This window comes from Flavobacterium sediminis, from assembly GCF_003148385.1.
GTDB lineage: Bacteria > Bacteroidota > Bacteroidia > Flavobacteriales > Flavobacteriaceae > Flavobacterium > Flavobacterium sediminis.
Genome location: NZ_CP029463.1, coordinates 3,055,538 through 3,286,223, shown reverse-complemented (window position 1 = coordinate 3,286,223; position 230,686 = coordinate 3,055,538). Strand labels below are relative to the sequence as shown.

Here is a 230,686-nt window from a genome sequence, read left to right as displayed (position 1 = left end):
ATTCCAATATTCACGTTTTAAACAACCGACCAATGGAATTATTTCAAATGATTTTAATGACACTGGTATTGAATTAACACAAAAGAGAGATCAGGAATTTTTAGTAAATGTTTTTTCCGGAAAAATAGATGTTGAAAAAGAATTCAAAAATAAGATGACGTTAGAAGTAGGAACTCTTTTTCTGGAGGCAGATGCTATTACAAAATTGGAAATAGAAAATTTTAATACGGAGGCTAATAGCTTTACGGATTATCAATATAATGAAAAAAATATCGCGGCCTATTCTCAAATTTCAGGAAATTTTAAAAAAATAAAGTATTCCATAGGGGTAAGAGGGGAGAATACAATAGTGAAAGGAAAGTATGCTTCTGCAGATCATGAATCGATTGATAAAAATTATATTAACTTATTTCCGAAAGCGTCTTTTCATTTTTCGATAGATGATTTTAATTCAATGTCCCTTACTTATGCTAAAAGTATCAATCGCCCTATTTTTTCAAGAACAAGTCAGGTTTCAACGTACATAAATCCATATTTTGTTTGGGCTAACAATATTGATTTAGACCCGACACTCCTTGATGAAGTCTCTTTGTCTTATCAATTTAAAAATAAAATTCTTCAGTTGAGCTATACCAAAATGAAATCTCCGGTTCATTATGCAACTTCTTATGACGAATCACAAAGTTTAGTAACTATGCAATCGGAAAACTTTGATCAAGAAACAGCATTCAGCTTAGAGTTTACCTTGCCTTTTGAATATAAAAATTGGTCAACGACAAATGTTATCAATGGTATTTTGAACAAAGTAGAAAATAAACAATCTGTTGTAAATCAGTCTAAACCGTATTTGTATTATTACTCTAACCATCTTTTTAAATTTAAAAAAGGAATAAAAATGATGGTAACAGGTTGGGGAATGACAAATAGGCAAGAAGGGGTTTACAAAAAAAATGGGCTTTTTATAATGAACTTCAGTCTGTCAAAAACTTTTTTAAATCGCCTTGATTGCACACTAAGTTATAATGATATTTTTCGTCAAATGAAGTTTACAGAGAATTTCACTACAAATGATGTTCAGGCAAAAGGAATCTATTATACAGATGCTAATTTAGTCTTACTATCTGTAAAATATTCTTTCGGAAAAATTAAGGATTCCGAATTCAAAGAAAGAAATATTGATGATAATTTGGGAAGAATACGATAAATTACACGGCAAAAAAAGACAGTCTTACTATTTTGTGATCAGATTCAGAATTGAGAAAAATTTTTATTTTCGGATTCCCATATCCATTTTGATTTTCCGAAGTTTCCGGAATCTTCGATAACCATCATCTCGGTTTCACTGATGACTTGAATTGTAATGTTTCCATTCAATTGGTCTTTTCCTACAGAAATATCAGACCATTTTAACGTTATGAGATCGCCATTTATTTCACCGAAACCAACATGACACCAAGTTTCTCCTAAATTGCTGTCATCCGTTTTATTATTCATTCCGAGCCAAAATACTTGGTTATCCGTGAATTTTATCCAAAACGGATTTCCGCCTTCCGATCTCCAGAACCCGGATTTGATCGCAATACTTTGTCGATTCATTTCTCTGTACTTTTAATCTTCTTCGTCAAAATCGTCTTCCTCTTCCTCATCTTCTTCGCTTTCAATTTCAAAGAAAGAAAAAACCGTTCCACCATAGTGTTTAGAAAAAGTAAAATGCATCATGTGTTCTAATTTGGTATCTTTAGAATGCTCCACGATCAGCATACCTTCTTCGTCTAAAATTTCATTTTCGAAAACTAAGGTTACGATACGCTCAAATTGTTCTTGGGTCAGATCATACGGCGGGTCTGCAAAAACAATATCGTATGATGTATGACAACGTTCAAGATATTTAAAGACATCACTTTTAAGAACAGTGATATCAAAATCTAATTCGTCAGCCGTTTTTCTGATAAAGTTTACACAACCGAAATCAGCATCAACACAAGTAATCGGCGTAGCGCCTCTTGAGGCAAATTCGTAACTAATATTTCCGGTTCCGGCAAAGAGTTCTAATATTTTTAAATTACTAAAATTGAAATAGTTATTTAAAATATTGAAAAGAGACTCTTTGGCCATGTCAGTTGTAGGACGAACAGGCAATTTTTTGGGAGCAATTAATCTTCTCCCTTTATATTTTCCGGAAATTATTCTCATGAATGTAGTAAAATATAGTGTTGACGAATCTCTGATTCTGTTTTAAACCATTTATAGCTCAATTCGTTTGTATTGAGTAATTCAAAGTTACGGATAAATTTATATCCGATTTTGAAGAAATCATCGGTTTTACTCATTGCCCCTAAGACAAATACATTACAGTTCTCAGGATTAAGTTGTAATTGTTCTAAAGTAAATAAAGTATAATAGATAAAATCTTCCGGGGTTTTATATTCAAAAGAATTAAAAAGCAACAATTCATTACTTTTTACAGCAACAATTTCAAAATGCTCTTTTTGAAAATGGATATAAACTCTTTTGTCGAATGTATTTTTAGAGTAGGATAGAAGTTGGTCCACCAGAATACTGTTTGCATTTACATAATCAAAAGACTCATATTGGTCCAACAGAAAATTATTGATGTTCACATAGGGAACATAAACATTGTAGATATCATCTGTTTTTAATTTATCGAAAGCAAATAGATCGGTTTCAAAAACTTTTACGTTGTATTGCAGATAGCTTCCTAAAAAATTTTCATCAAAAAGAGATTCAGGTACAAAAGCATTCAGGCTGTTATCATGAATAACTTTAATTTCATCATATTTTTCAGAGAGTAGGGAAAATTCAGTAAAAGCTTTCCAAAGCTGTTCTTCAATAACTTGATTTTTAGGAAAATCAAATTCATTAAAAGTAATGATCTTATTTGTGAGTAAGTCAAAGACACAAAAAGAAAGTCCACTCAAAGAAACTTGAATGGACAACTTTTTATAATTTTTTTGGGTAATGTCGTTATTCGTTATTGCCATATTTTTTAGGCCAGTTTCCGGTTACCGTTACATCTTCAAGAGAACCTAATTTGATTTCATCTCCATTGATCTCTTCGATCGATTCCACTCTGTTTTCTTGTTCAATCAATTCTTCATCTAAACCTTTTAGGATAGCGTTTTTATCAATTACAGCTTGGAAAACAGGCATTTTAATATCACTTCTTTCCACTTCTCCGGTTTGTAAAGTGATCGGAACGGTTAATTCATCAATTTTAACTTCATTCAATCTTTTGTAACGATCTGTATTTTTGAATAAAGAGTCTTTTACGCTTATATATCCTAAAGTATCAATGATTACAACATCTTTAAAGAAACCACCTTTTCCGGTAGCATCAGTTGTAATTCTGAAAGCAGCATTTCTTTCAGCATCGATAACAGCAGTATCTTTTCTTGAAATGATCGGGAATTTATCATTCTCAACGAAACGTACTAATTCATCAAATGAATCCGTATATTTTCCATGTAATGTTTTGTAACCCAATTCTGCTTTTTTGATATCTAATAATTTTTTTACAGCAATTTCGTAACGTTCATTTTTAGCTTTCTCAAAATTGATAGGCTTCATTACTGAAGCATAGATCAAATAAGTTAAAACACCACAAACTGCCCATAATACAATGGATACAATGAATCGAGCATTTCTTGGTAAGAATTTATCAATTAATTTAACCAAGCCTAGTGCTACAAGGAAAGTAATAACTGCAAATACTAGAAGTAATAACATCTTTATATATAATTTTTAGTTTAATAGGTACGCAAATCTACAATTTTTTTTTCTTCTCAAAAGAAATTCTAACAAAAATCATCTGTATATTTGAAAAAATATATAAGCCATATACATTTATGATGAATTCAGCTTCTTTTTACAAAACCCTGATAAAGCACTTTCCTTTTGAACCTACTTTAAAACAAGATGTTTTTTTTCAAAAAGTAGCCGAATTTATACTGCATCGCAGCAATGACCAGATTTTTATTCTCAAAGGTTATGCCGGAACAGGTAAAACATCCATTATTTCAACTCTAGTTAACCAATTAGTAAACGTAGAAAAAAAATATATATTGTTAGCGCCTACAGGTAGAGCAGCTAAAGTAATAGCTAACTATTCACAAAAACCGGCCTTCACTATTCACAAAAGAATTTATTTTCCTAAAAAAAATAAATCAGGAGCAGTTGCTTTTACCATGCAGCAGAATAAATTTAAGAACACTGTTTTTATTGTGGATGAATCTTCGATGATCTCAGATACCAATCAGGATTCTAAACTATATGAAAACGGTTCATTGCTGGATGATCTTTTATTTTATATCGATTCCGGTAACAATTGTAAACTTATTTTAGTAGGCGATACCGCTCAGTTGCCACCTGTAAATTTAGATGTTAGTCCGGCACTGAATGTAGATACAATGTCTTTGCATTACAATAAAGATGTTGTTCATCTGGAATTGGATGAAGTTATGAGACAAAGTGAATTTTCCGGTATTTTATACAATGCTACGGAATTGCGTTCTTTGTTGAAATCTGTTTTTATTGACCAATTCAGATTTCGCTTGCAAGGGTTTAATGATATAGTGAGGCTTCAGGATAGTTATGAGACTTTAGATGCTATTATGGACTCGTTTCAAAATAACGGAGCAGAAGAAACGGCGTTTATCGTTCGTTCCAATAAAAGGGCCAATCAATATAATATGCAGATCCGTGCTAAGATCTTAGACAGAGAAAGTGAACTATCTGTCGGAGACTTGCTGATGGTCGTTAAAAATAATTATTTTTGGCTTAAGGAAAATTCAGAAGCCGGTTTTATTGCTAATGGTGATATTATTGAAGTAATGCGCATCAGGTCTATTGATGAGCTTTACGGATTCAAATTTGCTACGGTAACGATCAGAATGGTCGATTATCCTAATCAGCCTCCGTTTGAAACGGTTTTGTTATTAGATACGATCAGTAGTGAATCACCGTCATTGACCTATGAAGAATCCAATCAGTTGTATAATGAAGTGATGAAAGATTTTGAAGAAGAAAGACATCAATACCGCAAATTTTTAAAAGTAAAGAATAGTCCGCATTTCAATGCTTTACAGGTGAAATTTTCGTATGCCATAACATGTCACAAATCACAGGGAGGACAGTGGAACACTGTTTTTATTGAGCAACCTTATCTGCCAAACGGTGTTGATAAAGAATATGTGCGCTGGCTGTATACGGCTTTGACAAGAGCAAAACAAAAAGTATATTTGATCGGATTTAAAGACGATTTTTTTGAAAATTAAAAAATAAAGAATGAAAATAATAGCGGTTATACCGGCGCGTTATGCATCAACCCGATTCCCTGCTAAATTAATGCAAGATCTGGGTGGAAAGTCAGTTATCTTGAGAACTTATGAAGCAGCTTTGGCTACAGAATTATTCAATGATGTATTTGTAGTAACCGATTCTGAACTGATTTTTGATGAAATTCAGAAAAGCGGCGGTAAAGCGATTATGAGTCAAAAAGAGCATGAGAGCGGGAGCGATCGTATTGCCGAAGCAGTGGAACACATGGCGGTAGATGTCGTCGTAAATGTTCAGGGCGACGAACCTTTTATAGACCAGAAACCATTGGAACAGTTAATTGAGATCTTTAAACAGGATATCGAAAAAAAAGTAGATTTAGCTTCATTGATGTTTGAGATCAAAGAGAAAGAAGAAATTGACAATCCGAATAATGTTAAAGTCATTGTGGACCAACAAGGTTTTGCGCTTTATTTTTCACGCTCGGTCATTCCTTATCCCAGAGCTGAGAATGTAGGTGTTCGTTACATGAAACACATTGGTATTTATGCTTTTAGAAAAGAAGCCTTAATGGATTTTTATCGTTTACCGATGTTGTCTTTAGAAGCCTCAGAAAAATTGGAACAGCTTCGTTATCTGGAATATGGTAAGCGAATCAGAATGGTGGAAACTCAACACGGTAGTATAGGGATCGATACTCCTGAAGACTTAGAGAAAGCAAGAAATATATTAAAAATCATGTAGTTATGGATAATGATGGAACTAAAAATGTTATAGGTTTTAAAGAAGACCGACTTCAGATCTTAAAAGACAAAAAGCAGCTTTTAACGGATCTGGGAAATGAGATTAATGTATCAAAATGGAAGCGCTCTTTTTCGGCTTTTTATTACAACATCCGATATTTTACATTAATTGCTTTAGCCGGACTTTTATTGGTAGTATCTTTAATTGCTTTTGTAAGTCCGACTACGTTATTCTTTAATTCTGAAGGATATAAAAAAATAGTCGTTAGTGATTTCAGAACGTATTATAAGAATGAAAACCGTAAAACATTGGACGAATCTTTAGTCTTATTACAAAATAAAGACAAGTCAATGACTCTTTCGAAAGTTCAGCAGAATATTGACAGAGCAATTGAAAGAACAGCTATTGAAAACGGTAAATTTAACATCAGATTAATTGCTGCTTTTTTGATAATTCTGGTTATAATTTTATGGGTTACTGCCGGTTTTTCAAAAAAAATGAAAATGCGAAATAAACTGGCATTAAAAACGAATACCGTTATTCAGGAAATCATCAGCGATTACAGTGCGCTTATTGAAGAAGAAGAACGTGAGATCAAAGAGATGAAACAAAATCTGAATTAGAATTAAGCCAATTTTTTAATGGTAAACAATTCGTTGTGTTCTTCAACTTTCGGGTACATTCTCACGGAATAGTTCTTGTTGAACCAGGAACGGTATTCTTGATTCCTTTCTTTATCTTTTTGATCTAAAACCATAGTATTAAACAAGATAAATCCATTTACTTTAAGTAAAAAATTAACTCTGTTAATGAAGAAATCTTGAAATAAAAAGGATGGCATTTGAGTGTCTTGAAAAATATCTATGATGATCAGATCGTATTTTTCTTTAGTTTTTAAAACAAATTCAAAGGCATCATCAATTACAATTTCTACATTAGGAATTACATTCAGCCCGAAATATTGATTGGCTATTTCAATCACATTTTCATCTATTTCTACGCCGGTTATTTTTCCTTTACAAGCTACTTCATCCACCAATGTTTTTATCACACTTCCGCCTGCAACACCTAAAACCAAAATAGAATCAAAATTTTTAATTCGCTCAAAACCGATATATTTTAATCCTTTACGCAGAATACGTTGCAAACTTCCATAAGAATAATTGGTGTTAAGAGAATCCAAAACCAATTGTCCGTTATTCCAAGTTACTTCAAGATTTTTACTAAAAGCAGATTTTTTTTGGTAAATTGTTATAGGAAATAAGAAACTTAAAAGGCGTTGAAACATGAAGTAAAAATTTGTTATCGTAAATATAATGCTATTTTTGTTTTTAAATTGTAACCAAATGAAGCAAATTTTATACAAATTTATTTTTTTCAGACTAATGGGCTGGAAGATAACAGGTTTGTTCCCGGCTAAAATTAAGAAGTGTATCATCATTGTTGTACCGCACACTAGTTGGAATGATTTCTTTATAGGCGTTTTTACCAGAGGGATCTTAAATTTAGAGATGAATTTTGTTGCCAAAAAGGAGCTTTTTACATTTCCTTTGGGTTTTTATTTTAGATGGATGGGAGGTGCTCCTTTAAACAGAGCTAAAAATGAAAACAAAGTAGATGCCATTGCCTCAATTTTTGATAAAAAAGAAGTTTTCAGGTTAGCAATAGCTCCTGAAGGAACCCGTAAAAAGGTAACAGACTGGAAAACGGGTTTTTATTATATAGCTCAAAAAGCCAATGTTCCTATAATGCCGGTAGCTTTTGATTATGAACACAAAGAAGTTAAAATTTTTGAACCTTATTATTTAACTTCAGCTAAGGATAAAGATTTTGATTTCTTACAAAACCTTTTCAGAGGAATAAAAGGAAAGTATCCTGAAAAAAGTTTTTAATTTTTAAAATCAAAATTAATAGACTATTGTTGTGCTTAATACAAAAATGCTCTGCTTTATTTGTACGCTATAAGAGAAAGTTGTAATTTTGTGCTCTAATTAAATTTTATGTCTACTACATCTGTAATATCATATTCGGATATTGTAAAATAGATAGTCAATTTTCTTTGACTATCACCATTCCTTACTTCAGATAATATCTGAAGCATTTCTACTTATTTACATTTTACAAATAAACACATCGATTGTGAACGCTTTTGTATTTAAATTGATTTATAAATACTGTAGTGTTTACAATATTTTAAAACACACAGAATATGAAATTAGAACATTTCGGATATAACGACAAAATAGAAAAACTAAGAATTCAATACAATCTGGTAGACTTTGAAATCGGGAGAATTATTTCAGAACATAAGGAGAGATATATTGTTAAAACTGAAAAAGGGGAATTTGATGCAGAAATCACAGGAAACTTAAGATATACTGCAAATACTCGTGAAGATTTTCCTGCTGTAGGAGATTGGGTTGCGATTTCTGAATATGATGATAATAAAGTTCTCATACATTCTATTTTTCCCAGAAAAACCATCATTGAAAGACAGACAGTTGGCAAACAAGGAGAGAAACAAATCATAGCAACAAATGTAGACTTTGCTTTTATCGTACAAGCAATTGACAATAATTTTAATATCAATCGAATAGAAAGGTATCTGACAATTTGCAATGAAACGAATGTAAAACCGATTATCATTTTAAATAAGATTGACTTGATAAACGATGCCGCTTTAACTGATTTAATTACCAGAGTACAAGAAAGAGTGAAGCAAGTGCCTATAATTGCTATAAGCAATGATTCCAAAAAAGGATTAGAAAAATTGAAAGAATATATTGTAGAAGGTAAAACTTATTGTTTACTAGGTTCGTCAGGAGTAGGAAAATCAAGTCTTCTAAACAATCTTTCAGGTAAAGAACTGATGAAAACAAATACAATTAGCGCGAGCTCAAATAAAGGAAGACACGTTACAAGTCACCGAGAATTAATTGTTCTTGAAAATGGTGGAATTATAATTGACAATCCAGGAATCAGAGAAGTAGGTATCGCAGATTCAGTTGGAGGATTAGAAAAAACATTTGATAAAATAGTTGAGTTGTCTAAAAATTGTAAATTTAAAGATTGCACCCATACAATAGAAATTGATTGTGCTGTAATAGAAGCAGTTGAAAGTGAAAAAGTAGATAAATTGTTCTACGAAAATTATCTGAAAATGAAACGAGAAAAAGAACATTTTGAATCAACTGTAGCTGAAAAACACAAAAAGGACAAAAAATTCGGAAAAATGGTCAAGCAATTTAAAAATTTAAAAAGATCAAATAAGTACTAAGCACAACAGCATGTATAAGCAATAGCGGTTTGGGTATTAATCCAAGCCGCTATTTCATTTAATTATAATGTATTTGGAAACTGAAAAGTAGTCGCTACTACTCATACACAAGACCGTTATATCACCCTATCTGACTGATTTTCTTTAATGAAAGAATTCACAGTTGATTTTAAACTTTTGGCATTCGTATGGAAAGAGCGGACATATTTAATTGGTTTTAGGTAGTAAAGCATTATTTTAAGTCCTTATTTTTTTTGAGTATATTTCGTAAAAGTCCCATCAGCATAAAAAATGACAATTGCATCTATAGTAGAAGTGTTTATAGAGTTTATTAAGGTCTCTTCCAAAACTTGCGTATTTGATTTTTTTTCTTCAGGAATTTCATTTACGCCATTTTTTGTCTCTTCTATATTTTCTGACGAACTAAATAAATCATCAGAAGTAGAATTCCGTTTTTGAACAGGTTGTGACAGAGCAGAAGGAGACTCTACTTTTTTCTTTTCTTGAATTTCAGTTTTAGGAAAAGTTCCCTTCCCATTTAAAATCCAGTACAAGTCTACTTCCGGAAAAACTTCAATTACTTTCATTACAAAATCCAGACTGGGTTTGTTTCTACCCGAGAGTAGGTGAGATAAACTAGAGCGTTGTACACCGATTTTATCGGCAAACGAAGAAGCAGTTAACCCGTAAAAGTCAAAGATATTTTCTAGTCTTTTTGTAAATTCATCAGTGTTTACCATTGTAAATAGGTATTACATCATTGTTTCACAAATGTAAATAAAGTAATTGAAACAAGCAAGTTTACAAATGTAAATAGTGATAAAAACGATGTGAAGTGCTATAATTAAAACTTTAAGTATTAGTATTTAATATGCTGAAATATAGCATTATATGTTTATATAAATAAAATGGTTTACAAATGTGTCTTAATCATAGATAACTAATCAATAAGGACTAGTATAGTAAATTACAATTGTAAATTATCAATAGATTTTATTGTTTTACATTTGTAAACTATAAGATGTTTACATTTGTAAAAAGTTTATAATCCATGAATTTATTAGATATAGCGAAACAAAATTTAGTTTCTGAAATAAAAGGGAGATACGTTACTCTGGAAATGATTTTGCCGTTTCTTAAAACGCTTACTACTGATTTTAAATTAGAAGTTGTCGGGCAGTCTACTTTAGGGAAAGATATTCCGTTAGTAACTTTTGGAAGAGGTTCAAAAAAGCTATTGATGTGGTCTCAAATGCACGGCAATGAATCAACAACTACTAAAGGATTACTTGATTTTCTTCATTATCTTAATTCTGATAGTGTATTCAATACCTTTATTAAAGAGAATTTTACCTTATATATGGTTCCTATCTTAAATCCGGACGGGGCAGAAGCGTATACGCGTGTAAATGCAAATGAAGTTGACTTAAACAGAGACGCTTTTAACCTTTCACAACCGGAAAGTAAAGTATTGAGAAAGCTTGTTGAACAAATACAGCCTGATTATTGCTTTAATTTACACGATCAACGTACTATTTTCGGTACAATTGGGTTGCAAAAACCGGCAACAATGTCATTTTTAGCTCCTGCTTATAATGAAGAACGAGAAGTTAATGATGTTAGACTAAAGGCTATGCACGTTATTAATAAGATGTATGATAATTTACAAGGTGTTATTCCCGATCAAATAGGGCGCTTTGATGATAGTTTTAATATAAACTGTATCGGAGATTATTTAACTGCGCAACAAATCCCTACAATTTTGTTTGAAGCCGGGCATTTTCAGGACGATTATGAGCGTGATACAGTGAGAAAATTTGTATTTATAGCTTTAATTTCAGCGGTTTATGCTATTAACGAAAACGTTATAGTTGATAACGATTTGGAAAAATACTTAACAATTCCTCAAAATTCTCCTCATTTTTTTGATTTTATTTATAAAAACGTGAAAATAATTGAAAATAATCAGAAAAAAATAATTAACTTTGCGGCGCAATATTCTGAATTACTTGAAAATGGTAAGGTTATTTTTGAAGCAAGAATAGCAAAAGTAGGTAATTTAGAAGAAAATGTAGGGCATTGCGAATTTGACGGAGCAAATAAATTATTTTCAGCAGAAAATATCAATTTCCCTAAAATAGGGCGAAAAGCTGATTTTTATTTAGATAATTTGTTAAAATTTTGCAATGGATTAAAAATAAATAACTAATATTGCGTTTTAATATAATTTAATATAAGCACTTTTATGAGTAAGTTTCGTTTAGATGAAGTTGATCACCAAATTTTGGATATGTTGATTGACAATACAAGAGTTCCGTTTACAGATATTGCAAAAAAATTATTAATATCTGCCGGTACTGTTCACGTACGTGTTAAAAAGATGGAGGATGCAGGAATTATTCAAGGTTCTTCATTGACGCTGGATTATGAAAAACTTGGTTACGCTTTTATTGCTTATGTAGGTGTATTTCTTCATAATACTTCTCAGACTAAATTTGTATTGGAAAGAATTAGTGAAATTCCTTTTGTGACAGTGGCTCATGTAACTACCGGAAAATTTAATATTTTCTGTAAAATTCGTGCCAAAGATACTAAACATGCCAAAGAAGTGATTTTCTTAATTGACGATATTGAAGGTGTTTACAGAACAGAGACCATGATCTCTCTCGAAGAAAGCATTAATGATAAAAAACGTTTAATGCACACGATCTTTAAAGAATTGTAAAAATAAATTGTTTATATCTTAAATCCCGATTTTTTCGGGATTTTTTAATTTTAGACCTTTATGAATTCAATAGAACTTTTTTTTCCGCCTTTTTACGAGAAATATATAAAGAATGCCTCGAGACATCAGGATATTGTTGAAGGATTGTTTCAACAAGAAGAAGAGTTGGTAACTTTTTTTAAGCAAATTCCGAAAGATAAAATAGAATTCAGATACGCATCGGATAAGTGGACACCTAAAGATATCCTGCTTCATATAACGGATACTGAACGTATATTTTCATACAGAAGTTTGAGGGTGGCTCGCAATGATAAAACAGCTTTACCCGGTTTTGAAGAAAATGATTTTGTTCAATTTGCTAATGCAAATGACAGATGTATGGAAAGTTTATTAAAAGAATTTCAGACGGTTAGAAAAGCAACAATTTCATTATTTGAAAATTTTAAAGAAGAACAGTTGAACAGAAGAGGAGAAGTGTCCGGAAATCAAATGTCGGTAGGGGCTATGGGTATGTTATTTTAGGACATGAAATGCATCATGTAAATATTATTAAAGAACGCTATTTATAATATAAAAAAGGAGCTTAAATTTTTAAGCTCCTTTTTTATATTAATCTTCTTCAGATTCGTCTGCGATTTCCAGATCTTTTAAAGCATCTAATGAATCATCATCTGCAGGTCCGTCTAAGTCGTCATCTTCAAAATTCTCAATCCTGTCGGCAAGTTTTGTACTTACTTTTACAAGATAAATAGTGTCTTCAGTGCGGACTTCAACAGCTTCAATTGTCTCATTTTTAGCATTTTTAAAACGGATGATATCAGTTTCATCATAGCCGTCAGGGAATTTCTCAACTAGTAGTGTTAAGATTTCGTTTGTCAATTTTGCGTAATCAACAATTACTCTTTTCATTGGGTTGTTTTTAGTCTTGTATTTTTGTCAAATGTAATATCCTAAATGAAAAAATCAAATATTTTAAGGTGATTTTTTTTAAAAAATTACCAACCTAAAATATACGCGAAAATAAGCGGCGCAACAATGGTTGCATCTGATTCTACAATGAATTTAGGAGTGTGAATATCCAATTTTCCCCAAGTGATTTTTTCATTCGGAACTGCTCCCGAATACGAACCGTAACTGGTTGTGGAATCTGATATCTGACAGAAATAAGCCCAGAAAGGAACATCGTGCATTTCCATGTCCTGATATAACATCGGTACAACACAGATCGGGAAATCTCCAGCAATACCTCCTCCGATCTGGAAGAATCCTATTCCTTTTCCTTCACAATTGTTTTTGTACCAATCCGCTAACCACATCATGTATTCTACACCACTTTTCATGGTAGTAGCTTTGAACTCACCTTTAATACAGTAGGATGCAAAAATATTCCCCATAGTACTGTCTTCCCAACCCGGAACTACAATCGGTAAATTTTTCTCAGCAGCAGCAACCATCCATGAATCTTTAGGATCAATTTCATAATACTGCTCTAAAACTCCGGAATTGATCATCTGATACATGAACTCGTGCGGGAAATAACGTTCTCCGGCTTTGTCTGCTTTATTCCAGATGTCATGCAGATGTGATTGTAGTCTTCGGAAAGCTTCTTCTTCAGGGATACAAGTATCAGTCACACGATTGTAATGATTTTCTAATAATTCCCATTCTTCCTGAGGAGAAAGATCGCGATAATGAGGTACTCTCTTGTAAGAGTTATGTGCTACAAGATTCATGATGTCTTCTTCCAGATTCGCACCGGTACAAGAGATAATATGGATCTTATCCTGACGGATCATTTCGGCTAATGACTTTCCTAATTCGGCTGTACTCATGGCACCGGCCAAAGTAACCATCATTTTTCCGTTGTCAAGTAAATGTGTTTCGTATCCTTTTGCAGCATCTACTAAAGCTGCAGCGTTAAAGTGTAGGTAATGATTTTCTACAAATTGACTAATTGGTCCTTTCATGTTTTTTATTTTTTACCGACTCGAATGTTTTTATAAAATATCGGAGCAGTTTATGATTATTGTTGTTTTTTATTGTACCCTAAAATTTCTAATACATCGTCCGCTTTTTGTTGTTCCGAGAAAATTTCGGTAGCTATAATTCCGTTTTTATCCCGATCGATCAAAATGTGTTTGGGCTGAGGGATTAAACAGTGGTGTAATCCTCCGAATCCTCCTATAGTTTCCTGATAAGCTCCGGTATTAAAAAATCCTATATATAAAGGTTTTTCTTTATTGTATTTAGGTAAGTAAACGGCATTCATGTGTTGTTCAGAATTGTAATAATCGTCACTATCACAAGTTAGTCCTCCTAAAAGTACTCTTTCATAGGAGTCATTCCATCGATTCACAGCCATCATAACAAAGCGCTTGTTGATTGCCCAGGTGTCAGGAAGAGTAGTAATGAACGAAGAGTCGATCATATTCCAGTTTTCACGGTCATTTTGTTGTTTTTGGTATAAAACTTCATAAATGGCACCGCCGGATTCACCTACTGTAAACGAACCGAATTCAGTGAAAATATTAGGAACATCAATTTCAGCTTCATCACAAGCAATTTTGATCTGGTTCAGAATTTCTTCCACCATGTATTGGTAATCATAATCAAAAGCTAATGAACTCTTAATAGGGAATCCACCACCGATATTCAAACTATCAAGACTAGGACACTCTTTTTTAAGAGCAATGTAAACTTTCATACATTTTAAAAGCTCATTCCAGTAGTATGCCGTATCACGTATTCCGGTATTGATAAAGAAGTGAAGCATTTTCAGTTCAACTTTTTTATTATCCTGAATCTGTTTGCGGTAAAAAGGAACAATGTTTTTATATCCTATTCCCAAACGAGAAGTATAGAATTCAAATTTCGGTTCTTCTTCCGCTGCAATACGGATTCCTATTTTAAATTTACCTTTGATTTGTTCTTGCAACAAGTCTAACTCTTCATAATTATCAATAACAGGCATTGTATTTTTATGTCCGTTATTAATTAAACGAGCAATATTTTCAATGTATTGTTCGCGTTTGAAACCGTTACATATTACAAAAGTATTTTTATTTATTTTTCCGTCTTCAATCAATTTTTCTACAATATTGATATCGTAAGCAGAAGACGTTTCAATGTGGATATTATTTTTTAGAGCTTCGTCTAGAACAAATTTAAAATGCGAACTTTTGGTACAATAACAGTAGTAATATTTACCGTCATAATCCAATTTTTCCATTGAATTACGGAACCAGGTTTTAGCTCGTTTGATATTTTTTGAAATCTTCGGAAGATAGGTGAACTTCAACGGAGTACCATATTCTTCCACTAGTTTCATCAGGTCAATACCGTGAAACTGTAAATTATCTTTATTTAAAGTGAATTCTTCTTGTGGAAAATAAAAAGTTTGATTAATTAAGTCGTAATAACTTGTCTTCATCTATAAAATTTTATATAAAGTTAAAAAAATAAGTAAAAACTAAAAAAATCAATTGATTCTTATTTTTTTAAACTCTGATATTAGCGAAAAAGATAGGGAACTTCTCGTGTATTGCTTTTAAAAACATAAAGATATCGATGAAAGTAGTAGTATATAAACTTTTAGCAAATGCAAATCGAGTGCTCTTTTGAACACTTATGGGATTCAGACAGATGCTTGTCAGTTTTAATGCTTTCATAGCGGCAAAAATAAAAAATATTGTATTATAAAATACAAATTAAGAATTAAAAAAAAGTCACTTTTGGTAATCTTCAAAAGCATTGTAAATCAAATCGTTATCGCAGAATTGATTAATTTTTATCTTGCCGATACTTTCGAGTAATACAAATTGAACTTTCCCAAACTCATTTTTCTTATCATAAATCATCAAATCGATGATATTTTGAATATCTTTTTCGTCAAAATCTACGATTTCGTAGATGTCATTCAAATGGTATTTGATTTCCTGATATTCTTCATTTATCAAAAAGCCTTTTACCGTTGAAAGGTAAGCTTCTAAGATCATTCCGATCGCAATAGCTTCTCCGTGTAAAAGATTTTCTTTATTCTCGTTCTCTAAAAAATAACTTTCGATAGCGTGACCTAATGTATGCCCGAAATTCAAAGCTTTTCTAATTCCGTTTTCTGTCAGATCTTCAGATACGATGCTGTTTTTTATTTCAACGGATTGGTAAATTAAAGTGTCTAAATCCTCTGTACTTAAGTCTTTTAAATTTTTAAATTTATTCCAATAAGTTTTATCAGCAATTATTCCGTGTTTTAGCATCTCTGCTAATCCGGAGCGCATTTCTCTGGAAGATAAACTGGATAAAAAAGCAGTATCAATAAGAACAGCTTTAGGTTCGCGGATGATTCCGATTTGATTTTTTAGATTTCCCAGATCAACACCATTTTTACCTCCTACAGAAGCATCAACCATAGAAAGTAGAGTAGTAGGGATATTGATAAAATCGATTCCTCTTTTAAATGTACAAGCTACAAAACTACCTAGATCGGTTACAACACCACCTCCCAGATTCAGAACAATGCTCTTTCTGTCACCGCCAAGATCTGTCATAGCCTGCCAAACCTCTAAACAAGTCGCAATATTTTTATGCTGTTCGCCTGCTTCTAATTCAATGATTTCAATTGTTATTTCGGTAACTAACTGTGATAAAAAAGCAGGTAAACAATATTGAGATGTATTTTCATCAACAATTACGAATACTTTTGAATAACGGTCAGTCGTTAATAGTTCGGCTAAATACTGATAGCAATTTTCGTTAAAAAATATTTCGTAATGATTGGCTTTTATGGTTTGCATTGTAAAATTTAATTTTTCTGCAAAATACGGTAATTTTTATTTAAAATAATAGGTTACTGAAGTATATTTGCAGAGCAATTTTATGATTTCTTAAAATGGAAAAAATTTTTGACAACACGGAAATAGCTTTTGCTTTAAAAAGTGATACCGAGTTAGAAAGAGCTTATTTTTTATTCAAATTAATTGAAAGTGAGCCACTTGTAAAGATAGGTACTGCAGTAACCAACTTTGCGTTGAAAGCACATTTGCCGGTGGAGGGATTAATTCGCTCAACGGTTTTTGATCATTTTTGCGGGGGAGTGAACGAAAATGATTGCTTAACGGTAGTGGATAAGATGTTTACCAAAGGAGTATCCTCTGTATTGGACTATTCAGTAGAAGGAAAAGAAGAGGAGATACAGTTTGATTCTGCTCTTGAAATTACACTTAAAACAATTGTGTTCGCAAAAGAGCGTTTAGCTATTCCTTTTGCAGTGTTTAAACCAACCGGCTTCGGACGTTTTGCCTTGTATGAAAAAATTGGAGCAGGGGAGGAACTGACCGAATCAGAGAAATTAGAATGGAAAAAAGTAGAAGAACGTTTTGATAAGGTGTGTAAAACAGCTTATGAATTAGATGTTGCGCTTTTAATTGACGGAGAAGAGAGTTGGATGCAGGATGCTGCTGATGATTTGGTAGCTCAAATGATGCGTAAATACAATAAGGAGAAAGCAGTCGTTTACAATACGCTTCAAATGTATCGTTGGGACAGATTGGATTGCCTTAAAAAGCTACATGAAGAAGCAAAAAAAGAAGGATTTCATATCGGGATGAAATTGGTTCGGGGTGCTTATATGGAAAAAGAAAATAATCGTGCTCAGGAAAAAGGTTATAAATCTCCTATTTGTGTTAGCAAACAAGCGACTGATGAAAACTATGATGCTGCTGTGGCTTATATGCTTGATCATATTGACCACATGGCTGTTTTTGCAGGAACTCACAATGAACATAGTTCGTATAAGTTAATGGAATTGATGGCGCAAAAAGGTATTACTAAAAATGATAAGCGGGTATTTTTCGGACAATTATACGGAATGAGTGATAATATTAGTTATAATTTAGCTGCACACGGGTATAATGTTGCTAAATATTTGCCTTTTGGTCCGGTACGTGATGTGATGCCGTATTTGATCAGAAGAGCAGAAGAGAACACATCTGTTGCCGGTCAAACCAGCAGGGAGTTGATGTTGCTAAAAAAAGAGAAACAAAGACGAAAATTATAAAATAAAAAGGCTGTTTTTAACAGCCTTTTTTTATGTACTTTGATTTCGGTATTTTTTGATATAGGCTAAGCTTAATAGGAATCCTGAGAAAGCCATTAGCGCACCAACTAAAGAAGGATAATTGTAAGAAAGCCCGTTCTCTAAAGGAAGTCCGCCAAAAAAGGCACCTAAAGTATTGGCGATGTTGAATGCGGCTTGCATGAAGGCTGCGGCAATCATTTCTGAATTTTTTGCAGAAGAGAGCATCATCATGTTGATAGGTGAAGAAACAGACATGGATAAGGCGCCGCAAATAAAAGTCAGAATTAAAGCAATAAATTTATATTCTGAAAAGAAAAATACGGTAATTAATGCTAAAGTCATTATAAAAAGTAAAAGTGCACTTGCTTTTGAAGGGCTCATTTTATCAGCTAAAATACCTCCTAATATATTACCGAAAACCATTCCGGCGCCAGCCAGGATCATAATATAAGCCGTACTGTCTTCTGAAAAACCGGATACTTCGGTCATTAATGGTGATATATAGCTGAACCAGGCAAATAATCCTCCGAAACCTATCGCTGTAATGAGTATGACGTGCCAGGCTTGTTTTGATTGAAGAAAAGCAAATTCGGATCTTCCTGTATTGCTACTTAATCGTGGTAAAAACGGTAATAATGTTTTTAAGGTTATTAGTGTTATAAGACCTAAAATAGCTACTATACCAAATGCCCATCTCCAGGTATATGTATGACCTATATAAGTTACTAATGGTACCATTGCTAAATTTGCTATGGTTAATCCGGTGAACATCATGGCGATACTTTGTGCTTGTTTTCCGGGAGATGCCAGTCGGGTGGCAACAACTGTACCAACACCGAAAAAGGCTCCGTGTGGCAATCCGGATAAGAAACGTAAAATGAGTAAACTCCAATAATCAGGCGCTAAGGCAGAAAGTCCGTTGAACAATGTAAAAATAGCCATTAGATACATTAAAATCTTTTTAGGAGGATGTTGAGAGGAAAGAGCAACTAAAACCGGAGCGCCGATAACCACTCCTAAAGCATAGGCTGAAATTAGATGACCGGCTTGGGGATACTGATCTGTAAGTTTTGAGCTACGTCGGGTAGTAAGCCCATAATTACAAATTCTGTAGTGCCAATGCCGAGACCTCCCAGCGCTAATGGTAAAATGTTTTTCTTCATAAATTCTTTTGAAATGGTTTTTAAGTTTTTTGAACGGTAAAATTGGCTTATCTTAAGTTTAGATAAAACTTTTAAAGGTTAATTGATGTTAAAGTTCAGTAATGTTGAATATTCGATAAGAATGAGAAAAAAGAAATAGGAAGAAATAAAAAATCCCGCTTAAAGCGGGATTAAATTTTTGTGGGCGATGAGGGATTCGAACCCCCGACCCCCTCGGTGTAAACGAGGTGCTCTGAACCAGCTGAGCTAATCGCCCTTTTGTATTAACATTTCTACTTCTGAAATGCGAGTGCAAATATACACCCATTATTTATATTTGCAAGCGTTTTGAAAATATTTTTTAATTTTTTTCTACTTTTTCTAAAACAGCTTTACTAGGGTAATTAATCATAGTTATGGTAATTTCTTCATTTTTAGCATTTTTGCCCTCTATGACATAAATTTTACCTTTTTTGTAAGCTTTATTACTTTGAGAAAAATCTACATCACCATATTCTAATGTCTTTTTTATATCATCAAGATTTACCCAGCCTTGGTGCAATTGTTGATCCGCTTCCGGAGTTATATCTAAAGGTTTTTTTCGTAAATCCTGTAAAACTCTGCAATTGGGTAAATAACAGAATTCAACACCTCTTGATTTTGCTTTAGCACCTAAAAAATAAACTACAAAATAAATACCAATAAAAAGCCCGAATAAATAATAGGCTAATCGAAATTTGAATTTCATTCTTCTAAATTCTTTTTGCCAAAGGTAAAAACTAAATTTTGTATTGGCGCTTAATATTTATATTCTTTTAACAAATTTAACGAAAGAACATTGTGGTTAGAAAACGATTAAATTAATATCTCTGAATTCCAGGCTAAACCAATCGGCTATAGATCTGTTGGTTAATAAGCCATGATACATGTAGATCCCGTTCTTTAAACCGCGATTGCAACGAATGGCACTTTCAATTCCGCCGTCATCAGCAATATGCAGTAAGAAAGGAGAAATAATATTACTGATAGACATTGATGCCGTTTTGGAATATCTCGAAGGGATATTAGGCACACAATAGTGAATTACATTGTTCTTAATAAATGTTGGTTTATCATGAGTGGTCACTTCTGAGGTTTCAAAACAACCACCGGTGTCAATACTTACATCCACAATAACAGCGCCTTTTTTCATATATTCAACCATGGTTTCAGTAACGACTATAGGAGCTCGGTTTTTGCCGCGCATGGCTCCGATGGCTACATCACAACGTCTCAGTGCTTTTAAAAGTATTTTTTCTTGTATGGTTGATGTAAAGATTCTTTGGTTTAAGGTGTTCTGAAGGCGACGTAATTTAGTGATCGAGTTGTCAAAAACTTTTACATTGGCACCTAAGCCGAGAGCTGTTCGTGCTGCATATTCTGCAACGGTTCCGGATCCTATGATTACAACTTCAGTAGGAGGAACACCTGTAATATTCCCGAAAAGCAATCCTTTACCGATATTCTGATTAATCATTAACTCGGCTGCGATATGGATAGAGGCAATTCCTGCAATTTCTGAGAGAGAACGTACCGCAGGGTAAGAGCCGTCTTCATCTTTTATAAATTCAAAGGCTAATGCTGTAATCCTTTTTTGTGCCAGAGCCTGAAAATATTCCTTGCGTTGTGTTTTTAACTGGATTGCTGAAATGAGAATCGTTTGTGGGTTCATCATTTCTATTTCAGGTAATGTTGGCGGTTCTACTTTCAGTATCATCGGGCAACTAAAAACCTTTTGTGTATCGTTCGTTACTTCAGCCCCAGCATCTTGGTATTCTTTGTCGGCATAGCTGGAACTTTCTCCGGCTCCGGCTTCAATTAAAACCCGGTGTCCGTGAGAAATTAAAGAGGCGACTGCATCGGGAGCTAAACAAATTCTTCTTTCTTGATAAGCAATTTCTTTAGGAATTCCGATAAATAACTCGCTCTTGTGTTTTGTAACTTCAAGCTTTTCTTCCTGAGGAAGCAACTGAGCTTTTGAAAACGGACTGAAAATAGCCATATTTTGGTTTTAGTTAAGGAGTGCCAATTTAGGAAAAAAAATAAAGATTTAAAAGCGTTCAGGAATCAGAAATTTAATTTTACAGGGAATAAAATAGGAATTCTTCATTCTGTTAACTTTCTGAAAGTGATTTTATTAAAATTTAATCCAGTAATTCTCTGAACTGCCGGATATAAAATGAAGGTAATTCAATCGTACCAAAGCCATATTGAGCATATACAAAGGGGATATTATTATTCTGTGCTGCTTCAAAATCCCATATGGTATCACCTATGTATACAGGAGTTTTTAATTGATTTCTCTGAATAACCTGTTTTATGTTATAGGTCTTAGGTTGTCCTGTATTACCGGAACATTCAAAATCGTTAAATAAATGGTTCAGTTCGTGGAAATTTAAAAAATTCTCGATATATCCGGATAAGCAATTGCTGACAATGAATAAATTGTACCTTTCTTTAAGCTGCTCTAGTGTTTCTTTTACATCCGGAAATAAGGAACCGCCTTCTTTTTGTAAATAAATCGTTTCGTTTTTCTTATAGGTCTCAAAAAAAAGATCAATATCTTTTTCCGTGAGAAAAGAAAAATTCTCTTTCAGAATGATCTCAACTCTCTGACCTGAAAACGAACGTACCTGTTCAGCATTGATGGAATGGTTTTTCTGACCAAACTCTTCAAGTGCTTGATTCCATGCCTTTGCAGTACTTTCTGAAGCATCCCAGAGAGTACCGTCCAGATCAAATATAAGGCTGTCTGCTGTTAGTGTTTGGGGTAAGGACATCATTAGTTTTTGATTTGTAATTCTCTTTTTCCTCCAGGTTTTACTTTTATGGAAATAGCAGCATGGTCTATTGGGATCAGGTTTGGTGTTTTTTCCGGCCATTCGATAAAGCACCAATTCCCGGAATAAAAATATTCATCAATACCCATATCATAAGCTTCTTCTTCCGAATTTAAACGATAAAGATCAAAATGATAAACCGGATCTCCATTCAGATCTTCGTATTCATTAACCAAAGAAAAAGTAGGACTGCTGGAATTATCAGCAACTCCTAGCTCTTTGACCAAAGCTTTAATAAGTGTTGTTTTTCCGGCACCCATTTCGGCGTGAAAAGTAATTACCTTTTTTAACAGAGGAATGGCTAAAATTTCTTTAGCCACGTTCTCAATTTCATCTAAAGAGTAAGTCAGGGTCATATATTTTACTGCTATAAACGGTTTATTTCGGTTCTAATACTAAAAACGGAATGATCATTTCTTCCAGTGAAATTCCGCCGTGTTGATATGTATTGCGATAATAACTTACGTAATGATTATAATTATTAACGTAGGCTAAAAATAAGTCGTTTTTTGCAAAAATAAAAGAACTACTCATGTTGATCGCCGGTAACCCTATTTTTTTAGGATCTTTCACAGCATAAACATCTTTTTCTTCGTAAGTCAGACTGCGACCTGTTTTATAACGAAGATTTAATGATGTATTTTTATCACCGATCACTTTGGAAGGATTTTTACAGTTAATGGTTCCGTGGTCGGTTGTTAGTATTAGTCTAAAACCTAATTGTTGTGCTTGTTGGATAATTTCAAGTAAAGGCGAATTTTTAAACCAGCTAACAGTCAAAGAACGATAGGCTTTATCATTTGAAGCCAGCTCTTTTACCACTTCCATTTCTGTTTTAGAATGTGAAAGCATGTCTACAAAGTTGTAAACAACAGTAGTAAGTTCGTTATTTTTTAGTGCTTTGAAATTTTCAACTAATTTTTTTCCGTCTTTAAAATTAGTGATCTTGTAATATTCTTGTTTAATGTTTAAACCTAAACGTTTTAATTGCTCAGTTAAAAATTCGGCTTCAAACAAGTTTTTTCCGCCATCGTCAACATCATTTTTCCAGTATTGAGGAAATTTCTTTTCCATTTCTAAAGGTAATAGACCTGAGAAAATAGCATTTCTGGCATATTGAGTCGCAGTAGGAAGAATAGAGTAGTAGCTTACTTCTTTTTCTAATTTATAGTAATTGTTCACAATGTTCTCAAAGGCTTTCCATTGGTCATATCTCAAGTTGTCGATCACGACAAAAAGAATGGGTTTATCTTTTTTACGGATCTCAGGAGCTACTAATTTTCCGAAAAGCTGATGCGATAACACAGGAGCATCATCCGGATCCTGAATCCAGTCTTCGTAGTTTTTTTCAATGAATTTTCCGAATTGAACATTTGCTTCAGTCTTCTGACTTTCCAATATTTCTACCATACTTTGGTCATCAATATTTTCGAGTTCCATTTCCCAATACACCAATTTTTTGTATAGTTCGATCCAGTCTTCAAAGGAATTAACCATTGCTAAGTCCATGGCAATTTTTCGAAATTCCTTCTGGTAGTCTAAGGTTGTTTTCTCTGAAACCAATCGGGAGTGATCTAAATTTTTCTTTAAGCTTAGTAAAATTTGGTTCGGATTGACCGGCTTGATCAGATAATCGGCAATTTTAGAACCGATCGCTTCTTCCATGATGTATTCTTCTTCACTTTTTGTGATCATGATTACCGGAACCGAAGATTTTCTTTCTTTGATCTCAGCTAGTGTTTCTAAACCGCTCAATCCGGGCATGTTTTCATCTAAAAAAACGATATCAAAGTTGTTTTCGTCAAATAGATCAATAGCATCCTGGCCGTTATTACAAGTTATTACTTCGTAATTTTTCTTTTCTAGGAATAATATATGAGGTTTTAACAGGTCGATTTCATCATCAACCCATAATATTTTGATTTTGTTCATAGTATCTATTTTAATGCGCAATTTACTATTAATTAAACGAAGATTTTATTAAAGATTGTATAAAATTTGTTTAAAAAATTTCATTATGCTACTGTGTTTCTGAAAAAATGTGCGAAGCATACAAAAAACGAAAAGCTTCCTTGTAGAAAGAAAGCTTTAGTATTGTAATAATGTAAAAAACAATCAACTGAAGTTGGATTATTAACTTATGGATTGTTTACGTTTTTATTCTCATTCTGAACGAGAGGAATCTCATTATTAAGATTTTTTATCGCTCATATTTCGCTCTGTAAATGAGCACTTCTTTGAAAAAATCAGGTTGTTAAATTCGATCAATGATTATAGAATGGACTATTCCAGTTGTATTCACTTACATTGTTCCCTTTTTTGATCAGGAAGAAAAAAGTAATAGCAATGATCCATTTCCAACTAAATAATAAAATAATTAAGAATTGGACATCTGTTAACGTATTTCCTGATCCCAGATTTACAAGATTAGTCGTCAGCAAACTTAGTAGTGCTGTAGAGAAAATAAGGTTTGTTAGATTCTTTAAAGGCCAAGCCATTAATTTTTTTGACCAGTGCAGATCATTTCCCCAATGGTCTAACAAATAGTAATGATCGTTACCTAAGGTCATAAACAGTAAAGGATCATCATAATTATCTAACTTAAAACTATCTTTAGGAGCCAGTATTTTAAAATTGGCTAGTTCAGTTCCGTGTTTTTCTTCAAAATCAGCGATTTTATGAATAGTACTTTCCTGATAATCATTTTTATAATATTTGGTGTCTAAAAATCGTAAACGATAATCGATAGATAATTTCCTGATCGCATCAATATGGTATATCTTATCCGTTTCTAATAGGTCAAATTGAAAAAAATTATCTTTTTCTCCGTTGGAATTTTTTAAACGATATCTGATACCTTCGTATTGGAACGCGCTATTTTCAGCTATTTGTAATCGGGAAAGTATTTCGGATAATTCTATTTTTGCTTGAAATTTATCCAATTTTTGTTTTAAATTATACATCATATTCTTATCAAATTAAAATTAGATATCAAATTATCATTTAACGGTCAAATTTATTGAATTTAATATGTCAAATAAAACAAAAAATGTTAATTTTTAAGTTTTATTCTAATCAAAAAAGCTGTTTTTGTATAAAATTTTTAAAGCAGATTTTATTCCTATATTTGTTGGAAAATTTTTAATTCGTGAGCCAAACCAATAAACTCAAAATATTTAACGATCCTATTTACGGATTTATCACAATTCCGAATACATTAATTTACGATCTGATCCAACATCCTTATTTTCAAAGATTACGTCGTATCTCTCAAATGGGGATGTCTTATCTGGTCTATCCGGGAGCGCATCATACCCGTTTTCACCATGCCTTAGGCTGTATGCATATTATGCAAAAAGCTGTGCAAACACTACGTTTCAAAGGCATTGCTATTTCTCCGGAAGAAGAGAATGCGCTGTATATTGCTATTTTGTTGCATGATATCGGACATGGTCCTTTTAGTCATGCTATGGAGCACAGCATTGTAGAAGATATTCAGCACGAACAGATATCGCTCTTATTTATGGAGCAATTGGATGTGGAGTTTGAAGGACAACTAGCACTGGCTATTAAAGTTTTTAAAGGAGAATACCATCGTAAATTCATGTTGCAATTAATTTCCAGTCAATTGGATATGGATAGAATGGACTATCTGAAACGGGATAGCTTTTACAGTGGTGTAGCGGAAGGAAACATCAATAGCGAACGTTTGATCCAAATGATGAATGTAGAAGATGATACACTGGTTATCGAAGAAAAAGGAATTTATTCCGTAGAAAAATTTTTAGTTGCCCGTCGTTTGATGTATTGGCAGGCCTATTTGCATAAAACATCTGTAGTTGCCGAACTTACTCTGGTTAAAATCCTGAAAAGAGCGAAAGAATTGTATCACAAAGGAGTCATTTTAGAGGCTAGCAAGCCACTGCAATATTTTTTGGAGAAAAAAATTAAAATCGAACAATTTGATGCTTTTGTTTTAGAGATGTTCTCTTATTTAGATGATTATGATGTTTTAAGCGCTGTAAAAGCATGGCAGTTCAATGAAGATATAGTGCTAAGTTCTTTATGTAAGATGATTATTAACAGAGACTTACTAAAGATTAAAATGATGGATGAAAAGCCAACAAAAGAAACACTACTGCCTTACAAAGAAGAATATGCAAAAATGACAGGACTTTCCGATAAAGAGTTAGACTATTTTGTTTTTAAAGGGAATCTGAAAAACCAGGCTTATAACAAACAGAGTGAGCCGATTAGGATTCTGAAGAAAGATAAAACCATTGAAGATGTAGTAGAAGCATCGGATCAATTACACTTGAAAGCATTGTCAAAACCCGTTACTAAATATTTTATTTGTTTTCCAAAAGTCATCTTAGGAAAAGGAGGTTTTTAATTTAATTTTATATTTTTGTCGGGTTAAAGTAATACTATAAGGTGCTATTTTAACCATAGAGATTTATCTTAAATTTTAATTTAATGAAATTTACTGCAGAGCAAATAGCTGGAATTTTAGAAGGAGAAGTGGTAGGAAACCCTAACGCAGAGGTCTTTAAATTAGCTAAAATTGAAGAAGGAACAGAAGGTGCTTTGACATTTCTGGCTAACCCGAAATATATCAATCATATATATACAACAAATGCAACGGTAACAATAGTTAACAAATCTTTTGAACCGGAACAGGAAATACAAACTACTTTAATAAAAGTAGAAGATGCTTACAAAGCGTTTTCAACGCTATTAGAGTATTACAATCAGGTAAAACTGATGAAATCCGGTATTGAACAACCCAGCGCTATTTCTGAAGGAGTTACTTATGGTGATGATCTGTATCTGGGAAGTTTTAGTTATGTCGGAAAAAATGTAACTATAGGAAATAACGTAAAGATTTATCCGAACAGTTTTATAGGCGATAATGTAGTGATAGGAGATAATACTATTCTGTTTGCAGGTGTCAGAATCTATTCTGAAACGGTTATTGGTAATAATTGTACCATTCATTCAGGAAGTATTATCGGATCGGATGGTTTCGGTTTTGCACCACAGGAAGACGGAACCTATAAAAAAGTACCGCAAATAGGTAATGTAATTATTGAAGATAATGTTGAGATCGGTTCTTGTACTACAATAGACAGAGCAACATTGGGTTCAACAGTAATCAGAAAAGGAGTCAAATTAGACAATCAAATTCAGATCGCTCATAATGTTGAAATCGGAGAAAATACGGTGATCGCTTCACAAACCGGAGTAGCAGGTTCAACAAAAATCGGTAAAAATTGTCAGATCGGTGGGCAAGTGGGTATTGTAGGACATATTACCATCGGAGATAATGTTCGTATTCAGGCACAATCAGGAATCGGTAAAAGTTTAAAAGACAATGAAGCCGTACAGGGAAGCCCGGCATTCGGTTATGCTGATTTTGCAAAATCCTTTGTACATTTTAAGAACTTACCTAAAATCGTAGCCGATTTAGAAAATTTGAAGAAGAATAACAACTAAACTAATATAAATCGTCATGGTTAAACAAACAACCATTGGTAATGAAATTTCATTAAAAGGTGTGGGGCTTCACACCGGTCAAGAAGTGACAATGACTTTTAAACCGGCTCCGATTAACAACGGGATAACTTTTGTTCGTGTTGATCTGGAAGGAGAACCGGTTATTGAAGCTGATGCTAATTATGTTGTAAATACGCAAAGAGGTACAAACCTAGAGAAAAAAGGAGTAAAGATCCAGACTCCGGAACATGTATTGGCTGCTGTTGTAGGTTGCGATATTGACAATATTATTATCGAATTAGATGCTTCTGAACTTCCTATTATGGACGGTTCATCCAAATATTTTGTTGAAGCTTTGGAAAAGGCTGAAATTGTAGAACAAAATGCTGAGCGCAGAGTTTTTGAAGTAAAAGAAGTTATTTCCTATACAGATGAAGCTACAGGAAGTGAAATTACAGTTATTCCACATGACGAATATTATGTAACTGCTATGGTAGATTTTGGGACTAAAGTTTTAGGCACTCAAAATGCTACTATGAAAAATATTAAAGAATTTAAAACTGAAATTGCCGATTCAAGAACTTTCAGTTTCTTACATGAGTTGGAAGCTTTACTGAATAACGGATTAATTAAAGGTGGTGATTTGAATAATGCTATTGTTTATGTGGACAAGGAAATCTCCTCTGAAACAATGGAAAATTTAAAAAAGGCTTTCGATAAAGATAATATTTCAGTTAAACCTAACGGTATTTTAGACAATCTTACCTTACATTACCCTAATGAAGCTGCCCGCCACAAATTATTAGACGTTTTAGGAGATTTAGCATTGATCGGGACAAAAATAAAAGGTAAAGTTATTGCTAATAAACCGGGGCATTTTGTAAACACTCAGTTTGCTAAAAAGATGTCTAAAATTATCAAATTAGAAGAACGCAATCAAGTACCGAAATACGACATCAATCAGCAACCGGCTTTGGACGTAAACCAAATCATGGGATTACTACCGCACAGACCTCCGTTTTTGTTGGTTGACAAAATTCTGGAATTATCAGATACTCATGTAGTAGGGTTAAAAAATGTAACCATGAACGAACCGTTCTTTGTGGGACATTTTCCGGGAGCGCCAGTTATGCCAGGAGTCTTACAAATTGAAGCAATGGCACAGGCCGGAGGTGTTTTAGTATTAAGTACCGTTCCCGATCCGGAAAATTATTTAACTTACTTCATGAAAATTGATAATGTACGTTTTAAACATCCGGTACTTCCCGGTGATACATTGTTCTTTAAATTAGAGTTGTTATCACCGATACGAAGAGGAATTTGCCACATGCAGGGTTATGCTTATGCTAATGGTAGATTGGTGACAGAAGCCGAATTAATGGCTCAAATTGTTAAATCAAAATAATCCTTTAGATTAAAAAACATTTCAAAATATGAATCAACCGTTAGCATACGTTCATCCGGGGGCAAAAATCGCAAGAAATGTCGTAATTGATCCTTTCACAACCATTCACAACAATGTTGAAATAGGGGAAGGAACCTGGATAGGCTCTAATGTAACCATCATGGAAGGAGCCCGCATCGGAAAAAACTGTAATATTTTCCCGGGAGCAGTGATCTCTGCACCACCACAGGATCTGAAATATCAAGGAGAAGACACTATTGTTGAGATTGGTGACAATACCACGATCCGCGAATGTGTAACCATCAACAGAGGAACAACAGACCGTATGAAAACGGTTATCGGAAAGAACTGTTTAATTATGGCCTACTGTCATATTGCACACGATTGTATAGTAGGGGATAATTGTATCTTTTCGAACAATACTAATCTGGCAGGACATATTTCAGTAGGCGATTTTGTAGTATTGGCAGGAATGGTAGCCGTACATCAGTTTTGTTCAATCGGAAGTCACTCTTTTGTAACCGGAGGTTCATTAGTACGTAAAGATGTTCCACCTTTTACAAAAGCAGCAAGAGAACCGCTTTCGTATGTTGGGATCAACTCAGTAGGATTAAGAAGAAGAGGTTTTTCAACAGAAAAAATTAGGGAAATTCAGGATATTTACCGAATTTTATATCAAAAGAACTATAACACGTCACAAGCTTTAGGAATTATAGAAGCTGAAATGGAAGCTACAAATGAACGTGATGAAATTATTCAGTTTATTAAAGATTCATCGAGAGGTGTGATGAAAGGGTATTCAGGAATTTATTAAAACATAAACAAAAATTAAATAAAAAAACATGGCTACAACAGCAGATATTAGAAACGGATTATGTATTAAGTTTAACCACGATATTTATAAGATCGTTGAATTTTTGCACGTAAAACCAGGAAAAGGTCCTGCTTTCGTTAGAACCAAACTAAAATCATTAACAACAGGAAAAGTTTTGGATAATACTTTTTCTGCTGGTCATAAAATTGAAACAGTTCGTGTTGAAACACATACTTTTCAGTATTTATACAGAGAAGGAGAAGATTTTCATTTCATGAATAATGAAACATTTGAACAAATTACCTTAAACAAAAATATCTTAGATGCTCCTGATCTATTAAAAGAAGGAGAGAATGTAATGGTTCAGATCAATACAGAAACTGAATTGCCTATAGCTGTAGATATGCCGGCTTCTGTTGTATTAGAGATAACTTACACTGAACCGGGAGTTAAAGGTAATACGGCAACAAACGCAACAAAACCGGCTACAGTAGAAACCGGAGCAACAGTAAACGTTCCTTTATTTATCAATGAAGGTGATAAAGTTAAAATTGATACTGCTACCGGAAAATATATGGAAAGAGTTTAATTTTTAAAAAACGGCCCCAATGTTTTATTGGGGTTTTTTGATGAAATTTTATAGAAAACATAGCTTAAAAGAAATTGCCGCAATCATTGAGTGTGATTATGTCGGTAATGCGGATTTTCCCGTTTTGGGAATGAACGAAATTCACGTAGTAGAATCGGGAGATATCGTTTTTGTGGACCATCCTAAATATTACGACAAGGCACTTCAGTCGGCTGCAACCATTGTTTTGATAAACAAAGAAGTTGAATGCCCGGAAGGAAAAGCTTTATTGGTTTCTGACGATCCTTTTCGGGATTTTAATAAGCTGACCAGGCATTTTAAGCCCTTTCTTTCGGCTTCAATATCCATTTCCGAAACAGCAGAGATAGGAGAAGGAACCGTTATTCAGCCTAATTGCTTTATTGGTCATAATGTAGTCATCGGTAAAAATTGTTTGATTCATGCTAACGTAACCTTGTATGATAATACCGTTATCGGAGATAATGTTATTATCCATTCCGGAAGTATTTTAGGAGCTGATGCTTTTTATTATAAAAAGCGTCCGGAAGGCTTTGACCAGTTACTTTCAGGAGGTAGGGTAGTGATCGAAGACAATGTCGGGATCGGTGCTTTGTGTACTATAGACAAAGGAGTAACCGGAGATACAACCATCGGTGAAGGAACTAAAATAGACAATCAGGTGCATGTGGGGCATGATACTATGATCGGTAAAAAATGTTTAATTGCGGCGCAAACCGGAATAGCCGGTTGTGTAGTGATTGAGGACGAAGTAACGCTATGGGGCAGGTAGGTACCACTAGTGGTATTACGATAGGTTCTAAAGCTGTTGTCTTAGCACAATCGGGGATTTCGAAATCTTTAGATGGCGGAAAAGTCTATTTCGGATATCCGGCAGAAGAATCTCGTGAAAAATTAAAACAATTAGCCAATATCAAGAGAATTCCTGAGATCATAGAAATTTTAAAAAATAAATAAAAACAAAAGAAGTAAGCCCTAAAAGGATACTAATTTAGCAAAAATCCATGAAAATATTTTTAAAAACACATGGCTATTTTGTTTAAAAACTTATTTTTGTAGAATAAATAATAACAAATCAATAATCTCAAACTATGAGCGTTTTAGTTAATAAAAATTCAAAAATAATTGTTCAAGGATTTACTGGTAGTGAAGGTACTTTCCATGCATCACAAATGATTGAATATGGTACAAACGTTGTAGGAGGTGTAACACCGGGTAAAGGTGGTTCAACTCATTTAGACAAACCTGTTTTCAATACTGTGAAAGATGCAGTAGACCAAGTAGGTGCCGATACTTCTATTATATTTGTTCCGCCTGCATTTGCTGCAGATGCTATTATGGAAGCTGCAGAAGCCGGTATCAAAGTAATCATTTGTATTACAGAAGGTATTCCTGTAGCAGACATGATCAAAGCATTCGATTATATTAAAGATAAAGGTTGTCGTTTAATCGGACCTAACTGTCCCGGAGTAATTACTCCTGAAGAAGCAAAAGTAGGAATTATGCCTGGTTTCGTTTTCAAAAAAGGAAAAGTAGGTATTGTTTCTAAATCTGGTACTTTAACGTATGAAGCTGCTGACCAGGTTGTAAAACAAGGATTAGGTATCACAACTGCAATCGGTATCGGTGGTGACCCGATCATTGGTACTACAACTAAAGAAGCAGTTGAATTACTAATGAACGATGCAGAAACGGAATGTATCATCATGATCGGTGAGATCGGTGGACAATTAGAAGCTGATGCAGCTCGTTGGGTTAAAGCTGACGGTAACCGTAAACCGGTTGTTGGTTTTATCGCAGGAGAAACAGCTCCTAAAGGTAGAACAATGGGACATGCAGGAGCTATCGTAGGTGGTGCCGATGATACTGCTGAAGCTAAAAAACGTATCATGAGAGAGAACGGAATTTTTGTAGTAGATTCACCGGCTGAGATCGGTAAAAAAGTGAAAGAAGTTTTAGGATAATTTCCTATTCTATATAAAATTTGAAGCCTCGGTTAGCCGAGGCTTTTTTTATACAACTGACAGATAAAATTAGGATAACTTTAAAAGAGGAAGACTATATCCATAATATCGAAATTGTTATATTTGCTTTAAATTTTTAACAAACTGACAAAAATGAAATTATTAGAAGGAAAAGTTGCTATTATTACCGGAGCCAGTAGAGGTATCGGGAAAGGAATAGCAGAAATATTTGCCAAGAACGGTGCTAATGTTGCTTTTACGTACAGTTCATCTGCTGCTTCAGCTCAGGAATTAGAAAATGAATTAAATGCTTTAGGAATTAAAGCAAAAGGATACCAATCAAATGCTGCTGATTTCGGTGAAGCGCAAAAATTAGTTGACGATGTTTTAGCCGACTTCGGTACGGTTGATATCCTAATAAATAACGCCGGAATAACAAAAGACAACCTTTTAATGCGTATGTCTGAAGAAGATTTTGATAAAGTAATTGAAATCAACCTGAAGTCTGTTTTCAATATGACTAAAGCCGTTCAGAGAACCATGCTAAAAAACAGAGCCGGTTCCATTATCAACATGAGTAGTGTAGTGGGAGTTAAAGGAAATGCCGGACAGGCTAATTATGCTGCATCAAAAGCAGGTATGATCGGATTTACTAAATCGATAGCTTTAGAGCTAGGATCCAGAAATATCCGTTGCAATGCAATCGCTCCCGGATTTATTGAAACAGAAATGACGGCAAAATTAAATGAAGAGGTGGTTAAAGGCTGGAGAGAAGCTATTCCGTTGAAAAGAGGAGGAACTCCTGATGACGTAGCAAATGCTTGTGTGTTCTTAGCATCAGATATGAGTGCTTATATTACCGGACAAGTATTGAATGTTGACGGTGGAATGTTAACTTAAAAAGAAACTATTATTATGACTTCAGGCACGTTATTATTATTGAGTTTAGCTTTTATTATAGCTGCTTGTTTGTCGTATTATCAATACCTGTATAAAGCCAATGAAAGAACGCTTAAGTACTTTTTATTGGCTTTTTTACGTTTTTTAAGTTGGTGTTTAGCTTTTGTATTGCTTATCAATCCGGTTTTTAGCACAAAGAAATACGAAATTGAAAAAACGCCACTTCCTGTTTTTCTGGATAATTCCGAATCGGTAGCTGATTTAAAAGCTGAAAATGAGGTTGAAAATGTTTTAAAAGCAATTCAGGAAGATCATGATATCAAAGAAAATTTTGATATTCACGTATTTCAGTTCGACCAAAAAATAACTTCGTTTAAAACTTTAGATTTTAAAGGTAAACAAACACAAATAGAGAGACTTAGCGAGGAAGTAAAACAACTTTTTAGAAATAGAAAAGCTCCGGTTATTTTAGTTACAGACGGTAATCAAACCTATGGAAATGATTATGTATATAGCTTTACGGAAAACACTCCGGTCTATCCGGTTGTGCTGGGTGATACAGCGACTGTTTTGGACCTAAAGATCGACAAGATCAATGTTAATCCGTATGCTTTTCATAAGAATAAGTTTCCTGTTGAATTATTTTTAAGCTATAACGGTTCAAGGCGTATAGAATCTTCTTTACAAATCATGAATAGGGGAAGTGTTGTTGCTAAACAATCAGTTTATTTTGACAGCAAACATCAATCTCAGGTTGTTCAGGTTTATTTGGAGGCAAATGTGATCGGTAATCAAAAATATACAGCTACATTGAGTAGTTCTTTAGTTGAAAAGAATAAAAAAAACAACAGCAAGCCATTTGTTGTTGATGTCATTGACCAACGAACGGAAATTGCTATTATCAGTGAAATAAACCATCCCGATTTAGGTGCTTTAAAGAGAAGTATTGAAAAGAATCAGGAACGAAAAGTTACGTTACTGACTCCTGATAAGATAAGTGATCTAAGTCAATATAATGTTGTCATTTTGTATCAACCTACACCTAAGTTCCGATTTATTTTTGATGCAAATGCTAAACTAAAATTAGGAACCTGGATCATAACCGGAAAAAATACAGATTTCGATTTCTTAAACAGCGTACAACATGATTTTGTTTTCAGAATGAACAATCAAACGGAGAGTTATTCTCCGGATTTTAATCCTGTTTTTAATGCTTTCTTACAGGAAGATATTCATTTTAATAATTTTCCGCCGTTAGAAAATAAATTCGGAGCTATCCGATCTTCAGGAACTGAAAATACATTGTTGTTTGCTAAGGTCAGAAATATCGAAACAACTAATCCTTTGTTAGCTTTCAAAGAAGAAGGAAATCAAAGAAGAGGGTATCTTTTCGGGGAAAACATCTGGAAATGGCGGATGGAAAGTTACCTAAGTCAAAAATCATTCAAAGATTTTGATTTATTGACGGATAAGATCATACAATATTTAGCAACAAATTCAGATAGAAAAACACTGCTGATCGATTACCAGCGTTTTTATAACAGTGGCGAAACTATCGGGATCACAGCTCAGTTCTTTAATAAAAATTATGAATTTGATGAAAATGCAGAATTGTCAATTTCATTGAAAAATAAAGAAACCAATCAGGTTAAGAACTATAATTTTATGAAAGCGAATCGGGCTTTTAAAGTAAATTTTGCGAATCTTTCTGCCGGGAATTATAGTTTTATCGTTACCGAAAAAAAATCAAAAACTAAAGAATCGGGTTCTTTTGAAGTCCTTGATTTTAATATTGAAAAACAATTCGTCAACCCTGATTTCAAGCGATTAAAGCTGTTGGCACAAAATACTAACGGTAAAGTCTTTTTCCCGAATGAAATAAAGGATCTGCTTCAATTTTTATCTCAAAATAAAGAATACCTTCCGGTTCAGAAAGAAGTAGTGATCAAAGAGCCTTTGATCGAATGGAAATGGTTACTGTTGCTTTTAACCTTATGTCTAGCAACCGAGTGGTTTGTTAGAAAATACAACGGATTGTTGTAATCTTAAGCAAATCTTAATTTAACATTAAGCTGTTCTTAAGTAAAAAAGATGCAGAAGTGCGGAAATTTGATCTGTTAATCAATCCGCTTTATAATGTTCATATTTCCAAAACGTTACAAGACCTTATTATGGTTTAGCTTAGGTTTTATTCTTATTTCATTTCTGCTAAGAATTGTTTTCATGATCTGGCAGTTAAATGACCTGGATCTTAGTTTTTTAAAATTAATTCGAATCATTTTTACAGGTTTATTTTTTGATTTAGGTGTCCTTTCCTTTTTATGGACAATAATATCGTTTTACCTATTATTTACACCTAAAAGATGGATAGGAACTATTGCTGATAAAGCCGTTGTTTTATTCGGAATGGGATTAGTAACCCTAATCTTTACGTTTACTTTTTTTGCTGAAATAACTTTTTGGGAAGAATTTCATTGTCGTTTTAATTTTGTAGCTGTAGATTATTTAATTTACACTTATGAAGTGGTTAAAAATATCAATGAATCTTATCCTTTGGTTATCTTAATTCCTTCAATACTAATGCTGGTAGCTTTAGTGTTTGTATTGTTTGTAAAAAATAAAGTATTCAGCGATACTTTTCTGGATAAAACAGAAATGAAAAACAGAGCAATAATATTTAGCGGAAGTCTGGCTGTTTGCTTATTTTATTCCTTTTTTATTAAAAATAATCAGGCTGAATGGTCTGAGAACCGATACAACAATGAAATTTCTAAAGCAGGAATCTATTCTTTCTTTTCTGAATTCAGAAATAACAAGTTGGATTATGCCGCTTTTTATGAGACAATCTCAGAAGAGAAAGCATTTGCTACTATCCGTAAAGATTTAGACAGAAAGAACAGTCGTTTTATTTGTGAAAAAGAATGTATCAAAAGAGAAATAACAGATACTTTGCAAGAAATTCATCCGAACGTAGTATTTGTTTTAATGGAAAGTATGAGCGCTGACTTTATGAGATCTTTCGGAAACAACGGAAATTTAACGCAAAATTTAGACAATTTAACAGAAAAAGGATTATTTTTAACGAATCTATTCGCTACCGGTAACCGTACAGTAAGAGGAATGGAAGCTGTAACCTTATCTATACCACCTACACCCGGACAAAGTATTGTAAAACGTCCGGATAACAGTAATTTGTATAATGTTGCTAACGTTTTCAAAGCTAAAAATTACCAATGCAACTTCTTTTACGGAGGAGATGGATATTTTGATAATATGAATGCCTTTTACGGAGGAAACGGTTTTGATATATACGATAGAGGTAGAGGAAGTATTTTGAGTGATAAGATAAAAACAACGCGTCATTTAATTGAAGACGAAGAAGTTACCTTTGAAAATGCCTGGGGGATATGTGATGAAGATATCTATAACAAAATGATTGAAGTAGCAGACAAAAGCTATGCAGCTCAAAAGCCGTTCTTTAATTTTGTAATGACCACTTCTAATCACAGACCTTATACGTATCCGGAAGGAAAAATAGATATTCCTTCAGGAACGGGAAGAGACGGAGCTGTGAAATATAGTGATTTTGCCATCGGTGAAATGTTCCAAAAAATCAAAGATAAACCATGGTTTAAAAACACTGTTTTTATTTTTATAGCAGATCATTGTGCCAGTAGTGCAGGAAAAGACGAGATAGACGTTAAAAATTATCATATTCCGGCTATTATCTACGGAAAGGATATCATTCAGCCGGAAAAAGTAGAAACACTTTGTAGTCAAATTGATATTTTTCCAACGTTATTTGGGCAATTGCATTGGAGCTATACCTCAAATTTCTTTGGTAACAATGTAAAAGCTAATGATTACCAATCGAGAGCTTTGATTGCTACATACTTGAAATTAGGACTTTTAAAACCAAATCATGAAGTTTTAGTTCTGTCAAATAAAAAGAATTGCCACCAGTATTTATGGAATGAAGAAACAAATGAACTACAGTCACAAGAAGTAGATACCAAATTTGAAAAAGAAACGATAGCTTGGTACGAAACTGCTGATTATTTGTACAACAACAATTTGTTAAAGTAAAATAGAATTGTCTCATGAAGGTGTTTTTTTCAATAGTAGCCCTATTGTCTTTATTTTCGGTGTCGGCTCAAATAAAGAACGATACCATAATACAAGATCAACGGCTGAAGTTTGATTACAAATCTTTAATCATACCGTCTATTTTAGTGGGCTATGGTATAATTGGTATTGAGAGTGATGGTATTAAGTATTACAATTCTGAAATAAAGCATGAACTCAATGAAAATATTGATGAAAAATTCACAATTGATGACTTTTCTCAATATGCGCCGTTTGTTTCAGTATATGCCTTAAACGGACTTGGATTACAGGGGAAACACGATTTTAAAGACAGAACAATAATTTTGGCAACCGCATACCTTCTGATGGGAGGAACGGTTTACGCCTTAAAAACAACAACAAAAGTAGAAAGACCTGACGGTTCAACGAATAATTCATTTCCTTCAGGACATACTGCAACAGCATTCATGGGGCAGAATTTTTATATCAGGAATACAAAGATATATCTGTTTGGTACGGTATTACCGGATATCTGGTAGCAGCCGGAACCGGTTTCTTCAGGATGTATAACGACCGGCATTGGCTTACTGATGTAGTAGCAGGAGCCGGAATAGGGATCATAAGTACTAAAGTAGCTTATTGGCTACATCCGGTAATCGAAAAAAAGATATTCAAAAGTAAAAATAAGTCGAACAAGATTGCAATGCCTTTCTATAACGGAAAGCAATATGGTGTGGGGGTAGCTATTACTTTTTAAAAGTTTAATATATGATTCTGAAAGTAATATTCTTAGGGCTTACCACAATCATTGCTTTTTGGCTAAGCGCAATAAGCGGCGGCGGCGCAAGTCTGATTCTGATTCCGGTATTGAACTTGTTTTTACCGGCTTCTACTATCCCTTTTACTTTAACAGTAGGAACACTGTCAAGCTCAGCTTCTCGGATAGTTTTCTTTAAAAAACATATTAATTGGAAGATATTCTTTTGGTTTTTTCCGTTTTCTGTTCCTGCTGCATTTTTAGGAGCATCACTCATGAAATCTCTTAACCCTGATTACCTGCAATTCGGAATTTCTCTTTTTTTAATAGCTAATGTAGCTCAGTTAATACAATCAAAAGACAAGTTAGAAAAGAATTCGAAAAAATCCAATAATTCACTTTTAGCCTTAATTGGCTTTTTAGCAGGCTTCATATCAGGAATAACAGGAGCTATAGGATTATTATTTAACAGGTTTTACTTCAAATACGGACTTTCAAAAGAGGAGATCATTGCTACAAGGGCTATAAATGAGATTTGTTTACATATTACGAAGTTAATCATCTATATTTCATTGGGATTATTCTCAAAAGATGCAGTTTGGTTTGGTGTAACGATAGCTTTGGGAGCTATTGCATCTTCCTATACAGTAAAATTTTTACTTCCTTTTATAAAAGACTCTTTGTATAAGAGAATAGGCTACACCGCTATGGTGTGTTCCGGTTGTATTTTATTAATAAGTTCATCCAATAGAATTATAGAACAGGATCATATTTCCGTATTTACTCAAACAAATGAAACAACAATAAATTGGAGAAATAAAAAGATAGCCTTAGAGTTCTCTGAAAAAGAAGGCTTAGAAATAGAGATTCCTATTGATAAAGAAGAATTACCGGAAGAAATAAAAAAAGAATTTCATAAATTTACAGAAGAGTATGACAAAATAATCATTGAAAAGATTTACAAGAATTATACAACTGAATATTATGAATTCAACTGTTATCGAGAAAATCATTTAAAAAGAGTAGCAGTGCTCAAAGGATAAATTAAGATTTACTTAAGAAAAAAAAGTAGCATACTTTTTGCAGTTATAAATTGTTTAATTTGTATAAATATTTAAAGCATGAAAAAAATTGCAACGTTATTAGTTCTGTTATTGTGTTCGATTACAGGATTTTCCCAAGATTGGAAATACAATTTTGAGGAGGCAAAAAAGATAGCACAAACGGAGAATAAAAATATTATCATGATATTCTCGGGTTCTGACTGGTGTGCTCCGTGTATTAAATTAGATAGAAATATTTGGCAATCAGAAGAGTTTAAAAAAGAATCTGCTGAAAACTGGGTTTTAGTTCGTGCTAATTTTCCGAGAAAAAAAGCCAATCAGCTTTCAGAAGAGCAAACAACTCACAACAGAGCATTAGCAGAGAAATATAACAGAGAAGGAAGCTTTCCGTTAGTTGTCGTATTAACACCTACAGGAAAAGTTTTAGGAAAAATGGGCTTTAAGAATGTTCCGCCTGAAGAATATATAAAAATGATTCATGCATTAGAAAAATAAAGAATGCGTTATTTATTTGTCGTTTTATTTTATGGATTAATAGCTAATGCCCAGATTGTTTATAAGAAACATCAGGGGCTATTAGGAAGTCCTTTTGAAATTACAGTAATCGTTCCCGATAGTACTAAAGGGGAATATTACTGCGGTATGGCTATAGCCGAAGTAAAGCGAGTAGAAAACTTAATTTCCGATTGGATTCCGGAAACCGAAATTTCCCAAGTCAATAAAAATGCAGGGATTAAACCGGTTAAAGTCAGCAAAGAAGTATTTGAACTTGTTTTCAGAGCCATTCAAATCTCTAAGTTGACAGAAGGCGCTTTTGATATTAGCTATGCTTCAATGGATAAAATATGGAAATTTGACGGAAGTATGAAACAAATGCCGTCACCGGAAGAAATCAAAAAATCTGTCGAGCGTGTTGGTTATCAAAATATTATTTTAGATGCTACACAATCGACTATTTTCCTGAAGAATAAAGGAATGAAACTTGGTTTAGGAGGAATAGGACAGGGGTATATCGCAGATAATATCAAAACATTATTGCAAAGCAAAGGCTGTACTTCAGGAATTGTAAATGTTTCGGGAGATATAAATGTCTGGGGAAATCAACCGGACGGGCAGCCTTGGAAAGTAGCCATTGTTAACCCGATGAATAAGTCAAAAGTTTTTGCTACTTTTCCTTTGATCGATAGTGCAGTGGAAACTTCCGGAAGTTATGAAAAATTTGTAGTGTTTAATGGCAAACGCTATTCCCATATCATTGATCCCCGTACAGGATATCCTGCCAGCGGTATCGTTAGTGTTTCTGTTTTTGCTAAACAAACGGAATTAGCTGATGCTTTGGCAACAGCGATCTTTGTAATGGGAAAAGAAGTAGGGCTTAATTTAATTAATCAATTGCCTGGTTTAGGCTGTATTATCGTAGATGATACAGGTGAAATTTTTACTTCAAAAAGTATCGATATTGAACAATACCAACATAAAGAATAAAACTGTTTTTATATGAAGAAAATCTTATTTCTAATTGTATTGGTTGCCGGATTACAATCATGCAATTCCGTTAAAGAGTATGACAAACAATACCTTAACGATCCGGAGATGAAATTGTCAGCCCGAACTGCTGAACGTTTTGAGACTAATTATCAAGTATATAGAGAAGCAGCAGCCGGAGCCAATGGCGGTAAGACCGGAGGAGGTTGCGGTTGTAACTAATCGTTTAAAAGACTAAGATGAAAAAAATATTTGTTTTTCTATTAACAGTAACAGCAGGATTTGCTGCTCAGGCACAAGAGCAAGAGCAGGATTCTACAGGGGTGTCCTATAAGAAACGTGTTCTGGAGGCTACGGAAGTTGATTTCTTAATGAGTTATTATAAGCAGGATGGAGTTCACTCGGCAGTTTCAGGCGGTAAAGGGATGGAAGAGTTGACCGATATCACACCTACAATCGTAGTGACAATGCCTTTAAATGAGGATGACGTTTTAACCGTTGATGTTGGTGTTTCTGCTTATTCATCTGCTTCATCCGGTAATATTAATCCGTTTGATAGTAATACGCCAAGTCCTTGGCAGGCAAGTTCAGGAGCATCTGCTTCAGATCAATTGACCAGTTTGGTTTTAGGCTATAGCCATAGTTCAGATGATAGAAATACTATTTGGAACGCTCATATATCCGGTTCAGTGGAATACGATTACCACTCGATCGGTTTCGGAGGTGGTTATACCCGATTACTTAATGATAAAAACACTGAACTTTCGGTTTCTGCCAATGTTTATCTGGATCAGTGGAAGCCTATTTATCCTAAAGAATTACAAGATTTTGCAGATCATGGTTTGTATGGTGGTATTTACAATTACTTTACCATTACAACAGACGATCCGTTGAACTTTGATCCCTATAATCCTGAAAAATTTAAGTTCCATAGTAACAAAAATCGTAACTCATATTCATTATCATTAGGTTTGTCACAGGTTTTTACACGTAAGATACAGGCCTCTTTCTTTATGGATGTTCTACAACAACAAGGCTTATTGTCAACGCCCTACCAAAGGATATACTTTAGTGATAAACCTAATTATTTTATCAATGAGTTCCAATTGGCAGATGACATAGAGCGCTTACCGGACACACGTTTTAAATTACCTATCGGTATGCGTTGGAATTTTTACTTGCACGAACGAGTAACCATACGAACTTATTACCGTTACTATTGGGATAATTGGGGAGTTGACTCTCATACCGCAAGTATAGAACTTCCGATAAAATTGACTGATAAATTCACATTTTATCCGATGTATCGTTACTATACGCAAAATGCTTCTAAATATTTTGCACCTTATGAAATGCACGTATCAACAGAAGAATATTATACATCTGATTATGATTTGTCTACCTTTGTTTCCAATCAATATGGAGTAGGAGTAAGTTATACAGATATTTTCACTTCCGCTAAAATCTGGAAGTTCGGAATTAAGAATATTGACCTCAGATATAATCATTACAGCAGAAATGATGGTTTAGATGCAAATATTATATCATTTGCTATTAAATTTGTACAACAATAATTTTTTATGAATATACTCATTGTTGAAGACGAAATAGGAATTTTAAATTTCCTGCAACAAGGATTAGAAGAAGAAGGCTTTACTATAACTACTGCTATCAACGGAGTGGAGGGTTTGGAAAAAGCCCTCCATTCTTCTTTTGATTTGATCTTGTTAGACTGGATGATGCCTAAAATGTCGGGATTAGAAGTATGTCAAAATATCAGAAAACAAAACACTACAGTTCCGATCTTGTTTTTAACAGCAAAAGATACGGTTCAGGAAACTATAGATGGGTTAAAGGCAGGAGCTAACGATTATATTAAAAAGCCGTTCAGTTTTGAAGAACTATTAGAACGCATAAAAATTCATTTTCGCAAAAAAGAAGAAACAACGTTACAATTAGGAAATATAACGTTGAATAAAAATACCTTTCAGGTATATGTGGATCAAAAAGAAGTTTCTCTTACACAAAGAGAATTTGAACTTTTAGCGTATTTAATTGAGAACAAAGGAAAAGTATGTACTCGAAATAACATCATTGAAGATGTTTGGGATATTCATTTTGAATACGATACCGGAGTTATAGATGTATTCATGAATGCTATTCGAAAAAAACTCAATTTATCAAAAAATCAGGATTTAATTAAAACAGTCAGAGGAGTAGGCTATATAGCAAACGATTAATATGTTTTCTTTTTCATTTAAAAATAGAATTGCTTTTTACTACATAATAAGTACAGCCTTATTGATAGGCTTTGTTTTTCTGTTTTTATTTCATATTTCTAAACTAAGTATCAATTCTCATATTAACGGTGAAATAGAGAAAGAACAACAAAAACACTTAAAAAATGTTACTCTTGACAGTAATCAGACTTATCTTATAAGGGTTAATCAATGGCGTGACAGAGAACATAACTCTGTTGATGTAAACCCGGTTTTTGTAGAGTTCTATGACAATAATAAAGAGCTCATTGACAAATCTCCTAATCTGAAAGATGAAGATCTATCTCTTTACAGTGAAAAAAAGAATAATAAATTTGTAGACTCTGAAATTAACGGAAAAAAGATCAGACAGATTCAAACAGAGATCGTCGATGATAATAATGTTGTAGGTTACATGGTTGTAGCTATGTCCTTAGATGATGTCGTTTTTATCATTATTTTACAAAATGTCCTTTTAATAACTTACCCTTTAATTTTAGTGATATTATTCTTTATAGCACGGTTCTTTGCCGGAAGAAGTATCGCTCCGATCAGCAATATTATTGAAACCTCTTCAAGCATTACAAAAGACAACTTATCCTCTAGAATTCCGCTTCCGGTAAATAAAGACGAATTGTATCAGTTATCGCTACAGATCAATCAATTATTGGATAGAATAGAAAGTGCAGTTGAACGGGAAAAACAATTTACTTCAGATGCTTCTCATGAACTGAGAACTCCGTTAGCTGTAATTAAAGGAACTTTAGAAGTTTTAATTCGCAAACCGAGAACAAAAGAAGAATACGATCAAAAAATAGCGTTTTGTATCAGCGAAGTCGATCGTTTGAATACTTTGGTAGACCAACTGTTACTCCTGGCACGGTTTGAAAATCAGAAGAAGAACATTAAGAACGATACCATTCATCTTAATGCTTTGATTTTAGATATTTTATCACGTTTCTCACAAAAAATCAAAGAAAAAAATATTTCAGTTCTCACAAAGATCGAAGAAAACTGTACGCTTAATTCTGATTATTATTTAATTTCAATTATCTTTAATAATTTAATTTCAAACGCATTAAAATATTCCAATCCGGATAGTATATTAGTAATAGAAGCCGTACAAACTAAGAACGGATTAAAATGTAAAGTAACGGATAGCGGTATAGGAATTTCAAAAGAAGATTTAGATAAGATTTATAACTCATTTTTCCGTTCAAATGCCACTATGCACCCGGAAATAAAAGGAACAGGTATTGGGCTGTCAATAGTAAAAAGACTCTGTGATCTTTTAAAAATAGAAATAGCTATTGAGAGTATTGAAGAGCACGGTACCACTGTAATACTAAGCTTTTCTTAATTTTACTTTAAGGCAATCTTAAGTTAAATCTTATACATTCTTCTTAGTTTTACATCATAAAATTTTAAAGCCTTGGAAAAGATTATTGCCTTCAGTTTACGAAATAAACTTATCATAATTTTATTGACTTTTGCTATAGTAGGATTTGGTGTTTATTCCGTTTTTAACATTTCTATCGGAGCCGTTCCTGACATTACAAACAATCAGGTTCAGGTTATCACAACATCACAGAATTTATCTACGCAAGATATTGAACAATATATTACGTATCCGGTCGAATTAGAAATGGCTAATTTACCCGGAGTAGAAGAGATACGTTCGGTTTCAAAATTTGGTCTTTCAGTTGTAACCATTGTTTTTACAGATGAAATCGGAACCTATTTACCTCGTCAGCTTATTGCCGAAAAAATAAAATCAGCCAGTGAAAAAATACCGCAAGGTTTCGGTAGTCCTTCTATGGGACCAATTACAACCGGATTGGGAGAAGTATACCAATATATCTTAGATGTAAAACCCGAATACAAAGATCGCTATTCCGTTACAGACCTGAGAACCATTCAGGATTGGATCGTTAAGCGTCAGTTATCCGGTATCAAAGGAGTTGTAGAGATCAATACTTGGGGAGGTTATTTAAAACAGTACGAAGTCGCGATTAATTCTTCCCGATTAAAATCCATGAATGTTTCGATCGATGAAGTATTTACAGCTTTGGAGAAAAATAACAGCGTGGCCGGAGGTGCTTATATCGAAAAAGTGAATCAAAGTTATTTCATTCGAGGAGAAGGTAAAGTCAATTCTCTTGATGATATCAAGCAAATAGTCGTTAAAAACGAAAACGGAACTCCTGTATTAATTAAAGATGTTGCCGATGTTCGTTATGGAAGTGCCAATCGCTTCGGAGCCATTACCGGAAACGGTGAAGGTGAAAAAGTACTGGGACAAGTCATGATGCTAAAAGGAGCTAATTCTAAACAAGTATTAGAAGATGTTAAAAACAGAGTGGCAGAGATACAGAAAACATTGCCTAAAGGTGTTTATATTAACGGATTTTTAGAGCGAAGTGAATTGGTTGCCAAAACAACATTTACAGTATCGGAAAACCTTATTTTGGGCTGTTTAATCGTTATTTTCGTAGTAGTTCTGTTACTGGGCAACTGGCGTTCCGGTTTGGTTGTTGCCTCAGTCATTCCGCTTTGTTTGCTGTTTGCTATTTCTTTTATGAATATTTTCGGGATTGATGCTAATTTAATGAGTTTAGGAGCTATCGACTTCGGAATTATTATTGACGGCGCCGTGATCATTGTTGAATTTATTGCATTTCAGATTTCAAGTAAATCCCAACATTTAAAGACAATTGATAAAGAGAACCGCCAATCTGAGATAGATGAAATTACTCTAAAAAGTGCTTCTACTATGATGAATTCGGCTGTTTTCGGACAGTTAATAATCTTAATAGTATTTATTCCTATTTTATCCCTTTCAGGAGTTGAAGGAAAAATGTTTAAACCTATGGCAATGACCTTTAGTTTTGCTATCGTAGGAGCCATGCTATTTTGTTTTACCTATGTTCCGGTAGTTTCTTCTATCTTTTTAAAACCGACAGAAGAAAATCCGAGATCAATTTCTAACCGATTGATTAAGAAATTAAATAAATGGTATTATCCGGTAATAAAATGGGCACTGAAAAATACTAAAAAAGTAATGTATTCTGCTTTAGGTCTTTTAGTACTTGCAATAGCTGTATTTACAACAATGGGAGGAGAATTCATCCCGACCTTAGATGAAGGTGATTTTGTGATCCAACCGGTTTTAAAAACAGGAACGTCTTTAAGTAAAACTATTGAAACAACTACTAAAATAGAACAAATTATACGGAAAAATTTCCCGGAAGTCCAACAAGTAGTAAGTAGGATAGGAGCTGCTGAAGTTCCAACCGATCCTATGAGTATGGAGGAAAGTGATATTATTGTAAAATTAAAGCCAAAATCAGAATGGGTTTCTGCTGAAACAAAGGATGAACTCGCGGATAAGATTAAAATTGCTATCCAAAAGAAAATTCCCAACTTAGAGGTTGAATTTACACAACCTATCGAAATGCGTTTTAATGAATTAGTTTCAGGAACCCGTTCGGATGTGGCTGTTAAGATTTTCGGAGAAGATTTAGATATCTTAGCTGAAAAAGCAAAAGAGGTCGAAAAAGCCATTCAAAACGTAGAAGGAGCTTCTGATATTATTTTAGAAAAAACAGAAGGATTGCCACAAATGGCAGTACAGTACAATCGTTCTAAAATTGCTCAATTCGGATTGAATATCGCCGATTTGAATGACATGATCTCATTGGGCTTTGCCGGAAAAACAGTCGGAAACGTCTTTGAAGGAGAAAAACGCTTTGACCTAGTAGTCCGATTAGATAAAACGAAACGTCAGGATATAGAAGATCTACGCAATTTATTTGTTACCACACCGGATAACTTCCAGATTCCACTACGGGAACTGGCTGATATAAGCTATACAGAAGGTCCCGCTAAAATTTCACGCGACAATACCAACCGTAGAATCGTAGTAGGAGTTAATGTAAGAAATCGCGATTTGCAAAGTGTAGTTGATGATATTCGAAAAATTGTAGATACACAGATCAAATTACCGGCAGGTTATTATGTTACATACGGAGGACAATTTGAAAATTTACAAAGTGCTAAAGCTCGTTTAATGGTAGCCGTTCCTATTGCCTTGTTCCTAATATTCATTATGTTATATTTTGCTTTTCATTCGATCAAGGAAGCTATTATGGTTTTCTCTGCCATACCATTATCTGCTGTAGGAGGAATTTTGTTCTTATGGATTAGAGATCTACCGTTCAGTATTTCGGCAGGTATCGGATTTATAGCTTTGTTTGGTATCGCAGTACTTAACGGAATTGTTTTGATCGAGCATTTTAAAGAACTTAAACATAGAGGAATGGATAGTATTGATGAGTTAATTTTAAGAGGTACAACAGATCGTTTGCGTCCGGTATTATTAACTGCCTCAGCAGCAGCATTAGGTTTTCTTCCTATGGCAGTCTCAGCTTCTGCCGGTGCCGAAGTTCAACGCCCGTTGGCAACTGTTGTAATCGGTGGTTTATTTACTGCTACATTGTTAACTATGGTTGTTTTACCGGTATTATTCAAAGTTTTGAGTACGAAAGATTTTAAGAAACCTAAAATTAAGGCGAGTGTAATTGTTTTACTGATCTCAATTGTAGGCGGAATGCAATCGGTTAATGCACAAGAAAAGTCTCAGCAAGAAATTGAGCAGCTTTTTAAATTAGCGATGGAAAACAATACGGAATTAAAAGCGGGACAATTACAAGTTGACAAACAAAAAGCCAACATAGGTTCGGCATTTGCTCTTGATAAAACTAATTTTTATTATAGTTATGATCAAAATAATCTGGCTATTAATAACGAACCTTTAAAAGTTTTTGGTGTTCATCAAACCTTTTCTTTTCCAACGGTTTACTTTGCCCAAAAGAAAGTCTTAAAAACGGTTTACGAAAAAGAAAAAGCCTCTTTTGAACTTCAAAAAAACAAATTGAAATCAGGATTAGAAAAAGTATACAACCAAATTATATATTACCAGCATAAAGAAAAACTATATCGTTTTTTAGATAGTTTGCACCAGAATTTTTCTAAAGCCAGTAGCCGCCGATTTGAATTAGGAGAATCTAATTATTTAGAAAAAATTACAGCAGAAGCTAAATACAAACAAATTGCGACACAATTGACGCAGGTTGCTAGCGATAAAAAAACAGCCTATGCACAGTTACAGGCTTTGCTTCAATCCGATTCATTGGTAATGGTTCAAAATTCAGATTTACAGCCTTATCTTGTAAGTGATTCCACTTCACAAGGTTTGTATCAGAACTATTTTGCTACCATTAGTGCAAACATGAAACAACAAAACCGCTTTCAGAAACAAAACTGGTTTCCTGATCTGAGCATTGAGTATTTCAGAGGTAAAAACAACGGTTTGTCACAATCTTTATATGGAATTCAGGTTGGAGTAGCAATCCCTTTGTTCTTTAACGGCAATGTGACCAAACAAAAAGTAGCCCGATTGGAAATGGAAAGTTGGGAACAGCAAAAACAAAGTGAAACCGAAAAGATGAATCGCTATATCGAACAAAAACAAAGCGAATTATTGAAATATCAGGAAGCTATTGATTATTACAACCAAACTGGAAAACATTTAGCTTCCGAAATTATAAAAGTGGCTGATATGAGCTACAAACACGGGGAAATTGATTTCTTCCAATACATTCAAAGTTTGGACAATGCAACCCAAATAGAAATAGAATTTCTAAACAATGTTTTATTATACAACAATGCTAAAATTGACTTACAATACCTTAATTACTAATCTCATGAGAAAAATAAGCTATATCTTTTTACTAAGCCTGGTAACTCTTTCTTGTAAAAATCAGGAAACCACAGCAGAACCCGAATCTACTAATGAAGACGGATATTCTGTAACTCATGAGCAATTCAAAGCCATGAATATGGAATTAGGTTCACTATCTGAACACGATTTCAATATTTCCGTTCAGGCAACCGGAATGATTGATGTTCCGCCACAAAATAAAGCTAAAGTCACTACTTTTTTAGGAGGTTATGTAAAAACTACTAACCTTTTGGTAGGGGATAAAGTAAAAAAAGGAGAGGCACTATTAACGTTAGAAAATACAGATTTTGTTGATCTTCAGAAAGATTACGTAGAAGTTGCCGAACAAATAGGTTATCTAAAATCAGAATATGAAAGACAAAAAACTTTATATGAGGAGAAAATTACCTCACAAAAAAATTACTTAAAAGCGGAAAGTGATTATAAAAAAGCATTCGGAATGTACCAAAGTTTAAAAAAGAAATTAGAACTTTTAAATATTTCCCCCGCACAAGTAGAAAAAGGAAATTTTACATCCGTAATTACGCTTTATGCACCTATTTCCGGTGATATAACTCAGATGAATGCCAATGTAGGAATGTTTATGGCTCCTTCTGATATTATTCTGGAGATCGTTGATATCGATCATTTGCATATAGAATTAAATGTTTTTGAAAAAGATATTTTAAAAATAAAAGAAAAACAAAACATTGTTTTTACCGTTCCGCAAGCCTCTAAAGAAAAGTTTAATGCCGAAGTGGTTTTAGTAGGTAAATCCATTGAAAATAAAGACAGAACTATTATGGTTCACGGTCATTTAGACGATAATATTAAACAACGTTTGTTAACCGGTATGTATGTCGAAGCTAAAATTGAAACCGAAAGTATTAAAAGCTTAGGTATTCCAACAGAAGCTATTCTGTCAGAAAATGACAAAAAATTTGTATTTTTAGTAGATAAAGATCAAAACGGAAGTTACAGCTTCAAAAAGGTTTTGGTTAAAACAGGCGAACAAACCGATACCTTTACCCAAATTTTACCGGAAAGTAATTTACCTTCTACTGCTAAAATTTTGACAAAAGGCGCTTTTGATATTAACTAATGTGAATTGATATGACCGAAATCAAAAAACTAAGAGAACAACTGCAAATGGAAGTAGACACCAGTTTTCTCTATTATTCCATTGCTCAATTACAGGCTGACGAAAATTTAAAAGCAGTTTTAAACAGTTTGTCTGATATTGAAAAAGGTCATGCCAATGCTATTCTGAAAAAGATTAATGTGATCGACCCTAATTTTAAAATGATCCCGCCTTCGGGCAAAGCAAAATTACAATTGAAATTAGGTAAAGTCTTTGGATACAGTTCTATACTGAACAATTTATCCAATATTGAGAAAAATTATGCTTCAAAAACAATTCAGCAAAAAAATGCCGATGGCGTTCCGCTTGATGGTTTTGAGCACAATCACTTAAAGATCATTGAAGCAGTCAGTGACAATCAGAAACTTAATATTGATGGAGGCTTTTTATCCAAATTTGAAAGCCGACATAAATCGGTTGGGGAAATGCTTTAAGAGCGGCCGTTTTAGGAGCCAATGATGGCTTGGTGTCCAATATGAGTTTGGTTATGGGAGTTGCCGGAGCAGCTGTTTCTAACAGTACCATTTTACTCACCGGAGTTGCCGGATTATTAGCCGGTTCCATTTCTATGGCTTTAGGCGAATGGCTTTCCGTGCAAAGTTCACGCGAATTAAACCAACGCCAGATTGAGTTGGAAACAGAAGAATTAGAAGCTTCACCCGAAGAAGAGAAACATGAAGTAATTTTGCTTTATCAAGCTAAAGGAATGAGCAAAGAAGAAGCTCAAAAATTAGCTGATAAACTTTTTGAAAACAAAGAAACCGCTTTAAATACATTAATTTCAGAAGAATTAGGAATTAATAAAGAAGAAATGGGCGGTTCGGCTTGGGAAGCGGCTATAACTTCTTTTTTATTGTTTTCTGTTGGAGCTATCATTCCATTGTATCCTTTTATCTTTTTAGACGGATTCAAAGCAATTATGCTCAGCATAGCCAGCGGAGTAGTAGGGTTATTTATTATTGGAGCTTCAATTACGCTTTTCACCGGAAGATCGATTTGGTTCTCAGGATTCAGACAGATAATTTTTGGTTTAGCCGCCGCCGCAGTAACCTACGGAATTGGCGCTTTAATTGGTGTTTCAGTAGCAGGGTAATGTTATTTTTTGAAAATACTATTGCTCAATTCAAAAACTGTTGTACATTTGTCAAACAAAATAGAACAAAAATGTTTTTAAATCAATTACATCATCATCATCATTTTTTACACGCTCAAGCGAGGTAATGATGATTGGTATGTAATAATCTCATAAAATAATAACCCGTTTGAGTACATCAAGCGGGTTTCTTTTTGCTCATTACTCTCTTGGTGTACTCATTTTTAAGAAAAAAGTAAAATGAACACCTTAAAAATTGCCATTCAAAAATCAGGACGATTAAACGAGGATAGCTTAAAAATCCTTAAAGACTGTGGAATTTCTATTGAAAATGGGAATGACCAACTCAAAGCTACGGCTTCAAATTTCCCTTTAGAAGTTTTATATCTGCGTAACTCCGATATTCCGCAGTATGTATCAGATGGTGTAGCAGATATTGCCATTGTAGGCGATAATCTATTAATAGAAAAAGGAAACGACCTTGAAATTGTCGAACGATTGGGTTTTTCAAAATGTAAGGTTTCGGTCGCTGTTCCAAAAGCTTTCGATTACAACGGATTGAAAAGCTTACAAGGCAAAAAAATTGCCACTTCTTATCCTAATACCGTGCAACATTTTTTTAATGGAAATGGTATTGATGTCGAAATTCACCAAATCTCAGGTTCTGTTGAAATTGCACCAAATATCGGGCTTTCTGACGCTATTGTCGATATTGTTTCTACCGGAAGTACGTTATTCAAAAACAATTTAAAAGAAGTAGAAGTCATTCTAAAAAGTGAAGCGGTTTTGGCTGTTTCCCCAAAAATTGCCCCCGAAAAACGAGAATTACTGCAAAAACTACAATTCCGTATCCAATCCGTTCTAAAAGCCAGAAAATCAAAATACATTTTAATGAATGTTCCCAATACTAAAATTCAAGCCGTAAGTTCCATTTTACCGGTTTTAAAAAGTCCAACGATTATGCCTTTGGCGGAAGAAGGTTGGAGCAGCCTGCACTCGGTAATCAATGAAGATACTTTTTGGGAAGTCATTGACCAACTAAAAGAAGCAGGTGCCGAAGGAATTTTGGTTTGCCCAATAGAAAAAATGGTTCTTTAATTCAAAAACAACACACACAATGAATACAATTTTAAATCCGGAACAAAATACTTGGAACGAATTGACGCAAAGACCAACGCAATCCTTTCAAGATATCGAACTCACTGTTAGCGCCATTTTTAAAGAAATTCAGCAAAAAGGGGACAAAGCAGTAGCAAAATACACATCTATTTTTGACGGAATTACGTTAGAAAACAATCAAGTAACGCAACAAGAAATCACTGAAGCCGAACAACAACTTTCTGACGAACTCAAAGAAGCGATTCAAACCGCTAAAAAGAATATTGAACGTTTTCACGCAGCTCAAAAAACCGCTAAAGTTGCTGTAGAAACACTACCCGGAATCAATTGTTGGCAAGAAAAAAAGCCAATTTCAAAAGTAGGATTGTACATTCCCGGAGGTTCAGCGCCTTTATTTTCAACCGTTTTAATGTTGGCAGCTCCTGCAAAATTAGCAGGTTGTCAAGAGATTATCTTATGTACGCCGCCAAATAAAGAAGGAAAGATCAATCCGGCAATTTTATTTGCAGCCCAATTATGCGGCATCACACAAATCCAAAAAATTGGTGGCATTCAAGCCATTGCTGCTATGACTTTTGGAACGGAATCTGTTCCTAAAGTGTACAAAATTTTCGGTCCTGGAAACCAATTTGTAACAGTCGCCAAACAAGTAGCTACGCAATATGGAGTTGCTATCGATATGCCAGCCGGACCTTCGGAACTTTTAGTGGTAGCCGACGAAACGTCAAATCCTGCATTTATAGCTTCTGATCTATTGAGTCAAGCCGAACACGGTGCTGATAGTCAGGTAATTTTGGTCACTACTTCTCAAGAGGTTCTTAAACAAACTGAGTCAGAAATTGAAAAGCAATTGGCCGTTTTACCACGCAAAACTATCGCCGAACAAGCCATTGCACAATCGCGTTTAATCTATTTCGATTCGGAGCAAAAAGCTTTGGATTTTATCAACGAATACGCTCCGGAACACTTTATTATTGCAGCTCAAAATGAAGAGTTTTATATTAATGGCATTCAAAATGCAGGTTCGGTTTTCGTAGGTTCTTACACACCCGAAAGTGCCGGTGATTATACTTCGGGAACCAATCACACTTTACCAACTAATGGCTATGCTAGAAATTATAGTGGTGTCAATTTGGATAGTTTCTTGAAAGCAATCACTTTTCAAAAAATCAGTCCAAAAGGGCTGCAAACTATTGGAAATACCATTGAAATCATGGCTGAAGCCGAAGGTTTACAAGCACACAAAAACGCAGTTACAATTCGTTTAAAAACACTTGAAAATGAAAACATTTAATATCGATTCGTTTATTCGTTCCAATATCAAAGCCATGAAACCGTATTCGTCGGCACGGGATGAATTTCAGGATTTTGAACACGAAATGATTTTTTTGGATGCCAACGAAAATCCGTTTAATACAGGCTTAAACCGGTATCCGGATCCGCAACAAAAGAAGTTAAAAGAGCTTTTGGCGAAGCAAAAAAACGTAAAAACATCACAAATCTTAATTGGAAACGGAAGTGATGAAGTTTTGGATTTAGTCTTTCGCGCGTTTTGCGAACCCAATTCTGACAATGTTATCACTTTGCCGCCAACCTACGGAATGTATAGTGTTTTAGCCAATTTAAATGCTATTGAAAATAGAGAAGTTTTGTTGACCAACGATTTTCAGCCTAACATACAGCAGATTTTAGAAACCGTTGATAACAATACAAAAATTATCTTTTTGTGTTCGCCGAATAATCCAACAGGTAATTGTTTCACTGAAGAAAACATTACTTTTTTATTGGATAATTTTGATGGATTAGTCGTTTTAGATGAAGCTTACATTGATTTTGCACAACGAAAAAGTTGGTTGCAAAAACTAAACGAATATCCTAATTTAATCATTTCGCAAACGCTTTCAAAGGCTTATGGTTTAGCCGGATTGCGTGTTGGTCTTTTATATGCTTCTGAAGAAATTATTCAAGTCTTAAACAAGATAAAACAGCCATATAATATTAACACATTATCGCAAGAAAAAGCAATTAATGTTTTAAAAAATGAAGACGTTTTAAAAAACATAAGTACTTTATTTACAGAAGAAAAAAGAAAATTAATTCAACAATTACTTAAATTTGAATTTGTAAAAGAAATCTACCCGAGTGATGCTAATTTCATTCTGATAAAAGTAGATGATGCTAAAAAAAGATACCAAGAACTAGTAACCAAAAACATTGTTGTTCGCGATAGAAGTAGCCAACCACTTTGCGAAAATTGTCTGCGAATTTCCATAGGTACACCCGAAGAAAATAAAATCGTTTTAGAAACCCTAAAGAACTTATAAATGGCACAAAAAGTATTATTTATCGATAGAGACGGAACTTTGGTTTTAGAACCATCCGATTATCAAGTGGATCGATTTGAAAAACTAAAATTCTATCCGGAAGTGTTCTATTATTTGGGGAAAATTGCCAAAGAATTGGATTACAAATTGGTGATGGTAACTAACCAAGACGGTTTGGGAACTGAAAGTCATCCCGAAGAAAACTTTTGGCTGGTTCAAAATTTCATTATCGAATGTTTTGAAAACGAAAAAGTTACGTTTAGTAAAGTTCACATCGACAACAGTTTTCCTCACGAAAATAAACCGACACGCAAACCACAAATCGGAATGTTAACCGAATATTTAGATGCCCAAAAATACGATTTGTCAAACTCTTTTGTCATTGGTGATCGCATTACCGATGTGGAATTGGCTAAAAATTTGAACGCTAAAGCTATTTTTATTGCGAATGAAGAAACTTTGGGACAAACAGAACTTTCGGCTACAGTTCAGGATTTAGAAGCGTTTATTGCGTTAAAAACACAATCTTGGAAAAACATTTACGAGTTTTTAAAGTTAGAAAGCAGAAGCGCTAGTATAGTTCGTAAAACCAATGAAACGGATATTGCCATCACGCTAAATTTAGACGGAACTGGTAAAAGTGAAATCGATACCGGAATTGCCTTTTTCGATCACATGTTAGACCAAATTGCACGTCACGGCCAAATGGATTTGAAAATTTCAGTAAAAGGAGATCTAGAAGTTGATGAACACCACACCATTGAGGATACAGCTATTGCTCTGGGCGAAGTTTTTGCAAAAGCTTTGGGCAATAAATTAGGCATTGAGCGCTACGGATTTTGTTTGCCTATGGACGATTGTTTAGCACAAGTGGCTATTGATTTTGGCGGAAGAAACTGGTTGGTTTGGGAAGCTGATTTCAAACGCGAATTGATTGGAAAAATGCCAACGGAAATGTTCTTTCACTTTTTCAAATCGTTTACCGATGGTTCTAAAGCAAATCTAAACATCAAAGCAGAAGGAACAAACGAACATCACAAAATTGAAGCTATTTTTAAGGCATTTGCCAAAGCGATAAAAGTAGCTGTAAAACGCGATCCCGATAAAATGATTTTACCGTCCACTAAAGGTCTTTTATAATGAATACAACTCAAAAAATAGCACTTATAGATTACGGCGCTGGCAATGTTCAAAGTGTTTTGTTTGCTTTGGAACGCTTGGGTTTTCAAGGAATCGTTACCCATGACGCCACGATTATTCAACAAGCTGATAAAGTGATTTTTCCAGGTGTAGGCGAGGCGAGTAGTGCCATGCAAAAGTTAAAAAGTACTGGTTTAGACCAAGTGATCCCCTTTTGAAGCAGCCGGTTTTAGGAATCTGTTTGGGTATGCAATTATTGTGTCGCCATTCAGAAGAAGGAAATACCAATGCGTTAGGTATTTTTGATTTGGATGTAAAAAAATTCAGCAATAGCGTCAAAGTACCGCAAATGGGTTGGAATACCATTGCAAATTTAAAGTCTGATTTGTTCCGAAATATTTCAGAAAACGAATATATGTATTTGGTTCACAGCTATTATGTTCTGGAAAATCCGTTTAATATTGCACAAACTAACTACGGAATTGATTATGCTTCGGCGATTCAAAAAAACAATTTTTACGGTGTTCAATTTCATCCGGAAAAAAGCGGAAAAGTCGGAGAACAAATTTTAAAAAACTTTTTAGATAGTTAAAAACATGAGAATTATACCTGCCATTGATATTATTGAAGGAAAATGTGTTCGTTTGACCAAAGGCGATTACAGCACACAAAAAACGTATAACGAAAATCCGTTAGAAGTGGCCAAAGCCTATGAAGATGCCGGAATTGACTATTTACACGTTGTGGATTTAGACGGAGCCAAATCGAGCCGAATTATCAATTATAAAACCTTGGAAACCTTGGCGACTAAAACCCAACTAAAAATTGATTTTGGTGGTGGCTTAAAATCGGATGATGATTTAAAAATTGCTTTCGATTGTGGCGCACAGCAAATTACAGGCGGAAGCATTGCCGTTAAAAATCCAGAAGTGTTTGAACAATGGATTACAAAATACGGTTCGGAAGCTATTATTTTGGGCGCTGATGCAAAGAACGAAAAAATTGCCGTATCGGGTTGGCAAGAAGAATCTAGTGAAGATTTATTGCCTTTTATTGCCAAATATCAAACCAAAGGCATTCAGTATGTAATTTGCACCGATATTTCTAAAGATGGAATGCTTGAAGGCCCGAATTTTGATTTGTACCAAAAGATTTTAACCGAATGCAATTCGGCTAACGAAAATTTAAAACTCATTGCTTCCGGCGGAATTTCAAACGAAAAAGAGCTGTATCAATTAGCCGAATTAGGTTGCGATGGAACGATCATCGGAAAGGCGATTTACGAAGGAAAAATCAGTTTAAAACAATTGGAACAATTTATTATGAGTCACAAATAAAAAAATTATGCTAACCAAACGAATTATACCTTGTTTAGATATTAAAAACGGACGCACCGTAAAAGGAGTCAATTTTTTGGCTTTACGCGATGCGGGCGATCCGGTGGAATTGGCACAAAAATACGCCGAAACTGGTGCTGACGAATTGGTTTTTTTAGATATTTCGGCTACGGAAGAACGCCGTCGAACTTTAGTCGATTTGGTTCGAAATGTGGCTAAAACCGTTAATATTCCGTTTACTGTGGGCGGCGGAATTGCTTCTGTTGCTGATGTTTCGGTATTGTTGCAAAACGGCGCTGATAAAATTTCTATCAATTCGGCTGCCGTTAAAAATCCGAAATTAATAGAAGAATTGGCTAAAGAATTTGGAAGTCAATGTGTTGTGGTTGCCATCGATGCCAAACCAATTGAAAACCAATGGAAAGTACATTTGGTTGGTGGTAAACAAGCCACTGCAATCGATTTGTTTGATTGGGCAAAAACCGTTGAAAATTTGGGCGCCGGAGAAATTCTGTTTACTTCTATGGATCATGACGGAACCAAAAATGGTTTTGCAAACGAAGCTTTAGCCCAGTTGTCGTCTTGGGTCAATATCCCTATAATTGCTTCGGGTGGAGCAGGAGCCAAAGAACATTTTGCCGATGCGTTTATTCAAGGAAAAGCCGATGCTGCTTTGGCTGCTAGCGTTTTTCACTTTAATGAAATCCCAATTCCGGAATTGAAACAGTATTTAGCCGATCAAAATATTGTGATTCGAAAGGTTTAAAACTTCTCAATTTCGCTCAAAGTGACAATCATACAAATTATTTTAAACCGTTAATGATACATTAAAAAATATGAAACCAAATTTTTCAAAAAATAGCGATGGCTTACTTCCGGCTGTCATTCAAGATGCAGAAACTAAAAACGTACTGATGTTGGGTTACATGAACGAAGAAGCTTTGGCACAAACGTTGGCTACTCAAAAAGTAACTTTTTTTAGCCGAAGTAAAAACCGATTGTGGACCAAAGGCGAGGAAAGCGGTAACTTTTTACAACTGATTTCCATTGCCGAAGATTGCGATCAAGATACGCTTTTGGTACAAGTAAAACCATTGGGACCGACTTGTCATACAGGTTTAGACACATGCTGGCAAAAAGCTAACAATCAGGAATATGGGTTTTTAACTCATTTAGAAGAAACCATTACTAATCGCAAAAAATTAGCCGAAAGTAATGCTGAAACCAATAGTTATGTCACTTCTTTATTCCGAAAAGGAATCAACAAAATTGCGCAGAAAGTAGGAGAGGAAGCTGTTGAAGTAGTTATTGAGGCCAAAGACAGCAACGACGATTTGTTTTTAAACGAAAGTGCCGATCTATTGTTTCACTATTTGATTTTGTTACAAGCCAAAAATTATAAACTAAACGATGTTGTTAACGTTTTAAAAGAAAGGGAGAAGTAGTGATTTGCTTCTCCAAATTTCTCTATTAGTTCTATTTAGTATCATTCATATAGGTTGTCCTTTCATAAAGTTCTTCATATATCGGATCTTCAATAACTTTAATCAGTTTTTCGTTAAGATACTAATCCAATGCAAAAAATAGCGAGTAATACTTTTTCTGTTTTCATATTTTATTATTTTTTCAAATATATTTATTTTCCTAAACTTTTGTACCTTTAAAATAAAAATGATCAGTCAAAAAACCTTTGATTTTTTAAGCGAGTTACAAGCCAACAATAACCGGGAATGGTTTGCCGAACATAAAAAAGAGTTCGATCGGGAGTTTCAAAATAGCAAAGCCTTCTTCCAGCAAGTAGGGGGTGAATTAGGTAAGCAAGACAGTATAGAGAAAGTACATGTCTTCCGAATTTACCGTGATGTGCGTTTTTCAAAAGATAAGTCGCCTTATAAAGCTCATTTCAGCGCTTCATTTACGCGTACGAAGCCTTTATTGCGCGGTGGTATGTATTTGCATATTGAGAATAACAATAGTTTTGTGGGTGGCGGTTTTTGGGATCCGAATGCTGAGGATCTGCAACGTATTCGCAAAGAAATTGAACTTGATGCTGAAGAATTGCGAGCTATTTTACAACAACCTCAATTCATTGAGAATTTTGGTATTTTAACAGGTGACGAACTGAAAACCGCTCCCAAAGGTTTTGACAAGAATCATCCGGATATTGATCTGATCCGTAAAAAGCAATATTTATTGGCTCGTCAATTTAGCAATAAAGAAGTATTACAACCTGATTTCCAACAGGAAGTACTGAAAACTTTTGCTGCTATGCGTCCGTTTTTTGATTATATGAGTAGTGTGCTGACTACAAATTTAAACGGAGAAAGCCTGTATTAATCTTCTAATAGCTGTAACTGGTTTTTAAGGCGTTCCATTAACAAATTCATCATTCTTTTGTTCAAATTGGATGAATTTTGGATGTATTCCTTGTATTCCGTTATTGTGAACATACCAATGATAATGCCTTTCAGTGAATTTCGGAACTTGATATCGCGCTGAATGGCATTTTCAATATAGTTCATTTTCTTTTCCGGTGTTAAAGTAAAAAATACCCCTTTTTGTTTGGTAGCGTAGTTCTTGAATACCTCTACAAACAGATCGTTTTGAAATTTTAAAATAGGACGAATGGTTTGGTTTTGAAAGCGCTCTTCAGAACTTGAATTTTCGGTTACTAAGCCAATAGATTCACCTCGGATCTCTAAAATAGCTTCATCTTTCGTTTTCATCTTTTCTTTTTTTGGATACTTAAATTTACGAAATCAAAAAGCTTGAATCTCGGCTACTTACGATAAGTTATTAAGAATCAATTGTTAATTACTTTATCGATTTTACAAAAAACAGTCCGAATTTTTAGTTTTTTTAAAGAAGAATTCATACCTCAGAATTGGATGTGATTTAGTATTTTTACATTGAATTTTAAAACTAAAGAATTATGAGATTTCATACCAGAAAATGGGTAAAACCAGAGGACCTTAATGCTAACGGAACATTATTCGGAGGAACGTTATTAGCCTGGATAGATGAAGAAGCTGCTTTATATTCGATCATTCAGTTAGAAAATTCAAAGGTGGTAACGAAATATATGAGTGAAATTAACTTTATGAGTTCGGCCAACCAAGGGGATATTGTTGAAATAGGTATTGAAGTCGTTAAATTCGGTAGAACTTCTTTAGTTTTAAAAAGTGAAGTTCGCAATAAAATGACACGTGAAACCATTATTACGATAGACAATATCATTATGGTTAATTTAGGTTCGGACGGAAAACCGGCACCACACGGAAAAACAAAGATAGAATACGTTAAAGATAGATTGGAACAACAAAATGAAAATGGCAGCGGAAATTAAGCTGCCTTTTTTATTGTTTAGAAGTTATTTCTACATTACTGATTTCCAGTATTTCCAAACCAAAATAGCGTACGGAAGCTATAATGTGATCGAACAGATCGGCCATGATATGTTCGTAATTTACCCAGTTTTTATCTTTGGAAAAGCAATATACTTCAAGCGGAATTCCACGTTCGGTAATTTCTAAATAACGTACCATCATCAACATATCTTTATTGATTCCCGGATGTTGTAAGATGTATTGACTGACATATTTGCGGAACAACCCTAAGTTCGTTAAGTTTCTTCCGTTGACAATCAATGATTTGTCAACAGTATTATTTGTATTGTATTTATCAATATCCGATTGGCGATGTTCGATATAAGACGTTAAATGTTGTATTTTTTTAAAGTAATCCAATTCGTTTTCTTTAACAAAACGAACAGAACTAGGCTTGATTAAAACCTGTCTTTTAATACGTCGACCATCAGAATTAGTCATCCCTCGCCAGTTACGGAAACTATCCGAAATCAAGCTATACGTGGGAATTGTGGTGGTTGTATTGTCGAAATTACGCACTTTTACAGTTGCCAAATTGATCTCAATAACATCACCATCTGCACCAAATTTTTCCATAGTGATCCAATCGCCGATTCGTACCATATCATTAGCCGAAACGGAAATACTGGCCACAAATCCTAAGATCGTATCACGGAACATTAAGATAATAACAGCCGAAATGGAACCGAAAGTAGTTAAAAAAGCCGTTTTACTGATCTCAAATAAAATGGACAAAAAAGAAACGATCCCGAAAGTCCATAACAGGATCATGACTACTTGAATGTAACTATCAATAGGCTTATCACTAAAGCGTGGCTTTTCTTTTAAAAAATCTTTTAGTGCATTGAAAACACTTCGTATGATCCAAAGTGTTAAAAGTATAATGTAGATCTTGATACCTTTTTCAAAGAAATTTTCCCAAGAGGTAAAATCATTTAAAATTACAGGTACCGTTTTGTAAATGAATAACAAAGGAACCAGATGAGCAATGTATTTAGCTGTTTTATTGGCTACTAAAAAATCATCAAAGGATGATCTGGTTCTTGCAGCAACGATTGCCAGACAAACGATAAGTATTTTTTTAAAAATAAGGTCTAATACATAAGCCAATACAACCAATAATACAATGTTTATCACTAAACTAAGGTAAACACTGATAGCTTGATTAACACCTATTTCATGTAATAAATTTTCAGCCCAATTGAATATTTTCATATTTTATAATTCCGCTAAATAACGTTTTTCGATATAAAAAGTACCGAAAGGCAAAACCGATGCTATACAAATGATAAAGTACTTTTTAAAATCCCAGTTCTGTTCTATTTTAAACATAGTAGCCAATGCGATATAAGCCAAAAACAATAAACCGTGTGCCATTCCTACCGGAAACAGTAGACTTTTATACAAGTCAAGATTCATTTGTTTTACGACCAACATGTTTGAAAACAATACAAGTAACGAAATTCCTTCTAAAAAGGCAACAATTTTAAATAATTTGATCATGATAAAGCGGAATATATAGCAAATCCATAAATTACAAAGCGAAAAATACGTAGTGCGGCAAAAGCAAAGAATTGTCTTTGCGGAAATTTGATCATTCCGGCAGCCAAACAAGCCATTGCAAAAGGTAAAGGTAATAATGCTCCGACAGCAATTAAAAATCCGCCCCATTTTTGCATGTTGCGAATATGCTTAGACATTCTTCCCTCTAAATAATCATTGATCTTGGGGATCAATAATAAAGTTCTACCGTAATAATAGGAAACCACACCGCCTAAATATGATAAAACGGCTAATAGTGAAAGATAGAGTAGAGGGTGCTCAGTGGTTTTGGTCCAGGCAATAAAAATATCCGGTGGCAATAAGCCCAAAAAACTTTCTGAAGCAAAGAATAAAGAAAAAATAAATGTTTTACTGAAATTCTGAGTAACATAGAGCAACATTTCAGAAATACTCATCACACGGTAATTAACAACCAATAAAGCACCGATAATAAGCAATAGCGGCATGATCGCTTTTTTGGTATTATTCCATATAAAAGCGTAAAAACCAGTATATTTATAGTACTGATGTAATAGTTGAGCTCTTGATTTTTTCTGTTGTTTTTGCATGATTTCTTTGAAATGATTGCAAATTTAGCAACTAAATATCAAAATCACGTTAAAAAATGTATAAAAAAATCGGTCATTTGACCGATTATATTATGTAAAACAGAATTTAATTTTAAGAAATTAAAAAGCCAAAAAGGCTGCATTATAAGCTCTTAAGTCTAAAAGATTGTTTTTCTTTGATAGATCCGCTAAAAGTGAAAGGAAATATTCAAAGCTTTCTAAGTCATTTTCGCTTGAAAAATTTTCATTTTCTTCTTCCTCAGCTTCGAATGGTTCGTCATCCGGAACACCAATTAAAAACGCTTGATTTGACTCTAAATGTTCATAAGCTAAACGCAATGCTTTTGTAACAACCGGATTTTGTTCTTCAAGAGAATATTCGCGAATCTTTTTCAGATCTTCAACAATCTCATCGATATTAAATTTGTCCTGTAAAAGATCTTTTTGAATTTTTTCGATTAATTTTTGTGCGTATTTATTTTCCATGGTATGAGTTTATAATAAGGGTTACAAAGCTAAAATTAAAATAAGATTATTGCAATGCTTTATTTATTTTTTATCGGATTATTTTTTGAGTAGAATTTTAAAAAGCATTACTGCCTAAATAAATTGAGTAACTGAGACATTGAACAAGTAATAAAAGTTTTCATTAATAATATTTAAAGTATTATGTTTGATCTATAATATACATTATGTAAAATATAAAATATTTTATGCTTTAACATATTGTATCTATTCTATCAGGTATTCCTTCTTTACTATTTAGCAAATTCTTTTTCTTATTTTAGTTGCTCAGCTATCTCTAAAAGTCTATTCGTTGTCTTGAAATTTCTGGTGGTCGCTGTTACCTTCAAAATATTTTCTAAAAACGTATTAGTGAGTTTGGTTCTTCCGTAACCGTTGGGACAATATAAATAAACAATTCGTTCTTTTATTGCTATGGCTTCGTTTTCAGCTTTTTTATTGTAGATATTTTCTTTATTGAAATTACTTGGTTCGCTAGCTAAAAATGTAAAATATATAAAAGCTTCTTCTTTATCTTTTTGAAATGGATTATTTTGAATACTGTCTTTTAATTCCTCAATTGTCAATACAATTACCGGAACTGTAAATCCGAATTCTTGCTTTATTTGGGATGTTAAAATATCTTCAATCTTTTTAGGATCATTGTATTCAGAAGAAAAAATAACGTTTCCGCTTTGAACATAAGTCGAGATATTTTTAAAGCCTAAATTCTGATATAGCTTCTTTAAAGCGTCCATTTTAATACTATTTTTTCCGCTTACATTAATTCCTCTTAGTATTGAAATATATGTTTTCATTTTTTACTGTTCTGATTTATTGAACGGAAATAAAATAGCCGCAGCCATTCCGTAAAATGCTAACCAATGACCTGAAAAACCTCGCAACTCATTTGCTTTGTAATGATGATACTCTTGTTCGGTTATCACTTTAATTAGTTTTCCGTGATTTTGCAAGACATATTGATCGTTAATGAAATCAGGAACTCCCGGTTGAGAACTTGTAAATAACATAAAGTTAAGTACTGCATAAAAGAAGCCGCCTATTGCAATTACGACCAACCAAGTGGGAGTTTCTTTAAAAATAATCTTAAACAGACTAAAAGGTTTTACACTATTCTGTCTTCTTAATTGTTGGTATTTTTTGAACTCTTCATTTTTATTTAATTCAAAAATTACCGGAATCCAAACCACAAAAATACCAATGTGCAGAACCCAGATGAAAGGTATTGTTTCTGTAACATTAATCTTAGCTAATGAAAGTAAATGAACCATCAAACCTGATGTCCAACCTGCAATTGCAAAATAAAATAGTTTTTTCTTCATTATCTTAAGCCACTATATTGTGTCGTTTTTCGATGAACTTTTTTCTAAACAAATATAGATTAATTCCTTAAAAAACGGGGATACAATAAATAGGTCTATGCTATTATTTAATTTTCAAAAGCTCCCTAATTAATTCAATAGCCTTATCCATTTCTGCTTTTTGAAAACGGAATGCCGGACCGGAAACCCCACTACTCCAATGATTCGGTTATTTTCACGTAAAGGGATAGCAATACAGTGCATATCTTTTTCATTTTCTTCAAAATCATACGCAAAATCATTTTGTGCAACTATTTCCAGTTCGTGCTCTAATTTTTTTCGTTCAGAAGGTTCTAATTTACCCAGCAAAACATTTCGGAGATGCGGAGAATTTGCCATAAATATTTTACCTATAGCAGTTCGCATCAGTTGAAAATCTTTATTGAGTTCCAATGAAATACGGATAGAACTATTCGGTTCGCTGATTAATTCATGTCTGAAATACATTCCCATTTGTACTGATAAATAAGCAGTTTCATTGGTTAATCGGGTAATCTTTTCTAAAACCGGACGCATTTTAGTCTTTAAGCTGTTGTTGTCTGTATGCGGAGCTACTAAATACTGTAATTTTGGTGTAACTCTATAACGCGGAGATAACTCATCCTGTTCAATATAGCCCAACTCTTTTAGGGAATTCAAAAAATTATGAACTGTTGTTTTTTTCAGATCTAATGCGGTAGCAATATCATTCAGACGAACGAGATTTCCATTGGAAGCAACATACTCAAGAATTGCAAAAACTCTTTCGATTGATTGTATCATTTATTCAATATTATGGAACTTATTTATATTAAAAGTTTAATTAGTACTAAAATATTCAAAATTAATGCAATTTTGTGAGACAAAGTCAGACTCCTAACAATTTAATTATAACTATGCAAAATTTAAACGGTAAAAATGCCTTAATTACAGGCGGTGGCAAAGGCTTAGGAAAAGCAGTTGCTTTAGCTTTAGCGGCAGAAGGTGTTAATCTCGCTCTTATTTCCAGAACGTTAACCGACTTAGAAGCGGTTGCGGCAGAAGCTAAAAAAATAAACAATACAATAAAAGTAGCTGTTGCTACTGCTGATATCGCTGATTATGATTCGGTTGTTACTGCGGTAAACCAGTTACAGTCAGAATTAGGTCCGGTTGATATTTTAGTGAACAATGCCGGTGTCGGAAAGTTCGGAAAGTTCATGGATCTGGAAGTCTCAGAATGGGAAAACATCATAAAGATCAATTTATTAGGAAGTTATTACGTGATCAGGGCCGTTTTGCCTCAAATGCTAGAACGCAAATCAGGAGATATTGTAAACGTTTCCTCTACGGCAGGCTTAAAAGGAGCTCCGGTTACCAGTGCGTATAGCGCTTCTAAATTCGGTTTGATCGGTCTTTCAGAATCTTTAATGCAGGAAGTTCGTAAATCAAATATCAGAGTAATGACAATGGCACCTAGCACTATTGCTACAGATATGTCCGTTAATTTAAACTTAACCGACGGTAATCCGGAAAGTGTGCTACAACCGGAAGATTTCGCAGAATTATTAGTCGCTCATTTAAAATTACATCCAAGAGCACTCGTTAAGGATGTAGGACTATGGTCCACCAACCCATAACATCTTTTTTGCCCCGAAATAATAGAAAAATAAAGCTGTATAAACGAATTATGCAGCTTTATTGTAATTATTTTTTATACCTTATTGCTTAATAAGGGTTAACTCTGTAAATGGGAGAACGAAATCCAAGCTCAGATTAGGGTTGTCAGAAAAGCTACGTGAAATATTTGCAATTTTTATTTTTATAATTTCTTGCCCTGCCAGATCAGTAGTTCTTCTTAAAATTAAAAACGCATATCTATGGGATAAATCATCCTTAATGCCAAGCATTAATCTAATTTCATTGGGAATACAATCGTCACATTTAGCTCTTCTATAATTGTTGTCATTTATCAATACATTACCTACAATATTGTGCCTGTTCGGGTTTGAATAGTTTAGAGTTAACTCATTAAGAGTATTCGCTTTTTCTACTCCGTTTTCAATATATTGGTATTCCCCGATGATAATATCTTCATAATAACGTCCGTTAAACTGCAATGTTTTTTTTACCAACACTACTTTAAAACTGGTATTAGTAGTAATGTCAGAATAAATATAAGTTCCCTCAAAAGAATCCAATAAGTTGTTTACATCTTTATAATAAGCATTAGCTGTAGAAAAACCATCATTGTTCAGTAAGTCAATTACAGGAGTCTGGCTAAAACTATAAGTTGAAATAAAAAAAAACGAATATTAAAATATATCTTTTCATAAAATTAAGATACTGATAGTGTTTTGATGAATTATTGCTTAATAAGGGTTAACTCTGTAAATGGGAGAACAAAATCCAAGCTCAGATTAGGGTTGTCAGAAAAGCTACGTGAAATATTTACAATTTTTATTTTTATAATTTCTTGCCCTGCCAGATCAGTAGCTCTTCTTAAAATTAAATATGCAAATCTTTGGGATAAATCATCATTAATTGTGAGCATCAATCTAATTTCATTGGAAATACAATCAAAACATCTCCAATACCTAAAGTTGTTATTGTTAATTAAGATATTCCCAACAATATTGTATTTGTTATAATTACTATAATTTTGATTTAACTCGTCTATGGTGCTCACCTTTTCTACTCCGTTTTCAATATATTGGTATTCCCCGATGATAACATCTTCATAATAACGTCCGTTAAACTGCAATGTTTTTTTTACCAACACTACTTTAAAACTGGTATTAGTAGTAATGTCAGAATAAATATAAGTTCCCACAAAAGGATCCAATAAGTTGTTTACATCTTTATAATAAGCATTAGGAATTGCTGATCCGTCATCGTCTAATAAATCGATTATAGGAGTTTGGCAAAAAATAAATGATGGAAATGATAAAGCTATAATTAAAATGATTTTTTTCATAAAGTTAAATTTAGTTACAAGGAGTATCTTGTACGTTATTAGTTGATTGATTTAAGTCTAATCTGGTCCATGAGGTTAGACCTGCATTAGCTCTGTATAACGAGACATTTGTGTTTAACATTTGTTCTAAAAATGCTTTTTCATAATTTTTTGTATTTAACTCTTCTTTTTTAAATTTTTTCTTTAGCTCTTTATCAAAATCAGCTGCAATTTGTTGTTTGGACATTCCATTATTAAAAGGGTTATTTAAAACCATATCTATAATATTTGCAGTAGCGTTATTAAACACAATTGCATACGTTTGAGGGGTATTGTTATCATCTAAACAAGTGAGCAAAAAGCTTGCCATACCTTGATTATGTGAATCTAAATTAGAATGCAATGTATACAGTACAAAAACATCAGACCAAGAAAACATAGGGAAAGTATCTGTAGGATGTGTATGAATTGCAGAAAAGATGTTAGCAATAATTGAGGCATCAGGTATTCCTATAACATTTGTAATGGTAGGCGGAATAATTGAAGCGTTCAATCGGTTTGCATTATCTTTTAAAAAATAAGCCCCTTTTTCTCCATGTGGATTATTAGGAATATCTGTTTGCAGGTGGTTATCAACTATATTTTTTAATCCGGGTCTCGGAGTAGTGAATAATATATTTAAAATACAACATGGATCACTGTTGCAATCAACCGGAGGGGATGATGGACTTCCTGATATAGGTGAAGTATTGACGGAACCACTACCTCCGTTACTACCGGAATAAGTAGAATTGTCAGTATTTGTCGTCGTTGTAGTTCCCGAATCTCCGGTACCTCCCCCGCCCTCGACATAAACCATGGTACAACTGGCTCCTTGGTAGATCCAGCCGTATTCATATAAAGGACCTCCCGTTAAGTCTCCTTCATGGTATTCAACAACACCCCACACATAGTTATCTGTACAAACATATTCGTAATGAGGCGCTTCCATTTTAGCATCCGGATTGGTATAAAGTGCCGGATCTAAATCGAGTAAATAGAATCTTTCATTAAGTTGCTGTACTTCGCTTAATGACATGTTTTTCATGGAATCTATGGGAACGCCGTAATCTACCAATATAGCTACTGTGCTTACAGAATCAATCTTAATCACTAAATTTTCAGAAGTGTAATTTTGGCTGTCACGAATAACCGGAAAAGTATAGGTCTGTGACAAACCGTCGTCTATGAAAACAGCAAAGTCTGTATTGATCGTAAAGTCATAAATGGTATCGTGTATTATTTTACTATTTAAAGCAGCATTGTGCTTAAACAGTTCAATTCTTGAGAATTTGTCGCTTACGCTTTTATTTTTAAAAGCTTCCATCATAAGAGATCTTTCTGACGACTAATCCGTTAGAAGTATTTAAGGCTGTAATTTTCTTTTCATGGTCATCGTACTCACAATGGACAAAAGAAAGAATTAAAGCGCTAAAGAGGGCAAATAGCGAGAATTTCTTTAATGTCATAAAAACATGTTTAATTGTTACTATTAAGTTTAAATGGTATAAATCACCCGAAACTTACCCTAGTAGTATACAGTATTCTTAAACTGTACAAAGCACATCGGTTGTGTTAACCGATCTGCCATTTCATTCTGTATATGATCGCTGGTACTCTTTCGGGTACTTTTATATTTATAGAGTAAATGTATATTTTTTTACTAAATGTTGTGAGAAAAATTGAAATTTTAACACTTGATACATTTTTTCTGTAATCTATATTAAATTTCCTCTATTAAAAGAAACTGCACTGTAAAAAAGGTAATAATAATTGTAGACAACAGCCTAAATGCTGTATTTTATAATCTAAAAATAAACCCGATGCAGTTGCATCGGGTTTATATAATCACTTTATTCTTTGATAAATATTTTTGTTTCGCTCGTACTTTCGGAAGCTAATTTTAAAATATAGGTTCCTTTTGCTAAAGAATCTATGTTTATTGTATTGTGTGTTGTTATATTATTCCTTTTCAACACTTCTACTCCTGACATATTAACGATACTTAGACTATTATAATTTTTTGTTTCAGGTATCTCAATATTTAATACACTTTGAGAAGGGTTCGGATAAAGGCTTACTAATGAAACAGATTCCTTAACTGTTTTGGTATCGTCAAACTTTGAAGTTGAAGAACCGAATTCGATCCAGTCAATATCAGCACTTTCTCCGTCAGAATTAGTTGTCAATTGAATAACATTAGTACCACTGTTTAAAGTAACCGACATAGAAACAGTAGCAAAGGCTGATGATGACGTTTCCGGTAACGTTAAAGTTTGATTAGAACCATTATTTACAGCGATGAATACCGAAGAATTCATAGTGCTTTTTCGGGTATATCTCAACGTTAACTGGTATGTCCCGGAACTGGCAGGTGCATAATTCCAAACAATTTGCTTTCCGGCTGAATTAGCCAGATTAATAGCATTACCATTATCTGCGTTAGAATAGGCTTTCAGAGAGCCATCATACGATATCGTTCTGGAGTCATTGTCTTCTATTCTGTTTCCGGAAGTTGTCCCTCCTCCCGAACTCCCGCTAGGTGTAGCTGAAGCAGCATTTGAATTAATACTCGCATTTGCTTTGATCCAATAATAATAAGTCGTACCCGCAGTCGCAGAGTTATCAGTATATGAACGGGTACTTGTACTAACCTGAGCAATTCGTGTTCTTCCGCTCGGGTCTGAATCTGTATCTCTATATACTTCTAATCCGGTAACTGTTAAATTGTTAATTGTCCAATTTAAGTTTACTAAACTATTTCCGGCACTTGCCGTTAAAATGATTTCTGCCGTTCCGCCTCCTGAACTTGCTCCTGATTCTATTGCTCCTAAATCCGGGCTACTTCCGTTATATGTTATCCCGGAACTTGTAACACCGGCATCTATTAAATCACTTCCTGATTGTAGATTAAGAAAGCCGTTAGATGTTGGATGGGCATTAGATCCCATAGACAATGTAACAAAGTCAGAACTGTTTACCGTAAAACCTCCTGTAGCTCCTACAAATGAATTGGGTGCTGATGTATCTCCTCTTAAACGGTCGTTGGTAGAATTTTCGAATGATACATTGTTCTTGAATATATGAGTTGCACCATCTCTGGTATGCCAATTATAGCCGTCATTATTGTATGAAGTATTGTTTGTAAATTCAATGCTACCGATATTTCCATTATCCGTAAAACCGTGTTTTCCGTTTTGAAAAGCAATACAGCGACGCACTATATGATTAACCTGATGAGCCGAAGAGCCTAATTTATAACCGTTTTTATCTCCTCCTCCGGAAGTAACACCATCTGTAAGACTACCATTATGATGTGCAATACAATTCTCAATAGTAACAACACCTATGGCTCCTGTGTCTGTTTTACTGTATAAATCCCAACCGTCATCAATATTATGGTGGGATACACAATTTCTGAAAATATTACCTGTTCCGACAGTTAATTTGGCAGCAAAACCATCTGCATTTTCATTTGTACTATCTTTATTATCATACGATTCGCAGCCTAAAACTAAATTATTAGATGGCCACTGACTGATAGTGGTAGCCGAACTACTATATCGGCTTAATTGCAGACCTGTATCATGGTTCTTTCTAAAGATACAATTTTCAATAGTATTGTTATTACCGGATAACAACATTCCGTTATCTCCGGCTTTTTCAATAGTAATCCCTTTCCAGTGCCAATAGTTACCATCAAGGACTATTCCCCTATTTGAACTACTTTCTGTATCGTTAAAGCTTAGAACAGGTATTTCACTTCCATAGGCATAAACATGGATATTCGCTGAAGACGTACCGTTAGTTGTTATAACTATAGGAGAAGATGCCATAGTGTATATACCACCTCTTAAATAAATATAATCTCCGGGTGAAACTACACTTAAAGCTTGGTTCAATGTTGCAAAGGGACTACTGATCGTACCTGAATTAGAGTCATTGCCATTTGGTGCTACATAATAATCTGTAGCAAATGCTGTTATGCTTGAAAAAAGAAATACAAGCATAAATGAAAAAATATTTTTCATAGTATTGGTTTAAAAGTTTTGGTTGTATAAAATAGTTTTTGAACCTATAACTGAATTATAGATTACAGATTATTTCAAATGAGACAACCATACTTAAGGTATTTTTCCTCTCGGAAACCACTGAATTAAAAGAATAAAGTTCATAACCATTTAAAATTTAATTAAATGGTTAGTAGCAGTAGATCAAGTAATTAATTGTAATCGATTACAGTTAATAGCAAAATTTTTATTCTTTGAAATTGTTTGCTTGAAGCCAAATTTCACATTGCTTGGTCCAAAACAAACTGGTAGCAATTTTTCCTAAACCGAAACCATGTCCGCCTTTTTCATAAAGGTGTAGCTCAACTGAAACATGGTTTGCTTTAAGTTTCCTATAATAATTGACACTATTCTCAACAGGAACCGCTTTATCGTCAGTAGCATGAACTATAAAAGTTATTGGTGTTGATGTATCGGTGTTTTTTTCATTTGAAAAGTATTCAACAGTATCTATGGATGGCGAACACCCTAACAAATTGTTTCTGGAACCTTGGTGTGTAATCCCCTCTTCCATTGAAATTACAGGATAAATCAAAATCGAAAAATCAGGTTTAGCACTCACCGAATCTGTTATATTATACACCATGTCCTTATAATGTGTAGCCAAGGTAGAAGCCAAATGTCCACCAGCCGAGAAACCTAAAATTCCTATTTTATCTTCTTGAATATTTAATTCTTTCGCATGACGTCTTGCATAACGCATAGCTTCTTGAGCATCTTGCAGGGGGCCAATGGTTTTATCTTTCATAATTGCATCAGAAGGTAATCGGTATTTTAAAACAATAGCTGTAATGCTTAGTGTATTCAACCATTCGGCAACTTTATAGCCTTCTTTATCTATGGACAAATGAGCGTAACCACCACCCGGACAAATAATTACAGCCGTTCCGTTTGGACTTTTAGGTTTAAAAATCGTTAGTGTAGGTTTTACAACCTGACTCACTTTTACTAAAACAAAATCTTTAATCGTTTGAATTTCAGTATATTTTGAATTAGAAATAGCATTCGGAATTTTTCCTTCCCATAACGCTACTTCGGTTACTTGCGCTGTTAATCCATTGGTTAAAACCAAACAAAATAGCAATGCCATATTTTTCAAAATCTTATTCATTTTCTTTGGTAATGAAATCTTGTAAAGCCGGAACTTTTTTACCTAATTCTTTAACGATACGTTTCGCAACTTCTGTCGCGCCTAATTTAGACAAATGCGTATTATCGTCTTTTCCTTCCGGATAATACGAAATTTCACCCGGTAAAAAATGAAGATGTAACTTTTTGGATTGTTCAATCCCATATGACTCTTCTAACTGTTCTGTTAGATACTGAGCATCAACCAAAGGAACATTGTATTCTTGTGCCACCAAACGAACGACCAACGGATAAGCACCGTGCGTGTCTACTAAAGTTCCGTTTTCGTTAAAATTTCGTCTCACAATTGACGTTAACAAAACCGGAATAGCTTCTTTACTTCTGGCTTCTTGTACAAATTGAATTAAATTGTTTCGATACGCCGTGTATGGATTGGTATAACGCTTGGGATCATTCTCTTTTTGATCGTTGTGACCAAATTGAATAAAAACGTAATCTCCTTTTTGCAATTGGTTATACACAGAATCCCAACGTTTCTCGTTGATGAAACTTCGTGTACTTCTTCCGTTTACCGCATGATTCTTAATCGTAACATTGGCATTGAAAAAGGATGGTAACACTTGTCCCCAACCGTGTTCCGGATTAACCTCAGGATTTTTCTTATTGGCCATTGTAGAATCACCAATAGTGTGAATAGTAATGGTTGCCAGAGCCTCTTCTTGCTTTTTATTGCAAGCTACCAACAGTAAAACTGACGCTATAATGATTTTTAAAACTTTCATTTCTATTCTTTTAATCTATTTGAAACCAAGGTTTATTGATACTTTTTGATTCCGAAAATATCGTTTCTTTCGTATATTTTTTTGCTTCTTTAGCTGATAATTGGTGCGCCCACTCTACTCTATTTTTCAAATCGCTTCCTGGTCCAGAATTTTGATATTCCGCATAAAAAGACTCCTTTTCTGCATCAGGTTTTGACCAATTGTTCCAACCTTCCGATAAAATGTGACTACCCAAAGTACAATTCATAAAAACCGTTTTAGCGTAAATGCGCCAAGGTCTTCCCAAATATACTTTATGCAAATTTTCGTTGGCTGTAAGTTTACAATTTTGGAAAACAAACCCAAATTTTGCGTCTTTATCCGTTGAAGCAGCTGTTACAAACGAGTTGCTTTTACTGTGAATTTCACAGTTTTCAAATAAAGCGGTTGCGTTTCCAAAAATAAAATCGGTAGTACCTTCAATATAACAATTTGAATACAATTGATTTCCGTTACCTGAAGCATATAGTGTATCTTGGTTGCCCAAAAGATTGCAATTCACAACTTTTACGCGATTTGAAGTAACTGATAAAGCAATGGCTTGACCAACTTCCCCTGAAGTATTAGCAATTGTCAAGTTTTTTAGCACTGTATCGTCTGCTTCAACTAACATCGTATATGAATGAAAAGTGCTGTTTCGACCTAAATTGATCTTATCGAAATAATCGTCAAAATAAATAATCGTTTGTTCACGACTTTCCCCTACCAAAGTGATGTTCGAATTCCATTCATACACTTTAATTTTCTCTTTGTACACACCATTTTTAATCAAAATAGTCACTCGCTCATACGGAAATGAAGGCGAATCATCAATGGCATCCTGAATACTTTTATAATCTCCTGATCCATCTTGAGCGACTACTTTTTGAAATTGGTTTTTACCTTTTTCTTTTGCGTTTAAAACTTTGTTTTTTAACCAATTATCATATTTTACTAAAACCTTTTCTGGAAGATTGGTATACCAAGCATAACCTGTTCTTCTTTCCCAATCAATTTGGGATAAGGAATCTTTTTTAACACCATCTCTACCACAGAAAAAAGGTGCATTGGTTTGCAAATCCATAAAGCGCGCCCAAATAGGATTTACTTCTTTGGTTTGCACTATAATTTTGTCTTTTAACGATCCGTCTTCTGCGTAAACAGCTTCAAATTTAGTTTTTGGCAATTGGGTATTTTGAAACCAATATACCGCATGATTCACCGCATTAATTACTTCGTAAGAAGGATTTTCTAAACTCATTAAAAGCAAAACAATATTAGCCGATTCGTATCCACTTAACGATGGTAATTCGTAAGCACGAGCTTTTGCGGGTTCCAACGTATTTTCGTCATGTTGTGCACACCAAGCCGTTAAAAGTCCGTTTTGTTTGTACTGCGTGGCCAAAATACAGTTGATTCCCTTATCGAAAGCCGTTTGTATGTTTTGAAAATGAGTTTCCGTTAGAAAAGCATATTGATCTTTGTAATTTAAAATATCTTGAAGAAACTTCAACACATTCACCATAGCGTCATCATTGTACGTTATATGCGTGTAATAGCCTTTTTGTAACGGATAAAATTGAGGCCAACCTCCGTTTCCATATTGGGCTTCCAACAAATAATTTAACCCCGAAATGATGGCTTTTTTATAGCTTTCCTTCGGAAAATGAGCATATACTTTGTGTAAAAAAATCAATTCCTGAGTGGTAGCTCCATTATCAATAGTAGAACCTTTGGCTTCCGTTTTTAGTTGTTCCAATTCCTTTTTATCATCATTAGTCAAGGCATGATGCATTTCGATATTTTTGAGCCAACCGCCACTATTTCTTTGGTATAAAACCACTTGATCTGCAATTTCAGAAGCTTCTTTCGTTCCAAACCAAGCGGATTCACTTTTAAAAATGACATTTTTCCACTTCATACTTTGTGTTTGCGCACTCAGCCATAAAGTGAAAAATGTCAATATAAAAAGACTGATTTTTTTCAAAATTCAATTATTTATTCAGTTCTAAAGCAGCCATAATGAATGGACCTGTTGCTTTAGGGTCGTTATCTTTTTTCTTTTCGTTGATGTAATATTCGTAAGAACCATCACGTTTTTCTTTTCCGCCTAAACCAGCAACAGCACAAACTTGTGTAATGGTTACATAACCTTCCGGACTTACTTTAACCAAATTGTTGATTAATCCGTCAAAAGCTTTATTAGCGGCATCTTTGTAAATACTTGGTAAATAGCCTTTGTTTGCACCTTTTGCCAAAGCATAAGCAAACATAGAACTTCCCGAACCTTCTAGATAATTTCCTTCTCTATCTCCTTGATCAGTAACTTGATACCAAAGTCCGGTTTTATCTTGAAATTTTACCAAAGCTTCTGCCAATTGATTCAAATAGTGCACTAGTTCAGCTCTTTTCGGATGATTTTCAGGGAAATAATCTAAAGCATCAACCAAAGCCATTGCGTACCAACCTAAAGAACGCGACCAGAAATTAGGAGAAGTTCCCGTTTCTTTGTTCGCCCATTCCATTTCTTTACTTTCGTCCCAACCGTGGTATAACAAATTGGTTTTTGGATCAAGTAAATGTTTCTGAATTAATTCAAATTGTTTGGCAACATCATCTAAAGCGGCACCTTCCTCAAAAGTTGCGGTATATTGTGCATAAAACGGAGAACCCATAAATAAACCGTCTAACCACATTTGATTCGGATATACTTTTTTATGCCAAAAACCGCCTTCCGTTGTTCGCGGATGATTTTTAAGCTGTTCGCGTAGCAATTGCATCGCTTTTAAATAACGTTCGTCTTTCGTTTGGTTATACAAAAAGAATAAGCTATTTCCGGCTTCAATCATGTCAATGTTGTATTTTTCCATTTGGTAACCAACAATACTTCCATCTTCATTAATTGTTGCATCGGCATATCCTTTTACATAATCAAAATACTCTTTTTTATGTGTTTTTTGGTATAATTTTTCGAAAGAGGTCATTATCAAACCATGAACATAATCCCATTTAGGAGATGTTCTATCATCAATTTGATAAGCTTCCGGATACTGATGTATTAAGGTTTTTGCCAAACGTTCTGACCATTTCAAGGTATCAGAAACCACTAAAGGCGTTTTTTCCGTTTCTGGTGCTTTCTCTTCTTTCTTACAACTAATTAAAGCTACAGCTACAAAGAATAAAGCAAATACTTTATTTTTCATTATTTATCTAATGTATTTTCTTTATCTAATCTTTCTAATAATTGATCTAAGTAAGCAATAAAATCAGCTTCTGTTTTGATCCCGTCTTTCTCTTTTTCCCAAGCACCTAAGAAATAAAACGAAATTGCTTCCGTTGTTGGTTTAAATTCAATTAAATGATCTTGTTCCCAATCAAAAGTTTTAGCCACAGCATCTATAGGATAAAAAATAGCCATCCCAAGATGATCAGGAACCAAAGTTTGAACACCATACGTTGCCATATAAGCCCATTTTTTAGTAGTACTTGTTTTTACGTGTTTTGTGGTATTTTCTAGTTTTACAATTCCTGTACAAATACCTTCTAAAGCTTCCGATGTTTGGATAGTATGTTTAGTATATCTATCATCCGGAAAAATAGTCAACGTACTTGATAAATCTGTTTTTTTACCAGCCGTTTCCCAACCTTTGTAATTAACGTGAATAACAGAATTATTCTCATTATTTTCAACTTTTGCCGTTGTTGCTTCTACGTTGTTAAAATGCAAGACTTCTTTATCTACCCAACGACCAATAGAACCAATTCCTAAACCTTTTTTTACTTTAAGAATATCCATTCCCCAGTCGCTCATGTGATGATACGATTCGAAACCATCTTGTCCTACTTGTGGTAAAACAATACTATCTGTTTTCTTACCGTAAATATCGATTGCATTTCTCCAGTCTAAATACAAACGGTATCCTATTTTATTACTTTCCCAACCTGGACCTTCATAACGAATATACCAAGAGTGATCGGTATGTTCAGCTGGAAGATTTATAGAATCTTTATTGACGAAAGTTCCGCCTTCGTACTTACGATCGTTCCATTTTCCACCTTCTTTTACTGAAATTTCAGCATAGGTTTTTGGTTGAGTAACTTCAGTAGTTTCTGTTGCTGTAGTTTCTTCTTTTACTTCCTTTTTTTGATTACAACTAAAAAGTAGAGTTAAGCAGGAGCTTAATATTAGTAATTGTCTCTTTTTCATTGAAATTAATTTAATTGGTTGTTTAAAAAATTTAAAATTCGGGGAATTATTTCATCAAACCAAGGATGAAATAACCAAAATGTATGCGGACTATCCTTAACTGTAACAATTTCAGAATAGATTTTTTTCTTATTTAATTGTTCAATCATTTCGTCTCTTCCGGCATGAAAGCGTTCGTACTGACTATTGATAAACAACATGGGTAACTTCGCTTCACTTATATAATTTAAGGCAGAGGCTTCTTCCCATACTTCTGGAACTTTCTCATACGTTCCACCTAGCCATTCGGCAGCCATTGCGCCTTCTTTAGATTCTGGGTGATGAAAAGCCAAAACGCCATCGATATCCACAATTGCCTTAAAACGGTCACTATATTTTGTTCCTAATAATGCCGCCATTTGTCCGCCGGAAGAACAACCTAAAATTGCTATGTTTAAAGTATCAACCTTAAGCATATTCGAATGCTCTCGAATAAACTGAACAGCGTTTAGGACATCGTTGACTCCTGCCGGATAAATTGCTTCACCAGACTTTCTGTAGGCTACAGCAAAACATTGGTAACCTGCTTTTGCAATTTGTTGGGCTAATGGTTTTACTAATTTTTTATCACCATATTTCCATCCGCCTCCATGAATTAAAATGACAGCGGGTTTATTTTCTTCGGACTGAAACTGATACATATCCATTTTAGTTTCAATGCCATTGATCATTTGGTAAACTATTTCTTTTTCTGTTACATTTTCAACTTTATCTTTTGCTTTAACAATAGTGATTTCAGGAAATTCCTTAATTCTTTTTTGCCATTCGCTCTGAACGGTATACAGATCTTGATCGTTCGTTTTCTGAAAAGCAAACGAATTAATCATGACCAAACAAAAGAAAAGGTGAAATGTGTAATTCATCTTTTAAAATTAAAATAAGCTTGGTCTGAAAAAGACCAAGCTTATTAAAAAAACTTAACTCAAAATTATTGATATGCAGGATTCTGCGGGAAATCATTATTCTGGTTCAAATCAATAGCCGATTGCGGTATCGGTCTTAAAATTTTCAACTCTCCGTTAGCCCCATTAAAATAACTTGTTTCAATAAGGTAGTTATAAGCAGCTGCTCTTTCAACTAATTTTCCGGTTCTTTTCAGATCAAACCATCTGTGGTATTCTCCAAACAATTCACGAGCTCTTTCATCTAAGATCGTATCAATATCATAAGAAGCCAACGGAGTGGTTAAACCTGCTCTCGCTCTTACATCATTTAATTTTTGTAAACCAAGAGCCGGATTCGTGTTCAGGTAAGCTTCGGCAGCAATTAAATAGGTTTCCCCTAAGCGAGATAAAATAATATCTCTGGTACTAACTCTTTTATTGCTTGCATACAATGCAGTAGGATCATCAAACTTTCTGGCAGGAATAGTTTGGTAATCACTACTTACCACACCTGCTCCATACGTCCCCATAAGTGAATTTGTGCTGTAGGGTTTGCTAACGTATAAGCGTCAATATCTGCCTGAGTAGCCCATTGCGGAACATAATAATGGCTTTTTTGCCCTGCCGGAGCAGTACCGTTATCTCCGTCATAAGCGGCATAATATCTTGTAAAAACTTCAGTCATAAAAGTAGCTTCATAACGCTCGTCATCTTGTGTATACAAGCCTAAAGCAAAATCTGTTGCTAATAAATTGTAACTTCTCCAAGGAGCATCTCCAGCTACATCCGGACCACCCAGATACGAACTGAACCAATTGGCTTGTTTGTGCCCTAAATTTGTAGGATCAGTAGCAATAGAACCTGATGAAAACTGTACTGAAAATATTGTTTCGGCATTCATCTCGTTACCCGGTTCCCATAAATCTGCAAAAGAGATTGATAAAGATTGACCGGCAATAGCATCTTCTGCATAAGAAGCTGCCGTAGCAAAATCAGAAGCCTGTCCGAAACTTTCATAAGCTCTGGTTAAATACACTTTCGCTAATAAATGTTGTACTGCTCTTTTATTTACTTTCCCTACATAAGATCCGTCAGAAACTAAATCCAAGGCATCTTCCAAGTCTGAAATAATTTTTGCATAAACTTCCTCTGCTGAATTTCTATCAAAACTTAATGTTGGACTTTGAATAAATTCATCCACGATCCCTACTCCTCCAAACGATTGTACCAACAAAAAGTAAGCATTAGCTCTTAAATATTTTACTTCTCCTACTAAGGTAGAAACATTAGCTGTTTGCTCTGTTATTTCTGAATAATACAAGGCTGTATTTGCTCTTTGAATGGCTTGGTAACAGCTGGCATATAATTCTTCTATTCCTCCGTCTGATGAAGGATTTAATTGTAAATAACGAGATAAGCCATCAGGTTCCGTACCTCTACCTGACCCGACTGCATATAGATCCGTTCCTGCACAAAATACGAAAGCATCATTTCCGTAAATTTCGCGAAGTTGCGAATAATTAGCATCAATCAAACTCTGAAATCCTTCAGGAGTTAAATAAAATGTTTCTGCATCAACACTACTTTTATTATCCTCTTCAATAAAATCAGCACATGAGAATAAAGATAGTGCCAATAAACCGTATATAATCTTTTTCATGATTTTCTAAAATTAAAAATTAACACTTAAACCTAATTGATATGTAACAGAACTTACACGAGCTGTATTAAATGGTGCTGCTGCCCACTCAGGATCATATCCTTCATAATCTGTAAATACGAATGGATTTAAAATATTAGCATAAATTCTCATATTTTTCATTTTTAATTTTGACATTAAGTTCGAATCAAAATTATATCCTACAGAAATGTTTTTAACTTTAACAAAAGAAGCATCTCTGTAATATCCCATTTTTTCTCCTAAACTATTTCCGGCTGAATTCCAATAGGTTCCCTCGTTTCTAGGTTGCGGATATGTATTGGAGTATTGTGCCGGTACACCAGCTGTATTTTCAGGAATATACCAATCGGCAATATTTAACTTTTGTCGTCCACGGTCAGCCATATTAGTAAAGTTTTCGTGGAATTCACTATAAGCTAATACCCCTTGGTTTGTAATAATTGAAAATGAAAAATCAAAATTACCTACTGTAAGTGTTGAGTTTACACTTCCTGACCATTTCGGATCAGAATTTCCTAAAATAGCTCTATCGTCACCTGTAATCTGTCCGTCGCCATTCAAATCTTTCACTCTGGCCTGTCCCGGAGTTTGTCCGTAAGAAGCTGCTTCAGCTGCTTGATCCGGTTGCCAAATTCCATCGAATACGTAATTATAATAAGAATGGATATTTTCACCGATAAACAAATTATTCCCTACATCATCAGCTTCTGATTGCCCGTATAATGAAACTAATTTATTCACATTTTTAGTGAAAGCAAAAGTTGTTTGCCATGTTACTTTATCGGTCTTAATATTTTTAGTAGTTAATAATACTTCAACTCCTTTATTACTTGCTGAACCTACGTTAGAAAAAGTTGAAGCCCAACCTGATTCTAAAGGAAGCTGTTGTTCAAAAATTAAATTCTTAGACAATCTATCATACACATCCACTGACCCTGAAACTCTATTATTAAAGAACCCGTAATCTACACCAACGTTAAACTCTCTGGTTTTTTCCCAAGTTAAATCTTTGTTTGCTAAGGTTGAAGGATACCAGCCATTTACATCTGAGTTCCCATAATTATAATAACTTTGAGAAGTTAATGAATTTAAAGTTGTATAAGGCTGTACATTGTTGTTTCCAGTGTAACCATAGCTCACTCTGGCTTTCAAAGTGTTAACTATTTTACTGTCTTTTAAGAATGATTCTTCATTAATTTTCCAAGCAACAGCTAATGAAGGAAAAGATTCCCATTTATTTCCTTTTGACAATACAGAAGATCCATCCCAACGATTAGAAGCTGTCAATAAATAACGATCTTTAAACGCATAATTTAAACGCATAGCGTAAGAACTTAAACTTACTTTAGAATAATAGGAATCAACATCATAAGTAGATTGAAGACCTGTACCGACATTATTATAACCTGTATCAAATGGTTGGTATCTTGAACTTAAAAAAGAGGTTTCTGTTACTGTTTCATATAAACTCTGTAATCCTAAGAACGTAAAAGAGTGTACCTCGTTTAATGTTTTATTAATCGTAAACTGATTATCCCATGTATAATTGTAATTATCTCTGTTTGTTATAGATGAAGAGGCTAAATTCCCATTGCTTGCTCCTGTATCTGACAATGCCCCGGCATATTTACCTTGTCTGTATGTGTTGTAATTTCCGGAATAAGCTGTTTTTAAGGTTAACCATTCAATTGGTTTGTACTCAAAAAATACATTCCCAATTACTTTCCATCTTTTTACTTCATTAGATGTATTAGCTATTGTTAATAATGGATTATAGGTACTGGTTTTGTCAATAGCTTTTGTAGTACCGTTAGGATAATATAATTTACCGGGAGTCGTAACATATTCTCCTACAATTTCATTTCCGTTTTCATCAATGGCCCAAGGCGATAAGAAAGGGTTTAAACGGAAAGCATCACGCATGGCTACATCACTCCCCAATTGTGCATCTGTCCTTGCAATTGTTAAATTGACACCGGTTGAGAACTTTTTATTTATTTTATGATTAAGACCTGCTTTTAATGTATACTTATCCAGAGACTCATTAATCATGTTACCTGTCTCATTTTGAAGTCCGATACCAAGGTTATAAGACATTCCGTTATCAGCTCTACCTGTAATATTCAAGTAGTTATTCTTTTGAATTCCGCTTTGCAAAACGGCATCATACCAGTCAAAAGTATCATTATTATTTACTCTTTGTAATAACACCGGGTTATTACTCCCTACTACTGAACTTGCTAATTGTTGAGGGGTAGTATTCATATAATCAGCTCCATTGGTTGTATACAAATAAGCTGATTGATGATAATACCACCATTTGCTTCCGTCCATCATTTCAGGTAAACGGGCTACATCTTTTACACCGGCAGATGTTTCAAAATTAACATTGATTCCGGCTTTAGCCGATGCACCGCTTTTCGTAGTAATTAAAATTACACCGCTCGCTCCTCTGGAACCATAGATAGCAGCTGATGATGCATCTTTTAAGATATCCATACGTTCAATATCACGAGGATTTAAAAAGCTTATATCATCTACCGGAGCTCCATCTACAATATATAACGGAGTACTACTTCCCGATAACGAATTTGTTCCTCTAATCACAATATTATATCCATCCCCTAATCTACCAGAAGCTGATGAAATTTGAACCCCGGGCACATTACCCTGAATACCTTCCAGAACACTGGTTGTGTTTCTTTTTGTAATTTCTTTTGAATCCAAAGTGTTTACAGTTCCTGTTAAATCAGATTTTTTGACGGAACCATAACCTACCATCACTACTTCCTGTAAAGTACTGATCTCAGCTTCCAGTTCAATCGTTAGGCTTGTTCTACCGTCTAATGCAATTTCCTGTGATTTATAACCCACATAACTTACCAGTAATATAGCTTTGGGGTTATTTACTTTAATTGTAAAGTTTCCGTCGAAATCGGCTGCCTGGCCATTGCTGGTTCCTTTTTCTAATACGGTCACTCCGGGTAATGGCAATTTATCGGTTGCATCGAGAACAGTACCGGATATAGTGGTTTCCTGAGCATTGCTCTTTTGTAAACTCAATAAACTGAAGAATAATGATAGAAATAAAATATACTTAAATCTACCTGAAAATGTTTGCTTAATTTTCATAATTTTATCATCGTTTTTAGTTAGGTTGTTAGTTATTCTTATCTATTTATTTTTGTATTTATAAGGTTTAAATTTTCTATATTTTCAAGTAAATAGCCTTCCTGTACTTTCTCTATTGTGACGTTGTTGAACGTTACATTTTCAATTGGGGATTTTTCATGTCCCAAAGCCATAATGGCATATTTACCGCCGTCATTTACTTTTACATTTTCCAAGACTATATTTCTGATTTCCGGAATAAAATCACCAGTTTGATTTCCATAAATCGCATAACGCATATTGATCTTCAAAACCGATTCTTTAACTGTTCCCACATTCAAATTCCTGACATACACTCCGTCAACCACTCCTCCTCTGCGCGTATTTGTTTTAATTCGGATAACACGCTCTAAATTAGGACTGTCCATTTCACAATCTTCAACAAAAATATTTTTAACTCCTGCTGACATTTCACTTCCGATAACTACTCCTCCGTGTCCATCGATCATTTTACAATCTTTGACCAGAATATTTTCACTAGGTATAGCTGTTCTGCGACCTTCATTGTCTCTCCCTGCCTTAATTGCAATACAATCATCTCCGGTATTGAATACACAATTTTTGATGACTACATTTTTTGAATACTCTGGATCACAACCATCATTGTTAGGTCCATGACTTTCAATTGTTACTCCATCTACTATAACTTTATTACATTTTAAAGGATGTATAACCCAAAAAGGAGCATTAATGATCTTTACATCTTTTATTAACACATTCTCACAAGAAGATGGCTCAATAAAATTAGGTCTGAGAAAATGTCCTTTTCCAAAAATTCTTTCCTGTACCGGTACATTGTCATCAGCCATTTTCATTAATGCAGGTAGGTTCAAACTATCTTTTTGAGAAGGTTGTCCTTCTTTATAACCGTAAGCAAACCCTTCTGAAGTACTTCCTTTCCAAGGCCACCAATTGGTTTCATTTGCTTGACCGTTTAAGATGCCTTTACCGGTAATTGCAATATTCTTTTTATTGTAAGCATATATAAACGGTGAATAATTCATTAATTCTAATCCCTCAAACGATGTAGTAACTAAGGGTAAAAAATCATTTGCATTTTTGCTGAAGAGAATTTCAGCTCCTTCTTCCAAATGCAGACATATATTACTTTCAAGATGAATCGAACCTGTCAAAAATTTACCAACCGGTACAATTACCATTCCTCCTCCGTTAGCTACTGCTGCCTTAATCGCTTCCCTAAAGGCATTTGTACACATTGTCTTTCCATCTGCAACAGCTCCGTATTTTGTAATATCAAATCTTTCTTGTTTAAAAACAGGTTCCTTAAGATTAACCAGACTATCATAAATGGCTCCCCAAGGCTCTGATTCTTTAGTTTGTGTTTCTGCAACTTTAGGCTCTGCAGATTCTTTTTCGGACTGATTACAAGCGCCGAATAAAAGTCCGCAAGCAATTACAAAAACCAAAATCTTATTTTTCTTCATAAACAAATATTAAATTATGTAATCGATTACCAAAAATATGTAAAGCAAAATTTATACGCAAGTTTTTTTTTGTATAAATAAAAAAAAATATAAAAAATTTAATTATTCGCAATAAGTTTGATTTTACACTCTTTTTTATTCATGTAAATTAATTACATAATGAAAGGTTTTGTTACATTTGCTAATATTTACAGACTTAGAATGAAAAAAAAAGTTACTATTTATGATATTGCTAAAGAATTAAATATCACTGCAGCAACTGTTTCAAGAGCATTAAATAACAATCCAAACATTAGTCAAGCTACCAGAGAACTCGTTTTGAAGACTGCTTCTAAAATGAATTACGAACAAAACAAGCTAGCTTTAGCTCTTAAAAGCGGAAAAAGTAATAATGTAGGTGTTATTGTTCCTAGAATTGATAGTAATTTCTTCGGTTCGGTTATAAGAGGGATCGAAGAGGAACTAAATCCTCATGGATATCACGTAATCATTTGTCAGACTGATGGTTTAGAAGAAAAAGAAGCCTCGAATATTGAAGCTCTCTTAAATTCTCAGGTAGACGGAATATTAATTTCGACATCAAGTAGTGATATCACGATATTTGACAGAGTTTTAAAAAAGGAAGTTCCTTTAATATTTTTTGATAGAACTAAAAATATAAAAAAAGTTAGTTCTGTGACTATCAATGACTTTGAAGCAGGCTATAAAGCCACAGACCACCTAATACAAACAGGTTGTTCTAAGATCGCTCACTTTTCCGGAGATCTGAATATTGAAATTTTCAAAGATCGTTTCCTTGGTTACAAACAAGCTTTATTGGACAATGGAATCGATTACATTGAAGATTATGTAATTCCGACTAAAAGTTCGATAGAGGCCGGAAAAAGTAACATTCTCAAGTTATTAAATTTAGAAAATCCTCCTCATGCAGTCTTTTCTTCCAGTGATTTCGCAGCCTTAGGTGCTATTAAAGAATTACGAAAACTAAATATCAGAATTCCGGAAAACTTTTCTGTTGTAGGGTTTAGTAATGAACCTTTTACCAGATTTATGGAATTACCCATTACTACAATCGATCAATTCCCTTTAGAAATGGGAAAACACACGGCTAAGGTATTTTTGGAACAAATCAATAATAATTCAAAGACAAGAATTGAGAAAAAAGTTGTTCTTGATCCGGAATTAATCATACGAAAATCTTCTAAAAAGTAAATAAGGCACTTTTTCATACGAAAAAGTGCCTTAAAAACTAACCATAACATTATTTAGAGAGAAACTCCTCGTTTCCAAGGAATAAAATCATCTTGCTGTAATAAATCGGCTTTGGATAGTGTTTTACCACTGGCAACGTCAATAATGTAATCCAGTAAAACCTCTCCTGCTTCATCAATTGTTTGTTGGCCACTGATAACCGAACCGGTATCAATATCAATAATATCATTCATTTTATTGGCTAAAACCGAATTCGAAGAAACTTTAACAACCGGTGCAATGGGGTTTCCTGTTGGTGTTCCTAAACCAGTAGTAAACAATACTAAATTAGCTCCTGAACCCACCATTGCCGTTGTACTTTCCACGTCATTTCCTGGCGTACACAACAAGTTTAATCCGTTTTGAGTTACATATTCCCCATAATCTAAAACGTCAACTACTGGTGAAGTTCCGCCTTTTTTAGCCGCACCAGCTGATTTCATAGCATCAGTAATTAAACCATCTTTAATATTTCCCGGTGACGGATTCATATCGAAACCTGAACCTGCTGCAACCACTGAATTTTCGAAATCTTTCATCAATTTCAAGAACTTATCCGCTTTTTGTTCGTCTACACAACGGTTAACCAACTCCTGCTCTACTCCACATAATTCCGGAAATTCAGAAAGAATGCTCGTTCCGCCTAAAGCCACCAATAGATCAGAAACATGACCTAAAACCGGATTAGCTGAAATACCCGAAAAACCATCAGAACCACCACATTCTAAACCAACTTTCAACTTAGAAAGCGGCGCTGGTTGCCGCTGAATATCATTGGCTCTCTTGATCGCTTCATACGAATCTTTGATAATGGTTTGCAACATATTATCAACGGTTCCCATTTGTTGTTGCTCATAAATCAGTACTTCTTTGCTGCTATTCGGATTGATTTCTTCCAATGCTTTTTTGAAGATTGAAATCTGAAGATTTTGGCAACCCAAACTTAAAACGGTTGCTCCGGCAACATTCGGATTGTTCACATAGCCCGCTAATAAACGTGCTAAACTTTCAGAATCCTGACGAATTCCACCACAGCCGCCTTGGTGCATGATGAATTTTACTTCAATATTCTCAAAAACCGATTGCTTTTTATGCGATTGTTCTACTTCTTCATTTCCGTTTACCAAAGAACGTAACAATAACTGGTATTGGTCTGTTTTTGGTGCTAGAAGTTCTTTTTCAAATACTTCTTTTAAACGCTCAATATTTTTGTTTTCGCAAAAAACCAATGGAAAAAACAACCACACGTTTTTAGTTCCCACCTGACCGTCAGGGCGATGATACCCCATGAACGTTTTATCTTGCCATTTTGAAACATCTGGCGCTAACCAATTAGGAAAAAATTCTTTTTCTTTCACTTTTTGGCTTTGGTGTTTTACATTAGCTGTTGTTAAAACTGCTCCTTTTTCAATTTTTTGAGAAGCTTTTCCAATCAAAACGCCATACATAATAATACTATCGCCTTCGTTAAAATCGACTAAGGCAATTTTATGTTTTGCTTTGGCATCTGTTTTTAACTGAACTTCTTCTCCTTCAAAAACTACCTGATCTCCTGCATTCAAATCAAGTAACACTACCAATACATTATCGGCAGGATGTACTTTCAATACTTTCTTCAACTCGCTCATGGTGTTATGCTTTATATTCGTTTATAAAATTTTGATAGGCTTGTTCTAAACCATTGGCCTCAATTTGATCCAATACAAATTCTAAAGCTGTTTGTAAACCTTCTACTTTAGTTAAATCTTGATCCCAAAATTCTTCATTTTTCAATATAACGGTCAATGGCTTACCATTACTATTTTCTTGCCAAAACTGTTCAAAAAATGCAACAACTTCTGCATTATCTTTAATGGGTAATTTTCCATTCTTCCATTCGCCTTTGTAAAAACGAATCATACAAGCAAAAGCAAACGTTAAGTTCAATGGCAATTTTCCAAACTTCGCTTGATATTGTAAAAGACTTGGTAACACACGAACTTTAAACTTCGAAATCGTATTTAAAGCGATGTCAGACAGCAAGTGTTTGATGAATGGATTTCTGAAACGATCCAAAACTTCATTGGTAAAGCTTTCTAGTTCTGCTCTATCCATGTCTAAAGTTTCGTTTATTTCGTCAAACATTAAAGTGTTCACAAACTGAAACGTAAACGGATTTTCAATTGTTTCTCTTACTGTTTCATTACCATACATCAATGAAAATGGGACCATTGCGGTGTGCGCTCCGTTCAAAATACGAACTTTACGCGTTCTGTACGGTTGCATGTCTGCTACAATTTTTACATCCAAATTAGTTTTATGGAACGGTAATTTCTCTTTCAATTTGTCATCGCCTTCGATTACCCACAAAAAGAAAGGTTCAGCCGTAACAATTAAATTGTCTTGATAATCTAACTTATTGTTGTAATTTTCGATGTCATCTTTTGGATATCCCGGAACAATTCGGTCTACCAAAGTATTATGGAACGTACAAGCGTTTAAAATCCAATTTTCGAATTCTTGCCCTAAATTCCATAACGCAATATATTTCAAGATAATTTCTTTTAAAGTATCTGAATTATAATTGATTAACTCACATGGAATGATCGTCAAACCTTTTGAAGCATCTCCCTTAAAATGTTTGAAACGCTCTAACAACAACACCGTTAATTTCGCTGGAAAAGATTGTGGCGGAGCCATATCTGCAGTATCTGTCTCGATGAATTCGATACCTGCTTCTGTTGTATTAGAAATGATGAATTCAAGCGACTCTTCATGTGCCAATTTTAAATACTCTTCAAAATTGCTATACGGATTGATTCCTTTTACAATATTGGAAACCAACTCAATATCTTGAATTTTTTCTCCTTTTTTAACTCCGTTTAAAAATAACGTATACAAACCGTCCTGATCGTTTAACATGGGAACTAAACCATTAGCTAATGGCTGAACCACTGCAACACCCGCATTAAAATCTACGGTTTTATTCAACTGCTGAAAAGCATAATCTACGAATGCTCTCAAAAAGTTTCCTTCACCGAATTGTACCACCTTAACAGGTAACAATTCTGTTAACCCTGTATTTTTTCTATTTAGTCTTTTCATAGTTTAAATTATTTTTTATAAATCCGATATCGGACTGTATTTCGGAACCAAAGTTTTCATGACTGTCCAACCAATTAAGTAACAAACAGCACAAATAGAGAAAATAATAAAATATCCGGCTTCAATACCGTGGAACCCCATAAATGACATGTTGGTATTTTCGCTAAAATCAAACAATACTCCTGAACCTTTGTTGATTAATGTTGAACCTAATCCGCCGGCTAATCCACCAATTCCTGTCACTGTAGCAATGGCTTTTTTAGGAAACATATCGCCAACAGTTGTAAAAATATTTGCTGACCAAGCTTGATGTGCTGCTCCAGCAATTCCGATAATGATTACCGGAATCCAATAGGTAAAATGTCCTAAGGGTTGCGCCACTAAGGCTAACAATGGAAAAAATGCAAAAATTAACATCGCTTTCATTCGGCCTTCATACGGATTCATTCCTTTTTTCTCAACAAAATACGTTGGTAACCAACCTCCAAGAATTGAAACCAATGTAATCATGTATAAAACAAATAATGGAAAGGCTGCTTGCGTAGAATCCATGTTGTACACTGAACTTAAATAGGCCGGTGTCCAGAATAAGAAGAACCACCAAACGCCATCGGTCATAAATTTACCGAAAGCAAATGCCCATGTTTGTTTGTATTTAAAACAAGCTGCTAAAGAAACTTTAGTGGTAGTTTCCGGCACATAACCTTCAATTTTACTGTCTTCAATTGCATCTTGTTGGATATATTCTAATTCTGATGCACAAACTCTTGGGTTCTTTTCCGGTTTTTCATATAGGAAAACCCAGAATCCCATCCAAATGAAGCCTAATGCTCCGATAACGATAAAGGACATTTCCCAACCGTAGGCTTCAGCGATAAAAGGAATAGTAACCGGTGCAGCTAAGGCTCCGACTGTTGCTCCTGCATTGAAAATACTGGTTGAAAAAGCTCTGTCTTTTTTAGGAAAATATTCGGCTGTTGTTTTAATAGCTGCCGGAAAATTTCCGGCCTCACCCAAGGCTAAAACAAAACGTGCAAAAATGAATAACGTAACGCTCACTGAAATCACTAAACCAGTATCATTAACTGTTTTGATCATTTCTTTTGCTCCTTCAAAACCAACAAACCAATGACCTGTAATGTAACCTGAAGTAGCGATACCGGCAAAAGCGTGTAAGCAAGCTCCGACTGACCAAACTCCGATTGACCAAAGGAAACCTTTTTTGGTATCCATAAAATCGACAAAACGTCCGGCAAACAATAAGGAAACCGCATAAAATATTGAGAATAATGCAGTGATGTTTCCGTAATCGTTGTTTGTCCAATGAAATTCCGGTGCAATAAAATCTTTCCAAGTTAGCGAAAGTACTTGTCGGTCTAAATAATTTATCGTTGTTGCAACAAACAAAAGACCGCAAATGACCCATCTAAAATTTGTTGCCCGTTTCGGAGTTGAATTACTCATATTTTATTTGTTTTTGGTAGCCAATCCTAAAAAATAGAATTGAAGTTTTATTTATTTTTGTATTTATTTTCGTTTGATTGACTCGACTAAAGCCAGTACTTTTTGGGTTTCCACCTCAATGGTATTATAGTCTTTATCTTTCATTAATTTTTTACTAATTAATTTGCTTCCCATTCCTACTGCCGAAACACCAGCGTTAAACCAACTTTCAATGCTTTCTTGAGTGGTATCCACACCACCTGTAGGCATGAACAACAATTTTGGAAAAACATCTTTAATAGCGCTCATAAATCCCGGACCTAAAACATTTCCCGGGAACAATTTAATGAAGGTTACTCCTGCATTTTCAGCAGCAATAATATCCGTTGGTGTCATACATCCCGGACTGTACAGAACGTTATTGCTAATCAAAAACGCTGCTACTTCCGGTACAAATCCAGGACTGATAAAGAAATCAGCGCCTGCGTTGAAATATTGTTTGGCTTGGTCAATGTTTTTAATCGTACCTATTCCCAATAACATATCAGGCATTTCAGCGTTTCGTACTTCGATCATTTTGGTAAAATTGGTAAAAGCCTCATCTCCTCTATTTGTATATTCTACAGCCCTGATACCTCCGCGATAAATAGCTCGTAATATTTCTATAGTTACATTTTCATCAGCGTTGAAATACAAAGGAAGAACTCCTTGTTTCACGATTGCTTCTGATACTTTTTGAACTTTATTCATTTTTGTACTTTTCTTATCTTGATACTAATCCTGAAGCGTTTCCTCCGATACTATTTTCTACTTCTTGTAAGGTTGCTAAATTATAGTCGCCCACAATAGTATGTTTCAAACAACAAGCAGCTACGGCAAAATTTAGAGCGCGTTGCAAATCATTCGGTTGACTGATTAAACTGTATAACAATCCGCCCATAAAAGCATCGCCAGTTCCTACTCTATCGACAACCGGATGCACTTCTCTTACCACTGAAGTAAATATCTTGTTTCCGTCAAATAAAACACCCCCAATACGTTGATGTGATGCACTAACAGAATAGCGTAACGTTGTTGCTGCAATCTTTAAATCGGGGCAAAATTCTTGTAATTTCCCGTATAAAGAAGGAAGTGAAACTTCATTTGTATAATCCGGAGCTACTTTATCCAATCCTAACATGAAATAAGCCGTATCGATATCACCTAAAATAACATGGCAATATTTCAACATTTCAGGCATTACATCTTTTGGTTCCTTGCCATATTTCCACAATTTTGAACGATAATTCAAATCGCAAGAAATCGTCAACCCTAATTTATGCGCAATTCGGATAGCTCTTAAACATTCATCGGCTGCATTTTGAGAAATAGCTGCTGTAATTCCGCTCCAATGAAACCAAGTTTTGCCTTCGAAAATTTTCTCCCAATCGAAAGCACCTTTTTCAACGGTTGCAATGGCGCTATTAGCTCTGTCATAAACTACGTTACTTCCGCGATTTCCGGCACCTGTTTCTAAAAAATAAACGCCTAATCTATCGCCACCTAACAAAACATTTTTAGAACCTACATTCATTTTTTGCATTTCTCTCAGGGCACAATGACCAATTTCGTTATCGGGAATTCGAGTAACAAATTCCGCTTCAACGCCGTAATTAGCCAATGAAACAGCAACATTGAACTCTCCGCCGCCATAAGTAGCTACAAACGATTGAGATTGTCCAAATCGCAAATGTCTTTCCGTTGAAAGGCGTAACATAATTTCGCCAAATGCAACAACTTTATTCATTTTTATTCGTGTATTAATAATTATCTAAAGTGTCTAAATGAGCATTATGAGAACATACGTTTACTAGAACGCCGTCGTCAATGCACTTTACTTCATGCGTTAAATACGAAGGAACCAAGAATGAATCTCCTTTTTGCAAGATTTTTTTAGTTCCTTTCATTTTAATCTCAAAAGTTCCTTCGCTCACAAATGCAACTTTAGTTTGGTTTGTTTCTTTACCTAATTCAATACCTCCTTTTTTGTAACGAATCATTAGTAAAGTCAGGTTTTCGCAATATCCTACAACCTTTTTTTCTATTGATTCGGAAACAACTTCCCAACAAGTATCTGAGTGTTCTTTTAAAAGATGGCTTAAATTCATAAAAATAGTAAATCTTAAAAATTAAAATATTCTTTTGCGTTGTAATAACTGATGTCAGAAACTATTTTTCCGATGAATTCCATATCATTTGGCAATTCTCCTCTTTTGATTTCGTCACCAATTAAGTTACACAACACACGACGGAAATACTCATGACGTGGAAAAGACAAGAAACTTCTAGAATCGGTCAACATTCCTACAAAACAACTTAATAAACTCATGTTTGACAACGCGTTTAACTGTTTGGTCATTCCGTCTTTTTGATCTAAAAACCACCAACCCGATCCAAACTGAACTTTTCCTTTTACGCTTCCATCATTGAAATTCCCGATCATAGTCGCTAAAACTTCGTTATCAGCAGGATTTAAGTTGTATAAAATAGTTTTAGTCAATTTATCTTTTGTATCCAAAGCATCTAAGAAAGCAGACAATTTTTGTGCTTGAGAAAAATCTCCGATAGAATCCCAACCGGTATCTGGTCCTAAAATGCGGTGCATTCTGGCATTGTTGTTACGCAAAGCGCCTAAGTGAAACTGTTGGATCCAACCGTACGTATGATACGTTTCGCACAAGAATAATAAAATAGCACTTTGAAATTTTAAAGCTTCTTCGTTAGAAACTACTTCATTATTTCTCTTTTTTGCGAAAATAGCGTTTACTTCTTGTTGCGTAAAAGGTTCGAAAAAGATGTTTTCTAAACCATGATCCGAAAGTTTACAACCATTTTCGTTGAAGTATTGAATACGTTTTAATAGCGCTTCACATAGACCGTCAAAAGTACTGATTTCTACACCAGAAACTTCGCCTAACAAATTAATATAATCATTATAACCTTCTTGTTGAATTAAGATCGCTTTATCAGGTCTAAATGAAGTACTTACCTTAACAGAAAAATCACTTTTATGTATTTGTTTATGATACGCTAAATCATCCGTCGGATCTTCCGTAGTACACACTACTTCTGCATTCGCTTTTTTCAATAAATTTTGACACGAATAGTCCGATGAATTTACTTTAGCTGATGTTTCTTCAAATATTCGCTCTGCTGATTTTTCGTTCAACAATTCGAATTCGTCAAAATAACGAGCCAATTCTAAATGTGTCCAATGAAACAACGGATTACGCATCGTGTAAGGAACCGTTTTTCCCCATTGTAAAAACTTGTCTTTATCGGAAGCATCGCCGGTAATAAACTTTTCGTTTACACCAAAGGTTCTCATCGCTCTCCATTTGTAGTGATCTCCATTAATCCAGACATCTGTTATGGAGTTGAACACTTTATCTTCCGCAATAAACTTTGGCGATAAATGGTTGTGGTAATCAATAATAGGAAGATTTTTGCTGTAATTATGAAATAATTCTTCAGCATATTGGTTTTCCAAAAGGAAATTATCGTGTATAAAATTGGTTTTCATGTTTTATTGTTCGTTTGAAGGTTTACCAATGGTCGCTAAGATTCCACCATCGACATATACAATTTGACCGTTCACAAAATTGCTTGCCTTAGAAGCCAAGAAAATTGCCGTTCCTGCTAAATCTTCGGGATCACCCCAACGGGCAGCCGGTGTTCTATTGATGATAAATTCGTTAAAAGGATGTCCGTCTACGCGAATAGGCGCTGTTTGTGAAGTCGCAAAATATCCCGGACCGATTCCGTTAACCTGAATATTGTATTTCGCCCATTCTGTTGCTAAATTTCTCGTCAACATTTTCAATCCGCCTTTTGCCGCAGCATAAGCCGAAACGGTGTTTCTACCCAATTCACTCATCATCGAACAAATATTGATAATCTTACCTTCACGACGTTCAATCATTTGTCTAGCAACCAATTGAGCCATAATAAAAGGTCCGACTAAATCAACATCAACCACTTTTCTAAAATCACTAACTGCCATAGAAATTGCAGGTTCTCTCATGATGATTCCGGCGTTGTTGACCAAAATATCGATATTTCCAATTTCGTTAGAAATCAACTCTACATTTCTCGCAGCATCTTCTTCATTGGTTACATCAAAAAGATAACCTTTTGCCTGATATCCTTTAGACTGATAATACGCGATAGCATCTTCCATTTTACTTGGAGTAGTACCTGTAATTATCAACTGAGCTCCTGCTTGCGCCAAAGCTTCTGCTATTGCCATACCTAGCCCGTGTGTTCCACCGGTAATCATGGCATTTTTTCCTGAAAGATCAAATAAATTCATGGTTTATCTTAATTCGTTTGGTGCACAAATATCCATATCGCTGTAGTCTAAATTCTCACCCGCCATTCCCCAAATAAAAGAATAGTTAGAAGTACCCGCTCCCGAGTGAATTGACCATTCCGGAGACAATACCGCTTGATGATTTTGCATAAAAATGTGACGCGTATTTTGTGGTTCACCCATAAAGTGAGAAATGGTTTGTCCTGCTTCTAAATCAAAATAGAAATACGCTTCCATTCTTCTATTGTGCGTGTGAGCCGGCATCGTGTTCCAAACGTTTCCTGGTAACAACTCTGTTAATCCCATTTGCAACTGACAAGTCTTAACAACACTATTAACAATTAGCTTATTGATGATTCTCTTGTTAGAATAATTACTATCGCCCATGTGAACGATCTCAGCATTTCCTTTCGTTACTTTAGTTGTAGGAAAGCTGGTATGAGCGGGAGCTGAATTAATATAAAACAAAGCCGGATTTTCTTCCATACTTGAAAACACTACTTCTTTAGCTCCCATTCCTACATACAAAGCTTCCTTCTTGTCCAATTCATAAACCGTTCCATCAACAGTTACTGTACCTTTTCCACCAACATTAATGACTCCTAATTCTCTTCTTTCTAAAAAATATTCCGATTTTAAGTACGGAATTGTTTCTAAGAGCAACGATTTCCCAACAGGCATCACTCCTCCTACGATATATCGGTCATACATAGAATACACTAAGTTGATCTCGTTTTCAGCGAAAACGGTTTCAATCAAAAACTCTGAACGTAAGCGTCTGGTGTCGTAATTATTTGCATCAACTGGATTTGAAGCATATCTAAAACTAAAATTTATCATTTCAATATTTTTAAATTGTAATCGATTACACAAATATACTGTTTTTTTTAAAAAATCAAGAGTAATTAAAAATAAAACCCAAAAAATATATAAAATTTAATTTTTATACTTATTTTTTCATTTATCATTAACCTATTTAAAAAAATAGTTCATTTTAGCTATTTTTCATAAATATGATTAAATTTGAGAATATAATTTGGTCTCATGAAAAATCCTATTGCTGAAAGAATTGCTGATTTTTTAAAGCAATTTCACCCTTTTTCCGAAATTGGTTATACTCAATTATTGGAAGTAGCTAAAAGCTGTTCGGTACTCTATCTGGAAAAGAACCAAATACTTTTTCATGTCAGTGATGCTATACATGATAGTTTTTATGTTGTAGCTTCCGGAGCCGTAGGTCTATCAGTCAGCTCTGATACCGATGATGTGTTAATTGATAAATGTGATGAAGGAGATATTTTAGGACTCCGTCCTTTTTTTGCGAAGGATAATTATTTAATGACGGCAAAAGCCCGTGAAGAGAGTATTGTTTATGCCATTCCTATAGAAGTGTTCAGACCGGTGGTCATGCATAACTCAGGAGTTTTGGATTTCCTTTTACAAAGTTTTGCATCCAATACCCGGAATCCGATGGATAAGAACCATAAAGGAAAACTGATCTCTGAAAATGTGATTTATGACGAACAAAAAAATGAGATACAATATTACCAACCCATACATTATACTAAGAACCCGATAACTGCTTCTGCCTCTGATATAGTGAAATATGTTGCGCAAACCATGGCAAGTCGAAAAATAGGAAGTATTATTATTCATGAAGATCGCTTGCCGGTTGGTATTGTTACTGATAAAGATCTGCGTTCAAAAATTGCAACAGGGCTCTTTCCTATTGATATTACAGTAAATCAGATCATGTCTGCTCCTGTGATAACCGTTCCTGAGAACTTATCCATAGCTGAAGCACAAATGATGATGCTGAAACACAATGTAGGACACTTGTGCGTAACTAAAGATGGTTCGAACCAAACAGAAATAACCGGAATCATTTCCGAACATGATGTTGTTGTAGCTCAGGCTAATAATCCGGGTGTTTTATTGCGTCAATCCAGAAGAGCAGAAAAAACTTCTGATCTGAAGATCATACGAGAAAAGTTAGCCGACCTTATTCAGAATTCTATTGATAAAAACATTCCGATACAACATATATGCTCATTAACCGGGGAGATCAATAATGCTATTTTAGAGCGCCTTATTACTCTTTCTATTGCCAAAATGGATACTCCTCCACCTGCTAAGTTTGCCTGGTTCAATATCGGAAGCCAAGGAAGAAAGGAGCAACTCTTATTAACTGACCAGGACAATGCTTTAGTTTTTGAAGACGTTGAAGACGAACGTTATGAAGAAGTAAAGGCCTACTTTCTGAGCCTAGCTAAAAAAGTAACCAAAGGTTTAAATAAAATCGGATATGCCTATTGCCCTGCAGATATGATGGCCAGTAATCCCTTGTGGTGCAAGTCAATAAGTGACTGGAAGAACCAATTCAAAGGTTGGATCCAAAACCCCGGTGAACGAGGTATTTTAATGTGTACCATTTTCTTTGATTATGATTTTGTATACGGAGAAGAATCTCTGATCAATGAAATTTCAGATGTTGTCTTCGGAGAAACGGAAAATAATGATTTATTCTTTGCCTATTTAGGAGCTGATGCCCTTAAAAATCCGGCACCATTGGGATTTTTCCGCCAATTCTTAGTAGAAAATGACGGTGAGCACAAAGACACTTTCGATATTAAAGCCAGAGGACTTGTCCCTTTAGTAGATGCCGCAAGACTTTTAGCCATTCAGTGCCGCATCAGAAACAATGATAATACCGCTTTCCGATTTATGAAATTAGCCGAAAAAGAACCTCAGAATGCTGCTGTCTATGAGGCTTGTAGCGAAGCCTTTTTAGTACTTTTACGATTCAGAACCGAAGAAGGATTGCGTAACGGAAACGATGGCAGGTATTTGAGCCTAAAAGAATTATCAAAATTAGATAAAGTAAAGCTTAAGAATGCTTTTCAGCCTATTTCTGAAATTCAAGAGATTATTAAAAACCGTTTTCAATTAACTTATTTCACTTAAGAGTATGAATTGGAGCTGGTTGAAAAAAATACAAAAAGAAACTCCTAAATTTTGGGAGAATTACCTTGCGGGTTTTCATACTCAGGACAGTCCGAAGCGTTACGTAGTCTTTGATTGTGAAACTACCGGATTAGATATTAAAAAGGATCGGATTTTATCTATAGGAGCCGTAGCTATTGTCGAAAATCAGATTAAGGTTCCCGATTCTTTAAACATTTTTGTACAGCAGGACTTTTTTAAGGCCGAATCGGTTCCTATCCATGGTATTCTGAAAGAAGGCCAAGAAGAAAAAGTAGTTGAAGCCGAAGCTATCATACAGTTTTTAGATTATATCAAAAATGCTACACTGGTGGCTCATCACGCTAATTTTGATATTGAAATGATTAATCAGGCGCTTCACCGATTAGAGTTGGGTCGCCTGAAGAATCAATATATGGATACGGATATCATGTATCAGAAACTAAAGTACTATCCTGAAGATCAGCATACTTCTTTGGATGAATTATGTGATGTTTTCAAGATAAAAAAATCGGACAGGCATACTGCTTCCGGAGATGCATTCATCACAGCACTGCTTTTTCTAAAATTAAAGCAGAAACTCGATATTTGATCATGAAATTAAAGTTTTTTCTATTGATCTCTTTTTTTCTGTGTTATTTAGAATGGGGACACGGACATTCTGCTTTTTTATTTCAGGTAGCGTATACTATTTTCTTTGAAAAACTATCCGTTACTAATTTTTTCCATCCTTTGGTATTCGGAAGTTTTTTAGCTCTTTTAGTACTGATAATTAGCTTATTTGCCAATATTCATCAAAAAATAGAAAGAATAGCTATTATTTTACTCACCCTGTTAGTTGTCTTCTTTTTATTCATTGGTGTTATTTCATTACAGTACAAAGTCGCTTTATCGACATTCCCCTATTTGTTCTTCGCCAACTATTATTTTAAAAATGCTTCAAAAGCTAAGTAAATAGTAACATTTGTAACCGAAAGATCATTTGATTATAATCTGTTTTTTAGTAATTTTATAGTCTATTCTTTACACAAAATAAAGTAGTCTAAAACATTTAATTCTATGGAATTTATTGATTATTATAAAATATTAGGTGTTACCAAAAACGCATCTGAAGAAGACATTAAAAAAGCTTACCGAAAATTAGCCCGAAAATTACATCCCGATCTAAACCCGAATGACAAAGAAGCTAATCTCAGGTTTCAACAACTCAATGAAGCAAATGCTGTATTGAGTGATCCGGAGAAAAGAAAAAAATACGACAAGTACGGAAAAGATTGGGAACACGGTGAAGAATATGAAAAATACCAGCAAGAGCAAAAACAAAGATATGCTAATACAGGTGGACAAGGCAGATCTTATAGTTTTGAAGGAGATGATTTTTCAGATTTCTTTTCTTCTATGTTTGGCAAAGGAGCTACTGGTGCCGGCGGAGGGCGAAGAGGTCAAATGAAATATAAAGGTCAGGATTTCAATGCTGAACTTCAATTGGACATAAAAGAAGCTGCCCAAACGCATAAACGGGAACTTTCTGTTAATGGAAAAAGCATACGAATTACGATTCCGGCCGGAATTGAAGACGGTCAGACCATTAAAATCAAAGGATATGGCGGAGAAGGTCTTAACGGCGGGCCTAACGGCGATTTGTATATTACATTTTCTATTGTTAACACGACTCCTTTTAAAAGAGTCGGAAATGACTTATACATAAACGATAGTTTAGACCTCTACACTGCTATACTCGGAGGAGAAACAACGGTTACGGATTTTAACGGTACTACTTTAAAACTGAAAGTAACTGCCGGAACGCAAAACGGAACTAAAGTTAGACTAAAAGGAAAAGGATTTCCGGTATACAAAAAAGAAGGAGAATTCGGTGATTTATATGTAACCTATGACATTAAGATTCCAACACATCTTTCTCCTAAAGAAAAAGAACTTTTTAATGAATTAGCGCAACAGGCAAAAAAATAGACACCATGGATACACAAGAATTGATCATAGTTGAAGTATTTTGTGAAACCTACCAGATAGAAATGACTCTATTTCAGGATTTAGAGGAATTCGGGTTAATTGAAACTATTACACAGAACAATACGAAATATATTTATGAAAACGAATTGAGTAAAATTCAAAAAATATTGCGCTTGCAAAGTGACCTGAATATTAATAATGAAGGGATCGAAGTCGTTTTAGAACTATTAAATAAAATTGACAACTTACATCAGGAAGTTCGTTATTTAAAAAACCGTTTAGATCTGTATGAATAGATCGTATTTCTATTTTTCAGAACTATTTACTTTTTAATGCAATACTAAAAAAGCTCCGGTAAAACCGGAGCTTTTTTTAAAAATTATTTATTATATGGAAATTAAGAATTAAAGCTTTCCGTCTTTAATCTCGTTTACGATCTCAGGGTTCAACAATGTTGAAGTATCACCGAAGTTACTGAAATCTCCTTCAGCGATCTTACGCAGGATACGTCTCATAATTTTTCCGGAACGTGTTTTCGGTAAACCACTTACGAATTGGATCTTATCTAATTTTGCAATCGGTCCTACTTGTTCAGAGATCAATTGATTTATCTCTTTTCTCAAGTTGTCCTGATTACGACTTTCTCCTGTTTCTTTAAGGATCACATAACCATACAGTGCATTCCCTTTGATATCGTGAGGGAAACCTACAATAGCACTTTCTGCCACTGCCGGATGTTCATTGATCGCATCTTCAATAGGAGCTGTTCCTAAATTATGTCCGGAAACAATGATTACATCATCTACCCTACCTGTAATTCTATAATATCCTACTTCATCACGTAAAGCACCGTCACCTGTAAAATATTTACCGGGATAAGCCGAGAAATAAGTTTCTTTATAGCGTTGGTGATCTCCCCAGATTGTTCTGGCCATAGACGGCCAAGGGAATTTGATACATAAACTTCCGGTAACCTGATTACCTTCGATCTCGTTTCGCAATTCATCCATCAATACCGGTTGGATTCCAGGAAGCGGTAATGAAGCATACGTAGGTTTTGTCGGTGTAACAAATGGAACCGGAGAAATCATAATTCCACCTGTTTCCGTTTGCCACCAAGTATCCACAAGCGGACAACGTTTACTTCCTACATGGTCGTTGTACCAGTGCCATGCTTCTTCGTTGATTGGTTCACCAACGGAACCAATTACTTTTAAGGAATTTAAAGAGTATTTCTGAACATAATCAATGCTTTCTTTTGCCAGAGAGCGGATTGCTGTAGGAGCTGTATAGAACTGATTTACTTTATGTTTTTCAATTACCTGCCAAAAACGGCTAAAATCAGGATACGAAGGAACTCCTTCAAAGATGATGGTTGTAGCACCGTTTAAAAGCGGTCCGTATAAAATATAAGAGTGTCCTGTGATCCAACCGATATCAGCTGTACACCAGTACACATCTTCTTCTTCATAATTGAATACATTTTTAAAGGTATAAGCTGTATACACCATATATCCTCCGGTTGTATGCAACATCCCTTTCGGTTTACCTGTAGAACCGGATGTATATAAGATAAATAAAGGATCTTCAGAGTCCATGATCGCTGCAACATGGTTTGCTAAAGCATTGTCTAAAAGTGGTTGTACCCAAACATCTCTTCCGTCTTTCATAGGGACATCCTCATTTGTTCTCTTAACGACTAAAGCAGTTTCCACACATGGTGTTTTTTCTAAAGCTTCGTCAACAATTCCTTTAAGGTTGATGGTTTTGTTACCTCTGTATCCTCCGTCAGATGTGATAACCATTTTAGCCTCACAATCGTTGATACGTGCTGAAAGTGCTGAGGCTGAAAAACCGGCAAAAACTACAGAATGGATCGCTCCGATACGAGCACATGCCAATACTGCGTAAGCTAATTCAGGAATCATCGGTAAATAGATACAAACTCTGTCTCCTTTTTTAACGCCTTGTTCTTCCAAAACATTAGCCCATCGGGATACATTAGCGTAAAGATCATTATAGGTAATATGTTGTGCTTCTTCACTCGGGTCATTCGGTTCAAAAATGATAGCAGTTTTATTTCCTCTTTTATTCAAATGGCGATCAATACAGTTTTTTGCAATATTTACTTTAGCTCCTGTAAACCATTTAAAATTGGCTTCCTGCATATCAAATTCAAAAACTTTATCCCACTTCTGATACCATGTAAAGTTTTCATCTGCAATGCGATCCCAAAATTTTCTTGGCTCACGTACAGATTTTTTATACATTTTAAAGTAATTCTCTAAATCTGTAATTTTATAATAGCTCATTTTTTGTTTGTTTTTTATTATATATCTTAATTTATTTCTACTTTCTTTTTAAGAATCTTAAATTCATTGTAAATATAACCATTTATTTGTTTGAAAATATTTTATTTTGCTAAATAAATATAGTTTTTGAGCTAAAAAAAATGAATCTAAAAAAATAAGGCTAAAAAATATTGTGTTATCTATTTTTTAGCCTTAAAGAAATGAGAATTATTTAAAAACTCCTATCTTATGTTGTAGGAATTCGTCTTTGACTTCATCGATTATCGCAGGATCATCAATGGTTGAAGGAATCTGAAATTCTACTCCGTCAGCGATATTACGCAACAGCTTGCGAAGTATCTTTCCGGATCGGGTTTTAGGCAATCGCTGAACAACAATCACTTTTCTTAAACTCGCTACTGCCCCGATCTGTTCTCTTACTAATTGTACGATCTCGTATTCCAATTGAAACTGTTCGATAGTTTCACCGGCTTTGGTCACAACTAAAGCTAAAGGTATTTGTCCTTTCAATTCATCATTGATCCCCACTACTGCACATTCGGCCACGGCATGATGAGAAGCTACGATCTCTTCCATTTCAGCCGTTGACAAACGGTGTCCGGCAACATTGATAACGTCATCTACCCTTCCCGTTATATAAATATATCCTTCGTCATCTTTATATCCGCCATCTCCAGAGAAATAATATCCCGGGAATTTATCCAGATACCCGGCTCTGAAACGTATATGGTCTTTCCATAAGTCCATTAACGTTCCCGGAGGCAATGGTAATTTAATCACAACATAGCCCTCTTCATTAGGGCCTAACTCTTCTCCGTTTTCATTAAAAATACGAATATCATATCCTGTTACCGCTTTTCCGGCTGAACCCGGTTTAATCGGTAAATACTCTACTCCCATTAAATTAGCGATCATAGGCCAACCGGATTCTGTTTGCCACCAATGGTCAATCGTAGGAATAGGAATATGCTCTCTGTACCATTCTAAAGTAGCTACATCACAACGCTCACCAGCTAGAAACTGAGTTCTTAAATTAGATAGGTCGTATTGCTTGATGAACTCACCATTAGGGTCTTCTTTTTTTATTGCACGGATCGCAGTAGGTGCTGTAAACATTACACTAACGTTATGCTCTGCAATAACTCTCCAGAAAGTAGAGGCGTCAGGCGTTCTGATGGGTTTACCTTCAAAAACAATGGTTGCATTTCTGTTAAGAAGCGGACCGTATACAATATAGCTATGACCAACTACCCAACCCACGTCTGATGCAGCCCAGAATACTTCATCTTGTTTCACACCGTAAATATATTCCATTGAAAAGCGAAGAGCCGTGGCATAACCTCCTGTATCTCTTACAATCCCTTTAGGTTTTCCTGTTGTTCCGGAAGTATACAACACGTAAGAAGGGTGATCTGCTTTAACCGGAACACAAGGAGCTTCTTCTGAACCGTATACCAATGCTTCCCAATCAACATCTCTTTTCTTGAAAGGAACTTTAGCCCCTAATTTTCTATTCAGAATGACCACTTTTTTAGGTTTGTGTTCTGCCAGTTGTAAAGCATCGTCTACTAAAGGCTTATAGGCGATCAATCGGTCAACTTCAATTCCTGATGAAGCTGTAAGGATAACTTTTGGCTTACAATCGTCAATACGGATAGCCAATTCATGTGGTGCAAATCCACCGAAAACAACAGAATGCGTTACTCCTAAACGAGCACAAGCCAACATAGCAAAAAGTGCTTCAGGAATCATAGGCATATAAATAACAGCTGTATGCCCTTTTTTAACACCTAAAGATGTTAAGCCTCCGGCTAATTTAGCAACTTGTTCTTTTACCTCATTAAACGTATACTTTTTTACGGTTTGAGTTACAGGCGAATCATAAATAATTGCCGTTTGTTCTCCGTAACCATCCTGAATGTGTTTATCTACCGCCAGATAACACAAGTTTAATTCTCCATCGACAAACCAAGTCGGATAGCCTTTATCATTCTCTGATAAGATCGTTTCCGGCTTCGTGTACCATTCGAGCTTTTCAGCTTGCTCCTTCCAGAATTTTTCCGGATTGTCAATGCTTTGTTTGTAAAAATCTAAATAATTCATTTGTAGTAGTTATATTTATTCTTCGAGTAAGTCGTTTACTTTGTCTATCAGCTTTTTCAGCGAAAAAGGTTTAGTCATATAGGCGTTGGCTCCCAGATCTAATCCTTTTTGTATATCAGACTCTTTGTTCTTTGCCGATAGAAATATTACTTTACAGTTGTTTAATTTTTCATCTTTTTTTATCGATTCCAGAGTAGCATAGCCATCTACATTAGGCATCATTACGTCGAGTATGATGACATTAGGAACCTGATCTTTTAATATATCTAAAGCTTCTTGTCCGTCACGAGCAATGAACACCTCAAAATTATTCTTTTTAAAGGTATATTCAAGTGACATAATGATGTTAGGTTCGTCGTCTACTATTAAAATTTTTTTCTTCATTTTTGTAATCACAATTGCGTATAAAAATACTACTTATTTCGGTAAGGTAAAAGTAAAGCACGCCCCTGCTCCGTTATTATTCTGCGCCCAGATTTTACCTTTGTGTAATTCAACTATTTGCTTGCAAATGGCTAATCCTAAACCACTGCCAACCGGTTTTTTTATATTCTGATTATCAGACTGATAAAATTTATTAAAAATATTTTCAAAATCTATCGGGTTAATTCCTTTTCCGTTATCCATTACGGATATTTCCCAAAAATCAATTTTATCTGTAATGGTTATGGTTATTAAGCCTTCGGTTTCCGGACAAAATTTGATCGCATTTGACAATAAATTCGTCAAGACTTGTACAATTCTGTCCTCGTCATAAAAGGTCTTTATGGATTTGTTGTTTTCAAAATATATTGTAATTCCTTTATTCTTGATCAGTTGTTGTAGCGGGTCTATAGTTTTTGAAATTGTTTCTACCAGATCATTGAAAGTCGGGTTAATTTTTTGTTTTCCTGTCTCAAATTTCTCCAGATCCAGAATTTTATCAATTAAGCGGTTCAAACGATCAGACTCCGAAATGATATTTTGTAAGAACTGGCGACGCATTTCATCCGGAATATCATCATCATCAATTAAAATTTCACTTGCTGCCCGGATCGCTGTGATCGGAGTTCGTAATTCGTGTGTAACCGTATCTAAGAAATCATCTTTCTGCTTGTCTTTTTTAACCAAAGTTTCATTGGCTAATTTCAGTTGACTGGTAATCCGTTTTAATTCCGTCGAGGTTTCTACTAATTTTTTATTGATAATGATATTTTCATTGGATTCTTCCAATATCTTTAAAACTTCCGGAAGGGTTACTTTTTCCTCCTTCACCACACTGGAGATCAATATTTTTGCGGAAGCCGTTCCGATATGTCCGGTTAACAGGTTTTCTGCAAATTTAATCAAACGGGCATCTGCCAATTCCTGATTCTGATCTACATTATATTTTACATTAAAAATATTAAGAGCCCGTCTGGTTCTTTCTTCTCCTAAAAATTTAACTAAGACTTTTTCGATATCACTGGTATAAGCTGTTCCTTTCCAAACAAAAGCAGTTTCATGGTTGGTACTGTATTTATCGATATCAATATACATTTCGGCATAATTTCGTTCTCTGTAATTCCCTTTAAAACTTACCGAAACTCCCAGATAGATTATGGTATTAAAGAATAGGCTCCAAAAGAAAGCATGCGGCACCGGTGATAAATAATCCAGACCGAATAGTGCAAAAGGTTTTAAGAGCTCTATTCCGTAAGGTCCGTTTAGCAAAAAAGAATTATTGTGGTTACTGATCCCGAAGGCGTACGGGAGCAACAAGGTATACATACAAATAAAGAAACCGATGATTATGCCCCAAATAGCTCCTAATCGTGAACCGCGTCTCCAGAACAATGCTCCGAAAAAAGCAGGTGCTAATTGCGAAATAATAACAAATGAAACCAGTCCGATCGACACCAAATTATAATCCAGTACAAATAACCTGTAGATCAGATACGAAAGAATAATCAACATGAATATCCCTATTTTTCGGATATTTACAATGGTCTTATTGTTCACGGTTTGATCCTCATCCTTAAGTTTTCTCAAAAAAGTATATGGAATCAATAAATTATTACTTAACATGGTTGATAAACTGATACTCGAAACGACAATCATAGAAATAGCAGCCGAGAAACCACCCAGAAAAACTAATGTCGTTAAAAAATTATTCTGAAACATTTGAGGAATCAGTAAGGAATATGTGTCTGCATTGACATTTTCGCCTTCAAACAAAACATTGCCGCCCCAGGCGATCGGAAATACAAAAAGATTAAAAGCTAACAGATACAAAGGAAATAACCAAATAGCTGTTTTTATATGTCGCTCTCTGTTATTTTCTACTACCGTTGCATGAAACTGACGAGGTAACAAGAAAATAGCAAAAAGAGAGACCACACATAAAAAGAACCAATTGATAGCGGGTTCGATTCCGCCAATTGTATTTTTCTTTTCAAAATCTTTTAAAACGGATGCTTTGTCATAAACATCCTGAAAACCGTCAAACACAAAATAAGTCACGTAGATCCCGACAATAAAAAAGAAAACCAGTTTCAGGATACTTTCCATAGCAACGGCTGTAATGATTCCTTTTCTTTTTTCTGAAGCATCCACATAGCGAGTTCCGTAATACGAAGCAAACAAGGCTAAAGCTACCGCTACATAAGTAGTGGTATCAAACAACATTAAAGAGTTATGAGGAACACGTGTTACGATATGGAAAGTTTCTGATATCGCTTTTAACTGTAAGGCAATATAAGGCAATATGGCAGCCAGAGAAACTACCGTAACGACAGCCCCTAAAAAACGGCTGTTTCCGTATCGAAGTGAAATAAAATCGGCAATACTGGAAACATTATTCACTCTTGAGATCCGAATGATCTTTCTCAAAATAATTATCCAGGCCGGAATAGCAATAATTGGTCCCAAATAAATAGGCAGATACGTCAATCCGGAATTCGCAGCTACTCCTACGCTTCCATAATAGGTCCAAGCCGTACAATAAACTGCTAACGAAAGGGAATAAACGTAAGCATTGTTAGTCCATTTTACATTGTCTTTTTTTTCTGCCCAATGCGCTATTAAAAACAAAAAGGCCAAATAGAAAAGTAAAATTGCTATAAGTCCTAAACTACTCATAATAACGGTTTACAATAATAATGGATAATAATATGGCTAAAAACCAAATTGAAAAGATGTAGACATAGATAAGCGGAAGCCCGAAGAACACTTGCGCTTTATCAAACAATAACAGCAAAGGAAGGTTTAATGCTAACAGTAAAAATATTGATAGAACTACTAATTTTTGTTGGTGTCTTTTTTTCATCTTTTCGTAAAAACTCTACTAAAGTAATACTATTTTTAAAAATTGAATAATCTCTGCGATAAAATCACAGAGATTATTACTTTATATTCAAAATATTTACAAAATTAATGAGAAGAAGCTTCTCCTGCTCCTGAAGGAATACGAATATGTTCTACAATATCCTGAACCTCTGCAGGCGGCTCAGCAGTAAATTTATTTACCACTAAAGCTACAATAAAGTTCACGATCATAGCTACAGTACCAAAACCTTCCGGTGAAATACCAAACCACCAAGAATCTTTTAATCCTGCTACAGCTTCTTTACCTCCGTCAAACATTCCGAATTTGAATTTCAACATATAGAACAGCATTAATAACATACCAATTACCATACCTGAAATAGCTCCTTCTTTGTTCATTTTTTTATGGAAAATACCTAAAATAATTGCCGGGAAAAATGACGCTGCTGCTAATCCGAAAGCTAAAGCCACTACTGCTGCAACGAATCCCGGAGGATTGATACCGAAATATCCGGCGATTACTACTGCTACAGTAGCTGAACCACGTGCTGCCCATAATTCACCTTTTTCAGAAATATCAGGATTGATCATTTTTTTGATCAAATCGTGAGAAACAGACGATGAGATCACTAATAATAGACCTGCTGCTGTTGATAAAGCGGCTGCTAAAGCACCTGCTGCTACTAATGCAATTACCCAGTTCGGTAATTTAGCAATTTCAGGATTAGCCAATACCATAATATCATTATCGATTTTTAATTCACTTCCTTTTAAACCTTTGGCCTCTGCTGCTGCAAGAAAAGCTTCGTCTTTAGATTTATCATTGTAGTACTGAATTTTACCGTCACCGTTCTTGTCTTCATATTTTAACAAACCTGTTTTTTCCCAGTTGCTAAACCATTGCGGCATATCTGCATAATTTTTATCATTAACCGTTTCAATCAAATTGGTTTTAGCAAATACGGAAACAGCCGGTGCCGTTGTATATAAAATAGCGATCAAAAGTAACGCCCATCCTGCTGATTTACGTGCATCTTTCACTCTTTTAACGGTAAAGAAACGAACTATAACGTGTGGTAAACCTGCTGTACCAACCATTAAAGCTAATGTAATAGCAAATACATCGATCATTGATTTTGATCCGTCTGTATACTCTGCAAATCCTAATTCGGTTGATAATCCGTTTAATTTATCTAATAAATACGTATCAGTACCTGCTACTGTTGCCCCCATTCCTAATTGCGGAATCGGATTACCTGTCATTTGGATAGAAATAAAGATCGCAGGTACCATAAAAGCAAAGATTAATACACAGTATTGTGCCACCTGAGTATATGTAATTCCCTTCATTCCTCCTAATACGGCATAGAACAATACAATTACCATACCTATGATTACACCGGTATTAATATCTACTTCCAAAAATCTTGAGAATACCACTCCTACTCCACGCATTTGTCCGGCTACATACGTAAACGAAACAATTAAAGCACAGATAACGGCTACTGAACGAGCTGTTTTTGAATAATAACGCTCCCCGATGAAATCAGGCACTGTAAATTTCCCGAATTTTCGAAGATAAGGTGCTAATAGCAACGCTAATAACACATAACCTCCGGTCCATCCCATCAAATAAACAGCTCCGTCATATCCGGCAAATGAAATGATCCCTGCCATTGAGATAAATGATGCAGCACTCATCCAGTCTGCTGCCGTAGCCATACCGTTTGCTAAAGGAGAAACGCCACCACCGGCAACATAAAATTCTTTTGTAGATCCTGCTCTACTCCAAATTGCAATTCCGATGTAGATAGCAAATGTGATACCTACAATTATATATGTCCAAATTTGTACATCCATGATTTTTTAATTTAAGTGTTGATTGATTGTTTGTTTATTCGTCGTAACCGTATTTTTTATCCAATTTGTTCATTAATCGAACGTAAACAAAAATCAGGATAACAAACACATAAATTGAACCTTGCTGGGCGAACCAGAATCCTAAAGGAAAACCGCCCAATTTAACATTGTTTAAAGCATCTTTGAATAAGATCCCTGCTCCGTAGGAAACAGCAAACCAAATGCTCAATAAGATCAGAAGGTATCTTAGATTTTCCTTCCAGTAAGCTGTTGCTTTTTCTTGATTACTCATAGTTTTGATTGTTTTTTATTTATTTGTTTTTTATAGGTAGATCATTGCTTGTAGGGTAACTGTCCCTACAGCATCTGCTGTTGCATATTTAAGATTCTGGTATTCTAATGTTAACTTAGAATGGTGTCCTTTTAAGAATAAATTAGCACCGATACCGAATTGTGTTGCATTATCATCCAAAGCATCTATCTGACGGTTAGCAAAAGAAACATAGGGTTGTAATTTTGTTTCTTTCTCAGTCGGAATCACATATCCCACATGTCCGTACAAAATAGATCCTGTTTCATAAGTTGTTCCGAAACGAAAATCTTTTCCATAGTCTGAATTCTGATACATTGCATAAGCTGTTATAGAACTTCCTTTTCCTCCGATCGGTGCATCATAAAAAGCATCTACCGCAAAAATAGATACATTTTCTCCGCTTAGATCTCCGTTCACGTCTGCCACTACAGAACCATTAGGATGTGAGAAGAAACCTGCTCCGATGTTGAACACTTTTTTATCTCCTAAATACGTACCCACTTTATAAGGTAAGAATTGGCTTTCCTGGTCTAAAAAGTTATAATCAAAATATCCTGAGAATGTTTTTCCTGCTTTTTTACCGCCTAATAAGTCTCTTCCGTTATACGTTGCAGCACCACCGTTTACAGGAACATTAGAAACTGCCAAATTGTTAGTTAGAGCGTCGTTAATAGATACTCTATACTGAAGTTTTCCGAAAGCACCTTTTGCAAATACACCTACCGGACGCGCAAACTGATCGGCTAAACCTAAAGTTGCCCAACCCTGACGGAAATTATCTAAAGTTAAGATGTTAAGTGTACTACTGTTGTTCATACGGGAAATACCGTTCCAATAATGCAAACCACCACCGATAGCATGCTTATTTGTTGTTCCTAAATTGTATTGCACATAAGCATCGTGGATAAACATCTGTGAGCCATCGCCTGTTCCGGTAGGACTCATACTGCCCGCATTAAGATTGTTTACACCGAAGTGGGTTACAATTAAAAATTTAGGACTTATTTGAGAATACAATAAAACCCTAGCTCTACGAACGGTAAAGTCTATTTCTGACTGTTCGTTACCATTAGCGTCTAAAGGCTTATCTCCATTATATTGCGCCCAAACTTGCGCCCAAGAAATAATTCTGAAATACTTAGAGCCATCTTCGTTAATGTTTACTTTCAGTCCCCCTGCATAATCAGGAGCGCCTTGTGCAAATGTTAAAGCCGAGTAAAGTAAACCGGCAACAAGAATAATTTTTTTCATAATTTCTGATTTGGTTTTTATTTAATTTTTGCTTGACCAAATTCAAAAATTATGTTAACGAAAAAAAAAATGATGTATATTTTTGTAAAAAGCTTATAGTTAATCCTTAAAACGCTCCCATTTTATCAGCATAAACTTATCTCCCAACTCTGTAATGATCATCCCTGCACCGGAAAGCTGATCCTTGTTTTTTAAGTATTCTACCAACTCATTATGTTTAAAAATCTTATAACTGGGATGGTAGTTCGGATGAGGTGGTTTCTTTATTTTAAATTCCTTAACCCAATTACTGATCGATACGTGAGAAACCCCTATGATACGCTCTATCTCTCTATAGCTTAAGCCCTCTAAATAAAGCTGTAGCGCTTTTGTCACGTAATAATCGTCTATTTTTTTACCCAGCTTATTTACTGTAAAATAATAGTTACAGGCTTTGCACAAATAACGCTGTCTGTCTTTGATAATTCCGCTTTTTACGATCTTATCGCTTTGGCATTTCGGGCAGGCAATTATTTTCATATATATTATTTTTGCATAAATATATTAATTTAGCAGAATATACAAAAATATATATCATAAAAATTTAAACTATTTTTTTTACTAAATAAATTTTGTTGGTTATTTTTTTGATAAAAATTTAAAAAATACCTAAAAACACAAATTTAAGCTTCTGTAAAACAATCCTTTTATGTATAGTTATTGTATAAAATGCAACGGCTGAGCAAAATAGTAAATATTTTATAATATAAACAAAAAAGAACACTAAAAAGTGTTCTTTACCTATTTATTATGGAATAAAAATTTTAATACTCTAATTTATCTGCTTTGTTTTTCCATTCGTTGAAGACTTTAAGTGCTTCTTCTCTACCCAACTGTTCAAAAGGTATCTTTCTGTTTTCCATTCCTATATTGATCTCTTCATAAATAAAATCATCGTCAAAGCCTATTGCTGCCGCATCTTCACGGGTATTGGCATAAAAAACTTTATCCGGACGCGCCCAGTAGATCGCACCCAGACACATCGGGCAGGGTTCGCATGACGTGTATAAGATACAATCGTCTAATTGAAAAGAGTTCAGAGTTTTACAAGCCTCGCGAATGGCCACCACTTCGGCATGTGCCGTAGGGTCGTTAGTGGAAGTCACTCTATTATTTCCTTTTCCTACAATTTTTCCGTCTTTTACAACAATAGCTCCGAATGGTCCGCCTTCGTTATTATTCATCCCGTTGCGGGAAAGCTCAACTGCTTCGGTAATAAACTTACTATGGTTACACATATTTTAATCCTTTAAAAAAATTCAAACCGTCAAATATAGTGATTTATAAAACCTATTCGGCTTATTAGTTTATGGTTTTCCGTAAAAAAAGTAAGATGGTTCATTTTATTTTTGACGCTATACTTACATCACATATTAATACATTTTACTATTTGTCAGATATTTAAAATATAACATTATGATAAAAAAACTACTCATTGTTTTTGTAGTTACAGTAACACAAAACATTTTTGCAAATGAAAGCCCAATTCTAGTGACTGAAAACACGATCTCACTGGATCTTGATGAATCAGAAGAATTATATTTCAGTTTTGCTGAAAATGACATTATAGAATTTGATTTCGAAATGGTAAAAGGAAAGAATTTAAAAGAAGTTGAAATTTATGAATTACCAAACAATAAAATTTTTTCTGAATTCAAGGCTGAAAAATTTGCAAAAAAACAAATAACTATACGAAATAAAGGTTTATATAAGTTTAAATTTTATAGTTCATCAATTACTAGAAGAATTTTTAAAATTAAAATTTACCGAATTCCAGTTGATGAGAGCACAGAAAATTTTAATACTAACTGGAAATGGGAAACTTTTAGAGATACAACTTATATTCCATATACAATAGATAGCATAACTGGGTACAAAAAAATAAAGTATCAAGAGATAAAACGTGAATTAGTAAAAACTGAAAACATTGAAGATATTTTATTTAATAAAATCCAAAGAGTGCATTCTTTCTTTAATTCAAATAGTAGCTATACATATTTAAAAGTTGACTTACCTAAATCTATTAATTCGGAGTTAAAGGAAGAAAAACTAATTGCTTGGGCATATTGGATTGGTGTTGGAAAGGAAGCTCAAAAAGCATATCAAGAAAATACAAAATCTGTAGGTAATTTAGCTAATGGAATCGCTAATCTTTATGGCTCTCCTTTAGCTGGTTTAGCAGTTGGAACCATAACTGAATTAATGATACCTAAAACAGGCGAGGATGTATCTTATACATTTATATCCGACTACGAAGATGTTAAAAATTTCATTAATGGCCTACCTTATTCACAATTCGATATGGGAAAAGGAATTGCAGCCTATGGTAAAAATTCGAATAAGACTGAGGGAACTTTCTATATTGGATTACATAATGATAATCAAATGCAGGGAATAGATGTTGATGTTAAAGTCGTAGCAGTAAAAGAAGTAAAAACTTATGAAATCAGAGTTTACAATAAAGAAAGAGAAGAACCTATTAAAGTAATTTTAAACAAAAAAAGAATGGAAATCAGAGAAACTAAAATTAGAGTTCCGGTTGAATAAATACATTACAACTAAGAAATAATAATTCAACTTAAAATCTTGTACATAATAAATTCATAAAATGGATAAAGAACATATAATTCTCACGTCTAATGATGATTCGATAACTCTGACAAATTTTAGAGTCATACAAAAAAGCAGCGATTTAAATAAAGAAATTCTTTTAAAAGATATTGTTTCAAATGAAATTGTAAAAAAGAAGAGTCATTATTATTTAGTATTGACGTGTATTTTTACAAGCTTATCAATTTTTACTTTATACAGTATCTTAGAAAGTAAAAAATTGCAAAATATGCCTCTATTTTATTTTGTTTTTATACTATTTTTAATTTCAATATATCTTTATCTAAGCAGAATAGATAAATATCTTAAAATCTCCGGAAAATATAATTTTATAGAATTCTCTATAAAGAATCTGAATGAAAGTAATTTAAATAAGTTTAGGAATACTTTGCTTATTGAAAGCGAAAACAGAAAAAAGAATAATTTTTCTGATCGTAAACTATAACATTCTTAAATCAATCCTGAATTCTCTAAAAATAATCTATATTTGTTATGACTCAGTTTGGGTTAAAGTCACTACTTGTAGCCACGAAATGTTGAATATAACATTCAAAAAGCAAAAATCTATGAAAAATTTTGAATTATTTGTTGAAGAGGTTGTGAACAAATGGCGTTTGGAAAAGAAAACCATACTTGAAAGTGCTGGTTTAGGAAAACCAAGCAACAGAGAAAATGGAGATTTAGCAGAAGATTATATATTGCAAAAAATAATAAACTTAAAACCAAATTATCAAGCAGTAAAATCTAAAGGTAGTCAAACGCCTTCAGATATTTATAGCGTTGCAAGAAGAAATGGATATTGGCATATTATGCTAATTCAAGTGAAAAGCTCAACAAATAAAAATATGATTTACAACTTGACTGAAAATGATAAAAAAACGTTTGATGAATTAGCAAAATTCATAAAAACTCAAATAGGAATTTCAGATTATATGACTAATTATAGAAAAAGTGCTGTAATAATTTCTAATGGTTATGTTGGAGTATATAAAAATGAAAATGGACGAACAATAAAACACACTATTGTCGAAACTAAAGCATTCAAAATATTCAAAAAAAATACAACCAAATTAGATATTAGTAATGTAAAAAAGAATGTAGCAATAGCACATAAGCTTTAAACAACATAATATAAATTGATCATAAGTAATTGCTTACTCTCACCTACCTCTGAATTCCGCTTTACCGGTTCGCTTCACTTATAACTACAAATTCTCTAAAAATAATCTATATTTGTTATGATTCAGTTTCTTTGTAGCTGAGAATCGTTGTAAACATTTGATAATAGAAACAATAAATACTTGGAACGGAGAAAAATTTGAGCTTGTTATTAGTTCAGATGGATTTTGTTTTTGCCCGGTTTGTGGAGAGAAGTCAAACAACAAAGAATGGAGACCATACGATAAAACCGGACTTCCTTCTTACGACATTTGCTCTTGTGGTTTTGAATATGGGTTTGACGACAGCGGAGTACCACCGTATGAAAATAGTTGGAATAATTACCGTCAAAAATGGTTGAACAATGAAATTGACCAATATTTTGGAAAAAGAAAAACCAAAGAAGAAAAAATTGATCAATTGAAAAATATCGGATTATAAAATGGATTAAGTTTGGTTAGCAGGTATTGTGCAACTCACCTACTTCTGAATTCTGCTTTACCAATTCACTTCACTTATAACTGCAAATTCTATAAAAATAATCTATATTTGTTATGATTCAGTTTGGGTTAAGCCACTACTTTATAGCCACAAACCGTTGTAATTAATATTGAATGAAAATAGAAACTAAACAAATATTATTAGAATTTGATGAAGTTGGAAGCTTTGAAACTCCAACCGATTTTGATTATAATGATTTAATTTTTCAAATTGAAAACCTTAAACTCGAATTAGAAGCCATATTTAACTCTGAATTTAAAATTGATGACCAAATTCAAGATGCAAGCTTTATTTGCGATTTAATCATTCCTAATAAATTACTAATTGAATTAGTTGCCAATTATCAACATTCAATAAGATTTAGCAACTTTGGCAAATTAGTTACAATTAATGGAATTGAAAACATCAACTCAGACAACTTAGAAACATTGCGAAAATTATTAAAGAATCATAAGTTCCTTTTTATTGAGCCAAATGAAATAGACGCTGATTATGACGGAAAATTTGACAGCTTTAAAACTATTTATGGAGAAAGAGCTTCAACGTGGTTTGAAAGATATTTTGACTATTTATAAACACTACTTACAACATCGGTTACAAGTAATGAGCTTGGTCTGGTCAATCTTCCGAATTTTGTTTCTCTGTTTCACTTGTATCTACAAAAAAATAAAAGTGCTTATTCATAAAATTTACCTCATTCCGTCAACACTATAACACAAACTAATGCTAAAAGAATATTTAAACTCCTTTGGTCTATTATCCGATAAAGAAATTGATCTTTTTACAGAACTGGGCATACAAAAACAACTCAACAAAGGAGACTATTTTATTCAGGAAGGAGAAACCTGTAAAAGTGTTGCATTTGTAATAAGCGGACTGCTTCGTTCGTTTTACTTTTCAAACAAAGAAGAAGATATTACCTATTGCATAACCTTTCCGAATCATTTTATGACAGCTTATTCTTCTTTTATAACACAACAGCCTACAAATGAAAATATTGAAGCGATCACTACTGTTGATTTACTGTTGTTTCCCCAAGAAAAGATTCAGGAATTAGAACAAAATCATCCCAATTGGACAAAATTTTTAAAGGTCATAGCCGAACAACAATATATTGAACTTGAAAAACGTATCTTTCAGCTACAAAAGAACGATGCTTTGTATCGTTATACAGAGCTCATCCAAAAACAACCGGAATATATTCAGGAAGTTCCCTTAAAATACCTGGCTTCCTATTTGGGAATTACTCAACGACATTTAAGCCGACTGCGAAAAGAAATTTCTTTTTAGACAAATGTCCTGTTCGCAGGAAAACAACCTTACTACATTTGCTTTATAAAACTGTAAACAAAATGAGTAAAAAAATAGTAATTATCAACGGACATCCCAATAAAGACTCTTTCAATTTTGCCATTGCTCAGGCTTATAAAAAAGGAGCGGAAAGCTCAGGCGCTGAAATTCGGGAAATCATTATAGCGGATCTTCAATTTAACCCTAATCTCCAATTCGGCTACCAAAAAAGAACCGAACTGGAACCTGATCTGATGGATGCCTGGCAAAAAATTCTATGGGCAGACCACTTAGTCTGGATCCACCCGGTTTGGTGGGGCGGACTTCCGGCAATAACCAAAGGTTTTATAGACCGCCTCTTTTTACCCGGATTTGCTTTTCAATATCGGGAAAATTCCCTTTGGTGGGATAAATTATTATCCGGAAAAACCGGTCATATCATAACAACATTAGACCAACCTTCATGGTATTACAGCATTGCATTCGGAAAACCTAGTGTAAATCAGTTGAAAAGATCTACACTCAAATTTTGCGGCGTAAGCCCGGTTAAAGTAACTTATTTCGGTCCCATAAAAACTACAACTGTTCCGAAAAGAGAAAAATGGCTAAAAGAAGTAGAAGCATTAGGTCAAAAACTAAAGTGATCTTAAAATTTTTACCTGATTTTTAAAATACCGGAATTCTCCTGACATAGGGTTGTCACTTCTATGATCTACTTTTGAAATAAAAACATGATTCTGGAACATTTTAAACCCTTTAACGGACAACATTGTGAAACTACTGCCACAGGAAGCCTGCTCTACCAACTTGGAATCGAACTTTCCGAACCTATGCTATTCGGTTTAGGAGAAGGACTCGGATATATTTTCTGGAATATGAAGATCATGGATTTTCCGTTTATAGGCGGCCGTATTAAACCCGATGCTTTAACCGAAAATATATGTCGTAACCTGAACCTAAAACTGGAAGTCCATGAAACGACTTCTGTCAATAAAGCTTGGCTGAATGTTAAACAAAACCTCGATAATGGAAAAGCAGTGGGACTAAAATTAGATTGTTATCATTTGGACTATTTCGCCAATAAGATTCACTTTGCAGGACACTACGCCTCTATCTACGGTTATGACAATGAATTTGCATACCTGAACGATACTAACCAACAAGAAAGAGTTGCCAAAACATCTCTTAAAAGTCTGGAACTGGCAAGAAATGAAAAAGGACCTATGTCATCAAGAAACCGTTCGTATACAATACACCAAAAGGGAAAACTGCCTGACCGGAAAGATGCAATTAAACAAGCTATTCATCGTAATGCTACAGATTTTTTAAATCCACCTATACAAAATATCGGTTATAAAGGGATATATAAGACAAGTTCAGAAATTCAAAAATGGTTCAAGACAAGTAAAAATATAAAAAAAGACTTTCAAACTTCAGCCTCATTAATGGAAAATGGAGGAACCGGAGGATCACTATTCAGAAACTTATACCGTGATTTCCTTAAGGAAAGCGAAGAAATTCTCGAATCAAATGAGATCAGAAAAGTTGTTCATGAATATGATACTATAGCTACGCTATGGAAAACAGTAGCCGACTTATTTTACAGGATAGGAGAAACAGAAAATTTCAAATATATTAATGAAGCTTCGGATATCCTCATTGAGCTATCTGAAAAAGAAAAAACAAGTATGGAAAAATTAAAAAGGATCAGTGTCTAATAACACACATATAAATACTTCAAGTCCATTATAATCCTCTTTTTGTTGGTGGTTCACACAGCTTTTAGCTCGTATTTTTAGTACATTTGAAAAAAGTACTCTTATTATTCACACTACACAATTAAAATAACACATGAAAAATTTATTCTTTATCCTTTTATTCATTCCGTTAGTGAGTTTAGCTCAGGTAAACGATTTTACGAAAACACCCCAACTTCAAACTAAGGCTACATATACTACAGAAGTGATCCCGGATAAAATTACCTTATCCATTACGCTTTCGGAACAAAATACTAAAGGCAAAGTTTCTGTAGAAGAACTGGAAAAAAGAATGGAAAAAGTACTGTTAGAAAACAATGTGGATATACAAAAACAACTTACACTTAAAGACATCTCAAGTAACTTCAAAGATTACTTCCTCAAAAAAACAGACATTCAAAAAACTAAAAATTACCAACTCGAAATTTTTGATGCTGTCAGTGCCGGTACAATTCTTAAAGAACTGGAAAGTCAGGAAATTTCAAATGTTGAATTACTGAAAACCGAATATTCAAAAATAGAAGAATTAAAAATTGAACTTAAAGGGAAAGCCATATTAAAAGCTAAAAAACAGGCGGAAGAAATGGTCAAAAATCTCAATCAGGAATTAGGTCCTGCCATCTACATCTCGGATCTGGAAACTAATATTTTCGGTAGAGCTTCGGGGTTAAATGTTAGAGGATTAAATTCGATAAGCAATCAAATAAATGGAGATGATTTAGATATCAGCTTTGATAAAATAAGAATTGAAGCAACGGTTACCGTTTATTTTGCACTGAAATAAGCCTGGTTATTCTTAAGGATTTTCAAGTATAAAAACATCTGCTTTCTGACAGAAATTTTAATATATTTGAAAAAATTAACCAAAAGCACGAACTTGTGCCATACTAAGACATGAATAAAACTACAGCTTACCTCATTCTATTGATTATAGTTATTATTACACTTCCTGTATTTTTCATCACCCTTATCGTATTCATTGTGATCTATAACGGATTGGTGAAAAAGAGAAATCAGGTAGAATATGCCTTCAGTGGTGTAGATGTTGCCCTTCAGAAAAGAGGCGAACTGATCCCTAATTTGGTTGAAAGTGTTAAAAAATACATGTCGCACGAACAAGATACATTAAAAGAGATCGTCGAATTGCGAAGCAAAATTACCCAGATAGATCCCAATTCTAATGAAAGATTCAATCTGGAAAACGAACTGGGCGGATTGGTAAAAGGCTTGATGGTTAATGTTGAAAGTTATCCCGAACTAAAGTCGAATGAAAATATGTTGCACTTACAGAGAACTCTTAACGAAGTAGAAGAACAGATCAGCGCTTCAAGAAGAGCCTATAACTTTGCTGTAAACAACTTAAATAATGCGATACAAAGCTTTCCTTCCAATATTTTAGCAAGTATTAATGATTTCAAATTACATCCGTATTTTCAGGCAGACGAAGCCACCAAGAAAGCACCGGATCTAAAGAATTTATTCAACGCATAACTAAAATAAAAAGAAGCTCCCATGAATGATGATTTACGATCATTTCTGAACGAACAGGCTGTATTTCTTGAAAAAAAGAGAATCAAAGCCGTTCGATTAAACTATCTTTTCAGGATTATAAAACCTCTTCGAACCTTATTAAAAGGTGTGTTTTTTATTTTACTGATCATAAACTTCATTGTTCCTGTTTTAATTCCGGCAGTCATTGCAACCGGTATTGTTCTTTTTCTGCTTTCTATCATCAACGACCCGAAAAAAGTTTTTGAAAGCCAGTTGAAAAACCAGGTATTACCAACTATTTTCAAACATATCAATGACACGTTTCAATATGCACCGCACGGATATAATGGCGAAACACTAAAGCAAAGCCAATTCTTATCAAAAGGGTTCTTTGCAAACACCTTTGAAATCGAAGGAGAAGACTATGTTAAAGGAAAGATCGGCACTATTGATGTTGAATTTTTCGAAATAAAGTTCTTCAAAAAACAGATCAACTATGCAAAGACCATTGGCGGATGCCTGCTATCAATTATTTTGATCCCGATACTTATAATCAAAAATATCTTTACAGGCGATAATGATAATGCGGACGATGCCATAATCGGCATTGTGGAAGAAATTAACATTTTCTTTTCAGGCTTTTTCATGTATGCTGATTTCCACAAAGAATTCAACGGAAAAGTTTTTATGCTTCCGAAAAAAAATGATCGGTTAAAAGACAAATTATATGAAATGTTAGACCCTAAAACACTTTCAAAAATAAATGTCGAAAACCCTTTTATTAACGATAAATACAACATTTATACGTCTGATGTTCAAACAGGATATTACGTTCTTTCACAAAATCTGATCGACCGGATCCATACCCTTTCTGAATCCGAAAAAGCTTTACCGATCGTTTCTTTTATCAATGGAAAAATGTATTTTATCATTCCTTGGGATAAAAACTTTTTTAAAGCAAGTATTGCTACTAAAATCAAAGACGGTGATTACTTTATCCCATATATCCATGAAATAAATTCTTTCGAAAAGATTGTCAAAGACTTAAATTTAGATACCCGGATCTGGACTAAAGACTAATAAAAGAAGTGAAAAAAAATCCTGATACAATTCAGGTATCTATAGTAAGCTTCTTTTCACTTCTTCCCTATTTCATTTTGCTAATACTGTAACAATTCGGTTAATTCTTTCTCAAAACGTTGTTTCGGTAAATATTGGTCTTCCAACACTTTCATGAACGGAATAGCCGATTCTAAACTTCCGACACGTTTTACCGGAGCATCCAGATATTCAAAACAATTCTCCATAACCATAGCCGAAATATCGCTGGCAATACCACCAAACAACGTATCTTCCTGAAGAATAATACAACGACTGGTCTTTTTAACCGAATTAAAGATCGTTTCCGAATCCAACGGTTGAAGTGTTCTTAAATCGATCAGATCAGCTGAAATTTCCGGATGCTGCTCTAAAATTTCCAATGCCCAGTGCACCCCGGCGCCAAAAGAAACTATCGTAACCTGATCTCCTTCTTTGATCAAACTAGCTTTACCGAAAGGCAAAGTATAATAATCTTTCGGCACATCCTGATAAATACTTCTGTATAATTGTTTATGCTCAAAAAACATAACCGGATTCGGATCATTAATAGCCGTATTCAACAAACCTTTCGCATCAAAAGGAAAAGCAGGATACACTACTTTTAATCCCGGAGTCTTAGTAAACCAGGCCTCATTCGTCTGCGAATGAAAAGGTCCGGCCTGTGTACCGCCACCGCAAGGCATTCTCACTACCACATCCGATTTTTCATCCCAGCGATAATGCTGTTTTGCTAACAAATTGACAATAGGATTGAATCCGGTAGAAACAAAATCAGCAAACTGCATTTCCATTACTGCTTTAAAACCGTTGATCGACAAACCATTAGCAGCAGAAACAATAGCACTTTCACAAATAGGCGTATTGCGAACCCGCTCTTTTCCAAAAGCCTCTACAAAACCGTCAGTTACCTTAAAAGCACCGCCGTATTCTGCAATATCCTGCCCCATGATTACCAGATTAGAATGCACCTCCATTGATTGACGCAACGCTTGTGAAACCGCATCGATCAAACGGATATTTTCCGTTTCAGGATTATAAGGAATATCTTGATAATCATACTGTTGATACATATCACCTAATTCTTCCATTAAAGAAGCCTCTAATGCAGGTTCAGCTTGTGTAATTGCCCAGTTCTCATCAATTTCTTGCTTAATTTCTGCTGCAATTTGTTCCGCCTTTTCCTCATTCATCACAAAAGTTCGCAAAAGAAACTCTTTAAAATTTTGAACCGGATCTTTCACAGCCCACTCTTCCATCAATTCCTTCGGAACATATTTAGTACCACTCGCCTCTTCATGTCCGCGCATTCGGAATGTTTTAAACTCTAATAAAACCGGACGCGGATTTTCCTGAAGTGATTGTTTTAATGCCGTAATTTTATGAAATACTTCTAAAAGATTGTTTCCGTCCAGAATATGACTTTCCATGCCATATCCGATTCCTCTATCGGCTAAATTTTTACAGGCATACTGTTCATTAGTCGGCGTTGAAAGTCCGTAACCGTTATTTTCTACAACAAACAAAACCGGTAATTGCCAGACAGAAGCCACATTTAAAGCTTCGTGAAAATCACCTTCAGAAGTAGCACCTTCACCCGTAAAAACCGCTGTTACCTTTCCGTTCTGCTTTAATTTATTAGCCAACGCAATTCCATCGGCAACGCCCATTTGAGGCCCTAAATGAGAAATCATTCCGATGATTTTATATTCTTGCGTACCGAAATGAAAACTGCGGTCACGCCCCTTAGTAAAACCGTTCTTTTTGCCCTGCCATTGCGAAAAAAGACGATGCAGAGGTATTTCACGTGTTGTAAAAACACCCAGATTGCGATGCATCGGTAAAATATATTCATCAGTATCTAAAGCTGCTGTGATTCCCACAGCAATAGCTTCCTGACCGATCCCGGAAAACCACTTGGAAACTTTTCCCTGACGAAGTAAGATCAACATCTTTTCTTCGATCAATCGCGGTTTTAAAAGCTTCTTATATAAATCAATTAATTGTGAATTACTTAGATCTTTTCTATCGAAGTTCATTAGTTTTTGGTTTTAGTTTACCCAAAAGTATAAAAAATAACATTTTGAGCGTATTTTGTTATAATAAATATTTTAAGTCTTGCTCTACACTGAAAATGATTGTTAATAACTTTACTATTTGGGTATCGAAACATTTCTATATATTTGTAAAATACAGCTTTTAAGCCGATTTAAGTTATTAACAAAAAACAAGTAATGCAAAAAATTCCAAGTGTTGACTTGCGTGATTTCCTATCGGATGACCCGGTACGCAAACAAAAATTTGTAAATGAAATCGGAAAAGCCTACGAAGAAATCGGTTTCGTAGCATTAAAAGGTCACTTCTTAGATGACCAATTGGTTGAAGATTTATACAGTGAGGTAAAACATTTTTTTGAATTGCCTGTAGCCGTTAAATCTCAGTATGAAATCCCAGGAATTGGCGGACAACGTGGTTATGTTTCTTTTGGTAAAGAAGCAGCCAAAGGTCGTACCACAGGTGATTTAAAAGAGTTTTGGCACTTTGGCCAATACCTGCCGGAAGATTCAAAATACGTAGCAGAATATCCGGAAAATGTTGAAGTAAAAGAATTACCTCATTTTAACGAAGTAGGCGAAAAAGCCTATAAAATGTTAGAAAAAACAGGAATCTACGTTTTAAGAGCTTTAGCACTATATGTAGGTTTAGACGAATTTTATTTCGACAAATTTGTAGCGGAAGGAAACAGTATTTTAAGACCTATCCACTACCCTCCTATCACCGAAGAGCCTAAAGATGCGGTCAGAGCTGCTGCACACGGTGACATCAATTTAATCACTTTACTAATGGGAGCGCACGGTAAAGGTTTACAAGTTCAGAACCATGCCGGAGAATGGATCGATGCGATTGCTCAACCTGATGAATTGATGATCAATGTGGGTGATATGTTATCACGCCATACCAATAACAAATTAAAATCTACGATTCACCAAGTAGTAAACCCGCCTAAAGAATTATGGGGAACATCTCGTTACTCTATTCCGTTCTTTATGCATCCGGTAAGCGAAATGCCTTTAAATTGTTTAGAGCATTGCATTGATGAAGATCATCCTAAATTGTATGATGATATCACTGCCGGTGAATTTTTACACGAAAGATTGGTAGAATTAGGCCTTATCAAAAAATAATTTTTTAGTTTTAACGATAGGAAAAAGACATTGAGTTTTTCTTGATGTCTTTTTTTGATTTTAATAGCTTCGTATTTTTAAACGAAACTACTAACTTTGTTGTAAAACTCTTGGCTAAAAATAATACAAATGGATTTACAAGACCAATTAAAAAAGTTATTTCCGGATCATCAACCATCCGAAGAACCGGAAATAGAAGATAATACACCTCATGAATTATTCGTTCAAAAAGAACCTATGATTTGTAAATACGAAAAGCGAAAAGGAAAACCGACAACCATTATTGAAGGATACGAAGGCGAAGAAGAAGATTTTAAAATTTTGGCTAAGGAAATTAAAACCAAACTAAGCGTAGGCGGAAGTTTTAAAGACGGAGCGATCATTATTCAAGGCGACTATCGCGATAAGATCATGAAGATTTTACAGGAAAAAGGCTTTAAAACCAAACGTGTTGGCGGATAGATCAAATCAAAAAACAAACTAAATAATATAAGAACATGATTGCACCTTCAGAATTAATTTTAAACCCTGACGGCAGTGTTTATCACATCAACCTCAAACCGGAAAACATTGCTCATGATATCATTTTTGTGGGCGACCAGAATAGAGTTGAAAAAATAACGAAACACTTTGATTCCATTGAATTCACTACCCAAAAGCGGGAGTTTAAAACACAAACCGGAATATACAAAGGAAAACGTTTAACAGTTATGTCTACAGGAATAGGTCCGGATAACATTGACATTGTTATGAACGAGTTGGATGCTTTGGTTAACATTGATCTGAAAACCAGAACCGTTAAAGAAGAATTAACTTCGTTAAATATTGTCAGAGTAGGAACCTCCGGTTCTTTACAAGCAGATATTCCTTGTGACAGTATGGTAATGAGCTTGTACGGTTTAGGCTTAGACAATATGATCCATTCCTATGTTATTGATGAAATTAAAGAAACTGAAATGGAAGAAGCATTCATCACGCAAACCAATTGGGATCTCAGAAAGGGACGTCCGTATGTAATTAAAGGAAGTGAATCTTTGGCTAAAAAATTTGAAAGCGATCAGATATTTCAAGGATTTACCGGAACCGCCGGTGGTTTTTACGGTCCACAAGGTCGCGTATTGCGTTTAGCTATTCAAGATCCGGAATTGAACCGAAAAATGGACAACTTTAATTTCAACGGTATAAAGATGACCAATCTTGAAATGGAAACCGGAGCCATTTACGGTCTAGGTAAATTATTAGGACACCAATGTTTATCATTGAATGCTATTATTGCCAATCGCGCTGACGGAACTTTTAGCGAAGACCCCTATAAAGCTGTTGAGAGCTTAATTGAATATGCTTTAAACAAATTAGCAGAGTAATTCTCATTCCGAACAGAGTGAGGAATCTCATAATAATGTGACTTCTCGACTCTGCTCGAAGTGATAAACAATTATATAATAATGAACATACTTTTAGAAACACCGCGTTTATTATTTCGTCCGTTAGAACTAACAGATGCCAAAGCTATGTTCAAAATGGACAGTAATCCTAACGTACATAAATATCTCTGGAACAAACCCGCTCAGGATATTGAAGAATCAGTCAAGGTTATCGAATACGTTCAGAAACAATACAAAGAAAATAACATTGGCCGTTTTGCTACTATTCTGAAAGAAACCGGAGAATTCATCGGCTGGACAGGAATCAAATTTGTTAACGACCACATAGAAAACGGAAATACCAACTTTTTTGATTACGGTTATCGCTTAAATGAGCCTCATTGGAATAAAGGATATGCTACTGAAGCTACTCAAATGTGGCTGGATTACGGCTTTAGTCAGATGAACATTGATAAGATGAATGCTTATACACATGCACAAAACGGAGCATCAAACCGGGTACTGTCAAAATGCGGTATGCAGTTTATGGAAGAGTATGTAGCAGAAGACGGGATCCGTTGGAAATGGTGGCAAATGCTTCATCCTGAAAATAAAGAATAACACTAAATCGTTTTTAGTACTTCTACTCCGTTTATATATTCAGAAGGTCGCTGCCCTAACAACTTGTAAAAGGTATTACTAAAAGTAGGCACACTGTTATAGCCCACAGCAATAGCTACTTCATTGATCGTCATTTTCTTTTCGATCATCAGTTCAATAGCTTTCAGCATCCTCTTGATCGTAAAGAACTGAATGAATGACATTCCCAGATCTTTATGGAACAAACGGTGTAAAGTCCGTTCGGTAAAGCCATACTTTTTAGCCAGATCCGAAAATAAGATCGGTTCCTGGTAATTTTTTTCCAGATGTTGAATAATCTTTATCAATCGGGCATCTTTAGGAAAAGGCAAAGCCAAAGGCAGATTATTTACACATATTTCAGGCAAAATAGCTTTAATAGCTTTAGCGATCACATAATTTCTGGACCCTTTCTTTAAATTTCCATTCCACCTATTAGTAAACAACATCATCTGTAACAATAAATCCGTTAAAGGGTAAATTCCCTCTGTTTTATAAAAGGAAACATCATTCTTTTCATCAGGAAAATACAAATTACGCATCATTACATCCTCCGAACTAGGATGAATACTGTGTTTTACTCCGCTTGGAATCCACATAAAATGACGTGCCGGTAAAAAATAGGTCTTAGTTTCTGTAGTTACATAAACAATTCCCCCTTCGGTATATAAAAACTGACTTTTTTCGTGTTTATGCGTGGGAATCAACAACTCACCCATCAAGTCATGGTGACAATAAATACTATTTTGGTCGATATCAACACCCTTTATGTAATATTTTTCTACCATTAAAAATTCAGTGTCTTAAATGAATATTTATTTGTCCTATAACGATATAGCGCCGTTAAATTTTATTTATAAAATTGTAAAGTATTTATTAAAACAACCAAACCCAAATAAAATATTAATAAAATTTTAATTTGTTTTTTAACAAAACAACAGAAAATTAATTAAATATGACATCTGAAAGAATATTGTTTAAGGACTACGAAGATAAGATAATTTCAGCCAATGAAGCCGCTTTTTTAATAAAAGATAAAATGACTGTAGGATCAAGCGGATTTACAAAAGCCGGAGATAGTAAAGCTGTTCTTCCCGCTTTTGCTAAAAGAGCTGAAAATGAAAATGTTGCCATTACTTTAATCACCGGAGCCTCACTAGGACACACAACAGATACGGATTTAGCTAAAAACGATGCATTAATAAAAAGAATGCCGTTTCAGGTTGATCCTACGTTAAGAGGTAAAATTAATAATGGAGAAGTTTATTTTATTGACCAACATTTAAGTGAAACTTCAGAACTTCTGGTAAACGGTCATTTATCCAAATTAGATTTAGCGATCATTGAAGCTGCTTATGTTGATGAGAACGGAAATATTATTCCGACAACGTCAATAGGAAACTCCGCTACATTTGCCCAAATGGCTGATAAGATCATCATTGAGATCAACACTGAAATCCCAACGACTGTAAAAGGAATACATGATGTTCATTTACCGGAAGCCTACCCTAACAGAAAACCTTACGAAATCACTTCTGTAGACGGTAGAATCGGTAATGAATACATTACGATTGATCCTGAAAAAGTAATCGGTATCGTTTTTACGGATATTACTGATAGCCCTGCCCAGATTGCCCCACCCGATGAAAAAACAATTGCCATTGCAAATCACCTGGTAAAATTCTTTGAAGACGAAGTTAAAGCCGGAAGAATGACCGAGTCTTTAATGCCACTTCAAGCAGGTATCGGTAAAGTAGCCAATGCAGTTTTAACCGGTTTTACCAAAGGGGATTTCAAAAATTTGATCATGTATTCAGAAGTTTTGCAGGACAGCACTTTTGAATTGATCGATGCCGGTAAAATGGATTTTGCTTCTGCTTCATCCATTACCGTATCCAAAGAATGTTACAGTAATTTAATGCAAAACTTTGACCAATATAAAGATAAAATTGTATTAAGACCACAAAATATAAGTAATGCCGCAGAAGTCATCAGAAGATTAGGCGTTATTGCTATCAATACTGCTATTGAGTTCGATATTTACGGAAACGTAAACTCCACGCACATCGGAGGAACAAAAATGATGAATGGTATTGGTGGTTCGGGAGATTTTGCTCGTAATTCGTATTTGAGCATTTTCGTAACCCAATCGGCTTCTAAAGAAAACAATGCTATTTCCCATGTGTTGCCTATGGTATCACACATAGACCACACGGAGCACGATGTTGACATTTTAGTAACAGAACAAGGTTTAGCCGATTTACGCGGTTTAGCACCTCGAGAAAGAGCTAAAGTTATCATTGAAAAATGTGTACATCCGGATTACAAAGAAGCAATCCAGGATTACTTTACAAGAGCATGCCAAAGAGGCGGACATACTCCGCACATTTTGGAAGAAGCTTTTAATTTTCACATTCGCTTTAAAGAAACGGGCTCTATGAAAGAAAATAGTATGGTGTCAGTTTAATCATATTTTTGATTTGTTTTTTATTTATTTTTGTAACACAGACCCTAGCATTTTATGTTAGGGTTTGTTACTTTTAACTAAATTTGAACTAAAAATGAGCAAAACAATAAAAATAGCCGGTGTTCCGGAACACTTTAATCTGCCTTGGCTCCTTTGTATTGAAAACGGAGAATTTGAAGATTACGGAATTGACCTGCAATGGACCGACGTACCGGAGGGAACCGGAAAAATGTGCCAGATGCTCCACGACGGAGAAACTGACATTGCCGTGATCCTTACAGAAGGTATTGTAAAAGATATAGTAGCCGGAAATCCGTCAAAAATAGTACAAGTGTATGTCAAGAGTCCGCTAATATGGGGAATTCACGTTGCGGCAGCGTCTCAATATCAAAAATTATCCGATTTAAAAGATACAAAAGCAGCTATTTCCCGTTTAGGTTCGGGATCTCATTTAATGAGTTTTGTAAATGCTGAAAATCAACATTGGGACACCAGCCAATTGCAATTTGAGATCGTAAATACTATTGACGGAGCTGTGGAAGCCTTAACTTCCGGCAAAGCCGATTATTTTATGTGGGAACGTTTTATGACCCAACCGTTGGTAGACAACGGTACCTTCCGTAGAATTGCCGACTGCCCTACTCCGTGGCCTTGCTTTGTAATTGCTGTTCGCAATGAAGTCTTAGAAAACGATCCTGAAATTATCGATCAGATCCTGGAAATTATCAATACCACAACGGAAGAATTTAAAATGATTCCGAGTATTGACCGAACTTTGGCCTCTAAATACGACCAAAAATTAGAAGATATTCAGCAATGGTTGGCTTTAACCCAATGGTCGCAGCAAAAACTTGATGTCAAAACATTAGAAAAGATACAAAACCGACTGCTAACGTTAAAAATTATTGAAAAAAAATTACCTTTTGAAGCGATCGTTAAATAATTAGTTAATTTTATCGTTTTAAAAGTAGGATGACGACCCAAAGGCCCAACATTTTTACCAAGATCAAAGAAAAGCTTTCGTTACCAAAGCCATGGGACACGGTCATCATTTTTATGCTCAATATTCTGGTAGCCGTTCCGGTATTTCTCATTGCGCATCAAAATCTGATTGAGTTGAATTGGCCTTACAACTTAGACCGTATCCTTCTTTTTATTCTGATTTTGGCAGTTATTCAATTGCTTTTACAAAGTCTGAAAACCATCATCATTCTTTGTGTCTTTATCTATTTTATCAGTTTGATCTACGGAACGGTTTTCGGAGAATACGGTTTTGAACGTGTGTTTGAAGATTACCGTTATATGATCTATTCTATGAGTGAAAACCCTAAGCCACAGGATTTGATCATTTCCAAGCTTTTGCCTTTTCCTAATAAATCCAAGATCATAGACGCTGTTGATTTTACCAATCCTAAAGTACGGAATTTTGCATTGATGGCTACAACCAGACATTTTGAGCAAGCCGTTAAGCAATATCCGAAAGACCGAAAGCTCATTCAGTGTTTTGCCGTTTTTGCAGAGATCAAACACCGCTGGAATTATGTCAACGACCCACAGGGCCGTGAATATATAGCTTATGCTTCAGAAAGTATCCAGCATTTTTCGGGCGATTGTGACGATCATGCTATTCTTATGGCTGCCTGTATCAAAGCCATTGGTGGAACTCCGCGAATTATTCACACCGGAGGACACATGTATCCCGAAATGCTGATCGGAGATAAAAACGATCTGGAAACCGCTATGTACTTAATTAAAAAAGTACTTTTTACGGAAGAGAGTAAAAACCAACAAATTCATTACCACATTGACGAACGGGGCAAGATCTGGATGAATTTAGACTACACCGCAACCTATCCCGGCGGTCCTTTTATGAAAGAAGAGATCTTAGGGGAATTGACGCTTTAAAATTATCATGCTATAGTGTCTATTTTAAAAATAATATGTAGTTATTTTCGTATATTTGGGTGTTGGCAGATATCTATAAAGATATCTACATAAATTAATAATCCTTAAAAATATAAAAAATGGCAGGAGAAACTTTTAATTTAACAAATGATGTTAACATATTGAGTTTAAATTCACCCAAGAACTCTGTTGGGGACCGTATACAGTTGTATTTAAAAACTTAGATGAGAGATGGGCAATTGTAGCAATAGATTGGGACGGAGAACCCAGATTAGCTATTAGATGGTTTTGGGGTAATGGCGGTAATCCATTTTCAAGTGGTCATCCTACTTGGCTGGTTATACCAAATTCTTTATCCAATTCAGTATTAAATGGACTGCCTTTAGATTTTAAATTCTATTCAAAAATTGTAGATTTTTTAGCTGGTAAAATTAAAGGTGATCAAATATAAACTAACCACTAATAATGTATTGCCAGAATTAGGACAAAAGTGTGCTACATTCAAAGTTTGCGCATCGACCTACACCATAAAACGAATTATATTCGTCTTTTTTTCATTAATATACAAACTGTTTTTGTTTAAAAACAGTTATCCAGCTTATTTATAATTCAATTCTCTTTTTATAGGATATATTAAGTTTAATTTTGCATGATTTATAAGTAGTTGTAATAAAAAAACAGGGAAAACACCCTGTAAAATCAGGTTATTTTCCTTACAGGTATTGATTTTAAATAAAAGAAATTTGTTTTATTAATTTTAAAATCAAACAATATGAACAATTACGCAATTGACACAGCAGCCAGATTTGGCGATATTCCCTTTGTGGAATTTACAAAAGAATTAGTAACCGGAGTATTTGATTCTTTAGTAGAAGCACATATACTTCAAATGGAAGAATATTCAAATTTTGTCAATTCTTTAACTCAAGATTTATCTACTTACATCAATAATACTCAAGATGGTGTGGACTTCGACCAGATTTCAGAATTTGTATTGAATTATGACTTACCTGAGATTGATAATTCAGAATTAACAACAGTTTTATCACAATTAGAATCTCCAAGTGATGAACTCTTTGGTAAAGACCCTTCAAATCCAAGTAATCCTCTACCTGCTACTCAAGAAACCTGGTGGGGTGGATTAATAAACGGACTTGCACCTGCTGTGACACAATTAGTTGAAAAAGTAAAAGACCCAAGCGAGATAGCAGGATTAAATGCTTTAAACCAATACAATAATGCTGTCTTAGCCGGAGGAGAAATTGCGGCTAACAATATACCTACTTACAAACAAATCTACGATGCAATTGCTGCTCTGATTACTTCAAATAAATATGGTTTATTACAAACAATTGCAAAACAAGGAGTAATGCGTTTGGTGGTTACCGAAGGGGAAATTGAGACTAAATTGACATTTTCAACTTGGAATAATTCATCTAGTGGAATTAATACCGGAAATTCTGAAAAAGCCAAAGTAAAAACAAAAGACAAGAGAGGTGTATTTGGTCGAATCTTTAAAGGACGAGACAAAACAAAGACGAGAACTATTACAGTAAATACCGCTAAGTCATATCAAAACGATTCGAGCGGAAGTAAAGTTGATATTTTCGGAAGAGTTTTAATAAAATTCAAAACTGATTACGCACCTTTAAACGGATAAATTATGGCAAATTTTAAAGAAGTTTCTTTAGGATTTTCTGAGTTTGTTTCTCAATTAATACAAGAAACATTTGATGCGATTTTGTCTTCTCAAAATTATCAATTAGAAAAGTATGCAGCATTAGAAAGTAAATTGAATTTACCAAACAATGCCTTTATTAAAAATTTCATTTCAAATGATGAGATTGAAGCCAAAAAATATGAATATTTTGGTTTTAAAATTGAAAAGCAGATGGTTGTTAATGAGAATTTAATTAATTTTTTGACTGAAACTTTTGAATCAAATCAGAATCTTGTTTTTAATAAAAAACTTACCAATGCCGGATATGATGCTATTACTGAGTATGTTTCAGATATTTTAGTTGAAGAACGCAAAGCTATACTCAAAACGTTAATCAATAAATCAAACACTTCAAATATAGTCGTAGACTCAGGAGAAATAACAGCAAAATTAGAATTAACAAACCTGTTTAAACAAGATACAGGTGACAAAAGTGCTAAATCCGCTAAGTTATTAAAATCAAACATTACCCTAATTAATGAAAGTAAAGAAGCTATAAAACAAATTTCACTTCCTACTTTTCAAAAAAAGGTCGATGTTATTGATTTTAAAGATGAAAAGTCCGGAAAAACGACAATCTTAATAGATAGAAAATCTATCGAAAATATTAATGATTCAAACTTTCAGATTCCAAATGTTAGACTTTCTGTTCAGCCAACTAAATTAACTGAAACAAGTAATTTATATTCTGAAATTAAAATAACCTTTAAAACAGTATGATAGAAACACTAATTGAAGAAATGATTTTTGCAATGTCTCTATTAAAAAAGATAGATATTCAAATTACAGAACTCTCTGTAAAATTACCAAACGGAGAGTTAATTAGTATAAAATAGCCTATACTGATAAGTTAATAGTGGCTCTAAAGACGGCAAAAAATAATTAACAGTAAGTACAGGTATTTTCCGTATTTTTATTTTTCAAACTAAATAAAGAAAATCTCTTAAAGAAATCTATTCTTTAAGAGATTTTTTAATATCCTGAATAATTAGAAAATATAGAATTAAATATGAAAAATATTGAACAAACATTCGGAGAATTTCTTATTACAACAAATAAAGCAAAGTTAGACATAGTTGCCATTCACGAGTTTTTATCCAAACATTCCGGTTGGAGTGCAAACATACCATTTGAAACAGTTCGAAAATCAATCGATAATTCTTTAAATTTCGGACTGTTCCACAACCATAAACAAATCGGGTTTGCACGAGTAATCTCTGATTTTTCTACAATTGCTTATTTAGGTGATATCTATGTTTTAGAAAATTACCGCGGACAAGGACTTTCAAAAAAACTCATGGAATTCGTAATGAAGCATCCTGATTTACAAAACCTGAGACGATGGATCTTACTGACATCAACTGCAGATTGGCTTTATGAAAAATACGGATTTACTAAATTGCCAAAACCGGAATTATATATGGAACTATTTAATCCGGACGTTTATAAAACTAAACAATAATATCAAGTTTTAACTGAAAAAAATACAATCGATATTTTATTACCAAATGATCTTTTCCTTCCCTATTTGTTCCAAATACGCATTCGTTTTACTAAAATGTTTATTTCCAAACCACAAACCTCTGTTGGCACTTAATGGCGACGGGTGTCCGGTTTCTAAAACAAAGTGCTTATTTCTGTCAATTCTAGCACCTTTCTTTTTAGCATAACCGCCCCAAAGTAAAAAGACAACTTTTTCATTATTTTGCGAAATAGCATCAATTACGGCATCTGTGAAGGCTTCCCAACCTTTATTCTGGTGGCTTCCGGCAGAAGCTTCCCGTACGGTCAGAGTAGCATTTAAAAGCAGAACTCCTTGTTTTGCCCAACGCTCTAAATTTCCGGTTTCAGGTATTGGCTTACCTAAATCTTGCTCAATTTCTTTAAAAATATTGATGAGTGACGGAGGAAAAGGAATACTGTCATTAACCGAAAAACACAAGCCGTTTGCCTGTCCGGCTCCGTGATACGGATCCTGCCCTATAATGACAACTTTCACATCCTGAAAAGAGCAAGCATCAAAAGCTGCAAAAATCTGATTCCCTTTAGGATAACATTTATAGTTTGTATATTCCTCTTTTACAAATGCAACTAACGATTGAAAATACGATTTATTAAATTCATTTTGTAAGTACGGTTGCCAGGAAGAATTGATTTTTACTTGCATCTTTTAAAATTTTTTCAAAAATAGAAATTATTCATCCAAATGCGTGTAAATTTGCATAAAAAGCTAACGAATTAGAATGATTTCAGTAACTGATAAAACTTTACAGGACTTAGAATTTAAAACCATTTTGCAAACCATTTCAGAATATTGTCACACTGAGATCGGCGAACAAAAAGCACAAGACATATTACCTTTTAAAAACAAAGGGAAACTACTGGATAATCTGAACCAAACTTCAGAGTATCTGGCTTCGTTTACGAATAATAATGCCATTCCGAATCACGGCTTTGAAACTGTTTCAAATGAACTGAAATTTTTAGGAATTGAAGACAGTTTTTTAGAAGCGTCCGGTTTTAAAAAGATCATTCATTTAGCAGAAACAACGATAGCTCTGGTTCTCTACTTCAAAAAGTTTGAGGAATATTATCCGAAACTACAGCTCAAAGCCTCTGAAATCACAATCGAGAAATTTATTGTAGCAGCTATTGAAAATGTATTTGATAAATACGGAGAGATCAAAGACAATGCCTCACCGGATCTGGTGAACATCAGGAGAAACATCCAATTGGTACGCGGAAAGATCAACCAAAGCTTCGGGGTTGCCCTTTCCCAATACAATTCGGCAGGATATTTAGACGATATCAAAGAAACAGTCGTAGATAACAGACGTGTTCTGGCGGTTTTAGCAATGCATCGTAAAAAAGTAAAAGGTTCGGTCATGGGAAGCTCTAAGACCGGAAGTATTGTTTACATTGAACCCGATGCCACATTGCGTTTTTCAAGAGAGCTGAACAGTTTGCTTCAGGACGAACGTGAAGAAATCATTCGCATTTTAAAAGAACTAACCAATCAAATCAGACCTTATAAAAACCTTTTAGCTGATTATCAGGAGTTCTTAAGTGATATTGATGTTATTGCCGCTAAAGCGAAGTATGCACACCGGATCAATGCTTTGTTGCCAAAGATTACGGATGAAAAACGCTTGTATTTCAGAGAAGCCTACCACCCTATTCTGTGGCTGACGAATAGTACTAAAAAGCAACCGATTTACCCGCAAACCATCGAACTGCATAATGAAAGCCGAATCATAGTCATCTCAGGACCTAATGCCGGAGGTAAAAGTATTACCCTTAAAACCATCGGTTTATTACAACTGATGCTGCAAAGCGGTATTCTGATCCCGGTTCACGAGCGCAGCGAAACCTTTCTGTTTGACAGAATACTGACAGATATCGGAGATAATCAGTCCATTGAAAACCATTTAAGTACCTATAGCTATCGTTTGAAGAACATGAACTACTTTCTTAAAAAGTGCAATGCAAAGACCTTGTTCTTAATTGATGAGTTCGGTACCGGATCTGATCCCGAATTAGGAGGAGCCCTGGCGGAAACTTTTTTGGAAGAATTCTATGCCAGAGAAGCTTTCGGTATCATTACGACCCATTACACCAATTTAAAGATATTGGCCAATGAATTGCCTTTTGCTATTAATGCAAACATGATGTTCGATGAAAAATCATTAGAACCCATGTATAAATTGCATTTGGGACAACCCGGAAGTTCATTTACGTTTGAAGTGGCACAAAAGAACGGAATACCATACGGTTTGATTAATCGCGCTAAAAAGAAGATCGAACGCAGTAAAGTTCGTTTCGATAAAACCATTGCGACTTTACAAAAAGAGCGTTCTAAACTGGAAAAAACCTCTCAAAACTTAAAAGAGGAAGAATCAAAGGCTCGTGAGGAAAGCCAAAAAATGGAACAGATCAATGCTAAAATTCAGGACAAACTGGAGCGTTATCAAGAATTATATGATGCTAACCAGCGCTTGATTTATTTAGGTCAGAAACTGGATGATATCTCTGAGAAATATTTCAATAATAAAGACAAGAAAACGTTGATCGGTGAATTCTTGAAAATGGTGGAAATTGAAAATTCAAAACGCAAAAAAATCACCAAAAAAGAAAAAGTCATCAAACAAAAGATTGAAAAACAAGTTATAGCAGAAGTAAAAGAAAAAGTAGAAGAAATTCGCGAGAAGAAAAAAGAAGAAAAACAAAAGAAAAAAGAAGTTGAGCAAAACAAACCGAAAGTAGTACTAAAAGTTGGTGACCGTGTGAGAATGATCGATGGAAAAGCGATCGGTACTATTGATGCCATTGAAAAAAATAAAGCAACTGTAAACTATGGAATTTTCACTTCTAAAGTCAGCGTAGATCAGTTAGAATATATTCAGCCTTTATAACTAATTGTCTCATTAAAAATGAATTTTCCGAAAGATAAAAAAATCATACTGTTTGACGGGGTTTGCAATTTATGCAACACTTCCGTTCAATTCATTATAAAGCATGACCCAAAAGATGTTTTCCGCTTTGTGGCAATTCAATCGGAAACCGGACAAGAACTGATCCGGTATTTAGGTATTGACACTTCTAAAACCGATTCCATTATTTTATACGAACCGGGCATGGCTTATTATTTTAAGGCAGAAGCGGCTCTGCGTATTGCAAAAGAGTTAAAAAGCGGATATTCCCTACTCTATTCCTTTATAGTCGTACCGGATAAGATTAAGAATTTCATCTATGATTACATAGCTAAAAACCGTTATAAATGGTATGGCAAAAAAGAATCCTGCATGATCCCTACACCGGAATTAAAAGCTAAATTTCTCTGATACAACTGATATTTGTCATTTTTTAATTATATTTATAACTCTATTTTTGACTAAATTTCTAACCTTATCATTATGAAAAGTCTTTTAATTTCTCTATTCAATTTTAATAACGGAGCGTTTATTATGGTTGTAGTCTTTGCACTGGTAATCTTAGGATTAGTCGGAGCAGTAATGTTTATGATGAATTCAGATAAAAAGAAAAAAGGGAACGACTAAGTAAAACTTAGTCGTTTTTTTAATGCTTAAACTTTAAACTTGTTAACCTGAATTCGGTTAATACAAATCTTTTTTTTAATATTTATTTTATTATCGGAATGATAATAGAAAAATTTAACAATAAGCCAAGTAATCAAACTTTAATTGTAAAACAGCAATAGAAAAGGGACTTTTAAGTCCCTTTGTGTTTTCTTCTATTTGTTATATAAAAAATGATCGGTAATAACTAATGCCGCCATTGCTTCTACAATAGGAACCGCTCTGGGTACCACACACGGATCATGTCTCCCCCTTCCTTGCTGTTCGATGATCTCGCCAGTATTTGTTAACACATCTTGCTTTTGCAACAAAGTGGCTACCGGCTTAAAAGCTACCCTAAAATAAATATCCATACCATTACTGATCCCTCCTTGTATTCCTCCCGAAAGATTAGTTTTAGTAGTTCCGTCCGGATTAAAAGAATCATTGTGCTCACTTCCTTTCATTTTAGCGCCGCAAAATCCGCTACCGTATTCAAAACCTTTAACTGCATTAATAGAAAGCATGGCTTTTCCTAAATCGGCATGTAATTTATCAAAAACAGGTTCTCCCAAGCCTACAGGCACGTTCTGAATCACACAAGTAATTGTTCCTCCTACTGTATCACCTTGCTTTTTAATTTCTTTTATATAGGCTTCCATCCTCTCAGCAGACTTTTCATCCGGACATCTGACAGGATTACTTTCAATTTTAGAAAAATCTAAATCCTGATACGGTTTGTCGATAAAGATCTCGCCAACAGAAGATACAAAAGCTGTAATTTTAACATCAGAAATAACCTGTTTGGCAACAGCCCCTGCTACAACCCTGCTAACCGTTTCTCTGGCAGAACTTCTTCCTCCTCCTCTGTAATCTCTGATTCCGTATTTCTTTTCATACACATAATCAGCATGACTCGGTCTGTAGGTATCTTTTATATGCGAATAATCATGAGACTTTTGATTGGTATTCTGAATGACAAAACCTATAGGTGTTCCGGTTGTTTTTCCTTCAAAAATACCGGATAGAAACTGAACTTCGTCTTCTTCTTTTCTTTGCGTTACTATTGCTGATTGTCCGGGTTTTCTTCTTTGCATTTCAGTTCGAATTGCCTCAAGATCCAATTCAATACCAGCCGGACAGCCGTCAATAATACCTCCTAATGCTTCTCCATGTGACTCTCCAAATGTAGTTACTTTAAATAGCGTTCCAAATGTATTTCCTGCCATAAATACTATTCCATTTAAGTTTTTCACAAATGTAAGCATTATTAGCGGGTTTATAGAAACATTATTTTAACAAAACCAACAAACAACTAATCTACTGATAACTTTAACTTTAACTTTAGTTTAAACAAATATCGTTCTTTTGTTTAAACTCAGTATTTTGAAAAAGAGAAGTGTAGAATTAGTCGTAATTTCAGATGTACATCTTGGTACATTCGGTTGTCATGCCACAGAGTTATTAGAATATCTGAATTCTATTAAACCAAAAACCTTAATTTTAAATGGCGACATTATAGATATTTGGCAATTTAGAAAATCATATTTTCCTAAAAGTCACTTAAAGGTTGTCAAAAAATTAATAAATTTCTCCAGCAAAGGAACTCAGGTATACTACATTACCGGGAATCACGATGAAATGTTACGAAAGTTCAGTGACACACATCTGGGAAATTTTTCACTTGTTAACAAAGTGGTTTTAGAATTAAATGGGCAAAAGGCCTGGTTCTTTCACGGTGACGTTTTTGACAGTTCTGTGCATACTGCCAAATGGATCGCCAAATTAGGCGGATTAGGATACGATTACCTGATCTTACTGAACCGATTCATCAATTGGTGTCTGAACAAAATGGGAAAAGAGCCTTATTCCCTTTCCAAAAAAATTAAAGGAAGTGTCAAAAAAGCAGTAAAATTCATTTCTGATTTTGAAACGACAGCAACGGATATCGCTATTGATAATCAATATGATTTTGTGTGTTGCGGACATATTCATGAACCTAAAATATTAAGAAAATCAAATAATAAAGGCTCTACCCTTTATTTGAATTCCGGCGACTGGATAGAGAACTTAACCGCACTGGAATACAACCGTAAAAAATGGAAACTATATACTCATACTCCTTTAAATCAAATCAGGGAAGATGATGATGAAAATATTGATATGGAAAATGAACTTTCACAACAGTTAATTGCTAATATTATTTTTCATAAAAAATAATTATTATATTAGTCGAAAAATAATCCTATGCGACTAAAAAGTTACCTGTTCATTGCATTAGCAGTGTCATCTATTTACTCTTGTTCTAACGATAATGATGATAATCCTGAGAATTCGTTTAGCATCACATTTCCTTTGAATGACGGAAACTACTGGAATTATGATATTGTAACTGACGGAGCAACTTCAAGAGATTCTGTCTTTATATCACATGACACCGTAATCAATTCAATTACCTATAAAAAAGTTGAAACTGAAGTAATCCCAACCGGATTTTATTCTTCTAGCCTTAAAGACAATGCTCTAAGAAACAATAATCAGAAACTATTGTTGACAGGAGACCTGAGCTTTTTGGCCGGTCAAAGTTTACCGGTAGGTGTTGACCTATCTGTAACAGACTTTACTATTCTGGACAATAACGCAAGTTCAGGAACTCAATTATCCAGTAAAAGCGGAAGTATTTCTCAAACTATAAACAGTGTTCCCGTTACGATGAACTATACATTAAAAACGGTAGCCGGAACAGATTATGAAAGCATAACAATCAATAATGTTACATATCAAAATGTAAAAACGACTAATGTAATATTAACAGCTTCAGCTTACACTACTATTATACCGGGATATGATCAAGACATTTTAAGTCCAAGTGACCAAAATGTTATGGTCTCTGAGATTTTATTTGCCGACGGAATTGGAGCCATAGCTATAACAACTGATATCAGCTTTACTTTAGATGCTTCAATTGCCAGTGGTTTAGGAATATCACAATCTCAGAGTCAACATCAGGAAGAAACATTAGATACATATCATATTAATTAATTTTAATTTCTTACATTTAATTTTGTAATTATTTCTGTAAATTATATAAAAAGATGTCCCAAAAGATTGTATAAATTTGTAACATTAAAACATGTAAAATTATGAAGAAAATTTTTATTAGCGCCATTATGCTATTAGGTTTAGCTTTCAATGCACAGGCTCAGGACATTTCAAAAAACGCTTTAGGTTTACGCTTAGGGGATAACGATGGTTTTGGTGGTGAGATCTCTTACCAAAGAGCACTTAGTTCTCCGAACAGATTAGAATTTGACTTAGGCTGGAGAAATAGTGATCACGTTGACGCTTTTAAACTTGTAGGTTTATACCAATGGGTTTGGAACATTGACGGAGGTTTCAACTGGTATGCCGGTGTAGGAGCTGGTGTAGGAAGCTGGAGTGTAGATAGTAAATATGGAGACGGAAGCGGTTCTTTTGTTTTATTAGGAGGAGATATAGGTATTGAATATAATTTTGATATTCCTCTACAATTATCTTTAGATTTCAGACCTGAATTTTATTTAGGTGGTGATTATGCTGATTACAAAGATAATTTCGGTCCGGATATCGCATTAGGGATTCGTTATAAATGGAATTAATCAAATATAAAATTCCTTTAAAAAAAACTCCGAGTGTAACACTCGGAGTTTTTTTTTATATCTCTAATTTCTAATTGATTTTATTTGCTTTTTCATTCTGACCGGTAACCTGATAAGCCATTTTTAAAAGATTCTTAGTATTAACATCACTGGAATCTAAACTGTATGCTTTTTCAAATAACGGAATGGTTTTCTTGAAAATCTCTTTTCTTTTAGCCATCAATTCATCATATTTTGGTTTATCATCTCGGAAAGAATTAATTTCATCAACCAATTTCTGATCGTCTTTTAACAATTCATAAGCTTCATTGAAATAAATTCTGGCCTCAGCTTTTTTAAGATCCATATCAGCCGGATTCAATTCTACTGCTTTCTCATAATATTTTTTAGCCTTTTCCATATTTTTATTATGGTCTGCCAAAGAAGCTAACATTTTATAAGTATCCGGTAATTTAGTAGACACTTTTACATCTCTTGGTTTTTCATAAACTCCGGTTGCGATTGACTTTGTTCTTGTTTCTCGATTAGGAAGTTGTTCTTCTTGTCCGCTAGCTTTATTAACAGCATAGTAAATAACCCCGTTTTTCATGTAATCACTATTTACCAACTCTTCATATAACTTTTCAGCTGCTTTATAATCTTCTCCCTGAACAGCAGTGATTGCAGCATTTTCTAAAGAATTCCCTTCATTCTTTTCATCAAAAAGATACAGCGCATAGAAAAAAGAAGAAGCTTCTTTATATTTTTTACCAGTATACGCTGAATTAGCAATCATGCTCAACTGATTTTTAAAAGATTGCTTTTCCTGAACCAGATCATCCGTATATATTTTCTTCCCTACTTTAGCTTCATAAGCCATTGTTTCATCTATTACATTACCATATTCAGTAATAAACTGAGGGTTATACAATTTGATCTGATCTTGTAATGTAGCCTTATCTCCTTTTGAATAAAGCTCTAATGTAGGATACATTACTTTATAAAACTTTGTATAAACTTTATCTCCCTCTTCTTTAGCCAAAGGTTCTAATGAATTTAAAGCTGCTTTATAAGCTTCTAGATCCTTTTGAGAGATCGTTTCCTTTCCATAAATCTTCTTTAGTGTTTTTAACTCATCTTTCTGAGCAAAAGTCGCTACCGAACAGAAAAATGCTGTAGCTAAAATTAATCTTTTCATAATTTGTTTACAGTTATTTTTAAAATTTTATTTGGTTTCATTTAAAAAGAAGCCCAATTAAAAATTGGGCTCTTTATTTATTCTTGAGTTTCGTTATTCTCATCAGTATTCATCCCTTCGGTATTCTCTTCTCCTTCAGGTAATTCTTCTTCCTCTTCTCGTAGAACTTTAGTAACAGCTGCAATAGAATCGTTTCCTTTTATATTAATTAAACGAACTCCTTGTGTAGCTCTACCCATTACCCTTAAGTCGTCCACTCGCATTCTGATTGTTAAACCGGATTTATTGATAATCATCAGATCATCTTCATCTGTAACTGCATTTACAGAGATCAATGCACCTGTTTTATCTGTAATATTTAAAGTTTTAACTCCTTTACCACCTCTGTTCGTGATACGATAAACCGGTTCTCCGTCTTCTTCTAATTTAGTACGTTTACCATAACCGTTTTCAGTAACTACTAAAATTTGAGAATCATTTATATCTTTCTCATCAATAGAAACCATTCCGATAACTTCATCTTTATCGTCTGCAAGAGTAATACCTCTTACACCGGAGGCCGTACGTCCCATAGGACGTGTTTTCTCTTCTTCAAAACGAACCAATTTACCGGATTTAACAGCGATTAGTACCTGACTATTACCGGTAGTTAATTTTGCTTCCAGTAATTCATCGTCCTCGCGAATAGTTATTGCATTGATACCGTTTTGACGAGGTCTTGAGTATTGCTCTAAAGGTGTCTTTTTTACAATCCCTTTTTTAGTAGCCATAATTACAAAACGACTATTGATGTATTCTTCATCCTTAAGGTCTTTTGTACAAATAAAGGCTTTTACTTTATCATCACTTTCGATATTGATTAAGTTTTGAATAGCTCTACCTTTACTTGCTTTCGTTCCTTCCGGAATTTCAAATACACGCATCCAGAAACATTTTCCTTTTTGCGTAAAGAACAATAGATATTGGTGATTTGTAGCTACAAAAAGATGTTCCAGAAAATCCTGATCTCTTGTTGCCGAACCTTTTTGCCCTACTCCTCCTCTGTTCTGTGTCTTATATTCAGACAACGAAGTACGTTTAATATAACCTGCATGAGAGATAGTTACCACAACTTGTTCGTCAGCAATCAAATCTTCAATACTTACATCTCCGCCGGCATATTCAATTACTGAACGTCTTTCGTCTCCGTATTTATCTTTTATTTCAACTAACTCGTCTTTGATTACCTGCATACGCATATCCTTGTTAGCAAGTAACTCTTTCAAGTACGCAATCAGTTTCATTACTTCATCGTATTCTGCACGAAGCTTATCTTGTTCCAGCCCTGTTAACTGGCGTAAGCGCATTTCTACGATAGCTCTGGCTTGAATTTCAGACAATTTGAATCGCTCGATCAATTTGTTACGAGCTTCTTCTCCATCTTTTGAAGAACGTATTAAAGCAATTACTTCATCAATATTATCAGAAGCAATAATTAAACCTTCTAAAATATGGGCTCTTTCTTCTGCTTTTCTTAAATCAAATTGTGCTCTGCGAACAACAACATCGTGACGGTGTTCTACGAAATGATGAATTAAATCTTTAAGATTTAGCATTTCCGGTCTTCCTTTTACCAATGCAATGTTATTCACACTGAACGAAGATTGTAATTGAGTATACTTGAATAATGTATTCAAAACTACATTAGGAACTGCATCTCTTTTCAGTTCGTATACAATACGCATCCCTTTTCTATCCGACTCATCACGAATAGTAGAAATTCCTTCGATCTTTTTTTCGTTAACCAGATCCGCTGTTTTTTTGATCATTTCAGCCTTGTTAACTTGATACGGAATTTCTGTTACAACAATGGCTTCTTTACCGTTAGACTCTTCAAAGTTAGCTTTAGCACGCATAACCACACGACCTCTACCGGTTTTAAAAGCCTCTCTTACACCTTCATATCCGTAAATAACACCACCGGTTGGAAAATCCGGTGCTTTGATATGATTCATCAATTCATCGATCTCAATATCATTATTATCGATGTAAGCCAGTGTTCCGTCAATAACTTCAGACAAGTTATGTGGCGGCATATTTGTTGCCATACCTACTGCAATCCCAGAAGCTCCGTTAATTAACAAGTTGGGCACACGAGTCGGTAAAACTTTTGGTTCCTCCAAAGAGTCATCAAAGTTCAATTGAAAATCTACTGTTTCTTTTTCGATATCAGCTAACATCTCCTCTGATATCTTTTTCATTCTGGCCTCAGTATAACGCATTGCTGCCGGACTATCACCATCAACTGAACCAAAGTTACCTTGTCCGTCAACCATTAAATAACGTAAACTCCAATCCTGAGCCATACGCACCATAGCATCATAAACCGAAGAATCTCCATGCGGGTGGTACTTACCTAAAACCTCTCCTACAATTCTGGCTGATTTTTTATACGCACTGTTGGAACGTATTCCTAATTCGTGCATTCCAAATAATACTCTACGGTGTACAGGCTTTAACCCATCTCTAACATCAGGAAGAGCTCTGGAAACGATTACCGACATTGAATAATCAATGTAGGCTGATTTCATTTCTTCTTCTATGTTAATAGGTATTAACTTTTCTCCTTCAGACATAAGTATTTAAATAAATTTTATCATTAATTCTTAAACGTGCCAATATACGCTTTTTTATTAATTCTATAGATTTTTTATCTTATAAATTTACATGATTTATTAACAATTCTGTTTAAAAAATGATAATAACTAAAGCTTTCTAAATTTTTATAATTAAATATTTTTTTGTCATTTAGTCATACAATAGCATTAAAGGCACATTTTTTGTTATTTTACCTATATCTTAGTATATTTACGAATAGATTTAAAATGTTATGGACGATAATTTTTCACCAAGAGTAAAAGATGTAATCTCATATAGTAAAGAAGAAGCTTTGCGCTTGGGGCACGACTTCATTGGCACAGAGCACCTTATGCTGGGGTTACTGCGAGAAGGTCAAGGCAAAGCCATGGTCATTCTGAACAATCTTGCGGTAGATTTTGATCATTTAAGACGAAAAGTTGAAATATTGAGTCCTGCCAATTCTTCAGGTTCTCAAAGTAATGACAAAAAAAATCTACACCTGACAAGACAAGCGGAAAGGGCTCTGAAAACAACTTTTTTAGAAGCAAAATTATACAATAGTTCTATCATAAGTACTGCGCATTTGTTACTTTGCATTTTAAGAAATGAAAATGACCCTACCACAAAACTATTGAACAAGTTAAAAATTGATTACGAAACAGTAAAGGAACAATATACAGCTATGTTAACAAACGAAAATGACTTTATAGACAACCTTCCGAAAGCTGAATCTTTTAATGATGATGCCGAAAATGATGATCTTTCTGCAAGAGGAGAAAGTTTCAATTCTCCATCATCCGGAAGCAAAGCCAATAAAAAGTCTAAAACCCCGGTTTTAGATAACTTTGGACGCGATTTAACAGAATTGGCTGAAGAAGGGAAATTAGACCCTGTAGTTGGCAGAGAAAAAGAAATTGAACGTGTTTCTCAAATATTAAGCAGAAGAAAGAAAAACAACCCTTTGCTTATAGGAGAACCGGGTGTGGGTAAATCAGCCATTGCTGAAGGCTTAGCGCTGCGAATCGTAAAGAAAAAAGTTTCCCGCATTCTATTCAATAAAAGAGTAGTGACTCTGGATTTAGCCAGTTTAGTTGCCGGAACCAAATACAGAGGACAGTTTGAAGAACGCATGAAAGCGGTCATGAACGAACTGGAAAAAAATGATGACATCATCCTTTTCATTGATGAGATCCACACGATCGTCGGTGCCGGTGGCGCCACTGGTTCACTTGATGCTTCAAACATGTTCAAACCTGCTTTAGCAAGAGGAGAAATTCAATGTGTGGGAGCAACAACATTAGACGAATACCGCCAATATATTGAGAAGGACGGTGCTCTGGAAAGACGTTTTCAAAAAGTAATCATTGAACCGACTTCTGTTGAAGAGACTATTACTATTTTGAACAACATCAAGGCTAAATATGAAGATCACCACAATGTTATCTATACACCGGAAGCTATTGAAGCCTGTGTTAAATTAACGAATCGTTATATGACCGATCGCTTCCTTCCGGACAAAGCTATTGATGCCTTAGACGAGGCCGGATCTCGTGTGCATATAACCAATATTGATGTTCCGAAACAAATTCTGGAATTGGAACGCCAATTAGAAGAAGTTCGCGAAAATAAAAACAGTGTTGTCAAAAAGCAGAAATATGAAGAAGCCGCAAAATTACGTGACGACGAGAAAAAAATCGAAAAAGAATTAGCTATCGCTCAGGAAAAATGGGAAGAAGATTCTAAAAACAACAAAGTTGTTGTAACCGAAGACAATGTTGCCGACGTAGTTTCTATGATGACCGGTATTCCTGTTAATAGAATCGCTCAAACAGAAAGCAATAAATTAGCTAAACTTCCGGAATTGATTAAAGGAAAAGTTATCGGTCAGGATAATGCTGTTGAAAAAATTGCAAAAGCGATCCAGCGTAATCGTGCCGGATTAAAAGACCCGAACAAACCTATCGGTTCTTTTATATTCTTAGGATCAACCGGTGTCGGTAAAACACAATTAGCTAAAGTTTTAGCAAAAGAGTTATTTGACTCTGAAGATGCCTTGATACGAATTGACATGAGTGAATACATGGAAAAATTTGCCATTTCAAGATTAGTAGGTGCTCCTCCGGGATACGTCGGTTATGAAGAAGGCGGGCAATTGACCGAAAAAGTGAGAAGAAAACCTTATTGTGTTGTTCTGTTAGACGAAATTGAAAAAGCACATCCGGATGTATTCAACATGATGCTTCAGGTTCTAGATGACGGTCACTTAACCGACAGTTTAGGTCGTAAAATCGATTTTAGAAATACGATCATTATCATGACCTCTAATGTAGGAGCCCGTCAATTAAAAGACTTCGGACAAGGTGTCGGATTCGGAACATCTGCAAAAACAGCACAAGCAGACGAGCATTCAAAAGGAATCATTGAAAATGCCTTAAAAAAAGCATTTGCTCCGGAATTCCTAAACCGTATTGATGATGTTATTGTATTCAACTCTTTAGAAAAAGAAGATATCGACAAAATAATTGATATCGAAATGGCTAAGCTTTATGACCGCATAAAAGATTTAGGTTATAACTTAAAATTGTCTGAAAAAGCAAAAGACTATATTGCCGATAAAGGCTTTGACAAGCAATTCGGAGCCAGACCTTTAAAAAGAGCGATCCAAAAATATGTAGAAGATGCTTTAGCAGAAGAGATCATAACCTCAAAAATTCACGAAGGAGATGAGATCTTTATGGATCTGGACGAAAAAAATAACGAACTGAATATTTCAATTAAGAAAAAAGAAAAACCTGCTGAATAAGCAGGTTTTCTTTTTTATAACAACTTCTTTTAAAATCAAAAAAAAGTAGTACTTTAGAAATATTTTTAATTCTATTTTCTATTCCATGTTAGACAAAGTTATTGTGGGTAGTGAAGAATGGTGCTCCTTCCCTACTTTAGGAATTCCAACTATTAAAGCTCGGGTAGACTCCGGAGCTAAAACTTCTGCTTTGCACGCTGTTAATATCAGACCTTTTCAGAAAGATAATGAAGAATGGGTAAAATTTGATATCAATCCTATTCAAAACAATGTTAAAACCGTTATCCATTGCGAAGCTCCTTTAATAGACCAACGCATTGTAAAAAGCTCAAGTGGCTTTCGGGAAAAGCGTTACGTTATCAGAACACAATTGGAGATCGGAGGCAAACACTGGGAAGTGGAAGTTACACTAACCAATCGCGATTCCATGGGATTCCGTATGTTATTGGGTCGTGAAGCAATGTCCGGAAGAATTTTAGTAGATCCTGAAAAAAAATACGTTTTAGGTCAACCGACAAATGAAAAGCTCAAAGAATATTACTATTCTGATATCATCAACAAAAAAGGCTTACGAATAGGGCTTTTAGCCAGCAATCCCGAACTATACAGCAATAAACGCATTATAGAAGCCGGAGAACTGAGAGGGCACGAAATGCACTTTTTAAACATCAAATACTGCTACATGAAACTAGATGCCGAAACTCCTGAAATTCATTACAGAGGTGGTAAAGTTTTAAATGATTTTGATGCCATAATTCCTAGAATTCGCCCAAGTATGACTTATTACGGTTGTGCTTTAACCCGTCAGTTTGAGGCCTTAAAAGTATTTACATTAAACAATGCAGCAGCTATTAGTCAATCCAGAGATAAATTATTTTCATTGCAACTATTATTAAACAACGGAGTTGACATCCCTACCACAGGTTTTGCAAATTCACCTCTGGACACTGATGATTTGATTAAAATGGTTGGTGGCTCGCCGTTGATTGTAAAACTATTAGAAGGAACACAAGGGAAAGGCGTCGTTTTAGCAGAAACCAAAAAAGCCGCTGAATCCGTTATCAATGCATTTAAAAGTTTAAATGCTAATATTTTAGTTCAAGAATTCATCAAGGAAGCTAACGGTAAAGATCTACGCTTATTTGTAGTAGACGGAAAAGTAGTAGCTGCCATGCAACGCGAAGCAGCACCCGGCGAATTCAGAGCCAATATTCACATGGGAGGAACTGCTTCTATCGTTAAAGTTACTCCGGAAGAAAAGAAAATAGCCATTCGGGCTGCTAAAGCCATGAATCTGAAGGTGGCAGGTGTTGACATCATTCGTTCTACCAAAGGCCCTTTACTCTTAGAAGTGAATTCTTCTCCGGGCTTAGAAGGAATTGAAGGTGCTACACAGAAAGATATTGCCGGAGAAATGATCAAAGCCATTGAGAAAAATTTTAAATGGAAGTAAATGAAGAAAGAATACGGAATACCTTTAGTTTTACTTATTCTCGGAATGGTAATTACCATAATCGGTGCTTTATTTAAGCTAATGCACTGGCCGGGTGCAAAAATTATGCTTACAACCGGAATGCTCACGGAAGCCGGCGGTTTAATTTTCCTTATCGTAAGCATCATCAAAAACATGAAATAGCCTATGGAAATCTTAGTTAAAATTCTAATCGGATGCATTGCCCTGCTACACCTCTACATTCTTGTACTGGAAATGTTTCTGTGGACTACCCGTGGTCCTAAAGTTTTCAGAAGTTTCCCAAAAGACTTATTTGCCCCGACAAAAGCAATGGCAGCTAATCAAGGGCTGTATAATGGTTTCTTGGCAGCAGGATTACTTTGGTCCTTGCTTGTTTCTGATATTTTCTGGAGCAAAAATATAGCATTGTTTTTTCTGGGGTGTATAGCAATCGCGGGAATTTACGGCGCTTATTCAGCTTCAAAAAAAATATTATTTATACAAACATTACCGGCTTTAATTGCTATCATAGCTGTATTAGCAATTTAAAAATAGTAACGCTTTAATGAAAGACCATCTCTTAAAATACAATGATTTTACTGAAAATGAGATCAATTACATTCTGAATCTGACAGAAGAAAAAGAATTTAAAAAGAAAGAACACATTCTTACATCAGGGGATAAAGAACTGTATCAATATTTCATTCTTAGCGGATGTATCAGAGGGTATATTATTGACTTTAACGGAAAAGAACACAATATCGAATTTGGTTTTCAAAATTATTGGTTCGGCGATATGGAAAGTTTTGCACACGGAACTGATGCTACTTACAATTATCAAGCATTGGAAGATCTGACCATTCTGGCAATCTCTAAAAGGAATTGGGATAAATTATCCGAAGAAATACCTGCTTTTATCAAATATACCAGTGAATTGTATCGCAATGCTATGATATTTCAACAAAAAAGAATCGCCGAACATTTTATACTAACTGCTGAACAACGCTACTTTAACCTTATCGCTAATCATCCGGATATTCTTCAACGAATTTCTTTAAAGAATATCGCCAGTTATCTAGGGATTACTGCCGAATTTATCAGTATTCTGAGAAAAAAATCAATCCAGAGATAATTTCTTAAACTACTTCAATTTTTTTTATTGTTATATAACGGAACTTTGTAGTGTAATTAAAAACAAAGTAATATAACATTTAAACAAAATGAAAAAGAATACAGATACAGGATTACTTATCCTAAGAATTTTGTTAGCCGTATTAATGATATTACACGGTATCGGTAAATTAAATGGCGGACTAGAATTTGTTAAAGGACTTCTCACCGAAAAAGGCTTACCTGCTTTTATAGCTTATGGTGCTTTAGTAGGTGAATTATTAGCTCCTATAGCTATATTAATCGGATTCAGAACCCGAATTGCAGCAGCAATTTATGCTATAAACTGTTTGGTCGCTATTTTCATGGTTCATAGCTCAATTCTTTTTACTCTAAGCGAAACTGGAGGTTGGGCTGTAGAACTTTTAGGCTTATACTTTTTCACTTCAGTAGCCTTATTCTTTACCGGAGCCGGAAAATATGCCATTTCAACAACGAATAACTGGGATTAATTAAAACTAGATATAAAATGAAAGCGTTAAAATCAATTAAACTACAATTTGCAGCAGTTATAATTACCGCTGTCAGCATGGTCAGTTGTTCAGATAACAAACAGATCGAAGAAAAATACCAAACTGAGATACAGACTTTAACATCTCAATTAGAGAAATTAGCAAAAGAAAACGAAGAAGTTGCGAAAAATCTAAAAACTTTCGACACGCTTGACTTTGTAGTCTACTCTACCCAAGAATGGAAAAGACTACACGAAAGTCACGCTGATGATATTTTAGTCCACTACCCTGACGGACACACAACTGTGGGTATTGAAGATCATATTAAAGAATTGGCACCCATGTTTGTCTTTGCTCCGGATACACGTATTGAGCAACATCCTATAAAATTAGGTTCAGGTACCATGACTGCTGTTGTAGGTGAACTTCTAGGAACGTTCACAGAACCTATGCCTATCGGAAACGGTAAATTCATTCCGCCTACAGGAAAAGCTTTTAAATTACCTATGTGTACTGTAGGACTTTGGAATGACAAAGGTGTTATGTATGAAGAATATCTTTTTTGGGACAATCAAGCCTTCTTAAAACAAATTGGTCTTGCTGAATAATAATAACAACTGACCAAAGCTCCAAAACAAACTTTAAACTAAAAAGCTCCGAAATTCGGAGCTTTTTATATTATAACATATTTTCATCGAGCTGTAAACTTTGCAGAAAAGCAACTGATTTTTCAATATCATAATGTAAAATCCTGTCTTCTTCCACAAAAGAAACTTCTTCTCTGTATGATTTCAGGAATGATTCAATGAACTCACTGGATTTTAACGGACGTCTGAATTCAATAGCTTGTGAAGCATTTAACAATTCAATAGCTAAAATTCGTTCCACATTTTCTACGATACGTAACGTTTTTGTTGCCGCATTGGCTCCCATACTCACATGATCTTCCTGACCGTTACTCGATACAATGCTATCAATACTTGCCGGTGTAGCCAATTGCTTATTTTGGCTTACAATACTTGCAGCAGTATATTGAGGAATCATAAAACCTGAATTCAATCCCGGATCATTCACTAGGAATGCCGGTAAATCACGTAATCCCGAGATCAATTGATATGTTCTTCTTTCAGATATATTTCCTAATTCTGCCAACGCTATCCCCATAAAATCCAATGCCAAAGCCAAAGGTTGTCCGTGAAAATTTCCTCCGGATATTATAACATCTTCGGCTGCAAAAATATTCGGGTTATCCGTTACAGAATTAATCTCTGTTCGAAATGCTTTTTTCGCGTAGTCAATAGCATCCTTACTTGCACCGTGAACTTGAGGAATACAACGGAACGAATACGGATCCTGAACATGCTTTTTAGATTGGGCTATAATTTCACTATCTTCTAGCAATTCCCTCATTCTTTCGGCAGTTTGAACCTGACCTTTATGCGGACGAACCAAATGAATTAATTCATTGAAGGGCTCTATTCTGCCATCAAATGCTTCTAAAGAAATAGCACCGATCACGTCTGCCAGATAACATATCTTATTGGCTTTAATCAAACAAAATACACCAAAAGCACTCATGAACTGTGTACCGTTTAACAAAGCCAAACCTTCTTTTGATTCCAGATGAATGGGATTCCATCCCATCTTTTCCAAAACTTTTTTCGTCGGTTGTCTGAAACCATCCGCATACACTTCGCCCTCACCTATTAAAGGCAAAGACAAATGTGCCAATGGAGCCAGATCTCCTGAAGCACCTAACGAACCTAACTCATAAACAACAGGTAAAATATTATTGTTATAAAAATCTATCAAACGCTGAACGGTAACCAACTGTACTCCGGAATGCCCGTAACTTAACGATTGGATTTTCAGCAACAACATGATCTTCACAATTTCCTGAGGTACTTCCGCGCCGGTACCGCAAGCATGTGATTTTACCAGATTGTTTTGTAATTGTGATAAGTTTTCTCCTGATATTTTTACATTACACAACGAACCGAAACCGGTATTGATACCATAGATAGGCGTTGCGTTATCTTTCATTTTCTGATCCAGATAAGCTCTGCATTTTTCGATATTTACAATAGCCTCCTCAGAAAGTGCCAACTGATAGTCACAAGAAATGATTTCGTTAATCTTATCTATCGACAATAAATCTGAACTTATATAATGAACATTTTCCATTCTAAAAATTTAAAGTCCAAAATTCAAAAAACCGCAACTAAAAAACAAATATTCCGGATACATTTATTGACACATCAACAAAAATTAACACTTAAATAATCCATTTTGAAATTTTATTGCATTTTTCATTACTATTTATTAAAACATCCGTAAAAATAATATTAAAAGTCAGAATTTCATAAATTTTATTAAATTTGCTATATGATTCAAAACCAGTCGAAATACAATTTCATTTCTATACCGCAAGTAATTACTTCATGCGGCATTTCGACTATTGTAACGATTACGGTTACAACTACTACCCCATTCGGGGTTTAATTTTCACATATCATCCACAGCCTGTATTGCTATTTTTTAGCAAGAAAATTTTCTATAATTTATTTATCGTATTATGTTAGTATTAAAGTTTGGAGGCACTTCTGTAGCCAATGCTCAAAATATAGGACTCGTTGCTGCTATCGTTCAGCAAAAAAAAGAGCTACAAAAGACACTCATTGTGGTATCGGCTTGTAGCGGGGTAACTGATCAACTGGTCCAATTGACCGTCTTAGTTGCTAATAAAGACAAAGAATACAAAACCAGATTACTAGCTCTGAAGCAACAACATGAAAACCTGATTCACGAATTAGTTTTAGAATCAGATGATGCATTACAAAAAACAATTCGTAAACATTTTAAACACTTAGAAACACTACTGGAAGGCTGCTATCTTTTAGGAGATGTACAACCTAAAATTCACGATGCGATCATTGGTTACGGTGAATTACTCTCTTCAACCATTATTGCTGCTTTTTTTGCACAGCGATTCAACATTGAAAATCCGTTTGTAGACAGTCGTACTCTGATCGTAACTGATGAAAATTTTGGCAATGCCAATGTTTTCTACCCGGAAACCTATCAGCATATAGAAGATTATTTCTTTACTAATGATAAAACTTTATTTGTTTTACCCGGATTCATTGCCAGCTCCCGAAACGGAAGCAATACAACATTAGGACGTGGCGGTTCTGATTATACTGCAGCCATCTTAGCTAATGGTGTTTCAGCAACTGCTCTTGAGATCTGGACAGATGTCAGCGGAATGTATGCTGCCAATCCTAAGATCGTAAAACAAGCCCAGCCAATTCCTGCTATTTCATATCAGGAAGCCATGGAATTATCACATTTCGGGGCTAAAGTTTTATATCCGCCAACTATACAACCGGCTCTTAAAAAAGAAATACCGATCTGGATCAAAAATACATTTGCTCCTAACGAACACGGAACGCTTATTTCGAATCAGGAGAAAGATCTACAACAATCCGTAAAAGGAATCAGTAACATTGATAAGATCGCTTTATTAACGCTTGAAGGAGGCGGAATGGTTGGTGTCTCAGGCATAGCACGAAAATTATTCGAAACGCTTTCGTTACATCATATTAATGTTATCTTCATTACTCAGGCATCCTCAGAGCATTCGATCTGCATCGGAATTCTGGAAAATCAGGCCGAAAAAGCTAAAAAGTATGTCGATGAAGTTTTCAGTAAAGAAATAGCACACGGACAGCTCAATGCTTGTCAGTTAGAAAAAGAATTGAGCATTATTGCCCTTGTGGGAGACAACATGAAGAATCATCAAGGATTAAGCGGAAAAATGTTCAGTACATTGGGTCGAAACAACGTAAATGTCCGCGCTATTGCTCAAGGGGCTTCCGAACGAAATATTTCGGCTGTGATCAACTCAAAAGATGTTGTTAAAGCACTAAATGCTCTACATGAAGTATTTTTTGAATCTGTAACTAAACAATTGAACCTTTTTGTAGTCGGTGCTGGTAATGTAGGAAGTAAATTCATTGAACAAATAGCAAATCAGCAAGAGTTTTTAAAGCAAAACTTAAACATTTCTGTCCGCATTTTGGGCTTATCAAACAGCCGTAAAATGTATTTTAACAAAGAAGGAATTGACCTGAACAATTGGAAAAAGACTTTAGAAAACGGCAAAAAAGCTTCACTTTCAGAGTTTGTATCACAAATCAAAGAAATTAATGTTCGCAACAGTATATTTGTTGATAATACTGCTGATGCCGAAGTTTCAACCTGGTACAACACTTGTTTAAAAAGCAGTATTGCAGTGGTAACTTGTAACAAAATTGCCTGTTCGTCTCCGCTTAATAATTACAGAGAACTGAAAGAATTAGTACGTCAATATAAAGTTCCTTTTTTATACGAAACCAATGTGGGAGCCGGTTTACCAATCATTGACACCCTGAAAAACTGTATTGCCAGTGGCGATAGAATTCATAAAATCCAAGCGGTTCTATCAGGAAGTTTAAACTTTATTTTTAATAATTTTACTGAAAGTAACACTTTTACTAATGTAGTCAAACAAGCTCAAATTGAAGGGTATACTGAGCCTGATCCTAAAATTGATTTAAGTGGTGTTGATGTAATGCGTAAACTACTAATTCTAATTCGGGAAAGTGGTTATGCTTATGAAATGAGCGATATTGCTAACGAAAGCTTCTTACCTGAAGAATGTTTAAAAACAACTTCAGTAAATGACTTTTTACACAGCTTAGAAACCCATAAAGAGCATTTTAACACTTTATTAAAAGAAGCGAAGGAAAAAGAATGTCGCTTAAAATATGTCGCGCAATTTGATAACGGAAAAGCTTCAGTAGGCTTACAGTTCATTGCTAAGGATCATCCTTTTTATCATTTAGACGGAAAAGATAATATTGTATTATTCTACACTGATCGCTACAAAGAACAACCTTTACTCATCAAAGGTGCAGGTGCAGGTGCTGAAGTAACAGCTTCCGGAATTTTTGCAGATGTAATACGTGTAGGTAACTTTTAAAAAATTGATTATGAATGAAGTAAAAATATTTTGTCCGGCAACAGTTGCTAATCTTTCTTGTGGTTTCGATATCATCGGACTATGTTTAGAAGGCATTGGCGACGAAATGGTTTTTCGCAAAAAAGAATTGCCGGGAGTTACAATCACTCAAATTACCGGAGCTGATTTACCTTATGAAACTGCAAAGAACGTTGCCGGAGTAGCCGCACAAGCTTTAGTAGATCACTTACAGCTCGATTATGGTTTTGAAATTGAAATTCACAAAAAAATAAAAGTCGGAAGCGGTATCGGAAGTAGTGCTGCCAGTGCTGCCGGAGCAGTTTACGGCATTAACCTTTTAGCAGGCAATCCATTAACAAAAAAAGAGTTAGTTCCATTTGCCATGATAGGTGAAGCCATAGCTAGTGGCTCCCTACATGCTGATAATGTGGCTCCGGCTCTTTTAGGAGGCTTTTCCTTAATCAGAGGATATGAACCTTTAGATCTGATCAATATCGAAAGTCCGAGTGAACTATATGTTGTCGTTATTCATCCGCATATTGAAGTTAAAACTTCTGAAGCCAGAGCTGTTTTACCTGAAGAAGTACCGCTAAAAAGTGCTATTACCCAGTGGGGCAATGTAGCCGGATTAATAGCCGGATTGTACACCGAAAATTATGAGCTCATCGGTCGTTCAGTAGTAGATGTCATTGTAGAGCCAGCACGTAAAAATCTGATTCCTCATTTTGAAGAATTAAAACAAAGTGCTCTACAAAACGGCGCCTTAAATTCCGGAATATCCGGTTCTGGTCCTTCAATTTTTGCTTTATGTAAAGGAAGTCAAATAGCTAATATCGTTAAAAATACATTCAATAAATCAGGAAAAGAATTTTATACTTCTTTTGATGTTCATTGTTCCAAAGTAAATAATACCGGTGTAATAATTATATAATTCGTAAATTTAAAAATGAAATATTTCAGTACTAATAATCACAATATAAAAGTTCGCTTTAAAGACGCTGTAATACACGGATTAGCGCCTGATAAAGGTTTGTATTTTCCAGAGGAAATTCCGCAATTACCACAAAGTTTTTTTGATACTATCGAAAATCTTTCCGATACCGAAATTGCTTATACCGTTTTACAGCCTTTCATTGGCGACGAAATTCCGGAATATGCCTTAAAAGAAATTATCAGTGAAACCCTGACTTTTGATTTTCCGGTTGTCAAAGTGACTGACCATTTGTATTCATTAGAACTCTTCCACGGACCTACACTGGCTTTCAAAGATGTCGGCGCCCGATTCATGTCGCGCTGTTTGGGCTATTTTAATAGAAATTCCAATGAAAATGTAACAGTTTTAGTAGCTACTTCCGGTGATACGGGTGGTGCGGTTGCTAATGGATTTTTAGGTGTTAAAGGTGTTAAAGTGGTTATCCTCTACCCTTCTAAACGCGTAAGTGATATTCAGGAGAAACAATTGACCACTTTAGGCGGTAATATTTTTGCTTTAGAAGTAAAAGACACTTTTGATACATGTCAAAACATGGTAAAAAAAGCCTTTTTAGATAATTCTTTAAAAAAATACAATCTGACTTCTGCTAATTCTATCAATGTAGCACGTTGGTTACCCCAAATGATCTACTATTTTGTAGCCTACAAAAAACTGAAAAAACTACAACAAAAAGTAGTTATTTCTTGCCCAAGTGGAAACTTCGGCAACATTTGTGCCGGCTTATTAGCTTACAAAATGGGATTACCTATTGAACAATTTATCGCGGCAACGAATGCTAACAATACGGTTCCCCGCTTTTTAGAAACCGAAGAATATTTACCGTCACAAACGGTTGCCACATTATCAAATGCTATGGATGTGAGCAATCCGAGTAATTTTGTGCGTATTCTGGAATTATTCCATCAGAATGTTCCGGAATTGAAATCTGTCTTTTCTTCTTATTCGTTCAACGATTCACAAACGAAAAAAGCGATACAAGAATTATATTCTGAATATGAATATGTTGCCGATCCACATGGTGCTGTTGGTTATTTAGGAACACAAAAAGCAACGATTCCAAATAGTGTGAAGGTATTTTTGGAAACTGCACATCCCATCAAATTTAAAGATGCTGTAGAACAAGTTATTGGTAAAGAATTGCCGTTACCCGATGATATTTCGGCTATTATTGATAAAGAGAAAAAATCGATTGTAATTGAGAATTACGAAGAACTCAAAGAAAGTTTGGCTTTAATTTACAAATAACGCAATAGAAAACACTAAAAACTTTGTATTTCATAAACTTGTACACATTGGATAAAAAGAATACTTTAGCACCTTAAAATAAACGAACTACTAAATGAAAAATACAGCTTTAACTCATGTTCATGAAAAATTAGACGCTAAAATGGTTCCCTTTGCAGGCTTTAATATGCCGGTACAATACGAAGGGTAAACGCAGAACACGAAATCGTTCGCAATGGTGTGGGGGTGTTTGATGTTTCACACATGGGAGAATTCTTCCTAAAAGGAGAAAATGCATTGGCATTAATTCAAAAAGTAACGTCAAATGACGCTTCTAAATTGGTTGACGGAAAAGCACAATATTCTTGTTTGCCTAATGCCGAAGGTGGAATTGTTGACGATCTGATTGTGTATAAAATTGCCGACAATGATTATATGTTAGTGGTAAACGCTTCTAACATTGAAAAAGACTGGAACTGGATCTCTAAGCGCAATGATCTTGGGGTTGAAATGACAAATGCTTCTGACGAATATTCGTTATTAGCCATTCAAGGACCTAAAGCGGCTGAAGCTATGCAAAGCTTAACGGCTATTGATTTGCTTAATATGGGCTATTACACGTTCCAAATCGGTGAATTTGCCGGGATAAAAGACGTAATTGTTTCCGCTACAGGATACACAGGTTCGGGCGGATTTGAAATCTATTTCAAAAATGAAGACGCAGAACAAATCTGGAATAAAGTTTTTGAAGCCGGAGCTTCTTTTGGCATAAAACCTATCGGTTTAGCCGCACGTGATACATTGCGTTTAGAAATGGGCTTCTGTTTATACGGAAATGATATTGATGACACTACCTCTCCGATCGAAGCCGGATTGGGTTGGATCACAAAATTTGATAAAGAATTCACTAATTCTGAAAACCTGAAAAAGCAAAAAGAAGAAGGTGTATCCAGAAAATTAGTCGGATTTGAATTAGTGGAAAGAGGAATTCCCCGCCACGATTACGAAATTGTTGATGCTAATGGCACAGTTATTGGAAAAGTAACATCAGGAACACAATCACCTTCTTTAGGTAAAGCTATTGGTTTAGGGTACGTTCCTACAGCTTTATCAAGCGTGGATTCTGAAATTTTTATCCGAATCCGAAACAAGGACATTAAAGCAAAAGTGGTTAAACTTCCGTTTTACAAGAAATAAATGAAAAGAATTTTACTAGTTGGACTTTTTTTACACTCTCTTTTAAGTTTTACACAAGAAAATTTTTGTAAAAAAGTTACGGCTATTAAAAATTTGATTCAAACGCAACATTATCAGCCTAAACCGATAGATGACAGTCTATCGGTTTATGTTTTTAATACTGTCATCAATAACTTTGACACTCCCCGATTTGTTTTAACAAAAAGTGAATACGATCGTTTAAGTCGGCACCGACTCAAGATTGACGATTACATTTTAGAAGGGAACTGTAACTTTATCAAAGATTTTGAACAAATATTGCAAAACGGTATCAGCCGAAAAATAGCAATGATCAAAGCCATTGAAAAAGAAATTTCCAGTGTTAATGTCACTCAAACTATTGAATTTTCCAATAAAAAGTTTGAATATCTTACAACCGAAAATGAAATCAAGAATCTTTTAAAGAAAAAGATCATTTTTGATATTCTTTACGAAATTGCACAAACTTCCAAAAACAAAGATTCTATTGTTTTAAACTTTGCTCAGCTACAAAAGCAATACAAAAAACAAACTTTTGAAGAATATTATTGCTTAGGCGAACACAAAATGGCAACTCCTGATACTTTTTCAACGGAAATTGAAGATTTGTTCTTAAAAGCTTTCAGTCAGTACTTTGATCCGCATACGACTTATCTGTCTCAAAATGACAGAACCACTTTTTTAAATGGCGTAAGCGAGGACAATGCTTCATTCGGATTGCACTTTGCTATTAACAACAGTAATGAGTTCTATGTTGCGGAGATTATTCCCGGAAGCTCTGCCTTTGACAGTGATGCCATTGAACCATTTGATAAATTGGTAAAAGTAAAAACGATGAATGGTGATGAAGTTTTCGCCAACTGCTCTACTTTTGATATCATTCAGAATTATTTACAATCCCAAGAATTTAAAAATTTACTTTTTTCATTTGAAAAAAAGGATGGTACTACCTACGAAGTCCAATTGGTTAAAAAAAATATCAAATCCATTCAAAACAAATGCTACAGCTATGTTATGGATTATGAAGGCAAAAAATTAGGCTACCTTAATATCCCTAGTTTCTATACAGATGAGAATGGTAGTAATACAATGACTAACGACGTAGCTATAGAACTTTTAAACCTGAAAAAAGATAACATACAAGGATTGATCATCGATCTGAAAAATAATGGCGGAGGTGATATCAATGAAGCCATAAAATTAAGCGGAATGTTTATAGACATTGGTCCGGTTGCTGTCATGACCCAAAAGAACGGTAACAATATGCTGCTCAGAGACGTTAACAGAGGCTCTTTTTACAGAGGACCTATGATCGTATTGGTAAACGGAAATTCGGCTTCAGGAAGCGAATTTTTTGCCAATGCCATGCAGGATTACAAAAGGGCTTTACTTGTGGGTAGTAAAACTTTCGGCAAAGCAACCATGCAGCAAATTTTCCCACTGGATTCTACTTCAACTGTAACAGATTATGTTAAAATCACTACTGAAAAATTCTATAGAGTAACCGGAAAAAGCAATCAAAAAACAGGATTATTGCCCGATGTCGAAATTCCTGATATCTTCGATACTTTCAGTAAGAAAGAGGACAAACTGGACAATGCTTTACCAAACGATTCTATTGAAAATAAAACCCGTTTTCAGCCGTTACATACCAACTTTTCTAAAATCGCTGCGAACAGTCAAAAAAGAGTAACTGCCAGTCAATACTATCAAACGGTCACTAATTATCAAGATTATTTCAATACCATTTTCAAAAAAAACACCTCAGAGAAGATCACATTGACTATTGACGGAGTATTCAATTATGTGCACAAGCACGATGCCGTTTTTGATTCTTTCAAAGGTATAGCAAGCCAAACTTACGTTTCAACCATCACTCCTACTTCTACTGATCTCGAAAAATTAAAGTTCGATACCGTATTGAATGAAATTTCAAACAAAAGAATTGAACAACTTAAACGAAATTTTGATATCTTAGAATCAGCTAAAATTTTAGTTGAACTAAATACCAAATAAACATGAAAATAGTTCTATTCTTTGTGTCATTGATCAGCATGACACAGCTTCTTTCGGCTCAGGAATTTAAAGATGCCGGAGAATATCTGACGTACGTCAGTAAAATTGAAAAACCGATTTCCAAAGAAATGTGGAAATATACTAAAACCGTTGCCCACTCTAAAAGTGCCAAACGCATTGATAACGTCAGAAAAAATCTCATCAAAACCATTCAAACGGCAAAAGCTACTTTAGAAAAGAATACAAATGGTTTTAACGGCGATCTTGAGTTTCGAGATCAGGTTATTGACTATTTTAGTTTTTCTGAGTTAATGATCAAAGAAGAATACGCTAAGATCATTGATTTACAGGAAATAGCGGAACAGTCGTATGATTACATGGAAGCTTACATTACAACCCGGGAATTAGTTAACGACAAGATCGATGCGGAACATGAAAAATTAGATGCTGCCCAACAGGCTTTTGCTGCTAAATATAAAGTTAATCTGCTTGAATCTGCAGAAGATACTGATATTGAAAAGAAGATGAAGATCTCCGGAGATGTCTTTAAGTACCACAGCAATCTATACCTGATTTTCTTTAAGTGTAATTACACCGATGTTTTATTAGACAGCTCTATAAAAAACAAAGACATTGCTGCCATTCAGCAAAATGCTAATGCCTTGCAACAATATGCAGAAGAAGGCATAGCTAAAATAACTGAGTTTGCACCTATAGAAGGCGACAAAACCTTAGCTAACGAAACCATAAAATGTATGGAAATGTATCAAAAAATAGCTTCCGAATACGCTCCTAAAATGATTGATTTTTATACGTTCAATGCTAAGTTTGAAGATGCAAAAGTATCCTTGGAACGAAAATCAGAAAAGGAAAGAACTAAAGAAGAACTAGACAACTATAACCAAATGGTCAAAGAGATCAATCATAAAATAAATGATTACAACAAAGCCAACTCTGATGTGACCAACATGCGGAATACCTATATCAATAAATGGAATGTAACCGGAGAGCAATACATTTCCAAACACGTTCCGAGTGAATAAAAGTCATAAAAAAAGCGTTTTAGAAATCTAAAACGCTTTTTTTATCTATTTTTTACAAAGATTACAACTTAAGAACAGCACCTATATTAAATGTGCTGTATGTGTTTTTTAATGTATAAGGAGCATCTTTAGGAACTTCCGTTAAACCTGTCATTCCCTGATAATCGATCAGAATACTAAAACTTTCATTAACTTCAATTTTATATCCGATTCCATAGTTTAATCCTAATTGGAATGAATTAACCTGATCTTTTACATCAAAATCATTGATCCCTGCTGCTGTTAAGAAACCGAAACTAGGACCAAAATTCAAGTTCCACTTACGAGTACTACCGAAATGCCAGTTTGCATTTACAGGAACTGTCAGGTAATGCAATTTCTCTTTTATCGTTCCTACACTATTTCCCATGTACCCTCTATACTTACTTCCCATAGTTTGGTAAAACAAGCCTGAACGTATACTCCAACGGTTATTAAAAAAGAAATCTGCGTCTGCTCCTATATTAACGCTTGACAATGCTGAATTACTGATGTCTTCATCGCTGTAATAATTTGATGAAGCATAACCGATCTTCGGCGTTAATTCTATAGCACCTTTCTCTCTCTTTTGTGCATAGAATGCAGCACTAAACAATACTAAACCTGTTACAAGTAGTTTTCTCATAATGTATTTTTTACGGCAGTAAATATATTACAAAAACTTAGAGCACAAAAAAAGATAAACATTTTTTTATTTTTTTAAGGAATTACTAAATTTGCCTGACAAAATAAAACATTAGAAATGGGAAGAGCCTTTGAATTTAGAAAAGCACGTAAAATGAAACGTTGGTCGGCAATGGCTAAAACGTTTACAAGAATTGGTAAAGATATCGTTATTGCTGTTAAAGAAGGTGGACCAAATCCTGAAACAAATTCCAGATTAAGAGCTGTTATTCAAAATGCCAAGGCGGCTAACATGCCTAAAGACAATGTTGAAAGAGCTATTAAAAAAGCATCTGATAAAGATACTGCTAATTATAAAGAAGTTTTGTTTGAAGGTTATGCACCGCACGGTATTGCCATTTTGATTGAAACGGCTACTGACAATAACAACAGAACGGTTGCTAACATCAGAAGTTATTTCAATAAATGTAACGGTACTTTAGGTACTCAAGGATCGGTTGAATTTATGTTTGACCATACTTGTAACTTCAGAATTCCGGCAGAAGGTCAGGATGTAGAGGAATTAGAATTAGAAATGATCGATTTCGGTGTAGAAGAGATCTTTGCTGATGAAGACGGAATTGTAATGTATGCTCCTTTTGAAAGTTTCGGTGCCATTCAAAAAGAATTAGAGCACAGAGGTCTTGAAATTCTTTCTTCCGGATTTGACCGAATTCCGCAAGTTACTAAAGAGCTTAGCCCTGAAGAAGTAGCTGATGTGGAAAAATTATTAGAAAAGATTGAAGAAGATGACGATGTGATGAATGTATACCACACGATGCAGGAATCTTCAGAAGAGTAATTTTCTTTTAAAAATAAAAAATGAAAATACCGGCTTGATTAAGACCGGTATTTTTTTATTCCGATTTTAGAATGACAGCTAACAATATCTGTCTATAAAGAAATATATGGAAACAAAATTGAACTATTATTACTTGTAATCCATACCAACTAGCATTCCTTTTTGTTATTTTGTTTTTGGAAGTTTGGAATATTTTTTATTAAATTTGTAACCAATGTCTAATGTTGTATAATTTGGTTATGAAAAAATATTTAACTATTTCAGAAACAGCAAAGTTACTTAATAAAAGTACAAAAACTCTGCGTCGTTGGGACGAAGAAGGAAAACTTTCAGCTGTTCGTGAACCAATGAGTAATTATAGAGTTTATAGAAAAGATGAAGTTGAAAATTTGTTCGCTGAGTTTTTACAAAAAGATGTCCAAGAGACAATTTCCAATTTTATTGAAGCTGAAAAGGAATATAAAGTTTTGGAACTTTTCGCTGGTGCAGGGGGCTTGGCTGTTGGAATGGAAAAGGCAGGTTTAAAATGTGTAGCTCTTAATGAAATTGATAAACATGCTTGTGAAACTTTGAGAAAAAATCGTCCCAATTGGAAAATTTTAGAGGGGGATATTAAAAATTTCAATTTTTCAGAATATCATAATCAAGTTGATGTTGTTACAGGTGGTTTCCCTTGTCAAGCATTCAGTTATGCAGGCAAAAGATTAGGATTTGAGGATGCTAGAGGGACTTTGTTTTATGAATTTGCACGAGTTGTCAAAGAAATAAATCCCAAAATTTGCATTGGTGAAAATGTCAAAGGTCTTTTAAACCACGATAATGGAAAAACTTTACAAGGGATGATTTCCATTTTGGATGAAATTGGTTATAATATTGCTCCAGTACAAGTTTTAAAAGCCATCAATTATAAAGTTCCACAAAAAAGAGAACGTTTGATTTTAGTTGGTATCCGAAAAGACATCAATTTAAAATATGAATATCCGAAACCTTACAAGAAAATTTATAATCTAAAAGATGCTTTAAAGAAAGGAGATTTATTTGACACAAATGTTCCAAAATCAGCAGGAGCAAAATATCCCGAAAGCAAAAAATCTGTTTTAGATTTGGTTCCTCCAAAAGGTTATTGGAGAGATTTACCTGTTGAAATTCAAAAAGATTTTATGGGCGCAAGTTTTTATTTAGGAGGAGGAAAAACTGGAATGGCAAGAAGAATTGGCTGGGATGAACCTTGTCTTACTTTGACTTGCAGTCCAGCACAAAAGCAAACCGAACGATGTCATCCAGATGAAACTCGTCCATTTACTGTTCGTGAATATGCGAGAATTCAGACTTTCCCAGACGATTGGCAATTTTCTGGACCAATAGCACAACAATACAAACAAATTGGAAATGCTGTTCCTGTGAATTTAGGTAGAGAAGTAGGTTATTCAATTATAAAATTCTTAAATGAATATTATAACTTGTCAAATCCTAAATAATAGCTATAATTCTCAAAAGTAATTTGATCAAGAATTGAACGCTTTGATTTTTCAGTTTCAAAAGTTATTTCTTCTAATGCTAAATTTTCTTTTACAATACTCTCAGATTTATAGTTTTTTAAATAATCTTCAATTGCTTTTGGTAAAGCTTTGTATAATTGGAAAAGTGCATCATCTTGCCCTGAAAGCAAAGCATAAAATTGATCCCCAGATATTTTAAAGACTCTTGAATGGCTATATTCTTTTCCATTAATATCTCCTTTCCAATGTTCATTGAAACTTCCTTTTGCTAAAATCTGAACCCAATAACATCTTGCTTTCTTGTAATCATCAGCATAGCGAGCTAATTTTTGAAACAAGGCTTCAGCTGAACTACTATTCATCGTATTATGCTTGTTTTTAATGTCGGCAAAAAGTGTATCATCTTCAGCTTTTATATCGAAGCCACTCAAATTTCCAACTTCGTAACCCTTAATTCCTCCTAAAATATGCTCATGAAATGTTCCGATTGAGTTATTTATCGATTTGTCAATTTGTCTAAGAATTTCAGATTGAATCAGATCATCTTCTTTTATATCATTAAATTTTGAGTCAAAAGTCAGCTTTATAGTATCAACTTTATTAGTGTAAAAACTCTTTTTAGAAATCTTTTTTTTAGCTTTCAAATATGATTTATGCAAGTTCTCTATACAAGTTAATAAATGTTCATCAGAAATAAAGTTTACATATTTGTTTGCCATTACTATTAAGTATTAAATTCAATCGCTAAGTTACAAATTTTTCAATTCAATTTTCGATACAAATATTTAAAAGAATGATAGACAACCATACAACATCACTCAATAACCACCTCTTTTTTAGGAATCAGAACAATGGTAAATGGATTGGTTAGTGCCATAGTTACCATATCCCCTTTTCCGGGTTTTATTTCTTTTGTTTTAATGTATAAAACATTCTTTTTCTCATACATTTTATCAATTTCAATTCCATACCCACCTGAGTTTCTTTGCCCTAAATGCAGAACAAGAACATTGTTTTGTTCTAAATCCACATTCAATAAAGCCTCACTAATGGCATCCGAAATGTTTAATTTATCCACTTCATTGATCAGGTCATTATAATTATCAATGATTGCTACCGAAGCTTTTTCGTTTCCTCCGGTACTATTCTTGATAATATATGTATAATCTGTACCTTCTGTAAATTGCTTGGTTGTATTACAGGAAACCAAAGTCATAAAAGCGATCAAAAATAAAATTTTCTTCATTGCAATTGATATTTTTTAAACAGAATACGTCTGGTTCAATGCCTCGTAATAGATCTTTTCATACAATGGCAAAATATTTTTTATGTCAAACTTCTTGGCAGTTTCCAGTGCGTTGTGTTTGAACTGCTCTAAAACCGAGTCTTCTTTTAAAATCTTTATGGCATTTTTACTCATTTCATCAATATTGCCTACATCGCTCAAATACCCAGAGAAGCCTTCTTCATTTACTTCCGGCAGTCCTCCGGAATTACTCGAAATCACGGGAACTCCGCAAGACATTGCTTCTAAAGCCGCTAAACCGAAACTTTCTGTTTCTGATGGTAAAAGGAACAGATCGGAATAACCTAATATTTTTTCAATTTCGTGGCTGTTTCCAAAGAAAATAACCTTTTTATGAATTCCGAGATCCTCGCATAACATTTCGGCTTTCTCTTTCTCGGGTCCGTCTCCAACCATCATCAACTTCGCCGGAATTTCTTTCTGTATCTTATAAAAAATCCTTACAATATCTTCAATTCGTTTTACCTTTCTGAAGTTAGAGATGTGCGTAATAATTCGCTCTTCTTTAGCCGCCAGAACTGAACGGTAGCAAGGTACAGAATCAATAATAGGCTCTTTATCCAACTCTATAAAATTCGGTACCACCTGAATGTCTTTTTTAATATCAAATAAACGATAAGTATCGTCTCGTAAGCTTTTGGAAACACTAGTTACAACATCCGATTGGTTGATACTGAAAGTCACTGCAGGTTTATAGAAAGGGTGCTTCCCTACCAGAGTGATATCAGTCCCGTGCAAGGTTGTGATCATCGGTATTTTAATTCCTTCTTCTGCCAGCATTTGCTTAGCCATATAACCCGCATAAGCATGAGGAATTGCATAGTGCACATGCAATAATTCTATATCGTACAATTTAATGGTATCGACTAATTTACTGGATAAGGCTAATTCGTAAGGCTGGTAATGAAATAAAGGATATTCGGGAACGTGAACTTCGTGATAGAACACATTTTGGTTTAACAAAGCCAAACGAACGGGCTGACTGTATGTTATAAAATGTATCTCGTGTCCTCTTTTGGCTAATTCTAAACCTAATTCAGTGGCTACAACTCCACTTCCGCCAAATGTAGGATAACAAACTATAGCAATTTTCATTCTTTTTAAATCAATTTTTCTTATAAAAGTAAACCAAATATCAATTTCCGGGTTTAAAAATACGTTAAATTATTTTTTAAATGCGGCCTCATACGTGGTAATCCATTGTTGTGCAGAGACTTTACGGACTAATTTTCCGATCAGTTCAAACGGAATGTCTTCAGCTTTCTTAAACCGCATACAGCTTTTTCCCATATCTAACTTCTTAACGGAAAATTTTGCATATTCCTTTAAAAACCAATCTGATAATTCCTTATCAGCATAAATTCCCATGTGATAAAAATTGATACTGTTCTTTTGCGAAGCAAAGCTCATAAACGGCAACGGTAGTTTAGGGTTACAATGATACCCGTTAGGATATACTTCGTGAGGCACTACATAACCTACCATTCCATAAGAGATCTCTTCTTTGAAATTTTCGGGTAAATTATCCAGAATGACCTGACGTAACATTGCCAAAGTTTCCTTTCTGTCAGCCGGAGCCTTTTCTAAATATTCTTCAACAGATTGAGCAGGTATATTCATTTTTTATTGCTCTATTGATTGGTAAATTACTTCTTGAATATTCTCTCTGATATTTTCTCTGGAAAGCGTATTTACTTTAGCTTCCGGATAGGTTCTGTTAGACAGGAACACATAAACGATCTCCTGTTCCGGATCGGCCCAAGCCATAGTTCCCGTAAATCCGGTATGCCCGAAACTGGTCATGGAAACACAGCCACAGGTAGGCCCTGATCGCCCTAATTGCGGTTTGTCGAATCCTACTCCTCTCCTGTTCTCATCTTTACAATAATAACAGGTATTGAATTTATTGAACGTAGCTTCGGTAAAGAATTGATGTCCCCCGTATTTTCCTTTTTGAAGATACATCTGCATCATTTTGGCTACATCCATACTATTTGCAAAAATACCGGCATGACCACCTATTCCTCCTTGCATTGCTGCGCCCATGTCGTGTACATAACCTTGTAATGTGGTATAGCGGTAATAGTTATCTTTTTCCGTCGGAACAATTTCACTTACATCAAATTTGTGTAAAGGGTTATAGGTCATTCTGTAAGCTCCTAAAATAGAATAAAAGTTATCTTTAGCCAACTTGTCTAATTTTTTTCCGGTTGTTCTTTCTAAATATTCTTTCATTAAGATAAATGAAAAGTCACTGTACTTATACTGCACTCTGGGTAATAATTCACTGTCTGCAATGATCTTAACGATGGAATCCTGATAATCTTTTCGTAAAAATAAATTTTCACTGACCTGAATAGAAAATTCTTTAGAATATGTTTTTCTGTAATATTTATCACTAGGCTGACCCAAAGAATCTAAAGTAGCCTTATAAAAAGGGATCCACGCCTGAAATCGGGCTTGATGTGTCAGCATATCAACCAGTTTTACATTCGCTTTATTGGAATTTTTAAAGGATGGCAACATTGTACTCAACTTTGTGTCCAGTTTCAATTTTCCTTTGTCGAACTGAACCATCACATTAGGCAAAGTAGCTAAGATCTTAGTCAAAGAAGCCACATCATACAGATCTGTATTCTTTACAGGAACTAAATCTTCATAGGTATGATAACCATACGATTTTTGAAATATCACTTTCCCTTTTCGGGCTATCAATACTTGAATTCCCGGCGTCATTTCATGAGCTATGGCATAGGCAGCAATGGAATCTATTTTTTGTAAGGTTTTGGAATTCATTCCTACATTCTCAGGGCTTGCAAAGGACAAACGGTTCATTTCTGTGGTAGTTAAACCATCATTAGTATAAAAACTATCATTTATAGAAACCGGGATTTTTCCTTTACAGCCAATACCTCCGAAAATTGCTTCTGCTGCAACAGTTTGTCCGAAATAATTATTCTGGTACGCTAAAAGAACTGCTTCAATATTTTCAAAATTACTGATCTTTAATAAAGAATAAGGTTTCGTAAAAAAGGTCAGGATAACTTTATTTTGCTTTGCTATCTTACTGATCCACATTTGCTCTTTAAAGCTTAGATTATGATTTTTCCAGGCTCCGTCAGCTTTGTGGAACCCAATAATCACTTTAGTATAATTCTTTAGATCCACTAAAACAGAATCTAAGTTTGTTCCTTTAATTTCAGTTACTTCTGTATAGTCATTCAACTTTTCGAAAAAATCTGAAGCCTCGGCATCGCCTAGTTTAACATACGCTACTCTTTCTTTCTCCAGTTGTTTAACCGGTATTATCTTGTCTTTATTCTTTAATAAAGTCAGAGCATTTTCATACAACAGATAGTTTAAAGCATCGTTTTCGGGAGCATTCAGGTCATTATACAGATTTTCCAGTTCAATAGGTTTATATTTATTCAATCCGGCTTTGTATTTATAAGCCAGAATCTTTTTTACCGATTCGGCCAATCTTGCTTCAGTAAGACTTCCGTCGGCTTGTGCTTGTTTAAATTTTTCAATAGCCACCGGAACATTTTCAGCAAAAAGCAATACATCATTACCGGCCAAAAAAGCCTCCAAGTCAATAGCTCCGGGTTCTTTGAAATTGCTAGCGCCTTTCATATTTAAGGCATCTGTAAATATTAATCCGTTGAATTTCAACTCTTTTTTAAGCAATTTAGTCACCACATCATACGAAATAGATGTGGGGTACCCTTCTCTCGGCTCTAAACTCGGCACATTCAAATGCGCCACCATAATGCTGGCTAATCCATTTTTAATCAATTCTTTATAAGGATACAATTCTATATTATCCAATCTTTCTCTGTCAAAATTTACCAAAGGTAATGTTTGATGAGAATCAGTTTCGGTATCACCATGTCCGGGAAAATGTTTTGCCGTAGCAAAAACACCTTCGCTTTGCAAACCTAACATTAAAGCTTCAGCCGCATTGGTCACATTGACCTTATCTTCTCCGAAAGAACGATTGCCGATGATCGGGTTTTTAGGATTGGTATTTATATCGACAACCGGAGCAAAATTAAAATGGATTCCCATTCGTTTGGACTGCCGCCCCATTTGTTTTCCCATTTCCCGGATTAAATTATAATCCTGAATGGCTCCTAATGTCATGTTCCATGGATAACGGTATGTAGAATCCAAACGCATGCTTAATCCCCATTCAGCATCGATGCCGATGAACAAAGGAACTTTGGATTTTTGTTGGTAACGATTTGTTAATTGCGCCTGACGAATCGGACCGCCCTGAAAAAAGATCAGTCCTCCCACTTTATAGTTTTCGATTAAATCATCAATATCTTTGTAATGGCTTTCATTTTTATTGGAATAGGCCGCAACCATAAACAACTGCCCTACTTTTTCTTCAAAGGACATTGTATTGTAAATACTATCTACCCATTTCTTTTGCAGATCAGATGTGTTGGGTAACGAAATATTGGTTCTGGTTTGAGAATAAGATATATGTATTGAAACTACCAGTAAAAGTAGTGTTGAAAATTGTCGCATAAATAAAAATTTGATTCTTTTTAATGAGAACTAAATCTATGCCAAATTACTATTTATCTTTTTTAAAATAAAGTGTTTTACGTTTATTTTATAAAGAAAGTTGTTAACGACTACGGAAATTATCCCTTATTTGACTTTTAATCTACCAGGTCTATATGTCTGTCGTGGTACCCCAATAAGTACAATACACCGTCTAACCCGATGCTTGATATGGAGCTTTGTGCATTGTCTTTTACTTTCGGTTTAGCATGAAAAGCAATTCCTAATCCGGCTAAATTTATCATTGGCAAATCATTAGCACCATCACCAACTGCTATGGTTTGGTTAATATCTATACCTTCTAATTGTGCTAATTCTTTCAGGTACTGGGCTTTTCTTTCCCCGTCAACTATTTCACCGATATAACCACCTGTTAAAACTCCGTCTTTTATTTCCAGTTCATTTGCAAAAACATAATCTATTCCTAATTCCTTTTGCAAATAATGACCGAAATATGTAAATCCTCCTGAAAGTATTGCTGTTTTAAAGCCATTAGCCTTTAAAGTTCCAATCAACCTTCTGGCTCCTTTTGTTATAGGTAAATTAACGGCAACTTCTTTCAAAACTTCTTCACTTAAGCCTTTTAAGAGTTTCATACGCTGTTTAAAGCTTTCTTTAAAATCTATTTCGCCTTGCATGGCAGATTCTGTAATAGCTTTTACTTGTTTGCCCACACCTGCCAGTTCTGCCAGTTCATCAATTACCTCTGCCTGTATCAAAGTGGAATCCATATCGAAACAAACCAAACGTCTGTTCCTACGGAAAATATTATCTTCCTGAAAAGCGATATCTACATCCAGTTCTCTGGATATCTGCATGAATCTTTCTGTAAATTCGGCTTTGTTGTGAATTGCTCCGCGAATGGATAATTGTATGGATGCTCTGGGATATTCATCTTCTTTTATCAGAGAAGCTCTTCCTGTTAAACGCTTGATCGCATCAATATTCAGATTCTTTTCTGAAATAACTTTGGTTACTTCTGATATTTGTTCTGCTGTTAATTTTTCGCCTAAAAGCGTTATGATATAGCGATCTTTACCTTGTAGTTTTACCCAATTTTCATAATCTTCAAGTGAGATAGGCTTAAACTTAGCTTTGATACCAAGCTCATACGATTTAAACAACAAGTCTTTTAAAACTGCTGCTGACTTTTTTCCTGACTTGATCTGAAAAAGGATCCCTAAAGATAATGTATTGTGAATATTAGCTTGCCCGATATCTAAAATCTTGGCGCCGTAAGAGGCTAAAACGGCTGTTAAAGAAGATGTCAGCCCCGGTTTATCCTGACCCGAAATATTTAACAAAAAGATCTCACTATCCATAGTACTTATGTCAGTTTATATAAAGAGAGAGTTTAAAAAAATAAAGTAATTTGCTCTTTTTCGATTATAGTTTTACTTAAAAAACCGGCTATGCCAACTTTCCCCGGCCGGCACTTCCCAAAAATCCTGCCACTCCTCAATAGTATTCACCAGATTATTAAATACTATAGTATTAGCAGATACTGCTTTTTCTTTTGCCATTTTTTTAAATTCAATCAAAGGCTTATGAGCAATATGTTCTCCTAATTTAAAAGTGACGTTCATTTTGTCTAAAAGGTCGATTTGATACTTTTGTTCCAAACTTTGAATAAAAGCGACTGAAGCATCTATAGAACAACCCGTTGCCGACTGTACTTCCTGATTAACAGCAATAATGATGAATCGATTGTATTTGATCAAAAAAGAAGCTTCTAAGCCTTTTCCGTGAGCTGACCAGTTTTCGATAAATTCCTGAGTTGTCGAAGCTATTTCAGCTACTTCCTCATCGGTTAATTTTCTATTGGATTGATAGATCCAAATGCGAGAATGTTGCGGTAAAGATTCGAAAGGTACATACATGACTTATAAATCTTGGGCATTAGCAATTATTTCGGCTATATCTAAAACCTTTACTTTACTTTCTTTTTCGCTGAACTTCACACCGTCTGTCATCATCGTATTGCAATAAGGACATCCGGTAGCAATGATGCTTGGCTTTGTTTCAAGTGCATCCTGAGTTCTAAGCACATTAATGTCCATATCTCCTTTTTCTGGTTCCTTAAACATTTGGCCTCCTCCTGCTCCGCAGCATAGAGCAGTACTTTTACTGCGCTTCATTTCTACGATCTCAGCATTGGTCTGAGACAGTACTTCTCTTGGCGCTTCGTATTCTTGGTTCGCTCTTCCCAAATAACACGGATCGTGGAACGTGATACGGCTTCCTTTATACGTTTCCTTGTTGAAATCTATGCGGCCTTCCTTCAATAACTGCTGAAGGAACTGTGTGTGGTGAATTACTTCGTATTTACCGCCTAAACTCGGATATTCGTTTTTTAAACAATTGAATGAATGAGGATCACAGGTTACGATCTTTTTTACTTCGTAAGCGTTGAGTAATTCAATATTCATCAAAGCTTGCATTTGAAATAAAAATTCATTTCCTGCTCTTTTCGCCACATCTCCGGTACAACTTTCCTCAGTTCCTAAAACAGCAAAATTCACATTTGCTTTATTCAATATTTTTACAAAAGCTCTGGTAATTTTCTTTGCTCTGTCATCGTAACTACCTGCAGAACCAACCCAAAATAAAATCTCAGGTTGTTTCCCTTCAGCCATCATTTCGGCCATTGTAGGCACAATTAAATTTTCTGACATACTTTTACTATTTTGAATCGATAGTTGCTATCTTAACTTATCTATTTGGTTATTCTTTACTTATTCATTTTTCCAGTTCAAACGATCCATTTGGCTATAAGGCCACGGTGCACCGTTATTCTCAATATTGGTCATCATATTATTTAATTCCATCGGAGCAGCACTTTGCTCCATAACTAAATAACGACGCATTTCAACAATGATCGACAACGGGCTAATATTTACAGGACATTCTTCTACACAGGCATTACATGTCGTACAAGCCCAAAGTTCTTCCGGTGTGATATAATCGTTTAACAAAGACTTTCCGTCATCTACAAATTTACCGCCATTAGCATCAATATTTTTCCCTACTTCTTCCAGCCTGTCTCTTGTATCCATCATAATTTTACGCGGAGATAATTTTTTACCGGTTAAATTAGCCGGACAAGAGGATGTACAACGTCCACATTCCGTACAGGTGTAAGCGTTAAGCAATTGCACCCAATTCAGATCCTGAACATCAGAAGCACCGAACTTGGCAGGAACAGCATCCGGATCAGCCGGAGCGGCAAACGGATCAGCATTCGGATCCATCATCATTTTTACTTCGTTTGTTACACTCTCCAGATTATCAAACTGTCCGTAAGGATTCAGGTTTGCAAAATACGTATTCGGGAATGCTAATAAGATATGTAAGTGTTTTGAATAGTATAAATAGTTCAGGAATACCAAAATACCACAGATATGCAACCACCAGGCAGCTCTTTCGATCATAAAAACAGCACTATTATCCATTCCGTCAAAAATAGGAGCGATAATTTGGGAAACAGGAAAACTTCCTGCTTCATGGTAATGTCCGAAACCTCCGGCTACATGTTGCAAATGGAAATCAGCAGCATTCATCAATAAAAACAAGGACATCAATACTACTTCAAAATACAGGATATAATTAGCATCATTCTTAGGCCAACCTTTCATTTCCGGTTTCCAAAAACGCTGGATCTTAATTATATTCCTTCTGATCCAGAAAGTTACTACTGCTACGACAACCAGCAATGCTAAAATTTCAAAAGAACCGATCAGAAAATTATATACCCCTCCTAAAACGGAAAATACTCTGTGTGTTCCGAATAATCCGTCTATAATAATTTCTAAAACTTCAATATTGATGATCACAAAACCCACATATACTAAAATATGCAGAAAACCGGCTACCGGACGTTTCACCATCTTTGATTGGCCAAGAGCGATCATTGCCATATTCTTCCATCTGGCAGAACTATTATCAGTTCGGTCAATATCCTGACCTAATTTGATATTACGAATTAGCTTTTTGACATTTTTTACAAAAAAACCGATTCCCAAAAAGAGAATAATTGCAAAAAGAATGTTAGGTAAAAAACTCATAGGTGTTTACTTATTATTGATTTGTTCATTATTTTCGTTTACTTCCGGCGCTTCATAAGGTTTGTTCTTTTTTCCGAAAACAGACACATTGATATAGCGTGTAGGATGAAGTCTTAAGTCTTGTAGTAACAATTCCAGTTCTTTAGAAGTTTTGGTGAAATTAGTATACAAAGTTTCGTCTTTCATTAATTTTCCCATTGTACCTTTACCCTGCTCCATATCATTCATCAACTTATCTACGTTTGCTAAGGTTTTCTCTAAGTTCTTAACGGTTTCTCCTAAATGAGCTTTTGATAACGAATCAGATAACACGGCAAAATTTGCAGTTGTTTTATCTAAATTGCTTACTGTACTGTTTAATTTCATTTTATTCTCTGCCAACAATTGATTCAAGCTTTTAGAAGCCGAACTAAACTGAGTCATCGTTTTATTTAACTCAGCAATACTATTTTTCAGATTACTTTTAGTTTTATCGTCTAAAACTTCATTAAAGTTAGCAAAAAGTACATTAGCATTATCCAGTAATCTTTCGATTTTATCTTTTAGCGGTTCAATTTGTTTAGCTAAAGCATCTGTTAAACCCAGTTTAGAAGATGCTTTTAAATAATCCCCTGATTCGGCTAACTCCGGATCCTGATCATTTGCTACAATAATTATTTCTTTGCCTCCCAACGGTGAAGTACCTCTGAGTTCAGCAACACTTGATTTAGAAATCGGATAATTTGAAGTAATCGACATTTCAACTACTACTTTTCTGTTTTCAAGAAATTCATACGAATTAACTCTACCCACGGTTACTCCTTTTAAACGTATAGATGAAGAAGGCTCTAAGCCTTCTACCGAATCATACACTACATATAATTTTTTACTGGTGTCAAATAAGTTTTTACCTTTTAAAAAGTTATACCCCCAAATAAACAATAAAATGGCAGAAATGACTAAAATAGCCGTTTTAATTTCTCTTGATAGTTTCATCCAATTTGATTTTCATATTTCTGAAAGAAGAAACAACTCTAATTTCAGGTATTCAGGACTGCTCATTTCTATATAAAAGCCGACCGAGACGAGCTCTAATTGCAAAGCTCTTCATTTTTTAACAAAAATAAAACTTTATTTTATTTAATAGCATCCGACATATTAATTTTTACTCCGTCTTTATAAGCTACTATAAAAGCGGTGCTATAGCCTTTTGCTTTCGCCTCTTTTAAACGATCCTGAGCCTCATCGTAACTATCTTCGCTGCCGTAAAAGTATTTATATAAAGATCCGCTTTGCTCTCTCGAAATATTTTTCAGCCCTTTAAAATTAGACGATCTCGTTTCTAATTTTCTTCCGCTAGCTGCTATTTGTACTTTAAACGTAATTCCTTTCTTTGATACAGTTGTTGTTTTTACAGTGTCATTCGCTTCTTGTACCGTATTGCTCTTTTCAGAAGAAGACGAATCAAAATATTCTTTTTTATATTCCAGTACTGCATCAACAATTGCCTGAGCCATTTCTTCTTTTCCTTTAGTCGAATTCAGATAAGACCCTTCAGTTTTATTTGACAAAAAACCTAATTCGATTAATACACTCGGCATATAAGAAGCATCCAGTACCCACAACGGCGATTGTTTAACTCCCCGGCTGTTTCTTTTTAACTTCTTAGTAAACTTTGTTTCGATTATTGATGCTAAAGCAATACTTTGATCTAAATATTCTTCCTGAAGTATTTTTAATCCGATCAAGGTTTCCGGTTTATTAGGATCAAATCCGTTATATTTTTCTTTATAGTCCTTCTCTAATAAGATTACAGAGTTTTCCTGTTTAGCCACTTCCAAATTGGTTGAACTCCTATTCAGTCCCATTACGAAAGTCTCCGTTCCGAAAGGTGCCAGATTTTTAACTGAATTACAGTGAATAGAAACAAATAAGTCAGCATTATTTTCATTGGCTAACTTGGGTCTGTCCTTGAGCTCAATGAAAACATCCGTCTTACGGGTATATAGGATTTCAATATCCGGATATTTATCCAAATACTTTCCTACGAGTAAGGTTGTGGCTAATGCTATATTTTTTTCTACATAGCCATGATAAGAGTTTCCGGGATCTTTTCCGCCGTGCCCGGCATCTAAAACAATTTTAAATTTATTTTTGTATTGTGCGTTTGTAAATTGAAACATGCTGGTTACCAACATTAAAATCAACACTTTTACTCCAATATTTCGTTTCATACGCCCTAAGGTTTTTTCTAGCTTCGTTATAATTTTATTAAAAGCTTATTTTTGCAAAAAAATATATGTAAGTTTGACACGGCAAAAAGCAAGCCAATTTTTTACAAAAATACTATTTATAGGATTGCATAACAAGTTATTTAATATCGTTTTATTAGCATATTTTCTAACAATGGGAAACCAGGCTCTTTTTTCGCAAGAAATCAAAGCAGCTGATTCCATTCATGTTTCCGAAGATTTTTTTGCTAATGTAAAAGATACGGTCGAGACCGTTCAGGATAGTATAAAAAAAGATAGTGTAAAACCTAAGAAACCTACTTTAGAGGGTATTGTAAAACGTGTCGCTAAAGATTACGAAAAATTCGATCAGAAGAACAAACAACTTACCTTATATAATGAAGCTGAATTATACTACACCGATATTGAATTAAAATCCGGTATCATTGTTTTGGATTATAATAAAAGTGAAGTATATGCCGGAAGAATAAAAGACAGTGCCGGAAATTATTCGCAGTATCCTGTATTTAAACAAGGGAACAATGTCATAGAACCCGATTCTATTCGCTTTAATTTCAAGACAAAGAAAGCCTTGGTTTGGAATTCACGTACCAAACAAGGAGAAATGAACATAAAGGCAGAAATCTCTAAGCGTGAAAACGATTCTGTTTATTTCATGAGAAATGCCAGAGTTACCACTTCAAAGAACATAGACGATCCGGAATATTATTTTTTGATCCGAAAAGTAAAATTTGTACCGAAAAAGAAAGTAGTTGCCGGTTTAACCAATATGGTCATTGCTGATGTGCCTACCCCTATCGGGTTACCTTTTGCTTATTTCCCGATGACTGATGAAAGTACTTCCGGGTTTATCCTTCCTACTCCGGGACAATCTAACCAACAAGGATATTTCCTTCAGAACGGCGGGTATTATTTTGCGTTAAGTGATTATTATGATCTAGCCGTATTAGGTGATTATTATACGAACGGTAGTTATGGACTACGTTTTGAAAGTAGTTATGCCAAGCGTTATAAATTTAACGGAAGAATGAATTTCAGATTTGAGAACAACATTCAGAGTGAAAGAGGACTTCCTGATTATGCCGTTTCCAAACAATATAACATTCAATGGAGTCATAGTCAAGACTCTAAAGCTGCTGCAAATTCGAGATTCTCAGCTTCTGTGAACTTAGGAAGTAGTCAATATTACAGGCAGTCCGTAAACATGGTCAATGTCGGTTCCAGTCTGAACAACAACTTGAGTTCCTCTATTTCTTATTCCAAGACATTTCAGACCGTTCCTCAGGTCAACCTATCTCTTACAGCTACTCACAATCAAAATACAAACACCGAACAAATCAATATGACATTACCGACACTTCAATTAAGTGTTGACAGAGTTTATCCTTTTGCTCCGAAAGACGGAACTAAAAAAGGTTTCATAAAAAATATCAATTTACAATATAATCTAAGAGGCGAAAACAGAATTACTACTTACGATTCGTTGTTTTTTAAACCTCAGATGTTCAGAGATGCTAAAACAGGGTTCCAACATACTATTCCTATAAGTACAAACTTTAAAGTTTTCAGGTATTTTAGTGTCTCTACAACAGCTAATTACAATGAAGTTTGGACATTAAACACGATCAAAAAGAGTTTCAGCCCGACAGAAAATGCTGTTGTTACTGAAGATATCAAAGGTTTTGAAGCGTATAGAACCTACAATTTCAGCGCCGGAATAGGAACTTCTATCTATGGTACGTTTACTTTTGGTGAAGATAAGAAGATCCAGGCTATACGACATGTTATGCGTCCTAATGTTTCATGGGGCTATACCCCTAGTTTTGAAAAATACTATGATACCTATGCTATTGATGCTACAGGCAATAACTATTTGGAATATACCAAATTTGAAAACAGCATCTTCGGTGCTCCAGGCAGAACTTATGCTAATAGCTTAGGTTTTTCCTTGAACAATACTTTTGAAGCAAAAGTAAGAGATGATGAAAGCAAAACCGGCGAGCCTAAAAAAGTTATGCTTTTAAATAACTTAAATTTCTCTACCAGTTACAATTTAGCTGCAGATTCTTTAGCTTGGTCACCTTTACGAGTTTCAGGGGGAACACAATTCTTCAAACAAAAAATGAATGTTAATTTTGCAACGACTTTAGATCCTTATGCTATTGATAATTCAGGAACCAGAATCAATACTTTTAACATCGATAACGGCGGAAGTCTGTTTAGAATGACAAGCGCTAATATGACATTGAACTATTCCTTCTCCAGTAAAGATTTAGAAGGCGGTGATAAAAAAAGTGATGATACTAAGAACAATCAAACAGCCTTAAACGGAGGAAGAACAGATGATTTGTTCGGAACAGGATCTGATTTAAGTGATAACAGGCAGAGTCTATTCAATAAAGATGAGGAAGAAGAAGGAAGCAGCGGTGATTATGAATGGTACAACACAAAACTTCCTTGGGATCTGAGGGTTGCTTACTCTGTTACTTATAGCAACAACAACCGTCAAAACGAAATATCTTCCAACTCCTTAATGGCTTCCGGTAATGTTGAACTGGCCCCCAGATGGAAAGTAGGTTTTTCATCCGGTTATGACTTTAAGCAAAAAGGTGTTACTTTTACCCAACTAAGGTTTGAACGCGATCTTGAAAGCTGGAGAATGAGCTTTAACTGGGTTCCTTTCGGCACTAATACTTATTGGGGCTTCTTTATCGGGATCAGTTCTTCAATGTTAAGCGACATCAAATGGGAAAAACGTCAGCTACCGGATAGAGTTTTTAGATAATAATTTACTTCAAAAATATGAAAAAGATCATTTACACTGAAAAAGCTCCAGCTCCTATCGGACCTTATAATCAAGCAGTATTAGTAGGTAACACGTTATACACTTCAGGTCAAATTGCCATAAATCCGTCTAACGGAGAGTTAGTTTTAGATTCTATTGAAATAGAAACGGAACAGGTTATGCAAAATTTAAAAGCTATCTTAGAAGAAGTGGGCATGTCATTTGAAAACGTTATTAAATCCACTATATTCATTAGCGATATGGGAAATTTTGCAAAAATAAACGGTGTTTACGGTCAGTATTTTGATGAAAAAACCGCTCCGGCAAGAGAAACAGTACAAGTAGCTTGTTTACCTAAAAATGTGAATATCGAAATCTCTGTAATCGCTGTTCAATAGTCTAGTCTTTTCATTTAAAAGATAAATTTTACCTTTTAAAGTGTTTTTTGGAAGTATTTTTTTCATTACTATTGCAAAAATGATTGTTAAATGAAAAAAATTACTTCTTTGCTCCTATTAACCGGTCTCTTTACTTGGGGACAAGGAGTTAACCCTTCACCTACTGAAATAAAAAAAGCTCAGGAATTAAGAGCAATCTATGACAAATCTGATGTAGCTATCCTTAAAAGTACAGAAAAAGTAACTTTTGCTACCAGCAGAAACGATGAAAAAGTAGAAGTCAACCATTCCGTATCGGAAAGATTACTGAACATCAACAGCAGAGCTGATATTCATAAATATGAATTCTACGACAGTGAATCTGAGATCAATACTTTCTCAATTAAATTTAAGAACAGTAGAAAAGCAAATTTTTTTCCTGTTGATGAATTTTATAAGAGCAATGATCTTTTTTATAATGATGCACGCGTGAAATATTATCAGTTGGATTTTCCGGTTCAAGGCTATACTTACCTTTACGATATGGAAAAGAAAACAAATGATATAAAATACTTTACCACACTATATTTCAATGATGAATATCCGGTAATCGACAAAGAAGTTGTTATAACGGTTCCTAAATGGTTGAACTTAGAGATCAAAGAATTCAATTTTGAAGGACATGATATTACCAAAACCGTTAATTCGACTGCTGAAAGTACTACTTACAAATACGTAATAAAGAACCTGAAACCGGGAGCAAAAGAAGAAAACAAACCCGGACCAAGTTATTTATACCCTCACCTACTGTTCCTTGCCAAATCATTTATGCACGGGAAAGAAACCACAACTCTGTTTAATGAAACAGCTGACTTATATAAATGGTATAAATCATTGATCGATTCTATGGAAGATGATCCTACTGTTTATGCTGAAAAAGTTAAAGAATTGACTAAAGATGCTAAGACCGATGAAGAGAAAGTAAAAAATATCTATTATTGGGTACAAGACAACATCCGCTACATTGCATTTGAAGACGGTATAGCCGGTTTTAAACCTGACGAATCCAATAATGTTTTTACTAAACGCTACGGTGATTGTAAGGGTATGGCAAATTTAATTAAGCAAATGCTTAAACAAGCCGGTTTTGATGCCCGGCTTTGCTGGATAGGAACCAATCACATTGCCTATAGCTATGATCTGCCTTCACTTTCTGTAGACAATCACATGATTTGTGCATGGTTTAAAGACGGAAAGCACTATTTTCTGGATGGTACAGAGAAATACAATTCATTAGGCGAATATGCTAATCGCATACAAGGTAAACAGGTTTTAATAGAAGACGGAGAACAGTATATTCTTGACAGAATTCCTACCCAACCTTCTGCTTTTAACAAAGAGACTAAAACAATCACTTATACGATCGCTGATGAAGACCTTGTAGGGCATGTACATCAGGAATTAGCAGGCGAATCTAAAGCCTCTTTCTTATATGCTTACAACCACATTAAAAACGATAAAAAGGAAGATGCACTTAACTGGTATTTGTCCGGAGGTGACAAAAACAACGCTATTACAACTATTAAAACATCTGATCTAAGTAACCGGGACATTAAACTGATCATTGATTATGATTGCACCCTAAAAAATCAGGTATCTTCTTTTGATAATGAGATCTATGTCGATTTTGATTACAGTAAAGAATATAAAGGCTATGATTTTGAAACCCGGGAGGAAGATTTTGTATTCAGCTTTAAACCTTTTGATGACATTACCACTATTTTTAATATTCCTGACGGATATAAAGTAACAAAATTACCGGAAAACAGATCTTTTAAAAGTGATGATTATACCATTTCAATGACTTTTGAGACCAAAGGAAATCAAATTATCTATCGCAAAATATTTGACTTTAGTTCCGGAAAAATCAGAAAAGCTGATTTTGAGAACTGGAATAAAAATTTTAAAGAGCTCTCAAGTCTTTACTCAGAACAAATCGTACTATCAAAATAATTTTACTACATGAAAAAATACCTTTTATTATGTTTTAGCCTGATGAGCATTATGCTAAATGCTCAAAAAGCCGATGAGATCAAAGAATTGTATTGGGGAGCAGATGATCCGTACAAAAATGTAACCTCAGTACCCGACAAATACAAAAATGAATCGGCCGTTATCATTTATAAAAATGAGAATTATGACTTTCATAAGTTCATGGCTAAAGTAACTTATACTTCTTCTGTCAGAAAAAGAATAAAATTACTCGATCAGGCAGCTGTTAAACGATTTTCTGAATTTTCTTTTGAATCCAACTTTATCTCTAATCGCGGAGCCTATTATTACAACAGAAAAAGCAGTGAAGTGACTGTAGGGGTCAAAATCATCAAACCGGATGGAAAAGAAATTGAAATCGATGTAAATAAAGAGGCTGTAAAACAAGACGGCTCTACAAAAGTTGCTATATCCAACCTTGAGGTGGGTGATATTATTGATTATTATTTTCATACTGTTGAGCCTTTTGTTTCCGTCTTAGAATACGGATTTGCACCGGTGGAAACCACTTTAGGTGAAAACTATCCGGTTTTAAACCTGAAAATTCTTTTTAAAACAGAGAATGACTTTTTTGTAAACTTCAATTCGTATAACGGAGCTCCTCCTTTGAAAAAAGTAGAAACTAAAAAAGGTAATGACCGAATCTATGAATTAGTGGCTCAGGATATTGAAAAAAATGATTTCCCCAGATGGTTCTTACCTTTGGTAGAAATGCCATGCTATAAATTTCAGGTGTTTTTTGCCCGTTCCGGAAAATTTGAAAAAAGAGCAGATGCCTTCTTACCGGAAAAAGAAAACATTATAAAAAGTGTTGTTACAAAAGAAGACATTTTTAATTATTATGATTCAAAATTTTCTCCTAACGGGGAATTAAAACCGGTAAACGAATTTTTGAAAGGAAAAACATTTGCTTCAGAAGAAGAAAAGATAATGGCTGTTTATTACTTTATCAGACATGAATACTTCACCCGTTATATTGAGGCTTTTGTAGTTGATGAAGCTAAAATTATATCGTATCCTTATAATTTGTATGACTACCCTATTTTCTTTAGAACTGAGGAAAATTTTATTAATTATTTCATGGAATATCTAAAGAAAAGTAAAATTGATTATGAGATCATCATTGCTACTGGAAGAGAAAATGGTCCCATCAAGGATATTTTAATTCAGCAAAATGCGAAAGTACTTTTAAAAATAAATACACCTAATCCGATCTATTTGAGCTCACTAGACTCTTTCAGTGTACCGAATCAATTTGATTCAGAAATTGAAGGTACACAAGCTTATGCGCTTAAAGTCGCTAAAAGTAAAAAAGTAACGGATATAGAAGAAATTACTCTTCCTCATTCCACAAATACTGATAATCATTCTGCTACAGTGACTAATGTTAAATTAACTGACAATTTCAGCAGTCTTCAGATTGAAAAGCAAACAGACCTTTATGGTCATAATAAAGAATTTGAACAAAAAAGTAAAATCAATTTTTACGACTATGTTAACGAAGATTATGAAAAATACGGCACAACACCTTTGTTAGACTTAGTAAAAAACAAAAAAAGAAAAGAACAGTATAAAAAAGAATACGACGCTTTATTAACTAAGTTAAAGGATAAGCAAACTGAAAAATTTAAGGAGGAACTTGAAAAAGAGTTTGAGACTAAAATAGAAGATTTGAGTTTTAAAATCATCAATACCGGAAGATTCGGAAAAGACACTCCTCTTTCTTTCAGTGAAAGCTTCAAGATCAAAGACAACTTTATTAAAAAAGCGGGTTCTAATTATATTATTGAGTTGGGAAAATTAATTGATTCGCAAGTAGATATTAAAGACAAAGAAAAAGACAGGACCAATAATATTTACATGAGTTTTCCAAGAGCTTTTGATTATACGATCAACTTAACAATACCTGACGGTTATACTGTTTCCGGAATTGACAAGTTCAACAAAAATGTAAGTAATGCTACCGGTTCTTTTATCAGTACTGCTGAAATAAAAGAAAATGTATTAACCATACATGCAACGAAGAAATACAATCACAATTATGAACCTGTTACCAACTGGTCTCAAATGATCGACTTCCTTGACACTGCTTACCAGTTCACTCAGGAAAAGATTTTACTTAAAAAGTTATAAGAAATAAAAAAAAAGGGAAGTTTAAAACTTCCCTTTTATATTTTAATCGATAGTTAAAGCATTCAATAAAAGTTGTGCAGTAGCTTCATTAGTTGCCAAAGGAACATTGTGAACATCACAAATCCTGATCAACATATTGATATCCGGTTCGTGCGGATGACTGGAATTAGGATCTTTAAAGAACAGAACCATATCCGTTTTTCCTTCAGCGACTCTTGCCGCTATTTGAGCATCACCTCCTTGCGGTCCCGAAAGCATTTTCTTTACTTTAATTCCAATACTTTCTACTTTACCTCCGGTTGTACCGGTAGCAATGATCCTTATTTTCTCGCGTATTAATATTTCTTTGTTTTTATTAATAAACTGTACCATATCAGCCTTTTTTCCATCGTGTGCAATAACGGCTATCTCATAAGGTTTCTTCATAAACAAATAATTTTAGTAAATATAAAAAAACCACGTTAAAAACGTGGTTTCTATTTTATTTATTCAATACATGGTATTCGATTAATCCGTCTATAGGCCTTCTTAAAACATTGCCTAAGACAATTCCGTGTTTATCCAGTATTTCTTTTAATTCGTCTTTCAGGTAAAAACCGATAGACCCTACAAAATGAACAGGAACTTCTTTATAATTTTCAAACTGTTTGATATAGTTGTCTACAAAAGCTTCCATTTCTTCAAAGATATAGGCTCTGCAAAATTCTGAATCCTTGTGTCTGATCAAAAATTTAGCAAAAGTTGCTAAATAAGCATTAGGATTAGGCTCTTTGTATAATTTATTCTTAACAAAATCGGCATCTACATTAAATTCCCTTTCAAATTCTTTAGCCAGATCTTCCGGCATTTTATTAAAAAAATAACCTCTTAACAAATGACGTCCGAATCTGTTCCCGCTACAATCATCCATGGCTATATAACCTAACGACTGTACTTTTTGGTGCAATTCCTCACCGTCAAAATAACTACAGTTTGAACCGGTTCCTAAAATGCTGATAATGGCTTGCTGTCCTTTAGGAGCCGTAGCATAAGCTGCAGCATAAGTATCTTCATGAACATTTACATCAGCATTGACAAAATAACCTTTAAAAACTTCGGCTAAAAAGTTTTTCATTCTGTCTGTTCCACAACCTGCACCGTAAAAATACAAGTGCGTTGCTTTTTGTTTGTTATGCGAAATATCAAACTTGTCGTTCAGTCGTTTTACAACTTCTTCTTTAGACAAAACCTCAGGATTTAAGCCAAGTGTTTGAGTAGTAAACAATACTTTCCCACTCTCATCTATAGCAATCCAGTCGGCCTTAGTTGATCCGCTATCTACTATTAATTTCATTTTGTTAGGCGTTAGATAAATTAAAAATCCTTTGCCTTGAAAATCAAGAACAAAGGATTAAAACTACTACTCTTTTTACAAAGAAGCAATGTGTACAGATAAATCTAACAACTTACTCGAATATCCATACTCATTATCGTACCAAGAAACCAGTTTAAAGAATGTTGAATTCAAACCGATTCCTGCTTTAGAATCTACAATTGACGTACGAGAATCTGAAATAAAATCCTGAGAAACCACATCATCTTCAGTAAAACCTAAAATACCTTTCATTGACGTTTCTGAAGCATTTTTTAGAACTTTCATGATCTCTTCGTACGAAGTTTCTTTTGCCAATTTTACAGTTAAATCTACAACTGAAACATCAGCAGTAGGAACACGCATTGACATACCTGTTAGTTTTCCGTTCAATTCAGGAATTACTTTTCCAACAGCTTTTGCTGCTCCTGTTGAAGCCGGAATAATATTTAATAAAGCAGCTCTACCTCCACGGAAATCTTTTCTTGAAGGTCCGTCTACTGTTAACTGAGTTGCTGTTGTAGCGTGAACTGTAGTCATTAAACCTTCTACAATTCCGAAGTTATCATTGATTACTTTGGCTAACGGAGCCAAACAGTTAGTTGTACAAGACGCATTAGACACGATCACGTCTGCAGCAGTTGCTTTTTCATGATTTACTCCCATTACAAACATTGGAGCATCAGCAGAAGGAGCTGAAATCACTACTTTTTTAGCACCTCCTTTAATATGAGCCTGAGCTTTATCTAATGTGGTAAAAATACCGGTACATTCTGCAACAACGTCAACATCTACTTTTTCATCGTCCCACTTGATTAAAGTCGGATCTTTTTCGGCAGTAACTCGGATGAATTTATCGTTTACATAAAGTTGACCGTCTTTTACTTCAACTTTTCCGTTAAACTTTCCGTGAACTGAATCATATTTCAATAAGTAAGCTAAGTGATCTACGTCTAATAAATCATTAATCGCCACTACTTCTATATTATCTCTGTTCATTGATTCTCTGAAAACAATTCGACCGATTCTTCCGAATCCGTTAATACCTAATTTAACTTTTGACATTTTTATTGTTTTTAATTATTATCTTTTATTTTAAATTGACATGATGTCGGAAACTCTCAACAATTCTCTATCAATTTCATAATGACCTTTGATAGCTTGTTCTAACGGAGTCAGTTCCACTTTATCACTGATAAGTCCGACCATAAAGTTAGATTTTCCTTCTAACAAAGACTCTACGGCTTTCACTCCTAATCTTGAAGCTAATACTCGGTCAAAACATGAAGGAGCTCCCCCGCGTTGCATGTGTCCTAAAACAGAAACCCGAACATCATATTCCGGCAGGTTCTCTTCTACATAATCTTTTAATTCAAAAACATTTTTACCGATCTTATCCCCTTCTGCTACGACTACGATACTTGATGATTTTCCGGAACTTTTACTTCTTTCCAATGACTCTAATAAACGTTCCAACCCATATCTTCCTCCGGGATCAAAATTTCTTCTGCTCCTGCACCGATTCCGGCATTTAATGCTATATGACCGGCATCTCTTCCCATCACTTCCACAAAGAACAAACGATTATGAGAACTGGCTGTATCTCTAATCTTATCGATAGCTTCCACAACGGTATTAAGAGCTGTATCGTAACCTAATGTATGACTGGTTCCGTAAATGTCATTATCAATTGTTCCGGGAATTCCCATTACCGGAAAACCGTATTCCTTATTAAATACTTCCGCACCGGTAAACGATCCGTCTCCGCCTATAACTACCAAAGCATCAACTCCGACAGCTTTTAAATGTTCATAAGCTTTTTTGCGACCTTCTGCGGTCATGAACTCTTTAGAACGAGCTGATTTTAAAACCGTTCCGCCTTTGTTTACAATATTATTAACAGTACGAGGTCCCATTTCCTTGAAGTCTCCTTCAATCATTCCTTGGTAGCCTCTGTACACACCGATACATTCCACTTGATGAAAAGCGCAAGTTCTAACAACCGAACGAATAGCAGCATTCATTCCCGGAGCATCTCCTCCTGAAGTTAAAACAGCAATTTTCTTAATGTTTAATGACATATTTTTCATTTTGTAGTGTAAATTTAGAAAAGGAAATTAATAAAAAATAATTAATAGGCTCTATTTTTATCGTTTCAGCAAAATTCAAACGTTTTCGTTGATAACTTTTTAATAAATGACGTATTTCTACTCTATTTCCGGCACTTTCTGCACATCGTCAGAATCTTTAGAATCTGATTTTCTTTGTTTTCTGTCATTGACAAAATTTAAAAAGTCCGGTGGCAAATCAGAATCCGGTAAATCATTAGAAGAATCACTTGAAGATTCTTCTTCTTTTTTCGCTTTGAATATTTTTTTGATCAGTTCCCGGAAGTTATCAAAATCCACGCTGTAGGTCAAACCGATACCCTGTGTATAACCAATACCTTCCCCTATATAATTGATATCATTTTCCTTATTGAAAACTCTTGCTTTAAACGAACCGTCCTTACTCAACTGCATTTGAGCTTCAACGTTTCCGACTAAAACTGATTCGGTCACACCTCCTACAGGAACTCCTAATTTACCGTTAATAGTAATCTTATCATTAATCTGAGTGTTTAAAGTAACCCCAACTCTATCGGAAACCTGATTAACTCTGTCTCCCTGACTATAATCAACTCCTAAGCGAAGCTTGCTGTCTTCATCTGCAAAAATATCGTTGAACAAGGAACTGGCTCTTTCAAACAAAGGTCCGTAAGCGGCATTTCCTGCTGTTTCTGCTGTTACAAAAGAACCGGTTGACAATAAAGCAAAAGCCTGATTCTGACGTGTATCTTTATCTTGTAAACGGTATTCGATCTCACTTTTCAGTACTGAGCTAACCGTTGGAAAATTAATATTGAAATCGGGCTGCGGATTGCTTAAATTACCGTTAATCAGAATAGAAACATCTGTATCCACTTTTCTGTTAAATGAAGCGCTCTCTAATAAAACTCCCGGATTAGCCTGTGTGTGGTAAACCGCTTCTAAATTCAGAATCGCATTCATAGGCTCTCCTTCCCAACGAATGGTTCCTCCTCTCTTTACTGAGAATTTCTTATCTATTAATCCCGCATATTTGAAACGGTACTCACCTTCTTCAACTAAAAAGTCACCATACATTAAAAACTTCCCGAGCGTATTGATCTCCATTTTCATGGAACCATATCCTCTCCCTTTCATAGCATGACCTGACTCCCGATCCAGAATTACTTCGATCTCTGCATCAGTATCAATATCAAAATCAAAACTTAACTCAATTCCCTGATATTTATTTTTAATAATTGTGTATCCGTATTTTGCATTTAATTTTTCTTCCCGCGTAATAAAATTCAGGAATGAATTATCTCCGATTTCCTCTGAATCATTTACCGGAATTTTAATGGATGTTCCTTTTTCCGATTCCCCTACTACATTAATAAACAAAGCATCTGTAGGTCCGGTTATGGTTGCATAACCATTCATAAAAGCTGTCCCGTAATAATAAACATCATCATCGTCTTTTGTATCAAGAGCTAAGATATTATGAGATTTAAGTTCCAAATCCATTTCCCAATTATCAAACGCTTCATGCTTTACACTACCGTTTAAAATTCCTGAAGTATTATACTTGGTATCAGTTATTCTGATATTTCGGAATAAGAATTGGTGTTCCGTAACGTCAACTATAGCGTTCTTCTCAAATTCATAATCTACATTTAAGTACGGAATCCGTAGACCTGAATCATTCAGGTAAAGTCTACCGTCTACTTCCGGTCTATTAATGGTTCCGGCAATAGTTGCTTTTCCCGTTGCATTTCCTCTGACATCTGAAACGATTGAACTTAGTAAAGGACCGAATGGTGTAAGTGAAAATTTATCGAATGAAGCTTCCAGATTCAGGTTTGAACTATCATTGTCATTTGTAATATCACCGTACAATTCAAATGTACGTTCTCCGTTTTGTTTGATCGCTGATTTTACATCGAAACGATTAAAATCATCATTTCCCTCAACATTGAACACTAAGTCTCCAACCGGATAATTATTAATACTCAGGCTGTCAATCTTGATACGGGAAGACGGTTTGTAAATTTTTTTATTTTGCTTAAGCGTACTGAATCCGTTCAGTTTCCCTTTAAAAGACAAGCTATCAATTGAAGGCGTTAATTTTTCCAGATCTACATCATGAAAAACAAGATTAAGATCCTTTTCAGTAGAATCTTTCATTGTCCCGAAAAAACTCATGTATTGTTCATTATGAGAAAGACTGATCTTCTCAAAATTAAAATCTGTTAACTTTTTATCAAAAACTATTTTGTTGTCATTCGTTTCTTTCTCGTTGATAAACCATAAATAATCTTTCAATCTGATCTCAGATCTTTTGAAACCTACAACTGATTTTTTATCTTCATCAATAGTGTGGTATAAATTCAATGAAAACTGATCCTGATCTTTATTTCCACCGTTAAACTCTGTTCTCACAAACAACGTATCATTCATGGTAATATTGATCAGGTTAAAATCGGAAACCCTATATTTCCCCACCCGCATACTGTCCATTACGACATAAGTGTTGTACAATGGATTCTTATTGTCCACATCTATTTTGATATTACTAAAGGTTCCCTTAAAGGCTAAGACTTCCGGTGAAGTAAAATCCAGTTCAAACTTACCGCTATCTCCGTTGATTTTTCCTTTGAGCTTTGTATTTTGTGAAATGGAAACTTCCGGAACAAAAACTTCCACAATCTTATTATAGATCGTAAAATTAAAGTCTAAGAATTGTTCTTTATCTAATTTATTCGGAACATAATTAGCATACAAACTTCCTACCGCATTTTCAAGCATTTTCACTACTTGATTTATTTTATATTTACCAACAACCTTCCCTTGAATAATATCTGTTGAATTTACTGATATAGTTCTCACTTTTTCCTCATCAAAGGAAGAAGTAATCTGAAAATCGTTAAAGAAATACGATTTTTTAATGTTTTGATACGACACATTTTCAAGAACTAATTTCCCGTCCAGATCATCAAAACCATTTCCTTTTGCATCGAAACTGACTTTTCCTTTAAAAATGGAGATCGTATCCTTTTTGTTGAAATGCAAAGCATAGAGATCAGCATAATCAATTTGAGAAACAAAATTGTAATTTTTAATTTTTGAACTCATATCGATCACACCGTCAAAATCCATTCGCAAATTAGGATCGTTACTATTGAAATATCCTTTAAAATAAGGCATTTTCATAGTTCCGTCAACTGTAACATTATGGTAATTGTAATTGTTATAATAAAAGGATTCTATTTTCCCTTTTATTGAAGTATTGAGATATTCCTGCGTAAATCCTTGTCCATCTACTTTAGCACTACCGGATACGGTTCCGATCGTAGCATCGTTTAAAAGAATTCCGACATTAAACTTATTCAACGTTAAATCCCCTTGATATTTTGCGTTATCGATATTATCAATATCCTGAATATTCAGGTCGGCATCTACTATTCCTATTGAAGATACCAGATAAACATCCGAATTGATGTATTTATTAGTAAGCTCAACATCTCCTGAAATATTCACACTCCCCAGTTTCGCTAAAGAACTAGGCAAATTTTCACCTAAAATACGAGGCAAAATATTCCCTAAATTACCATAATTAGAGCTGATCCTTGTAAAGTTTCCTTTTATCTTAAAAGAGTCCTCTTTGGCAAACAAATTCTGAAACGTAACATTACCTACTATTTCTGATTGGTTCTTATCCAGAAGCTTTAAATTCCGGGTCGTAAAATTATTTAATGTTCCTACCAAATGTGTATCCAGATAAAAAACATTATCCTTCCCGAATTCATTATAAAAGTAATTCAGATCATTTGAAGCTATTGAAACTTTATCAAACTCAGCATCAAAGACAACTTTATTGTTAAAATCTGCAAAATCTTCTCGTTTATAACGCAATTCAACTTTCCCGACAACATGAGATTCTTCTGAATTCATATCTAAATTATCCAAAAGGATATTCTTCTTCGTATAGGTAAAGTCTGAAGTCAGTTTTTCTACTTTTAAACCTCTGTAATCTTGCAATGTCAGTTCCTTTATAAAAGTAGTTACATCCGGACCTTTTATATAAAAATCTTCTAACCTCCCTCCCAGATCCGTAAAATCTAAAAGTTTAGGATTATTCAGGTTCTGATTGATATATCTAAAACGGCTTTCGTAAACATTAAAGGCATCGACTTTCATTCTGAACTTACCGGATGAAGGAGTACCGTCGTCAAAAGCTGCTACAAACTTATCCAGATTAGTCTCTTTTTCCCCTTTGTATTCGATGATCTTTGTATCCAGTCCGTGAATGGTGACTTCTCCCAGATATGGATGTCCTTTTTGGTATAGTGCTTTGAAATTTAAAATGGAAGTATTAAGTTTTTCTATATAGAACAACGTGTCTTTGTGGTGATCTCTTACCAGCACATCTCCCAGCTTTACATTTCCGAAAGGAGAAATAGCCACACGATCAATAGTAATATCCGTACCAAACTCCTTATTCAGTGCGTCAGTGGCATAACGTCCTAAAAAAGTTTGTACAAAAGGTAACGACAATAATATTCCTAACAGCAGTAAGAATAACAAAAGGTAAGTTACCGTGCGAACTATTATTTTTTTTACTTTTCCGATAGCTTATTTTATTCGTAAATTTGCTGAAAAATCAGCAAAAAACACAATTTAACAAAAGTAATGAATTTTGTAAGATATTTACAAGTTAGAATTCATCAAATTTTATGCCTTTTTTATGAGTACTGAAAACATTTACACCTTAGCAATAGAAAGTTCTTGCGATGACACTTCAGCAGCTGTTTTGCTTAACGATAAAGTACTATCGAATATTGTGGCAAGACAGTCTGTTCACGAAGAATATGGTGGCGTTGTTCCGGAGCTTGCTTCCAGAGCTCACCAGCAAAATATTGTTCCTGTTGTAGATGTTGCCTTAAAAAAAGCTGGAATCCGAAAAAATGACCTGTCTTGTATCGCTTTTACACAAGGACCGGGACTCATGGGGTCTTTACTTGTAGGTGGTTCTTTTGCTAAATCTATGAGCCTTGCATTAGAGATTCCTCTTATTGCCGTCAATCATATGAAAGCACATATTCTGGCTCACTTCATTGCAGAAGAAGGATTTGACAAACCTTCCTTTCCGTTTTTAGCTTTAACCATTTCCGGAGGACATACTCAAATTGTAAAAGTAAACAGCTTCTTTGACATGGAAATAATCGGCGAAACTACTGACGATGCGGTGGGTGAAGCTTTTGATAAATCTGCTAAAATACTAGGATTACCTTATCCCGGAGGACCACTAATTGATAAATTTGCCCAAGAAGGAAACCCCAAGGCATTTCCGTTCACTAAACCCAAAGTAGATGGTTTAAATTTCAGTTTCAGCGGATTAAAAACACAAATTTTATATTTCATACAGAAAAAAGTCGCTGAAAACCCTGATTTCATAGAAGAGAATAAAGCCGATATCTGTGCTTCCATTCAATATACCATTATCAATATATTAATGGATAAGCTAAAAGAAGCCGTCAAACAAACCGGCATTAAACAAATTGCTATTGGTGGCGGTGTTTCTGCAAACTCCGGAATTCGTAAAACGCTGAAAGAAGCTGAAAAAAAATACGGCTGGAAAACTTTTATTCCTAAATTTGAATACACAACCGATAATGCGGCTATGATCGGCATTGTGGGATATTATAATTTTTTAGAACATAATTTCAGTCACTCTGATATTGTTTCTAAAGCAAGAATCGAATTTTAAACACATGCAATTATTCTATAACGCTAACATTCAAGATTCGGATACTTTCTTTACTTTTGACAAAGAAGAAAGCAGACATATTGTCAAAGTATTACGCAAATCCGAAGGTGATATTGTCTTTATAACAAACGGCTTAGGTACTTTATTTACATCTGAGATTAGCATTGCTTCAGATAAAAAATGTGAAGTTAAAATCACAGAGATCCGCTCTTTTCCTAAATCAGAATATCATTTACATATTGCTGTAGCACCGACAAAAATGAACGACCGACTGGAATGGTTCTTAGAAAAAGCAACTGAAATAGGCATTCAGGAGATCACACCTGTTATCTGTGAACATTCTGAGCGTAAAGTTTATAAAACTGACCGGGCTGAAAAAATTTTACAATCAGCCATGAAACAATCGTTGCAATATTATTTGCCAAAAATCAATGAACCGGTTTCTTTTAAAGATTTTATTCAGAAGGCTACTGCCCAAAATAAATTCATTGCCCATTGTGTGGAAAGCGAACGAAAATCATTAAAAGATTGCATCAAACCAAAAGAAGAATATCTGATCTTAATTGGTCCCGAAGGTGATTTTTCCGAAAAAGAAATTGAATTAGCTTTAACCAATAACTATCAGGCTGTATTGCTTGGCAACACTCGCTTAAGAACAGAAACAGCTGCTTTAGTAGCATGTCATACGGTTGCCCTGTTAAATGAATAACTGACTATGAAAAAAAAGAGATTGATTTTTAATGTAGTAATAAGTATACTACTGTTTAATTGGGGATTCTCTCAGGATATTGCACTACTTAAATATTCCGGCGGAGGCGATTGGTATGCTAACCCTACTTCCTTACCTAATTTAGTAGCTTTCTGTAACCAAAATGCTCATACTAAGATCAATCCTAAAATCAATACGGTAACAGCCGAAAGTTCTGAATTGTTCTCCTACCCTTTTATTCATATGACCGGACACGGGAATGTTCTCTTTTCACCCAATGAAGTTGAGAATTTAAGAAATTACCTGAATTCCGGCGGCTTTTTACATATCGACGACAATTACGGAATAGACGAATATATTCGCAGGGAAATTAAAAAAATTTTCCCGAATGACGATTTAGTTGAAATTCCTGTAAACCATCCTATTTTTAAGGCTCCTTATAAATTTCCTAACGGACTTCCGAAAATCCATGAACACGACAATAAAAGGCCTCAAGCTTTCGGAATCTTTAGTGGTGACCGGCTAGTATTGCTTTATACTTATGAATGTGACTTAGGAGACGGTTGGGAAGACACAGAAGTACACAACGACCCCGAAAGCGTTCGTATGAAAGCGTTACAAATGGGAGCCAATATTCTCTATTATATTTTCAGTAACTAAAATTTGGAACAACTTACCCATTATAACAGTTCTTTTGAACCCCGTCGTTTCCCTATAACCGTTATTTGTGATGCGGTTTATTTTCAGCAAAATATCGGCAGTATATTTAGAATTTGTGATGCATTCGGTGTTTCCAAAATCCTCTTTACCGGAGAGCATTTTATTTTTTCGGAACGAAAAATCAACAAAACTTCCCGCAATACTCACAAAACAGTTCCTTTTGAAATTATAAAAGATAAAGAGCTTCTCATTGAGCGACTAAAAAAAGACAACTTTTACCTTATTGCTATTGAAATTACGGATAACAGTATCCCTATCGAAAACCTTCAGTTAAAAGACAAAAAGGCAACACCATTAGCACTCATCATCGGAAATGAGATCTCCGGGATATCAAAAGAATTATTACGTATATCTGATCAGACTGCCCATATCAATATGTATGGTCAAAACAGTAGTATGAATGTTGTACAAGCCTTATCCATTGGACTTTTCGCAATAACACAAGCTATAAAATAATATTCTTACAAAAATTTTCTTCTATTTTTTAGGTTTATTAACTTTTTATTATAAATTTGTTATAATAATTTAAACTATTAACCTAATTGTATTTTTATTAACAAATTTTTTTAAAATTATGAGAAAATTATTTTTATCTGTTGCCGTAGCAGCGGTATTATTTTCTTGCAGCAATGAAGAAAATAATAGTGAAATGGAAATCAGTAACAATTCGGTTACTAGTAGAAATTGTGCTTCAAACGATGTTTTGGAAGCTCAATTAAAAGAAAATCCACAATTAGCCGTGAAAATGGCTGAAATTGAAAATTTCACTGAAAGCTTTTTAAACAATCCTACGAGTCAAATGCGTTTAGTAAACGGTAGTATTGAAATCCCTGTTGTGGTAAATGTTTTATACAACTCTGCTTCTGAAAATATTTCTTTAGCACAAATCCAATCTCAAATTGATATCTTGAATCAGGATTTTAACGGAAATAATCCCGATTTCAACCAAGTTCCTTCACTTTTTAGTGGTGTAAAAGCAGATATCGGAATCTCTTTTGTCTTAGATAATGTCATCCGAAAATCAACCCGAAAATCATCATGGGGAACCAGAGATGCCATGAAAAGTAGCAAAAGAGGCGGAATTGATGCTACTAGCCCTGATACTAAGCTAAACATCTGGGTTTGTACAATCGGTGGTGGAATCTTAGGTTACGCTCAGTTTCCGGGAGGTTCTTCTTCTACTGACGGTGTAGTAATTGATTCCAGATATTTCGGAAATACCGGTACTGCAACAGCTCCGTTTGACAAAGGTAGAACTGCTACTCACGAAATCGGTCACTGGATGAACTTAAGACACATTTGGGGTGATACAACTTGCGGAACTGACTATGTTGCGGATACTCCGACTCATAATACTGCGAATTACGGTTGTCCGTCATACCCTCATTATTCTACATGTAGCGGTACTCCGGTAGAAATGACAATGAACTACATGGATTACACTGACGATGCTTGTATGTATATGTTTACAAACGGGCAAAAAAGCAGAATGATGGCTATTTTTGCAGCCGGTGGTCCGAGAGAAACTTTTGCTCAACCTTAAAAAATATAAATTACACATAAAAACTCGCCTTCAAACGGCGAGTTTTTTTATTTTTGTATATGACTTCAAAAGAACTATCAAACGGAATATTACGAACTATAGGCATACTTTGCCTTATCGTTGTGGGTTTTTATCTGGCTTACAAATTATCAGCTCTTTTGATTTACATTCTTATTTCACTGGTACTAACCTTATTGACGAATCCTGTAGTTCAATTTTTAAAAAGGAAATTAAAATTCAAAAATACCTTAGCTGTTATTACTACCTTGTTCTTAGTCTTATTACTTATTTCAGGTTTCATATTGCTCTTTGTTCCACTTTTAATCACTCAGGGACAAAACCTTTCCTTATTAGATATCAAAACTTTAGAAAATAATTACAACGAACTCATACAAACCATTAGTCATTTTTTAGAAACAAATGGTTTTCATTTAGAAGATGTGGCAACCAGCGATATCTTTTCAGCTTTAAACCTTAATTTTTTATCTGATTTTTTTAACAGTCTGTTAAACTTCATCAGTAATCTAGGTATCGGATTAGCATCTGTACTTTTTGTCACTTTTTTTCTTTTAAAAGAGAAAGATTCTTTTTTCAATGCTTTCAAAGCTGTTTTACCCGATGAACAAAAATCAAAGGTGTTAACATCAATAGACAAGATCAACCAACTTTTGAGCCGTTATTTCGGAGGCTTATTACTTCAACTTTTTATCATTTTAATCCTGAATCTCATTGTTTTTTTGATCTTTGGTGTTGAAAATGCTTTTATAATTGCATTGTTGTGTGCTATTTTAAATATCATTCCCTATTTAGGTCCATTATTAGCCATGATCGTAGCAAGTTCTTTAGTAATGCTAAGTGGCATAGGTCAAGATTTTATAAATGATGTCTTACCGACAACCCTTTATGTGATCATTGGAATGACCATTGTTCAATTAATCGATAATAACATTAACCAACCTATTATTTTTTCAAAAAGTACTAAAAGTCATCCATTAGAAATATTTTTAGTCATTTTAGCTTCAGGAAGCTTATTTGGGGTTTTAGGAATGATTGTTGCTGTCCCTACATATACAGCTTTAAAAGTGATCGCTAAAGAATTTTTACCCAATAACAGACTTATTAAAGCTTTAACCAAAAACATTTAATCTTTTGAAGATACAAGCTTTACTCGACAAAGAAGTTCAGGATTTTATTAACCGGAATATCGATCAACAGGTTACACAATTAGCTTTACAAAAAAAACAATTCAACGGAATAGCATTAAGTGAAGTGGTACAACAGATAGCTGCAAAACAAAAAGCAGAAAAAAAATTGCCCACTTGGTTTGCTACTGCAAATATCATTTATCCGTCAAAAGTTTCAGTTGAACAAACTTCCTCAGAGCAAACTGCAGCTTATAAAGCTTCATTAATCAGCGGAAAAACATTATTAGATGCCACCGGCGGTTTCGGGGTAGATGATTACTATTTCGCACAGCAATTTCAAAAAGTCATTCATTGTGAATGGAACCAGGAACTATCTGAAATTGTGAAGCACAATGCTGAACTCTTAAAAGTAGATAATCTGGAATGCCTTTCCGGTGATAGTACTGAAATTATAAAAAAAAGGGATCAGAAATTAGACTGGATCTATATTGATCCGTCACGTCGACACGATGCTAAAGGAAAAGTTTTCATGTTAAAAGATTGCGAGCCGAATGTTCCTGATCTATTGGATTTTTATTTTCAATATACATCCAACATTCTCATAAAAACGGCTCCTCTACTCGACTTAAAAGCCGGTTTAAGTGAATTAAAATACGTAAAGAAAATCCATGTCATTGCTCTTGAGAATGAAGTCAAAGAATTGCTTTGGGAAATTCACAACCATTATGAAGGCGACCTTAGCATTTCTGCTGTTACTATTGAGAAAGGAAGGGCATTAAAAAGTGAGTTCAATTGGAATACAGATTATCAGTCCACATTCAGCAAACCTAAAAAATATTTGTTCGAACCCAATGCTGCTTTATTAAAATCCGGTATGTTTAATGCTGTTTCCGCTGTTTTTCACATCGATAAATTACACCAGCATTCTCATTTGTATACAACTGATGAAGACTTAAATTTACCGGGACGTAATTTTATAATTGATCAGGTAGTTCCCTTTGATAAAAATTCAGCCAAAACATACCTTCTCAATCAAAAACTTAATATTTCTACCCGGAACTTCCCCTTGAAACCGGAAGAATTAAGAAAGAAATACAAAATCAAAGACGGTGGTGATACTTATGTATTTTTCACAACTGATTCAGAAAATAAAAAAATTATCCTATTTTGCACAAAAAAATAAATATGCGCTATTTAATTCTATTTTTACTAACCTCTGTTACTCTTTTCTCTCAGTCTAAAAGATGTAAATATGAAATTGAAGAAAAAACAGATTCTACTTCTTTAAAAATACTGAAAGAGCAACTTTTCTCAGAAAAAGTTTTCGGTTCTAAAAAAGAACTTATACAGGCAACCTTATTAAACAATAACGGAATTCCGACTTTAGGTCTACAAATCGTAGAAAAAAATACGATTTTTATTCCTACCAAATGTCTGAACAGAAGTTCTAAAGTTATACTTCAGTTAGAAAACGGTAAAATTGTAACCCTGCTAAGCATCAATGAAGATATCTGCTCTGCATTGAGCTATATTGAGGAAGACAAAGCTAATATTCGTATATTGAATGCTTATTTTGTCTTTACAAAACAAAACTACGACGAACTCAAAAGTTCTCCGGTTTCACTAATGCGGATACAATTTTCCGGCGAAAGTCAAGATTACATCATCAAAAAAGAGATACAATCAGAACTCTTAAAAGAAACCTTCTACCCAAGTCGTTTATTTATGGATTACCTGAAATGTATTGAATAATAAAAGCCCGTAAAAACGGGCTTTCTTTTTCAGATCAACTTACTATTCTTACAGGCTGTTTATCCTCATTCAAAGCAACAAAAGTAAATTCTCCATGAATTGCTTTGTCTCTTTCTTCCGAATACATCTCCTCAATAAATATTTCTACAGAAACTCTTAAACTGGTATTGCCTACATGGCAAACTTTACCCACTAACTCAATAATAGTTCCTCCTGGAATCGGTTTTTTAAAATCAATTCTGTCACTACATACAGTAACTACTTTCTGCCTGCAGAAACGCGTTGCCGCAATAAAGGCTACTTCATCCATCAATTGCATTGCTGTTCCGCCAAATAGCGTATCATAATGATTGGTCGTATTAGGAAATACAGCTTTAAAAATTCTGGTTTCCGATTGTACTATTCTTTGCTCAATTGTCATAACCTTCTTTTTTTCAGTGTTAAACAATTCTTTTTAGAACTATTATCTCCGCTTTTTACGGAAGTCATAGCAATCCGACTATCAGTTCGCGGATAGTCATACTGAAATACTGTCATTTCATTTACTTTTAAATATTAAACAATAATTTAAAAGTTCTTCAAATAACTTCGCAGCACATTTTGCAATAAAAAAAGAGAATAGATTATGTATTGGTCGGAATTAAAACTCCGCCAATTCGACACCAAAATTGACTCTAACTTCAGATCGCGAAAGTACCGTCATATCAGAAACAGGCAGGTCTCCTGGCTTGTAACAATTTTTACCATCCTTCCCGTTATAAGAAACAGTGGATCACTAAGGATAAAAATCATGAAATTACTTACAGTTGCGCGACAGCTCCGGATTTACACCGGATTCCCTATTAATGTTCCGCTAAGAACAACCTTTTCCGTTTGATAGAAACTACGTAAAGAACAATAGCGCTAAGGTAGGAACTTATTTTAATTTTGATAAATAATTTTTGATTTTGTTGGTTTTCCAAGCCTATATAGGCAATTTAACATCCGCAAAAGATACTAATACTCCACTCCTTTTGTTTAGGTGTTATCTCATAATAACAACCCGCTCCTTTATCTTCCGGACCGTAAATATCTTTACCACTATACCATTTATTTTTTACATCTCCGGCTTCGGCACTATATATTTTTTCAATCCATTTTTTAATCTTCTCTTTTTCTATTTTAGGCAAAAAGATGTTAATTGTAGCTCCTCCTTCTTCATCACAATTATTTACAACGTAACGGATGTTATTTTCAAATGTTTGTTCAAAAGAACAAATACTATCTTCAAGATAATCGGATCTTTTAATCTTAATTTTCTCGGAAGTCGGTTTATAATTCTCTAAAAAATACAGATAGACTATCTCTTCTGAAAAGTCTTTTGATTTTGCTTTTTCTTTCAATGCAATGATATCCGGATCTTTCAATTCAAAATTCTGAGCAGTAATGACTACGGAAACAAAAAGAAAAAAGATACTATATAAGATTTTGATTTTCATAATTCTACACTAATAAACAGTTGCTTTTTTGATCTTAATTCAAAAATACAGAAAAATTACAGTCCGTAAAAAATCCATCTGTCTTTTATCGAACTAATTCTTAAAAAAGTTAAATGTGTTACCAATAATCCGGAAAGGATTATTATTTTCTGTTTTTCCTAGGGAAACATCCAAAAGGAGAACAAAACCAATTCAATAAATCTGAAACTATCATACTTTGCACTCCCTCCGTTTCATCCTCAAAAAATAACTTATTGTCTTTTATAAACAGAGGAAAATCTTTCGGTAAATCTAAAGCATAAATATATTCTTCATTTTTATCTGAAATAAAGATCAATTCATTTACTCCTTTTCCGAAAAGGTTAATATGAGATATCAACACTTTATACTTTATCTTATTTCCAGCAATAATTTCTCCCAAATAATTAACTTTCTGACTAATGCCTGATTCAGGTTCTTCAAATATATAATCTTTTTGAAGCTTTGCATTTTTAGAGAAATCAATATAACTCTCAATTACCTGAGAATTTAATTGTGAATTAAATAGAAGAAAAAAAATAAAAACAACGAGTCTTTCCATTTTTGTTTTCATAAAATTTATGCACTCCTGAAAATAGAACATTGTATCTGATTTCTCTAATCTAAGGTACACTAATAACACAATATTTAAAAACAAAAAAGCCTAGTAAATAAATTTACTAGGCTTTTTGTGATCCCGTCAGGATTCGAACCTGAGACCTACTGCTTAGAAGGCAGTTGCTCTATCCAGCTGAGCTACGAGACCATTATTTTATCCGTCGGGGTGGCAGGATTCGAACCTGCGACCTCCTGGTCCCAAACCAGGCGCGATGACCGGGCTACGCTACACCCCGAAAAAAGAAGCGGAGAGACAGGGACTCGAACCCTGGCATCGGTTACCCGATGACAGATTAGCAATCTGCTCCGTTACCACTCCGGCACCTCTCCTTAAATCTTTAAAAGAACTTATCTTTTTTGCGGTTGCAAATGTAAGCCTTACTATTATTATTTACAACTATTTTCTAAAGTTTTTTCATTTTTATTTTAAAAAAAAATGAAACGATTTAAAATTCAAACAGATAGCAAAACAACTTTTTTTACTAAAAAAAAGAGCTCTCCCTTATTTACGTTAATAATTCACTATTTCGATTGATTTAAAGAATTTTTTTGGAATAAAAATAGTAAATTCGCAAAAACTAAATAAACACATCATGAGTAAAAAAGTTGTTATTGTTTCTGCAGTCAGAACTCCGATCGGTAGCTTCATGGGAGCTTTATCCAGTGTACCGGCTACAAAATTAGGAGCAACTGCTATAAAAGGAGCACTAAATAAAATCAATTTAAAACCGGAAGAAGTTGACGAAGTATTAATGGGAAATGTTGTTCAGGCTAACAACGGACAAGCTCCTGCACGTCAAGCTGCGTTATATGCCGGAATACCTAACACTGTACCTTGTACAACCATTAATAAAGTATGTTCCAGTGGTATGAAAGCAATCATGCAGGGCGCTCAGGCTATCCAATGTGGTGATGCTGATATTATCGTAGCCGGTGGTATGGAAAACATGAGCTTAATCCCTCATTACGTACACATGAGAAATGGTGTTAAATTCGGGCCTGCTACTCTAGCCGATGGTTTACAACGAGATGGTTTGTTTGATGCCTATGACAACCAACCTATGGGGGTATTTGCTGATCAATGTGCAACAGAATACCAAATTACCAGAGAAGAACAAGATCGTTTTACAGTTCAGTCTTATGAAAGGTCTGCAAAAGCTTGGGAAAACGGGAAGTTTGATTCAGAAATTGTTCCAGTGGAAGTTCCGCAACGAAGAGGAGAACCTATCTTAGTATCTAAAGATGAAGAATTTACCAATGTTAAACTAGATAAAATCCCAGTATTATCTCCTGTATTCACAAAAGAAGGAACTGTTACTGCTGCCAATGCTTCTACAATCAATGACGGAGCTGCAGCTGTAGTGTTAATGAGCGAAGAAAAAGCTAGCGCATTAGGATTACAACCATTAGCATATATTAAATCTTTTGCCGATGCTGCTCAGGAACCAAAATGGTTTACTACTGCTCCATCAAAAGCTTTACCTAAAGCTTTACAGAAAGCAAATCTAGAATTAACAGATATTGATTTCTTTGAGTTTAACGAAGCATTCTCTGTTGTCGGTTTAGCCAATGCTAAGATTTTAGGTTTAAGTGAAGATAAGATCAATGTTAACGGCGGGGCTGTTTCATTAGGACATCCTCTGGGATGTTCGGGAGCGCGCATCGTTGTTACCTTGTTAAATGTATTGGAACAAAACAATGCTAAATTAGGAGCTGCTGCTATCTGTAATGGTGGTGGTGGTGCTTCAACTATTGTAATCGAAAAAGCTTAATATATTTCCTTTATAAAACATCGGATATCCTATCCGGTGTTTTTTATTTAATATTATAATTGTTTTAATGTTCGGAATTTGTAATCTTGCCATAGTTCCCATTCGTTCTGAAGCATCAGACAGAAGCGAACAGGTTTCCCAATTGTTATTTGGAGAATTTTTTAAAATTATTGAAGAAACTCCTAAATGGAGTAAGATTGAAACCGCTTTTGACCAATACACGGGTTGGGTTGACAATAAACAATTTTTTAAAATTTCCGAAAATCAATATGCAGATCTACTGGAAACTCCGGAAGTTCTGAATGCTGATCTGATTGAATACATTACAAATCCTGAAAACGAGTTGATCGCCATTCCTTTGGGCTCTTCACTTTCCTTTTTAAGCCACGAAAATATTAACACTAAGAATTATGCTTTCGAAGGGCTAAAAACATGTGGTATTAAGTCTAAAACCGCTATTGTTAAAACGGCTTTCATGTACCTTAACGCTCCTTATCTGTGGGGTGGAAAATCCCCTTTCGGAATAGACTGTTCCGGCTTCACGCAAATGGCTTATCGATTGAACGGATATCATATTTTAAGAGATGCATCCCAACAGGCTACTCAAGGAGAACCTCTTAGTTTTATTGAAGAAAGTGAACCCGGAGATTTAGCCTTTTTTGATGATGAAGAAGGGAATATCATCCATGTAGGAATTATGATGGAAAACAATCATATTATTCATGCATCCGGAAAGGTTCGAATTGATCGTCTGGATCATTTAGGCATCTACAATGCCGAAACAAACAGACATACTCACAAATTAAGAGTTATTAAGAAAATAATTTAAAATATAAAAAAGCTCCGATTCGGAGCTTTTTTAGTATAGAGATATTATAATTTTCTATTATTTAATCACTTCTACTTTTTGATTAGCTTCTATATTTACGCTATCAAAAAATCCTTGATCATTCATCCACTCATCACTATATACTTTACTCATATAACGCGAACCGTGATCCGGGAAAATAATAACGACATTACTGTCTTTTGTAAACTCACCTTCCTCAGCATATTGACGAACTGCTTGTAGAGCTGCACCTGAAGTATAACCTACAAACAAGCCTTCTACTCTTGAAATTTCTCGTGCTGTATGTGCACTTTCCTCATCTGATACTTTCATAAATTTATCGATTGCATCAAAATCAGTTGCTGTAGGGATCAAATTCTTACCTAAACCTTCAATTCTGTAAGGATAGATCTCATTACTGTCAAACTCACGGGTTTCGTGGTATTTTTTCAGTATTGAACCGTAAGCATCCACTCCCAGAACTTTAATATCAGGATTCATTTCCTTTAAGAACTTAGCAGTTCCTGAGATAGTTCCTCCTGTACCGCTACACGCCACTAAATGGGTGATTTTTCCATTGGTTTGTTCCCAAATTTCAGGTCCGGTAGTTTTATAATGCGCTTCAATATTTAATTCATTAAAATATTGATTGATATAAATTGAACCTTTTGTTTCTTCGTGTAAACGTTTCGCTACACTGTAATAAGACCGTTCATCGTCAGCTGATACATGAGCCGGGCAAAGATATACTTTGGCTCCCATTGCTCTTAACATATCAATCTTGTCTTTAGAAGATTTAGAACTAACTGCTAGTATACACTCATATCCTTTGATAATACTAACCATTGCTATACTAAATCCTGTGTTTCCTGAAGTCGTTTCGATAATGGTATCACCCGGTTTAAGTATTCCTCTCCTCTCTGCTTCTTCAATAATATATAATGCTATTCTATCTTTTGCAGAATGTCCAGGATTAAAGGCTTCTACTTTTGCATAAAAGTTACCTTCCAGATTCGATGTAACTTTACTTAATTTTAACAACGGCGTGTTCCCTATTAGTGCAAGAACATTATCGTAGGCTTTTATTTCTTCTTTCATAAATAAAAAATTAGTTGTGGTAGGCTTTCTGTATTTATTTTTGACAACCCCAAAACCATGCAAATTTAACAAAAAAAGTTTAACTATTCCTTAATTTTTTCTAAATCTAACAAAAACGCAAATTCCTTAGCTAATTCTTTCAGTGCTTCAAAGCGCCCTGAAGCACCGCCATGACCCGCATCCATATTTGTATCTAAAAATAAGAGATTTTTATCAGTTTTCATATCTCGTAATTTGGCTACCCATTTGGCAGGTTCCCAATATTGCACCTGCGAATCATGTAATCCTGTGGAAATGTACATATTAGGATAATCCTGTGCCTTAACATTATCATAAGGTGAATACGAAAGCATGTAATCATAATATTCTTTATCGTTAGGATTTCCCCACTCATCATATTCTCCAGTCGTTAAGGGAATAGAATCGTCCAGCATCGTTGTAACTACATCTACAAAAGGAACTTGAGCTATGATCCCATGATACAATTCCGGTGCCATATTTGCTACTGCTCCCATCAACAAGCCTCCGGCCGATCCTCCTTCCGCATACAAATGCTCTCGGGAAGTATATCCTTCTTTTATCAAATATTCAGAGCAATCAATAAAATCAGTAAATGTATTTTTCTTTTTTAACAACTTTCCATCTTCATACCAATCTCTTCCTAAATCTTCTCCGCCTCTGATGTGAGCTATCGCAAAAATAAATCCTCTGTCTAATAAACTCAAACGTGTTGTAGAGAACCAAGGATCCATTGAAGAACCATAAGAACCGTAAGCATATTGCAATAACGGATTTTTTCCATCCTTTTGAACTCCTTTTCTGTAGACTAAAGAAACCGGAACTTTAGTTCCGTCTTCAGCGGTAGCCCAAATACGTTCTTCCTGATAATTATTTTTATCGAATTTGCCTCCAAGCACTTCCTGTTCTTTTAAAACCGTTTTCTCTTTGGTACGCATGTTAAAATCAATCACCGATGAAGGCGTAGCCAATGATTGGTAAGCAAAACGCAACAATTCTGTATCAAAATCAGGGTTTGTAGTTGTGTAAGCGGTATAGGTCTCACTTTCGAAAGGCAGATAATAAGGCTCTTCCCCACTCCACGGGCGAATCTGAATTTTATTCAATCCGTTGGAACGTTCTTCAACTACCAAATAATCCTTAAAAATATCAATTCCTTCTAAAAGGACTTCTTTCCTATGCGGAATCAGATCAACCCAATGCTCAGAGATCGTAGCCTTTTCGGGAGTCTTCATCAATTTAAAGTTAGTTGCCTTATCTTTATTAGTCAATATATAAAAGCTGTCTCCGAAATGAGAAATGGAATATTCTACTCCTCTTACTCTTTTCTGGAAAACACGAAACTTCCCGGACGGATCATTTGCCTCTAAAACCTGATATTCTGAGGTCAACGTACTTGTAGAACCGATAACCAGATATTTTTTAGATTTTTCTTTATATACAAACGTATAAAAAGTATCATCCTTTTCATGGAAAACCAATTCGTCTTTAGCCGGTTCTGTTCCTAATATATGCTTATATATTTTATCAGAACGAAGAGTTTGCGGATCTTTTTTAGTGTAAAAGAAAGTTTTATTGTCACTTGCCCAAGCTGTACTTCCTGTGGCATTCTCAATAGCTTCCGGTAAAATTTCACCGGTCTTCAGATTTTTAACTTTAATTGTATACTGGCGTCTTGAAACGGTATCTACTCCAAATGAACACCATTCGTTATCTTCACTCACACTGATACCATTCAAATTAAAATAAGAATGCCCTTTAGCCATTTCATTACAGTCAAACATAATTTCTTCCTGAGCATCCAAACTTCCTTTTTTACGAGCATAAATAGGATAATCTTTTCCGGTTTCAAAACGAGTAATGTAGTAATATCCGTTGTAAAAATAAGGAACTGAGGTATCGTCTTCCTTAATTCGAGATTTCATCTCCTGAAATAAATCTTCCTGAAGTTTCTTTGTATGAGCCGTCATTTTCTGATAGTACTCATTCTCTTTTTCCAGATAAGCCACAACTTCCGGATCTTCTCTTTGGTTTAACCAGTAATAGTTATCGATTCTGACATCGTTGTGTTTTTCTAATTTATACGGTATTTTTTTGGCAATCGGGGGCTGCACATCTGTATTCATTTCTGATTTTTTGGAATTACAAGAAAGAACAAAAGTAATGGAAATATACAGGACGACCGAAATTTTTCTCATGAATTTATAGATTTATTAATGAGTATAAATTTACTAAATTTGTCGTTCAAAATTAAAATTTAACATTTATGTTCGGAGACTTAATGGGTATGATGGGAAAAATCAAAGAAACCCAAGAAAAAGTAGAAGCAACCAAAAAACGTTTAGACACCGTTTTAATTGACGAAAAAAGTTCGGATGGTTTATTAGAAGTAACCATTACAGCCAACAGAACTATTAAAAACATTACTGTTAGTGACGATCTTTTACAGGACAAAGAAATGCTGGAAGATTATCTGGTAAATGTTTTAAACAAAGCTATTGAGCGTGCTACTCAGGTTAATGAAACCGAAATTGCCGCAGTTGCCAAAGAAGGGATGCCTAATATCCCCGGAATGGATTTATTCAAATAAATTAACTTTTCTCTAATAGTGTTTCCGTTGAAAAGCCTTAACTTTATATAGTTAACTTAAAAAACAGAAATCATGAAAACATTAGTTGCAGTTTATGAAACTCACAAAAAAGCACTACAAGCAGTTGATCAACTAAAAAATAATGGTTTTGATACTGAAAAAGTTTCTATTTTAGGTAAAGCTGATTTAATCAACAATCATGTACACATTAAAACTAACGACACTGCTGAAGCAGCGGAAGTCAGTTTAGGAGTTATTGCCGGAACTACATTAGGAATACTTACAGGAATAGGAGTTTTTACTATTCCGGGACTTGGTTTTCTTTACGGCGCGGGTGCTTTAGTTGGTGGAATTGCCGGAGCTGATTTAGGAGCATTCGGCAGCAGTATTATTGCTATATTAACCTTTGCAGGTGTAGAAAAGCACAATGCTAAAAAATATGAGGATCATTTAAATGAATGTAAATTCCTTCTTTTTGTTCGAGGCGATCAAAGTGATATTGATACTGCCGAAAAGATTCTGAATACTGACAAATTACATTTGGAATTAGATAGTGAATAAATTTCAGATGTGTTTTTATAAAAAAAGGATTCTGCAGAATCCTTTTTTTTTATAATTTATCTAAAACTTCCATCACATAATCATGCATTACCTGACGATAGTCTAAATGCGTTACCATCCTAAGTTTTCCTTGCCCCATAGAACTGATTAAAATATTCTTTTGTTTCAGTTTTTCAATAAAATCCTGTTCATTAACAGTAGGCTTCAATGTAAAGATCACTATATTAGTTTCTGCCGGTTCTACTGTCATAACCCATTCTTTTTTTGATAATACCTGAGCCAGGTCCTGAGCGCGCTCATGATCTTTTGACAACCTCTGTATATTATGTTGTAGCGCATATAATCCTGCTGCTGCTAAATATCCGGACTGCCGCATATTACCTCCGAACAATTTACGGACACGCATTGCTTTTTTCATATCCTCTGCCGAACCTACCAAAACAGAACCTACAGGTGCTCCCAGTCCTTTAGATAAACAAACTGAGATCGTATCAAATAACCGACCGAAATCTTTAGGATTTTGCTGTTTTGCAATCATAGCATTCCACAAACGTGCACCGTCTAAATGATATTTTAATCCATGCTCTTCACAGACTTGTCCTATAGCTTGCATATCTGAAAGATCATAACATGCTCCTCCCCCTTTATTTGTTGTATTTTCAAGACTTACCAATCGGGTTACAGGAGCGTGATAAAACTCGGGGTCATTAATCACTTCTTTTACCTGCTGAGCCGTAATCTTTCCTCTGCTTCCATCTACTAAATGACAAGAAACACCACTGTTTGCAGCAACTCCGCCTCCTTCATACAAAAAAATATGAGACCATTTATCGCAAATAACCTCATCACCCGGTTTAGTATGCAATCGTATAGCTGTTTGATTAGCCATTGTACCACTAGGAAAAAACAAAGCCGCTTCTTTACCGAATAAACTTGCAGTATAACGCTCCAATTCGTTTACTGTAGGGTCTTGCTTAAACACATCATCCCCTACTTTTGCCGTAAACATTGCCTCCAACATTTCCTGAGTTGGTTTGGTAACTGTATCACTTATTAAATTTATTTCCATATATCAAAAGGAATGTCTTATTTTTGTGTCGTAAAACTACAATTTTTATGGTAAACACAGAACAAGTTAAAGATATTATTGATCGCCTTGGTGCGTTAAGGAGGTATCTTTGACATCGATAAGAAACTGATCGAAATCACTAACGAAGAAGAAAAAACCTTTGCCCCTGACTTTTGGGACAACGCAAAAGAAGCGCAAGTTATTGTTCGCAACATCCGCTCAAAGAAAAAATGGGTTGAAGATTACAACAAAGCTGTTGAATTATCTGATGAACTTCAAATTATGTTAGACTTCTACAAAGAAGGTGATGTAACTGAAGAAGAAGTAGACGAACAATATGATAAAACCATCACGCATATAGAAGATCTGGAATTCAGGAACATGCTTTCTGATGAAGGAGACAGTATGAGTGCTGTATTGCAAATTACTGCCGGAGCCGGAGGGACTGAAAGCTGCGACTGGGCTTCTATGCTAATGCGTATGTACTTAATGTGGGGCGAAAAACAAGGATATAAAATTAAAGAACTGAATTTTCAGGAAGGAGATGTTGCCGGAGTAAAAACCGTAACCATAGAATTTGACGGAGATTTTGCTTTCGGTTATCTGAAAGGAGAAAACGGAGTACACCGATTGGTACGTATTTCGCCTTTTGACAGTAATGCTAAACGTCATACTTCTTTCGTTTCCGTTTATGTTTATCCTTTGGTTGATGACACTATTGAGATTGAGATCAATCCGTCTGATATTGAAATCACTACCGCTCGTTCCAGTGGTGCCGGCGGACAAAATGTAAACAAGGTAGAAACTAAAGTACAATTGGTTCACAAACCGACCGGAATTCAAATTCAGTGCTCTGAAACCCGTTCGCAACACGATAACCGGGAAAGAGCAATGCAAATGCTACGTTCTCAATTGTATGAAATAGAATTGAAAAAGCGTTTAGAGAAACGAGCTGACATTGAAGCCGGGAAAATGAAAATCGAATGGGGCTCTCAGATCCGAAACTACGTAATGCATCCGTATAAATTAGTGAAAGATGTAAGAACCGGATTCGAATCTACTGATGTTGATGCGGTCATGAACGGAGATCTTGACGGATTCTTAAAAGCCTATCTGATGATGACAGGACAAAAAGATGAAGAATAACAATAAAAAAGGGCTTTTAAAAAAGCCCTTTTTTAGAATCAACTTTAAAAAAGAATAACACAATTTTTCTTTTTAAGGTTGAGTTGTTGTTTTCTCAATTTCATCTATAATTTTTCCGAAATCGTAAAAATAGAACTCTTTGGTATCATTCATGGCTACAAATAATCCTTTGGGATAATCAGTACCTAAGTTTGTGGTTACCACATCACAACCATCAGTTTCAACTGTAGTCAAGTTTACCGCTTTGATGAAAGCATTGGTTTGACGATCAAACACATTGAATGTTCCTCTTTGTTGATCTGAAACAATAATATAACCGCCTTTTGTTGTTGTTTTTGCAATAGCAATACCTTCAATATCGCTTAAGAATTTATCCTGACCGAAAACTGACAACTCTTGGTTTCCTCTTGAAGGTTCGGCATAATATTTACGTACTCCAAACTCTTCATCTGAATAATAAATATATCCGTTTTCTGCATCCACAGCTATGGCTTCAATTTCTTTCTTACCACTGAATTTTCCAAATTTCCGAACCAAAACTGCTTGTAAACCTTTTCCCGCTGGTTGCAATTCATATTGGTATAAATAACCTTCGGCTGGTCCTTCTTTTCTTCCTACGATTGCATATACTCTATGATCTGTCGGTGAATGATACAAGGCTATTCCCATAGGCCATTGATAAGCTTCATTGGTTTCGTCTTCAAACACTTTAAACCCTCCTTTATCTAAAGGCTGCATATCCGGAACAGAGAATACTCTGATCTGTTGTTCTTCTCTTTCGGTGAATGCTATGATATCGACCTTTACTGAATCATTTAACGGAACTTGGTAAACCAAATCAATATTGTTTGGTCTTTTCATGTTACGAAGTGTTTTCTCTTCTATAATTTTTCCCTCCAGATCAAAAGCATAGATCGCTCCGTCAGTTTCTTTATCCGTTCCGAACACAATACTTTCAGCAGAGTTTTCCGGGTTTACCCAAATTGCCGGATCGTCTGTATCGTTTATTGTTTTTTCTGTAATTACATCAGGAGTTATAGGTGTTAAATCAGACTGTGTTTGGCAGCTCACGGCTAAAATTGCCGCAGCAGCATTTATTAAATAAATAGTTTTCATTGTAAAAATTAGTTCTTAATATAAATCATATTTAATACCGAATGTTAAGCGTCTTCCATAGTATTCCGCTTGTTGTGTCCGTTTACTGATTGATTGATAGTAACGCAAAGGCTGATCGGTAATATTTTTTAATTCGGCATAAAGTCTCAAATTTTTAGACAAAGTTACACCTAAATTGAAGTCTAAGAAAAATTGTTGGTCGTAATAACGATCCTCAAACTGGTTGCCTCCTATTTCATCGATATAAGCATCGGAGAAATTAGCTGATAAGCGGGCATTAAAATACTTGTGATTATACCCTAAAGATCCGTTGAACATATTCGGTGACGTGTTAGGTAAATCTAAATCATCACGTTCCTCTCCGTCTTCATTTCGAATCCCTTTTGCATCAGAGGTCAAATAGGTGTAATTCAGATAGACATTGAAATTTTTAGCAAAACCGGGTAAGAAGTCTAAATTTCTTTGAAACGAAACCTCAACACCAAAAATTGATGCCCTATCACCGTTTAAAGGTTGGTATACTCTATAACCGGATGTTCCCGCTCCATATAAGTCTGCGTCTATTTCTGTCTGGAACTGATAAATGAAATCGCTGATATCTTTGTAAAACAAACCTCCTGAGATCAATCCTACACTTTTGAAATAGTATTCTCCAAGCAAATCAAAGTTTGTTGAAGTGGTTGGCTTTAAATCGGGATTTCCTACATAAATTTCTTCGTCAGAAGTTACCACATCTAAGCTCGGAATTAAATCCACATAATTGGGTCTTGATAAAGTATTCGTAACTGCAAACCGAATGACAGCATTATCATTTGGTGTATATTTAAAGTGAACACTTGGCAACACATTGGTATAACTGTTTTTATCCGTAATGGTTCCCACAAGTTCTTCTTCGTCTTCTATTCTGTTACCGGTTGCTTCTAACGATGTATTTTCAACTCTTACTCCAAGCATTAAACCTAGCTTATTCGTAATTTGTTGAGTTGTCATAACATAACCTGCCCAAACATTTTCACTTACATCAAAATTAGCTCGCAGAAACTCATCAGGAACTGCTTCTCCGTTTACTAAAGTCAATGAACCTAACCAATCGGCACTAACATAGCTCCCTAATTGGTATCGACTACCCGGTAAAAAATCTGTATTCGTGTAATCTTTAAGACCTGTCAGATCCATTGTAGGATAAGTATCTTCTAAATCATATTCAAAGAAATTATTGTTTCGGTTCTTATTTTTAAAACGTGTTTTTACTCCGAACTTAACCGTACCATTCCCGAAAAAGTCAGCCGGAACTTCAAAATTTACTAAGGCATTAATATCTTTTTCTTCTGTGTACTGGTATTGCTCAGTAATTTCATCGTATTCAAAATTTCCGTAATTTGTCTCATCTGTAGGGTTTACTGCATACATTCGGGGAAACTCTGTATCGGTATTATCATTAAAAACGTTGTATTCTGACTGGAAACCGACATATCTTTCATTTTTTCGTTCCTCAGACGCTTTTGCAAATGAAACCATCCAATCTGTTTTTACTGTTCCCAGCAAGTGCTTCCCTCCTAATGAATAATTCTGCATTCTCTGATCTTCTAAACGCCGACTTTTATTTCTGTTATTATTGATCCCTCCTTTTGTTTCTCGAGTAATTTCTGCCGGAAAGCTTGTCAAGTTTCCGTTTGTTACAGTGAAATCACCAAGAGTAATATCTTCTCCGTCCAGAATTTCATATTTAGTTCGGTAACGATTCTCCCTATCATCACGCCAGTTGTACATTGATTTAAAATACAATTCGTTGGTGCTGTTGAACTGGTAATCAAAATTTAATGCAAAACTTCTGCGAACTCTTTGAACCAAATATTTACGGGTTTCAAAACTTTTAGTGTATGGATTTACAGCTACTTCTTCCAAAACAGGTTCGCCATCGCCGTCAGTTGCACCGGTATTGTATTCAAACTTATCATCCCATTCAGCTTCGATATTATCCGAACCGAAATCAGTATCATTAATGGAGGCGGATGCCATCCATCCAAATTTTTTATTTTTGGAACGATTACCTACTAAAAATGAACCGTTTAAAATTCGCTTATCCGTAATAAAGCTAACTCCGGAACCTAATGTTGAAGACAAACGGAATTTTTGAGGCGCCGTTGCTGTGACCAGATTTACGGAACCACCTAAAGCATCACCATCCATATCAGGTGTGATCGTTTTATTAACTTCAATAGTCTGGATCATATCAGACGGGATCAAATCCATCTGAACATTTCGATTATCTCCTTCGGCAGAAGGAATTCTGCTGCCGTTTAGTGTAACTGAATTTAGTTGAGGGGACAAACCCCGTACAATAATGTTTCGGGCTTCCCCTGATCTACCTGCATGGTAATTCCTGGAATACGTTTTACAGCATCTCCGATGTTTGCATCCGGAAATTTTCCGATTTGATCGGTGGAAACAACATTCGTTACATTCATATTATTTTTTTGCGCATTTAGCGCTTTCGATTGGCCGTTTCCGTATCCTACTAACTCTACTTCGTTTAAGTTTAATTTTTTGGGACTTAGTTGAACGATCACATCAGCCGTTTGACCAACTTCAATAGTTACATCAACTTCTGAATCTTCATATCCTAAATAAGTAACTTTCAATTTATAGGTTCCGGCAGGAACTGACACAATAGAAAATTTACCGTCAAAATCCGTTACGGCTCCTTTTTTTAGGGCTTCCAGAACTACATTAGCTCCCGGAAGGTAAAAGTTATTTTCATCAACAACTTTCCCGGTTACTGAACCGTTCTGAGCATTGATTTTGGCAAATGAAAACAGTAGAAATACCGTTACAAATAACCATTTTAGCTGTGTTTGTTTTTTCATTTCTTTATAATTTGATTTTGCCCCAAAACTATAATTATCAATAGATTCGGTAAAAATATAGGAGGCAACAAATAAGAAACGATCCGTTTTTTTAAGGAAACAAGAAGGCAACATTAAGATTGAATTTACATTGTGATAACTTTATATGTAAATAGGATAAAAATAAGCTATAAAGCCAATAAAAAAGCCACTAAATCTTCTTTCGTATCAAGAGGCAATTTCTTTCTGAAACGGTGGCGGGCTACCCGTACACTATCCGGTGTAACTCTCAGGATTGAGGCTATTTCTTTTGAGGATAAATTCAGACGCAACAAAATACCCAACTTTAATTCTGTCGGTGTTAAAGTTTCAATAGCTGCTTCGGAAAGGTTTTTTGTAAAATTAGGATGTATCTCTTCAAAAAACACGTTAAAATCGTTCCATTCGCTATCTTGCTGCAACGTAAAATCAATCTCCGAACAAAGGTCTTTTAAGTGTTTTTCATAATTAACCGATTGTCGCTGTGTTAAATGTTTTAGTTTTGCGGAAAGTTCGGTCAATAATTTATTTTTTTGAACTAAATGCAGACTATAGCGCGACAAAGCTGCATTTTTAACCTCTAAATTGCGATGCAGGTTCTTTTTTTCCTTTGCTTTAAGCTCTAATTCTGCCTTTAATTTCTCCTGTTCCAATTCCTGCAATTTCGTATTTATTCTCCTTCTCTTTCCGGCATACAAAAACCATAAAAAAACAGAAATAAAGAAGATTCCTAAGATCACGACTGATAAGATTAAACGAGTGGAATTGAGTTTGTTTTGCTCTTTCAGAAGTTTGATTTGTGATTCTTTCTGATTGATCTTTAAATCCGTCAACAATACATTTACCTGATTTTGATTTTCTGCTTTAAGGGATAATTCTTTAAAATTTTCTGCCTCTAAACGGTAATTATAAGCTTTTTCATAATCTCCTTGTAAAGCGTAAGCCTTAGCCAAATCTTTAGTAGCACTTTCTAAAAGGTGATTGTCATTGACCTTTGTTGCCACTTCCAAAGCCTGTCGGGTAATCGTAATCGCTATAGTTAAATTTCCTTTTTTTCTGTAAACATCACCAATATTATTCAACACATTAGCCTCTGCTTTAGAAGAAGTTCCTTTGACCAATTGATAACTTTTCTCAAAATACTCAAAAGCTTCATCATACTGCATTAAGTCTTCATAAATGCTTCCTATATTTTCATAAACTTTAGCTCTGATTTCTCTATGTCCTTTTTCACTTAAAGCACTCAAACTTTTATTTTCAAATTCCAATGCTTTCATATAATTACCTTGTTTCTCATAAGAAGAACCAAGTGTACTATAGGCTTTAACCAAACCTTGCTTGTAATCCAATTGCTTAGAAACTGATATTGCCTGTTCTATAAAGGGAATAGCATTTGCATATCGCTTTGTGTTGTTATACAATTCTCCGACTTCAATATTCGTTTTTACAAAAAGTGAATCTTTTGAATTATTCTGATAATCCTTTAATACTGAGTTAAAATATTCTAATGCATTAGCATACAATCCGCTTTCAGCATAAATTTTACCTATTAAAAACCTCTTCTCTAAAACAACCGGAGTAGAATTATGTTGAATTGCCTGCTCTAATTCTTCTTTTAATTGCTTTAAATTTTGAGCATTAACTGTCGGGGAACAACAGATAATCAAAAGTAAACTGAACAGTAAAAAGTTATATCTCATTTTTAAACTCTAAATTCACAAAGAATACAATTCTGATTAAAACTAAGGTTAATAATTGGTTATTAAATAATTAGTTTTTACTATAATCATTACATAAAAAAACGATTTCTATTTAGCAGAAAAAGCTTATGTTTGTACCACTCTAATTAACTAATTTATTTATGAAAAAAAGTATTTTAACTGCCATTGCCTCTTTAATTACGTTCCTTTCCTTCTCCCAAACAAAATTCCTGAGTGGGTATTATATTGACAACACCGGAGAAAAAGTAGAAGGTTTTATAAAAAACACTGACTGGAGAAATAATCCTTCAAAGATCATTTTTAAAACGGCCCCTGAAGCTAGTCCGAAAGAAGTTGATATTGAAAACTTAAATGAATTTGAGATTTACGACAATTCCAGATATATTAAATATACTGTCGACATTGAAAAATCATCAGACAAAATTAACCTGATTAGTAATTCACCCAACCCTGTTTACACTAAAGAAACAGCTTTATTAAAAGTATTGGTTTCCGGAGAAAAGTCACTCTATAAATATGAAAAGGAAAACATTGTAAAATTTTTCTATTCAAATTTTAATGACAAACCTAAACAATTGATATACATTCAATATCATCCGTCAGCTGATACTTTAAAAGTTTTAAAGACCCAACTGAACAATGTTTCCAGCGAAAGTATTTTAACCAATAATGAATACAAAAAACAATTATATGAAGATGTGAATTGTAATTTTGAAAGACAGTATATACAAAATGTCAAATACGATGCAGGATCATTAATCAAATACTTTGAAAAATACAACAGTTGCAAAACAGCTGATTATACTACTTTTAATAACAAAACTGCAAAAATTAATATAAAACCTTCACTTAAATTAAACTATAGCAATTTTAATTTTGAATCTTTTAATATTGATACTGATAAAGGTGTATTTTTCGGAGCTGGTGTAGAATTCGAAATAGTACTTCCGTTCAACAATAATAAATTCAGCTTTATTTTAGATCCCAACTATAATACTATCAAACAAGATGCTACCAGTCGTTATTATTTAAGTCCCAATGTTTATACCGAAAAAGAAGGTGAAATAAAGTTAAACTACGTAAACATACCTATCGGTTTAAGATATTATGTTTTCCTTAATGATAATTCTAAGATATTTTTCACTCCGTCTTTTGATCTGAATTATGCTATCGGAAAGTCTAACGGTTATTATGCAGGCGGAGAAAAGATCTCAGGTTTTACGCCTAAAACCAGTTTCGGATTAGGAGTAGGTTATGCCTATCAAAAGCTATTTTTTGAAGCAAAACTACAATCAAAAACCGTATTATTCGATTATTATTCGCAAGATAACAACAGTTTAAAAAATATTAGCCTTGCCATAAAATATCAACTTTTCTAAGTTGCTTAAAAATCCAAGTGTTATACTTGGATTTTTTTTATATAATTTCATTCTCTTTTCTTATTTTAGCGCATACTTTTTAGATTTCGCAAAAAATGGATATAAATTTTAACAAAAACGAAGATTTCAACAAACTTTTAATTTCAGATTTAAAGAATAAATTAGCCAAAGTTAAACTAGGCGGTGGTCAAAAACGAATCGAAAAATTACATGCCGAAGGAAAGATGACTGCCCGGGAACGTATTGATTATTTATTAGATACTGATTCAAAAAGTATTGAGATCGGTGCCTTTGCCGGAGAAGAAATGTATCCGGAACACGGAGGATGTCCTTCCGGAGGAGTTGTTGTTAAGATAGGATATATTCAGGGAAAACAATGCATTGTAGTAGCTAATGATGCTACCGTAAAAGCCGGAGCCTGGTTCCCTATTACCGGGAAAAAGAATTTAAGAGCACAGGAAATCGCTATTGAAAACAAACTACCGATCATTTATTTAGTAGATTCTGCCGGAGTATATTTACCCATGCAGGATGAGATTTTTCCCGACAAAGAACATTTTGGGCGAATTTTCCGCAACAATGCTGTAATGAGCAGTATGGGCATCACGCAAATCGCAGCCGTTATGGGAAGTTGTGTGGCCGGTGGCGCTTATTTGCCCATTATGAGTGATGAAGCGCTTATCGTAGATAAAACCGGAAGTATTTTCTTAGCTGGAAGTTATCTGGTAAAAGCAGCCATAGGCGAAAGTATCGATAACGAAACCTTAGGCGGTGCCACTACTCATTGTGAAATTTCAGGAGTTACTGATTACAAAGCAAAAGACGATAAAGACGCTTTAGACAGAATCAAATCGGTCATAGGAAAGATCGGCGATTATGAAAAAGCCGGATTCAACAGGATAAAAGCTCAAAAACCGGCTGAAAAAGAAGAAGATATTTATGGTATTTTACCTAAATCCCGTGCAGACCAGTATGATATGATGGAGATCATCAAACGCTTAGTCGATAATTCAGATTTTGATGAATACAAAGCCGGTTACGGACAGACCATTATTACGGGCTATGCCCGCATCGATGGTTGGGCTGTAGGAATTGTTGCCAATCAACGTAAAATTGTGAAAACAACCGGTGCCAAAACAAAACCAAGTGAAATGCAATTCGGCGGTGTAATTTATTCGGATTCTGCTGATAAAGCCACCCGTTTTATAGCGAATTGCAACCAAAAGAAAATCCCTTTGGTTTTTCTTCAGGATGTAACCGGGTTTATGGTTGGCAGTAAATCAGAACATGGCGGAATTATTAAAGACGGAGCCAAAATGGTCAATGCTGTTTCCAACTCTGTGGTTCCTAAATTTACTGTTGTAGTAGGAAATTCGTACGGAGCCGGTAATTATGCCATGTGTGGGAAAGCTTATGATCCCAGATTGATATTCGCTTGGCCAAGTGCTCAATTAGCCGTTATGGGGGGCGCTCAGGCAGCAAAAGTATTATTACAGATCGAGGCAGCCTCTTTAAAAAAATCTGGAGAAGAATTAACTCCGGAAAAAGAAGCAGAACTATTCAATAAGATCAAGGCTAAATACGACGCTCAGGTTTCCCCGTATTATGCTGCCGCTCGTTTGTGGACCGATGCTATTATTGATCCATTGGAAACCAGAACCTGGATTTCTATGGGAATTGAAGCCGCTAACCATGTTCCTATTGAAAAACCGTTTAATTTAGGAGTGATTCAAGTATAAATATTAATTTTGTGATCCCGAACTTGTTTCGGGATCTTTTTTTAGCAGCTGAAATGAATTCAGCCTGACAACCTAATTTTTATGCTTTCAAAATTCCGATATTTCAAAACTGATATTTCAGGTATTTCATTACCCGAAAAATTTACATTCCCTTTTTATTACGAACCTCATGAACTGAGTAGAATTGCAGCACAAGAACTTCAGGAATATTTAAAGACCCAAACTGATTTTGAACACAACTTCGGTTTACAAAAAGATCAGGAAGGGTTTGTAATCGGAAAAATGTTTGGCGTTCTGGTATGCCTCGATCAAAATGATAAATTAGGTTATTTATGGGGTGTTTCGGGAAAATTAGCCGATAGCAACCACCATCTTTATTTTGTTCCTCCGGTATTTGATATGCTAACGCAAAATAGCTTTTTCAAGCAGGAAGAAGCTATTTTAAACCAATACAACCGGAAAATAGAAGCTTTAGAACAAAGTATGGCTTTAGCAGAAGCCAAAAAAAATTTAGAGCAAACAAAAGAAGAAGCACAAAACGATATCCGACGTCAGAAACGGCGTATTAAAGACTTAAAAATTCAACGGGATGAAAAACGCGCTTCCTTTGATAATTTGTCGCCAACAACAATTGAGCAATTAGAGCTCGAACTTTCTGAAGAAAGTAAAAAAGAAAGCATTTTACTCAAAAAAATGACAAAATATTGGAATTTAACTGTCGAAAATCAAAAGTCGAAAGTCGAAAGTTTTCAAGCTGAAATTGATCATTTAAAACTAGAAAGAGCCAATAAATCCTCAGAATTACAACAACGATTATTTGCCCAATACGCCTTTTTAAATCAAAATAAAAAATTAAAAAGTGTAGGTGAAATTTTTGACGATAATCCTCCTGCAGGTGCCGGTGAATGTGCTGCACCTAAGTTATTGCATTATGCTTTTCAAAATAATTTAAAACCAATTGCCTTAGCTGAATTCTGGTGGGGACAATCACCAAAATCAGAAATACGCAAACACAAACAATTTTACCCGGCTTGCAGAAGCAAATGTGAACCTATTCTGGCTCACATGTTACAGGGCATAGAAATGGATGAGAATCCGCTCTTAGAAAACCCCGCCGAAGGAAAAGATATCGAAATTGTTTTTGAAGACGATCATTTAGCAGTTGTGAATAAACCCGCCGAATTTCTTTCCGTTCCCGGAAAAAATATACAAGATTCGGTTTACGAACGTGTCAAGAAACGCTATCCCGAAGCTACAGGTCCACTGATCGTTCATCGTTTAGACATGTCGACCTCCGGTTTGTTATTGATCGCCAAATCAGAAGAAATCTATAAAAAACTACAATCGCAGTTTATCAAACGAACCGTTAAAAAAAGATATGTGGCTTTGCTTGACGGCATTGTAAAACAGCCGGAAGGCATTATTAATTTACCATTGCGAGTAGATTTAGACAATCGCCCGCATCAATTGGTTTGCTACGAATACGGAAAACCCGCCGAAACACATTTTAAAGTCGTCGAAATAAAGAATAAAAAAACACGCATACACTTCTTCCCTATTACCGGACGAACACACCAATTGCGTGTTCATGCGTCACATAGTCTAGGATTGAATTGCCCTATTATTGGTGATGATTTGTACGGAACCAAAGCAGATCGTTTGTATCTTCATGCCGAAGAAATTACATTTATACATCCTGTTTTAAAAGAAAAAATGACTATTTTTAAAGAAGCAGAATTTTAAGTTTTTAAAATGAAGAAAATAACATTTGTATTAATATTTTTATTCTTAAACGTATATTCACAATTTAAACTTAATTATACAGATATTCAATTAGAATATAGAAATCACTACACACACAAAAATTATTTTGAAGTCTCAAAAATAATTAATGAAAATGAAGAAGAATACGCAGATTTTATTTTCTCAAAAAAAGATAGTTCACTTGTTTCTATTCATTTTAAAAAATCAAAAGGTTATTCAGGTATAGATGCCAAAAAGCTTATAAATAAATTTATTGTCGATTTCAGTCCGACAAAAGTTAAAACATGGGAAAATTGGAGCTTATACTATGATGAAAAAAACAAGATTCTTTTGATAAAAGCTTTTGAAAATTATTCATCAGAAAAGATAAAAGAAATTAATATTACAATTGATTCAGAAATAATTAGTAATATGTTATTAAATTTGTTTAATTCTGGCATTAATTTTAATAAATAGATGAAAAAATCACTTTACATATCCCTTTTAATCATTGGCTTCCAACAACTATCAGCTCAAAACTTTACCCACAGAGATTCCTTACAGGGTGGTTTACGCTTGGAACGTACTTGTTTTGACGTCCAACGGTATGATTTGAGTCTCACTATCAATCCTGATGAAAAAAGTATTACCGGATACAATCAGGTCACCTTTAAAGTAATAGAACCTACGCAAAAAATACAATTGGATCTGTTTGACAATATGAAAGTTGATTCTATTGTGTGGAACAACCAAAAGCTAAACTATACAAGAGATTACGATGCCGTTTTCATCAACTTTCCGCAACCAATCGATCAAAACTCGATAGAAAAACTTAGATTCTACTATTCCGGTAAACCTAAAGTCGCTAAAAATGCACCTTGGGATGGCGGATTTGTTTTCAGTAAAGATGATAACAAAAAAGATTTTATTGCTGTAGCTGTCCAAGGAACTGGGGCTAGTTTATGGTATCCGTGTAAAGACTCACAAACGGATGAACCTGATAACGGAGCTACTATAAAAGTGGCTGTACCTAATGGTTTAATGAATGTTTCTAACGGTCGGTTTACAGGTTCTCAGGATTTAGGAAACGGATACACCCGCTGGGATTGGGAAGTAAAAAATCCAATCAATAATTACGATATCACAGTGAATATTGCCGATTATGTCCACATTCATGATACTTACGAAGGTTTGGACTTAGACTATTATGTTTTACGGGAAAATGAGGAAAAGGCCAAGCAACACTTTGAAGCAGATGTAAAACCCATGTTTGCCTGTTTCAATAAAAAATTCGGAAATTATCCGTTTTGGGAAGACGGTTACAAATTAGTAGAAACTCCTTATTTAGGAATGGAACACCAAAGTGCTGTAGCTTACGGAAACAAATACCGAAAAGGCTATTTAGGCAGGGATCTATCCAGAAGTGGTCTTGGAATGGGCTTTGACTTTATTATTATTCATGAAACCGGACACGAATGGTTCGGAAATAGCATTACCAGTAAAGATATTGCAGATATGTGGATTCATGAGGCTTTCACTACCTATAGTGAAACCGTATTTATTGAATGCCAAAAAGGTTATGAAGCCGCTATGAAATACATCAACGGTCAAGGCTTTAATGTACAGAACGACCGACCGGTTATAGGACAATACGGTGTAAATAACGAAGGAAGCGGTGACATGTATTATAAAGGCGCTCTACTGTTGAACACCTTGCGACATGTGATTAATGACGATGCTAAATGGTGGAAACTATTACACGATTACAGCGAGCATTTTAAAAAACAGATCATTGACACCGATCAGGTGGTCGCTTATTTCAATGAAAAAAGCGGTATGAACCTTACTCCCATTTTTAACCAATATTTGAAAACTACTCAAATCCCTGAACTGGTCTACAAAACAGACGGCAACTATTTCTATTACCGTTGGGATAATGTAAACGCTGATTTCAATATGCCGGTAGACATTGAATACAACCGAAAAAAAGTACGTTTATATCCTACCACTCAGGAACAAAAAATAAAATTGCGCAAACTTAAAAAATCAAAGAGCTATCAAATTTTTGACAATAATTTCTTTATCAAATTAAAGGAAGAGTTGTGAATTCAATATTTTTTTAAACATTAAATTATTTAATTCTTAAATTATTTTAATAATTATTTAATTTTCAGTAAATTAGCCTTATATCAAAAAACTAAATGTAATGGCTACAATTAGAGAATTAAACAAATGGGCTAATGCACACACTTATTATCCGTTAGATCTGGTACGTGTTATTTTTGGTGTCTTTTTGTTTCTGAAAGGGGTAACTTTCATTACAGAAACAAACTATTTACATGACATTTTAAATACTGCAGGGAATTTTGGCAGTGAAATGTTAATTATACACTATGTTTCCATGGCTCACATTGTGGGAGGAACAATGATTTGCATTGGCTTCCTGACTAGATGGTCAGTATGGGTACAAATGCCTATACTTATCTGCGCTCTTTTACTGAATTTCTTTAGTGAGTTTAACACTAGTAATTTTGTTCAGGCTTCTGCTGCTCTACTTCTGGCGATTTTTTTCGTTTTTTACGGAAGCGGAAAGCATTCGGTGGATTATTATCTAAAAATGCATAAATAAAAAACGGGCTATACCAGCCCGTTTTTTTCTAAAGTCTCTTTACGATTAATTTTTCCGTTTTCCGTTTCACTGAATCTGGATATATAAACAACTTCCTTAGGTTTTTCATAAGTATCCAATACTTCAAAAATCTTAGTATCTATATTGTTCTTTCCTTCTATTGCCAACACTACTTTCTGACCTAAATGCTTATCCGGTTTAGAAGCGATAAAATAGCGGGATTTTAACTTACCATCCAATTTTTTTTCAACCAGTTCCGGAATAATTTTTATTCCTCCGGAATTAATGATGTTATCTTTCCTTCCTATCCATTTGAATGTATTCTTTCCGGTAATCTCAACCAGATCGTGTGTAAAGATCTTCTCGTCTGAAACTCTGGGAGCTTCAATAACTAAACAACCTTCAATATCCTTAGCCACTTTTATACCGGGTAAAACAGTGAAGACCTCTTCTCCTATAGGTTTGGCAGCAATATGAGTAATGGTTTCCGTCATGCCATAAGTTTCATAACTTTTCGTCTTTTTCCCCTTAAGACTTTCTATAAGATCCTGAGAAACTTTGGCTCCGCCAATAATCAGTTTGTCAATCTGTTCTATATTTTCTAGAGCATGTTCGACTTGTAGCGGAACCATCGCTGCAAAATCATAATTCTTATAAGTATGCGCTAACGGATTGCCTTTAGGTGAAACCATATCCATTTCTAATCCTAAAATAATGGATCGAACGAGCATTAACTTCCCTGCAATAAACCGGGCAGGTAAACAGTTTAAAGCTGTATTCCCGGGTTCCAATTCAAAAAAATCTCCCGTAGCCAAAGCTGAGTTGACCATTGCTTGTTTATCAATTCTTACAATCTTCGGTTCCCCGTTGTTCCCGAAGTTTGTGCCTCAACATAGTCTTTTGCATCAAACCAATCCAAAAGAAACATTCCTACTTCTTTTTCAAAATCTTCCCCTTCTTTGATCAGACTGTAAGCCAATTGAAAAAGAGAATCTCTATCTAAGTGAAAGCCGTTTATTTTAAATCGGTTATGAATATTTGTATAATGCGGTGTCATAATATTTTAATCTTTTAAAGTTCCGAAAAGTTTAGTTTTCCAATCATGCCAGTTATATTTTTTAGCAAAAACAAAAATCAAAACAGGATAAATTACCACGATCGGAAACAACACATCAAAACCGATGCTCGGTTCAGATATATCTTTAAATACAGAATAGGTCTGAAAAGCAGTCCAGTCTGATGTTACTAATAGTGCTCCTACTAAATTATTAGCCGCGTGAAAACCTAAGGCTAACTCCATTCCATCATCCAAGAGTGTTATGATTCCCAGAAAAAAGCCGGTACCTATATAATATATCATTATATAATAGCCTATTTTCTCGACTTCAGGATTTGCAGCATGCATTAAGCCAAACAGAACAGAACTGACAAACATTCCTGCAAAACGACTTTTGGTTTCCAAGCTTAACCCTTGTAAAATTTGTCCTCTGAACAAGTATTCTTCGAAACTTGTCTGCATCGGGATCAAGATAATAGCCATTATAAAAAACACGGCAAAATTCACGGGTTGGAAATTAATCTGAAAATTTTCCGGAGCAATGTAATAAGCCCATAAGGTCATTACTATCGTAAATACTGCCCATACAGTAAATGAAAAACCGATGCGTTTCCAGTCTATTTTTTCTCTACCCGTTGTAAAAACAGTTAAAGGAATCCTTTGTATAAATTTAACCCATACTAAAACGATCAGCAAACCTAAAGCTAAAGGAGCAATCAAATACAGAAATGTACGGTTAACTCCGAAGCTAAGTATCGACTCCTGCATCACTTTATTGGTATCTACACTAGCTGATAAAATAAAATTAATCGCCATTAATAAAATAAAACTAACAGGAATAGGCCAATAAAGTAAAAGATAAGGCTTCAGTTTTTGAATTCGCTCTAAATACATATACAATGTGCTTTACTTACAAAGGTAAAGTTTTAAGTAAAAAAAAGACAAGCATTTTATTTCAAAATTTACTTTAAGTATCTTTACACTTTAAAATTCAAAGATAGTATTTATGATAACAATATACCATAACCCAAGATGTACTAAATCCAGAGAAGGTTTGTGTGAACTGGAAAACCTGAATACAGAATTTACCATAAGAAAATATTTAGACGAACCTTTCACCAAAGAGGAGTTAAAAGAAGTAATTCAAAAATTAAACATAAAACCTATAGAATTAGTACGTACAAAAGAAGCCATCTGGAAAGAAGAATACAAAGGCAAAGAACTTACTGATGAGAATATTATAGATGCCATGCTTCAACATCCTAAGTTAATTGAACGTCCGATCGTAGTTAACGGAAATAAAGCCGTAATTGCCCGTCCGAAAGAAAAAATACAAGATATTTTATAAATGATCTTACGAGTTGCCCGACATACCGATGATCTTGAAGGTTTAATTCATTTTTACACTAAAATACTGGAATTGGAAATAATCGGCGATTTCCGTAACCATAATCATTATGATGGTGTTTTTTTAGGCAAAAAGGATCAGAATTGGCATTTGGAATTTACCACCTCCAAAGACAAAACTACGCATCATTCTGATGAGGATGACCTGATGGTTTTCTATCCTACGGATGAAAGCACCTATCAAAGCATTCTAAAAAACATTGAAAACCAACAAATTAAAAAAGAAAAAGCCAAAAACCCATATTGGAACGAAAATGGAATCTTAATTCGTGACCCCGATGGTTTCGGAATAATCGTCAGTCCTTTAAAAATAAATAAAGGCTGAAGGATACTCATACATCAAATTACTCCTGATCTTGCCTGTTCCTAACCGAACAAAAGCTTCTTAAAATTTCTGTTTTCATTTTTTTAACAAAGATTTGTGATTTTACGCTTAAACCAAAGTTTATTTTTGTCGTCTAAAGAAATAAACTTTAATAAATGCAACGAGTACTCACCACTATTACACTATTACTATTAGCCACAACTACTGCTTTTTCTCAGGGAAATACAGGAGGAAAAAAAATTAAAATCACCGGAAAGATCATTGAAAAAGGTACAGATTTACCTTTAGAATACGCTACTGTCGTATTTCAAGATGCTAAAAATCCTGAAAAATTATCAGGTTCCGTAACTGATATGGACGGTAATTTCAACTTTGAAGTAACTACCGGAACCTATAATGTGCGGTTTGAGTATATTTCTTTTAAGACCGTAGAAATTAAAACCAGAACTCTTACAACAGATACTGATTTCGGTGCTGTTTATCTGGAAGCCGATGTGTCTCAACTAAAAGGTGTTGAATTAGTTGCTGAAAAATCAACCGTTGAAATTAAACTTGACAAACGAATTTACAACGTAGGAAAAGATATGACCGTTAAAGGCGGAACAATAAGTGATGTTTTAGATAATGTGCCCTCAGTAACGGTTGATCCGGAAGGAAATATCGCTTTAAGAGGTAATGAAAATGTTAAGATTTTAATTGACGGAAAACCTTCAGGTCTGGCAGGGATTAACATTGCCGATGCTTTAAAATTACTTCCTGCCGATTCTGTAGACAAAGTAGAAGTTATAACCAATCCATCGGCACGTTATGATGCTGAAGGTGGTGGTGGTATCATTAACATTGTACTGAAAAAAGGTAAAACTAACGGTGTAAACGGATCTATTGTATTAACAGCCGGTGATCCTGAAAACTATATGGCTAACGCCAGTATCAACAAAAAGACAGAGAACTTCAACTTATTCTCTAATTTCGGATACAATTACAGAAATTCTCCCGGTAATTCCTCAACGGACTCTCGTTACTTAAACGATGATAATTCAACTAAAAGCTACAGCGAAGAAAGAAGAAAAAATCACCGTCAGAATGAAGGATACAATGCTAATTTCGGTATTGACTGGTCGTTGACAAAATCATTGACCTGGACAAATTCTGTGACTTTTGCTGAAAGTAACGGTAAAAACCCTGATGATGTATACCTTACCTATTATGATGCAGATCATAATTATGATTATACTAAAAACCGTTTTAATGACGGAATCAGTGATAACTTCAGAATTGAATATGCTACCAACTTCACAAAAGATTTTAAAAAAGAAGGTCATAAATTAACAGTTGACATGGCTTTTTCACAAAACCGTGAAGACGATAGCTCTACAATTACCGATCAAAACCTGGACGGTACTCCTTATCTTTTATACGAAAGAACTTTAAATAATAACAGTCAAAATCGCAATCTTTTCCAAACGGATTATGTATTGCCTATAGGCGAGAACGGACGTTTTGAGGCTGGATACAGAGGTTCTTTTCAAAATAATTTAACTGATTTTGTTATCGAATCAGAAGATAACGGAAGTTGGGTTCGCAATGATTTATACTCTAATTTATTGGAATACAAAGAAAAAATCAATGCCCTTTACATGCAATACGGGAACAAATTCAAAAAATTCTCTTATTTCTTAGGTGTTCGTTTTGAAGACAGTAATATTGATGTTAACTCCATTACATCAAACGATTATAACAAGAAAAAATACAACAATTTCTTCCCTTCTGCTACTTTAGGATATGAATTCAGTGAAAGTAGCTCTATGAGCTTAAGCTATAGTAAACGAATCAACAGACCCAGAGGACGTTTTTTAAATCCATTCTCATCTTACTCAAGTAATATTAATATCTTTCAGGGAAATCCCGATCTGAATCCTTCTTATACTAATGTCTTTGATCTAGGCTATTTGAAAAGATGGAACAAAGTAACAGTAAACACTTCTGCTTACGTAAACCTTACTGACGATTCTTTTCAATTTGTAAGAAGAGAATCCGGAAATTTTGTAGACGACGTGCCGGTTATTGTTAGTACACCTATTAACTTAGCCAAAGAATACCGTGCCGGTTTTGAGTTCAATGTTAATTACAATCCTTTTAAATGGTGGCGATTGAATTCTAATTTCAATTTATTCCGAAATGAAACAAAAGGAGAATTCAGCTATGTTGATTACCAAAACAATCCTGTAGTTCAGAATTTAGACAATGTGGCAACAACCTGGTTTACCCGACTAAGTTCAAAAGTAACCTTACCTTATAAAATTGACTGGCAGACTAATATTATGTATCGGGCACCGCAAACTACAGCTCAGGGAAAACGTTTGTCTATGACATCCGTAAACTTAGCATTCAGTAAAGACGTTTTAAAAGATAAGGGAACCTTATCCTTAAATGTCAGCGATTTATTTAACAGCCGTAAAAGACGAATGGACACCTACCTCCCGGGAAGTGTTGACTCCTACTCAGAATTTCAATGGAGACAAAGACAAATCAACTTCTCTTTCACATACCGTTTTAACATGAAAAAAGAAAAAGACCAGCAAAGAAGAGATGACGGTGGTGGTGACGGAGAATTTATGGGTTAATTATTATCATAAAAAAAGTCCTGATGTACTATCAGGACTTTTTTGCTTTTAACTAAGAATCAATTCGTTATTCTTGGTTATTGCGTTTTTTATCTCTTCTCTCTTTGATGAATTCTTTAATAGCACCACCTAACCAGTAAGGTACAAATGAAGCCAAGAAAATCATTAACCAAAATCCGATTGTAAGGATGGTTAAGAAAAGTAAAAAACCTAAATACTGTTGAAATTCAAACATGTTTTCCGGAATTTTATGAATTCAGCTCAAAGATACTATTTTTAGCATTATGATAACAAACTTTCTTCTATAAAAATTCTAACTTTATAGAAAATATGATACAATGTACAGAATTGAAAAAGACACCTTAGGTGAAGTCAGTGTTCCGGCTGATAAACTTTGGGGTGCACAAACTGAACGTTCCCGCAATAATTTCAAAATCGGTGCTCCGGCCTCTATGCCACATGAAATTATTGAAGCTTTTGCCTATTTAAAAAAAGCTGCCGCATTTACAAATACTGAATTGAATGTTTTAACGGAAACAAAGCGTGATCTTATTGCTAACGTTTGTGATGAAATACTGGACGGGAAACTCGACGAACATTTTCCGTTGGTCATTTGGCAAACCGGTTCAGGGACACAATCTAACATGAATGTTAATGAAGTGATCGCCCACAGAGCCCAACAATTAACGGGAAAGATTTTAGTGAAGATTTTATACTGAAGGCTAATGACGATGTTAACAAATCGCAATCGTCAAACGATACCTTTCCCACAGCAATGCATATTGCTGCCAGCATTCAACTGATTAGGCACTCTATTCCGGCGGTTGAAGTTTTACAAAAAGCATTGAATGCAAAAGCTGAAGAATTTAAAGATGTTATCAAAATAGGCCGTACCCATTTAATGGACGCTACTCCCCTGACCTTAGGTCAGGAATTTTCGGGTTATGCCCAATTACTGGCAAACGGTTTAATAACGCTGAAACAATCACTTGAACCTTTATCAGAATTAGCTTTAGGCGGAACCGCAGTCGGAACCGGTCTAAACACTCCTAAAGGCTATGATACTCTGGTAGCTCAATACATTTCTGAATTTACCGGGATCTCATTTCAAACGGCACCTAATAAATTTGAGGCGCTTTCGGCACACAATGCCATTGTACAAGGTCATGCTGCTCTGAAACAGCTTGCCGTATCTTTAAATAAAATAGCAAATGACATTCGGCTTTTAGCTTCCGGACCGCGTTCGGGTATCGGAGAGATCCTTATTCCTGAAAATGAACCCGGATCGTCGATTATGCCCGGAAAAGTAAATCCTACACAA

The 230,686-nt window shown here is 34.6% G+C and carries 210 protein-coding genes, 4 tRNA genes, 6 pseudogenes and 1 riboswitch (2 of these 221 cut by a window edge); of the genes and pseudogenes, 119 read left to right on the top strand and 101 right to left on the bottom strand.

All coding sequences use genetic code 11. The features are described from left to right. Positions 1-1,204, top strand: the 3' portion of a protein-coding gene (locus DI487_RS15250) for an outer membrane beta-barrel protein (protein WP_109570413.1). The gene continues 881 nt to the left of window position 1, outside the view; 1,204 of the gene's 2,085 nt are visible here — the last part of the coding sequence; the start codon falls outside the window, past its left edge; its stop codon occupies positions 1,202-1,204. 44 nt (positions 1,205-1,248) lie between these two features. On the opposite strand, the gene DI487_RS15245 is transcribed toward DI487_RS15250, so the two are convergent. The 4 genes from DI487_RS15245 to DI487_RS15230 are packed head-to-tail and all read right to left on the bottom strand — an operon-like array spanning position 1,249 to position 3,747. Beyond that, positions 1,249-1,596 carry a hypothetical protein gene (locus DI487_RS15245; RefSeq protein WP_109570412.1) on the bottom strand — a complete coding sequence of 116 codons (348 nt, stop codon included), beginning with the start codon at positions 1,594-1,596 and terminating at the stop codon, positions 1,249-1,251. A gap of 12 nt (positions 1,597-1,608) precedes the next feature. Further along, positions 1,609-2,193 (bottom strand): 16S rRNA (guanine(966)-N(2))-methyltransferase RsmD, encoded by a 585-nt coding sequence (rsmD, locus tag DI487_RS15240; RefSeq protein WP_109570411.1) that lies wholly within the window; start codon positions 2,191-2,193, stop codon positions 1,609-1,611. Then, positions 2,190-3,002, bottom strand: a complete 813-nt coding sequence (locus tag DI487_RS15235) for a DUF3822 family protein (RefSeq protein ID WP_109570410.1) — start codon at positions 3,000-3,002, stop codon at positions 2,190-2,192. Before DI487_RS15235 ends, rsmD begins: the two co-directional genes overlap by 4 nt. Beyond that, positions 2,986-3,747, bottom strand: a complete 762-nt coding sequence (locus DI487_RS15230) for a hypothetical protein (protein WP_109570409.1) — start codon at positions 3,745-3,747, stop codon at positions 2,986-2,988. Before DI487_RS15230 ends, DI487_RS15235 begins: the two co-directional genes overlap by 17 nt. 122 nt (positions 3,748-3,869) lie before the next feature. Between DI487_RS15230 and DI487_RS15225 the strand changes: the two genes are divergently transcribed. Genes DI487_RS15225 through DI487_RS15215 form a run of 3 tightly spaced genes read left to right on the top strand, consistent with a single transcriptional unit; the run spans position 3,870 to position 6,662 of the window. Beyond that, positions 3,870-5,294, top strand: a complete 1,425-nt coding sequence (locus tag DI487_RS15225; RefSeq protein WP_109570703.1) for an ATP-dependent DNA helicase — start codon at positions 3,870-3,872, stop codon at positions 5,292-5,294. A gap of 10 nt (positions 5,295-5,304) precedes the next feature. Continuing rightward, on the top strand, positions 5,305-6,039 hold the full coding sequence (kdsB, locus tag DI487_RS15220; protein WP_109570408.1) for a 3-deoxy-manno-octulosonate cytidylyltransferase: 735 nt from the start codon (positions 5,305-5,307) through the stop codon (positions 6,037-6,039). Between the two features lie 2 nt (positions 6,040-6,041). After that, on the top strand, positions 6,042-6,662 hold the full coding sequence (locus DI487_RS15215) for a hypothetical protein (RefSeq protein WP_109570407.1): 621 nt from the start codon (positions 6,042-6,044) through the stop codon (positions 6,660-6,662). Between the two features lie 2 nt (positions 6,663-6,664). Here the strand turns inward: DI487_RS15215 and DI487_RS15210 are convergent, their stop codons facing one another. Continuing rightward, a complete protein-coding gene (locus tag DI487_RS15210; RefSeq protein WP_109570406.1) occupies positions 6,665-7,327 on the bottom strand; it encodes a spermidine synthase in 663 nt (220 codons plus the stop codon). Positions 7,328-7,385: 58 nt separating this feature from the next. Between DI487_RS15210 and DI487_RS15205 the strand changes: the two genes are divergently transcribed. Then, a complete protein-coding gene (locus DI487_RS15205; protein WP_109570405.1) occupies positions 7,386-7,931 on the top strand; it encodes a 1-acyl-sn-glycerol-3-phosphate acyltransferase in 546 nt (181 codons plus the stop codon). Between the two features lie 317 nt (positions 7,932-8,248). After that, positions 8,249-9,316, top strand: coding sequence for a ribosome small subunit-dependent GTPase A (gene rsgA / locus DI487_RS15200; RefSeq protein WP_109570404.1), 1,068 nt, complete (start codon positions 8,249-8,251; stop codon positions 9,314-9,316). A 245-nt stretch (positions 9,317-9,561) separates the two neighbouring features. Here the strand turns inward: rsgA and DI487_RS15195 are convergent, their stop codons facing one another. Next, complete coding sequence (locus tag DI487_RS15195) at positions 9,562-10,056, bottom strand: helix-turn-helix domain-containing protein (protein ID WP_109570403.1); 495 nt, start codon at positions 10,054-10,056, stop codon at positions 9,562-9,564. 311 nt (positions 10,057-10,367) lie between these two features. Here DI487_RS15195 and DI487_RS15190 point away from each other — a divergent pair, with 311 nt between their 5' ends. The 3 genes from DI487_RS15190 to DI487_RS15180 are packed head-to-tail and all read left to right on the top strand — an operon-like array spanning position 10,368 to position 12,563. Next, the gene (locus DI487_RS15190; protein WP_109570402.1) at positions 10,368-11,525 is read left to right on the top strand and encodes a M14 family metallopeptidase; all 1,158 of its coding nucleotides are present in this window, start codon (positions 10,368-10,370) and stop codon (positions 11,523-11,525) included. Between the two features lie 36 nt (positions 11,526-11,561). Further along, positions 11,562-12,041, top strand: a complete 480-nt coding sequence (locus tag DI487_RS15185) for an Lrp/AsnC family transcriptional regulator (RefSeq protein ID WP_109570401.1) — start codon at positions 11,562-11,564, stop codon at positions 12,039-12,041. 60 nt (positions 12,042-12,101) lie between these two features. Beyond that, entirely contained in the window at positions 12,102-12,563 is a 462-nt protein-coding gene (locus DI487_RS15180; protein ID WP_245896450.1) for a DinB family protein, read from the top strand. 90 nt (positions 12,564-12,653) lie between these two features. Here DI487_RS15180 and DI487_RS15175 read toward each other — a convergent pair. From DI487_RS15175 to aroB, 4 genes and pseudogenes are all read right to left on the bottom strand, one after another. Beyond that, positions 12,654-12,950: pseudogene (locus DI487_RS15175) on the bottom strand (hypothetical protein); the annotation flags it as partial. Between the two features lie 86 nt (positions 12,951-13,036). Further along, complete coding sequence (locus tag DI487_RS15170) at positions 13,037-14,008, bottom strand: deoxyhypusine synthase family protein (RefSeq protein ID WP_109570399.1); 972 nt, start codon at positions 14,006-14,008, stop codon at positions 13,037-13,039. A gap of 56 nt (positions 14,009-14,064) precedes the next feature. Then, entirely contained in the window at positions 14,065-15,471 is a 1,407-nt protein-coding gene (locus tag DI487_RS15165) for an arginine decarboxylase (RefSeq protein ID WP_109570398.1), read from the bottom strand. A 295-nt stretch (positions 15,472-15,766) separates the two neighbouring features. After that, the gene (gene aroB / locus DI487_RS15160) at positions 15,767-16,834 is read right to left on the bottom strand and encodes a 3-dehydroquinate synthase (protein ID WP_109570397.1); all 1,068 of its coding nucleotides are present in this window, start codon (positions 16,832-16,834) and stop codon (positions 15,767-15,769) included. Positions 16,835-16,929: 95 nt separating this feature from the next. Here aroB and DI487_RS15155 point away from each other — a divergent pair, with 95 nt between their 5' ends. Further along, positions 16,930-18,096, top strand: a complete 1,167-nt coding sequence (locus DI487_RS15155) for a proline dehydrogenase family protein (RefSeq protein WP_109570396.1) — start codon at positions 16,930-16,932, stop codon at positions 18,094-18,096. 30 nt (positions 18,097-18,126) lie between these two features. Here DI487_RS15155 and DI487_RS15150 read toward each other — a convergent pair whose 3' ends face one another. The 8 genes from DI487_RS15150 to DI487_RS15115 form a co-directional block, all read right to left on the bottom strand. Then, positions 18,127-19,131, bottom strand: a complete 1,005-nt coding sequence (locus tag DI487_RS15150; protein ID WP_317046234.1) for an MFS transporter — start codon at positions 19,129-19,131, stop codon at positions 18,127-18,129. Positions 19,132-19,461: 330 nt separating this feature from the next. After that, positions 19,462-19,536: transfer RNA gene (locus tag DI487_RS15145), tRNA-Val, on the bottom strand. Between the two features lie 84 nt (positions 19,537-19,620). After that, the gene (locus DI487_RS15140) at positions 19,621-20,007 is read right to left on the bottom strand and encodes a DUF4258 domain-containing protein (RefSeq protein WP_109570395.1); all 387 of its coding nucleotides are present in this window, start codon (positions 20,005-20,007) and stop codon (positions 19,621-19,623) included. A gap of 96 nt (positions 20,008-20,103) precedes the next feature. Then, entirely contained in the window at positions 20,104-21,300 is a 1,197-nt protein-coding gene (locus DI487_RS15135) for an alanine dehydrogenase (protein ID WP_109570394.1), read from the bottom strand. A 142-nt stretch (positions 21,301-21,442) separates the two neighbouring features. Then, entirely contained in the window at positions 21,443-22,081 is a 639-nt protein-coding gene (locus DI487_RS15130; protein WP_170108222.1) for an HAD family hydrolase, read from the bottom strand. Beyond that, positions 22,081-22,494: a tRNA (adenosine(37)-N6)-threonylcarbamoyltransferase complex ATPase subunit type 1 TsaE gene (gene tsaE, locus DI487_RS15125; RefSeq protein ID WP_109570392.1), complete on the bottom strand. Its 414-nt coding sequence runs from the start codon at positions 22,492-22,494 to the stop codon at positions 22,081-22,083. Before tsaE ends, DI487_RS15130 begins: the two co-directional genes overlap by 1 nt. A gap of 22 nt (positions 22,495-22,516) precedes the next feature. Then, positions 22,517-24,070 (bottom strand): T9SS response regulator signal transducer PorX, encoded by a 1,554-nt coding sequence (porX, locus tag DI487_RS15120; RefSeq protein ID WP_109570391.1) that lies wholly within the window; start codon positions 24,068-24,070, stop codon positions 22,517-22,519. Positions 24,071-24,402: 332 nt separating this feature from the next. Continuing rightward, a complete protein-coding gene (locus DI487_RS15115) occupies positions 24,403-25,080 on the bottom strand; it encodes a hypothetical protein (protein WP_146193492.1) in 678 nt (225 codons plus the stop codon). 206 nt (positions 25,081-25,286) lie between these two features. On the opposite strand from DI487_RS15115, the gene DI487_RS15110 reads away from it, so the two are divergent. The 32 genes and pseudogenes from DI487_RS15110 (at position 25,287) to DI487_RS14965 (ending at position 59,247) form a co-directional block, all read left to right on the top strand. Then, a complete protein-coding gene (locus tag DI487_RS15110) occupies positions 25,287-26,531 on the top strand; it encodes an HD domain-containing protein (RefSeq protein WP_109570389.1) in 1,245 nt (414 codons plus the stop codon). Positions 26,532-26,614: 83 nt separating this feature from the next. Further along, positions 26,615-27,634 carry a UDP-3-O-(3-hydroxymyristoyl)glucosamine N-acyltransferase gene (lpxD, locus tag DI487_RS15105; RefSeq protein WP_109570388.1) on the top strand — a complete coding sequence of 340 codons (1,020 nt, stop codon included), beginning with the start codon at positions 26,615-26,617 and terminating at the stop codon, positions 27,632-27,634. 16 nt (positions 27,635-27,650) lie between these two features. Beyond that, complete coding sequence (locus tag DI487_RS15100) at positions 27,651-29,039, top strand: bifunctional UDP-3-O-[3-hydroxymyristoyl] N-acetylglucosamine deacetylase/3-hydroxyacyl-ACP dehydratase (protein ID WP_109570387.1); 1,389 nt, start codon at positions 27,651-27,653, stop codon at positions 29,037-29,039. A gap of 28 nt (positions 29,040-29,067) precedes the next feature. Further along, a complete protein-coding gene (gene lpxA / locus DI487_RS15095) occupies positions 29,068-29,853 on the top strand; it encodes an acyl-ACP--UDP-N-acetylglucosamine O-acyltransferase (RefSeq protein ID WP_109570386.1) in 786 nt (261 codons plus the stop codon). 28 nt (positions 29,854-29,881) lie between these two features. Beyond that, positions 29,882-30,442: an elongation factor P gene (gene efp, locus DI487_RS15090; RefSeq protein ID WP_109570385.1), complete on the top strand. Its 561-nt coding sequence runs from the start codon at positions 29,882-29,884 to the stop codon at positions 30,440-30,442. A gap of 40 nt (positions 30,443-30,482) precedes the next feature. Further along, positions 30,483-31,417: pseudogene (locus DI487_RS15085) on the top strand (UDP-3-O-(3-hydroxymyristoyl)glucosamine N-acyltransferase). A gap of 134 nt (positions 31,418-31,551) precedes the next feature. Further along, on the top strand, positions 31,552-32,424 hold the full coding sequence (gene sucD, locus DI487_RS15080; RefSeq protein ID WP_109570384.1) for a succinate--CoA ligase subunit alpha: 873 nt from the start codon (positions 31,552-31,554) through the stop codon (positions 32,422-32,424). Between the two features lie 153 nt (positions 32,425-32,577). Then, the gene (gene fabG, locus DI487_RS15075; protein ID WP_109570383.1) at positions 32,578-33,324 is read left to right on the top strand and encodes a 3-oxoacyl-[acyl-carrier-protein] reductase; all 747 of its coding nucleotides are present in this window, start codon (positions 32,578-32,580) and stop codon (positions 33,322-33,324) included. A gap of 15 nt (positions 33,325-33,339) precedes the next feature. Beyond that, positions 33,340-35,367 carry a hypothetical protein gene (locus tag DI487_RS15070; RefSeq protein ID WP_109570382.1) on the top strand — a complete coding sequence of 676 codons (2,028 nt, stop codon included), beginning with the start codon at positions 33,340-33,342 and terminating at the stop codon, positions 35,365-35,367. 180 nt (positions 35,368-35,547) lie between these two features. Then, entirely contained in the window at positions 35,548-37,410 is a 1,863-nt protein-coding gene (locus DI487_RS15065) for an LTA synthase family protein (protein WP_245896448.1), read from the top strand. A gap of 14 nt (positions 37,411-37,424) precedes the next feature. After that, positions 37,425-37,949 carry a phosphatase PAP2 family protein gene (locus tag DI487_RS15060; RefSeq protein WP_317046233.1) on the top strand — a complete coding sequence of 175 codons (525 nt, stop codon included), beginning with the start codon at positions 37,425-37,427 and terminating at the stop codon, positions 37,947-37,949. Next, positions 37,847-38,167 carry a phosphatase PAP2 family protein gene (locus DI487_RS16660; protein ID WP_317046292.1) on the top strand — a complete coding sequence of 107 codons (321 nt, stop codon included), beginning with the start codon at positions 37,847-37,849 and terminating at the stop codon, positions 38,165-38,167. Before DI487_RS15060 ends, DI487_RS16660 begins: the two co-directional genes overlap by 103 nt. An 11-nt stretch (positions 38,168-38,178) precedes the next feature. Further along, positions 38,179-39,210, top strand: a complete 1,032-nt coding sequence (locus DI487_RS15055) for a sulfite exporter TauE/SafE family protein (protein ID WP_109570380.1) — start codon at positions 38,179-38,181, stop codon at positions 39,208-39,210. Positions 39,211-39,288: 78 nt separating this feature from the next. Beyond that, positions 39,289-39,726: a thioredoxin family protein gene (locus DI487_RS15050; protein WP_109570379.1), complete on the top strand. Its 438-nt coding sequence runs from the start codon at positions 39,289-39,291 to the stop codon at positions 39,724-39,726. 3 nt (positions 39,727-39,729) lie between these two features. Beyond that, on the top strand, positions 39,730-40,716 hold the full coding sequence (locus DI487_RS15045; RefSeq protein ID WP_109570378.1) for an FAD:protein FMN transferase: 987 nt from the start codon (positions 39,730-39,732) through the stop codon (positions 40,714-40,716). 12 nt (positions 40,717-40,728) lie between these two features. After that, on the top strand, positions 40,729-40,938 hold the full coding sequence (locus DI487_RS15040) for a DUF4266 domain-containing protein (RefSeq protein WP_109570377.1): 210 nt from the start codon (positions 40,729-40,731) through the stop codon (positions 40,936-40,938). Between the two features lie 17 nt (positions 40,939-40,955). After that, positions 40,956-42,290 carry a DUF3570 domain-containing protein gene (locus DI487_RS15035; protein WP_109570376.1) on the top strand — a complete coding sequence of 445 codons (1,335 nt, stop codon included), beginning with the start codon at positions 40,956-40,958 and terminating at the stop codon, positions 42,288-42,290. Between the two features lie 6 nt (positions 42,291-42,296). Continuing rightward, a complete protein-coding gene (locus DI487_RS15030) occupies positions 42,297-42,956 on the top strand; it encodes a response regulator transcription factor (RefSeq protein ID WP_109570375.1) in 660 nt (219 codons plus the stop codon). A 1-nt stretch (position 42,957) separates the two neighbouring features. Further along, positions 42,958-44,334, top strand: a complete 1,377-nt coding sequence (locus tag DI487_RS15025; protein ID WP_109570374.1) for a sensor histidine kinase — start codon at positions 42,958-42,960, stop codon at positions 44,332-44,334. A 72-nt stretch (positions 44,335-44,406) separates the two neighbouring features. Further along, the gene (locus tag DI487_RS15020; protein WP_109570373.1) at positions 44,407-48,735 is read left to right on the top strand and encodes a CusA/CzcA family heavy metal efflux RND transporter; all 4,329 of its coding nucleotides are present in this window, start codon (positions 44,407-44,409) and stop codon (positions 48,733-48,735) included. A gap of 4 nt (positions 48,736-48,739) precedes the next feature. Continuing rightward, positions 48,740-49,858 carry an efflux RND transporter periplasmic adaptor subunit gene (locus tag DI487_RS15015; protein ID WP_109570702.1) on the top strand — a complete coding sequence of 373 codons (1,119 nt, stop codon included), beginning with the start codon at positions 48,740-48,742 and terminating at the stop codon, positions 49,856-49,858. 11 nt (positions 49,859-49,869) lie between these two features. Further along, positions 49,870-50,331 carry a ferritin family protein gene (locus tag DI487_RS16415; protein WP_245896446.1) on the top strand — a complete coding sequence of 154 codons (462 nt, stop codon included), beginning with the start codon at positions 49,870-49,872 and terminating at the stop codon, positions 50,329-50,331. 41 nt (positions 50,332-50,372) lie between these two features. Beyond that, a complete protein-coding gene (locus DI487_RS16410) occupies positions 50,373-50,990 on the top strand; it encodes a VIT1/CCC1 transporter family protein (RefSeq protein ID WP_245896442.1) in 618 nt (205 codons plus the stop codon). 240 nt (positions 50,991-51,230) lie between these two features. Beyond that, on the top strand, positions 51,231-52,088 hold the full coding sequence (hisG, locus tag DI487_RS15005; RefSeq protein WP_109570372.1) for an ATP phosphoribosyltransferase: 858 nt from the start codon (positions 51,231-51,233) through the stop codon (positions 52,086-52,088). A gap of 19 nt (positions 52,089-52,107) precedes the next feature. Next, positions 52,108-53,403, top strand: coding sequence for a histidinol dehydrogenase (gene hisD, locus DI487_RS15000; RefSeq protein ID WP_109570371.1), 1,296 nt, complete (start codon positions 52,108-52,110; stop codon positions 53,401-53,403). Beyond that, positions 53,390-54,433 (top strand): histidinol-phosphate transaminase, encoded by a 1,044-nt coding sequence (gene hisC / locus DI487_RS14995; RefSeq protein WP_109570370.1) that lies wholly within the window; start codon positions 53,390-53,392, stop codon positions 54,431-54,433. Before hisD ends, hisC begins: the two co-directional genes overlap by 14 nt. Beyond that, positions 54,434-55,573 carry a bifunctional histidinol-phosphatase/imidazoleglycerol-phosphate dehydratase HisB gene (hisB, locus tag DI487_RS14990; RefSeq protein ID WP_109570369.1) on the top strand — a complete coding sequence of 380 codons (1,140 nt, stop codon included), beginning with the start codon at positions 54,434-54,436 and terminating at the stop codon, positions 55,571-55,573. Then, a pseudogene (hisH, locus tag DI487_RS14985) lies at positions 55,573-56,165 on the top strand (imidazole glycerol phosphate synthase subunit HisH). The gene hisB and the pseudogene hisH overlap by 1 nt, the downstream one beginning before the upstream one ends. A 4-nt stretch (positions 56,166-56,169) precedes the next feature. After that, entirely contained in the window at positions 56,170-56,910 is a 741-nt protein-coding gene (gene hisA / locus DI487_RS14980; RefSeq protein WP_109570368.1) for a 1-(5-phosphoribosyl)-5-[(5-phosphoribosylamino)methylideneamino]imidazole-4-carboxamide isomerase, read from the top strand. 7 nt (positions 56,911-56,917) lie between these two features. Beyond that, the gene (gene hisF, locus DI487_RS14975; protein WP_109570367.1) at positions 56,918-57,676 is read left to right on the top strand and encodes an imidazole glycerol phosphate synthase subunit HisF; all 759 of its coding nucleotides are present in this window, start codon (positions 56,918-56,920) and stop codon (positions 57,674-57,676) included. 70 nt (positions 57,677-57,746) lie between these two features. After that, positions 57,747-58,355 (top strand): bifunctional phosphoribosyl-AMP cyclohydrolase/phosphoribosyl-ATP diphosphatase HisIE, encoded by a 609-nt coding sequence (gene hisIE, locus DI487_RS14970; RefSeq protein ID WP_109570366.1) that lies wholly within the window; start codon positions 57,747-57,749, stop codon positions 58,353-58,355. A gap of 220 nt (positions 58,356-58,575) precedes the next feature. Beyond that, positions 58,576-59,247: a DUF2461 domain-containing protein gene (locus tag DI487_RS14965; RefSeq protein ID WP_109570365.1), complete on the top strand. Its 672-nt coding sequence runs from the start codon at positions 58,576-58,578 to the stop codon at positions 59,245-59,247. Here the strand turns inward: DI487_RS14965 and DI487_RS14960 are convergent. Next, the gene (locus DI487_RS14960; RefSeq protein ID WP_109570364.1) at positions 59,244-59,636 is read right to left on the bottom strand and encodes a glyoxalase; all 393 of its coding nucleotides are present in this window, start codon (positions 59,634-59,636) and stop codon (positions 59,244-59,246) included. The genes DI487_RS14965 and DI487_RS14960 overlap by 4 nt on opposite strands. A gap of 206 nt (positions 59,637-59,842) precedes the next feature. Between DI487_RS14960 and DI487_RS14955 the strand changes: the two genes are divergently transcribed. Next, the gene (locus DI487_RS14955) at positions 59,843-60,256 is read left to right on the top strand and encodes an acyl-CoA thioesterase (protein WP_109570363.1); all 414 of its coding nucleotides are present in this window, start codon (positions 59,843-59,845) and stop codon (positions 60,254-60,256) included. 10 nt (positions 60,257-60,266) lie between these two features. On the opposite strand, the gene DI487_RS14950 is transcribed toward DI487_RS14955, so the two are convergent. From DI487_RS14950 to DI487_RS14920, 7 genes are all read right to left on the bottom strand, one after another. Beyond that, positions 60,267-61,511 carry a mechanosensitive ion channel family protein gene (locus DI487_RS14950; RefSeq protein ID WP_109570362.1) on the bottom strand — a complete coding sequence of 415 codons (1,245 nt, stop codon included), beginning with the start codon at positions 61,509-61,511 and terminating at the stop codon, positions 60,267-60,269. A 3-nt stretch (positions 61,512-61,514) separates the two neighbouring features. Then, the gene (locus DI487_RS14945) at positions 61,515-61,799 is read right to left on the bottom strand and encodes a DUF3817 domain-containing protein (RefSeq protein ID WP_109570361.1); all 285 of its coding nucleotides are present in this window, start codon (positions 61,797-61,799) and stop codon (positions 61,515-61,517) included. Further along, positions 61,796-62,407, bottom strand: coding sequence for a YqaA family protein (locus DI487_RS14940; RefSeq protein WP_109570360.1), 612 nt, complete (start codon positions 62,405-62,407; stop codon positions 61,796-61,798). The genes DI487_RS14945 and DI487_RS14940 overlap by 4 nt, the downstream gene beginning before the upstream one ends. A gap of 120 nt (positions 62,408-62,527) precedes the next feature. Further along, positions 62,528-62,893 carry a hypothetical protein gene (locus tag DI487_RS14935; protein ID WP_109570359.1) on the bottom strand — a complete coding sequence of 122 codons (366 nt, stop codon included), beginning with the start codon at positions 62,891-62,893 and terminating at the stop codon, positions 62,528-62,530. A gap of 293 nt (positions 62,894-63,186) precedes the next feature. After that, positions 63,187-63,729, bottom strand: a complete 543-nt coding sequence (locus DI487_RS14930; RefSeq protein ID WP_109570358.1) for a DUF1697 domain-containing protein — start codon at positions 63,727-63,729, stop codon at positions 63,187-63,189. Between the two features lie 3 nt (positions 63,730-63,732). Continuing rightward, positions 63,733-64,254, bottom strand: a complete 522-nt coding sequence (locus DI487_RS14925; protein WP_146193491.1) for a hypothetical protein — start codon at positions 64,252-64,254, stop codon at positions 63,733-63,735. Positions 64,255-64,383: 129 nt separating this feature from the next. Next, complete coding sequence (locus DI487_RS14920) at positions 64,384-65,055, bottom strand: IclR family transcriptional regulator (RefSeq protein WP_109570356.1); 672 nt, start codon at positions 65,053-65,055, stop codon at positions 64,384-64,386. Positions 65,056-65,168: 113 nt separating this feature from the next. On the opposite strand from DI487_RS14920, the gene DI487_RS14915 reads away from it, so the two are divergent. Continuing rightward, positions 65,169-65,891 carry a 3-ketoacyl-ACP reductase gene (locus DI487_RS14915; protein WP_109570355.1) on the top strand — a complete coding sequence of 241 codons (723 nt, stop codon included), beginning with the start codon at positions 65,169-65,171 and terminating at the stop codon, positions 65,889-65,891. A gap of 81 nt (positions 65,892-65,972) precedes the next feature. On the opposite strand, the gene DI487_RS14910 is transcribed toward DI487_RS14915, so the two are convergent. From DI487_RS14910 to DI487_RS14850, 15 genes are all read right to left on the bottom strand, one after another. Further along, complete coding sequence (locus DI487_RS14910; RefSeq protein ID WP_317046291.1) at positions 65,973-66,551, bottom strand: DUF6705 family protein; 579 nt, start codon at positions 66,549-66,551, stop codon at positions 65,973-65,975. A gap of 65 nt (positions 66,552-66,616) precedes the next feature. After that, entirely contained in the window at positions 66,617-67,228 is a 612-nt protein-coding gene (locus DI487_RS14905) for a DUF6705 family protein (protein ID WP_109570353.1), read from the bottom strand. Between the two features lie 10 nt (positions 67,229-67,238). Further along, a complete protein-coding gene (locus tag DI487_RS14900; protein ID WP_146193490.1) occupies positions 67,239-68,576 on the bottom strand; it encodes a hypothetical protein in 1,338 nt (445 codons plus the stop codon). After that, positions 68,560-68,715 carry a hypothetical protein gene (locus tag DI487_RS16130; protein WP_170108221.1) on the bottom strand — a complete coding sequence of 52 codons (156 nt, stop codon included), beginning with the start codon at positions 68,713-68,715 and terminating at the stop codon, positions 68,560-68,562. Before DI487_RS16130 ends, DI487_RS14900 begins: the two co-directional genes overlap by 17 nt. Before the next feature lie 384 nt (positions 68,716-69,099). After that, positions 69,100-71,277, bottom strand: a complete 2,178-nt coding sequence (locus DI487_RS14895) for a right-handed parallel beta-helix repeat-containing protein (protein WP_109570351.1) — start codon at positions 71,275-71,277, stop codon at positions 69,100-69,102. 226 nt (positions 71,278-71,503) lie between these two features. Beyond that, positions 71,504-72,406, bottom strand: coding sequence for an alpha/beta hydrolase (locus tag DI487_RS14890; protein WP_245896440.1), 903 nt, complete (start codon positions 72,404-72,406; stop codon positions 71,504-71,506). A 13-nt stretch (positions 72,407-72,419) separates the two neighbouring features. Then, positions 72,420-73,187 carry a rhamnogalacturonan acetylesterase gene (locus DI487_RS14885; RefSeq protein WP_109570349.1) on the bottom strand — a complete coding sequence of 256 codons (768 nt, stop codon included), beginning with the start codon at positions 73,185-73,187 and terminating at the stop codon, positions 72,420-72,422. Positions 73,188-73,197: 10 nt separating this feature from the next. Next, positions 73,198-75,126, bottom strand: coding sequence for a pectate lyase (gene pelA, locus DI487_RS14880; RefSeq protein ID WP_179948683.1), 1,929 nt, complete (start codon positions 75,124-75,126; stop codon positions 73,198-73,200). Between the two features lie 73 nt (positions 75,127-75,199). Further along, on the bottom strand, positions 75,200-76,408 hold the full coding sequence (locus DI487_RS14875; protein WP_109570347.1) for a glycoside hydrolase family 88/105 protein: 1,209 nt from the start codon (positions 76,406-76,408) through the stop codon (positions 75,200-75,202). Next, the gene (locus DI487_RS14870; protein WP_109570346.1) at positions 76,408-77,412 is read right to left on the bottom strand and encodes a DUF4861 family protein; all 1,005 of its coding nucleotides are present in this window, start codon (positions 77,410-77,412) and stop codon (positions 76,408-76,410) included. The genes DI487_RS14875 and DI487_RS14870 overlap by 1 nt, the downstream gene beginning before the upstream one ends. Before the next feature lie 5 nt (positions 77,413-77,417). Continuing rightward, the gene (locus DI487_RS14865; RefSeq protein WP_109570345.1) at positions 77,418-78,314 is read right to left on the bottom strand and encodes an alpha/beta hydrolase; all 897 of its coding nucleotides are present in this window, start codon (positions 78,312-78,314) and stop codon (positions 77,418-77,420) included. A 65-nt stretch (positions 78,315-78,379) separates the two neighbouring features. After that, the gene (locus DI487_RS16405) at positions 78,380-78,865 is read right to left on the bottom strand and encodes a RagB/SusD family nutrient uptake outer membrane protein (RefSeq protein WP_245896438.1); all 486 of its coding nucleotides are present in this window, start codon (positions 78,863-78,865) and stop codon (positions 78,380-78,382) included. Then, entirely contained in the window at positions 78,838-79,995 is a 1,158-nt protein-coding gene (locus DI487_RS14860; protein ID WP_245896436.1) for a RagB/SusD family nutrient uptake outer membrane protein, read from the bottom strand. The genes DI487_RS16405 and DI487_RS14860 overlap by 28 nt, the downstream gene beginning before the upstream one ends. Positions 79,996-80,007: 12 nt before the next feature. Beyond that, positions 80,008-83,148, bottom strand: a complete 3,141-nt coding sequence (locus tag DI487_RS14855; RefSeq protein WP_109570344.1) for a SusC/RagA family TonB-linked outer membrane protein — start codon at positions 83,146-83,148, stop codon at positions 80,008-80,010. A 38-nt stretch (positions 83,149-83,186) separates the two neighbouring features. Then, on the bottom strand, positions 83,187-84,632 hold the full coding sequence (locus DI487_RS14850; protein WP_109570343.1) for a glycoside hydrolase family 28 protein: 1,446 nt from the start codon (positions 84,630-84,632) through the stop codon (positions 83,187-83,189). A 201-nt stretch (positions 84,633-84,833) separates the two neighbouring features. Here DI487_RS14850 and DI487_RS14845 point away from each other — a divergent pair, with 201 nt between their 5' ends. Then, positions 84,834-85,844 (top strand): LacI family DNA-binding transcriptional regulator, encoded by a 1,011-nt coding sequence (locus DI487_RS14845; RefSeq protein ID WP_109570701.1) that lies wholly within the window; start codon positions 84,834-84,836, stop codon positions 85,842-85,844. A gap of 53 nt (positions 85,845-85,897) precedes the next feature. On the opposite strand, the gene DI487_RS14840 is transcribed toward DI487_RS14845, so the two are convergent. The 9 genes from DI487_RS14840 to kduI form a co-directional block, all read right to left on the bottom strand. Next, entirely contained in the window at positions 85,898-87,511 is a 1,614-nt protein-coding gene (locus DI487_RS14840; RefSeq protein WP_109570342.1) for a UxaA family hydrolase, read from the bottom strand. A gap of 4 nt (positions 87,512-87,515) precedes the next feature. Beyond that, positions 87,516-88,967 (bottom strand): tagaturonate reductase, encoded by a 1,452-nt coding sequence (locus DI487_RS14835; RefSeq protein ID WP_109570341.1) that lies wholly within the window; start codon positions 88,965-88,967, stop codon positions 87,516-87,518. A 15-nt stretch (positions 88,968-88,982) separates the two neighbouring features. Next, positions 88,983-90,431, bottom strand: a complete 1,449-nt coding sequence (locus DI487_RS14830) for an MFS transporter (RefSeq protein ID WP_109570340.1) — start codon at positions 90,429-90,431, stop codon at positions 88,983-88,985. 63 nt (positions 90,432-90,494) lie between these two features. Beyond that, positions 90,495-91,160 (bottom strand): beta/alpha barrel domain-containing protein, encoded by a 666-nt coding sequence (locus tag DI487_RS14825; RefSeq protein ID WP_109570339.1) that lies wholly within the window; start codon positions 91,158-91,160, stop codon positions 90,495-90,497. Between the two features lie 13 nt (positions 91,161-91,173). Then, the gene (locus DI487_RS14820) at positions 91,174-92,196 is read right to left on the bottom strand and encodes a sugar kinase (RefSeq protein WP_109570338.1); all 1,023 of its coding nucleotides are present in this window, start codon (positions 92,194-92,196) and stop codon (positions 91,174-91,176) included. A gap of 13 nt (positions 92,197-92,209) precedes the next feature. Continuing rightward, the gene (locus DI487_RS14815) at positions 92,210-92,557 is read right to left on the bottom strand and encodes a cupin domain-containing protein (protein ID WP_109570337.1); all 348 of its coding nucleotides are present in this window, start codon (positions 92,555-92,557) and stop codon (positions 92,210-92,212) included. A gap of 14 nt (positions 92,558-92,571) precedes the next feature. Next, on the bottom strand, positions 92,572-93,972 hold the full coding sequence (gene uxaC, locus DI487_RS14810; protein ID WP_109570336.1) for a glucuronate isomerase: 1,401 nt from the start codon (positions 93,970-93,972) through the stop codon (positions 92,572-92,574). A 3-nt stretch (positions 93,973-93,975) separates the two neighbouring features. Continuing rightward, a complete protein-coding gene (locus tag DI487_RS14805; protein WP_109570335.1) occupies positions 93,976-94,761 on the bottom strand; it encodes a gluconate 5-dehydrogenase in 786 nt (261 codons plus the stop codon). Between the two features lie 3 nt (positions 94,762-94,764). Continuing rightward, positions 94,765-95,601, bottom strand: a complete 837-nt coding sequence (gene kduI / locus DI487_RS14800) for a 5-dehydro-4-deoxy-D-glucuronate isomerase (RefSeq protein WP_109570334.1) — start codon at positions 95,599-95,601, stop codon at positions 94,765-94,767. 204 nt (positions 95,602-95,805) lie between these two features. Between kduI and DI487_RS14795 the strand changes: the two genes are divergently transcribed. From DI487_RS14795 to DI487_RS14775, 5 genes are all read left to right on the top strand, one after another. After that, a complete protein-coding gene (locus DI487_RS14795) occupies positions 95,806-97,725 on the top strand; it encodes a DUF294 nucleotidyltransferase-like domain-containing protein (RefSeq protein ID WP_109570333.1) in 1,920 nt (639 codons plus the stop codon). Positions 97,726-97,744: 19 nt separating this feature from the next. Then, positions 97,745-98,335 (top strand): 3'-5' exonuclease, encoded by a 591-nt coding sequence (locus tag DI487_RS14790; protein WP_245896435.1) that lies wholly within the window; start codon positions 97,745-97,747, stop codon positions 98,333-98,335. A 2-nt stretch (positions 98,336-98,337) separates the two neighbouring features. Further along, complete coding sequence (locus tag DI487_RS14785; protein WP_109570331.1) at positions 98,338-98,697, top strand: hypothetical protein; 360 nt, start codon at positions 98,338-98,340, stop codon at positions 98,695-98,697. 105 nt (positions 98,698-98,802) lie between these two features. After that, positions 98,803-99,714 carry a DnaJ C-terminal domain-containing protein gene (locus DI487_RS14780; protein ID WP_109570330.1) on the top strand — a complete coding sequence of 304 codons (912 nt, stop codon included), beginning with the start codon at positions 98,803-98,805 and terminating at the stop codon, positions 99,712-99,714. Positions 99,715-99,719: 5 nt separating this feature from the next. Next, the gene (locus tag DI487_RS14775; protein ID WP_109570329.1) at positions 99,720-100,010 is read left to right on the top strand and encodes a chaperone modulator CbpM; all 291 of its coding nucleotides are present in this window, start codon (positions 99,720-99,722) and stop codon (positions 100,008-100,010) included. 108 nt (positions 100,011-100,118) lie between these two features. Here the strand turns inward: DI487_RS14775 and acs are convergent, their stop codons facing one another. The 10 genes from acs to DI487_RS14725 all read right to left on the bottom strand — a co-directional run bounded on the left by acs (position 100,119) and on the right by DI487_RS14725 (position 112,115). Next, positions 100,119-102,044: an acetate--CoA ligase gene (acs, locus tag DI487_RS14770; RefSeq protein WP_262498011.1), complete on the bottom strand. Its 1,926-nt coding sequence runs from the start codon at positions 102,042-102,044 to the stop codon at positions 100,119-100,121. 189 nt (positions 102,045-102,233) lie between these two features. Then, the gene (locus DI487_RS14765; RefSeq protein WP_109570327.1) at positions 102,234-104,129 is read right to left on the bottom strand and encodes a propionyl-CoA synthetase; all 1,896 of its coding nucleotides are present in this window, start codon (positions 104,127-104,129) and stop codon (positions 102,234-102,236) included. 15 nt (positions 104,130-104,144) lie between these two features. Further along, complete coding sequence (locus tag DI487_RS14760) at positions 104,145-104,513, bottom strand: response regulator transcription factor (RefSeq protein WP_109570326.1); 369 nt, start codon at positions 104,511-104,513, stop codon at positions 104,145-104,147. Between the two features lie 33 nt (positions 104,514-104,546). Then, positions 104,547-107,228: an ATP-binding protein gene (locus DI487_RS14755; protein WP_109570325.1), complete on the bottom strand. Its 2,682-nt coding sequence runs from the start codon at positions 107,226-107,228 to the stop codon at positions 104,547-104,549. Continuing rightward, the gene (locus DI487_RS14750; protein ID WP_109570324.1) at positions 107,221-107,415 is read right to left on the bottom strand and encodes a hypothetical protein; all 195 of its coding nucleotides are present in this window, start codon (positions 107,413-107,415) and stop codon (positions 107,221-107,223) included. The genes DI487_RS14755 and DI487_RS14750 overlap by 8 nt, the downstream gene beginning before the upstream one ends. 104 nt (positions 107,416-107,519) lie before the next feature. Further along, positions 107,520-109,274, bottom strand: a complete 1,755-nt coding sequence (locus tag DI487_RS14745; protein WP_109570323.1) for a sodium:solute symporter family protein — start codon at positions 109,272-109,274, stop codon at positions 107,520-107,522. A gap of 34 nt (positions 109,275-109,308) precedes the next feature. Beyond that, entirely contained in the window at positions 109,309-109,566 is a 258-nt protein-coding gene (locus DI487_RS14740; RefSeq protein WP_109570322.1) for a DUF4212 domain-containing protein, read from the bottom strand. Between the two features lie 30 nt (positions 109,567-109,596). Continuing rightward, positions 109,597-110,838 carry a hypothetical protein gene (locus DI487_RS14735; RefSeq protein WP_109570321.1) on the bottom strand — a complete coding sequence of 414 codons (1,242 nt, stop codon included), beginning with the start codon at positions 110,836-110,838 and terminating at the stop codon, positions 109,597-109,599. Between the two features lie 99 nt (positions 110,839-110,937). Further along, complete coding sequence (locus DI487_RS14730; protein ID WP_109570320.1) at positions 110,938-111,357, bottom strand: IS1/IS1595 family N-terminal zinc-binding domain-containing protein; 420 nt, start codon at positions 111,355-111,357, stop codon at positions 110,938-110,940. Between the two features lie 284 nt (positions 111,358-111,641). Further along, a complete protein-coding gene (locus DI487_RS14725; protein WP_109570319.1) occupies positions 111,642-112,115 on the bottom strand; it encodes a nucleoside deaminase in 474 nt (157 codons plus the stop codon). A 178-nt stretch (positions 112,116-112,293) separates the two neighbouring features. Between DI487_RS14725 and DI487_RS14720 the strand changes: the two genes are divergently transcribed. From DI487_RS14720 to DI487_RS14670, 11 genes are all read left to right on the top strand, one after another. Then, a complete protein-coding gene (locus DI487_RS14720; protein ID WP_109570318.1) occupies positions 112,294-113,424 on the top strand; it encodes a hypothetical protein in 1,131 nt (376 codons plus the stop codon). A 61-nt stretch (positions 113,425-113,485) separates the two neighbouring features. Then, complete coding sequence (locus tag DI487_RS14715) at positions 113,486-113,932, top strand: hypothetical protein (RefSeq protein WP_109570317.1); 447 nt, start codon at positions 113,486-113,488, stop codon at positions 113,930-113,932. Between the two features lie 121 nt (positions 113,933-114,053). Next, positions 114,054-114,608 carry a hypothetical protein gene (locus tag DI487_RS14710; protein ID WP_146193488.1) on the top strand — a complete coding sequence of 185 codons (555 nt, stop codon included), beginning with the start codon at positions 114,054-114,056 and terminating at the stop codon, positions 114,606-114,608. 157 nt (positions 114,609-114,765) lie between these two features. Then, positions 114,766-115,086, top strand: a complete 321-nt coding sequence (locus tag DI487_RS14705; RefSeq protein WP_109570315.1) for a hypothetical protein — start codon at positions 114,766-114,768, stop codon at positions 115,084-115,086. Between the two features lie 173 nt (positions 115,087-115,259). Continuing rightward, on the top strand, positions 115,260-115,721 hold the full coding sequence (locus DI487_RS14700; protein ID WP_109570314.1) for a hypothetical protein: 462 nt from the start codon (positions 115,260-115,262) through the stop codon (positions 115,719-115,721). 148 nt (positions 115,722-115,869) lie between these two features. After that, the gene (locus tag DI487_RS14695; RefSeq protein WP_109570313.1) at positions 115,870-116,436 is read left to right on the top strand and encodes a Crp/Fnr family transcriptional regulator; all 567 of its coding nucleotides are present in this window, start codon (positions 115,870-115,872) and stop codon (positions 116,434-116,436) included. A gap of 62 nt (positions 116,437-116,498) precedes the next feature. Next, positions 116,499-117,080, top strand: a complete 582-nt coding sequence (locus DI487_RS14690) for an NAD(P)H-dependent oxidoreductase (RefSeq protein ID WP_109570312.1) — start codon at positions 116,499-116,501, stop codon at positions 117,078-117,080. Between the two features lie 87 nt (positions 117,081-117,167). Continuing rightward, complete coding sequence (locus DI487_RS14685; RefSeq protein ID WP_109570311.1) at positions 117,168-118,154, top strand: BtrH N-terminal domain-containing protein; 987 nt, start codon at positions 117,168-117,170, stop codon at positions 118,152-118,154. A 133-nt stretch (positions 118,155-118,287) separates the two neighbouring features. After that, the gene (locus tag DI487_RS14680) at positions 118,288-118,977 is read left to right on the top strand and encodes an SIMPL domain-containing protein (RefSeq protein WP_109570310.1); all 690 of its coding nucleotides are present in this window, start codon (positions 118,288-118,290) and stop codon (positions 118,975-118,977) included. 110 nt (positions 118,978-119,087) lie between these two features. Beyond that, positions 119,088-119,684 (top strand): LemA family protein, encoded by a 597-nt coding sequence (locus DI487_RS14675; protein WP_218925776.1) that lies wholly within the window; start codon positions 119,088-119,090, stop codon positions 119,682-119,684. A 21-nt stretch (positions 119,685-119,705) separates the two neighbouring features. Beyond that, positions 119,706-120,764, top strand: a complete 1,059-nt coding sequence (locus DI487_RS14670; protein WP_109570309.1) for a DUF3137 domain-containing protein — start codon at positions 119,706-119,708, stop codon at positions 120,762-120,764. A gap of 80 nt (positions 120,765-120,844) precedes the next feature. On the opposite strand, the gene DI487_RS14665 is transcribed toward DI487_RS14670, so the two are convergent. Further along, a complete protein-coding gene (locus DI487_RS14665) occupies positions 120,845-122,821 on the bottom strand; it encodes an alpha-ketoacid dehydrogenase subunit alpha/beta (RefSeq protein WP_109570308.1) in 1,977 nt (658 codons plus the stop codon). A gap of 195 nt (positions 122,822-123,016) precedes the next feature. Between DI487_RS14665 and DI487_RS14660 the strand changes: the two genes are divergently transcribed. From DI487_RS14660 to DI487_RS14645, 4 genes are all read left to right on the top strand, one after another. Next, the gene (locus DI487_RS14660; RefSeq protein ID WP_109570307.1) at positions 123,017-123,967 is read left to right on the top strand and encodes an isopenicillin N synthase family dioxygenase; all 951 of its coding nucleotides are present in this window, start codon (positions 123,017-123,019) and stop codon (positions 123,965-123,967) included. Between the two features lie 129 nt (positions 123,968-124,096). Further along, complete coding sequence (locus DI487_RS14655) at positions 124,097-124,429, top strand: translation initiation factor (protein ID WP_109570306.1); 333 nt, start codon at positions 124,097-124,099, stop codon at positions 124,427-124,429. Between the two features lie 35 nt (positions 124,430-124,464). Then, positions 124,465-125,331, top strand: a complete 867-nt coding sequence (locus DI487_RS14650) for a nucleoside phosphorylase (protein ID WP_109570305.1) — start codon at positions 124,465-124,467, stop codon at positions 125,329-125,331. An 81-nt stretch (positions 125,332-125,412) separates the two neighbouring features. After that, on the top strand, positions 125,413-125,952 hold the full coding sequence (locus tag DI487_RS14645; RefSeq protein WP_109570304.1) for a GNAT family N-acetyltransferase: 540 nt from the start codon (positions 125,413-125,415) through the stop codon (positions 125,950-125,952). Positions 125,953-125,954: 2 nt separating this feature from the next. Here the strand turns inward: DI487_RS14645 and DI487_RS14640 are convergent, their stop codons facing one another. Further along, the gene (locus tag DI487_RS14640) at positions 125,955-126,758 is read right to left on the bottom strand and encodes an AraC family transcriptional regulator (RefSeq protein ID WP_109570303.1); all 804 of its coding nucleotides are present in this window, start codon (positions 126,756-126,758) and stop codon (positions 125,955-125,957) included. Positions 126,759-126,925: 167 nt separating this feature from the next. On the opposite strand from DI487_RS14640, the gene DI487_RS14635 reads away from it, so the two are divergent. The 6 genes from DI487_RS14635 (at position 126,926) to DI487_RS14610 (ending at position 133,524) form a co-directional block, all read left to right on the top strand. Next, positions 126,926-128,437, top strand: coding sequence for a succinate CoA transferase (locus DI487_RS14635; RefSeq protein WP_109570302.1), 1,512 nt, complete (start codon positions 126,926-126,928; stop codon positions 128,435-128,437). A 94-nt stretch (positions 128,438-128,531) separates the two neighbouring features. Next, positions 128,532-129,380, top strand: a complete 849-nt coding sequence (locus tag DI487_RS14630; RefSeq protein ID WP_109570699.1) for a substrate-binding domain-containing protein — start codon at positions 128,532-128,534, stop codon at positions 129,378-129,380. Positions 129,381-129,409: 29 nt separating this feature from the next. Next, positions 129,410-130,342 (top strand): transglutaminase, encoded by a 933-nt coding sequence (locus DI487_RS14625; RefSeq protein ID WP_109570301.1) that lies wholly within the window; start codon positions 129,410-129,412, stop codon positions 130,340-130,342. 772 nt (positions 130,343-131,114) lie between these two features. Beyond that, positions 131,115-132,002: a hypothetical protein gene (locus DI487_RS14620; RefSeq protein WP_109570300.1), complete on the top strand. Its 888-nt coding sequence runs from the start codon at positions 131,115-131,117 to the stop codon at positions 132,000-132,002. A 3-nt stretch (positions 132,003-132,005) separates the two neighbouring features. Then, positions 132,006-132,782 carry a hypothetical protein gene (locus tag DI487_RS14615; protein WP_109570299.1) on the top strand — a complete coding sequence of 259 codons (777 nt, stop codon included), beginning with the start codon at positions 132,006-132,008 and terminating at the stop codon, positions 132,780-132,782. Between the two features lie 289 nt (positions 132,783-133,071). After that, positions 133,072-133,524 (top strand): GNAT family N-acetyltransferase, encoded by a 453-nt coding sequence (locus DI487_RS14610; protein WP_109570298.1) that lies wholly within the window; start codon positions 133,072-133,074, stop codon positions 133,522-133,524. Positions 133,525-133,563: 39 nt separating this feature from the next. Here DI487_RS14610 and DI487_RS14605 read toward each other — a convergent pair whose 3' ends face one another. Then, entirely contained in the window at positions 133,564-134,229 is a 666-nt protein-coding gene (locus tag DI487_RS14605) for a uracil-DNA glycosylase (RefSeq protein WP_109570297.1), read from the bottom strand. A gap of 76 nt (positions 134,230-134,305) precedes the next feature. Between DI487_RS14605 and DI487_RS14600 the strand changes: the two genes are divergently transcribed. From DI487_RS14600 to DI487_RS16125, 3 genes are all read left to right on the top strand, one after another. Further along, positions 134,306-136,474, top strand: coding sequence for an endonuclease MutS2 (locus tag DI487_RS14600; protein ID WP_109570296.1), 2,169 nt, complete (start codon positions 134,306-134,308; stop codon positions 136,472-136,474). Positions 136,475-136,492: 18 nt separating this feature from the next. Continuing rightward, positions 136,493-136,903, top strand: coding sequence for a thiol-disulfide oxidoreductase DCC family protein (locus tag DI487_RS14595; RefSeq protein ID WP_109570295.1), 411 nt, complete (start codon positions 136,493-136,495; stop codon positions 136,901-136,903). Positions 136,904-136,975: 72 nt separating this feature from the next. Further along, on the top strand, positions 136,976-137,119 hold the full coding sequence (locus DI487_RS16125; protein WP_170108220.1) for a hypothetical protein: 144 nt from the start codon (positions 136,976-136,978) through the stop codon (positions 137,117-137,119). A 194-nt stretch (positions 137,120-137,313) separates the two neighbouring features. Here DI487_RS16125 and aroC read toward each other — a convergent pair whose 3' ends face one another. After that, the gene (gene aroC, locus DI487_RS14590; protein WP_109570698.1) at positions 137,314-138,366 is read right to left on the bottom strand and encodes a chorismate synthase; all 1,053 of its coding nucleotides are present in this window, start codon (positions 138,364-138,366) and stop codon (positions 137,314-137,316) included. A gap of 157 nt (positions 138,367-138,523) precedes the next feature. Here aroC and DI487_RS14585 point away from each other — a divergent pair, with 157 nt between their 5' ends. From DI487_RS14585 to DI487_RS14575, 3 genes are all read left to right on the top strand, one after another. Continuing rightward, entirely contained in the window at positions 138,524-139,357 is an 834-nt protein-coding gene (locus tag DI487_RS14585) for a UDP-2,3-diacylglucosamine diphosphatase (protein ID WP_109570294.1), read from the top strand. A 27-nt stretch (positions 139,358-139,384) separates the two neighbouring features. Further along, positions 139,385-140,179 (top strand): hypothetical protein, encoded by a 795-nt coding sequence (locus DI487_RS14580; RefSeq protein WP_109570293.1) that lies wholly within the window; start codon positions 139,385-139,387, stop codon positions 140,177-140,179. 101 nt (positions 140,180-140,280) lie between these two features. Then, a complete protein-coding gene (locus tag DI487_RS14575) occupies positions 140,281-140,775 on the top strand; it encodes a hypothetical protein (RefSeq protein WP_109570292.1) in 495 nt (164 codons plus the stop codon). A gap of 70 nt (positions 140,776-140,845) precedes the next feature. Here the strand turns inward: DI487_RS14575 and DI487_RS14570 are convergent, their stop codons facing one another. Both DI487_RS14570 and gyrA read right to left on the bottom strand, forming a co-directional pair. Further along, on the bottom strand, positions 140,846-141,952 hold the full coding sequence (locus DI487_RS14570) for a tetratricopeptide repeat protein (RefSeq protein ID WP_109570291.1): 1,107 nt from the start codon (positions 141,950-141,952) through the stop codon (positions 140,846-140,848). Positions 141,953-142,029: 77 nt separating this feature from the next. Further along, a complete protein-coding gene (gene gyrA / locus DI487_RS14565) occupies positions 142,030-144,567 on the bottom strand; it encodes a DNA gyrase subunit A (RefSeq protein WP_109570290.1) in 2,538 nt (845 codons plus the stop codon). Positions 144,568-144,821: 254 nt separating this feature from the next. Here gyrA and DI487_RS14560 point away from each other — a divergent pair, with 254 nt between their 5' ends. The 7 genes from DI487_RS14560 (at position 144,822) to DI487_RS14530 (ending at position 151,057) form a co-directional block, all read left to right on the top strand. Beyond that, entirely contained in the window at positions 144,822-147,374 is a 2,553-nt protein-coding gene (locus DI487_RS14560) for an ATP-dependent Clp protease ATP-binding subunit (RefSeq protein WP_109570289.1), read from the top strand. Positions 147,375-147,459: 85 nt separating this feature from the next. Then, entirely contained in the window at positions 147,460-148,827 is a 1,368-nt protein-coding gene (rimK, locus tag DI487_RS14555) for a 30S ribosomal protein S6--L-glutamate ligase (protein ID WP_109570288.1), read from the top strand. After that, positions 148,828-149,010 (top strand): GldL-related protein, encoded by a 183-nt coding sequence (locus tag DI487_RS14550; RefSeq protein WP_109570287.1) that lies wholly within the window; start codon positions 148,828-148,830, stop codon positions 149,008-149,010. It begins immediately after the preceding gene. 3 nt (positions 149,011-149,013) lie between these two features. Beyond that, the gene (locus DI487_RS14545) at positions 149,014-149,376 is read left to right on the top strand and encodes a DUF1304 domain-containing protein (protein WP_109570286.1); all 363 of its coding nucleotides are present in this window, start codon (positions 149,014-149,016) and stop codon (positions 149,374-149,376) included. 16 nt (positions 149,377-149,392) lie between these two features. After that, the gene (locus DI487_RS14540) at positions 149,393-149,959 is read left to right on the top strand and encodes a Crp/Fnr family transcriptional regulator (RefSeq protein WP_109570285.1); all 567 of its coding nucleotides are present in this window, start codon (positions 149,393-149,395) and stop codon (positions 149,957-149,959) included. 88 nt (positions 149,960-150,047) lie between these two features. Next, a complete protein-coding gene (locus DI487_RS14535) occupies positions 150,048-150,449 on the top strand; it encodes a DoxX family protein (RefSeq protein WP_109570284.1) in 402 nt (133 codons plus the stop codon). 17 nt (positions 150,450-150,466) lie between these two features. After that, positions 150,467-151,057: an ester cyclase gene (locus DI487_RS14530; RefSeq protein ID WP_218925775.1), complete on the top strand. Its 591-nt coding sequence runs from the start codon at positions 150,467-150,469 to the stop codon at positions 151,055-151,057. Between the two features lie 70 nt (positions 151,058-151,127). Here DI487_RS14530 and hutH read toward each other — a convergent pair whose 3' ends face one another. Then, positions 151,128-152,633, bottom strand: coding sequence for a histidine ammonia-lyase (hutH, locus tag DI487_RS14525; protein WP_109570282.1), 1,506 nt, complete (start codon positions 152,631-152,633; stop codon positions 151,128-151,130). Between the two features lie 391 nt (positions 152,634-153,024). On the opposite strand from hutH, the gene thrA reads away from it, so the two are divergent. The 6 genes and pseudogenes from thrA (at position 153,025) to DI487_RS14495 (ending at position 161,964) form a co-directional block, all read left to right on the top strand. Next, entirely contained in the window at positions 153,025-155,472 is a 2,448-nt protein-coding gene (thrA, locus tag DI487_RS14520; protein WP_109570281.1) for a bifunctional aspartate kinase/homoserine dehydrogenase I, read from the top strand. Between the two features lie 10 nt (positions 155,473-155,482). Beyond that, entirely contained in the window at positions 155,483-156,403 is a 921-nt protein-coding gene (locus DI487_RS14515) for a homoserine kinase (protein ID WP_109570280.1), read from the top strand. A gap of 15 nt (positions 156,404-156,418) precedes the next feature. Further along, positions 156,419-157,711, top strand: a complete 1,293-nt coding sequence (thrC, locus tag DI487_RS14510) for a threonine synthase (protein ID WP_109570279.1) — start codon at positions 156,419-156,421, stop codon at positions 157,709-157,711. 94 nt (positions 157,712-157,805) lie between these two features. After that, positions 157,806-158,887: pseudogene (gene gcvT / locus DI487_RS14505) on the top strand (glycine cleavage system aminomethyltransferase GcvT). A gap of 93 nt (positions 158,888-158,980) precedes the next feature. Then, positions 158,981-160,921, top strand: a complete 1,941-nt coding sequence (locus DI487_RS14500) for a S41 family peptidase (RefSeq protein WP_170108219.1) — start codon at positions 158,981-158,983, stop codon at positions 160,919-160,921. Between the two features lie 2 nt (positions 160,922-160,923). Next, positions 160,924-161,964: an LIC11966 family surface protein gene (locus DI487_RS14495; RefSeq protein ID WP_146193486.1), complete on the top strand. Its 1,041-nt coding sequence runs from the start codon at positions 160,924-160,926 to the stop codon at positions 161,962-161,964. A gap of 61 nt (positions 161,965-162,025) precedes the next feature. Here DI487_RS14495 and DI487_RS14490 read toward each other — a convergent pair whose 3' ends face one another. After that, positions 162,026-162,628 carry a porin family protein gene (locus tag DI487_RS14490; protein WP_109570276.1) on the bottom strand — a complete coding sequence of 201 codons (603 nt, stop codon included), beginning with the start codon at positions 162,626-162,628 and terminating at the stop codon, positions 162,026-162,028. A gap of 117 nt (positions 162,629-162,745) precedes the next feature. On the opposite strand from DI487_RS14490, the gene DI487_RS14485 reads away from it, so the two are divergent. After that, entirely contained in the window at positions 162,746-163,468 is a 723-nt protein-coding gene (locus tag DI487_RS14485; protein WP_109570275.1) for a YebC/PmpR family DNA-binding transcriptional regulator, read from the top strand. A gap of 239 nt (positions 163,469-163,707) precedes the next feature. Next, complete coding sequence (gene dcm, locus DI487_RS14480; RefSeq protein ID WP_109570697.1) at positions 163,708-164,946, top strand: DNA (cytosine-5-)-methyltransferase; 1,239 nt, start codon at positions 163,708-163,710, stop codon at positions 164,944-164,946. On the opposite strand, the gene DI487_RS14475 is transcribed toward dcm, so the two are convergent. The 11 genes from DI487_RS14475 to DI487_RS14425 form a co-directional block, all read right to left on the bottom strand. Then, positions 164,922-165,686, bottom strand: coding sequence for an Eco47II family restriction endonuclease (locus DI487_RS14475; RefSeq protein ID WP_109570274.1), 765 nt, complete (start codon positions 165,684-165,686; stop codon positions 164,922-164,924). The genes dcm and DI487_RS14475 overlap by 25 nt on opposite strands. 95 nt (positions 165,687-165,781) lie before the next feature. Continuing rightward, positions 165,782-166,213 carry a protease complex subunit PrcB family protein gene (locus DI487_RS14470; protein WP_109570273.1) on the bottom strand — a complete coding sequence of 144 codons (432 nt, stop codon included), beginning with the start codon at positions 166,211-166,213 and terminating at the stop codon, positions 165,782-165,784. A gap of 15 nt (positions 166,214-166,228) precedes the next feature. Beyond that, positions 166,229-167,368 carry an N-acetyl-alpha-D-glucosaminyl L-malate synthase BshA gene (gene bshA / locus DI487_RS14465; RefSeq protein ID WP_109570272.1) on the bottom strand — a complete coding sequence of 380 codons (1,140 nt, stop codon included), beginning with the start codon at positions 167,366-167,368 and terminating at the stop codon, positions 166,229-166,231. A 69-nt stretch (positions 167,369-167,437) separates the two neighbouring features. Then, positions 167,438-167,893 (bottom strand): DUF1801 domain-containing protein, encoded by a 456-nt coding sequence (locus tag DI487_RS14460; protein WP_109570271.1) that lies wholly within the window; start codon positions 167,891-167,893, stop codon positions 167,438-167,440. A 3-nt stretch (positions 167,894-167,896) separates the two neighbouring features. Beyond that, positions 167,897-170,809: a glycoside hydrolase family 3 N-terminal domain-containing protein gene (locus DI487_RS14455; protein WP_109570270.1), complete on the bottom strand. Its 2,913-nt coding sequence runs from the start codon at positions 170,807-170,809 to the stop codon at positions 167,897-167,899. 137 nt (positions 170,810-170,946) lie between these two features. Further along, positions 170,947-172,170: a phosphoserine phosphatase SerB gene (gene serB / locus DI487_RS14450; protein WP_109570269.1), complete on the bottom strand. Its 1,224-nt coding sequence runs from the start codon at positions 172,168-172,170 to the stop codon at positions 170,947-170,949. A gap of 72 nt (positions 172,171-172,242) precedes the next feature. Next, a complete protein-coding gene (locus DI487_RS14445) occupies positions 172,243-172,728 on the bottom strand; it encodes an ABC transporter ATPase (protein ID WP_109570268.1) in 486 nt (161 codons plus the stop codon). Positions 172,729-172,731: 3 nt separating this feature from the next. Continuing rightward, positions 172,732-173,523 carry a (Fe-S)-binding protein gene (locus DI487_RS14440; RefSeq protein ID WP_109570267.1) on the bottom strand — a complete coding sequence of 264 codons (792 nt, stop codon included), beginning with the start codon at positions 173,521-173,523 and terminating at the stop codon, positions 172,732-172,734. 60 nt (positions 173,524-173,583) lie between these two features. Beyond that, positions 173,584-174,912, bottom strand: a complete 1,329-nt coding sequence (locus DI487_RS14435) for a (Fe-S)-binding protein (RefSeq protein WP_109570266.1) — start codon at positions 174,910-174,912, stop codon at positions 173,584-173,586. Positions 174,913-174,918: 6 nt separating this feature from the next. Beyond that, on the bottom strand, positions 174,919-175,887 hold the full coding sequence (locus tag DI487_RS14430; RefSeq protein WP_109570265.1) for an MlaD family protein: 969 nt from the start codon (positions 175,885-175,887) through the stop codon (positions 174,919-174,921). A 140-nt stretch (positions 175,888-176,027) separates the two neighbouring features. After that, positions 176,028-177,125, bottom strand: coding sequence for an N-acetylmuramoyl-L-alanine amidase (locus DI487_RS14425; RefSeq protein WP_109570264.1), 1,098 nt, complete (start codon positions 177,123-177,125; stop codon positions 176,028-176,030). Between the two features lie 172 nt (positions 177,126-177,297). Between DI487_RS14425 and DI487_RS14420 the strand changes: the two genes are divergently transcribed. The 4 genes from DI487_RS14420 (at position 177,298) to DI487_RS14405 (ending at position 184,490) form a co-directional block, all read left to right on the top strand. Next, on the top strand, positions 177,298-179,928 hold the full coding sequence (locus DI487_RS14420; protein WP_245896432.1) for a putative LPS assembly protein LptD: 2,631 nt from the start codon (positions 177,298-177,300) through the stop codon (positions 179,926-179,928). Between the two features lie 17 nt (positions 179,929-179,945). After that, a complete protein-coding gene (locus DI487_RS14415; protein ID WP_109570263.1) occupies positions 179,946-180,326 on the top strand; it encodes a RidA family protein in 381 nt (126 codons plus the stop codon). 90 nt (positions 180,327-180,416) lie between these two features. After that, on the top strand, positions 180,417-182,318 hold the full coding sequence (locus tag DI487_RS14410; protein WP_109570262.1) for a transglutaminase-like domain-containing protein: 1,902 nt from the start codon (positions 180,417-180,419) through the stop codon (positions 182,316-182,318). Positions 182,319-182,327: 9 nt separating this feature from the next. Next, the gene (locus DI487_RS14405; protein WP_109570261.1) at positions 182,328-184,490 is read left to right on the top strand and encodes a DUF3857 domain-containing protein; all 2,163 of its coding nucleotides are present in this window, start codon (positions 182,328-182,330) and stop codon (positions 184,488-184,490) included. Between the two features lie 42 nt (positions 184,491-184,532). On the opposite strand, the gene DI487_RS14400 is transcribed toward DI487_RS14405, so the two are convergent. The 5 genes and pseudogenes from DI487_RS14400 to DI487_RS14380 all read right to left on the bottom strand — a co-directional run bounded on the left by DI487_RS14400 (position 184,533) and on the right by DI487_RS14380 (position 192,491). Further along, on the bottom strand, positions 184,533-184,916 hold the full coding sequence (locus tag DI487_RS14400; RefSeq protein WP_109570260.1) for a methylglyoxal synthase: 384 nt from the start codon (positions 184,914-184,916) through the stop codon (positions 184,533-184,535). A gap of 55 nt (positions 184,917-184,971) precedes the next feature. Beyond that, positions 184,972-185,823 carry a BadF/BadG/BcrA/BcrD ATPase family protein gene (locus DI487_RS14395; RefSeq protein WP_109570259.1) on the bottom strand — a complete coding sequence of 284 codons (852 nt, stop codon included), beginning with the start codon at positions 185,821-185,823 and terminating at the stop codon, positions 184,972-184,974. Positions 185,824-185,898: 75 nt separating this feature from the next. Next, positions 185,899-186,906: a type I glyceraldehyde-3-phosphate dehydrogenase gene (gene gap, locus DI487_RS14390; RefSeq protein ID WP_109570258.1), complete on the bottom strand. Its 1,008-nt coding sequence runs from the start codon at positions 186,904-186,906 to the stop codon at positions 185,899-185,901. Between the two features lie 30 nt (positions 186,907-186,936). Further along, positions 186,937-187,922, bottom strand: a pseudogene (gene pfkA, locus DI487_RS14385) (6-phosphofructokinase). Positions 187,923-188,048: 126 nt separating this feature from the next. Then, the gene (locus DI487_RS14380) at positions 188,049-192,491 is read right to left on the bottom strand and encodes a translocation/assembly module TamB domain-containing protein (RefSeq protein WP_245896430.1); all 4,443 of its coding nucleotides are present in this window, start codon (positions 192,489-192,491) and stop codon (positions 188,049-188,051) included. Positions 192,492-192,651: 160 nt separating this feature from the next. Here DI487_RS14380 and tsaD point away from each other — a divergent pair, with 160 nt between their 5' ends. The 8 genes from tsaD to DI487_RS14340 all read left to right on the top strand — a co-directional run bounded on the left by tsaD (position 192,652) and on the right by DI487_RS14340 (position 199,543). Further along, the gene (gene tsaD / locus DI487_RS14375; protein WP_109570257.1) at positions 192,652-193,674 is read left to right on the top strand and encodes a tRNA (adenosine(37)-N6)-threonylcarbamoyltransferase complex transferase subunit TsaD; all 1,023 of its coding nucleotides are present in this window, start codon (positions 192,652-192,654) and stop codon (positions 193,672-193,674) included. Between the two features lie 4 nt (positions 193,675-193,678). Next, complete coding sequence (locus tag DI487_RS14370) at positions 193,679-194,383, top strand: 16S rRNA (uracil(1498)-N(3))-methyltransferase (RefSeq protein WP_109570694.1); 705 nt, start codon at positions 193,679-193,681, stop codon at positions 194,381-194,383. Between the two features lie 6 nt (positions 194,384-194,389). Then, positions 194,390-195,043, top strand: a complete 654-nt coding sequence (locus DI487_RS14365; RefSeq protein ID WP_109570256.1) for a DUF4159 domain-containing protein — start codon at positions 194,390-194,392, stop codon at positions 195,041-195,043. Between the two features lie 3 nt (positions 195,044-195,046). Next, positions 195,047-195,559 carry a TrmH family RNA methyltransferase gene (locus tag DI487_RS14360; RefSeq protein ID WP_109570255.1) on the top strand — a complete coding sequence of 171 codons (513 nt, stop codon included), beginning with the start codon at positions 195,047-195,049 and terminating at the stop codon, positions 195,557-195,559. A gap of 118 nt (positions 195,560-195,677) precedes the next feature. Beyond that, positions 195,678-196,646, top strand: coding sequence for a zinc metalloprotease (locus tag DI487_RS14355; RefSeq protein WP_109570254.1), 969 nt, complete (start codon positions 195,678-195,680; stop codon positions 196,644-196,646). Positions 196,647-196,705: 59 nt separating this feature from the next. After that, a complete protein-coding gene (locus tag DI487_RS14350) occupies positions 196,706-197,791 on the top strand; it encodes an AI-2E family transporter (RefSeq protein WP_109570253.1) in 1,086 nt (361 codons plus the stop codon). 4 nt (positions 197,792-197,795) lie between these two features. After that, a complete protein-coding gene (locus DI487_RS14345; RefSeq protein WP_109570252.1) occupies positions 197,796-198,974 on the top strand; it encodes a THUMP-like domain-containing protein in 1,179 nt (392 codons plus the stop codon). A gap of 2 nt (positions 198,975-198,976) precedes the next feature. After that, complete coding sequence (locus DI487_RS14340) at positions 198,977-199,543, top strand: hypothetical protein (protein ID WP_109570251.1); 567 nt, start codon at positions 198,977-198,979, stop codon at positions 199,541-199,543. A 34-nt stretch (positions 199,544-199,577) separates the two neighbouring features. Here the strand turns inward: DI487_RS14340 and DI487_RS14335 are convergent, their stop codons facing one another. From DI487_RS14335 to DI487_RS14310, 6 genes are all read right to left on the bottom strand, one after another. Further along, positions 199,578-199,964 (bottom strand): acyl-CoA thioesterase, encoded by a 387-nt coding sequence (locus DI487_RS14335; protein ID WP_109570250.1) that lies wholly within the window; start codon positions 199,962-199,964, stop codon positions 199,578-199,580. Positions 199,965-200,239: 275 nt separating this feature from the next. Further along, positions 200,240-200,426, bottom strand: a riboswitch (cobalamin riboswitch). Positions 200,427-200,520: 94 nt separating this feature from the next. After that, the gene (locus DI487_RS14330; RefSeq protein WP_109570249.1) at positions 200,521-201,021 is read right to left on the bottom strand and encodes a hypothetical protein; all 501 of its coding nucleotides are present in this window, start codon (positions 201,019-201,021) and stop codon (positions 200,521-200,523) included. 142 nt (positions 201,022-201,163) lie between these two features. Then, positions 201,164-201,613: a hypothetical protein gene (locus DI487_RS14325; protein ID WP_109570248.1), complete on the bottom strand. Its 450-nt coding sequence runs from the start codon at positions 201,611-201,613 to the stop codon at positions 201,164-201,166. 118 nt (positions 201,614-201,731) lie between these two features. Beyond that, a tRNA-Arg gene (locus DI487_RS14320) sits at positions 201,732-201,805 on the bottom strand. Positions 201,806-201,818: 13 nt separating this feature from the next. Then, positions 201,819-201,893: transfer RNA gene (locus tag DI487_RS14315), tRNA-Pro, on the bottom strand. A 10-nt stretch (positions 201,894-201,903) separates the two neighbouring features. Further along, positions 201,904-201,987, bottom strand: a tRNA-Ser gene (locus DI487_RS14310). A gap of 263 nt (positions 201,988-202,250) precedes the next feature. Here DI487_RS14310 and DI487_RS14305 point away from each other — a divergent pair. Both DI487_RS14305 and DI487_RS14300 read left to right on the top strand, forming a co-directional pair. Next, positions 202,251-203,429 carry an acetyl-CoA C-acyltransferase gene (locus tag DI487_RS14305; RefSeq protein WP_109570247.1) on the top strand — a complete coding sequence of 393 codons (1,179 nt, stop codon included), beginning with the start codon at positions 202,251-202,253 and terminating at the stop codon, positions 203,427-203,429. A gap of 67 nt (positions 203,430-203,496) precedes the next feature. Further along, positions 203,497-204,258, top strand: coding sequence for a C40 family peptidase (locus DI487_RS14300; protein WP_109570246.1), 762 nt, complete (start codon positions 203,497-203,499; stop codon positions 204,256-204,258). A gap of 57 nt (positions 204,259-204,315) precedes the next feature. Here the strand turns inward: DI487_RS14300 and DI487_RS14295 are convergent, their stop codons facing one another. Further along, the gene (locus tag DI487_RS14295) at positions 204,316-205,356 is read right to left on the bottom strand and encodes a PLP-dependent cysteine synthase family protein (RefSeq protein ID WP_109570693.1); all 1,041 of its coding nucleotides are present in this window, start codon (positions 205,354-205,356) and stop codon (positions 204,316-204,318) included. Between the two features lie 83 nt (positions 205,357-205,439). Beyond that, positions 205,440-207,500, bottom strand: a complete 2,061-nt coding sequence (locus DI487_RS14290) for a S9 family peptidase (RefSeq protein ID WP_109570692.1) — start codon at positions 207,498-207,500, stop codon at positions 205,440-205,442. 140 nt (positions 207,501-207,640) lie between these two features. On the opposite strand from DI487_RS14290, the gene DI487_RS14285 reads away from it, so the two are divergent. Both DI487_RS14285 and DI487_RS14280 read left to right on the top strand, forming a co-directional pair. Further along, positions 207,641-207,964: a YbaB/EbfC family nucleoid-associated protein gene (locus DI487_RS14285; protein ID WP_109570245.1), complete on the top strand. Its 324-nt coding sequence runs from the start codon at positions 207,641-207,643 to the stop codon at positions 207,962-207,964. Between the two features lie 72 nt (positions 207,965-208,036). Continuing rightward, the gene (locus tag DI487_RS14280; protein ID WP_109570244.1) at positions 208,037-208,525 is read left to right on the top strand and encodes a general stress protein; all 489 of its coding nucleotides are present in this window, start codon (positions 208,037-208,039) and stop codon (positions 208,523-208,525) included. 49 nt (positions 208,526-208,574) lie between these two features. Here the strand turns inward: DI487_RS14280 and DI487_RS14275 are convergent, their stop codons facing one another. Then, on the bottom strand, positions 208,575-209,594 hold the full coding sequence (locus DI487_RS14275; protein WP_109570243.1) for a threonine aldolase family protein: 1,020 nt from the start codon (positions 209,592-209,594) through the stop codon (positions 208,575-208,577). A 47-nt stretch (positions 209,595-209,641) separates the two neighbouring features. Here DI487_RS14275 and prfB point away from each other — a divergent pair. Continuing rightward, positions 209,642-210,740, top strand: a protein-coding gene (prfB, locus tag DI487_RS14270; protein WP_109570242.1) for a peptide chain release factor 2 whose coding sequence is annotated in 2 segments (ribosomal slippage) — positions 209,642-209,704 and positions 209,706-210,740 — 1,098 coding nt in all. Because the reading frame shifts where the segments join, the coding sequence is not laid out codon by codon here. Between the two features lie 72 nt (positions 210,741-210,812). Here prfB and DI487_RS14265 read toward each other — a convergent pair. From DI487_RS14265 to DI487_RS14255, 4 genes are all read right to left on the bottom strand, one after another. Further along, positions 210,813-211,856 (bottom strand): phytase, encoded by a 1,044-nt coding sequence (locus DI487_RS14265; protein ID WP_109570241.1) that lies wholly within the window; start codon positions 211,854-211,856, stop codon positions 210,813-210,815. A 15-nt stretch (positions 211,857-211,871) separates the two neighbouring features. After that, the gene (locus DI487_RS14260; RefSeq protein WP_317046230.1) at positions 211,872-214,187 is read right to left on the bottom strand and encodes a TonB-dependent receptor; all 2,316 of its coding nucleotides are present in this window, start codon (positions 214,185-214,187) and stop codon (positions 211,872-211,874) included. After that, positions 214,172-214,723, bottom strand: coding sequence for a carboxypeptidase-like regulatory domain-containing protein (locus DI487_RS16655; RefSeq protein ID WP_317046229.1), 552 nt, complete (start codon positions 214,721-214,723; stop codon positions 214,172-214,174). The genes DI487_RS14260 and DI487_RS16655 overlap by 16 nt, the downstream gene beginning before the upstream one ends. Positions 214,724-214,890: 167 nt before the next feature. After that, a complete protein-coding gene (locus DI487_RS14255) occupies positions 214,891-216,441 on the bottom strand; it encodes a tetratricopeptide repeat protein (RefSeq protein WP_109570240.1) in 1,551 nt (516 codons plus the stop codon). 161 nt (positions 216,442-216,602) lie between these two features. Between DI487_RS14255 and DI487_RS14250 the strand changes: the two genes are divergently transcribed. From DI487_RS14250 to DI487_RS14225, 6 genes are all read left to right on the top strand, one after another. Continuing rightward, positions 216,603-217,841, top strand: a complete 1,239-nt coding sequence (locus DI487_RS14250) for a porin family protein (protein ID WP_109570239.1) — start codon at positions 216,603-216,605, stop codon at positions 217,839-217,841. Positions 217,842-217,936: 95 nt separating this feature from the next. Further along, a complete protein-coding gene (locus DI487_RS14245; protein WP_109570238.1) occupies positions 217,937-219,580 on the top strand; it encodes an acyl-CoA carboxylase subunit beta in 1,644 nt (547 codons plus the stop codon). Positions 219,581-219,661: 81 nt separating this feature from the next. Then, a complete protein-coding gene (locus DI487_RS14240; RefSeq protein WP_109570237.1) occupies positions 219,662-221,323 on the top strand; it encodes an RluA family pseudouridine synthase in 1,662 nt (553 codons plus the stop codon). A 9-nt stretch (positions 221,324-221,332) separates the two neighbouring features. Continuing rightward, complete coding sequence (locus DI487_RS14235; RefSeq protein ID WP_109570236.1) at positions 221,333-221,800, top strand: hypothetical protein; 468 nt, start codon at positions 221,333-221,335, stop codon at positions 221,798-221,800. Then, positions 221,801-223,429 carry a M1 family metallopeptidase gene (locus tag DI487_RS14230; protein ID WP_109570235.1) on the top strand — a complete coding sequence of 543 codons (1,629 nt, stop codon included), beginning with the start codon at positions 221,801-221,803 and terminating at the stop codon, positions 223,427-223,429. It begins immediately after the preceding gene. Between the two features lie 100 nt (positions 223,430-223,529). Beyond that, on the top strand, positions 223,530-223,952 hold the full coding sequence (locus DI487_RS14225; protein ID WP_109570234.1) for a DoxX family protein: 423 nt from the start codon (positions 223,530-223,532) through the stop codon (positions 223,950-223,952). Between the two features lie 8 nt (positions 223,953-223,960). On the opposite strand, the gene DI487_RS14220 is transcribed toward DI487_RS14225, so the two are convergent. From DI487_RS14220 to DI487_RS14215, 3 genes are read right to left on the bottom strand one after another with little or no spacing between them, the layout of a single operon-like run. After that, the gene (locus tag DI487_RS14220; RefSeq protein ID WP_317046227.1) at positions 223,961-224,782 is read right to left on the bottom strand and encodes an acyl-CoA synthetase family protein; all 822 of its coding nucleotides are present in this window, start codon (positions 224,780-224,782) and stop codon (positions 223,961-223,963) included. Positions 224,783-224,799: 17 nt separating this feature from the next. Continuing rightward, entirely contained in the window at positions 224,800-225,009 is a 210-nt protein-coding gene (locus DI487_RS16650) for a hypothetical protein (protein WP_317046226.1), read from the bottom strand. 6 nt (positions 225,010-225,015) lie between these two features. Beyond that, positions 225,016-225,903 (bottom strand): CPBP family intramembrane glutamic endopeptidase, encoded by an 888-nt coding sequence (locus DI487_RS14215; protein ID WP_109570233.1) that lies wholly within the window; start codon positions 225,901-225,903, stop codon positions 225,016-225,018. 112 nt (positions 225,904-226,015) lie between these two features. Here DI487_RS14215 and arsC point away from each other — a divergent pair, with 112 nt between their 5' ends. The 3 genes from arsC to DI487_RS14200 all read left to right on the top strand — a co-directional run bounded on the left by arsC (position 226,016) and on the right by DI487_RS14200 (position 229,365). Then, complete coding sequence (gene arsC / locus DI487_RS14210; protein ID WP_109570232.1) at positions 226,016-226,357, top strand: arsenate reductase (glutaredoxin); 342 nt, start codon at positions 226,016-226,018, stop codon at positions 226,355-226,357. Continuing rightward, positions 226,358-226,741 carry a VOC family protein gene (locus DI487_RS14205; RefSeq protein ID WP_109570231.1) on the top strand — a complete coding sequence of 128 codons (384 nt, stop codon included), beginning with the start codon at positions 226,358-226,360 and terminating at the stop codon, positions 226,739-226,741. A gap of 155 nt (positions 226,742-226,896) precedes the next feature. Beyond that, positions 226,897-229,365, top strand: a complete 2,469-nt coding sequence (locus DI487_RS14200; protein ID WP_109570230.1) for a TonB-dependent receptor domain-containing protein — start codon at positions 226,897-226,899, stop codon at positions 229,363-229,365. Between the two features lie 67 nt (positions 229,366-229,432). Here the strand turns inward: DI487_RS14200 and DI487_RS16120 are convergent, their stop codons facing one another. Continuing rightward, positions 229,433-229,600 carry a hypothetical protein gene (locus DI487_RS16120; RefSeq protein WP_170108218.1) on the bottom strand — a complete coding sequence of 56 codons (168 nt, stop codon included), beginning with the start codon at positions 229,598-229,600 and terminating at the stop codon, positions 229,433-229,435. A 103-nt stretch (positions 229,601-229,703) separates the two neighbouring features. On the opposite strand from DI487_RS16120, the pseudogene fumC reads away from it, so the two are divergent. Next, positions 229,704-230,686, top strand: a pseudogene (fumC, locus tag DI487_RS14195) (class II fumarate hydratase); it runs 396 nt beyond the window's last position.

Bases quoted from the DNA above. Each gene is read 5' to 3' on its own strand.
- DI487_RS15245 (WP_109570412.1), bottom strand. From the start codon at position 1,596: ATGAATCGACAAAGTATTGCGATCAAATCCGGGTTCTGGAGATCGGAA.
- rsmD (WP_109570411.1), bottom strand. From the start codon at position 2,193: ATGAGAATAATTTCCGGAAAATATAAAGGGAGAAGATTAATTGCTCCC.
- DI487_RS15235 (WP_109570410.1), bottom strand. From the start codon at position 3,002: ATGGCAATAACGAATAACGACATTACCCAAAAAAATTATAAAAAGTTG.
- DI487_RS15230 (WP_109570409.1), bottom strand. From the start codon at position 3,747: ATGTTATTACTTCTAGTATTTGCAGTTATTACTTTCCTTGTAGCACTA.
- DI487_RS15225 (WP_109570703.1), top strand. From the start codon at position 3,870: ATGAATTCAGCTTCTTTTTACAAAACCCTGATAAAGCACTTTCCTTTT.
- kdsB (WP_109570408.1), top strand. From the start codon at position 5,305: ATGAAAATAATAGCGGTTATACCGGCGCGTTATGCATCAACCCGATTC.
- DI487_RS15215 (WP_109570407.1), top strand. From the start codon at position 6,042: ATGGATAATGATGGAACTAAAAATGTTATAGGTTTTAAAGAAGACCGA.
- DI487_RS15210 (WP_109570406.1), bottom strand. From the start codon at position 7,327: ATGTTTCAACGCCTTTTAAGTTTCTTATTTCCTATAACAATTTACCAA.
- DI487_RS15205 (WP_109570405.1), top strand. From the start codon at position 7,386: ATGAAGCAAATTTTATACAAATTTATTTTTTTCAGACTAATGGGCTGG.
- rsgA (WP_109570404.1), top strand. From the start codon at position 8,249: ATGAAATTAGAACATTTCGGATATAACGACAAAATAGAAAAACTAAGA.
- DI487_RS15195 (WP_109570403.1), bottom strand. From the start codon at position 10,056: ATGGTAAACACTGATGAATTTACAAAAAGACTAGAAAATATCTTTGAC.
- DI487_RS15190 (WP_109570402.1), top strand. From the start codon at position 10,368: ATGAATTTATTAGATATAGCGAAACAAAATTTAGTTTCTGAAATAAAA.
- DI487_RS15185 (WP_109570401.1), top strand. From the start codon at position 11,562: ATGAGTAAGTTTCGTTTAGATGAAGTTGATCACCAAATTTTGGATATG.
- DI487_RS15180 (WP_245896450.1), top strand. From the start codon at position 12,102: ATGAATTCAATAGAACTTTTTTTTCCGCCTTTTTACGAGAAATATATA.
- DI487_RS15170 (WP_109570399.1), bottom strand. From the start codon at position 14,008: ATGAAAGGACCAATTAGTCAATTTGTAGAAAATCATTACCTACACTTT.
- DI487_RS15165 (WP_109570398.1), bottom strand. From the start codon at position 15,471: ATGAAGACAAGTTATTACGACTTAATTAATCAAACTTTTTATTTTCCA.
- aroB (WP_109570397.1), bottom strand. From the start codon at position 16,834: ATGCAAACCATAAAAGCCAATCATTACGAAATATTTTTTAACGAAAAT.
- DI487_RS15155 (WP_109570396.1), top strand. From the start codon at position 16,930: ATGGAAAAAATTTTTGACAACACGGAAATAGCTTTTGCTTTAAAAAGT.
- DI487_RS15140 (WP_109570395.1), bottom strand. From the start codon at position 20,007: ATGAAATTCAAATTTCGATTAGCCTATTATTTATTCGGGCTTTTTATT.
- DI487_RS15135 (WP_109570394.1), bottom strand. From the start codon at position 21,300: ATGGCTATTTTCAGTCCGTTTTCAAAAGCTCAGTTGCTTCCTCAGGAA.
- DI487_RS15130 (WP_170108222.1), bottom strand. From the start codon at position 22,081: ATGATGTCCTTACCCCAAACACTAACAGCAGACAGCCTTATATTTGAT.
- tsaE (WP_109570392.1), bottom strand. From the start codon at position 22,494: ATGACCCTGACTTACTCTTTAGATGAAATTGAGAACGTGGCTAAAGAA.
- porX (WP_109570391.1), bottom strand. From the start codon at position 24,070: ATGAACAAAATCAAAATATTATGGGTTGATGATGAAATCGACCTGTTA.
- lpxD (WP_109570388.1), top strand. From the start codon at position 26,615: ATGAAATTTACTGCAGAGCAAATAGCTGGAATTTTAGAAGGAGAAGTG.
- DI487_RS15100 (WP_109570387.1), top strand. From the start codon at position 27,651: ATGGTTAAACAAACAACCATTGGTAATGAAATTTCATTAAAAGGTGTG.
- lpxA (WP_109570386.1), top strand. From the start codon at position 29,068: ATGAATCAACCGTTAGCATACGTTCATCCGGGGGCAAAAATCGCAAGA.
- efp (WP_109570385.1), top strand. From the start codon at position 29,882: ATGGCTACAACAGCAGATATTAGAAACGGATTATGTATTAAGTTTAAC.
- sucD (WP_109570384.1), top strand. From the start codon at position 31,552: ATGAGCGTTTTAGTTAATAAAAATTCAAAAATAATTGTTCAAGGATTT.
- fabG (WP_109570383.1), top strand. From the start codon at position 32,578: ATGAAATTATTAGAAGGAAAAGTTGCTATTATTACCGGAGCCAGTAGA.
- DI487_RS15070 (WP_109570382.1), top strand. From the start codon at position 33,340: ATGACTTCAGGCACGTTATTATTATTGAGTTTAGCTTTTATTATAGCT.
- DI487_RS15065 (WP_245896448.1), top strand. From the start codon at position 35,548: ATGATCTGGCAGTTAAATGACCTGGATCTTAGTTTTTTAAAATTAATT.
- DI487_RS15060 (WP_317046233.1), top strand. From the start codon at position 37,425: ATGAAGGTGTTTTTTTCAATAGTAGCCCTATTGTCTTTATTTTCGGTG.
- DI487_RS15055 (WP_109570380.1), top strand. From the start codon at position 38,179: ATGATTCTGAAAGTAATATTCTTAGGGCTTACCACAATCATTGCTTTT.
- DI487_RS15050 (WP_109570379.1), top strand. From the start codon at position 39,289: ATGAAAAAAATTGCAACGTTATTAGTTCTGTTATTGTGTTCGATTACA.
- DI487_RS15045 (WP_109570378.1), top strand. From the start codon at position 39,730: ATGCGTTATTTATTTGTCGTTTTATTTTATGGATTAATAGCTAATGCC.
- DI487_RS15040 (WP_109570377.1), top strand. From the start codon at position 40,729: ATGAAGAAAATCTTATTTCTAATTGTATTGGTTGCCGGATTACAATCA.
- DI487_RS15035 (WP_109570376.1), top strand. From the start codon at position 40,956: ATGAAAAAAATATTTGTTTTTCTATTAACAGTAACAGCAGGATTTGCT.
- DI487_RS15030 (WP_109570375.1), top strand. From the start codon at position 42,297: ATGAATATACTCATTGTTGAAGACGAAATAGGAATTTTAAATTTCCTG.
- DI487_RS15025 (WP_109570374.1), top strand. From the start codon at position 42,958: ATGTTTTCTTTTTCATTTAAAAATAGAATTGCTTTTTACTACATAATA.
- DI487_RS15015 (WP_109570702.1), top strand. From the start codon at position 48,740: ATGAGAAAAATAAGCTATATCTTTTTACTAAGCCTGGTAACTCTTTCT.
- DI487_RS16415 (WP_245896446.1), top strand. From the start codon at position 49,870: ATGACCGAAATCAAAAAACTAAGAGAACAACTGCAAATGGAAGTAGAC.
- DI487_RS16410 (WP_245896442.1), top strand. From the start codon at position 50,373: ATGAGTTTGGTTATGGGAGTTGCCGGAGCAGCTGTTTCTAACAGTACC.
- hisG (WP_109570372.1), top strand. From the start codon at position 51,231: ATGAACACCTTAAAAATTGCCATTCAAAAATCAGGACGATTAAACGAG.
- hisD (WP_109570371.1), top strand. From the start codon at position 52,108: ATGAATACAATTTTAAATCCGGAACAAAATACTTGGAACGAATTGACG.
- hisC (WP_109570370.1), top strand. From the start codon at position 53,390: ATGAAAACATTTAATATCGATTCGTTTATTCGTTCCAATATCAAAGCC.
- hisB (WP_109570369.1), top strand. From the start codon at position 54,434: ATGGCACAAAAAGTATTATTTATCGATAGAGACGGAACTTTGGTTTTA.
- hisA (WP_109570368.1), top strand. From the start codon at position 56,170: ATGAGAATTATACCTGCCATTGATATTATTGAAGGAAAATGTGTTCGT.
- hisF (WP_109570367.1), top strand. From the start codon at position 56,918: ATGCTAACCAAACGAATTATACCTTGTTTAGATATTAAAAACGGACGC.
- hisIE (WP_109570366.1), top strand. From the start codon at position 57,747: ATGAAACCAAATTTTTCAAAAAATAGCGATGGCTTACTTCCGGCTGTC.
- DI487_RS14960 (WP_109570364.1), bottom strand. From the start codon at position 59,636: ATGAAAACGAAAGATGAAGCTATTTTAGAGATCCGAGGTGAATCTATT.
- DI487_RS14955 (WP_109570363.1), top strand. From the start codon at position 59,843: ATGAGATTTCATACCAGAAAATGGGTAAAACCAGAGGACCTTAATGCT.
- DI487_RS14950 (WP_109570362.1), bottom strand. From the start codon at position 61,511: ATGAAAATATTCAATTGGGCTGAAAATTTATTACATGAAATAGGTGTT.
- DI487_RS14945 (WP_109570361.1), bottom strand. From the start codon at position 61,799: ATGATCAAATTATTTAAAATTGTTGCCTTTTTAGAAGGAATTTCGTTA.
- DI487_RS14940 (WP_109570360.1), bottom strand. From the start codon at position 62,407: ATGCAAAAACAACAGAAAAAATCAAGAGCTCAACTATTACATCAGTAC.
- DI487_RS14935 (WP_109570359.1), bottom strand. From the start codon at position 62,893: ATGGAAAATAAATACGCACAAAAATTAATCGAAAAAATTCAAAAAGAT.
- DI487_RS14930 (WP_109570358.1), bottom strand. From the start codon at position 63,729: ATGAAAACATATATTTCAATACTAAGAGGAATTAATGTAAGCGGAAAA.
- DI487_RS14925 (WP_146193491.1), bottom strand. From the start codon at position 64,254: ATGAAGAAAAAACTATTTTATTTTGCAATTGCAGGTTGGACATCAGGT.
- DI487_RS14920 (WP_109570356.1), bottom strand. From the start codon at position 65,055: ATGATACAATCAATCGAAAGAGTTTTTGCAATTCTTGAGTATGTTGCT.
- DI487_RS14915 (WP_109570355.1), top strand. From the start codon at position 65,169: ATGCAAAATTTAAACGGTAAAAATGCCTTAATTACAGGCGGTGGCAAA.
- DI487_RS14905 (WP_109570353.1), bottom strand. From the start codon at position 67,228: ATGAAAAAAATCATTTTAATTATAGCTTTATCATTTCCATCATTTATT.
- DI487_RS14900 (WP_146193490.1), bottom strand. From the start codon at position 68,576: ATGATGGAAGCTTTTAAAAATAAAAGCGTAAGCGACAAATTCTCAAGA.
- DI487_RS16130 (WP_170108221.1), bottom strand. From the start codon at position 68,715: ATGACATTAAAGAAATTCTCGCTATTTGCCCTCTTTAGCGCTTTAATT.
- DI487_RS14895 (WP_109570351.1), bottom strand. From the start codon at position 71,277: ATGAAAAATATTTTTTCATTTATGCTTGTATTTCTTTTTTCAAGCATA.
- DI487_RS14890 (WP_245896440.1), bottom strand. From the start codon at position 72,406: ATGGCATTGCTATTTTGTTTGGTTTTAACCAATGGATTAACAGCGCAA.
- DI487_RS14885 (WP_109570349.1), bottom strand. From the start codon at position 73,187: ATGAAAGTTTTAAAAATCATTATAGCGTCAGTTTTACTGTTGGTAGCT.
- pelA (WP_179948683.1), bottom strand. From the start codon at position 75,126: ATGAAGTGGAAAAATGTCATTTTTAAAAGTGAATCCGCTTGGTTTGGA.
- DI487_RS14875 (WP_109570347.1), bottom strand. From the start codon at position 76,408: ATGAAAAATAAAGTATTTGCTTTATTCTTTGTAGCTGTAGCTTTAATT.
- DI487_RS14870 (WP_109570346.1), bottom strand. From the start codon at position 77,412: ATGAAAAAGAGACAATTACTAATATTAAGCTCCTGCTTAACTCTACTT.
- DI487_RS14865 (WP_109570345.1), bottom strand. From the start codon at position 78,314: ATGAATTACACATTTCACCTTTTCTTTTGTTTGGTCATGATTAATTCG.
- DI487_RS16405 (WP_245896438.1), bottom strand. From the start codon at position 78,865: ATGGGGACGTATGGAGCAGGTGTGGTAAGTAGTGATTACCAAACTATT.
- DI487_RS14860 (WP_245896436.1), bottom strand. From the start codon at position 79,995: ATGAAAAAGATTATATACGGTTTATTGGCACTATCTTTATTCTCATGT.
- DI487_RS14855 (WP_109570344.1), bottom strand. From the start codon at position 83,148: ATGAAAATTAAGCAAACATTTTCAGGTAGATTTAAGTATATTTTATTT.
- DI487_RS14850 (WP_109570343.1), bottom strand. From the start codon at position 84,632: ATGAAGAAAAATAAGATTTTGGTTTTTGTAATTGCTTGCGGACTTTTA.
- DI487_RS14845 (WP_109570701.1), top strand. From the start codon at position 84,834: ATGAAAAAAAAAGTTACTATTTATGATATTGCTAAAGAATTAAATATC.
- DI487_RS14840 (WP_109570342.1), bottom strand. From the start codon at position 87,511: ATGAGCGAGTTGAAGAAAGTATTGAAAGTACATCCTGCCGATAATGTA.
- DI487_RS14835 (WP_109570341.1), bottom strand. From the start codon at position 88,967: ATGAAAAGACTAAATAGAAAAAATACAGGGTTAACAGAATTGTTACCT.
- DI487_RS14830 (WP_109570340.1), bottom strand. From the start codon at position 90,431: ATGAGTAATTCAACTCCGAAACGGGCAACAAATTTTAGATGGGTCATT.
- DI487_RS14825 (WP_109570339.1), bottom strand. From the start codon at position 91,160: ATGAATAAAGTTCAAAAAGTATCAGAAGCAATCGTGAAACAAGGAGTT.
- DI487_RS14820 (WP_109570338.1), bottom strand. From the start codon at position 92,196: ATGAATAAAGTTGTTGCATTTGGCGAAATTATGTTACGCCTTTCAACG.
- DI487_RS14815 (WP_109570337.1), bottom strand. From the start codon at position 92,557: ATGAATTTAAGCCATCTTTTAAAAGAACACTCAGATACTTGTTGGGAA.
- uxaC (WP_109570336.1), bottom strand. From the start codon at position 93,972: ATGAAAACCAATTTTATACACGATAATTTCCTTTTGGAAAACCAATAT.
- DI487_RS14805 (WP_109570335.1), bottom strand. From the start codon at position 94,761: ATGAATTTATTTGATCTTTCAGGAAAAAATGCCATGATTACCGGTGGA.
- kduI (WP_109570334.1), bottom strand. From the start codon at position 95,601: ATGATAAATTTTAGTTTTAGATATGCTTCAAATCCAGTTGATGCAAAT.
- DI487_RS14795 (WP_109570333.1), top strand. From the start codon at position 95,806: ATGAAAAATCCTATTGCTGAAAGAATTGCTGATTTTTTAAAGCAATTT.
- DI487_RS14785 (WP_109570331.1), top strand. From the start codon at position 98,338: ATGAAATTAAAGTTTTTTCTATTGATCTCTTTTTTTCTGTGTTATTTA.
- DI487_RS14780 (WP_109570330.1), top strand. From the start codon at position 98,803: ATGGAATTTATTGATTATTATAAAATATTAGGTGTTACCAAAAACGCA.
- DI487_RS14775 (WP_109570329.1), top strand. From the start codon at position 99,720: ATGGATACACAAGAATTGATCATAGTTGAAGTATTTTGTGAAACCTAC.
- DI487_RS14765 (WP_109570327.1), bottom strand. From the start codon at position 104,129: ATGAATTATTTAGATTTTTACAAACAAAGCATTGACAATCCGGAAAAA.
- DI487_RS14760 (WP_109570326.1), bottom strand. From the start codon at position 104,513: ATGAAGAAAAAAATTTTAATAGTAGACGACGAACCTAACATCATTATG.
- DI487_RS14755 (WP_109570325.1), bottom strand. From the start codon at position 107,228: ATGAGTAGTTTAGGACTTATAGCAATTTTACTTTTCTATTTGGCCTTT.
- DI487_RS14750 (WP_109570324.1), bottom strand. From the start codon at position 107,415: ATGAAAAAAAGACACCAACAAAAATTAGTAGTTCTATCAATATTTTTA.
- DI487_RS14745 (WP_109570323.1), bottom strand. From the start codon at position 109,274: ATGGATGTACAAATTTGGACATATATAATTGTAGGTATCACATTTGCT.
- DI487_RS14740 (WP_109570322.1), bottom strand. From the start codon at position 109,566: ATGAGTAATCAAGAAAAAGCAACAGCTTACTGGAAGGAAAATCTAAGA.
- DI487_RS14735 (WP_109570321.1), bottom strand. From the start codon at position 110,838: ATGAAAAAAATTATTCTTGTTGCCGGTTTACTTTACTCGGCTTTAACA.
- DI487_RS14730 (WP_109570320.1), bottom strand. From the start codon at position 111,357: ATGAAAATAATTGCCTGCCCGAAATGCCAAAGCGATAAGATCGTAAAA.
- DI487_RS14725 (WP_109570319.1), bottom strand. From the start codon at position 112,115: ATGTGTAACCATAGTAAGTTTATTACCGAAGCAGTTGAGCTTTCCCGC.
- DI487_RS14720 (WP_109570318.1), top strand. From the start codon at position 112,294: ATGATAAAAAAACTACTCATTGTTTTTGTAGTTACAGTAACACAAAAC.
- DI487_RS14715 (WP_109570317.1), top strand. From the start codon at position 113,486: ATGGATAAAGAACATATAATTCTCACGTCTAATGATGATTCGATAACT.
- DI487_RS14710 (WP_146193488.1), top strand. From the start codon at position 114,054: ATGAAAAATTTTGAATTATTTGTTGAAGAGGTTGTGAACAAATGGCGT.
- DI487_RS14700 (WP_109570314.1), top strand. From the start codon at position 115,260: ATGAAAATAGAAACTAAACAAATATTATTAGAATTTGATGAAGTTGGA.
- DI487_RS14695 (WP_109570313.1), top strand. From the start codon at position 115,870: ATGCTAAAAGAATATTTAAACTCCTTTGGTCTATTATCCGATAAAGAA.
- DI487_RS14690 (WP_109570312.1), top strand. From the start codon at position 116,499: ATGAGTAAAAAAATAGTAATTATCAACGGACATCCCAATAAAGACTCT.
- DI487_RS14685 (WP_109570311.1), top strand. From the start codon at position 117,168: ATGATTCTGGAACATTTTAAACCCTTTAACGGACAACATTGTGAAACT.
- DI487_RS14680 (WP_109570310.1), top strand. From the start codon at position 118,288: ATGAAAAATTTATTCTTTATCCTTTTATTCATTCCGTTAGTGAGTTTA.
- DI487_RS14675 (WP_218925776.1), top strand. From the start codon at position 119,088: ATGAATAAAACTACAGCTTACCTCATTCTATTGATTATAGTTATTATT.
- DI487_RS14670 (WP_109570309.1), top strand. From the start codon at position 119,706: ATGAATGATGATTTACGATCATTTCTGAACGAACAGGCTGTATTTCTT.
- DI487_RS14665 (WP_109570308.1), bottom strand. From the start codon at position 122,821: ATGAACTTCGATAGAAAAGATCTAAGTAATTCACAATTAATTGATTTA.
- DI487_RS14660 (WP_109570307.1), top strand. From the start codon at position 123,017: ATGCAAAAAATTCCAAGTGTTGACTTGCGTGATTTCCTATCGGATGAC.
- DI487_RS14655 (WP_109570306.1), top strand. From the start codon at position 124,097: ATGGATTTACAAGACCAATTAAAAAAGTTATTTCCGGATCATCAACCA.
- DI487_RS14650 (WP_109570305.1), top strand. From the start codon at position 124,465: ATGATTGCACCTTCAGAATTAATTTTAAACCCTGACGGCAGTGTTTAT.
- DI487_RS14645 (WP_109570304.1), top strand. From the start codon at position 125,413: ATGAACATACTTTTAGAAACACCGCGTTTATTATTTCGTCCGTTAGAA.
- DI487_RS14640 (WP_109570303.1), bottom strand. From the start codon at position 126,758: ATGGTAGAAAAATATTACATAAAGGGTGTTGATATCGACCAAAATAGT.
- DI487_RS14635 (WP_109570302.1), top strand. From the start codon at position 126,926: ATGACATCTGAAAGAATATTGTTTAAGGACTACGAAGATAAGATAATT.
- DI487_RS14630 (WP_109570699.1), top strand. From the start codon at position 128,532: ATGAGCAAAACAATAAAAATAGCCGGTGTTCCGGAACACTTTAATCTG.
- DI487_RS14625 (WP_109570301.1), top strand. From the start codon at position 129,410: ATGACGACCCAAAGGCCCAACATTTTTACCAAGATCAAAGAAAAGCTT.
- DI487_RS14620 (WP_109570300.1), top strand. From the start codon at position 131,115: ATGAACAATTACGCAATTGACACAGCAGCCAGATTTGGCGATATTCCC.
- DI487_RS14615 (WP_109570299.1), top strand. From the start codon at position 132,006: ATGGCAAATTTTAAAGAAGTTTCTTTAGGATTTTCTGAGTTTGTTTCT.
- DI487_RS14610 (WP_109570298.1), top strand. From the start codon at position 133,072: ATGAAAAATATTGAACAAACATTCGGAGAATTTCTTATTACAACAAAT.
- DI487_RS14605 (WP_109570297.1), bottom strand. From the start codon at position 134,229: ATGCAAGTAAAAATCAATTCTTCCTGGCAACCGTACTTACAAAATGAA.
- DI487_RS14600 (WP_109570296.1), top strand. From the start codon at position 134,306: ATGATTTCAGTAACTGATAAAACTTTACAGGACTTAGAATTTAAAACC.
- DI487_RS14595 (WP_109570295.1), top strand. From the start codon at position 136,493: ATGAATTTTCCGAAAGATAAAAAAATCATACTGTTTGACGGGGTTTGC.
- DI487_RS16125 (WP_170108220.1), top strand. From the start codon at position 136,976: ATGAAAAGTCTTTTAATTTCTCTATTCAATTTTAATAACGGAGCGTTT.
- aroC (WP_109570698.1), bottom strand. From the start codon at position 138,366: ATGGCAGGAAATACATTTGGAACGCTATTTAAAGTAACTACATTTGGA.
- DI487_RS14580 (WP_109570293.1), top strand. From the start codon at position 139,385: ATGCGACTAAAAAGTTACCTGTTCATTGCATTAGCAGTGTCATCTATT.
- DI487_RS14575 (WP_109570292.1), top strand. From the start codon at position 140,281: ATGAAGAAAATTTTTATTAGCGCCATTATGCTATTAGGTTTAGCTTTC.
- DI487_RS14570 (WP_109570291.1), bottom strand. From the start codon at position 141,952: ATGAAAAGATTAATTTTAGCTACAGCATTTTTCTGTTCGGTAGCGACT.
- gyrA (WP_109570290.1), bottom strand. From the start codon at position 144,567: ATGTCTGAAGGAGAAAAGTTAATACCTATTAACATAGAAGAAGAAATG.
- DI487_RS14560 (WP_109570289.1), top strand. From the start codon at position 144,822: ATGGACGATAATTTTTCACCAAGAGTAAAAGATGTAATCTCATATAGT.
- rimK (WP_109570288.1), top strand. From the start codon at position 147,460: ATGTTAGACAAAGTTATTGTGGGTAGTGAAGAATGGTGCTCCTTCCCT.
- DI487_RS14550 (WP_109570287.1), top strand. From the start codon at position 148,828: ATGAAGAAAGAATACGGAATACCTTTAGTTTTACTTATTCTCGGAATG.
- DI487_RS14545 (WP_109570286.1), top strand. From the start codon at position 149,014: ATGGAAATCTTAGTTAAAATTCTAATCGGATGCATTGCCCTGCTACAC.
- DI487_RS14540 (WP_109570285.1), top strand. From the start codon at position 149,393: ATGAAAGACCATCTCTTAAAATACAATGATTTTACTGAAAATGAGATC.
- DI487_RS14535 (WP_109570284.1), top strand. From the start codon at position 150,048: ATGAAAAAGAATACAGATACAGGATTACTTATCCTAAGAATTTTGTTA.
- DI487_RS14530 (WP_218925775.1), top strand. From the start codon at position 150,467: ATGAAAGCGTTAAAATCAATTAAACTACAATTTGCAGCAGTTATAATT.
- hutH (WP_109570282.1), bottom strand. From the start codon at position 152,633: ATGGAAAATGTTCATTATATAAGTTCAGATTTATTGTCGATAGATAAG.
- thrA (WP_109570281.1), top strand. From the start codon at position 153,025: ATGTTAGTATTAAAGTTTGGAGGCACTTCTGTAGCCAATGCTCAAAAT.
- DI487_RS14515 (WP_109570280.1), top strand. From the start codon at position 155,483: ATGAATGAAGTAAAAATATTTTGTCCGGCAACAGTTGCTAATCTTTCT.
- thrC (WP_109570279.1), top strand. From the start codon at position 156,419: ATGAAATATTTCAGTACTAATAATCACAATATAAAAGTTCGCTTTAAA.
- DI487_RS14495 (WP_146193486.1), top strand. From the start codon at position 160,924: ATGAAAATAGTTCTATTCTTTGTGTCATTGATCAGCATGACACAGCTT.
- DI487_RS14490 (WP_109570276.1), bottom strand. From the start codon at position 162,628: ATGAGAAAACTACTTGTAACAGGTTTAGTATTGTTTAGTGCTGCATTC.
- DI487_RS14485 (WP_109570275.1), top strand. From the start codon at position 162,746: ATGGGAAGAGCCTTTGAATTTAGAAAAGCACGTAAAATGAAACGTTGG.
- dcm (WP_109570697.1), top strand. From the start codon at position 163,708: ATGAAAAAATATTTAACTATTTCAGAAACAGCAAAGTTACTTAATAAA.
- DI487_RS14475 (WP_109570274.1), bottom strand. From the start codon at position 165,686: ATGGCAAACAAATATGTAAACTTTATTTCTGATGAACATTTATTAACT.
- DI487_RS14470 (WP_109570273.1), bottom strand. From the start codon at position 166,213: ATGAAGAAAATTTTATTTTTGATCGCTTTTATGACTTTGGTTTCCTGT.
- bshA (WP_109570272.1), bottom strand. From the start codon at position 167,368: ATGAAAATTGCTATAGTTTGTTATCCTACATTTGGCGGAAGTGGAGTT.
- DI487_RS14460 (WP_109570271.1), bottom strand. From the start codon at position 167,893: ATGAATATACCTGCTCAATCTGTTGAAGAATATTTAGAAAAGGCTCCG.
- DI487_RS14455 (WP_109570270.1), bottom strand. From the start codon at position 170,809: ATGCGACAATTTTCAACACTACTTTTACTGGTAGTTTCAATACATATA.
- serB (WP_109570269.1), bottom strand. From the start codon at position 172,170: ATGGATAGTGAGATCTTTTTGTTAAATATTTCGGGTCAGGATAAACCG.
- DI487_RS14445 (WP_109570268.1), bottom strand. From the start codon at position 172,728: ATGTATGTACCTTTCGAATCTTTACCGCAACATTCTCGCATTTGGATC.
- DI487_RS14440 (WP_109570267.1), bottom strand. From the start codon at position 173,523: ATGTCAGAAAATTTAATTGTGCCTACAATGGCCGAAATGATGGCTGAA.
- DI487_RS14435 (WP_109570266.1), bottom strand. From the start codon at position 174,912: ATGAGTTTTTTACCTAACATTCTTTTTGCAATTATTCTCTTTTTGGGA.
- DI487_RS14430 (WP_109570265.1), bottom strand. From the start codon at position 175,887: ATGAAACTATCAAGAGAAATTAAAACGGCTATTTTAGTCATTTCTGCC.
- DI487_RS14425 (WP_109570264.1), bottom strand. From the start codon at position 177,125: ATGAAACGAAATATTGGAGTAAAAGTGTTGATTTTAATGTTGGTAACC.
- DI487_RS14420 (WP_245896432.1), top strand. From the start codon at position 177,298: ATGGGAAACCAGGCTCTTTTTTCGCAAGAAATCAAAGCAGCTGATTCC.
- DI487_RS14415 (WP_109570263.1), top strand. From the start codon at position 179,946: ATGAAAAAGATCATTTACACTGAAAAAGCTCCAGCTCCTATCGGACCT.
- DI487_RS14410 (WP_109570262.1), top strand. From the start codon at position 180,417: ATGAAAAAAATTACTTCTTTGCTCCTATTAACCGGTCTCTTTACTTGG.
- DI487_RS14405 (WP_109570261.1), top strand. From the start codon at position 182,328: ATGAAAAAATACCTTTTATTATGTTTTAGCCTGATGAGCATTATGCTA.
- DI487_RS14400 (WP_109570260.1), bottom strand. From the start codon at position 184,916: ATGAAGAAACCTTATGAGATAGCCGTTATTGCACACGATGGAAAAAAG.
- DI487_RS14395 (WP_109570259.1), bottom strand. From the start codon at position 185,823: ATGAAATTAATAGTAGATAGCGGATCAACTAAGGCCGACTGGATTGCT.
- gap (WP_109570258.1), bottom strand. From the start codon at position 186,906: ATGTCAAAAGTTAAATTAGGTATTAACGGATTCGGAAGAATCGGTCGA.
- tsaD (WP_109570257.1), top strand. From the start codon at position 192,652: ATGAGTACTGAAAACATTTACACCTTAGCAATAGAAAGTTCTTGCGAT.
- DI487_RS14370 (WP_109570694.1), top strand. From the start codon at position 193,679: ATGCAATTATTCTATAACGCTAACATTCAAGATTCGGATACTTTCTTT.
- DI487_RS14365 (WP_109570256.1), top strand. From the start codon at position 194,390: ATGAAAAAAAAGAGATTGATTTTTAATGTAGTAATAAGTATACTACTG.
- DI487_RS14355 (WP_109570254.1), top strand. From the start codon at position 195,678: ATGAGAAAATTATTTTTATCTGTTGCCGTAGCAGCGGTATTATTTTCT.
- DI487_RS14350 (WP_109570253.1), top strand. From the start codon at position 196,706: ATGACTTCAAAAGAACTATCAAACGGAATATTACGAACTATAGGCATA.
- DI487_RS14340 (WP_109570251.1), top strand. From the start codon at position 198,977: ATGCGCTATTTAATTCTATTTTTACTAACCTCTGTTACTCTTTTCTCT.
- DI487_RS14335 (WP_109570250.1), bottom strand. From the start codon at position 199,964: ATGACAATTGAGCAAAGAATAGTACAATCGGAAACCAGAATTTTTAAA.
- DI487_RS14330 (WP_109570249.1), bottom strand. From the start codon at position 201,021: ATGAAAATCAAAATCTTATATAGTATCTTTTTTCTTTTTGTTTCCGTA.
- DI487_RS14325 (WP_109570248.1), bottom strand. From the start codon at position 201,613: ATGAAAACAAAAATGGAAAGACTCGTTGTTTTTATTTTTTTTCTTCTA.
- DI487_RS14305 (WP_109570247.1), top strand. From the start codon at position 202,251: ATGAGTAAAAAAGTTGTTATTGTTTCTGCAGTCAGAACTCCGATCGGT.
- DI487_RS14300 (WP_109570246.1), top strand. From the start codon at position 203,497: ATGTTCGGAATTTGTAATCTTGCCATAGTTCCCATTCGTTCTGAAGCA.
- DI487_RS14295 (WP_109570693.1), bottom strand. From the start codon at position 205,356: ATGAAAGAAGAAATAAAAGCCTACGATAATGTTCTTGCACTAATAGGG.
- DI487_RS14290 (WP_109570692.1), bottom strand. From the start codon at position 207,500: ATGAATACAGATGTGCAGCCCCCGATTGCCAAAAAAATACCGTATAAA.
- DI487_RS14285 (WP_109570245.1), top strand. From the start codon at position 207,641: ATGTTCGGAGACTTAATGGGTATGATGGGAAAAATCAAAGAAACCCAA.
- DI487_RS14280 (WP_109570244.1), top strand. From the start codon at position 208,037: ATGAAAACATTAGTTGCAGTTTATGAAACTCACAAAAAAGCACTACAA.
- DI487_RS14275 (WP_109570243.1), bottom strand. From the start codon at position 209,594: ATGGAAATAAATTTAATAAGTGATACAGTTACCAAACCAACTCAGGAA.
- DI487_RS14265 (WP_109570241.1), bottom strand. From the start codon at position 211,856: ATGAAAACTATTTATTTAATAAATGCTGCTGCGGCAATTTTAGCCGTG.
- DI487_RS16655 (WP_317046229.1), bottom strand. From the start codon at position 214,723: ATGAAAAAACAAACACAGCTAAAATGGTTATTTGTAACGGTATTTCTA.
- DI487_RS14255 (WP_109570240.1), bottom strand. From the start codon at position 216,441: ATGAGATATAACTTTTTACTGTTCAGTTTACTTTTGATTATCTGTTGT.
- DI487_RS14250 (WP_109570239.1), top strand. From the start codon at position 216,603: ATGAAAAAAAGTATTTTAACTGCCATTGCCTCTTTAATTACGTTCCTT.
- DI487_RS14245 (WP_109570238.1), top strand. From the start codon at position 217,937: ATGGATATAAATTTTAACAAAAACGAAGATTTCAACAAACTTTTAATT.
- DI487_RS14240 (WP_109570237.1), top strand. From the start codon at position 219,662: ATGCTTTCAAAATTCCGATATTTCAAAACTGATATTTCAGGTATTTCA.
- DI487_RS14235 (WP_109570236.1), top strand. From the start codon at position 221,333: ATGAAGAAAATAACATTTGTATTAATATTTTTATTCTTAAACGTATAT.
- DI487_RS14230 (WP_109570235.1), top strand. From the start codon at position 221,801: ATGAAAAAATCACTTTACATATCCCTTTTAATCATTGGCTTCCAACAA.
- DI487_RS14225 (WP_109570234.1), top strand. From the start codon at position 223,530: ATGGCTACAATTAGAGAATTAAACAAATGGGCTAATGCACACACTTAT.
- DI487_RS14220 (WP_317046227.1), bottom strand. From the start codon at position 224,782: ATGGTCAACTCAGCTTTGGCTACGGGAGATTTTTTTGAATTGGAACCC.
- DI487_RS16650 (WP_317046226.1), bottom strand. From the start codon at position 225,009: ATGACACCGCATTATACAAATATTCATAACCGATTTAAAATAAACGGC.
- DI487_RS14215 (WP_109570233.1), bottom strand. From the start codon at position 225,903: ATGTATTTAGAGCGAATTCAAAAACTGAAGCCTTATCTTTTACTTTAT.
- arsC (WP_109570232.1), top strand. From the start codon at position 226,016: ATGATAACAATATACCATAACCCAAGATGTACTAAATCCAGAGAAGGT.
- DI487_RS14205 (WP_109570231.1), top strand. From the start codon at position 226,358: ATGATCTTACGAGTTGCCCGACATACCGATGATCTTGAAGGTTTAATT.
- DI487_RS14200 (WP_109570230.1), top strand. From the start codon at position 226,897: ATGCAACGAGTACTCACCACTATTACACTATTACTATTAGCCACAACT.
- DI487_RS16120 (WP_170108218.1), bottom strand. From the start codon at position 229,600: ATGTTTGAATTTCAACAGTATTTAGGTTTTTTACTTTTCTTAACCATC.